Annotated in this window: 190 protein-coding genes, 4 tRNA genes, 4 pseudogenes and 1 riboswitch (2 of these 199 running past the window's edge); of the genes and pseudogenes, 103 read left to right on the plus strand and 95 right to left on the minus strand. The window is 33.6% G+C overall.

Annotation, left to right across the window (positions count from 1 at the left end):
- The 3 genes from BXU10_RS08565 to BXU10_RS08575 form a co-directional block, all read right to left on the minus strand.
- Positions 1–624, minus strand: the 5' portion of a protein-coding gene (locus BXU10_RS08565) for a tRNA1(Val) (adenine(37)-N6)-methyltransferase (protein WP_078226983.1). Its footprint begins 84 nt before the window's first position; the window shows 624 of its 708 coding nt (coding positions 1–624); the start codon lies at positions 622–624; the stop codon falls past the left edge of the window.
- A gap of 101 nt (positions 625–725) precedes the next feature.
- Positions 726–1,250: a ribosome maturation factor RimM gene (gene rimM / locus BXU10_RS08570; RefSeq protein ID WP_078226984.1), complete on the minus strand. Its 525-nt coding sequence runs from the start codon at positions 1,248–1,250 to the stop codon at positions 726–728.
- 15 nt (positions 1,251–1,265) lie between these two features.
- Positions 1,266–1,814 carry a 30S ribosomal protein S16 gene (locus tag BXU10_RS08575; RefSeq protein WP_078226985.1) on the minus strand — a complete coding sequence of 183 codons (549 nt, stop codon included), beginning with the start codon at positions 1,812–1,814 and terminating at the stop codon, positions 1,266–1,268.
- Between the two features lie 385 nt (positions 1,815–2,199).
- Here BXU10_RS08575 and BXU10_RS08580 point away from each other — a divergent pair, with 385 nt between their 5' ends.
- Entirely contained in the window at positions 2,200–2,559 is a 360-nt protein-coding gene (locus BXU10_RS08580; protein ID WP_031454128.1) for an RNA-binding protein, read from the plus strand.
- A 445-nt stretch (positions 2,560–3,004) separates the two neighbouring features.
- Here the strand turns inward: BXU10_RS08580 and leuB are convergent, their stop codons facing one another.
- The 6 genes and pseudogenes from leuB to BXU10_RS08620 all read right to left on the minus strand — a co-directional run.
- Entirely contained in the window at positions 3,005–4,060 is a 1,056-nt protein-coding gene (leuB, locus tag BXU10_RS08590) for a 3-isopropylmalate dehydrogenase (RefSeq protein WP_031454130.1), read from the minus strand.
- Positions 4,061–4,112: 52 nt separating this feature from the next.
- The gene (locus tag BXU10_RS08595) at positions 4,113–5,636 is read right to left on the minus strand and encodes an alpha-isopropylmalate synthase regulatory domain-containing protein (RefSeq protein ID WP_078226987.1); all 1,524 of its coding nucleotides are present in this window, start codon (positions 5,634–5,636) and stop codon (positions 4,113–4,115) included.
- Between the two features lie 128 nt (positions 5,637–5,764).
- A complete protein-coding gene (gene leuD, locus BXU10_RS08600) occupies positions 5,765–6,361 on the minus strand; it encodes a 3-isopropylmalate dehydratase small subunit (RefSeq protein ID WP_078226988.1) in 597 nt (198 codons plus the stop codon).
- Between the two features lie 168 nt (positions 6,362–6,529).
- Positions 6,530–7,924: a 3-isopropylmalate dehydratase large subunit gene (leuC, locus tag BXU10_RS08605; RefSeq protein ID WP_031454133.1), complete on the minus strand. Its 1,395-nt coding sequence runs from the start codon at positions 7,922–7,924 to the stop codon at positions 6,530–6,532.
- 543 nt (positions 7,925–8,467) lie between these two features.
- A complete protein-coding gene (locus BXU10_RS08615; protein ID WP_223255411.1) occupies positions 8,468–9,301 on the minus strand; it encodes an IS982 family transposase in 834 nt (277 codons plus the stop codon).
- Positions 9,302–9,382: 81 nt separating this feature from the next.
- A pseudogene (locus BXU10_RS08620) lies at positions 9,383–9,523 on the minus strand (helix-turn-helix domain-containing protein); the annotation flags it as partial.
- A gap of 302 nt (positions 9,524–9,825) precedes the next feature.
- Between BXU10_RS08620 and BXU10_RS24975 the strand changes: the two are divergent.
- The 5 genes from BXU10_RS24975 (at position 9,826) to BXU10_RS08645 (ending at position 29,481) form a co-directional block, all read left to right on the plus strand.
- Positions 9,826–10,902, plus strand: coding sequence for an AraC family transcriptional regulator (locus BXU10_RS24975; protein ID WP_189328072.1), 1,077 nt, complete (start codon positions 9,826–9,828; stop codon positions 10,900–10,902).
- Positions 10,903–11,214: 312 nt separating this feature from the next.
- Positions 11,215–22,386: an MBG domain-containing protein gene (locus tag BXU10_RS08630; protein WP_123921969.1), complete on the plus strand. Its 11,172-nt coding sequence runs from the start codon at positions 11,215–11,217 to the stop codon at positions 22,384–22,386.
- 69 nt (positions 22,387–22,455) lie between these two features.
- The gene (locus BXU10_RS08635) at positions 22,456–23,280 is read left to right on the plus strand and encodes a hypothetical protein (protein WP_123921970.1); all 825 of its coding nucleotides are present in this window, start codon (positions 22,456–22,458) and stop codon (positions 23,278–23,280) included.
- 518 nt (positions 23,281–23,798) lie between these two features.
- Positions 23,799–28,340, plus strand: coding sequence for a DNA polymerase III subunit alpha (gene dnaE, locus BXU10_RS08640; RefSeq protein ID WP_078226992.1), 4,542 nt, complete (start codon positions 23,799–23,801; stop codon positions 28,338–28,340).
- A 175-nt stretch (positions 28,341–28,515) separates the two neighbouring features.
- Positions 28,516–29,481 carry an outer membrane beta-barrel protein gene (locus tag BXU10_RS08645; protein ID WP_078226993.1) on the plus strand — a complete coding sequence of 322 codons (966 nt, stop codon included), beginning with the start codon at positions 28,516–28,518 and terminating at the stop codon, positions 29,479–29,481.
- A gap of 184 nt (positions 29,482–29,665) precedes the next feature.
- On the opposite strand, the gene BXU10_RS08650 is transcribed toward BXU10_RS08645, so the two are convergent.
- The 4 genes from BXU10_RS08650 to BXU10_RS08665 all read right to left on the minus strand — a co-directional run bounded on the left by BXU10_RS08650 (position 29,666) and on the right by BXU10_RS08665 (position 36,056).
- Positions 29,666–30,658 (minus strand): Gfo/Idh/MocA family protein, encoded by a 993-nt coding sequence (locus BXU10_RS08650; protein ID WP_078226994.1) that lies wholly within the window; start codon positions 30,656–30,658, stop codon positions 29,666–29,668.
- A gap of 366 nt (positions 30,659–31,024) precedes the next feature.
- Positions 31,025–33,133 carry a prolyl oligopeptidase family protein gene (locus tag BXU10_RS08655; protein ID WP_078227949.1) on the minus strand — a complete coding sequence of 703 codons (2,109 nt, stop codon included), beginning with the start codon at positions 33,131–33,133 and terminating at the stop codon, positions 31,025–31,027.
- Between the two features lie 211 nt (positions 33,134–33,344).
- The gene (locus BXU10_RS08660) at positions 33,345–35,552 is read right to left on the minus strand and encodes a TonB-dependent receptor (RefSeq protein WP_078226995.1); all 2,208 of its coding nucleotides are present in this window, start codon (positions 35,550–35,552) and stop codon (positions 33,345–33,347) included.
- 150 nt (positions 35,553–35,702) lie between these two features.
- On the minus strand, positions 35,703–36,056 hold the full coding sequence (locus BXU10_RS08665; RefSeq protein ID WP_078226996.1) for a hypothetical protein: 354 nt from the start codon (positions 36,054–36,056) through the stop codon (positions 35,703–35,705).
- A gap of 206 nt (positions 36,057–36,262) precedes the next feature.
- Here BXU10_RS08665 and BXU10_RS08670 point away from each other — a divergent pair, with 206 nt between their 5' ends.
- Positions 36,263–36,964: a porin family protein gene (locus BXU10_RS08670; RefSeq protein WP_078226997.1), complete on the plus strand. Its 702-nt coding sequence runs from the start codon at positions 36,263–36,265 to the stop codon at positions 36,962–36,964.
- Here the strand turns inward: BXU10_RS08670 and BXU10_RS08675 are convergent.
- On the minus strand, positions 36,959–37,564 hold the full coding sequence (locus tag BXU10_RS08675) for a hypothetical protein (protein ID WP_223255412.1): 606 nt from the start codon (positions 37,562–37,564) through the stop codon (positions 36,959–36,961). The two genes, BXU10_RS08670 and BXU10_RS08675, sit on opposite strands and share 6 nt — an antisense overlap.
- Positions 37,565–37,697: 133 nt before the next feature.
- Here BXU10_RS08675 and BXU10_RS08680 point away from each other — a divergent pair, with 133 nt between their 5' ends.
- The 4 genes from BXU10_RS08680 to BXU10_RS08695 all read left to right on the plus strand — a co-directional run bounded on the left by BXU10_RS08680 (position 37,698) and on the right by BXU10_RS08695 (position 42,287).
- Positions 37,698–40,166: a bifunctional UDP-N-acetylmuramoyl-tripeptide:D-alanyl-D-alanine ligase/alanine racemase gene (locus BXU10_RS08680; RefSeq protein WP_078226998.1), complete on the plus strand. Its 2,469-nt coding sequence runs from the start codon at positions 37,698–37,700 to the stop codon at positions 40,164–40,166.
- Between the two features lie 68 nt (positions 40,167–40,234).
- The gene (gene mscL / locus BXU10_RS08685; RefSeq protein ID WP_031454144.1) at positions 40,235–40,618 is read left to right on the plus strand and encodes a large conductance mechanosensitive channel protein MscL; all 384 of its coding nucleotides are present in this window, start codon (positions 40,235–40,237) and stop codon (positions 40,616–40,618) included.
- Between the two features lie 170 nt (positions 40,619–40,788).
- Positions 40,789–41,778 carry an aspartate-semialdehyde dehydrogenase gene (locus BXU10_RS08690; RefSeq protein WP_078226999.1) on the plus strand — a complete coding sequence of 330 codons (990 nt, stop codon included), beginning with the start codon at positions 40,789–40,791 and terminating at the stop codon, positions 41,776–41,778.
- 107 nt (positions 41,779–41,885) lie between these two features.
- Positions 41,886–42,287, plus strand: coding sequence for an SMI1/KNR4 family protein (locus BXU10_RS08695; RefSeq protein WP_078227000.1), 402 nt, complete (start codon positions 41,886–41,888; stop codon positions 42,285–42,287).
- A gap of 54 nt (positions 42,288–42,341) precedes the next feature.
- On the opposite strand, the gene BXU10_RS08700 is transcribed toward BXU10_RS08695, so the two are convergent.
- From BXU10_RS08700 to BXU10_RS08730, 7 genes are all read right to left on the minus strand, one after another.
- Positions 42,342–42,659 (minus strand): 2Fe-2S iron-sulfur cluster-binding protein, encoded by a 318-nt coding sequence (locus BXU10_RS08700; protein WP_007805184.1) that lies wholly within the window; start codon positions 42,657–42,659, stop codon positions 42,342–42,344.
- A 64-nt stretch (positions 42,660–42,723) separates the two neighbouring features.
- A complete protein-coding gene (locus tag BXU10_RS08705) occupies positions 42,724–43,206 on the minus strand; it encodes a hypothetical protein (protein ID WP_031454147.1) in 483 nt (160 codons plus the stop codon).
- Between the two features lie 215 nt (positions 43,207–43,421).
- On the minus strand, positions 43,422–43,661 hold the full coding sequence (locus BXU10_RS08710; RefSeq protein WP_017494691.1) for a NifU family protein: 240 nt from the start codon (positions 43,659–43,661) through the stop codon (positions 43,422–43,424).
- 144 nt (positions 43,662–43,805) lie between these two features.
- Positions 43,806–44,936, minus strand: a complete 1,131-nt coding sequence (locus tag BXU10_RS08715; RefSeq protein ID WP_078227001.1) for an Mrp/NBP35 family ATP-binding protein — start codon at positions 44,934–44,936, stop codon at positions 43,806–43,808.
- A gap of 202 nt (positions 44,937–45,138) precedes the next feature.
- Complete coding sequence (locus BXU10_RS08720) at positions 45,139–47,568, minus strand: ABC transporter permease (RefSeq protein WP_078227002.1); 2,430 nt, start codon at positions 47,566–47,568, stop codon at positions 45,139–45,141.
- Between the two features lie 127 nt (positions 47,569–47,695).
- Entirely contained in the window at positions 47,696–48,403 is a 708-nt protein-coding gene (locus BXU10_RS08725; RefSeq protein WP_078227003.1) for an ABC transporter ATP-binding protein, read from the minus strand.
- Between the two features lie 120 nt (positions 48,404–48,523).
- Positions 48,524–49,771, minus strand: a complete 1,248-nt coding sequence (locus BXU10_RS08730) for an efflux RND transporter periplasmic adaptor subunit (protein ID WP_078227004.1) — start codon at positions 49,769–49,771, stop codon at positions 48,524–48,526.
- Between the two features lie 156 nt (positions 49,772–49,927).
- Between BXU10_RS08730 and BXU10_RS08735 the strand changes: the two genes are divergently transcribed.
- The 3 genes from BXU10_RS08735 (at position 49,928) to BXU10_RS08745 (ending at position 54,115) form a co-directional block, all read left to right on the plus strand.
- Positions 49,928–51,271 (plus strand): sigma-54 dependent transcriptional regulator, encoded by a 1,344-nt coding sequence (locus tag BXU10_RS08735; protein ID WP_078227005.1) that lies wholly within the window; start codon positions 49,928–49,930, stop codon positions 51,269–51,271.
- Positions 51,268–52,593 (plus strand): PAS domain-containing sensor histidine kinase, encoded by a 1,326-nt coding sequence (locus BXU10_RS08740; protein WP_078227006.1) that lies wholly within the window; start codon positions 51,268–51,270, stop codon positions 52,591–52,593. The genes BXU10_RS08735 and BXU10_RS08740 overlap by 4 nt, the downstream gene beginning before the upstream one ends.
- Positions 52,594–52,834: 241 nt before the next feature.
- Positions 52,835–54,115 (plus strand): L,D-transpeptidase family protein, encoded by a 1,281-nt coding sequence (locus BXU10_RS08745; protein WP_078227007.1) that lies wholly within the window; start codon positions 52,835–52,837, stop codon positions 54,113–54,115.
- Positions 54,116–54,129: 14 nt separating this feature from the next.
- On the opposite strand, the gene BXU10_RS08750 is transcribed toward BXU10_RS08745, so the two are convergent.
- The 5 genes from BXU10_RS08750 to BXU10_RS08770 form a co-directional block, all read right to left on the minus strand.
- Entirely contained in the window at positions 54,130–54,456 is a 327-nt protein-coding gene (locus BXU10_RS08750) for an MGMT family protein (RefSeq protein ID WP_078227008.1), read from the minus strand.
- A 141-nt stretch (positions 54,457–54,597) separates the two neighbouring features.
- A complete protein-coding gene (locus tag BXU10_RS08755; RefSeq protein WP_078227009.1) occupies positions 54,598–55,233 on the minus strand; it encodes a LysE family transporter in 636 nt (211 codons plus the stop codon).
- Between the two features lie 39 nt (positions 55,234–55,272).
- On the minus strand, positions 55,273–55,950 hold the full coding sequence (gene trmB / locus BXU10_RS08760) for a tRNA (guanosine(46)-N7)-methyltransferase TrmB (RefSeq protein WP_078227010.1): 678 nt from the start codon (positions 55,948–55,950) through the stop codon (positions 55,273–55,275).
- Between the two features lie 122 nt (positions 55,951–56,072).
- Positions 56,073–57,452, minus strand: a complete 1,380-nt coding sequence (locus BXU10_RS08765; RefSeq protein WP_078227011.1) for an ammonium transporter — start codon at positions 57,450–57,452, stop codon at positions 56,073–56,075.
- Positions 57,453–57,714: 262 nt separating this feature from the next.
- Positions 57,715–58,206 carry a nuclear transport factor 2 family protein gene (locus tag BXU10_RS08770; RefSeq protein ID WP_078227012.1) on the minus strand — a complete coding sequence of 164 codons (492 nt, stop codon included), beginning with the start codon at positions 58,204–58,206 and terminating at the stop codon, positions 57,715–57,717.
- Positions 58,207–58,621: 415 nt separating this feature from the next.
- On the opposite strand from BXU10_RS08770, the gene BXU10_RS08775 reads away from it, so the two are divergent.
- Positions 58,622–59,305, plus strand: a complete 684-nt coding sequence (locus BXU10_RS08775; RefSeq protein WP_078227013.1) for a hypothetical protein — start codon at positions 58,622–58,624, stop codon at positions 59,303–59,305.
- A gap of 135 nt (positions 59,306–59,440) precedes the next feature.
- Here the strand turns inward: BXU10_RS08775 and BXU10_RS08780 are convergent, their stop codons facing one another.
- The 6 genes from BXU10_RS08780 to BXU10_RS08805 all read right to left on the minus strand — a co-directional run bounded on the left by BXU10_RS08780 (position 59,441) and on the right by BXU10_RS08805 (position 67,219).
- Positions 59,441–59,755: an HPF/RaiA family ribosome-associated protein gene (locus BXU10_RS08780; protein WP_031454156.1), complete on the minus strand. Its 315-nt coding sequence runs from the start codon at positions 59,753–59,755 to the stop codon at positions 59,441–59,443.
- 126 nt (positions 59,756–59,881) lie between these two features.
- Positions 59,882–61,597, minus strand: a complete 1,716-nt coding sequence (locus BXU10_RS08785; RefSeq protein WP_078227014.1) for a hypothetical protein — start codon at positions 61,595–61,597, stop codon at positions 59,882–59,884.
- Positions 61,598–63,115, minus strand: a complete 1,518-nt coding sequence (locus tag BXU10_RS08790; RefSeq protein ID WP_078227015.1) for an McrB family protein — start codon at positions 63,113–63,115, stop codon at positions 61,598–61,600.
- Positions 63,115–64,203, minus strand: coding sequence for a DNA cytosine methyltransferase (locus tag BXU10_RS08795; protein WP_078227016.1), 1,089 nt, complete (start codon positions 64,201–64,203; stop codon positions 63,115–63,117). The genes BXU10_RS08790 and BXU10_RS08795 overlap by 1 nt, the downstream gene beginning before the upstream one ends.
- Positions 64,203–64,532: a helix-turn-helix domain-containing protein gene (locus tag BXU10_RS08800; protein WP_223255413.1), complete on the minus strand. Its 330-nt coding sequence runs from the start codon at positions 64,530–64,532 to the stop codon at positions 64,203–64,205. The genes BXU10_RS08795 and BXU10_RS08800 overlap by 1 nt, the downstream gene beginning before the upstream one ends.
- 281 nt (positions 64,533–64,813) lie before the next feature.
- The gene (locus tag BXU10_RS08805) at positions 64,814–67,219 is read right to left on the minus strand and encodes an AsmA family protein (RefSeq protein ID WP_223255414.1); all 2,406 of its coding nucleotides are present in this window, start codon (positions 67,217–67,219) and stop codon (positions 64,814–64,816) included.
- 252 nt (positions 67,220–67,471) lie between these two features.
- Between BXU10_RS08805 and trxA the strand changes: the two genes are divergently transcribed.
- Complete coding sequence (gene trxA / locus BXU10_RS08810; RefSeq protein ID WP_367177907.1) at positions 67,472–67,795, plus strand: thioredoxin; 324 nt, start codon at positions 67,472–67,474, stop codon at positions 67,793–67,795.
- A 51-nt stretch (positions 67,796–67,846) separates the two neighbouring features.
- On the opposite strand, the gene BXU10_RS08815 is transcribed toward trxA, so the two are convergent.
- A complete protein-coding gene (locus tag BXU10_RS08815; RefSeq protein ID WP_078227017.1) occupies positions 67,847–69,928 on the minus strand; it encodes an ATP-binding protein in 2,082 nt (693 codons plus the stop codon).
- Positions 69,929–70,633, minus strand: a complete 705-nt coding sequence (locus BXU10_RS08820) for a LytTR family DNA-binding domain-containing protein (RefSeq protein ID WP_078227018.1) — start codon at positions 70,631–70,633, stop codon at positions 69,929–69,931.
- A 202-nt stretch (positions 70,634–70,835) separates the two neighbouring features.
- Between BXU10_RS08820 and BXU10_RS08825 the strand changes: the two genes are divergently transcribed.
- From BXU10_RS08825 to BXU10_RS08850, 6 genes are all read left to right on the plus strand, one after another.
- Positions 70,836–71,414 carry a DUF4082 domain-containing protein gene (locus BXU10_RS08825; RefSeq protein ID WP_078227952.1) on the plus strand — a complete coding sequence of 193 codons (579 nt, stop codon included), beginning with the start codon at positions 70,836–70,838 and terminating at the stop codon, positions 71,412–71,414.
- 168 nt (positions 71,415–71,582) lie between these two features.
- Entirely contained in the window at positions 71,583–74,156 is a 2,574-nt protein-coding gene (locus BXU10_RS08830) for a M1 family aminopeptidase (protein ID WP_078227019.1), read from the plus strand.
- A complete protein-coding gene (locus BXU10_RS08835) occupies positions 74,153–75,079 on the plus strand; it encodes a DUF58 domain-containing protein (RefSeq protein ID WP_078227020.1) in 927 nt (308 codons plus the stop codon). The genes BXU10_RS08830 and BXU10_RS08835 overlap by 4 nt, the downstream gene beginning before the upstream one ends.
- Before the next feature lie 86 nt (positions 75,080–75,165).
- Positions 75,166–75,239, plus strand: a tRNA-Asp gene (locus tag BXU10_RS08840).
- Positions 75,240–75,531: 292 nt separating this feature from the next.
- Positions 75,532–75,605: transfer RNA gene (locus BXU10_RS08845), tRNA-Asp, on the plus strand.
- A gap of 489 nt (positions 75,606–76,094) precedes the next feature.
- Positions 76,095–76,754, plus strand: coding sequence for an HAD family phosphatase (locus tag BXU10_RS08850; RefSeq protein WP_078227953.1), 660 nt, complete (start codon positions 76,095–76,097; stop codon positions 76,752–76,754).
- A 227-nt stretch (positions 76,755–76,981) separates the two neighbouring features.
- On the opposite strand, the gene BXU10_RS08855 is transcribed toward BXU10_RS08850, so the two are convergent.
- The gene (locus BXU10_RS08855; RefSeq protein WP_078227021.1) at positions 76,982–77,455 is read right to left on the minus strand and encodes a YcxB family protein; all 474 of its coding nucleotides are present in this window, start codon (positions 77,453–77,455) and stop codon (positions 76,982–76,984) included.
- Between the two features lie 518 nt (positions 77,456–77,973).
- On the opposite strand from BXU10_RS08855, the gene BXU10_RS08865 reads away from it, so the two are divergent.
- The 5 genes from BXU10_RS08865 to BXU10_RS08885 all read left to right on the plus strand — a co-directional run bounded on the left by BXU10_RS08865 (position 77,974) and on the right by BXU10_RS08885 (position 81,908).
- Positions 77,974–78,810, plus strand: coding sequence for an alpha/beta fold hydrolase (locus BXU10_RS08865; RefSeq protein WP_078227022.1), 837 nt, complete (start codon positions 77,974–77,976; stop codon positions 78,808–78,810).
- A gap of 1 nt (position 78,811) precedes the next feature.
- Positions 78,812–79,306, plus strand: a complete 495-nt coding sequence (locus BXU10_RS08870; protein WP_078227023.1) for an RNA polymerase sigma factor — start codon at positions 78,812–78,814, stop codon at positions 79,304–79,306.
- Positions 79,293–79,862, plus strand: a complete 570-nt coding sequence (locus BXU10_RS08875; RefSeq protein WP_078227024.1) for a hypothetical protein — start codon at positions 79,293–79,295, stop codon at positions 79,860–79,862. The genes BXU10_RS08870 and BXU10_RS08875 overlap by 14 nt, the downstream gene beginning before the upstream one ends.
- A 313-nt stretch (positions 79,863–80,175) precedes the next feature.
- A complete protein-coding gene (locus BXU10_RS08880) occupies positions 80,176–81,672 on the plus strand; it encodes an MFS transporter (protein ID WP_078227025.1) in 1,497 nt (498 codons plus the stop codon).
- Positions 81,673–81,683: 11 nt separating this feature from the next.
- Entirely contained in the window at positions 81,684–81,908 is a 225-nt protein-coding gene (locus tag BXU10_RS08885; RefSeq protein ID WP_031454172.1) for a DUF6814 family protein, read from the plus strand.
- Between the two features lie 75 nt (positions 81,909–81,983).
- Here the strand turns inward: BXU10_RS08885 and BXU10_RS08890 are convergent, their stop codons facing one another.
- From BXU10_RS08890 to BXU10_RS08905, 4 genes are all read right to left on the minus strand, one after another.
- Entirely contained in the window at positions 81,984–84,857 is a 2,874-nt protein-coding gene (locus tag BXU10_RS08890; RefSeq protein ID WP_078227026.1) for an alpha-amylase family glycosyl hydrolase, read from the minus strand.
- A gap of 79 nt (positions 84,858–84,936) precedes the next feature.
- Positions 84,937–85,746 carry a SusE domain-containing protein gene (locus BXU10_RS08895; RefSeq protein ID WP_078227027.1) on the minus strand — a complete coding sequence of 270 codons (810 nt, stop codon included), beginning with the start codon at positions 85,744–85,746 and terminating at the stop codon, positions 84,937–84,939.
- Between the two features lie 11 nt (positions 85,747–85,757).
- Complete coding sequence (locus tag BXU10_RS08900) at positions 85,758–87,326, minus strand: RagB/SusD family nutrient uptake outer membrane protein (protein ID WP_078227028.1); 1,569 nt, start codon at positions 87,324–87,326, stop codon at positions 85,758–85,760.
- 15 nt (positions 87,327–87,341) lie between these two features.
- A complete protein-coding gene (locus BXU10_RS08905; RefSeq protein ID WP_078227029.1) occupies positions 87,342–90,404 on the minus strand; it encodes a SusC/RagA family TonB-linked outer membrane protein in 3,063 nt (1,020 codons plus the stop codon).
- 237 nt (positions 90,405–90,641) lie between these two features.
- On the opposite strand from BXU10_RS08905, the gene BXU10_RS08910 reads away from it, so the two are divergent.
- The 11 genes from BXU10_RS08910 to BXU10_RS08960 all read left to right on the plus strand — a co-directional run bounded on the left by BXU10_RS08910 (position 90,642) and on the right by BXU10_RS08960 (position 104,797).
- Positions 90,642–91,670, plus strand: coding sequence for a LacI family DNA-binding transcriptional regulator (locus tag BXU10_RS08910; protein WP_078227030.1), 1,029 nt, complete (start codon positions 90,642–90,644; stop codon positions 91,668–91,670).
- Between the two features lie 278 nt (positions 91,671–91,948).
- Complete coding sequence (locus BXU10_RS08915; RefSeq protein ID WP_078227031.1) at positions 91,949–93,304, plus strand: MFS transporter; 1,356 nt, start codon at positions 91,949–91,951, stop codon at positions 93,302–93,304.
- Between the two features lie 18 nt (positions 93,305–93,322).
- Positions 93,323–93,988 (plus strand): beta-phosphoglucomutase, encoded by a 666-nt coding sequence (pgmB, locus tag BXU10_RS08920; RefSeq protein WP_078227032.1) that lies wholly within the window; start codon positions 93,323–93,325, stop codon positions 93,986–93,988.
- Between the two features lie 77 nt (positions 93,989–94,065).
- Positions 94,066–96,372, plus strand: a complete 2,307-nt coding sequence (locus tag BXU10_RS08925) for a glycoside hydrolase family 65 protein (RefSeq protein WP_078227033.1) — start codon at positions 94,066–94,068, stop codon at positions 96,370–96,372.
- Positions 96,373–96,487: 115 nt separating this feature from the next.
- A complete protein-coding gene (locus BXU10_RS08930) occupies positions 96,488–98,602 on the plus strand; it encodes a glycoside hydrolase family 97 protein (RefSeq protein ID WP_078227034.1) in 2,115 nt (704 codons plus the stop codon).
- Between the two features lie 74 nt (positions 98,603–98,676).
- The gene (locus BXU10_RS08935; protein ID WP_078227035.1) at positions 98,677–99,222 is read left to right on the plus strand and encodes a hypothetical protein; all 546 of its coding nucleotides are present in this window, start codon (positions 98,677–98,679) and stop codon (positions 99,220–99,222) included.
- A 28-nt stretch (positions 99,223–99,250) separates the two neighbouring features.
- Entirely contained in the window at positions 99,251–101,128 is a 1,878-nt protein-coding gene (locus BXU10_RS08940; protein ID WP_078227036.1) for a glycoside hydrolase family 13 protein, read from the plus strand.
- Between the two features lie 271 nt (positions 101,129–101,399).
- Positions 101,400–102,083, plus strand: a complete 684-nt coding sequence (locus BXU10_RS08945; protein WP_078227037.1) for a glycerophosphodiester phosphodiesterase family protein — start codon at positions 101,400–101,402, stop codon at positions 102,081–102,083.
- Positions 102,080–103,288: an NAD(P)/FAD-dependent oxidoreductase gene (locus BXU10_RS08950; protein WP_078227038.1), complete on the plus strand. Its 1,209-nt coding sequence runs from the start codon at positions 102,080–102,082 to the stop codon at positions 103,286–103,288. Before BXU10_RS08945 ends, BXU10_RS08950 begins: the two co-directional genes overlap by 4 nt.
- Positions 103,289–103,294: 6 nt before the next feature.
- Entirely contained in the window at positions 103,295–103,942 is a 648-nt protein-coding gene (locus BXU10_RS08955; protein ID WP_078227039.1) for an HAD family hydrolase, read from the plus strand.
- Positions 103,943–104,065: 123 nt separating this feature from the next.
- Positions 104,066–104,797 (plus strand): hypothetical protein, encoded by a 732-nt coding sequence (locus BXU10_RS08960; protein WP_078227040.1) that lies wholly within the window; start codon positions 104,066–104,068, stop codon positions 104,795–104,797.
- On the opposite strand, the gene BXU10_RS08965 is transcribed toward BXU10_RS08960, so the two are convergent.
- Together BXU10_RS08965 and BXU10_RS08970 are read right to left on the minus strand one after the other, a co-directional pair.
- Positions 104,781–105,779 carry a tetratricopeptide repeat protein gene (locus BXU10_RS08965; protein WP_078227041.1) on the minus strand — a complete coding sequence of 333 codons (999 nt, stop codon included), beginning with the start codon at positions 105,777–105,779 and terminating at the stop codon, positions 104,781–104,783. The genes BXU10_RS08960 and BXU10_RS08965 overlap by 17 nt on opposite strands.
- A 50-nt stretch (positions 105,780–105,829) precedes the next feature.
- Complete coding sequence (locus tag BXU10_RS08970) at positions 105,830–106,306, minus strand: TspO/MBR family protein (RefSeq protein WP_078227042.1); 477 nt, start codon at positions 106,304–106,306, stop codon at positions 105,830–105,832.
- A 143-nt stretch (positions 106,307–106,449) separates the two neighbouring features.
- On the opposite strand from BXU10_RS08970, the gene BXU10_RS08975 reads away from it, so the two are divergent.
- The 6 genes from BXU10_RS08975 to BXU10_RS09000 all read left to right on the plus strand — a co-directional run bounded on the left by BXU10_RS08975 (position 106,450) and on the right by BXU10_RS09000 (position 111,163).
- A complete protein-coding gene (locus BXU10_RS08975; protein ID WP_078227043.1) occupies positions 106,450–107,532 on the plus strand; it encodes a diphosphomevalonate/mevalonate 3,5-bisphosphate decarboxylase family protein in 1,083 nt (360 codons plus the stop codon).
- Between the two features lie 30 nt (positions 107,533–107,562).
- Positions 107,563–107,787 (plus strand): hypothetical protein, encoded by a 225-nt coding sequence (locus BXU10_RS08980; protein WP_078227044.1) that lies wholly within the window; start codon positions 107,563–107,565, stop codon positions 107,785–107,787.
- A complete protein-coding gene (locus tag BXU10_RS08985) occupies positions 107,784–108,074 on the plus strand; it encodes a type II toxin-antitoxin system RelE/ParE family toxin (protein ID WP_078227045.1) in 291 nt (96 codons plus the stop codon). Before BXU10_RS08980 ends, BXU10_RS08985 begins: the two co-directional genes overlap by 4 nt.
- Positions 108,075–108,091: 17 nt before the next feature.
- Entirely contained in the window at positions 108,092–109,030 is a 939-nt protein-coding gene (locus BXU10_RS08990; RefSeq protein ID WP_078227046.1) for a mevalonate kinase, read from the plus strand.
- Between the two features lie 32 nt (positions 109,031–109,062).
- Complete coding sequence (locus BXU10_RS08995) at positions 109,063–110,019, plus strand: geranylgeranylglycerol-phosphate geranylgeranyltransferase (RefSeq protein ID WP_078227047.1); 957 nt, start codon at positions 109,063–109,065, stop codon at positions 110,017–110,019.
- Between the two features lie 235 nt (positions 110,020–110,254).
- Complete coding sequence (locus BXU10_RS09000) at positions 110,255–111,163, plus strand: pseudouridine synthase (RefSeq protein ID WP_078227048.1); 909 nt, start codon at positions 110,255–110,257, stop codon at positions 111,161–111,163.
- A gap of 72 nt (positions 111,164–111,235) precedes the next feature.
- Here BXU10_RS09000 and BXU10_RS09005 read toward each other — a convergent pair whose 3' ends face one another.
- A complete protein-coding gene (locus tag BXU10_RS09005; RefSeq protein WP_078227049.1) occupies positions 111,236–112,336 on the minus strand; it encodes a DUF4407 domain-containing protein in 1,101 nt (366 codons plus the stop codon).
- Positions 112,337–112,727: 391 nt separating this feature from the next.
- On the opposite strand from BXU10_RS09005, the gene BXU10_RS09010 reads away from it, so the two are divergent.
- Positions 112,728–115,538 (plus strand): TonB-dependent receptor, encoded by a 2,811-nt coding sequence (locus tag BXU10_RS09010; protein WP_078227050.1) that lies wholly within the window; start codon positions 112,728–112,730, stop codon positions 115,536–115,538.
- Between the two features lie 73 nt (positions 115,539–115,611).
- On the plus strand, positions 115,612–116,670 hold the full coding sequence (locus BXU10_RS09015) for a phytase (protein ID WP_078227051.1): 1,059 nt from the start codon (positions 115,612–115,614) through the stop codon (positions 116,668–116,670).
- A 131-nt stretch (positions 116,671–116,801) separates the two neighbouring features.
- On the opposite strand, the gene pckA is transcribed toward BXU10_RS09015, so the two are convergent.
- Positions 116,802–118,406, minus strand: coding sequence for a phosphoenolpyruvate carboxykinase (ATP) (gene pckA, locus BXU10_RS09020; protein WP_078227052.1), 1,605 nt, complete (start codon positions 118,404–118,406; stop codon positions 116,802–116,804).
- A 186-nt stretch (positions 118,407–118,592) separates the two neighbouring features.
- Entirely contained in the window at positions 118,593–118,979 is a 387-nt protein-coding gene (locus BXU10_RS09025) for a DUF423 domain-containing protein (protein WP_078227053.1), read from the minus strand.
- Positions 118,980–119,309: 330 nt separating this feature from the next.
- Here BXU10_RS09025 and BXU10_RS09030 point away from each other — a divergent pair, with 330 nt between their 5' ends.
- Positions 119,310–120,674: a saccharopine dehydrogenase family protein gene (locus BXU10_RS09030; protein ID WP_078227054.1), complete on the plus strand. Its 1,365-nt coding sequence runs from the start codon at positions 119,310–119,312 to the stop codon at positions 120,672–120,674.
- Between the two features lie 64 nt (positions 120,675–120,738).
- Here BXU10_RS09030 and BXU10_RS09035 read toward each other — a convergent pair whose 3' ends face one another.
- From BXU10_RS09035 to BXU10_RS09055, 5 genes are all read right to left on the minus strand, one after another.
- Positions 120,739–121,473, minus strand: coding sequence for an energy transducer TonB (locus BXU10_RS09035; RefSeq protein WP_078227055.1), 735 nt, complete (start codon positions 121,471–121,473; stop codon positions 120,739–120,741).
- A gap of 72 nt (positions 121,474–121,545) precedes the next feature.
- Positions 121,546–122,769 (minus strand): energy transducer TonB, encoded by a 1,224-nt coding sequence (locus BXU10_RS09040; protein ID WP_078227056.1) that lies wholly within the window; start codon positions 122,767–122,769, stop codon positions 121,546–121,548.
- The gene (locus BXU10_RS09045) at positions 122,766–123,137 is read right to left on the minus strand and encodes a BlaI/MecI/CopY family transcriptional regulator (RefSeq protein ID WP_078227057.1); all 372 of its coding nucleotides are present in this window, start codon (positions 123,135–123,137) and stop codon (positions 122,766–122,768) included. Before BXU10_RS09045 ends, BXU10_RS09040 begins: the two co-directional genes overlap by 4 nt.
- A gap of 45 nt (positions 123,138–123,182) precedes the next feature.
- Positions 123,183–123,605 (minus strand): hypothetical protein, encoded by a 423-nt coding sequence (locus BXU10_RS09050; RefSeq protein ID WP_078227058.1) that lies wholly within the window; start codon positions 123,603–123,605, stop codon positions 123,183–123,185.
- A gap of 301 nt (positions 123,606–123,906) precedes the next feature.
- Positions 123,907–125,295 carry a dipeptidase gene (locus BXU10_RS09055; protein WP_078227059.1) on the minus strand — a complete coding sequence of 463 codons (1,389 nt, stop codon included), beginning with the start codon at positions 125,293–125,295 and terminating at the stop codon, positions 123,907–123,909.
- A 157-nt stretch (positions 125,296–125,452) separates the two neighbouring features.
- On the opposite strand from BXU10_RS09055, the gene BXU10_RS09060 reads away from it, so the two are divergent.
- The 3 genes from BXU10_RS09060 (at position 125,453) to BXU10_RS09070 (ending at position 126,974) form a co-directional block, all read left to right on the plus strand.
- Positions 125,453–125,534: transfer RNA gene (locus BXU10_RS09060), tRNA-Leu, on the plus strand.
- Positions 125,535–125,716: 182 nt separating this feature from the next.
- A complete protein-coding gene (locus BXU10_RS09065) occupies positions 125,717–126,619 on the plus strand; it encodes a sensor histidine kinase (protein WP_078227060.1) in 903 nt (300 codons plus the stop codon).
- An 85-nt stretch (positions 126,620–126,704) separates the two neighbouring features.
- Positions 126,705–126,974: an STAS-like domain-containing protein gene (locus BXU10_RS09070; protein WP_078227061.1), complete on the plus strand. Its 270-nt coding sequence runs from the start codon at positions 126,705–126,707 to the stop codon at positions 126,972–126,974.
- 128 nt (positions 126,975–127,102) lie between these two features.
- Here the strand turns inward: BXU10_RS09070 and BXU10_RS09075 are convergent, their stop codons facing one another.
- The gene (locus BXU10_RS09075) at positions 127,103–127,657 is read right to left on the minus strand and encodes a hypothetical protein (protein WP_078227062.1); all 555 of its coding nucleotides are present in this window, start codon (positions 127,655–127,657) and stop codon (positions 127,103–127,105) included.
- 79 nt (positions 127,658–127,736) lie between these two features.
- On the minus strand, positions 127,737–127,964 hold the full coding sequence (locus tag BXU10_RS09080; protein WP_369801770.1) for a hypothetical protein: 228 nt from the start codon (positions 127,962–127,964) through the stop codon (positions 127,737–127,739).
- 166 nt (positions 127,965–128,130) lie between these two features.
- Between BXU10_RS09080 and BXU10_RS09085 the strand changes: the two genes are divergently transcribed.
- Positions 128,131–128,886, plus strand: coding sequence for a hypothetical protein (locus BXU10_RS09085; RefSeq protein ID WP_078227064.1), 756 nt, complete (start codon positions 128,131–128,133; stop codon positions 128,884–128,886).
- Positions 128,887–128,961: 75 nt separating this feature from the next.
- Here the strand turns inward: BXU10_RS09085 and BXU10_RS09090 are convergent.
- A tRNA-Phe gene (locus BXU10_RS09090) sits at positions 128,962–129,034 on the minus strand.
- 144 nt (positions 129,035–129,178) lie between these two features.
- Between BXU10_RS09090 and BXU10_RS09095 the strand changes: the two genes are divergently transcribed.
- The 7 genes from BXU10_RS09095 (at position 129,179) to BXU10_RS09125 (ending at position 136,142) form a co-directional block, all read left to right on the plus strand.
- Positions 129,179–129,913, plus strand: coding sequence for a type III pantothenate kinase (locus BXU10_RS09095; RefSeq protein ID WP_078227065.1), 735 nt, complete (start codon positions 129,179–129,181; stop codon positions 129,911–129,913).
- Entirely contained in the window at positions 129,906–131,132 is a 1,227-nt protein-coding gene (locus tag BXU10_RS09100; RefSeq protein ID WP_031454216.1) for a membrane protein, read from the plus strand. The genes BXU10_RS09095 and BXU10_RS09100 overlap by 8 nt, the downstream gene beginning before the upstream one ends.
- Positions 131,133–131,183: 51 nt before the next feature.
- Entirely contained in the window at positions 131,184–131,741 is a 558-nt protein-coding gene (gene lptC, locus BXU10_RS09105) for an LPS export ABC transporter periplasmic protein LptC (RefSeq protein ID WP_078227066.1), read from the plus strand.
- A 10-nt stretch (positions 131,742–131,751) separates the two neighbouring features.
- Entirely contained in the window at positions 131,752–131,943 is a 192-nt protein-coding gene (locus tag BXU10_RS09110; RefSeq protein ID WP_078227067.1) for a hypothetical protein, read from the plus strand.
- Between the two features lie 6 nt (positions 131,944–131,949).
- Positions 131,950–133,209: a hemolysin family protein gene (locus tag BXU10_RS09115; protein WP_078227068.1), complete on the plus strand. Its 1,260-nt coding sequence runs from the start codon at positions 131,950–131,952 to the stop codon at positions 133,207–133,209.
- A gap of 108 nt (positions 133,210–133,317) precedes the next feature.
- Positions 133,318–135,417 (plus strand): peptidylprolyl isomerase, encoded by a 2,100-nt coding sequence (locus BXU10_RS09120; protein WP_031454220.1) that lies wholly within the window; start codon positions 133,318–133,320, stop codon positions 135,415–135,417.
- 320 nt (positions 135,418–135,737) lie between these two features.
- The gene (locus BXU10_RS09125; RefSeq protein ID WP_223255415.1) at positions 135,738–136,142 is read left to right on the plus strand and encodes a hypothetical protein; all 405 of its coding nucleotides are present in this window, start codon (positions 135,738–135,740) and stop codon (positions 136,140–136,142) included.
- 26 nt (positions 136,143–136,168) lie between these two features.
- On the opposite strand, the gene BXU10_RS09130 is transcribed toward BXU10_RS09125, so the two are convergent.
- Positions 136,169–137,089, minus strand: a complete 921-nt coding sequence (locus tag BXU10_RS09130) for a GYDIA family GHMP kinase (RefSeq protein ID WP_078227070.1) — start codon at positions 137,087–137,089, stop codon at positions 136,169–136,171.
- A gap of 129 nt (positions 137,090–137,218) precedes the next feature.
- Positions 137,219–138,517 carry a hydroxymethylglutaryl-CoA reductase, degradative gene (locus tag BXU10_RS09135; protein WP_078227071.1) on the minus strand — a complete coding sequence of 433 codons (1,299 nt, stop codon included), beginning with the start codon at positions 138,515–138,517 and terminating at the stop codon, positions 137,219–137,221.
- 181 nt (positions 138,518–138,698) lie between these two features.
- Here BXU10_RS09135 and BXU10_RS09140 point away from each other — a divergent pair, with 181 nt between their 5' ends.
- The 5 genes and pseudogenes from BXU10_RS09140 to BXU10_RS09160 all read left to right on the plus strand — a co-directional run bounded on the left by BXU10_RS09140 (position 138,699) and on the right by BXU10_RS09160 (position 144,317).
- The gene (locus tag BXU10_RS09140; protein WP_078227954.1) at positions 138,699–140,870 is read left to right on the plus strand and encodes a S9 family peptidase; all 2,172 of its coding nucleotides are present in this window, start codon (positions 138,699–138,701) and stop codon (positions 140,868–140,870) included.
- 49 nt (positions 140,871–140,919) lie between these two features.
- Positions 140,920–142,404 (plus strand): peptide MFS transporter, encoded by a 1,485-nt coding sequence (locus BXU10_RS09145; protein ID WP_078227072.1) that lies wholly within the window; start codon positions 140,920–140,922, stop codon positions 142,402–142,404.
- Between the two features lie 48 nt (positions 142,405–142,452).
- Positions 142,453–142,921 (plus strand): annotated as a pseudogene (locus BXU10_RS09150) (thioredoxin family protein).
- Positions 142,922–143,150: 229 nt separating this feature from the next.
- The gene (locus tag BXU10_RS09155) at positions 143,151–143,603 is read left to right on the plus strand and encodes a hypothetical protein (protein ID WP_078227073.1); all 453 of its coding nucleotides are present in this window, start codon (positions 143,151–143,153) and stop codon (positions 143,601–143,603) included.
- Between the two features lie 264 nt (positions 143,604–143,867).
- Positions 143,868–144,317 carry a hypothetical protein gene (locus tag BXU10_RS09160; RefSeq protein WP_078227074.1) on the plus strand — a complete coding sequence of 150 codons (450 nt, stop codon included), beginning with the start codon at positions 143,868–143,870 and terminating at the stop codon, positions 144,315–144,317.
- On the opposite strand, the gene BXU10_RS09165 is transcribed toward BXU10_RS09160, so the two are convergent.
- The 5 genes and pseudogenes from BXU10_RS09165 to surE all read right to left on the minus strand — a co-directional run bounded on the left by BXU10_RS09165 (position 144,318) and on the right by surE (position 149,133).
- Positions 144,318–146,357 carry a ComEC/Rec2 family competence protein gene (locus tag BXU10_RS09165; protein ID WP_078227075.1) on the minus strand — a complete coding sequence of 680 codons (2,040 nt, stop codon included), beginning with the start codon at positions 146,355–146,357 and terminating at the stop codon, positions 144,318–144,320.
- A 48-nt stretch (positions 146,358–146,405) separates the two neighbouring features.
- Positions 146,406–146,888 (minus strand): annotated as a pseudogene (locus BXU10_RS09170) (C40 family peptidase).
- A gap of 11 nt (positions 146,889–146,899) precedes the next feature.
- Complete coding sequence (gene lpxB, locus BXU10_RS09175; RefSeq protein ID WP_078227076.1) at positions 146,900–148,018, minus strand: lipid-A-disaccharide synthase; 1,119 nt, start codon at positions 148,016–148,018, stop codon at positions 146,900–146,902.
- Positions 148,019–148,088: 70 nt separating this feature from the next.
- Positions 148,089–148,361 carry a hypothetical protein gene (locus tag BXU10_RS09180; RefSeq protein ID WP_031454233.1) on the minus strand — a complete coding sequence of 91 codons (273 nt, stop codon included), beginning with the start codon at positions 148,359–148,361 and terminating at the stop codon, positions 148,089–148,091.
- Positions 148,354–149,133, minus strand: coding sequence for a 5'/3'-nucleotidase SurE (gene surE / locus BXU10_RS09185; protein WP_078227077.1), 780 nt, complete (start codon positions 149,131–149,133; stop codon positions 148,354–148,356). Before surE ends, BXU10_RS09180 begins: the two co-directional genes overlap by 8 nt.
- 201 nt (positions 149,134–149,334) lie before the next feature.
- Here surE and BXU10_RS09190 point away from each other — a divergent pair, with 201 nt between their 5' ends.
- Positions 149,335–151,521 carry a carboxy terminal-processing peptidase gene (locus tag BXU10_RS09190; protein WP_078227078.1) on the plus strand — a complete coding sequence of 729 codons (2,187 nt, stop codon included), beginning with the start codon at positions 149,335–149,337 and terminating at the stop codon, positions 151,519–151,521.
- Between the two features lie 86 nt (positions 151,522–151,607).
- Complete coding sequence (locus tag BXU10_RS09195) at positions 151,608–152,387, plus strand: DNA/RNA non-specific endonuclease (RefSeq protein WP_078227079.1); 780 nt, start codon at positions 151,608–151,610, stop codon at positions 152,385–152,387.
- On the opposite strand, the gene rpe is transcribed toward BXU10_RS09195, so the two are convergent.
- From rpe to BXU10_RS09210, 3 genes are all read right to left on the minus strand, one after another.
- On the minus strand, positions 152,364–153,026 hold the full coding sequence (gene rpe / locus BXU10_RS09200) for a ribulose-phosphate 3-epimerase (protein ID WP_078227080.1): 663 nt from the start codon (positions 153,024–153,026) through the stop codon (positions 152,364–152,366). The genes BXU10_RS09195 and rpe overlap by 24 nt on opposite strands.
- A gap of 193 nt (positions 153,027–153,219) precedes the next feature.
- Positions 153,220–154,083: an RNA polymerase sigma factor RpoD/SigA gene (locus BXU10_RS09205; RefSeq protein ID WP_007804760.1), complete on the minus strand. Its 864-nt coding sequence runs from the start codon at positions 154,081–154,083 to the stop codon at positions 153,220–153,222.
- An 85-nt stretch (positions 154,084–154,168) separates the two neighbouring features.
- Positions 154,169–155,131, minus strand: a complete 963-nt coding sequence (locus BXU10_RS09210) for a hypothetical protein (RefSeq protein WP_078227081.1) — start codon at positions 155,129–155,131, stop codon at positions 154,169–154,171.
- Between the two features lie 106 nt (positions 155,132–155,237).
- Between BXU10_RS09210 and BXU10_RS09215 the strand changes: the two genes are divergently transcribed.
- Positions 155,238–156,305, plus strand: coding sequence for a fatty acid desaturase (locus BXU10_RS09215; protein ID WP_078227082.1), 1,068 nt, complete (start codon positions 155,238–155,240; stop codon positions 156,303–156,305).
- Positions 156,306–156,389: 84 nt separating this feature from the next.
- On the opposite strand, the gene BXU10_RS09220 is transcribed toward BXU10_RS09215, so the two are convergent.
- The 5 genes from BXU10_RS09220 to BXU10_RS09240 all read right to left on the minus strand — a co-directional run bounded on the left by BXU10_RS09220 (position 156,390) and on the right by BXU10_RS09240 (position 161,293).
- The gene (locus tag BXU10_RS09220) at positions 156,390–158,525 is read right to left on the minus strand and encodes a polyribonucleotide nucleotidyltransferase (protein ID WP_078227083.1); all 2,136 of its coding nucleotides are present in this window, start codon (positions 158,523–158,525) and stop codon (positions 156,390–156,392) included.
- A gap of 177 nt (positions 158,526–158,702) precedes the next feature.
- Complete coding sequence (rpsO, locus tag BXU10_RS09225; RefSeq protein ID WP_007804772.1) at positions 158,703–158,969, minus strand: 30S ribosomal protein S15; 267 nt, start codon at positions 158,967–158,969, stop codon at positions 158,703–158,705.
- Between the two features lie 149 nt (positions 158,970–159,118).
- On the minus strand, positions 159,119–160,060 hold the full coding sequence (locus BXU10_RS09230; protein ID WP_078227084.1) for an energy transducer TonB: 942 nt from the start codon (positions 160,058–160,060) through the stop codon (positions 159,119–159,121).
- A 49-nt stretch (positions 160,061–160,109) separates the two neighbouring features.
- On the minus strand, positions 160,110–160,805 hold the full coding sequence (locus BXU10_RS09235; protein ID WP_078227085.1) for a hypothetical protein: 696 nt from the start codon (positions 160,803–160,805) through the stop codon (positions 160,110–160,112).
- Between the two features lie 32 nt (positions 160,806–160,837).
- On the minus strand, positions 160,838–161,293 hold the full coding sequence (locus BXU10_RS09240; protein ID WP_031454243.1) for a GAF domain-containing protein: 456 nt from the start codon (positions 161,291–161,293) through the stop codon (positions 160,838–160,840).
- Positions 161,294–161,363: 70 nt separating this feature from the next.
- Here BXU10_RS09240 and xrtF point away from each other — a divergent pair, with 70 nt between their 5' ends.
- From xrtF to BXU10_RS09270, 6 genes are all read left to right on the plus strand, one after another.
- Positions 161,364–161,900 carry an exosortase family protein XrtF gene (xrtF, locus tag BXU10_RS09245; RefSeq protein ID WP_078227086.1) on the plus strand — a complete coding sequence of 179 codons (537 nt, stop codon included), beginning with the start codon at positions 161,364–161,366 and terminating at the stop codon, positions 161,898–161,900.
- Positions 161,890–162,336: an exosortase F system-associated protein gene (locus tag BXU10_RS09250; protein WP_078227087.1), complete on the plus strand. Its 447-nt coding sequence runs from the start codon at positions 161,890–161,892 to the stop codon at positions 162,334–162,336. The genes xrtF and BXU10_RS09250 overlap by 11 nt, the downstream gene beginning before the upstream one ends.
- 45 nt (positions 162,337–162,381) lie before the next feature.
- On the plus strand, positions 162,382–162,774 hold the full coding sequence (locus BXU10_RS09255; RefSeq protein WP_031454246.1) for a hypothetical protein: 393 nt from the start codon (positions 162,382–162,384) through the stop codon (positions 162,772–162,774).
- Positions 162,775–162,890: 116 nt separating this feature from the next.
- Positions 162,891–164,897 (plus strand): TonB-dependent siderophore receptor, encoded by a 2,007-nt coding sequence (locus BXU10_RS09260; protein ID WP_078227955.1) that lies wholly within the window; start codon positions 162,891–162,893, stop codon positions 164,895–164,897.
- A 45-nt stretch (positions 164,898–164,942) separates the two neighbouring features.
- The gene (locus BXU10_RS09265) at positions 164,943–165,284 is read left to right on the plus strand and encodes a heavy-metal-associated domain-containing protein (RefSeq protein ID WP_031454248.1); all 342 of its coding nucleotides are present in this window, start codon (positions 164,943–164,945) and stop codon (positions 165,282–165,284) included.
- 137 nt (positions 165,285–165,421) lie between these two features.
- Positions 165,422–166,102, plus strand: a complete 681-nt coding sequence (locus BXU10_RS09270; protein ID WP_031454249.1) for a DedA family protein — start codon at positions 165,422–165,424, stop codon at positions 166,100–166,102.
- A gap of 15 nt (positions 166,103–166,117) precedes the next feature.
- On the opposite strand, the gene BXU10_RS09275 is transcribed toward BXU10_RS09270, so the two are convergent.
- Together BXU10_RS09275 and BXU10_RS09280 are read right to left on the minus strand one after the other, a co-directional pair.
- A complete protein-coding gene (locus tag BXU10_RS09275; protein ID WP_078227088.1) occupies positions 166,118–166,705 on the minus strand; it encodes a DUF937 domain-containing protein in 588 nt (195 codons plus the stop codon).
- A gap of 278 nt (positions 166,706–166,983) precedes the next feature.
- The gene (locus BXU10_RS09280; RefSeq protein ID WP_078227956.1) at positions 166,984–167,484 is read right to left on the minus strand and encodes a DUF456 domain-containing protein; all 501 of its coding nucleotides are present in this window, start codon (positions 167,482–167,484) and stop codon (positions 166,984–166,986) included.
- Positions 167,485–167,830: 346 nt separating this feature from the next.
- Between BXU10_RS09280 and BXU10_RS09285 the strand changes: the two genes are divergently transcribed.
- Positions 167,831–168,316, plus strand: coding sequence for a hypothetical protein (locus BXU10_RS09285; RefSeq protein WP_031454252.1), 486 nt, complete (start codon positions 167,831–167,833; stop codon positions 168,314–168,316).
- Positions 168,317–168,419: 103 nt separating this feature from the next.
- On the opposite strand, the gene BXU10_RS09290 is transcribed toward BXU10_RS09285, so the two are convergent.
- Together BXU10_RS09290 and BXU10_RS09295 are read right to left on the minus strand one after the other, a co-directional pair.
- Positions 168,420–169,523 carry a glycosyltransferase gene (locus tag BXU10_RS09290; protein ID WP_078227089.1) on the minus strand — a complete coding sequence of 368 codons (1,104 nt, stop codon included), beginning with the start codon at positions 169,521–169,523 and terminating at the stop codon, positions 168,420–168,422.
- Positions 169,520–170,464: a lysylphosphatidylglycerol synthase domain-containing protein gene (locus BXU10_RS09295; RefSeq protein WP_078227090.1), complete on the minus strand. Its 945-nt coding sequence runs from the start codon at positions 170,462–170,464 to the stop codon at positions 169,520–169,522. The genes BXU10_RS09290 and BXU10_RS09295 overlap by 4 nt, the downstream gene beginning before the upstream one ends.
- Positions 170,465–170,611: 147 nt before the next feature.
- Here BXU10_RS09295 and ruvC point away from each other — a divergent pair, with 147 nt between their 5' ends.
- From ruvC to BXU10_RS09335, 8 genes are all read left to right on the plus strand, one after another.
- Positions 170,612–171,166: a crossover junction endodeoxyribonuclease RuvC gene (gene ruvC / locus BXU10_RS09300; RefSeq protein ID WP_078227091.1), complete on the plus strand. Its 555-nt coding sequence runs from the start codon at positions 170,612–170,614 to the stop codon at positions 171,164–171,166.
- A gap of 26 nt (positions 171,167–171,192) precedes the next feature.
- A complete protein-coding gene (locus tag BXU10_RS09305) occupies positions 171,193–173,349 on the plus strand; it encodes a P-loop NTPase fold protein (protein WP_078227092.1) in 2,157 nt (718 codons plus the stop codon).
- Positions 173,350–174,486: a radical SAM family heme chaperone HemW gene (gene hemW, locus BXU10_RS09310; RefSeq protein WP_078227093.1), complete on the plus strand. Its 1,137-nt coding sequence runs from the start codon at positions 173,350–173,352 to the stop codon at positions 174,484–174,486.
- Between the two features lie 21 nt (positions 174,487–174,507).
- The gene (locus BXU10_RS09315) at positions 174,508–175,284 is read left to right on the plus strand and encodes a cyclase family protein (RefSeq protein WP_078227094.1); all 777 of its coding nucleotides are present in this window, start codon (positions 174,508–174,510) and stop codon (positions 175,282–175,284) included.
- 116 nt (positions 175,285–175,400) lie between these two features.
- Positions 175,401–175,805, plus strand: coding sequence for a GNAT family N-acetyltransferase (locus BXU10_RS09320; RefSeq protein WP_078227095.1), 405 nt, complete (start codon positions 175,401–175,403; stop codon positions 175,803–175,805).
- Entirely contained in the window at positions 175,805–176,155 is a 351-nt protein-coding gene (locus tag BXU10_RS09325; RefSeq protein WP_078227096.1) for a DUF4260 domain-containing protein, read from the plus strand. The genes BXU10_RS09320 and BXU10_RS09325 overlap by 1 nt, the downstream gene beginning before the upstream one ends.
- A 6-nt stretch (positions 176,156–176,161) precedes the next feature.
- Entirely contained in the window at positions 176,162–176,530 is a 369-nt protein-coding gene (locus BXU10_RS09330; RefSeq protein WP_078227097.1) for an MmcQ/YjbR family DNA-binding protein, read from the plus strand.
- Between the two features lie 105 nt (positions 176,531–176,635).
- Positions 176,636–177,349: a PH domain-containing protein gene (locus tag BXU10_RS09335; RefSeq protein WP_031454262.1), complete on the plus strand. Its 714-nt coding sequence runs from the start codon at positions 176,636–176,638 to the stop codon at positions 177,347–177,349.
- A gap of 46 nt (positions 177,350–177,395) precedes the next feature.
- Here the strand turns inward: BXU10_RS09335 and rodA are convergent, their stop codons facing one another.
- From rodA to purH, 6 genes are all read right to left on the minus strand, one after another.
- Entirely contained in the window at positions 177,396–178,631 is a 1,236-nt protein-coding gene (gene rodA / locus BXU10_RS09340) for a rod shape-determining protein RodA (RefSeq protein WP_031454263.1), read from the minus strand.
- Between the two features lie 18 nt (positions 178,632–178,649).
- Positions 178,650–180,626 carry a penicillin-binding protein 2 gene (mrdA, locus tag BXU10_RS09345; RefSeq protein ID WP_078227098.1) on the minus strand — a complete coding sequence of 659 codons (1,977 nt, stop codon included), beginning with the start codon at positions 180,624–180,626 and terminating at the stop codon, positions 178,650–178,652.
- Positions 180,623–181,129, minus strand: coding sequence for a rod shape-determining protein MreD (locus BXU10_RS25230; RefSeq protein ID WP_078227099.1), 507 nt, complete (start codon positions 181,127–181,129; stop codon positions 180,623–180,625). Before BXU10_RS25230 ends, mrdA begins: the two co-directional genes overlap by 4 nt.
- Complete coding sequence (gene mreC / locus BXU10_RS09355; RefSeq protein ID WP_078227100.1) at positions 181,122–181,952, minus strand: rod shape-determining protein MreC; 831 nt, start codon at positions 181,950–181,952, stop codon at positions 181,122–181,124. The genes BXU10_RS25230 and mreC overlap by 8 nt, the downstream gene beginning before the upstream one ends.
- Before the next feature lie 107 nt (positions 181,953–182,059).
- Positions 182,060–183,088, minus strand: coding sequence for a rod shape-determining protein (locus BXU10_RS09360; RefSeq protein WP_078227101.1), 1,029 nt, complete (start codon positions 183,086–183,088; stop codon positions 182,060–182,062).
- Between the two features lie 56 nt (positions 183,089–183,144).
- Positions 183,145–184,671: a bifunctional phosphoribosylaminoimidazolecarboxamide formyltransferase/IMP cyclohydrolase gene (gene purH, locus BXU10_RS09365; protein ID WP_078227102.1), complete on the minus strand. Its 1,527-nt coding sequence runs from the start codon at positions 184,669–184,671 to the stop codon at positions 183,145–183,147.
- A gap of 165 nt (positions 184,672–184,836) precedes the next feature.
- On the opposite strand from purH, the gene BXU10_RS09370 reads away from it, so the two are divergent.
- Positions 184,837–186,084 (plus strand): ABC transporter permease, encoded by a 1,248-nt coding sequence (locus tag BXU10_RS09370; protein WP_078227103.1) that lies wholly within the window; start codon positions 184,837–184,839, stop codon positions 186,082–186,084.
- Positions 186,085–186,273: 189 nt separating this feature from the next.
- Here BXU10_RS09370 and BXU10_RS09375 read toward each other — a convergent pair whose 3' ends face one another.
- Genes BXU10_RS09375 through BXU10_RS09385 form a run of 3 tightly spaced genes read right to left on the minus strand, consistent with a single transcriptional unit; the run spans position 186,274 to position 187,900 of the window.
- The gene (locus tag BXU10_RS09375) at positions 186,274–186,867 is read right to left on the minus strand and encodes a hypothetical protein (RefSeq protein ID WP_078227104.1); all 594 of its coding nucleotides are present in this window, start codon (positions 186,865–186,867) and stop codon (positions 186,274–186,276) included.
- A gap of 4 nt (positions 186,868–186,871) precedes the next feature.
- Complete coding sequence (locus tag BXU10_RS09380) at positions 186,872–187,648, minus strand: M23 family metallopeptidase (protein WP_078227105.1); 777 nt, start codon at positions 187,646–187,648, stop codon at positions 186,872–186,874.
- Between the two features lie 18 nt (positions 187,649–187,666).
- A complete protein-coding gene (locus BXU10_RS09385; protein WP_078227106.1) occupies positions 187,667–187,900 on the minus strand; it encodes a hypothetical protein in 234 nt (77 codons plus the stop codon).
- A gap of 523 nt (positions 187,901–188,423) precedes the next feature.
- Between BXU10_RS09385 and BXU10_RS09390 the strand changes: the two are divergent.
- Positions 188,424–188,843 (plus strand): annotated as a pseudogene (locus tag BXU10_RS09390) (ABC transporter permease); the annotation flags it as partial.
- 46 nt (positions 188,844–188,889) lie between these two features.
- Here BXU10_RS09390 and BXU10_RS09395 read toward each other — a convergent pair.
- The 4 genes from BXU10_RS09395 to BXU10_RS09410 all read right to left on the minus strand — a co-directional run bounded on the left by BXU10_RS09395 (position 188,890) and on the right by BXU10_RS09410 (position 194,205).
- On the minus strand, positions 188,890–189,501 hold the full coding sequence (locus tag BXU10_RS09395; protein WP_078227107.1) for a hypothetical protein: 612 nt from the start codon (positions 189,499–189,501) through the stop codon (positions 188,890–188,892).
- 85 nt (positions 189,502–189,586) lie between these two features.
- A complete protein-coding gene (gene accD / locus BXU10_RS09400; RefSeq protein ID WP_031454270.1) occupies positions 189,587–190,441 on the minus strand; it encodes an acetyl-CoA carboxylase, carboxyltransferase subunit beta in 855 nt (284 codons plus the stop codon).
- Between the two features lie 81 nt (positions 190,442–190,522).
- Positions 190,523–191,590, minus strand: a complete 1,068-nt coding sequence (gene fbaA, locus BXU10_RS09405) for a class II fructose-bisphosphate aldolase (RefSeq protein ID WP_078227108.1) — start codon at positions 191,588–191,590, stop codon at positions 190,523–190,525.
- Positions 191,591–191,649: 59 nt separating this feature from the next.
- The gene (locus BXU10_RS09410) at positions 191,650–194,205 is read right to left on the minus strand and encodes a BamA/TamA family outer membrane protein (protein WP_078227109.1); all 2,556 of its coding nucleotides are present in this window, start codon (positions 194,203–194,205) and stop codon (positions 191,650–191,652) included.
- Between the two features lie 37 nt (positions 194,206–194,242).
- On the opposite strand from BXU10_RS09410, the gene BXU10_RS09415 reads away from it, so the two are divergent.
- Complete coding sequence (locus BXU10_RS09415) at positions 194,243–194,971, plus strand: RNA methyltransferase (protein WP_078227110.1); 729 nt, start codon at positions 194,243–194,245, stop codon at positions 194,969–194,971.
- 9 nt (positions 194,972–194,980) lie between these two features.
- Here the strand turns inward: BXU10_RS09415 and BXU10_RS09420 are convergent, their stop codons facing one another.
- The 4 genes from BXU10_RS09420 to BXU10_RS09440 all read right to left on the minus strand — a co-directional run bounded on the left by BXU10_RS09420 (position 194,981) and on the right by BXU10_RS09440 (position 197,817).
- On the minus strand, positions 194,981–195,697 hold the full coding sequence (locus BXU10_RS09420; protein ID WP_078227111.1) for a porin family protein: 717 nt from the start codon (positions 195,695–195,697) through the stop codon (positions 194,981–194,983).
- Between the two features lies 1 nt (position 195,698).
- On the minus strand, positions 195,699–196,430 hold the full coding sequence (gene ubiE / locus BXU10_RS09425; RefSeq protein ID WP_078227112.1) for a bifunctional demethylmenaquinone methyltransferase/2-methoxy-6-polyprenyl-1,4-benzoquinol methylase UbiE: 732 nt from the start codon (positions 196,428–196,430) through the stop codon (positions 195,699–195,701).
- A gap of 547 nt (positions 196,431–196,977) precedes the next feature.
- On the minus strand, positions 196,978–197,460 hold the full coding sequence (locus BXU10_RS09435; RefSeq protein ID WP_078227113.1) for a dihydrofolate reductase: 483 nt from the start codon (positions 197,458–197,460) through the stop codon (positions 196,978–196,980).
- A gap of 12 nt (positions 197,461–197,472) precedes the next feature.
- On the minus strand, positions 197,473–197,817 hold the full coding sequence (locus BXU10_RS09440; protein WP_078227114.1) for a 2TM domain-containing protein: 345 nt from the start codon (positions 197,815–197,817) through the stop codon (positions 197,473–197,475).
- Between the two features lie 238 nt (positions 197,818–198,055).
- On the opposite strand from BXU10_RS09440, the gene BXU10_RS09445 reads away from it, so the two are divergent.
- Positions 198,056–198,352 carry an isoamylase early set domain-containing protein gene (locus tag BXU10_RS09445; protein ID WP_078227115.1) on the plus strand — a complete coding sequence of 99 codons (297 nt, stop codon included), beginning with the start codon at positions 198,056–198,058 and terminating at the stop codon, positions 198,350–198,352.
- A 38-nt stretch (positions 198,353–198,390) separates the two neighbouring features.
- Here BXU10_RS09445 and BXU10_RS09450 read toward each other — a convergent pair whose 3' ends face one another.
- The 4 genes from BXU10_RS09450 to BXU10_RS09465 all read right to left on the minus strand — a co-directional run bounded on the left by BXU10_RS09450 (position 198,391) and on the right by BXU10_RS09465 (position 202,012).
- The gene (locus tag BXU10_RS09450) at positions 198,391–199,242 is read right to left on the minus strand and encodes a thymidylate synthase (RefSeq protein WP_031454280.1); all 852 of its coding nucleotides are present in this window, start codon (positions 199,240–199,242) and stop codon (positions 198,391–198,393) included.
- Between the two features lie 118 nt (positions 199,243–199,360).
- Positions 199,361–199,984, minus strand: a complete 624-nt coding sequence (locus tag BXU10_RS09455; protein WP_031454281.1) for a bifunctional nuclease family protein — start codon at positions 199,982–199,984, stop codon at positions 199,361–199,363.
- A gap of 162 nt (positions 199,985–200,146) precedes the next feature.
- Positions 200,147–201,115 (minus strand): electron transfer flavoprotein subunit alpha/FixB family protein, encoded by a 969-nt coding sequence (locus BXU10_RS09460; RefSeq protein WP_078227957.1) that lies wholly within the window; start codon positions 201,113–201,115, stop codon positions 200,147–200,149.
- A 150-nt stretch (positions 201,116–201,265) separates the two neighbouring features.
- Complete coding sequence (locus tag BXU10_RS09465; protein WP_078227116.1) at positions 201,266–202,012, minus strand: electron transfer flavoprotein subunit beta/FixA family protein; 747 nt, start codon at positions 202,010–202,012, stop codon at positions 201,266–201,268.
- A gap of 536 nt (positions 202,013–202,548) precedes the next feature.
- On the opposite strand from BXU10_RS09465, the gene BXU10_RS09470 reads away from it, so the two are divergent.
- From BXU10_RS09470 to BXU10_RS09510, 10 genes are all read left to right on the plus strand, one after another.
- On the plus strand, positions 202,549–203,526 hold the full coding sequence (locus tag BXU10_RS09470; protein ID WP_031454284.1) for a pyruvate dehydrogenase complex E1 component subunit beta: 978 nt from the start codon (positions 202,549–202,551) through the stop codon (positions 203,524–203,526).
- Positions 203,527–203,595: 69 nt separating this feature from the next.
- On the plus strand, positions 203,596–206,097 hold the full coding sequence (locus BXU10_RS09475) for a DUF5686 family protein (protein ID WP_078227117.1): 2,502 nt from the start codon (positions 203,596–203,598) through the stop codon (positions 206,095–206,097).
- A 262-nt stretch (positions 206,098–206,359) separates the two neighbouring features.
- Entirely contained in the window at positions 206,360–206,959 is a 600-nt protein-coding gene (locus BXU10_RS09480; protein ID WP_078227118.1) for a DNA-3-methyladenine glycosylase, read from the plus strand.
- A 212-nt stretch (positions 206,960–207,171) separates the two neighbouring features.
- Complete coding sequence (locus BXU10_RS09485) at positions 207,172–207,702, plus strand: inorganic diphosphatase (protein ID WP_078227119.1); 531 nt, start codon at positions 207,172–207,174, stop codon at positions 207,700–207,702.
- A gap of 108 nt (positions 207,703–207,810) precedes the next feature.
- Complete coding sequence (locus BXU10_RS09490) at positions 207,811–210,384, plus strand: sodium-translocating pyrophosphatase (RefSeq protein WP_078227120.1); 2,574 nt, start codon at positions 207,811–207,813, stop codon at positions 210,382–210,384.
- A 252-nt stretch (positions 210,385–210,636) separates the two neighbouring features.
- The gene (locus BXU10_RS09495; protein ID WP_078227121.1) at positions 210,637–212,445 is read left to right on the plus strand and encodes a type VI secretion system Vgr family protein; all 1,809 of its coding nucleotides are present in this window, start codon (positions 210,637–210,639) and stop codon (positions 212,443–212,445) included.
- 18 nt (positions 212,446–212,463) lie between these two features.
- Positions 212,464–212,634 (plus strand): hypothetical protein, encoded by a 171-nt coding sequence (locus BXU10_RS24980; protein ID WP_189328073.1) that lies wholly within the window; start codon positions 212,464–212,466, stop codon positions 212,632–212,634.
- Positions 212,635–212,636: 2 nt separating this feature from the next.
- On the plus strand, positions 212,637–214,208 hold the full coding sequence (locus tag BXU10_RS09500; RefSeq protein ID WP_078227122.1) for a hypothetical protein: 1,572 nt from the start codon (positions 212,637–212,639) through the stop codon (positions 214,206–214,208).
- Positions 214,205–214,972: a hypothetical protein gene (locus BXU10_RS09505; protein WP_078227123.1), complete on the plus strand. Its 768-nt coding sequence runs from the start codon at positions 214,205–214,207 to the stop codon at positions 214,970–214,972. The genes BXU10_RS09500 and BXU10_RS09505 overlap by 4 nt, the downstream gene beginning before the upstream one ends.
- A gap of 160 nt (positions 214,973–215,132) precedes the next feature.
- Positions 215,133–215,615: a hypothetical protein gene (locus tag BXU10_RS09510; protein ID WP_078227124.1), complete on the plus strand. Its 483-nt coding sequence runs from the start codon at positions 215,133–215,135 to the stop codon at positions 215,613–215,615.
- A 61-nt stretch (positions 215,616–215,676) separates the two neighbouring features.
- Here BXU10_RS09510 and BXU10_RS09515 read toward each other — a convergent pair whose 3' ends face one another.
- Positions 215,677–216,291 (minus strand): deoxynucleoside kinase, encoded by a 615-nt coding sequence (locus BXU10_RS09515; RefSeq protein ID WP_031454292.1) that lies wholly within the window; start codon positions 216,289–216,291, stop codon positions 215,677–215,679.
- Positions 216,291–217,106 (minus strand): hypothetical protein, encoded by an 816-nt coding sequence (locus tag BXU10_RS09520; RefSeq protein WP_078227958.1) that lies wholly within the window; start codon positions 217,104–217,106, stop codon positions 216,291–216,293. Before BXU10_RS09520 ends, BXU10_RS09515 begins: the two co-directional genes overlap by 1 nt.
- A 233-nt stretch (positions 217,107–217,339) precedes the next feature.
- Here BXU10_RS09520 and BXU10_RS09525 point away from each other — a divergent pair, with 233 nt between their 5' ends.
- From BXU10_RS09525 to BXU10_RS09535, 3 genes are all read left to right on the plus strand, one after another.
- The gene (locus BXU10_RS09525) at positions 217,340–218,236 is read left to right on the plus strand and encodes a GLPGLI family protein (protein ID WP_078227125.1); all 897 of its coding nucleotides are present in this window, start codon (positions 217,340–217,342) and stop codon (positions 218,234–218,236) included.
- 43 nt (positions 218,237–218,279) lie between these two features.
- On the plus strand, positions 218,280–220,967 hold the full coding sequence (locus BXU10_RS09530; RefSeq protein WP_078227126.1) for a carboxypeptidase-like regulatory domain-containing protein: 2,688 nt from the start codon (positions 218,280–218,282) through the stop codon (positions 220,965–220,967).
- Positions 220,968–221,202: 235 nt separating this feature from the next.
- Positions 221,203–222,675, plus strand: coding sequence for a M28 family metallopeptidase (locus tag BXU10_RS09535; RefSeq protein WP_078227127.1), 1,473 nt, complete (start codon positions 221,203–221,205; stop codon positions 222,673–222,675).
- A 119-nt stretch (positions 222,676–222,794) separates the two neighbouring features.
- Here BXU10_RS09535 and metK read toward each other — a convergent pair whose 3' ends face one another.
- Positions 222,795–224,045: a methionine adenosyltransferase gene (gene metK / locus BXU10_RS09540; RefSeq protein WP_031454297.1), complete on the minus strand. Its 1,251-nt coding sequence runs from the start codon at positions 224,043–224,045 to the stop codon at positions 222,795–222,797.
- Positions 224,046–224,777: 732 nt separating this feature from the next.
- Between metK and BXU10_RS24985 the strand changes: the two genes are divergently transcribed.
- From BXU10_RS24985 to thrA, 5 genes are all read left to right on the plus strand, one after another.
- Positions 224,778–224,942: a hypothetical protein gene (locus BXU10_RS24985; protein WP_165834885.1), complete on the plus strand. Its 165-nt coding sequence runs from the start codon at positions 224,778–224,780 to the stop codon at positions 224,940–224,942.
- Between the two features lie 44 nt (positions 224,943–224,986).
- On the plus strand, positions 224,987–226,294 hold the full coding sequence (locus BXU10_RS09545) for an O-acetylhomoserine aminocarboxypropyltransferase/cysteine synthase family protein (protein WP_078227128.1): 1,308 nt from the start codon (positions 224,987–224,989) through the stop codon (positions 226,292–226,294).
- A gap of 688 nt (positions 226,295–226,982) precedes the next feature.
- Positions 226,983–227,183: a hypothetical protein gene (locus tag BXU10_RS09550; RefSeq protein WP_078227129.1), complete on the plus strand. Its 201-nt coding sequence runs from the start codon at positions 226,983–226,985 to the stop codon at positions 227,181–227,183.
- Positions 227,184–227,370: 187 nt separating this feature from the next.
- Positions 227,371–227,478, plus strand: a riboswitch (SAM riboswitch).
- Between the two features lie 79 nt (positions 227,479–227,557).
- Positions 227,558–228,520 carry an alpha/beta fold hydrolase gene (locus BXU10_RS09555; protein ID WP_369801773.1) on the plus strand — a complete coding sequence of 321 codons (963 nt, stop codon included), beginning with the start codon at positions 227,558–227,560 and terminating at the stop codon, positions 228,518–228,520.
- Between the two features lie 21 nt (positions 228,521–228,541).
- Positions 228,542–230,686, plus strand: the 5' portion of a protein-coding gene (gene thrA / locus BXU10_RS09560; protein WP_078227130.1) for a bifunctional aspartate kinase/homoserine dehydrogenase I. The gene runs 270 nt beyond the window's last position; only the first 2,145 of its 2,415 coding nucleotides appear in the window; the start codon lies at positions 228,542–228,544; the stop codon falls past the right edge of the window.

A 230,686-nucleotide genomic window follows, 5' to 3' on the forward strand; every position in this document is an offset into this window, starting at 1 on the left:
GATTTCAATATGTGGAGATTCATTTCGGCTGAAAGCCAATAAACTGCGTTTAATTTCTGAAGTTGGGGTGCCTTTAACGCGTGTAATTTTGGTTGGATATAATTCAGCTTCTTTTGCTAAAGCTATAAATTTTTCTTCTTCTTTGAATGGGAGAATCAGCGCAAATATTCCGTTCTCTGAAAGTAATAAATCGGTAGCTTCAATTAATTCTTCAAAAGGCATTGCATCCTGAAAACGGGCTAAGTCGCGTTGCTCGTTTTCTGTTTTATAATCTTCGGAATAAAAAGGCGGATTTGAAACGATCAAATCGTATTCATCTTCCGGTTCTTCAATAAATTCGTCTAAACCGGCATGAAAACAAAAAAGACGATCTCCCCATGGTGAGTTTTCGAAATTTTCTACCGCTTGTTCGTACGCCTCTTCGTCAATTTCCAGCGCATCAATTTGTTCCGCATTCGTTCTTTGAGCAAGCATCAATGCGATAATTCCGGTTCCTGCACCTATATCTAAAACACTAAATGGATTATGATTTATTGGAGCCCATGCGCCAAGTAAAACGCCATCGGTACCTACTTTCATGGCAGTTTTGTCTTGCTGAACAGAGAATTGCTTGAATTGGAACATGATAATTTAAGGATGATGGTTAACAATTATTGATTTTTGATTTTCCTTTCAGAAATGAATAATCTAAAAATCCAACAATCTAAGAAGTCTAAAAATCTAAATTAAAGATACATCTCTACTAATCCTTCAGGCAGATCCATGATAACTTTTTTATTGTCACGATCAATTTTTACAAGGAAATGGTCAATCATCGGAACTAGTATTTCAACTTCACCATTCAGAACTTCAAAAAGTGGCTGGGCAGAAGAATCATTAATAGAAGTTATTTTTCCGAAAACACCTAAACGCTGGTCTTCGATTTCAAAACCAATAACTTCGTGGAAGTAAAACTTGTTGCCTGAAAGTTTTGGCAGCATAGTTAAAGGAAGATAGACAGCATTTCCAACTAAGGCATCTGCATCTTCTTCGGTATTTACATCTTCAAAACGAACCCTTAGAAAATCGTTTTTGTGTAAAGAACTTGTTTCAATAAAAAAAGGAACCAAGTGTTTGTTGTGCTCAACAAACACTGATTCCAGATTTTCGTATAACTCAGGTTCGTCTGTGTCTAAATAGATCAGAACCTCACCTTTGAAACTAAATTTTTTAGCGATTTTACCTAAATAAAAACATTCTTCTTTACGCATTATCGCCAGATAAAATTATGCTTCAGTTGTTTCGTTATTCTCTTCAGCAGCTTCTACTTCAGCAGCTTCTTCTGTCGCTTCAGCAGCAGATGCAGCAGCGATAGCATCAGCTTCAGCCTGAGCTGCAGCAGCTAAACGTTTAGCATTTACTTCTTGTTCTGCTTTTAAAGCTTTAGCTTTAACATCAGCTTGTGCTTTTGTTAAACCGTCTTTTTTAGCATCAACTTTTCCAGCTTTAGCTTCTAACCAGGCAGCTAATTTTGTGTCAGCTTGTTCCTGAGTTAAAGCTCCTTTACGAATACCTCCATCAAGGTGGTGTTTCAATAAAGCTCCTTTGTAAGAAAGGATAGCTCTTGCAGTATCAGTTGGTTGTGCACCATTGTGTAACCATTTTACAGCGCTATCCAGGTTTAAATCGATAGTTGCAGGGTTAGTGTTTGGATTGTAAGTACCAATTTTCTCTAAGTATTTACCATCTCTTTTTGAGCGTGCATCTGCAGCTACAACCCAGTAAAAAGGTTTTCCTTTTTTACCGTGTCTTTGTAATCTAATTTTTACTGACATAATCGTATGATTAAATTTTGAGGTACTCGACCTCTGTTAATTAAGGGCGCAAAGATATAATTTTTTTCTGAATTGTAGGTTCAAAAAGACATTAAATATAAGAAGAGTAGAATTTTCAGATTTTCGAATATTTAGAATTCAAATTTATATTCTAATATAGTGCCTTTTGGTTTAAATTATTTTAATGAAGTATGTCATAATTTATATAAAAAACTATGGAATTGGTTTCTATATGGATTTTAATAAAATTTCGGTTTCTCATTAATTGATTATTTTTATAGCAATATATTGTGATAAAATCAAAATAAAAACATAAATAAGCTAATATATAGTAGATTACAAAAAAATAAGATTACATTTGTTTTATTATTATAAATAAGTACATATGAACATTTTTGTTGGAAGCCTTCCATTCAGTATTGAGGAAGCAGATTTAAGAGAGTCTTTCGAGGCTTACGGAGCAGTAGATTCAGTTAAGATCATTACTGATAAATTTACTGGAAGAAGCAAAGGATTTGGTTTTGTTGAGATGCCAAACGACAGCGAAGCTCAAAAAGCAATTGATGAATTGAACGGTGCAACTGTTCAGGGACGTGCAATTGTTGTTAATAAATCTGAGCCAAAACCTGAAGGTGAAAGAAGAAGCTTCAATAATAACAGCCGTGGTGGAGATTCACGCGGAGGTTATGGTGGAGGAAACAGCCGTGGTGGAAATGACCGTGGTGGTAACAGAGGAGGATATTAATATTTTTTTCTAAATATATAAAAGGCGTCAATGAAAATTGACGCCTTTTTTGTTCATAAACTATTTTTGTGAAGCTTTTTTAGAATAGATATTATTTCCAAAAATAAATGCGGAGAAGACAAAAGGCATTATTGGTGAAATTTGATAAAAAAGATTTACACCCGATTTAAAACCATCTGTTAAAATGTTATTTATGCCTAAACCAATAAAAAATAGGCATATAACAAAAAGTAGAAACTGGATTTTTAAATTTATTTTTATCATAATTGATTTTTAGTATAAATATTGGATAATGAATCTAGTATCTATAATCTCATTATCATTTATTCTTATAAAAGTAATCATAATTTGTAATTTAAAATAAAAATTAATCTCAGCTATAAATAAAAAAGGCGTCAATGAAAATTGACGCCTTTCTATATCTTAATATCTTTATTGTAAAGTATTAGATGTTGGCAGCTAACCAGTCACCTACTTCTTTGGTACCGTATGCTTTTCCTCCATCAGCTAAATCTTCTGTAACTATTCCAGCTTCTAAAGCTTTGTTTACAGCATCTCTCATCGCTTTCCCTTCCTCCATTAATCCGAAGTTTTCGAACATCATAGCAGCAGATAAAACAGTAGCCATTGGGTTAGCAATGTTTAATCCTGTGGCTTGTGGATAAGAACCGTGAATAGGTTCAAATAAAGATACTTCGGCTCCCATAGAGGCAGAAGGCATTAATCCCATTGAGCCAGAAATTACAGAAGCTTCATCTGTTAAAATATCTCCGAATAGGTTTTCAGTAATCAATACATCATAAGAGTTTGGCCATTGTACCAAACGCATCGCAACTGCATCAACAAATTCGTAGCTTACTTCAACTTCCGGATAGTCTTTTTCCATTGCCTGAACTGTTTCTCTCCATAGACGTGAAGTTTCTAAAACGTTAGCTTTGTCAACACAACACAATTTTTTAGAACGAGTCATTGCCAATTCGAAACCTTTTTTAGCTAAACGCTGTACTTCAGCTCTTGTGTAAACGCAGTTATCAAAAGCAGTATCACCGTTGTCTCTTCTTCCTTTTTCACCAAAGTAAATCCCACCTGTTAATTCTCTTAAGAAAACCAAGTCAGTTCCTTCGATTCTTTCTCTTTTTAATGGAGATTTATCCAATAAAGAAGGGAATGTAAAAGTTGGTCTTACGTTGGCAAACAAACCTAATGCTTTACGCATTTTTAACAAACCTTGCTCCGGTCTTACAGGTGCAGAAGGATCATTGTCGTATTTAGGATGGCCAATTGCTCCAAAAAGAACTGCGTCAGCATTTTTACAAACTTCGTGTGTAGAATCCGGATAAGGTTCACCTACTGCATCAATTGCAGCAGCACCGGTTAAAGCTGGTTTCCATGTAATTTCATGTCCAAATTTTTGTGCAACAGCATCTGATACTTTTACTGCCTGATCAATTACTTCTGGTCCGATTCCGTCTCCGGCTAAAAGGGCTATGTTAAATTTCATTTTATTGATTTATGGGTTTATTTACTATTTCAATTATTTATTTTATTTCAGTTTACTGCGTAATAACATTCAGCATTTTTTGAGTTGCAATAATGGCAGCAACTGTCTGATCCGAATCTAATCCGCGGGTTTTGAATTCTTTTCCGTTATTTACCCAGGTAATAATAGTTTCGCATAAAGCGTCAGAACTACTTCCGGGTGGGATTCTCACAGCATAATCAATCAATTTTGGGAGTGTCAATTTTTTGCTTTTGTAAATTTTGGTTAATGCATTCATGAAGGCATCAAACTGACCATCGCCCTGAGCATTTTCTTCAATTATTTCTCCATTAAGATTTAAGGATAGCGTAGTTGATGGTCGCATTCCTTTAGAATGAACCAGCATATAAGATTCGATTTTGATTTTTTCTTCGTAAGTGTGGCTGTCCAAAACATCAGAAATAATGTATGGAAGATCTTCTTTTGTTACAGTTTCTTTTTTGTCGCCCAATTCTATAATTCTCTGGGTAACCAATTTCAAATCTTCCTGATTTAATTGTAGACCCAGTTCCTGAAGATTTTTTTCGATATTGGCTTTTCCTGAAGTTTTTCCAAGAGCGTATTTTCTTTTTCTTCCAAAACGCTCAGGAAGAAGATCATTAAAGTACAGATTATTTTTGTTATCTCCGTCAGCGTGAATTCCTGCAGTTTGCGTAAAAACATTATCCCCTACAATTGGTTTGTTGGCAGGGATTCTGTATCCGGTAAACGTTTCGACCAATTTGCTTACAGAGTATAAAGAAGTTTCTTTGATATTGATGCTAACTTCTGGTAGATAATCATTGATTACGGCTACAGTACTTTCAAGCGGAGCATTTCCTGCACGTTCTCCCATTCCGTTTACTGTAACGTGTAGTCCGTGAATTCCGGCTTTTATAGCTTCCATTACATTGGCGACACTTAAATCGTAATCGTTATGTGCGTGAAAATCAAAATGTATTTGTGGATATTTTGCTGTTATTTGTGAAATGAATTCGAAAGTTTGAGTAGGAATCAATACACCCAAAGTATCAGGAAGTAAAATTCTTTTTACAGGCTGTTGTACTAAAAAATCTAAATATTGAAAAACATATTCAGGTGAATTTCGCATTCCGTTACTCCAGTCTTCCAGATAAACATTGGTTGAAATTCCGTTTTCATTTGCTAAAGCAATAGACTGTGCGATTTCGGCAAAATGCTGTTCAGGTGTTTTTTTTAATTGATGTGTCAGATGATTTAAAGAGCCTTTAGTCAAAAGATTTTGCACTTTGGCACCTGCTTTTTTCATCCATTCAATTGAAACTCCTCCATCAACAAAAGCTAATACTTCGATACGATTGGCATAGCCTTTTTCTTCAGCCCATGACATAATGCCTTTTACACCTTGAAATTCGCCCTCACTTACACGAGCCGAGGCAATTTCGATTCTATCAATATTTAATTCTTCCAACAATAATTGTGCAATGGTCAGTTTTTCTGCGGCAGAAAAAGATACTCCAGAGGTTTGTTCACCATCACGGAGTGTTGTATCCATTATTTCAATTTTTCTTTTTTCCATTCTAAATATGATATGACTTTTGTACGATTTGATAATTATCGAATCGAATTTTGTAAAATTGTAAAAAGCAGTTACGAAGCCCAACTTTAGAATTGAAACTTACGTAACTGCATTTGAGTTGGTTGTGTTTAGTAAGGAAGCTTGTCAGCGAAAGCTTTAATATCTTCCTTAATGTTTTGTAAATAATCAATATCATCAAAGCCATTGATCATATTGTTCTTTTTGTATCCGTTGATTGCAAATGATTCCTGCTCACCTGTTGACAATAAAGTAATAGTCTGAGCCGGAAGATTGATTTCCAATTCTGTTTTTGGATCAGCTTCGATGGCGCTGAAAATATTTTCAAGAAACTCAGGACTGATTTGTACCGGTAAAACCCCAATATTCAAACAGTTTCCTTTGAAGATATCGGCAAAGAATGAAGAAACTACAGCACGGAATCCGTAATCGTAAACCGCCCATGCAGCATGCTCTCTTGAAGATCCTGAACCGAAGTTTTTTCCTCCAACAAGAATTTTTCCGCTGTAAGTTGAATCGTTTAAAACGAAATCTGCTTTTGGAGTATCGTCTCCGTTATATCTCCAGTCTCTGAAAAGGTTGTCTCCAAAACCTTCACGTTTTGTAGCTTTTAAGAAACGAGCCGGGATAATCTGATCTGTATCTACGTTCTCAATTGGCAGCGGCACTGCACTGCTTGTAAGTATATTAAATTTATCGTATGCCATTGTGATTTTTGATTTTTGATTAACGATTTCTGATTTTAGATTTATTCGAATGTAAAATAGTAGGCGTTAATTTTTTTTTTATAAAATGTAAATTGAATTTTAAAAGATTTTTTAATTGTATTAACGAAATCTGAAATCAAAAATCGTTAATCTTCATTTATAAATCTTTTAAAAAAGCTCTCTTGGATCTGTTAGTTTCCCTGTAACAGCAGCCGCAGCAGCCATAATTGGACTTGCCAATAAAGTTCTTGAACCAGGACCCTGACGACCTTCAAAGTTTCTGTTTGAAGTACTTACTGCATATTTTCCAGCCGGAACTTTATCGTCGTTCATTGCTAAACAAGCAGAACATCCAGGCTGACGTAATACGAAACCAGCTTCTGTCAAAATATCTAAAATTCCTTCTTCTTTAATTTGTGCTTCAACAACGTGAGATCCGGGAACTAACCAGGCTGTAACATTATCTGCTTTTTTTCTTCCTTTTACAATTTCAGCGAAAGCTCTAAAATCTTCAATACGTCCGTTTGTACAGCTTCCTAAGAAAACGTAATCGATTTGTTTTCCGATCATTACATCATCTTCATTGAAGCCCATATAAGCTAAAGATTTTTTGTAAGTTTCCTCACCACCTTCAACTTCTTTTGCATTTGGGATATGTTTTGTGATACCAATTCCCATTCCTGGGTTAGTACCATAAGTAATCATTGGTTCAATATCTTCCGCTTTGATGTTTAATTCAGCATCAAACACAGCATCAGCATCCGTTTTTAAAGTTTTCCAGTATTCAACTGCTTTAGTCCAGGCTTCACCTTTTGGGGCGTATAATCTTCCTTCAAGGAAATCAAAAGTAGTTTGATCAGGAGCAATCATACCTCCACGAGCACCCATTTCGATAGAAAGGTTACACACAGTCATACGGCCTTCCATAGACATTTCTTCAAAAACATTTCCAGCGTATTCAGCAAAGTATCCTGTTCCTCCAGAAGTAGTCAATTTAGCAATAATATAAAGCGCAACGTCTTTTGGACCAACACCTTTGCTTAATTTACCATTTACGTTGATACGCATTTTCTTTGGTTTTGGCTGCATGATACATTGCGTAGAAAGTACCATCTCAACCTCAGATGTTCCGATACCAAAAGCGATAGCTCCGAAGGCTCCGTGAGTAGACGTATGCGAATCCCCGCATACAATAGTAGCACCTGGCAAAGTAATTCCGTTTTCAGGACCTACTACGTGTACAATTCCATTTTTTTGGTGACCTAATCCCCAGTGTGAAATTCCGTATTCGTTCGCATTGTCTTCAAGGGCTTTCAGCTGGTTAGCTGATAAAGCATCCGCTACCGGTAGATGTTGGTTTATAGTTGGTGTATTGTGGTCTGCAGTTGCAAAAGTACGTTCCGGGTATAAAACGTTAACGCCTCTTGATTTTAATCCTAAAAAAGCAACAGGACTCGTAACTTCATGAATGAAATGACGGTCAATAAAAAACACATCTGGTCCATCTTCAATTTTACGCACAACGTGTGAATCCCATACTTTGTCAAATAATGTCTTACTCATTTTTTATTTTTTTTTAATTGTAATTTCTATAAGCACAGCTATCCTGTTCATTATATTAGCAAAACAAAAGTAAAAAAAGATACAAAGGCGTCAATTTCAATATTTCATTATATACGATACCCAAACTGAAATACAAATTGCAAATTGGCTTTTGCAAGTTCAATGTTTGCAGAAAAATGAAATAAAGTCTGCTTTTGTTTTTCTTTTTCAGCTCCAATTTTGCCTGATTGTTTTTTGTTTTAACAATTTGCAAATTTATCTTAAAACCAGTATAAAATATAAATATTTATTTAAAAATATGTAACAAATAGTATGAAAATAGTAATAATTGTTGGTTTTTTATTTTTTTTGAAACATATCTTTTTGTCGATTTTTGATACTTTCAAGTAGTTTTTTTAGCCACTATTTAGACTCAATAAAAGGTCTAAATACTACGACATCCAAGAGATATATTTTTATGAAAATTTAAGGTTTTAAGATTAAAATACGTTTGCTTGTAAGGATTTCTATGAGGTAATTTTGGAAACTAATTAATTCAAGTTGCTAGTTAATTGATTTGTTTAATTGTAGTGCGAATACAAAGAGTGTAAGCTTTATAATAAACCCATCGAGTGTCACAGCGTGTATTGTTCTTGGGAAAAGTTTTTTGATATCGCTAATTGTTGTTTCTACCCTTTTTCTCATTTTTAATTTTTCCTTTTTTTGTTCCAAAGTATCTATTCTTTTAGAATTCGACTTTCTTTGAATTTTTAATAAAATTGCTTTTCGTTCCAAAGCTTTATCTTCTAAACTATAATCTAAATAAGCACTATCGCCATATATTGAAGCTTCGGCAGGTAATTTGTCAATCATTCTTCCTAATGATTTTACATCAGCTGTTTTTCCTGGTGTAAAATGAAATGCTATTGGAATACCTGATTTTGTTGTTACTAATTGTACTTTGACACCGTAAAAATAATTGCGCATACTTGCTGTGTAACCTCTCCACTTTTTATCCTTAAGAATTTTGCAATTTGAAATTCTCATATTATGGCATACCGCTACTGGAAAAGAATCAATTATATAATGCATTTCGCAACAAAAGTCTTTAAAATAAGAACTTATAATTTCAAATAATTCATAAAGAAGCTTACCTATTTTATGAAGCCGCCTATTGAATCTGCTTTTCTCAAGCATATCAGGGATATAACCGTATTGCTTCATAAATTGAATTGCAGAAGAATGATTGCCATAGAAACTTGTCGAGGAAACTATGGCTGTTATTATTATTTCACTGTCACTTACTTGTCTTCTAACATCTTCTTTGTGCTCAATTCCTTGTAAAATATCATCGATTAAACAAAAAATTGAAATAATTTTGTCTTTTGTAAGCATCATATCTGTGAGTCTTTAGTTGTCGTAAACCAAATTTCTCACTTTTGATGCTTACTTTTTATATTTTATAACTAGCAACTTGAATTAATTAAATGAATTTTTAAATTGCAATGATGTCAGGTTTGTTTTCTTTTTGAAGGGTTTACTGAAAGACTGGGGATATTCAAAACCCAATTGATAAGCTATTTCTATTACCGAAAGGTTGGTGGTAATCAGGAAGTCTTTTTATTTTTTAATTAGTTTGGCGTAATGAGGATTCAAAATGAATAACTGAATTTGTAAGGGCAAAATGAAATTTAATTTCTCGCTTATACAAGGATTCTATCTCTACTGAGAATTCTTTTTTATTGAAAAGGACCTATCTGGTGTCATACTTTTGAAAAACAGTTTTACAGCTTAATTTTTTTAGTTAATTTGCAACGAATTTATTCCTGTTTATTGTGGTTGATATTGTCTCTCTAAGAGGCAATTAGTTAAGGGTGCCTGTAATGGGAGGCTTAGTTACACAGGATTTATAAATTAAAAAGATGAATTTATCAAAATGGTACCAATTTATTAAGCCTAACTTTAAGTATTACCAAGACGGTTTTTTTGAGTTTCCCTATTTAGCGAATACACCTGAATTGTTTATTGAGAGTACTATAAAGTCTCCAGGAAGCAAGCATCATGTTCAAGAACAAGTTGTTTATCGAAATAATCCTTTTATCAAAGGAGATATGCATTATCGAAAAATTGATGAGGGTTTGTGGCTTACTATAACGAACATACAATTTAAACATGATAGTGTAATTAAATCGGCTTATGCCAAAGATATTCCAAGCGAACATTATTCGATCACATTTACCGTTTATGAGAGCGATGTAAAGATTCAAAATGTTTTTATTGATAAAATGCCTTTTCATAATAAATTTTGGGGGTTCAAAAAACCAGGTACTGATGTAGGTGCTTGTTTTTACAAAGGTTCAAAGTGTCAATTTTATATTTATTATATCAGCCCGGATTGGATAAAAAAGAATGTTCCTTTTGAAAGACTGGATGATGCTGTTCCTTTTAAAAAGTTTTTGAATTCGGACAAGGGTTTTATCTCTTATCAGGATATAGTGCCAGATGGTGAGCGATTATCTCATGAAATTTTGCATACAGTTAAAACATTTAACGATGATATTTTTAATGAAACACTTTTAAAAGCGCAAACTTTTAGTTTAATATCGGGTTTTTTTAAAAATGCACTTATCGATTCACGTAAAGAAGAGTATCTAAATAAAGGCGCTATAGATTATAAAAAAATATCAAGATGTGAGCGTTTAGTCTCTATAAATTTATCCAAACCCTTCATTGGCATAGAGGTACTTTCTCAAAATTTAAGCATGTCTCCATCAAAATTAAAAATGGATTTCAAATCGGTCTACGGAACGTCCATTCTTCAATACAATATTGAGAAAAAAATGGAACTGGCATTGCAATTACTTCTTAACACGAACATGCAAATTAAATACATTGCTCAGGAAGTAGGTTATGAAAGTCACAGCAAGTTTAGTGCTGCTTTCAAAAAAAAATACGGAAAACTTCCTTCGGAATTGCATCCCGATACTGAAGTGAATTAAACTACTACTTAAGTTTTAAGAACTATTTGGTGTTCGAATTAAAGAAATTCATCTGACTTTTAAAAAATTTGGTGTGTGAAGTTTTTATTTTTTTAAAACTGCATCATCTTGATGTATATACTTACAAACAGAGATTTTGCTTCTAAAAAACGACTTAAAATGTCCGATTGGGCTATTGATTTGTCCGAATGGGCTACTCCAAATTAGTTGCGGGACATTAGTTTTGTCGCCTTAAATAAAGATTCCAAAAACAATCTAGAATAGCGTTTCATTTTTTTGAACGTTGCCTAAACAAATCTAAATACCATGCTTATGAGAAAAATTACTTTAACAATTACCTTATTTTTTCTGTTTTTTGCGCAAGCTGTTCTATCGCAAACAATAAAATATGTAACGGTAAATGGTGCCGGAACTAAAGATGGAAGTTCATGGAGCAACGCTTCTGACAACTTACAGAAAACGATTAGTTTATCTAGTGGGAATACCCAAGTGTGGATTGCTAAAGGTACATATACTCCTAAAGTTGCTCCAGCGCCTAACGACAATCCGAAGGATAGGAACAATACTTTTGGTTTAAAAAAAGATGTAAAATTATATGGAGGCTTTATTGGTAGCGAAACAAGCATTAGCGAAAGGAACATTACAACAAATGAAACTATTCTTAGTGGAAATTTAGGTGGCGGTAATTATGCACACCATGTTGTGTTTATCCATGCTCTTGAAGAGAATGAGAATTACTACGTAAACGGAGTAACCATTAGTGATGGAAAGTGTGATGTACTTGGATATTATAATGTATCTAAAGAAGTTGGTGGTAATTCTTTTAACGACAATCTTAAAGCTAAATATCCAGATTGGTTTGTGGCAATGGACGAAAGCCCTTACTACCAACTTGCTTCAATTGGTTTGCAACTAGCAGGTTTTGGCTCTTTACCTGGTGTCCCTTCAGTCCCAGGAGGTGATATTAAAAGAGTGCAAATATCTAATACATCTTACCCACAAAGTAATGGAGGTGGTATATACAATGTAGGAGGGATTTTAACATTAGAAAATGTAACGTTTAAAAATAATACTGGTATTTTTGGTGCAGCTGTAAGTTTACAAGAGGGCGCTCGTACTACTATTAAAAACTCTACTTTCACTAATAATACAGCAACTAATAATGGAGGTGCAGTTGTCTCCAATGATAGCTATTTAACGATTACAGGAGGAAGTTTTAACAATAACAGCTCGCTTTTAGGGGGCGCTGTTGTTGAGATAGGCGGAAGATCTTTAAATATAAGTGGAGCTTCATTTACTAACAATAAAGCCAATAATAATCAAACTGATATTGGATTCGGAGGAGCTATTTTCATAGAAAAAGTGAGCAATGCAGATTCGGCAACAAGAATCATTGATAATTGTACTTTTAATAGCAACAGTGCAGCAATTGCAGGAGCTATTTATGCAGGTGAAAACATTAGTAATCTTAAAATTACAAATTCTACATTTACTAGTAATAATGCTTTGCTGATAGCAAATAATACACTCGCTGATGGTGGAGGTGCTATTAAGCTTCAAAATGTTATAAATGCCGAAGTAACATCAAATAAGTTTATTAATAATTCTGCTTCAAAGGGTATGGGAGGAGCATGTGTATTATATGACACAAATGGCGTTACATTTTCGGGAAACACATTTTCAGGAAACACATCTTTGTTAGGAGGTGCTTTGTGTTTACTTAAAAACAGGAATAGCACAACCATAAGTGGAAATACATTTAATGGAAATAGTGTTACAGATACAAGTGTTTTTTCTGCTTCTGGATATGGTGGCGCTTTAGTATCTAGCAGTGATAATAATGTTAAAATTTCAGAAAATACATTTACACACAATACAGCTACTAAACAAGGAGGAGGAATTTATTTCGAAACGAGTACTGTTAATTCTATTATTAACAAGAATAATTTCAACACCAATAGTTCTCAGAAATTTGGAGGAGCAATATTTGCTAGTACGCCTGGCGCAGCTATTGCGGGTCAGTTAAGTCTAAACGAAAACACATTCGATAACAACAGTTCTGTTGAAAGAGGAGGGGGCATTTTTTTAATTAACGCACTTACAGCGAATGTAAATAATAATACATTTACAGGAAATAAGGCTTATATAGGTGCTGTTGTAGATATTGAAAGTTCTGCAAAAACCAATTTTTTTAATAATACGATTAGGGCTAATGTTGGGACTACAAATAGTTCAGGACAATCGAGTGGAATAGTTGCCACATTGGGAGGAGTTAGTAAAATATGTAATAATACTTTTACAGGAAACGAAGGCTTTACGGCTTTGTTTTATGATAATGCAACTGTCGATTTTGTAAATAACACTGTTTGGAATGAAAAATCAAGTTTTGGTATTTATATGTTTAGTAAAAACATTAAACTTTACAATAATATTTTAGAAGATGTTGGTGGGCCAAGTACTTCGGCCGATGTTCAAAACAATTCTTTTAGATATACTAATAATTATGTTGGTAGTAAGAGCAATGTTCTTGAAACGAACTTGTATTTTGCGGATGAAGCAAATAATAATTTTAATCTCACAGGCTGCAGCCCCATATTAAATAAAGGAAATAGTTCATTGTATTTGAGTGAATATTCGAGCAAGGATATTGCGGGAAGTGCGAGAAAAGTTGATGCTATTGATATTGGTGCTTATGAAAACGTATTAGGCGTTTCTGGTAAATCAAAACCAACGGTTGTTTCACCACAAGCTTTTTGTAATCAAGCCATTCTAAATAATTTACAAGCAACAGGTTCAACTATTAAATGGTACAGTCAAGCTTTAGGAGGAAGTCCATTAGCTAGTAATACAACTTTAATTTCTGGAACGACTTATTATGCTAGTCAAACCGTTAATGGTTGTGAGAGCGAGCGAGCAAGTGTTGCTGTATCTATAAGTTCCACCGAGGCACCAACTGCACAATCGCCTCAAAATTTTATTATTGGTCAACAAGGCGTTAAGATTGTGGTAAATGGTAGTAATTTAAAATGGTATTCACAAGAAGTAGGAGGTACAGCATCAACAGTATTTCCTTCTTTAAATATGTCGTCCGAAAATTCTGCCACCTATTGGGTTAGCCAAACCAATGCTAATAATTGTGAAAGTACCAGGACTAAAATAGTTGTTAATGTAACAAAAATACCCCTTACAGTTAAAGCTATTGATAAAACAAAGTTATTTGATGGTAGTGTTTATGGAAATAGTAATTATACCGTAACTTATTCTGGTTTTGAGTCTGGTGATAGTGTAGCAAATAGTATCTCTGGTACTCTTGCATTTTCAGGTAATGCTACAACTGCAACTGAACCAGGTGTATATAAAATTACACCGCAAGGTATTTCGTCTAGCAAATACACGGTTTTGTTTGAAGAAGGAACTATAGAAATAAAATCGAATTTAAATTTAACAGATAACATTTTATATGTAAAACAAGGTGTAAATGGCGATGGTTCTTCGTGGAGTAGTCCTTTAAGTAATTTAGAGGTTGCTTTAACAAGAGCTGCTAATATTAACACTGTTCATACAAATGACACTGACCCTAAAAAAGTTAAAAAAATATACGTAGCTAAAGGAACCTATCAGTTAGCTTCAGGGAAATCGTATATAATGCCTAAAAATATAGAAATATATGGAGGATTCGACCCTGATAATGCTGTTACAAACTTAACACATCAACGTATTACAGGTAATTTAAATGATGGAAGTATTTTAAAAGGTAATAATAATGCCTCGGTTATTAGAAATGATGACAACGGCTTAACTGGTGCTGCTGTTTTAAATGGTTTTACAATTACAAGCGGTAATGCAAGTAACGGAGGTGGTATATATAACAAAAAAGTATCTCCAAAATTTGAAAACTGTATCATAAAATCAAATATTGCTACTGCAAATGGAGGGGCTATATATAATGAAAGCGCCAATACAACATGGGTCAACTGTTTAATTATTAGTAATACAGCACCTAAAGGAGCGTCTATTTACAACGATGCATCCTTACCTACCCTATTGAATAACACTATAGCTGATAACACAGGCACACAAGGAGCAACTTTGTATAATGCAAATGCTTCTACTCCAAGAATTGTAAATACAATTAGTGTAAAAAATAGTTCAAATATTTTTAATGATGCAAGTAGTAGTATTAATAATGAAAATAGTTTAATACAAGGTGTAGGCGGTATAACTCAAACCACTAGTGTTTTTGATACGAATTATGAGTTATTAACTACTAGTCTTGCCCTAAATACTGGTAACAATATCCCACTTAATATTTTTTTCCCAACCAAAGATTTAAAAGGGAAATCTCGTATTATTGATGCTACTGTTGATATGGGAGTTTTTGAGAGAAATAAAACTCAGACCATCGCAGCTAATAATATTACAAAAGCTTACGGAGATGAACCATTTATACCTGATTTTAAAGCATCAAGCGAATTACCACTGGAATATATTTCTTCTAGTAATACTGCTATTGCTAAAATAGAGGATGGTAAAATTAAAGTAGTAGGTGTTGGTACAGCTACTATAACAGTAAAACAATCAGGAAATGATGAATACGACGCTGTAAGTTCAACTTTCATTTTAACGGCAGGAAAAAGAACTTTAACAGTAACTGCAGATAATAAAGTTAAACTTTACGATGGCGTGGTATTTAACGGATACACTGTGTCTTATTCTGGGTTTGTTTTTGATGACACATTTGATAATAGTTTAGGTGGCAACCTTGCGTATGGTGGTACTGCTTTAACTGCTACTGCTATAGGTGATACTTATATAATAATCCCATCAGGATACACTTCTTCTAAATATGAAATTAGCTACAGTAACGGTAAGTTAACCATTGTACCTGATGTTACTTTAACAAATGGTACGCTATACGTCAAAAAAGGTGCTACAGGTAATGGAAGTTCTTGGACTAATGCCTTAGGAGAAGTTAGGGATGCGCTAGAAATAGCAAGAATAATTAATTTAACTGGAACTAAAGCAACAAAAATATTTGTATCTATTGGGCAGTATAACTCTAATAGTGGGCAAAGTTTCAAAATGCTTAAGGGGGTTAGTATGTATGGTGGTTTTGACCCTGACAATGGCATTACAGCACTTACTCACAAAAGAAAATTTACCCAGAGTATTCTTTCTCAAGGAGCTAGGGAAAATAGGGTAATAACAAATGACAATAATGGATTAACTAATACTGATATTATTGATGGATTTACAATTGGAGGCTCTGGTGTTAATCAATCAAGTCAAGGCGGAGGAATTTATAATAAAAATAGCTCTCCTACTATTGTAAACTGTATAATTAAGGATAATTCATTGTTTCCTTTCCCCTCTTATATATTCACCACATATGGTGGCGGTATATATAACGATAACAGTAGCCCTGTACTTATAAACTGTATTATTAAAAATAATAAAGTAGGTGTTGATGGAAGCGAATCTTTAAACTCCGGATACTATGGATATGGCTCGGCAATGTGGAACGCTAATAATAGTAGTCCAAAATTATATAACTGTACAATTACAGAAAATAAATCCATATCTGGAAATAATGGAGATGCTCCCGCTATTGTTAATGACGCAAGTTCTACAACCTCATTGTACAACTCTATATATATGAATAATAACAAGGGTGTTTCTAGCAGAATAACATCATACAATAGTATTGTCCAAAAAGATGATAATATAACGGAAGGTCTTTATAATAATTCTACAACTGTCACTTTGGATGCCATTTTTAAAACAAATAGTATAGCGCTAAAAGAAGATAGTTTTGCAAAAGATAAAGGGAATAATAGCTATTATTCTTTTAATAGCCTTTCAACGTATGATATTAATGGGTATACTCGTTTGACTGCAACTATTGATGTTGGAGCAGAAGAATTGCGTACACCTCAAACTATCACAGCTACAGACTTAACTAAAACCTATGGAGAAGTAGATTTTATCCATCCATCGGCAGCAGTAGCTAGTAGTTTACCATTAACGTACACCAAAAGTAGTAACGTTACTATTGCTACTATTAAAGACGGTAAGATTCACATACTAAATCCAGGCACAACTACCATTACGATTACTCAAGTTGGTAATGAAGTTTATGCTCCAACCGAAAAAACTTTTGTTTTAACGGTAGCAAAAGCAACGTTAACGGTAAAAGCAAACGACAAGTCTAAATCTTTCAATAATTTAGCATTACCAAATGGAGATTATAGTGTAAGCTACACTGGTTTTGTTAATGGTGAAGATAGTTCTAAGCTTACAGGAACACTACAATATTCAGGTAATGCCGTAGGTAAAACGGATATAGGTGTTTATACAGATGGTATAACACCAAGTGGTTTGTCTTCCAATTATTATGATTTTGTCTATAAAACTGGAACTTTAACAATAAAACCGAATACTGTTTTAACAAATAATACTTTATATGTAAAACAAGGCTCTGTGGGTGGCAATGGGTCCTCATGGGAATTAGCATTAAACGATTTGTCATTAGCTTTACGATATGCCACCATTCTTAATAAAGAAACACCCAATACTGTAAATAAAATTTATGTAGCTAAAGGTACTTATACACCAAAATACAGTTTCAGAGACAATTCCAACTTTATTGATGAAGGCAGAGATAATAGCTTTTTAGTATTAGATGGCGTAAAACTATATGGAGGTTTTGATGGAAATATTGCAGGAGAGAGTATAGCAGACCGAAACATTCAAAATAATAAAACGATTTTAGATGGCTCAAACGTCATTAATCATATCATTACAGTTTCTAATGCAATGGGAGATAACGAAGTAAACGGTTTCACTATTTTGAAAGGTGCGGCGTCGGATTTAGATACTAACGGTGCAGGAAGTGTAACGGTAAATGGAAAGTCCATTAATAGAACTTATGGTGGTGGTATACGTGTACACAGTTCAAACGTTTCTATAAAAAACTGTGTTATTTCAGAAAACTCTTCAGGTCTTTTAGCTGGTGGTATTTATATTTCAGATCAATCTACTGCTTCAATTTACAATACGCTTTTTTACGGTAATTTTGCTAAGCACTATGCGGCAAATGCTTCTTCAATTTTAATTGATAATGCGAATGTGAAAATCGTTAATGCTACTTTTGGAGATACCAATTCTGGAGACGGTATAGTTTATAGATCTCATATTTCTACTACTGGACTTTCTACTTTAGAAGTGTTTAACTCTATATTTAAAGACAACCTATTTAACAAAGATATAAATAGAACATCAGGGACAGTTACAATTAAAAACTCATTGCTATCTAAAGCTCAAACAGATTCTCAATACAGCTCCATGACATTAGCTAATAATAGCTATGCAAAACCTGCGGATTTTATTGATATAAGTACAAATAACTTTGCTTTAAAAGCAACATCTGCAGCGATCGATAAAGGAGATAACACGCTTTATAACTTAGTTATTGCAGGTAATAAAGATATTGCAAATAGCAGTCGTTTTCTCAACACTACAATAGATATGGGTTGTTATGAGTCAAAACTAGTACAAACGATTAATGCTAGTGATATAACTAAAAAATATACAGATGCTGACTTTGTAATAGGAACCGCATCAAGTGGTCTAATGCCGCTTACCTATACTAGTGATAATAATACGGTAGCTTACATAACAAAAGATAATAAAATTGATATCGTAGGAGTTGGGCAAGCTACAATAACCGTTACTCAAAATGGAGACGAAATCTATGCTTCTACATCTAAAAGCTTTATACTTACAGTTGAAAAAGGAGATATTTCTACCAGTTTAAACCCAGAAACATATACTTACGATGGTTCTAAAAAATACCTGAATATTAATGATTTACCAACAGGAGCTAGTGTGTCTTATGAAGGTAATGGACAAATAAATGCAGGAGAATACGTTGTTAAAGCAATCATTAGCGGAGGTCAATATTATAATGATTTGACATTATCTAATACACTTAAAATTAATAAAACAGTCCTTTCAGGCATTACATTCACTCCAAATACGTTTACTTATGATGGGTTTGATAAGCACCCGGAAGTATCTGGAAGTTTACCTGATGGAGTAAATGTAGTTTACTCAAACACTCAAAAGAACGCTGGTGCTTATAACGATGTAAAAGCGACCCTTTCGGGTTCTAATTACAACATGCTTGTATTAACTACTTCTATGACTATTAATAAAGGGGATCTTTCTAATGCCATATTTTTATTAGAAAAAGAAGAAGTGTATGATGGTACTCCTAAAAAATTATCGCTTGATGGAATACTTCCTGATGGAGTTACACCAACTTATACAAATAATGATAATGTCAATGTTGGCTCGTATGATGTTACAGTTAATATCAATGGAGGTGTAAATTATAATAACAAACAGCTTATTGCCAAACTAATAATTTTAAAAGGAAATTTAGCTGCCGATGTAGTTTTAACACCCAACACCTACATTTATGATGGAACCGGAAAATCATTAACTATTGATGGTGTTCTTCCTGATCAGGTAACTGTAAGCTATACTAACAACAATAAAATAGACGTGGGTAGTTATAAAGTGTATGCTACTTTAAGCAAACCAAATTATAACGATCAAATAGTAGAAGCCGATTTAATTATAGAACCAAAGCCTTTAAATGTTATAGTACAAGGCGAAATATCAAAAGTTTATAATGCGAATACTATTGTAGCATTAAATACTAGTAATTTTGCTCTAGAAGGGGTTGTCGATGGCGATAATGTAATCTTAAATAATCCTGTCGCTGGTGAGTTAAATAATAAAAATGCAGGAGAAAATAAAGCAGTTACCATTAATGCTTTAAGATTATCTGGAGCAGATGCTAAAAACTACATATTAAGCGCTGCCTCTTTAATAGCTAATATAGCTAAAGTTGAACCTAAAGAATTAGATGTTTCATTAAAAGGAAGCGTAACCAAAATTTTTGATGCAACAACTAAAGCAGTCTTATCAGATGAAAATTATGATCTTAATGGAATTTTAGAAAATGATATAGTAACTTTAAACAACCCATCATTAGGAGAATATGACACGAAAGACGTCGGAACAAATAAAACTATAACGGTTAGCAACTTGGCAGTTAGTGGAGATGATGCATTAAATTATGTATTAAATTCTCAAACAACATCGGGTGAAATAGGTGAAATTACGACTAAAGCAATTACTGTAACCGCTGATGCAAAAACAAAAGTGTATGGCGCAGCAGATCCTGTCTTGACGTATTCGGTTTCACCAAGTTTACAAACTGGAGATACTTTTACAGGTTCTTTGTCCAGAGCAACTGGAAACAGCGTTGGAACGTATGCTATTGCAAGCAGTTTGAATAATACCAACTACGCTATAACGTATACGCCAGCAGAATTAACAATTACAGCTAAAGCAATCACAGTAACGGCTGATGCTAAAACAAAAGTGTATGGAGCAGTAGAGCCTATCTTGACGTATTCGGTTGTGCCAAGTTTAGAAACGGGAGATGCTTTTACAGGTTCTTTGTCCAGAGCAATTGGAAACAACGTTGGAACGTATGCAATTGCAAGCACTTTGGATAATAGCAACTATGCTATAACGTATGCGCCAGCAGATTTAACAATTACGACTAAAGCAATTACTGTAACCGCTGATGCAAAAGCAAAAATCTATGGAGCAGCAGATCCTGTCTTGACGTATTCGGTTTCACCAAGTTTAGTAGGAACTGATACTTTTACAGGTTCTTTGTCCAGAGCAACTGGAAACAACGTTGGAACGTATGCTATTGCAAGCAGTTTGAATAATACCAACTACGGTATAACGTATGCGCCAGCAGATTTAACAATTACGACTAAAGCAATCACAGTAACCGCAGATGCTAAAACAAAAGTGTATGGAGCAGTAGATCCTGTCTTGACGTATTCGGTTGTACCAAGTTTAGAAACTGGAGATACTTTTACAGGTTCTTTGTCCAGAGCAACTGGAAACAACGTTGGAACGTATGCTATTGCAAGCAGTTTGAATAATACCAACTACGCTATAACGTATGCGCCAGCAGAATTAACAATTACAGCTAAAGCAATCACAGTAACGGCAGATGCAAAAACAAAAGTGTATGGCGCAGCAGATCCTGTCTTGACGTATTCGGTTGTACCAGGTTTAGAAACTGGAGATACTTTTACAGGTTCTTTGTCCAGAGCAACTGGAAACAGTGTTGGAACGTATGCTATTGCAAGCAGTTTGAATAATACCAACTACGGTATAACGTATGCGCCAGCAGATTTAACAATTACGAGTAAAGCAATTACTGTAACCGCTGATGCAAAAACAAAAGTGTATGGCGCAGCAGATCCTGTCTTGACGTATTCGGTTGTACCAAGTTTAGAAACTGGAGATACTTTTACAGGTTCTTTGTCCAGAGCAAAAGGAAATAGTGTTGGAACGTATGCTATTGCAAGCAGTTTGAATAATACCAACTACGCTATAACGTATGCGCCAGCAGATTTAACAATTACGACTAAAGCAATCACAGTAACCGCAGATGCTAAAACAAAAGTGTATGGAGCAGTAGATCCTGTCTTGACGTATTCGGTTGTACCAAGTTTAGAAACTGGAGATACTTTTACAGGCTCTTTGTCCAGAGCAACTGGAAACAACGTTGGGACGTATGCTATTGCAAGCAGTTTGAATAATACCAACTACGCTATAATGTATGCGCCAGCAGATTTTACAATTACAAAAGCAGATCAGCAAATAACTTGGAATCAAACTTTGGGATCTGGTTGTGATGGAGAAACTACAACTGTATTAACAGCTACTTCAAGCAGTGGTTTGGCTGTGAGTTATACTTCTTCTAATGGTAATATTGTAACGATTTCAAATGGTTCATTAGTGTTTGAAAATTATGGATCTGCAAATATTACTGCTGCTCAAGCTGGGAACAATAATTATAATGCTGCTCAGGTAGTGGTATTACCTATAGTAAACAGTCAGCCAAATTTAATTAGAAAGCAGTTTGAAAGTGTTATATTTTTTGATAATAGTTCTAATGATTTTAAATCTTATAGCTGGTATAAAAATGGAGTTTTAGTTTCAGGTCAAACTAATCAGTATTTCAAAGAAAATGGTGCTTTAAACGGGACGTATTATGCTATGGCGACAAAACATGATGAAACTGTAATTACTACATGTCCATTAACTTTGACGTCTACAGTAGCAGTTGAGGCCGTTAAAATTGTCCCTAACCCTGTCAAGAGTAATACTAGTTTTGATTTGGTCACAACGCTGGAGGACTCTAAAATGCAAAATGCTAAGATTAACATTTTTGCTATAAATGGTGCGTTGTTACAGAGTATCACTACGAATGAAAGTACTACAACGTTACAAGCGCCAACTGTGGAAGGAATTTATATTATAACGCTAACATTGTCAAACGGCAGTTATTTCACGAAAAATCTTCTGGTAAAAAACTAAATAAAGTAAATGCATTTCCTCTTCATTTTTAAAAATGAGGAGGGTCATGCGAATGAAAAAAATATAAGTATGAAATTTAATAGTAAGTGTATACTAATTATAGCGATTCTTTTTTCTCAGGTAATTACAGCTCAATTTTATATAGGCGTTCAATCAGGATTGAGTGAGATTCAAAGTGATGTAGACGGAATTGTCGCAGATAAAAAAATGGGAGGAGCAGTAAAAGCAGGATATATTTATTCGGTAACAAAAAATATCGGAATTGGAGCTGGTTTAGAGTTTTCGCAATATAAACAGGAGATATCTTCATCTTTATCTTCTCTGACAAATTACGAAGTTGATGCTTCTACTTCAGCTTTTGTTTATACGGTTACAGCAAATAACTATAACGAAAAACAAACCTTACAGGCCATTCAAATTCCGCTTTTTGTAGAATTTAAATCAAGCATGAGTAAAGGAGTTGATTTTGGTTTTCGGATTGGAGGAAAGTATTTTTTGCCTCTTAGTTATAAAATCAGTGCTACTGCAGATTACGTTAGTGGAACTGCTTATTACCCGGGTGTCAATTTAACTATTACTGATTTACCAGAATATGGTTTTGGAACACAAAGTAGTTATTCAGCAACTGGAGAATACCCAACCAAAGGGATTTTTATGTCTTCATTTGAGGTCGGATTTACGTTTGATATCGGAAAGAAAAATTCATTATATACAGCATTATTTCTTGAAAAAGGATTCGGAACAATACTTGATCAGGATAGCAAAGAGTCATTTATAGGATATAAACCGACATCTATTGAAGCCAGAAAATTGAATGGATTATATAGCACAGATAAAAATGCGGATGTTACACCTGTAGCATGGGGATTGACTTTAGGATGGAATTTTAACTAAATTTAAATTAAATAAAAGGTCTTGAGAAATCAAGGCCTTTTCGTTTTATAACGCGGTGTTTTGGAGAATTTATTCTTTCTTCAATATAGTGTTAATATGCTGAAATAGTCCAAAAAACTTCTACATCATTATGGACTTAATTTTTTATGCAATACCCACAATCATTGGGTGTAAAATCCTTGCAATAGTGATTTTACTTTTAAAAATTTCTGAAATATTTGGTATATTTGAAAGTAATTAATTAAAAAATAATAGTTTTAATTGTTGGGAAGGTTCGCTGTAATGGCGAACCTTTTTTGATTGGTCTCAGATCGGGGTTTAAAACCCTGCAATTTATTGCAGTACTTTAGTAATGCGAAAAAATATAATATTTGACTTTTTAGTGTTGATAAAAAGTTTTCAAAATTGAGAGACTGAAAGGTGTTAACAAGTTAAGCTGGAATACCCCAAAAAAATCCCTAAATTTGAAGTTCAATTTTTTGTAAATTTATAAAATTGCAATCCCTTCAATAACAGCTATGTACTTAATATTCGATACCGAAACTACTGGATTACCCAAAAACTGGAATGCTCCAATTACCGATTCTGATAACTGGCCTCGCTGTATACAGATCGCATGGCAGCTTCATGACGAAATGGGACAGCTTATCGAGCATCAGGATTATTTGGTAAAACCGGAAGGATTTAATATTCCATACGATGCTGAACGTATTCACGGAATTTCTACTGAATTGGCGCAAGCCGATGGAATTACGCTGGCTGAAGTTTTAGAGAAATTCAATATCGCTTTAAGTAAAACGAAATTCATCGTAGGTCAGAATTTAGGTTTCGACGTTAATATCATGGGAGCCGAATTTCATAGAATGGGAGTAGAATCTCAAATGAGTTCAATGCCTGTTTTAGATACCTGTACTGAAGTGACGGCTTCTTTATTAAAGCTTCCCGGAGGTCGTGGAGGAAAATTCAAACTTCCGACCCTAACCGAATTACACGAATATCTTTTTAATAAACCTTTCGCAGAAGCGCACAATGCAACTGCCGACGTTGAGGCAACTACGCGTTGTTTTCTCGAACTGGTTAGAAGAGAGATTTTTACCAAAGAAGAACTTGATGTTTCAAAGGATTATTTCAAAGAGTTTCAGGAAAGAAACCCACAAGAGTTTCCTTTAATTGGTTTAAAACATATCAATCTAAAAGCAGCTTCTGATAAAATCCGTGAGCAAATCAAGGCTTTACAAGTTGATGATACGCCAACAATAGTTTCAGATTCTGCAAAAGCTGATTTCAAAGCGGCAAAATTTGCGCATTTACACAATCATACACAGTTTTCGGTTCTTCAATCGACTATTGGAATTGGGAATATTGTATCGGCTACAGCCAAAAACGGAATGCCGGCCGTTGCTATGACCGATACCGGAAACATGATGGGAGCATTCCATTTTGTGAGTGCTGTTATGAATCATAATAAAGCTGCTTCAGGCAAAAACAAAGCTTTGGTTGAAGCAGGAGAGGAGCCAACAGAAACCGAAATCAAGCCGATTGTGGGCTGTGAATTCAATGTTTGCGATAATCACTTAGATAAGAGTAAAAAAGACAACGGAAATCAGATTGTATTATTAGCCAAAAACAAAAATGGTTACCACAATCTGGCTAAAATGTCTTCGATTGCTTTTACTGACGGATTTTATTATGTTCCAAGAGTTGACCGAAAAATTATCGAACAATATAAGGAAGATATCATGGTTTTGTCCGGGAATTTATACGGGGAAATCCAGAGTAAAATTCTAAATATTGGTGAAGTCCAGGCAGAAGAAGCCTTGATTTGGTGGAAGGAACAATTTGGAGAAGATTTCTATCTGGAAGTTATGCGCCACAATCAGGAAGATGAAAATCGTGTCAACAAAACCCTGATTGAGTTTTCTCAAAAGCATAATGTCAAATTAATTGCAACTAATAATACCTATTATTTAAATAAAGAAGATGCCAATGCACACGATATTTTATTGTGTGTAAAAGACGGTGAAAAACAGGCAACGCCAATTGGTCGTGGTCGTGGTTACCGTTACGGACTTCCAAATCAGGAATACTATTATAAGTCGGAAGAAGAGATGAAAAAACTCTTTGCCGATTTACCGGAAGCGATTATCAATATTCAGGAAATTGTTGATAAAGTAGAAATTTATTCGCTTTACCGAGATGTATTGCTTCCGAAGTTTGATATTCCGGAAGAATTTGTAGTTGCTGAAGATGAAGCTGATGGAGGAGTTAGAGGGGAAAATAAATACCTGCGACATCTTACAATGGAAGGTGCTAAAAGAAGATATGGTGAAATTACTGAATCGATTCAGGAACGTTTAGATTTCGAATTATTAACGATTTCGAATTCAGGATATCCGGGTTACTTTTTGATTGTTCAGGATTTCATCGCTGAAGCCAGAAAAATGGATGTTTCGGTAGGTCCTGGTCGTGGATCTGCAGCGGGTTCTGCCGTTGCATATTGCCTTGGTATTACCAATATTGATCCGATTAAATACGATTTACTTTTTGAGCGTTTCTTAAATCCTGACCGTGTATCGATGCCCGATATTGATATCGACTTTGATGACGAGGGTCGTGGACGTGTAATGGATTATGTAATCAACAAATACGGACAGAAACAGGTGGCTCAGATTATCACTTATGGTAAAATGGCAACCAAATCAGCGATTCGTGATACGGCGCGTGTGTTGGATCTGCCGTTGTTTGAAGCTGATAGAATAGCTAAGTTGATTCCCGCAATGATGCCGGGTAAATGGAATCTGGCTCGTTTCCTTTCAGAATCAGAAGATGAGGTTAAAAAAGCATTAAAAGGTGCTGATGAATTTGAACTTGTAAAAGAATTAATCGCCATTGCCAACGAAGGTGATTTGGCTGGAGAAACCATTCAGCAGGCAAAAATTCTTGAAGGATCGATGCGTAACACAGGAATACACGCCTGTGGGGTAATTATTACACCGTCAGATATTACGAATTATGTTCCTGTTACGACTGCAAAAGATTCGGATTTATATGTAACGCAGTTCGATAACTCAGTTGCAGAAAGTGCCGGATTGTTAAAAATGGACTTCCTGGGTCTGAAGACCCTTACACTTATAAAAGATACCGTAAAACTGGTAAAATACAGAACAAATATCGATCTGGATCCGGATACTTTTCCGATTGATGATCCTGAAACGTATGCGCTTTTCCAAAGAGGTGAAACCGTTGGAATCTTCCAGTACGAGTCGCCCGGAATGCAGAAATACATGAAGGATCTGAAACCAACTGTTTTTGGGGATTTAATTGCGATGAATGCCTTGTACCGTCCGGGACCATTGGAATATATCCCTTCTTTCGTTCGAAGAAAAAACGGTGACGAGGAAATTAAATACGATTTAGATGCCTGTGCCGAATATCTGTCTGAAACCTATGGAATTACCGTTTACCAGGAGCAGGTAATGCTTTTGTCTCAGTCTTTGGCAGGATTTACAAAGGGTGAAGCCGACGTTTTGCGTAAAGCGATGGGGAAGAAACAAAAAGACGTACTGGATAAAATGAAGCCGAAGTTCGTTGAACAGGCTTCAGCAAAAGGTCATGATGCTAAAATTCTCGAAAAAATCTGGAAAGACTGGGAGGCTTTTGCGAGTTATGCCTTCAACAAATCGCACTCGACTTGTTATGCGTGGATTGCGTACCAAACGGCGTATCTAAAAGCACACTATCCGGCAGAATATATGGCAGCGGTGCTTTCGAATAACATGAACGATATCAAGCAGGTTTCGTTCTTTATGGAAGAATGTAAACGAATGGGCTTGCAGGTTTTAGGGCCTTGCGTTAATGAATCGTACTATAAATTTACCGTAAACGATGATTATGCGGTACGTTTCGGAATGGGAGCGATTAAAGGTGTAGGTTCCGGAGCTGTAGCCACAATCGTTGAAAGCAGAAAAGACGGAAGATATAAGTCCATTTTTGATCTGGCAAAACGAATTGATTTGCGTGCTGCCAATAAAAAAGCAATTGAAAATCTTGCTTTGGCTGGAGGATTTGATTCGTTTGAAGGAACAACCAGAGCACAGTATTTTCATGATGATGGCGACGGAATTACATTCTACGAAAAAGCGATGCGTTACGGATCAAAGTTTCAGGAAAACGAAAACTCGTCGCAGGTAAGTTTGTTTGGAGAAACCAGCGAAGTTCAAATTGCGGAACCTGTTGTACCGCCATGTGAAGACTGGAGCACGATGGAAAAACTGGCTAAAGAAAAAGAAGTTGTCGGAATTTATATTTCAGGACATCCATTGGATGATTTTAGGTTCGAAATGAAATACTTCTGCAATGCACGATTGGAAGCACTGAAAAGTATGAATGAATACGTAGGCAAAAATCTAACATTTGCCGGAATCATTAATAACGTACAGCATCGTGTGGCTAAGAACGGAAAAGGCTGGGCGGCTTTTAATTTAGAAGGCTATGATGAAAGTTATGAGTTTAAGATTTTTAATGAAGAATATCTTAAATTCCGTCATTTCCTGATTCAGAATAATTTTGCTCATATAAAGGTATTAATTAAAGATGGCTGGGTGAATCACGATACAGGTAAAAAATCGGAGCCGAGACTTCAGTTTGTTGAGGTAAGACAGTTGCAGGATGTTTTGGAAGCATTTGCTAAAAAACTCATTCTTTTATTAAATATTAAAGATTTGCAGACCGATTTTATTCATAGATTAAGCCAGTTGTTCAATGCGTACAAAGGGGATAATTCAGTGACTTTTGAAATTATGGAATTAGAAAAGGTAAAACGTCTCGTTGAGGTTGAAACAGCAAATGGGTTTGAAGAGACAGACGACGCAGTTTTTACAGATGAAAATGATGATGGAGATGTCGCTCTTGAAGATACCAAAATAAAAGAAGTAACAGAAGTAGAAGAAATAAAGGTAGTGACTAAATTATCGATGCCAAGCCGTAGATTAAAAGTTAGAATATCTAATGAGTTATTAGAGGAATTAGAAAAAATGCAGATTAATTTCAAACTCAATTAAAATTTAACAGTTAAAATTTAATTGATAATGTATTTTTTAGGTTAAAATTATGCGCGCATAGTAATTTATTTTTGGATTGTTATTCAAATTAATAATTATTTTTAATAGAGTGGGAATGCTGTAAAGAAAGAAATTTTAATTGTTATAATTTTGTAATAATTTAATAAAGAAAACTATGAAAAAGCATTTATTTTTAATCGGATTTATGATTTGCTCTATGGCCACAATAGCGCAAACTGAAGGTGCCGATAAACCGGAAAGCTGGTATTTTAAATTAGGAGGTTCCTATTTCATTCAAACTGCCGCTACTGATTTTCCAATTATTTCAGGAACATTACCTAATAATGATGTCTACGCAGCAGATGGTACAACTCTGGTTTCAAGAGAAGCTAATCATGGATCTTTTGGACAAGGTTTCCGTTCAACTTTGGCAGCAGGATACAGATTCAATACACGTTTAGGTGTTGAAATGGGTATAAACTATTATGTTGGGAATAATGAAAAAATGGCTGAAACTACTCACAGATTAGTAGCTGCCGGGCCAACTTTTGTTTCTGGTAAGGCTGAAGGCCGAATCAGAGCATTTGATTTATCTCCGGCTTTAGTTTTGTTTTTAGGAGAGCACAAAGGTTTTGAGCCTTATACTAAAGTAGGGGTTATTGTTCCTGTTCATGGGGATTTAACTATCGAAACTAACCGTACGTATACAAATGCTTCTGGAACACCAATATTAAAGACATTTTCTAAAGATGTTGTAAAGCCAAAACCGACTGTAGGTTTTATGGCAGCTATTGGTACGTCATATAAGTTAGGAAAAAATATTTCGGTATTTGCTGAAGTGGAGTACCGTAACTTTACTGTACATGGGGACACTAAAGAAACTGAAGTTTATACTGAAAATGGAGTTGATAAATTATATACTTCAACTACTTTTAGACCAGATGCTTCTTATTCAGCAAGTCATGTTAAATATGTTGATAAATTGACAACGAATTCAAATCACTATTTATTTAATCCTAATACAGCAACAACAAATATAGAAAAGGATACAACCAGACCTGATGATGCAATGAACGATATTAGTTCTTATGTTGGAATTTCTGGTTTAGGTTTGACTGTTGGTCTTAAATACAGTTTATAATTTACAGAACTTTTATATTACAAAAAAAGAGAATATTCATTTGAATATTCTCTTTTTTTGTGCTTTTTTGTCATTTCGACGAAAGGAGAAATCACACTCGTAACTCGACAAAGATTGGCGAATTTCTATAAGGAATCTCTAGTGTGATTCCTCCTCCGAAACGACAAATAATATCGAATTATTGTTACTTCAATCCCCTAAACTCTTTTAAAACTTCGTCAATAACCCATGTGGTTCTTGCACCTGAAACTCCTTTCGATGGAGAAGCTCCTTCGTTGCCCAAAAGTTCTTCGATAACGGTTTCAATAAAAGGCTGTTGAATATGAAGCGGGTTTTCAATGGTAATGGTTTCTTTGTCACCATTTGCATATTCAATTTTAATAGGATCCTCGCCAAAAGTTGAAAAGGCTATTTTTCCTTTATCACCTACAATTTCAGTAACATCGTAACGTTCAAAACTGGCGAAATTCCATAATCCCGTACCGTGCACTCCGTTTTCGAATAGAAAGGACATCGAAACTGAATCTTCGGCAGGATACGCTTTTAGCTGAGAAGTGGCATGTCCGCGTACGGATTTTATCGGGCCTAAAACAAAATCTAAAAAATCTAAAGTATGGCAGGCCAGATCGACAAAGATTCCACCGCCTGAAAGATGTGGCAAAACCGTCCACGGAAGATTGATTTCGTCGTCATAACGTTCTTCAAATGGATGGTACAAAACGCAATTTACGTGACGTATGTTTCCTAATTTCCCTTCGTCTATTATTTCTTTGATTTTTAAAAAGCGGGGAAGGCTTCTTCTGTAATAAGCTACAAATAACGGAACATTGTGTTCTTTGCAGGCACTGATCATTTCGTTACATTCTTCAAAGGTCAAAGCCATTGGTTTTTCAACATAAACCGGTTTTCCGGCTTTGGCACACAAAATCGTATATTCTTTATGTGAAGACGGAGGCGTGGCGATATAAACGGCATCAACTTCCGGATCGTTGATTAAATCGACAGCGTTGGAGTACCATTTTGGTACATTATGGCGTTTGGCATAATCTTCGGCAAGGGCTGCATCTCTTCGCATAACGGCTACCAAAGCTGAGTTTGGCGCTTTCTGAAATGCCGGACCGCTTTTAACTTCGGTTACGTTTCCGCAACCTATGATTCCCCATTTTATGATTTTCATTTGTTGTTTTTTTAAGTTATTTCAAATTTAAGGCTATTTGAAAAAGTTAGCCACGAATTCACGAATTTATTTTAATCTATTGTCTAAAAATGCTGTGCTGAATTCCCTGAATTACGAATTATTTTTCACGCAGATTTTAAAAGATTTAAGCAGATGCACACAGATTTTATTTTTAATCTGCTTGATCTGCGGGAGTAAAAATTAGTACGATAAAAAGTCATCAATTATTCTTTCTCGCAGATTTTGCAGATTGCACAGATTTTTTTAAACAGAATCTGCAAAATCTGCGGGAACAATAAAAACAAAGCCACGAATTCACAAAAATAATTCGTGAATTCGTGGCTAAAAGAATCTTAGATTAAAAATTTACTTTTTAGGTAAAGTTTTAAAACCCATATTGTAAAGCGTGAACGCCTGGATATCTACATTTTCCTGAATCGTAGCCGCAACAGATTTTCCTGCACCGTGACCTGCTTTAACGTCAATACGAATCAAAACCGGATTGTCTCCCGTTTGTTTATCTTGTAATTCAGAAGCAAATTTAAAACTGTGTGCCGGAACTACACGATCGTCATGATCTCCTGTCGTTACCATTGTAGCTGGGTAATGCGTTCCTTTTTTAACGTTGTGAACCGGAGAATATCCTTTTAAATATTCGAACATTTCTTTGTTGTCCTGAGCAGTTCCGTAATCAAAAGCCCATCCTGCACCTGCTGTAAAGGCATTGTAGCGAAGCATATCCATAACACCAACTGCCGGTAAAGCTACTTTCATTAAATCAGGACGCTGAGTCATTGTTGCGCCAACTAATAAACCTCCGTTAGATCCTCCACGGATTGCCAGGTAATCAGATGAGGTATATTTTTGAGCAATTAGATATTCTGCAGCAGCGATAAAATCATTAAAAACATTTTGTTTTTGGAGCTTTGTTCCTGCATCATGCCATTTTTTTCCGTATTCACCACCACCTCTTAAATTGGCAACGGCGTAAACACCTCCATTTTCCAGCCAGACTGCATTGGCAATACTGAAACTTGGTGTTAAACTAATATTGAATCCGCCGTAACCGTAAAGGATTGTCGGGTTTTTACCGTCTAGTTTTGTCCCTTTTTTATAGGTAATAATCATTGGGATTTTGGTTCCGTCTTTTGAAGTATAGAATACTTGTTTTGACTCGTAATCATCACTTTTGAAATCTACTTTTGGTTTTTGATAAATTTCCGATTTGCCTGATTTTGGCTCAAACGAAAAGATGGTTCCCGGGGTAGTGTAATTAGTAAAACTGTAATACAATATTTTTTCATTCTTTTTTCCTCCAAATCCGCCTGCTGTTCCAACTGCAGGAAGTTTGATTTCACGGACTAATTTTCCGCTGTAATCGTATTGCTGTACAAAAGAAACTGCGTCTTTGGTGTAATTAGCAAAAAAGTACCCGCCACCTGTAGACGGAGACAGAATGTTTTGGGTTTCAGCAATAAAATCTTTCCAGTTTTCAGGCTTCGGATTGCTTACATCTACAGTTACTACACGCTTGTTTGGAGCGTTAAAATCGGTATCAATAAACAATTTGCCTCCCTCGTTTTCTATGATATTATTATCGCTGTTAAAATTGTCTACAATAGTAACTATGGGACTGTCAGGTTTTGTTAAGTCTTTAATGTATAACTCATTTCCATAGGTAGAATTGGCAGCTGTAATCACCAGGTAATGATCGTCCTCGGTAACAGATCCTCCAACATATCTTCTTTTTTGGTCGGCACCAAAAATAACTTTATCGTCTTTTTGAGAAGTACCTAACTTATGAAAATACAATTTGTGCTGATCTGTTTTGGCCGATAATTCACTTCCTTTTGGCTTTTCATAACTGGAGTAATAAAAACCTTCATTTTTATACCATGAAACACCGCTGAATTTTACATCAACTAATGTGTCTTCCAGAACTTTTTTAGAAAGAGCATCAATGATAATGACTTTTCTCCAGTCGCTTCCGCCTTCAGAAATAGCGTAGGCAGCTTTGGAGCCATCTTTAGAAAAATCCAGTCCGCCAAGCGAAGTGGTTCCGTCTTTAGAAAATGTATTTGGATCTAAGAAAACTTCTTCTTTGCCTTTTTCGTCTTTTCTGTAAACAACCGACTGATTTTGAAGTCCGTTATTTTTGGAATAATACGTAAATTTTCCTTCTGTAAAAGGAGCACCTATTTTTTCATAATTCCATAGTTTTTCCATTCGTGCTTTTAATGCATCTCTAAATGGAATTTGATTTAAATAACCGTATGTAACTTCGTTTTGAGCCTTTACCCAGGCACCGGTTTCATTAGATTTATCATCCTCCAGCCAACGGTAAGGATCGCTAACTTTGGTATCAAAATAGACATCAACAGTTTCACCTTTTTTAGTTTCGGGATACTGAATTTTATTTTGTGCCAAAGAAATTCCTGCAGTAGTTATTGCCATTATAAGAAATGTTTTTTTCATAGTTGATTTTTGTGTTTGTAACAAAAATAGCAAATTTTGTTGTGAAAAATAATTTAAACCATATGAGTCATATAAGTTCATTTTAGTTTAGGGATAATCAAAATTATTGTCATCCTGAGCGAAGCCGAAGTGGCTCAGCCTGACACCAATCTTTAGAAGAATAAATTGATTCTCCAAAAATTATTTATAAGACTCATATGGTTTAAAAATGTTACAGATTAAAATTAACTCCCAAAACAATATTTCGTCCAATGTTTGGGATTCCGTCTGTTTTTAATCTTGAAAGGTGTGCAATATATTTTTTATCGAACAAATTATTTCCGTTCAGATTTACGTCAAAAGCAGTTTTTCCCAGTTTTACGGTTCCTCCAAAACCTAAGTTGACCAAAGTATAGCCTTTTGATGCTGTTTCAAAACCACTCACATTATCCTGATCAAAAGTCGAAGAAACATTTAAAGAGGCGTAACCTTCTTTGAACCAGTTTTTGATATTAAATTCGGTCCTAAGGGTATTATTCCAGTTATTGGCCGGAATTAAAGGCAAATAATCATCGTTGTCTTTTTTACCGGTTACGGTTTCAAAACTGGTTTCAAAATGCAGCCAGTCTAAAGGATGCGGATGAAAATGAAGTCCAATTTCTCCTCCAAATAATTTTGCATTATCCTGAATGTAGGCAAAAACATTATTGTTATCTCTGATTTCTCCGGTTGGTGAAGTATAAATGTAATTGTTTATGTGGTTATAAAATCCGTTTACAAAGAATTCAAAATGCGAATTTTTGTATTCTAAATTCAAATCGGTCTGAACGTTTTGTTCGGTTTTCAAATCGCTGTTTCCTATTTCATAACGATTGGTTCCTTCGTGAACACCGTTTGAAGTCAGCTCGGCTAAGTTTGGAGCTCTAAATCCGGTAGCTACATTTAATCGAAGTGTTAACGGTTCTGCTAATTTTGTTTTGTATCCCAAAGAAGCATTAAAACTGTCAAAAGATCGGTCTAAAGCTTCAAAAGAGCCTTCTTCTCCCACAATTCCGTGTGCTTCTGAAGTAACATTTCGGTTATCAAAACGTAAACCGGCTTGCAAAACGCTATTATTCCATTCGTAATTAGCAGTTCCAAAAACACCAAAATCATTGGTTGTTGCATTCGGAATCAAATATTCTTCTCCGGAATTTGTATTGGTCTGATGCATTCCCTGAACACCTAAAATGGTTTCAATTTTACCGAATTTCGGAAAATGATATTTTGCATTATAATTAAAAGTGTTTAGTTTCATTCGAAGTGCAGCGTCGTTGCTATCTTCAAATTCGCTTCTGTCATTTGAGATGTAACCTAAATCAACGTCAAGTTTTGAGTTTTCAAAAAAGATTACATTGTTTAAACTAAACAAATGATTGAAAATTCCCTGTTTTGGAAACTGAGTGTCTTTGCTCGAAGATTGTTCTGCAATTCCATCTTCCGGAATCCCGATGTCCAGTTTGTTGTAGTTGTATCTTAAAACACTTGAAAATGTGGAGTTGCTGTAACCAATTCCAGTTTTAAAATCAGTTTCATTATAACGCGAATTCGTTACACGGTCGCCATCGGCAATTTTATAGTCAGAATGTGTGTTGAAACTTCCACGGGCGAGAAATTTCCAATTGTCTGTAGACGTTTTTAATCCGATAGAAGAGTTGCTTCCCTGTGTATTCGTAAAATATTTTTGACTGAAATTAGCTTTGAATGTACCCGCATCAGCAAATTTTTCAGGATTGAAATACAAAACGCCTCCCAATGCATCAGAACCATACAATAAAGAAGCTGGGCCTTTGATTACCTCGACACTTTCGATTCCGGCATCGTTTAAACCTAAACCGTGTTCATCTCCAAACTGTTGGTTTTCGACACGAACGCCCTGAGAATATACCAAAACACGATTTCCGCTCAGTCCGCGAATTACAGGTTTTCCAATAGAAGTCCCTGTAGAAATCTGAGAAACTCCCGGAATTGTTGCCAGGCCTTCAATCAATGTAGAAGTTCCTTTTTGTTGTAATGTCTTGATGCTTTCATGATCAATTTTCATTACGTTTTGCGACTGAAGTTTGTTAAAAGGAGTAGAAACCACGACTTCGTCCATTTCCAGAATTGATTCTAAAAGCGTCACATCGAGCGTGTTTTCCTTTGTCAATTTTGCAATGGTTTTATTTTGATTTGAATATCCCACATAAGAAAAGGCAATACGCAAACTTCCGTTTGGAAGATTCTTTAATTCGTATTTCCCGTTTTCGTCAGTCGTAGTTCCTTTGTGTAATTCGGGAGCGTAAACAGAAACACCCGGTAATGGCTGATTTTGATTATCGGTAACAGTTCCTGAAACCGAATTCTGGGCAGAAAGTATACCCGAAAACCCAAAAATTAGGGCTATTATTATTTTTTTCATTTGAAAATGATTGCTATAGTTAATGGATTTTTCTTTTAAAGAGAAGCAAAAGAAACGTGAAGTTTACTGAATTTACATAGAAATGAAAATCAGGAAACCTAACTGAACTTTGAATTCAATTAAAAGGGTTTTGTTTCTTGGGGCGAAACTTTATGAAACTATAGCTGAAGGAGGACCCCGCAGTGTGTAAAGACTTCCTGAAAAGGAAATAATACTTTCTGAAAATCCAAAGAAATAAGGGATTTCCTGATGATTACTAAAAAACTGAAACGTGAAATTTTCAGGAGTAATGTAACTTCCAAAAGAAAAATGACAAACAAAACAAGAGTCATCGTCATGATGCTGATGCGTAATTTCACCATTTACATCATTGTAATTATGATGACATTTTTTTTCTGAAAGCTGTTTTGAAATGTGCTCATAACTATGGATGGACTGAAACAGTATTGATAGCAATACCATCAGACCCAAAGTAAAACCGGTTATGAGCTGTCTTTTTTTCATTACGGTACAAAGGTATAAAAGGCAAATATAAAAATGTTTGATTTTAACGCTTTTTATTGAAAATAGTGCAACAGAATATTTTTATGAAGAGTGAAAACAGAATAATTAGCATTGTAACCAAATCATAAACAATCATTATATTTGTGTGTCAAATAAATATTTCTAAAAAACGTTTATTTAAAATCCTCATAAAACTCAAACAAACTATGCGATTATTTTTTAGTTGTTTATTTCTGATATCGTTTTTCAATGTTTTTTCGCAGGAAGAAAAACCTCAAGAAAAGCCGGTAATTAAAATTGATTCATTGTACAGGGAAGATCAGTTTTATTTTACGGTGGGCTATAATCTGTTGACTCAGAATCCGGAAGGGCTTAAACAGGATAAATTTTCTGCCGAGATTTCTGCCGGTTTTTTAAGAGATATGCCAATCAACAAAAAAAGAACTGTTGCCATTGCAGCAGGTTTAGGTTTAACGTATCAGAATTATTTTCAAAACCTGACTATTTCTGAAAGCCAGGACGGAACACTAATTTATGGAGTAAATGATTATAATGAGTTTGTTTCAAATAAATACAGGCAATATTTGGTAGATCTTCCCATTGAGTTTAGATGGAGAAATTCTACTTATGAAAGTCATAAGTTTTGGAGGGTTTATGCCGGATTAAAATTAAGCTATGTTTTAGCCAGCAAATCTGTTGTAGATGATGGCGAAAACACTTATATAGTTCGAAATAATTCCGATATCAACAGGTTTCAGTATGGCGCAACTATTTCTGCGGGTTACAACACCTGGAATGCTTATTTGTATTATGGACTGAATCCTTTGTTTAAAGACGTTAAAACTGTTTCAGGAGAAAGCGTAAAAATGAAAACCATGAGTGTGGGGCTTATTTTTTATATTTTATAACCACAAATACAGAAATAAAACCTGCGGAATTATTCCGATTAAAAATCCTATTAACAATTCCTTGTACGTATGGGCATTCATTTCAAGGCGAGATGAAGCTGCGATTCCGGTCAGTAAAATTAAAAGTGCCGGCCAGTACGGATTATGTAATTGCAAATGCATATTAAGTCCAATTACAAAAACGGCACAACCACTAATTGCCATCATATGCAGGCTGGCTTTTATCTTAAAAAGAGAATAAATCAGAGCCATAATAGTACTGAATAATCCGCCCAGAAAAAAGAAATGCAGTTCAGGGTAGCGAGTAATAACAATGCTTCTTTTTACCAGTAATATAAATAAAAAACACTGTAAAATTAAGGGTATTATTCGTTGCGAGGTTTCATGTATCATGACCGATTTTACATTACCGGTGGAGCGAAGCAATAGAAAAAATAATAAAGGGACAATAACGGTAATAATGAGTATTTGAAATAAAACAAAATATTTTTCCTGGATAGTAAAGGCATCATCCTTATAAAAAAGATAAAATAAGGTCGCATACATCGATATAAAAATTGGATGTAATATATAGGAGAATATCGGAAGTATTTTTTTCAAAATGCAGTAATTTGAGGTGTCTAACAAATATAATTGAAATATAAATAGCTTTTTGTAAACCCTTTATTTTTTAAGAAAATCACAACTCTTTTCAGTCTTTAATGTTTAATTTTGAAAAAAAAGAAACTTCTAAATGAGCGTAAACTTAAAAAGCCTTGTTTCGGTTCTTAATGCCGAATGGATTGGCTCAGATCTAACTGTTTTTATTGAACAGATTTCGATTGACAGCCGTTCACTGCAAAACGGTTCTCAAACTTTATTTTTTGCATTGTCCGGAGTAAATAATGATGCGCATTCGTATGTTTCTGAACTTATAGATAAAGGAGTTCAGAATTTTGTAGTTGAATATATTCCTGAAAATTGTGTCGGAAAAGCCAATTTTTTAGTCGTAAAATCTACTTTAGATGCCCTTCAGAAGTTTGCCGCTCATCACCGGCATCTTTTTGACTTTCCTGTTATCGGATTAACGGGAAGTAATGGAAAAACGATCGTAAAAGAATGGCTTAATTTTTTATTAAGCCCTGATTATAATATTATACGAAGTCCTAAAAGTTATAATTCACAGGTTGGAGTGCCACTTTCGGTGATTGCGATTAATGAGAAACATAATTTAGGCATTTTTGAAGCCGGAATTTCGACGGTGAATGAAATGGAAAAATTAGAGCAAATCATAAAACCCACAATAGGACTACTTACCAATATTGGAACTGCACACGACGAAGGATTTTTAAATCTAGTACAAAAGATTGATGAAAAACTGCTTTTGTTTAAAGACTGTCCGGTTATTATATATCAGAAAAATGAAATTGTAGATTCCTGTTTATCTCAATTTTCGGCCGAATATATGCTGCATCCCCGAAAACTTTTTTCATGGAGCTATATCGATAATACAGCCGATGTTTTTGTTTCGAAAAGAGAAAATAAAAATGAAACGACGCATATTCAGTATCATTACAAAGGGAGAAGTCATGACTTAAAAATCCCTTTCAGTGATTCCGCTTCACTGGAAAATGCAATTTCCTGCTTATTGGTATTGCTTAATTTTGAATATGATGCTGAGACGGTTCAAAATCGGATGTACGGATTGTATCCGGTTGAAATGCGTCTGGAAGTCAAAAATGGAATTCATAATTGCAGTATTATTGACGATAGTTATAGTTCTGATTTTCAATCGATTAAAATAGCACTGGATTTTTTAGAAAGCCAAAAAAAGAATGCATCCAAAACAGTTATTTTATCTGATATTTTTCAAAGCGGATTTTCAAACGAAGAATTATATTCTAAAGTTTCCCAACTAATTGCAGATAATAAAGTCAATCGTATAATTGGAATCGGCACAACCATTTCGTTATTTAAAAACAAATTTTCGAATTGTATCACATATCAAAACACTGCTGAATTTATCAATGATTTTGAAAATCTGAATTTTAATAACGAAACCATTTTAATAAAAGGAGCAAGGTCGTTTCAGTTTGAAGAAATTGTAACTTTACTGGAAGAGAAAACGCATGAAACGATTCTTGAAATCAATCTGAATTCCATTAGCCATAATTTAAATTTCTTTAAATCTAAATTAGCAAGTGATGTTAAAATTATGGTTATGGTAAAAGCATTTGGCTATGGAAACGGAGGATTGGAAATAGCAAAATTGCTGGAACATCATAAAGTTGATTATTTAGGAGTGGCTTTTGCCGATGAAGGAATTTCACTTAAAAATGGCGGAATCAAATTACCAATCATGGTCTTAAATCCTGAATCGACGAGTTTTGCATCGATTATTCAATATCAGTTAGAGCCTGAAATTTATAGTTTGAAAGGATTAAATGCTTTTTTGAAGATTGCCCGTGAAAAGAATCTAAAAGATTTTCCGATCCACATCAAACTCGATACCGGAATGCATCGTCTGGGTTTTGAAGAAAATACAATAGACGAATTGATTGCTGCTTTAAAAGGAAATTCAACAGTACGCATCCAGAGTATTTTATCGCATATGGCGACTAGCGATGATATAAAGCATTATGAATTTGCAATGTCGCAAATTCGATTGTTCGAAAAACTCTCTTCAAAATTAATGAATGAATTAGGAGTAAACCCAATCCGTCATATTCTGAATACTTCCGGAATCAGTAATTTTCCGGATGCGCAATACAACATGGTACGTTTGGGAATTGGACTTTATGGTGTTTCAAACGATCCCTCAGAACAAAAATACCTGGAAAATGTAGGGACTTTAAAATCGATTATTTCGCAGGTTCGTACTATTCCTGCAGGCGACAGTGTCGGCTATGGAAGAAGATTCATGGCAGAAAAAGAAACCAAAATAGCAACAATTCCGATTGGTTATGCTGATGGGATTTCAAGATTATGGGGCAATCAGATAGGTTATATTACGATTAAAAATCAAAAGGCGTCTATTGTAGGAAGTGTCTGTATGGATATGCTGATGGTAGATGTTAGCGAAATTGATTGTAAAGAAGGTGATTCGGTTACCATTTTTGGAGAATCTCCAACAGTAATAGAAATAGCAGAAGCTTTAAAAACAATTCCTTATGAAATTCTGACCAGTATTTCACAAAGAGTAAAAAGGGTATTTTTCAGATAGTTTTTAAAGAAACTTTCAATAAAATTACGTATTTTCGATACCTATTAATTACATAAAAATAAAGAATTATGGGATTTGTTTCAGAATTTAAGGAATTTGCAACGAAAGGCAACGTAATTGATTTGGCTGTCGGTGTAATTATTGGTGCTGCTTTCAATAAAATTGTAAGCTCATTAATTGATGATGTTATAACACCATTGATATTAAAACCTGCTTTAGAAGCTGCTCATTTATCAAGTATTGAACAATTAACGGCTTTTGGAGGCATAAAATACGGAATGTTTCTTTCGGCAGTAATTAACTTTATAATTGTTGCTTTTGTTTTGTTTCTAATTATTAAAGGAATAAACAATCTGAAAAAGAAAGAAGCACCTGCTCCTGCACCGCCTGCCGGACCAACGCAGGAAGAATTGCTTACACAAATTAGGGATCTTTTGAAAAATAAACAATAATATAGATACCGCTACACTAAAGTCTAACTTAACCGTTCCATAATTGGGACGGTTTTTTCTTTTTGTTTAATTTGTAACAATTTGTTATTTTTTGTGAATCGAATTGTAATCGTTTTTATTATCCTTACTTTTACATTCTAAATTAGAACATTCATATAAAAAAATATAAAATGAGAATAGCGGTTGTAGGCGCCACCGGTATGGTTGGCGAAATAATGTTGAAAGTTTTAGCAGAAAGAAATTTTCCTGTTACAGAATTAATTCCAGTTGCTTCAGAGAAATCTGTGGGTAAAGAAATCGAATATAAAGGTCAGAAATATAAAGTTGTTGGTTTGCAGACTGCGGTTGATTTAAAAGCTGATATTGCTGTTTTCTCTGCCGGAGGTGATACTTCATTAGAGTGGGCTCCAAAATTTGCTGCTGCCGGAACAACGGTAATTGACAATTCATCTGCGTGGAGAATGGATCCGACAAAAAAACTGATCGTTCCTGAAATCAATGCCGAGTCTTTGACGAAAGAAGATAAAATTATTGCAAACCCAAACTGCTCTACGATTCAAATGGTATTGACATTGGCTCCTTTGCACAGAAAATACAATATCAAAAGAATTATCGTTTCGACTTACCAATCGATTACCGGTACCGGTGTAAAAGCGGTGAGACAATTAGAAAATGAATACGCAGGAGTTGAAGGTGATATGGCTTACAAATATCCAATTCACAGAAATGCAATTCCACAATGCGATAGTTTTGAAGCTAATGGATACACTAAAGAAGAAATGAAATTAGTTCGTGAAACTCAAAAAATACTTGCAGATAATACCATCAGAGTTACGGCTACTGCAGTTCGTGTTCCTGTTGTTGGAGGTCACAGTGAGGCTGTAAACGTTGAGTTTACAAATGATTTTGATGTAAAAGAAGTTCGCGAAATTTTACAAAATACTGATGGAGTAGTGGTTCAGGATGACCTGGATGCGTTTTCTTATCCAATGCCTTTATTTGCAGAAGGTAAAAATGAAGTTTTTGTTGGAAGAATTCGTCGTGACGAAAGCCAGCCAAATACATTAAACATGTGGATCGTTGCTGATAACTTAAGAAAAGGAGCAGCTACAAACACAATCCAGATTGCAGAATATTTAATTCAGGCAGGTTTGGTATAAATCAGAGGTTACAAAAATTGTTATAAAAAAACCGTAATTCCTAAAAGTGATTACGGTTTTTTGTTTTATAATTTATCATAACTTGCAGTTTAAATTTATGACAATATATGGCATTTCCAATAGATCTAAAATACATAATTGAGGCAGAAAGGGAGTTAGAGGTTGAATTTCCATATGAATTCAAACAAAAAATGATCAACCTCAATGGAGGTGAATTAATAACAGAAGATGATCACTGGCAACTATATCCCTTTTTTGATAAATCTGATAAAAAAAGAATAAGCAGAACTTGTAATCACATTGTTTTAGAAACAAAACAAGCTAAAAAATGGAGTGGTTTTCCTCTAAACGCAATTGCCATTGCAACAAATGGCTGTGGGGATAAATTGATTCTTTTTCCATTAAATGGTAATGAAAAAAAGTTAGGTGAAAATATATTTTTATGGTTTCACGCAACTGGAAAAACGCAAGAAGTAGCAGAAACTATAAGCGAACTTATAGAAGAGTAATTTTTTGATAATACAAAAAAAGCGAGAACTATACATTCTCGCTTTTTTATATTTTTAATATTCCGGAGCCAGTTCAAGTTCCAGTCCTTCTAATTCTGTAGTAATTGGAATCTGACAACCTAAGCGGCTGTTAGATTTAACATAAAATGCTTCAGAAAGCATGGCTTCTTCATCATCTCCCATCTCCGGTAATGCAACATCATTTAGAACATAACACTGGCAGGAAGCGCACATAGCCATTCCGCCACAGGTTCCTTCAACAGGAAGTTCGTATGCTTTGCATAACTCCATTATATTCATTGCCATATCAGTTGGAGCCTGTAATTCGTGTATAACTCCTTCTCGATCTTTAATCTTTATTAATACATCCATTTTAAAATATTGGAATTTTACTTACTTAGAATTTGATAACGTGAACAAACTCTAAAATTATTTACTAACTATTTGGTTTTAAGCTAAATGCAAATTCTTTTCTGCTGCTTTCTTTCAGGTGCATTTTAGCCCCTAATATATTTCCGCCTTTTTCTAATAATGTAACAATGGCAATTACTGAATAATAATCTTTATCCAATTGAAAAATCAAAGTACCTTCATAAGTATTATTTACTACTCCTTGTTTATCTGTTGAAGATGATATTTTTCTTGGATGTGAAAATTCTGCTGAATTGTAAGCCGCCTTATTTGAAAATTTTGGCTTCCCTTCGCAAAAATCATATAAAAAATCATAATTACCTAATCTAAGGCTGCCTTCTTCATTGTTGTTGATAGAAAATACAATCTTTCCAGAATAGGTATAATCGGACCATTCTTCTGAATCATTAAGCCATGCTTTGTCTACAATTAATGTCTCTGAACTTTGTTGTGCGTAATTTATGCTAATAGAAAAAAATAATATAAATAGAATGTAATATTTTTTCATGATTTAAGATTTTAAGGGGTTATGTTGCAAATTTAAGTTAAAAATGCAACAATTTCTCAATAGAATACCTTAAATCTTTATATTGTTTTTTATCAAAATCATAAAAAAACATGTGTTTTAACAGCTTTGTATAAAAAAATATTACAAAAGAGGTTAAATGGCTATTATTCTTATTGATTATTTCAAATTTAAAAAAAGAATAAGTTACCCGTTTATTACATTATATTGACTACTGTTTCTATTTGTGGAGCATATTTTTTTATAGTTGTTTCTACACCCGCTTTTAAAGTCATCTGATTTACACTGCAACTTATGCATGCGCCTTCAAGACGAACTTTTACATGTTTATCGTCTTCAATTGAAATCAGTGTAATGTCACCACCATCAGAATTCAAAAAAGGTCTGATTTCATCAAGAGCTAATAATACGTTGCTTGTTAATTCTTCTGTTGTCATAATATTAATGTATCAATTAGAGAATGTTGCTAATTAGAGAATGTGTCAATTAGAGAATGTGTCAATTAGGTAATTCTTAAAACGATCCCAATTATTTCATTATCTTATTTTCAAATTATCTAATTAACTCATTGTCTCAATTATCTAATTTTTTTTAACTGCTGAACATCCTGCCATTGTTGTAATTTTTATGGCTTCTGTTGCAGGCAGGCTTTCGTTTCTGTTTACTGTTTCCTGAACTACATTTCTGGTAATTTCTTCAAATACAGTTTCAATTACTGAAGCAGTTTGCAAAGCTGCTGGGCGGCCATAATCTCCTGCTTCACGAATAGACTGAACAATTGGTACTTCTCCTAAAAACGGAACATTCAAATCTTCTGCAAGATTTTTTGCTCCTTCCTGTCCAAAGATATAATATTTATTGTCAGGTAATTCTTCTGGTGTAAAGTACGCCATATTTTCAATAATTCCCAAAACCGGAACATTAATATTATCCTGCATAAACATAGAAACACCTTTTTTTGCATCTGCAAGTGCCACTGCCTGAGGTGTACTTACTACAACTGCTCCGGTGATTGGCAATGACTGCATAATTGAAAGGTGAATATCTCCCGTTCCAGGAGGCAGGTCAATAAGCATAAAGTCTAATTCGCCCCAATCAGCGTCAAAAATCATTTGATTCAGGGCTTTTGCCGCCATTGGCCCTCTCCATATTACAGCCTGACTAGGTGCTGTAAAAAATCCTATAGAAAGTATTTTGATTTCATAACTTTCAACGGGCTTCATTTTAGATTTTCCGTCAACAGTAATCGAAATTGGTTTTTCATTTTCAACATCAAACATAATTGGCATTGATGGTCCATAAATATCGGCATCAAGAACACCAACTGCAAATCCCATCTTTGCCAGTGTTACAGCTAAATTTGCTGTCACTGTAGATTTTCCAACACCACCTTTTCCTGAAGCAACGGCAATAATATTTTTGATTCCCGGAATAGCACGACCTTTAATTTCGTTTTTCTCAGGAGTTTCTACTTTAATGTTTACTTTAATTTTTGCTTCCGGCGATACCAACTCATGAATTGTTTTTTTGATATCATCTTCAGCTCTTTTTTTGATATGCATAGCTGGCGTGTGAAGCACCAGGTCAACTACCACTTCATCACCAAAGGTAATTACATTGGCAACAGCGCCGCTTTCGACCATATTTTTTCCTTCTCCGGCTATAGTTATCGTTTCTAAAGCTTTAAGAATTTCTTTTCTATCTAATTTCATTTTGATATTGTATTTTTCTAATGATTGAAATCAATTTAAAAGTGATATTTATTTAAACCAATTTCAGATTGCAAAGATAACAGATTATGTTCGGATTTTTTAATGTTTTGAATTGTATTTGTTGATAGCCAGATTGAGGAAATGAATCAAAAAAGAAACCCGGCAAAATAATTCTGCCGGGTTTCAAAAGTGATTGACTGCTTTATTCGTATTTCAAATATTTTAATATATCGATTTTAGTAACCTGATAAGCTTTTGTTAAAACAATTATTAAAGTCAAAAGCAATAAGGAAACCAGAGAAATACCAAACGGAATAATTGAAACATCAATTCTGAAAGCAAAATTTTCAAGCCATTTTTGCAATAAAATATAAGCAGGAACAATTCCGATTAAGAATCCCAGTAAACAAAAAATGATATATTGTTTTGATAATTCCTTAAGCAAAATATCGGTTTCTGCACCCAATGTTTTTCTGATAGCGATTTCTTTTAATCTTCTTTCCATCGAGAACGAAGCCAAGGCAAATAATCCGAAGATGGCAATAACAATAACTACTAGATTTAAAATGAAAAATAAATTTTTTTGTTTTACTTGTTCCTCATATGTTTTTGCAAAGCCTTTGTTTACAAATTCATAATCAAAAGGATAGTCAGGATTTACGTTTTTCTCCCAATAGCTTTTTAATTGAGCCAGTGTTTCACTTAGATTATTTGGAGAAACTTTTACATAAAGATTATCAAAGTTATTCCATTTTAAAGTTTTAAGATTGATAAAAACCATAGGCGGTACTTTGCTTTGAAATCCCGTAATGTGAAAATCCTTTACAACTCCAACAACCTTAAATTTTAAATTTCCTTTTTCATTTCCCCAACCAGAACTTATTATAGTATTAATAGGATTTTTTAAGTTTAATGTTTTAGCCAGAGTTTCGTTAATCAGCCAGTTGTCAATCGTGTCTGAAGCGAATTTTGGTGACAAATTTCGGCCTTCGACAATCTTAATTTTCATCATTTCTAAAAAGCCAAAATCCATTTCAACATTTCGCGGCTGTACAAAAACGCCATTATGCGTAAAACCAGAGCTGGAATTGGTGCCGTTTCCAAAAGTACCTGCAAAAGTGGATGCCTCCTGAACTCCTGATATCTTAAGGATTTCTTGTTTTGTAGTTTGGTATTTTTGCGCTTTTGTTTTGTAATCCGGATAATTTAAAGGAATTTTGAGAACCTGATCGCCACTAAAACCAAGGTCCTTATCCATCATATAATCAACCTGAGAATTGACAATCAAAGCCCCAATAATGAAGAAGGCCGCAATTCCGAATTGAAAGATAAGCATCGAATTCCGAATCCAAATTCCGCTTTTACTTCTTGAAAAATTCCCTTTCAATACTTTTAAAGTTTCAAAATTTGAGATATAAATGGCAGGGAATATACCCGCAAGAATGATTACTAATCCAAATATTAAAATGAGCTGCAGGTAAAATTCACTGCCATTCATAGTCAAAGATTTCTTTAAAAATTCATTGTAATACGGCAATGAAAGTTCTACAATGGCTAAGGCGAACAAAATTGCAAGAACTACAACGATAGCCGTTTCAAAAATAAACTGACTGATAATCTGGTTTTTTGAAGCACCTACAATTTTACGAACCCCTACTTCTTTGGCACGTTTTATTGCTGAGGCAGTTGCGAGATTGATGTAATTTGCTAAAGACAAAGTAAGAATCAAAATAGACAAACCTACCATGATATAAAGCAATTGTAAGTTACCTTTTCCTTCAGGGAAATTAGGGCCATTAGGAGATTTTGTACCATGTAAACGTGCTGTAGCCAATTGGTCAATAATAACTATAATGTTGCCATTTTCTTTGATAAATTGTTCTGGTGTTACTCCTTCTTTTTTAGCTTCTTTTACAATTCTATTGACAAAATTTACGTGTTGCATCTTTTTTAAAACCGTTTCCTTATTAACCCCTTTTTTGGTTTTAATCATTAAGGTGTAACTGAAGTTGCCCCAATTATTAATGTCGTCCTTGGTTACCAAACCTGCAAAAACATAATCAGGTTCTACAGACGAAGGCCTTATGATTTTATAAACCGTTTTTACAACATAAGGTTTATTGTCCTTTGTAATGATTTTACCAATAGGATCTTCGTCTTTAAAAATTAATTCTGCGGTTTCATCAGAAATAGCAACACTGTTTTTTTCTTTTAAGATGTCTTTTTTGGCTCCTTTTAGAATTGGGAATGGAAAACAATTAAAGAAGTCATAATCCGCAACTATAATTTTTTTGCCTATCCATTTCTGATTTTTATGTTTTATGACATCTTCACTATACCATCCTGTGTAAAATGAAATAGATTCAATTTCAGGAATTGTTGCTTTGCAGGTTAAACCAAAAGGCACAGGACTTGAGTTCCATATATCGGCATTTGCGCCAAATTTATTTAGAACTTCATATACATTTTCTTTCTCAGGATTCCATTGGTCATAAGAATTTTCGTTATTCCAATATAAAATCGCAAAAATTATACCTGCAATTCCGATGCTTAATCCCAAAACATTTAAAAACGAAAACAATTTGTTTTGTTTCAAATGATAAATAAATATTTTAAACCAGTTAAAAATCATGGTGTATGTGTTTATGGTTATTCAGTTTTTTTTTAAACCGATTAGTTTTTAAATAATTGCGAATATTTGGCAAACAAACTCTATCAGAATTACGATTGCTGTTACAATAATTTTTATCATCTTGAAATTATTTAGCGTCCATAAAAACATCCACATTTCTCTGATTCAATTTTTCAGAGAATATTACACCATCTTTCATATGAATCGTTTTTTGCGAAAACGAAGCATCATAATCAGAGTGGGTTACCATCAAAATTGTTGCGCCTTTAGCGTGTAAGTCCGTCAAAAGCTCCATTACTTCATTACCATTTTTACTATCCAGGTTTCCGGTTGGCTCATCGGCTAAAATAATTTTTGGATCATTTACCAAAGCTCTGGCAACAGCAACTCTTTGTTGCTGACCGCCTGAAAGCTGCTGTGGAAAATGTTTCAATCTGTGTGAGATATTTAACTTCTCAGCAATAGCTTCAATTTTTTGTTTTCTGTCAGATGCTTTTACATTGTTATAAAGCAAAGGCAACTCGATATTGTCGTAAACAGAAAGTTCGTCGATCAAATTGAAATTCTGGAAAATGAATCCGATGTTTTCTTTACGAACTGCAGCTCTTCCTTTTTCTTTTAAGCCAATCATTTCCTGATCTAATAATTTATAACTTCCATTGGTAGCGCTGTCCAAAAGCCCAATGATATTTAGTAAAGTCGATTTTCCACAACCTGAAGGTCCCATGATAGTTAAAAAATCACCTTTTTTAATTTCTAGAGAAATACCGCTTAATGCTGATGTTTCTACTTCTTCAGTTCTAAAAACTTTGGTTAAATTTTGAATTGTTATCATAATTTTTTAGGTGTTAAATTTGTTAATGATGATTTTTGATTGATGATTGAAACTCTTTTTAATTGTGAATTGTGAATTGGTTTGAAAACTGAAACTTGAAACTTGAAACTTGAAACTTTTTTATTGCGTATTGCTTATCGATAATTCCTCTACATCTTTATAATCTGTATAAGAGGAAGTAATCACAGATTCGCCTTCTTTTAATCCCTCCAGAATTTCGTAACAGGATGGATTCTCTCTGCCTAACTTGATGTTTCTTCTTTCGGCTTTATTTCCTTTAACTACAAAAATCCATTTTCCGGCCGTTTCCTGATTGAAGCTTCCTTTGGGAACTACTAATGTTTTATTTTTCTCTGATAGAATCAGTTTTACGCCAAAACTTAATCCGTCTTGTAAAACGATTTCTTCTTTAGAAGTGAAAGCCAATTCTACGGTAAAATGCCCGCTTTTTACTTCCTGAATTACTTTTGTTACCAGAACTTCTAGTGTTTTTCCTTTATATTCTACCTGACCTTTTAAGCCTTCGCGAACTTTTTCCAAATAAAATTCATCAACATCGGCAGCAAGTTTGTACCCTTTTTTTGAATCGATTTTTCCGATGCTTTCTCCTGCCTGGAATGTTTTTCCCAAAACAGGTTCAAAGGATGTCAATCTTCCGGTTTCCGGAGCAGTAATCAAAAAGTTCTTTTTGTTGTTTCTCAAAATATCCAAACTTTTTTCCATCGTTTGAATCGAGCGGTTGATTTGCGAAATCTGGACCTGATTGGTTTGTTTTTCTTTCTGAATACTTTGCTGAATAGTTCTTTTTCGCTCTTCCTGAAAACGTAAACTTTCCTTAAAAGTATTCCAGTCATTTTTTGAAATCACATCTTTTTCGAACAATTTAGAATTCATATCGTATAATCTTTTGGCATCGTTATAATCGTGTTCGATTAAAACTAAATCTTTATTTAAGTTCAATTCCTGATTTCTAATATTCAGTTTCCCGGTATTCAAATTGTTGATCTGCTCAATAATTGCCGTTTCCTGAGTTAGATAATTCAACTCTGTATTTGGGTTGTATAAACGAGCCAGTGATTGTCCTTTGGTTACCATGGCGCCATTTTCAACAAAAATCTCTTTTACAGAACCTCCTTCTGTAACATTGACAAGCATCACATTCAAAGGTTCAACTTTGGCCTGAAAAACTACAAAATCTTCAAAAAAAGCTTTTTCAATTTTTTGAACCGATAGTTCATCGGCTTTTACATTTAAACTTCTTTTGGTGTTAAACGAAAAAAAGAGGATAACAGCCAAAACTAAAAAAACTCCAATTGCTATTGTGAGATATCTAAATTTTCTATTTTTACGAGGAATTACCTTGTCCATTTTTTAAATAATTTGCTGATAATCAATAGGTAAATACTGTGCCACTAAATTTATAATTTGTAAAGTATTGATTTTAAAAGAACTTTAAAAACCATTCAAAAAAGGAGTGTTCGATAATGAACAGTTGACCGTTCAAAATCGGACAAAAAAAGACAGATGCGAAAAAAACTAGCTCAAATATTAATCGTCGATGACCAGGAAGAAATTCTTTTTTCGGCAAAAATGATTCTCAAAAAACATTTTGAAACCATTTTTACGACAAATAATCCAAAAAAAATCATTTCTCTTTTAAGCGAAAATGAAATAAATGTGGTTTTATTAGACATGAATTACCGAATTGGTTTTGAAGACGGACGCGAAGGAATTCATTGGCTGAAAGAAATTAAAGCACTTTCGCCTAAAACAATTGTGATTTTAATGACAGCGTTTGGTAAAATTGAAACCGCTGTTGAAGGAATAAAAATTGGTGCTTTTGATTATGTTTTAAAGCCGTGGCACAATGAAAAATTACTTGAAACAATTGATAAGGCTGTCGCCGAAAGCAGAAAAAACACCAAAAAGCCTGTCATAGAAAAAACTGAAAAAAAATACTTTGTTGGAACTTCCCAAAAAATAAAACAAGCCTATTCTATTGCTGAAAGAGTAGCCAGAACCGATGCGAATGTTTTGATTCTAGGAGAAAACGGAACGGGGAAATATGTTTTTGCAGCGTTTATCCATCAGCATTCGGAAAGAAAAAATCAGCCATTTGTTCATATTGATTTAGGCTCTTTAAGTGATAACTTATTTGAGAGCGAACTTTTTGGATACGCAAAAGGCGCTTTTACCGATGCTAAAATTGATACTCCGGGAAGATTCGAAATGGCTTCTGGTGGTACTATTTTTTTGGATGAAATTGGTAATATTCCGTTGCATCTGCAAGCTAAATTATTGCATGTTTTGCAAACTAAAACCGTTACACGTTTGGGCGAAAGCAAACCAAGACCTTTAGATGTCCGAATTATTTCTGCAACGAACAGTGATATTAAAGCTGAAGTAAAAAATAAAACCTTCCGTGAAGATCTGTTGTATCGCATCAATACAATGGAAATTCATCTGCCATCCTTACGAGAACGAAAAGATGATATTGTTCCGATGGCTAATTTTATTCTCGATCAGATTGCCGAAAAATACAATCAGGAAAATTGGTCTTTTGAAGAAAATGCTGGCCCGTATTTAGAAAAATATCCATGGAAAGGAAATGTCCGTGAAATGGAAAATAAAATTGAACGTGCTTTGATTTTATCAGATAATAATACCATTTCTGTCCATGACTTAGATATTTTAGATTTTGAAGATTTTTTCCAAAATGATGAAAATCCGTTATCTGAAATGGAGAAATCCCCAATCGAGAAAGCGTTGTTCAAACACCATGGAAACATCAGCAAAACAGCTGAAGAATTAGGTTTGTCAAGAGCTGCGTTATACAGAAGAATTGAAAAATACGATTTGAAATCATGAAGAACTGGAAGTTTTATAACGCCTTATTTGTGAGAGCCTTGTTTGTCATGATTCTCTTTTTCTTTTGCATTTTTTTGATTTATAAGGTGTTTTATTACAATGCTATTTTAGTTGGGCTTTTTGCTGTTGTAATGTTGTTCGAAATGTACTTTTATGTCAAGAATCAATTGATGTTTTACGACAGAACTTTGCTTTCAATGCTTCAAAAGGACTTTTCAACGAATTTTCCGGAAGAGAATAAAAAAGACAATTTTAAAAGTTTATACCTTTTATATGATGCTTTAAAAATCGAACAGCAGGAACAGACCTCAAAAGAATTAGTGTATCAATCGATTGTGAATAGTATCGATACAGGAACTTTAATTTTAGAAAAAGACAATGACGAGTGGAATATTTTCCTGATGAACAATTGTTTTTCGAATTTGTTTAAAGTGCCAAAAGTAAGTCAATGGAAATACCTTAAAAATTATTTGCCGTCGCTTTGTGATGAAATTGAAAAAACAGAATTTGCCGAATTAAAATCGGCTATTTCGATTAAAATTGAAGAACAGGATTTGCAGACTTTTGTGCTCCAGACTTCGCTTACCAAAACCTATAATAAAGAGTATTTTATTATTCTGTTAGATAGCATTCAGCGTGTTATTGAGAAAAAAGAAAAAGAAGCGTGGATTAATCTGATGAAAATCATTTCGCATGAATTAATGAATTCCTTAACGCCAATACGTGCGCTTTCGCAGAATTTACTTCAGATTGTCGATCAGGAAAAACTCGAAGAAGATGATTTTGATGATATCAAAAGTAGTATTTCGACAATCATAAACAGGAGTGATCATTTACAGGTTTTTGTGGAAAATTATAGAAAGCTGGCGATGCTTCCAACCCCAACAAAAGTGATGACACCAATAAATGCGCTTTTTAATGATTGTCTCCGAATTATGAACCCAATTTTAAAAGCGGAGAATATTGAACTGATTAATGAAATAAATAGCTCACGTTCGATTTTGATTGATAAAAATCAGATGGAGCAGGTAATTATCAATTTGATTACAAACAGTATTCATGCTTTAAAAGACCGCGAAGAGAAAAAAATGTTTTTGTCAAGTTATACTGAAAATAATCGTTTTTTTATCATTATTTCAGATAACGGAAAAGGAATCGACAGAGAGATTCAGGACAAAGTATTTTTACCTTTTTTCACTACCCGAAAAGATGGTGCCGGAATTGGATTAACACTATCCAAAAATATTATCGAAGCTCATGGCGGTTATTTAAGTTATCAAACAGATGAAGACAAAACCAGTTTTGTTATCTGTTTGATTTGATAATTAATAGTTTAAAATTTTTCCTACTATACTTGATTATCAGCATGGTGTGAATTTTAATACATGTATAGGATATTCTATAAAATGATTTGTTTTCATGTAACGTAACTTTGAAGTACCCTAAATTTTTGATTTCCAATATTTTAAAAAATATAGTGAAAACTCATTTTGAAGGCTTCTAATATGTTTTCGCTGTTTTTTTTAAATAAAATTTAGTTATAAAATATTTAAAAATTACACCATGCGACATTTTAATATCACACTACTAATTATAGCAATTGGCTTTTTATTCTCTTCATTTTGTTTTGAGAATAAAGGAAGAAAATCAATAGTTGGCAATTTGTATTCGAAAGAAAATACTAATCCTGAAAATTTTATTGATAGCACATCTTCAGCAACCTTTTCAAAATCTTCTTTAAAAACAGTTCAGAATAGTAATCCTGATTCAATTAAAAACGAGACTAAGCCATTAAAAAAAGAAGCTTACCTTTTATCAAGACAGTATGATAAACTTCAACTGGCTTTAGAAAAATACGAAAAAATAGAAAGAAAAAAACTTTGGAAAAAAATTGATATTGACAGTGCAACTTTTAAAGATTTAAAACCTTTTGATAGCGGCGTTGCAGTAAAGCAAATTCGTGAGCGTTTATTTATAGATGGTGATTTAAAAAAAGATTCGAAAAGCACTATTTATAATGAAGAACTTATGGCCGGGGTTTTAAATTATAAAAAAAGATATGGTCTTGCTCTAAATTATAAATTGACGCTGGATCATATCAAACAAATGAACGAGCCAATATCAGAAAGAATCAAAACGATACAGCTAAACATGGAACGTTGTCGTTTAATTCCCGAAAATCTGATAAATGCAAGTGATTATATTATGGTAAACATTCCATCTTACCGATTGCTTTATGTTAAAAACGGACATAGTGAATTTACATCTGATGTTTTTGTTGGGACTAAATGGTCTGAAACGGAAATTTTCAGCAGTACAATGGACAAAGTGGTATTTAGCCCATATTGGAATGTTCCGCAGAGTATAATTGATAACGAATTAAAGCTTAACATGGCTTCGAATAAAAATTATCTGGAAGAGCATAATATGGAGTGGAATGGAGGGAAGGTAAGACAAAAACCGGGTCCTAAAAATTCTTTGGGACTGGTGAAATTTTTGTTTCCAAATCCATTTGATATTTACATGCACGATACTCCGGCCAAAAGTTTATTTCAGTTCGAACAGCGTACTTTTAGTCATGGATGTATCAATATTAAAGAAGCTAAGAAATTGGCGCATGTAATTTTAAAAGACGATGCCGACTGGCCATCAGAAAAAATAGATCTTGCGATGAATGGTGAAATTGAAACAACCTGTATATTGAAAAATAAAATTCCGATTTATATAGGTTATTTTACTGCATGGGTAAGTGAGGATACAGGTGAAGTCAATTTTTTTTCGGATGTGTATGAAAAAGACAAAGAAAAAGAAGTTGATGGATCCAAAAATGTGGTGATGGAGTAAGTGTCTGGAATTGGTTATAACGTCATTTCGGGCTGCCAAAAATGTTTTTCAAAATTTATAATTTGATTATTGACTACTTCAATGCCTTCGCTCTCTAGAAGCTGCTGCATTAAGTTGGTTCCGTCAAAATGATGTTTTCCTGTTAAGAGTCCTTTTCTGTTAACAACGCGATGTGCGGGAATATCTTCCATGTTATGGCAAGCATTCATTGCCCAGCCAACCATTCGGGCTGATCGTGCAGTTCCTAATGCTTTTGCAATAGCACCATAGGAAGTTACTTTTCCGTACGGAATCTGTCGCGCGATTGTGTAGACTTTTTCAAAAAAATTATCTTCAGCCATAGAGTTTGAATTTTGCCACAGATTAGAAGATCAAAGAGATTAATTAATAATTCTCTGTTACTATGCGGAAACTGTGCAAATCACTTTTTTTGCCCCATTTCTCAAAATCAGTTTAATCTTCTAATCTGAGGTTTATAATTTTTAACTAAAGTAATAGTTCAAAATATTAAAAAGTGTCACAAGAGCAATTAAACCGGTGATGCTTCCAATAATCGTATTCATATTGCGCATCATATAATCTGTCTTCTTTTCTATTCTTCCAAAGAAAGCGATATAACTGTATAAAACGGCAAAAGAGCCTAAAACAGAACCTAATACAAAAGTAAAAATAATGTTGTTTTCGAACACAAAAAGATGGTAAGAAGCTAAAGTAACACTTACCAGTACATAATACGGAATTGGGAAAAAATTCAATCCGGAAAGGAGCATTCCTAAAAAGAAGCGGCTTTCTTTACTCTTCTTTTTGATTTTTGATTTTTTGGTTTTGGGTCCTTTTGCTATAAATAAAAAATAAATGGTTAAAACTGAAAAGATACCAAAACCAACCTCTCTCAGTAATGCCACGACATCCGGTCTGCTATTAATAACCTGAGCAAATAAAACCGCTACGGAAACCTGAAAAAAAATGACTAAAACGGCACCAATAACAAACCATAAGGCATTTTTTTTTCCTTCTTTCAAATTTATTTTAGCTGCAGTCATGTTGATTAGTCCCGGAGGAATAATCCCAATAAATGCGGCAATAAAACCTGAAATTAATGGAGTGAGTAATGCCATTCAGTTATTTAATGGTTGAAAAATGATTTTAAAATTAAATTAGTCTTTAATTTTAAAACGAATATACGTAATTGCCTTATTAATTTCTAAATATTGTTTTTCGTAAAAGGTCTGAATTGAAGTTACAACTTCAGGACTTCCTTCATTTTTATATACGTTATGATTGGCGTATAAAACTTCGTGTCCTTCTCCATGCAATAATCCTAAAGTATAACCATGCATGAATTCGCTGTCGGTTTTCAGGTTTACAACACCGTCTTTTTTAAGGATTTTTTTATACAATTTCAAAAACTCAGAATTGGTCATTCTGTGTTTGGTTCTTTTGTATTTGATCTGCGGATCCGGAAAAGTAATCCAGATTTCGTCTACTTCATTTTCAGCAAAAATATGGTTGATTAACTCGATCTGAGTTCGTACAAACGCCACATTATGAAGACCGTCGTCAACAGCAGTTTTGGCGCCTCTCCAGAAACGGGCACCTTTGATGTCAATTCCGATAAAATTTTTGTCCGGGTATTTTTCTGCCAGTCCAACAGAATATTCGCCTTTTCCACATCCTAATTCTAAAACTAATGGATTGTCATTTTTAAAGAAATCGGTATTCCATTTTCCTCTTAACGGAAATGAATCGCTTACAACTTCTTCTCTGGTTGGCTGGAAAACGTTTTCAAATGTTTCGTTTTCCCTGAATCTTTTTAGTTTATTTTTACTTCCCACTTTTACAAAAATTTTCCGCAAAATTAAGGAATATAAACGAATGGACGAGGTGTAATTGAAGTTTAAATTTTAGCCGCAGTATTTTCAGGTTTTAATCTGAGAAAGCTGCGGCTTATTTTTGGTTAGTAATGTGGTTCGGTTATATGTGATGATTTTGGATCCAGTGTTTCATCATGTTGAGACAAATCCAGACCAATGTGTTCTGACTCTTCTGAAACTCTTAACGGAATAATGAAATTTGTTACTTTGAATAAGAAATAAGCTCCGAAAAAAGTAAATATTGAAACCAATACTAACGCCATCATGTGATGTCCAAAAACGCTCCATCCACCGTGAAGCAAACTTGCATCTTCGCCATGAGCGAATATGGCAGTAAGGATCATTCCCATAATTCCGCCAACACCATGACAGGCAAAAACGTCCAAAGTATCGTCGAATCTTTTCGAAAAACTGCAGTTTACAGCTGTGTTTGAAACCAAGGCTGTAATGAATCCGAAAAACATACTTTCGGGAACCGAGACAAAACCTGCGGCAGGAGTAATGGCAACTAAGCCAACAACAGCTCCAATACAGGCACCGAGAGCAGAAACTTTTCTTCCGTTCATTCGGTCAAAGAAAATCCACGTTAACATGGCTGCAGCCGATGAGGTTGTGGTAGTAGCAAAAGCCATGGCAGCAGTTCCATTTGCTGCAAGTGCAGAACCTGCATTGAATCCGAACCATCCAAACCATAACATTCCGGTTCCTAATAATACAAACGGAATATTGGTTGGAATATGCTGACTGTTTTTTCTTTTTCCTAAAACGATAACCCCGGCCAAAGCGGCAAATCCGGAACTCATGTGTACTACGGTTCCTCCGGCGAAATCTTTTACACCAAAATAGCTTCCTAAAACACCGGTTGGGTACCAAACGGCATGACATAAAGGAGCGTATATAAAAATGGTAAATAAGCTGATGAAAATTAAATAGGAGATAAAACGAACACGTTCTGCAAATGATCCTGTAATAATCGCAGGGCAGATAATTGCAAATTTCATCTGAAACAAAGCAAAAAGCATAAACGGAATCGTATTAGCCAATTGTTTGTGAGGCAAAACGCCCACATAATCCATAAAGGCAAAAGTAGTTGGATTTCCGAAAAAACTGTAAAAATGATCACCTGAACCAAAACCAACAGGCTCTCCAAACGCAAGGCTAAAAGCGACTACAGCCCATAAAAGCGTAACAACTCCTAAGCAAATAAAACTTTGTAACATCGTTGAAATCACGTTTTTCTTGCCCACCATTCCGCCGTAAAAGAAAGATAATCCCGGAGTCATGATTAAAACCAGACAAGAGGATGTGAGCATCCAGGCAACATCTGCCGGAACAATATGTTCAGTAGTACCAAACTCAGACAATACATAATCATTTTCTGTAACCGTTGGCCAAAATGCCCCCGTGATACAAACAATACTTATCATAATAAAGGAGATGATCCAGCGTTTTTCTATTTTCATTTTTCAAATACTTTATTTAACCCTATTTTTTTTGGGGGCAAAGTTAAAAAAAAATAAATATTTTAAATTTAAGGTCTGACAAAATAGAGGCTTGGTTTTTATTTTAGTAAATTTTATAAAATTCAGCTTCTTTTTTTGAGAGTATCTTATTTTGTGCTTCTAAATTTACGCTATTATTGTCAAATATATTATAATAGAATTGACATCCTGAGTTCTAAAGTGCCCGAAAGCTGATGATTGCAAACAGAATGACAGATATTGCTTATTTTTTTTGAAGTTTGGCAATCAAAATATCTTCGATGGGCCCTTTTATTTTTACTACTGAATCCACTTCATCATTCGGAATCGTCATGGATAAAACGTAATGTTGAATCTTCCATTCTTTTCCTACTTTGACCAAAACTCCTGAACCACGGCAAATTTTCATTTGTGTATTTAACAGCTCATCAAACCAGGCTATTTTTCCGCTTTTGTCAAAAAAGATATGACGTTCCAAAGCCGTAAAATTCCAGGTTGTTCCTTTATCGAAATACGGTTTCGCCCAGGCTTTAAAATCAGGTTTAATCCAGTTTTCGGTAGCGTCTGTTCCAATGTAAATCGCGTCTTCGGTCATGGCATTAAAATAAGCGTCGAATTTTACATCGGCCGCTGCTTTGTGCCAGGCGTCAAGTGTTTGATTAATTTTGTCTTTTTCGGCATTTTGGGCATTTGCAAAAACAGTAATAAATAAAAGTAATAGGATGGTCTTTTTCATGTATAAAGTATTTAAGTTTAAAGGTATTATTTTTTACCATATAAGTAATATAAGTTCATTTTAGTATTGTGTCTAGTATTGTGAAATTTAAATTTTACTGCTTGTTATTGAGTTCATAAAAGTTTATTCTAACACATAGAAAAACATAGTTTTATGTAGTAAAAAGAGTTGAATAAAGAAATACATTTCTTTACACATAGCTATGTGTTTTCAAATTAGTGAAACGCCTTTTTTCAGCGCTCCGAGACTATGTTTCTATGTGTTAAATAATTACAAAGCGATGAGATTTGTTCATTTTGATTTTCTTATATGTCTTTCAAAGGCTATTAACAAAGTAACTCAAAACTTAAATTATCTTATATCACTTATATGGTGGAAAAAATTTATATTTGAGTGCTCTTAAAATACCTCAATCATGAATTCAAAAATCTACATAAGTTCGATCATTATTGCCTCTTTAGCTTTTATTTCCTGCAAAAAAGAATTAGAAGTTCAGGAAAACACTTCAACATCTGAACTGATCCGATTAGGACTTGCAAAAGACACTTCTAAAACAGCTGCTCCGGTGGCACAGGCTCCGGCTACAAACCCGAATACGGTTTTAGGAGAAACAAAAGGATTAAATCCGGCACACGGACAGCCGGGACATCGTTGTGATATTGCCGTTGGAGCGCCATTGAATTCGGCACCAACGCAACAAGGACAAACTGTAACTACACAATCTGCACAAACGGTTCAGGTAAATCCGGGTCAGCCAAAAGTGGTAACTACGACAGCCGTTGCACAGCCTGTAAAAGTAGCCAAAGGAATGAATCCGTCACATGGACAGCCGGGACACCGATGTGATATTCCGGTAGGAGCACCTTTAAATTCGCCAGTTACAAAACCCGCTACTACAACCACTACCGCTGCTGCTCCACAAAGCGGAACAGTCGAAAAATCTTTTACGGTAACACCACCAGCAAACAATGCCGTTCCTGCTTTGTTAAGTACCGAAACTGCAAAACCCGTAGCGACAAAAGAAGGAACAAACCCGGTACACGGACAGCCGGGACACCGATGCGATATTGCCGTGGGAGCGCCATTGCCGAAATCTTAAATTAGTCGAAAGTCGAAAGTCGAAGGTCAAAAGTAAAAAACCAAATAAGTGATGTAAGTTCAGATAAGCATTAAGGGCTTAAATTAAAATGAACTTATATCACTTATATGGTTTAAAAAAGTGGAATTCTATATTTTAATGTGCTTTCATTTTTTCGAAAGTAGTAGTCAGTGATTTTTTGGCTTTTGCCAAAGCACCGCTAAACGCTTTTTCAAGTGTATCAGCGTGTTCTGTAACAGTAAGCGGCTGTAAATTGGCGATACGGACTTCAAGAACACATTTTTTATCGTTCAAGCCGAACTTCTCTCCATTTTCATCTCCAAAATGTACTTCTATGCGGGTAATTTTATCTTCAAAACGTGCTAAGCCTTTTTCTAATTCTTCAGAAAAATAGTTTTCTAATCTTGCGTGTCCTTCAATGTTTTTGTCGGTATTGATTTGAATTTTCATAACGGTTTGTATTTAATGATTGTTTCTCAAAGCTATTTTTTTTTAGATGAAATGGCAAGTGAGTTAAGGAAAGATTATGAAAAATTTTGAAGGTTCTTTAGAATATTTGAAGCCAGTAATTTCAAATCATTTTAGTTTTTTGTCAGTGAATAATTCTCTTTTAATTAATTCCACAAGCCTATCATTACCAGAATCTCCCTCAAATTTTTTATTTTCTTCATGTTTTGCAATTAAAAATTTTTGATCAGTAGTGTAAAAACACTTCCCATTGAGTAATCTGAAATTATTTGTCATAATTTTTTCAGCATCTTCTTTGCTCATTTCTTTTTCATAAATTTTAAATCCAGATTTAGAACAGTCATCAAAAAAAGAAATAAACTGATTTCTGAATTCAGCCTTTGTCCTTATTCTAAATTCTTTGATTTTATTTTCACCAAAGTTAGAATATGATTTTAGAACATATAAAAAATTGACTTTGTATTGATGTACGAACAAAGTATCTCTATCGAATAACCGATTTTCAAAATGAAATGATTTTACGGGAATTTCTGTTTTATATTCTAAATTATGTTCATCAAAATTTCGAATATCTTCAATGTACCCATAAATAAAGAAATTTGGAGTAAGATTATAGCCCTCCGTTATCTCATCTCTGTACCGAATGTTTTCTTTATAAACATCATTATTATTTAGTAAATCAATGTTAAATTGAATTACATTTTTAGCATATGTAAACTGTTTATATTTAGATAGTTTATCAGCTTCATTTCCAGATTTATAGTATTTAGAGTCTCCAATATAGAAAATATCAGAAGTGTCTATTAACGAGTCATAATTAAAAATATGGTCTATTACTTTACCATCATTATTGTATTTTAAATCGTCTAATGAAATGTTGTCAACTTCTTTATTTTCATCTAATTTGTCAGAAAATAGCTTATCAATCATATCTTCAAAAACGATGTTATAATTTTTTACTGATATAAATTCTTCTTTTTTCTTTTTACTACTACTTGTGTCTGTTTTGGAAAAATAAAGTTCACACAAAATATACATTCTCTTTAATGTGTCTGAGAAATAACGATATTTTATTCTTCTTAGTTTTGATAATCCATTCCTTTGCAATTTTTCAAATTTTTCTCCTTTGATGAGAGTAAAGTTTAGGTCAATTTTAAGATGTAGAAGGTGTTCTTTATTAAAATGATTTAGAATTGAGAAGAAATAAGTTAGAAGTTCTTCTTCAGTATTTATAGTTTTCTTTTTGTTTTTTATTTCAAAATAAATTGGAATATTTTTCGAGGAAAGTAGAGGTAAGGATTTTCTAATTGTTTTATCCCATTTAGGCTTTTTTACTTGATTAGATTTATATTCAATATACTTATATAGAATTGCATTTTTGTTTTTTTTAAAAAAATTCGCAAAGCTTAAAAGTAAATCCAAATAAGAATACTCTAAATCACCTAAATTAGTGTTTAGTTCAAAAGCCAATGAGGATTCAATAATTGAAGTGTCTTTAATTCGCCTTTTATATTCAGTAAGGCTATTATAAAAATAAACTAATAATTGTCGAATCCATCTGTAATCTTCATTATGTTTAAATGATTCGAAATTCTCAAAATTGAACAAATCATCTTTAGAAATACCAAATACCGTTTGTTGATTATCTTTCATAAAGACTTTAGGCAACATATAAACCAGTTCTTTTTTTTCAAAAGAATGATAATATCCTACAGAAATTATTTGTCCAACATTTTTGCCATTCTGATTATAAAATTTTGGATCATCAAAAACAGAAGTTAATTTCTCTGTAGGGTAATATTCGCCTTCAATTAGAATTTTCATTTATACAATTGTTGGTTCAATGTTTATTCTTTTTAAAATTTTTAGTATTTGATCTTTTGCATTAGTATTTAACGGAAAGAAATCTTCGTAACAAGTTCCTTTTTCAAATATCGACTCAGAACTGTCTTCATCTTTAAAAACATCATTCCATAAATAGAAAATAACTTTATTTACAAACTCATTTAAAGTTATGGTTTTAGTTTCTGATTTGATAAAATAGTTTCCAATGCATTTATCCATTCCAAGATTTGGGTTGTTTTTTATAAAACGATTTACATTTTTAATAAAATCAATCCATTCAAAATAAGTGATTTCGTCAATGTTAACAATGTATTTGAAAGACTCGTTTTCTGGAATATCATCGTAGCAAATAGGTATATATTCCCAAGACCATCTTCGTTTAAAGGCACTATCCATAGGAAAAAGAGATTGGTCAGAAGTATTCATTGAAGCTAAAACATGTAAGTTAGCTGGAAGTTTCATTTTTCCATTTTCAATTCCTTGTTTTTCTTCAGGATCGGTTAATTTGTTTTCAAGATGATCTTTTAGTTCTTTGGAAGGAGAAATTGAATAATTACTATTTCGGTCAAGTAATTGAAATAAATCGCCAAATATTTCCGCACAATTTCCTCTGTTGATTTCTTCAATTACTAAGAAATAATCTTTATTAGGGTTTTTCCACGCATCAATGTAAATTTTTGTAAAAACCTGAGGTACAAACTCATATTTAATATCTCCAGTTGTTCCATCAGCATTTTTATCAGACGAAGGTTTGTAGCCGCCAACAAAGCATGAATAATCATATTCAGGGTGAAATGTTATTCTTTCCTTTTGATCTTCAGGAATATCTTCGAGAATAGTTTCTATTTTATGAGATTTTCCGGTTCCTGGTGCACCATAAAAGATTTTTTGCAAAATTTTCACTGGTTTTTTCTCATTTTCCGATATATCTAATGAATTTATTTTATTTTGATTAAATTCCCATAGAATAGAAATTTCATCATTCCATTCAAAAATATAACCAAAAAATTGAGTTTCGGAAAACAATATCTTCCAAATAAATTCTTTACCACTATCCCAATGTGCTATATTAATATTCTTATTTTTTGCGTTTCCTAATTTAGCAGATATAGAAAAATGAGAATTACTATTTTGATTTTCGGGTAAGAGATTTTTAAATTCTTCAAAAGTTATTTCGGGTTCTCTACCTAATTGTTTTTTCTTCTTTTCAATTTCCTGATAGCTATTAAGGATGTTTGAGTAGCTAAAGTAATTTTTTACAGATACTTTGTCTACCTCTTCAGTTGTTGTGTTTTTATCCAGAAAAACGCTGAGATCATTGAGCTTTTCAAATTTTTTTATTATTTCAGAATCCCCTCCAGAAACGTAGAAATTGTTCTTTGGATTCCCTATGCGATTTTTCCTTGTGTCAAGTAAATATTCATCTTTAATGTATTGTAAATTAAATAGAAGATAAGATTCAAAAACTTTTCCTAAAACTTGAATATATTTTTTCATTACAGATTATTCAAAAAATTAAATATTGATTTTGCTATTGCTTTACCCAATCCAACAGGAACGCTATTACCAACTTGTCTGGATTGCTCCGATTTACTTCCCAGAAAAATATAATTATCAGGATAGCCTTGTAATCTTGCCATTTCTCGAATAGTGATTCGTCTATTTTCAGTTGGATGGTAGTAATGATCACAATTGTTGTGTACAATTGTATAACTTTCTTTTTTCGAATCTAATCTTCTCATCGCTCTATTTAAATCGCTATTGTTTTGAAGCTCTGCAGGGCAATGTTTCATAGAGCCTCCTTCAGGAATGTACATAACTCTTTTAAGATTTAGTTCAGTTAATTTACCAACTGTATGATTAGGGCAATTTTTTGGGATTGTATTTTTTAGCAAGGTATCACCAACAGTTTTATAATTTTCTTCATTATGTGTTGGTTTTGGAAATTCAAATTTAAATTCCAAATCATTTCTGACCCCAATAATTATCATTCTTCTTCTACTTTGAGGAACGCCGTAATCTCTTGAATTAAGTAGTTTATAACTTAATTTATAGCCACAATTTGTTAATTCTTTTCGTATAAGTTCAAAAACTTTTCCTTTTTGCATTGTAACCATTCCAGAAACATTTTCCATTAAGAAAAGTTTAGGCTGTACTTGTTTTATAATTCTCGCATATTCTTTAAAAAGTTGATTTCTTGGATCGTCAAAAGAACGAGCTGGATTGGCAGTTGAAAATCCTTGACATGGTGGACCACCAATTATAACATCTGCTTGTGGTAAATTTTTAATATTTGCAATATCATCACAAAGGATATGATTGCCGATATTATGAGTGTAAGTTTGACAGGCTTGATAATTAAAATCATTAGCAAAAACTATTTCAAATTTACCTGTTTCTAAAAAACCCAAATCTAATCCGCCACTTCCAGAAAACAGAGAAATAACGTTGATTTTATCATTGATTTCTTTTTCTTTATTATTTGTCCAATTATTTCTTGTTTCAAATTCTAAAACCTGAGGTTCATTTAAAACGTTTAAGTTTTCTGATTGGGTTTTATATTTTTTTAATTTAGTTTCTATCATTATTTAAATGCCTTATCGTTAAAAAAAGTCCCAAAATCTGTATTGAGAGCAATAATTATTTTTTCCAATATTTTAACCGTTACATTTTTTTTTCCAGTTTCAACTTTTGTTACATAAGTCCTATCTACTTCGGCAAGATTTGCTAAAGCTTCTTGAGAAAGACCTTTCACTTTCCTTAGCTCACGGATTCGGTCGCCAATTTTGATATTTATACTCATTGATTTTGTGATATTGAAGTAAACAAAACTATTCAAATGTTGCTTTTGGTACAACGGCATAAGAGGCACGTTTTGACTTTTATGAATAACAATAATTTGAATTTTAGCCATAAAAAACGCCAATCATTTCTGACTGGCGTTTAATATATTTTCAAAAATTTCTAATGAAATCAAGACCCCTAGCCCTGATCGAAGCGGCATCCTTTTGTGCCGGGGTTCGGCATAAAAGATAGAGTGGAGAGCAGGAATAGCTTCTAAAATTTAAATTCCAAATTCCAATCTTTGTCGAGTTTCTTATGAAGATTCCTCGTACCTCGGAATGACAAAATGCGTTTTATTTATTTACTATTTATCCTTCTTCCCCCATTTAATTTTCATTTTCCCTGCATCGTCTACGGCGAGTAGGTGCAGGACGATTCCGCGTTGACGGACAGCATCACGCTCGGCTTTGGTGGCGAGTTTGGCATCGTCTTTTGAGTTTCGGAGGGGACGGTGAGAGCTAAATTGGTGCCTCGCCCAAAGGAATAAACGCCTTGGGCATCGAAGTTGAGAACGCTGGAACTAATGGTGAGTTTATTGACATCGACCTGCTCGCCACGAAGTTTGAAATTGCCGGATAAATCGCTGAACGTGATGTTCTCGACATCGCGAAACGGAAACGCAAATTTCCCGATTTTCATAATAGGCTCAAAGTTTCGTAAAGCGCCCTGACTGACCTTGAAAACCAGATTTCCGTGTGCCGAATTTGGGATCAATTCGCCGTTGCTGTTGATTAAACCGGTTACATTGGTGTTGCTGGTGAGTTTTCCGCGGATGTTGTTTGGCGTAAAAGACTTGATTCCGAAGTTGCTGAAAGATTTTAAAAAGCTCGTAATATCAACCTGATTGACCTGTGCGTTTGAAGAGAAATTGTAGTTTTTGCCATTTGGAGAAACGGTGGAGCTAAAATTGATGCTTCCGCCACAAGTCTGGAGCGAACCATTTTTGATGACAAGCCGCGAATCGATCATCTGGATTCGGGCTTTGGTGTTGGTTGCGGTCAGTTTGTTATAGGTGATTTTGTCGGCTTTGATGCTGATGTCTACAATGCATTTTTCGATCGCAGTCCGTAACTGATTTGACATGGAACGTTTTTTGGCAGTGACTTTCTTTTTTTGGGAAGAGGCCAAAACGCCCAGAAATTGTCTGATGTCGATACTTGGACAATAAATGTTCCAGTTTACGACCATTTTTTCGGGAGCGTCATAATATAAATTCAGGAAATTATCGATTCTTCCGTCGATAAAAATCGTGTTTTTTTGGTGTTTGTAGGCGATTTTTTTAATGAGCAGTGCTTCTTGTGTAAGTTCGAGCTGTACGTTGATTTTTTCGGCATGAACGTTTTTTGGAATAAAATGAAAAGAGGCATTCTGGACGTTTACATTTCCAATAAAACGAGGTTTGGTGATGTACAGATCGATAATATCAAACTGAAATCTTAGGTTGGCGGAGGCGTGACCATCGGTAAAATTAATCCATTTTTCGGTGTTTTCTTCGTTGAGGTTTTCGATGTCAAAATCAGATTTTACGATTCCGGTTGCGAGTGGTTTTTCGAGATTGTTGATCGATAATTGCGGAATTGTGAGCGGAACGTTTTTGTATTTTCCTGAAAAGCGCGTTAAAATGATGGCCGAATTGGCATCGCTAAAACCTGCTTTTGGCTTAAAATTATTGGTAAAAATACCTTTGAAACCGCAATCGGTAATTAGTCCGTCGGGAATGCTGAGTTCGTTGTTTTTAACTTCGGCCTGAACGACAATTTTCGGATCGCCTTCGGCATTAAAATCGCCTTTGATGTCGCAATTCACATCGATTTCCTTTTTTAAATTAAATCGATTAAGCTTAGAACTGATGTTTGCGGAAAGTACATTGGAAGCATTTCTCCATAAAATACTAGTGTTGATATTGATTCCGAAAAGCGCATTGCCTTTGGCTAAATTGAAAAAAGCAACAATGTCAAAAGCATCTTTTCCGATTTTGAGATTCTCGGTTTTCACATCTATTTTTTCTTTTTCGCCAGAATAGGCAACGGCGAATGTGCCTTCGAGTAATTTTTGTTTGGCGAAACTTCCGTGAACGGTATTAAAAGCCAGACTTTTGATATTGGTTTTCAGGAGAACATCGGTTTGCCAGTTTTCGTCATCGTATTTTACTTTCGATTTTAAACTGGCGATATCGAAATCAAATAATTTATGTCCGATGCGATTGTCCAATATAAAATGAACGTCGTTGAGGTCGACCTGATCGATAGTGGTTCCGGTTTCTGATGTCGCTTCGGGTGTTTTTTTCTTTTTGGGTTTAAAAATATTGGCGTTCGAATAGCCGTTTTCGGCTTTATAGACATAAATCTGTGCGTCGTTGATCAGGATTTTATGAATGTTGATTTCTTTCTGAAGCAAACTCCAAACGTTCAAACGGACTTCGATTTCGTTGGCTTTTAGTAACGTATGTTTATGGGTATTCCATTGATTGTCTTTTAATTCGACATCTTTTAGGGCGAGGGTGAAATTCGGGAAACCGGTCAGAAATTTATACTGAAAATCGCCAATATGAAATTTTCCGTTGATGTTCTCATTGATTTTAGTGTTGATTTTGGCTATGATTTCAGCTTTATTCCGATTGAAATAAAAGGATAATGCTCCGGATGCAATTACAACAAGCGCAATACATCCTAAAATAAAGAAGCCAAAACGTTTGGCGTACTTTTTAAAACGGACCGACTGCAAAAAGGTTTTTATTTGATGTAACGTTTTTTTCATCAGAAACGGTTTTGGAATATTAAAGATACGTTAAATAAAAGAGGTTATTTACAATTAAATTTGATGTTTTCTAGAAAATACTATGCTTTAAATAAGAGGTTTACTGTTAATATAAATATTGACAATACATTTATAATCAAAACTAATTTGCGAATGACGTTGGAATGATATAAAATTTCTAAATTTGTAGTAAGTTTTAAACCCATTAAAAATTGTTACCTTTAATATAGTTGAAGAAGTAACTTAAATAAAATTATTATGGCATTAGCAATAACAGATGCTACTTTTGACGAAGTAGTTTTGAAATCAGATAAACCTGTAATGGTAGATTTTTGGGCAGCATGGTGTGGTCCTTGTAGAATGGTTGGTCCAATCATTGATGAATTAAGCAACGAATACGCAGGTAAAGTTGTTGTTGGAAAAGTTGATGTTGATGCAAACCAGGAATTCGCTGCAAAATATGGGGTGCGTAACATTCCAACCGTTTTGGTTTTTCACAACGGTGAAGTAGTAGGAAAACAAGTAGGAGTTGCTCCGAAACAAACCTACGCAGATAGTTTAGATGCTTTGTTGTAATCGTAAGATTATGATTTATATAAAGAAGGTCTGACGAAAGTCGGGCCTTTTTTATTGGAATAAAATCGTAAAAGTAGTTCCGAATCCCGGTTTAGAGCTGACTTCGATTTTACAGTTAATAGCTGTTCCCAGATCTCTGATTAAATGTAATCCCAGACCAGACTTGATTCCGATGACTTCTGAATCATCATAAAGAGCTTTGAATTTTTCCAGATTTTCTCCCGGGCCGTTATCTGTTATTGAAAAATACGTTTGATTGTTTTCCTGCCAGGCTTTCCAGATTATTTTTCCGTTTTTGTTTTTATCCAGTGCTTTTACAGCATTTCCGGTGAGATTTCGGATAATGGCTTTCAGATAATTTTCATCGGTATTTAAAATAATGTTTTCGGAATTTTCAAATGAAATTTCGATATTTTCTATGGCTGAAAAATGCTTCTTTGTATCTTCGAATATAACTTCGACTGGAATATTTTTAAAATGCGGTTTAAAATTTTCCATCTGGCCTTTGCTCCAAAGCAAAATATCTTCCATGGAGGATAGTAAATTTTCGGCTCCGGAAATTATTTTCGCCTGCATTCTCAAAGCAGTTTCTTCGTCAATGAGTTCCGGATTTTCTTTTTGAAGATGTAAAAAGTGAATCAGATTTGAAATCGGGCTTCGTAAATCATGGTTTAGAATTCCGAAGAATCTCGCTTTGATTTTATTGGCTTCATCGAGTTCCTGATTCAGGAGCTGTAATTTTTGATTTGTTTTTTTACGGTTTTGATTTTGTCTGAACAACAATAATCCGATTATAAAAACCAATACAAGTCCCGAAATCAAATAGAAACGCTGTTTTCTGGCATCGTTAATCTGAATGTTTTTGATGGTATTCTGAGCCGAAAGGTTTTTTATTTCCTGCCCCTTAGTTTTATTCTGATATCGTGCTTCGGCATTGGCAATATTTTGTTTAGCCGACTCTCGCATCATCTCGTCATTGTATTTGGAGTAGATTTCTTTATAATAAAAAGCCTCTTTCCAAAGTCCGAGAGCTGCATAGCTTTGAGACAGTTTCTGATTGATGATAACAAAGAATTCCTTGTCGTAGTTTAATGCATCCTTTGATGCTTCCTGAAGTGTTTTAATAGCATTTTTATAATCTCCCTTTTCATATAAAACCCTGCCCATTATGGTGTTTGCCTCCATAAGAATTTCTTCGTCTGTTGACTTTTGTCCAAATAAAACAGCTTTTTTGGCATAATAATGAGCTTTGTAAATCTGTCCTTCATCTGCGTAATATTTAGACATGCTTTGGTTGGCAAAACTTAAGTTAAGAAACAGGGAATCTTTTGCTGAGGGGTAGGTGTAAATTAATTTATAATATTTTTTAATGCTGTCCGGCTGTTTTTTGGAAGCGTAACACTGTAATAAATAATTGCACGAAAAAGCACTTACGTAGGGAGATGTTTTAATGTAAGGTTTTGATTCGTTTAAATACTCAATGGCTTTATCAAATTGTTTCATTTTAACATAAGCACTCGCAATTTGGCAATAGGAGACACCTATGTTTTCTGTATTTGGGATGTTTTTATCCAGCCGTTTTTTATAGTTTATGGCTTTTAGTTGATAGCCTATGAAATTTTCATATTCAGAAGTATTCAAATAGTATTCGCCCAGACTTCCGTAAAGAACCGCGCGTACATAATTACTTTTCGTGGTGTCAAGTACTTTTTTAATGGTTTCAATTAATGCTTTGCCTTTTCTGTTTTCGTTTAAAGAGTAATAGATATAATTAAGCCGCATTAAAGAAGAAGTCTGATTTTCGATATGACGGACTTTTTGGGCATATTTCAGAGCATTTTCATAATTGACCAACGCTTTTTTATATTGGTTGTTACTGAATTCATAAGCAATTCCCTGATGCAGATAAAATGTGCTTAAATACTTGTGATAATTTTTTGAAAGTGCAATACCTTTTTGTGAAGCGATGATAAGTTTGGAATATTCTTCTTTGTCTAAAAGAGCCTGAGAATATTTAAGCCAGGCTTTTAGTTTCTGTTCCGTAGTTTTATATTTTGCTAAATTTGGTTCCTGCTGTGCAAAAACAGAAACAATTATAAAAAAAGACAAAATCAAAAAACCGGCTTTCTTCATCTAAATCAGGTTTAAGTTGTCTTTGTAGCTTCTGCCAACCGGAATGGAGATGTTATTGTTTAAAATAATTTCGGTCGAATTCATTTTCTGAATAAATTGTTTTTGCACAGCAAAACTTCTGTGAATACGAATAAAGGACTGAAAATGACTTTCTTTTAAAAGATTTCCAATACTCGATAAAACACAATGCCTTTTTCGTTCTGTAACAACTAAGGTATAATCTTTTAAAGCTTCGAGATAGAGAATTTCATGCAGTTTTACTTTGGTCTGCTCGTGACCTTCTTTGATATAAATAGTATCTCCGCCGATGCTGGCCTCAAAAAGAGAAGCTTTGAGTTTGATTTCCATAAATTCCTCAATGCGCTTCATCGTTTGCGTAAAACGATCGAGTTTTAATGGCTTTACTATAAAATCTAAGGTTTCGATCTGAAAACTTTCTACAGCATGTTCCGGATGTGCGGTTATAAAAATGCAAACGGGAATTTCGAGGGCATCTTTTCTGAATTCGATTCCGTTTAAACCCGGCATATCAATGTCCAGAAATAAGATATCTACTTTTTGTTTTTGTATAAACGGAAGTGCTTCTTCAGCAGATTCGAAAACACCTAGAATATCCAAAACCGGAAATTTTTTGGCAAAAGATAGTACCGTAAGTCTGTCAATTTCATCATCATCAACGATAATACAAGAGTATTTCTTCATCATTACAGCCTGTTTGGTGTTGTCTGTCTATTTAAAACGTTGTTTGTCTATTGGGTGTTTTTAACGAGATTTTATTGATTCAAATTTGTCCCGTAATTCAGTTGAAAGCAAAAATAAATCATTTTTTCCGACTTTGAACTTTACAAAAATAAATGTTATTGAATTAAAAAAGAACCATTTGAACCATTTTAAAATTAAAATTATTATGAAAACGCTTAAAACTATTTTTGCCATTTTATCAATTGCAGTATTTACTGTTTCATGCAGTAATGATGATGATAATTCACCAAAATTTCAGACAGAAAATCCGTTAGCCGCTTATTATACGCAAACCGGTTTTACAACTTCAACCAATTTTATCAATTCGGGGGATTACGAATTCGGATTGGTATTTACACCAACAGTTAAAGGAAAAATAAAAGCGATTACGTTAAAACTTCCGGCTACAAATCCTTCTTTGCGTGTTACCATTTGGGATTATACAACAAAAACAGTATTGCGTTCCGAAACTTTAAATGTTGCGACTGCGGATGTTGAGGTTAAAAAAGTAATCAGTGAACTTGACTTGGAGAAAGACAAAAAATACCTGATCTCTATGAATTCTAATGACTGGTATAAAAAGAATAAAGCCGATAATTCTGCTGCTACATATCCTATTGTCGCCGGAAATATCACTTTTAATGAGTACAGATGGCTTTCGGGCACAGCGCAGACTTTTCCAACGACCATTGCCACTACGTATAATGCCGGAGATTTAAGTTTTGATTTTCAGCAGACAGAATAATTTTGGATAGTTTGAATTAGTATGTTTAAAAGGCCTGGCGAAAGTTGGGCCTTTTTTATGTTTTTTGCCACGAATTCACGCATTGTTTAATAAGTAAAAATAGCAAAGCAAAAATTCGTGAATTTGTCGAGGAATTTTTATTTTTACTAATCTTATATTCCTCCAAAAATGAAAATTTTCTACAGCTTTCTCTGCCTTTTTACAATTCTTACATCCGGTTTTTGCCAATCAAAACAAAAAGAAAGTGTTTTTTTAGAAAATGGCGTTTCTGAGCAGCTGGCTATTTTTCGAAAACAGAAGATTTCAAATGTTTCTTACGGTTTGTCTTTTGAAATTCCGCATCAGAAAAGTGAAAATATCAATTCTGAATTGAGTTTAAATTTGAATTTGGCAGATTTAAGTCAGCCTTTGTATTTAGATTTTAAGGAGAAAACCCAAAACATAAAATCAGTTGCTGCAAACGGAAAAAATATAGCGATTGTTCATGAAAAAGGGCATATTGTAATTCCGGTTGAAAGTTTGACTTTAGGAAAAAATACAATTAATGTTTCATTCACCGCCGGAAATCTATCTTTAAACCGAAACGATGATTTTCTGTACACTTTGTTAGTTCCAGATCGGGCGAGTACATTGTTTCCGTGTTTTGATCAGCCGGACATCAAAGCAACTTATAAATTGAGTCTTTCGGTTCCAAAAGACTGGAAGGTTTTGGCTGGAGCCGATGTAAAAGAGACTGTTGAAAAAGGCGATTTTACTTTGTACACTTTTGGTGAATCAGACAAAATGAGTACGTATTTGTTTTCGTTTGTAGCTGGAAAATTCAATACCGTGACGCAGAAACCTGGTCTGGAAATGACTTTTTTATTCCGTGAAAATGACCGAGGTAAACTGGAAAGCAGTACCGATACGATTTTTAATCTGCATCAGCAGTCTTTGGATTTTTTAGAAAAGTATACTAATTATAAATTTCCGTTTCAGAAACTGGATTTTGCTGCTATTCCGGTTTTTCAATATGGCGGAATGGAACACGTTGGTGCAATTCAATACAGAGAATCGACTTTGTTTCTGGATAACAGCGCAACTGACAGCGAAAAATTAAACCGTGCAAAATTGATCGCACACGAAACCTCGCACATGTGGTTTGGCGATTTGGTAACAATGAAATGGTTTGATGATGTCTGGATGAAAGAGGTTTTTGCCAACTTTATGGCAGACAAAATTATGAATCCGATTTTTCCGAAAGTCAATCATAATCTGCAGTTTTTGACGGCGCATTATGGAAGCGCTTACGCAGAAGACCGATCGTTGGGAACGCATCCGATAAAGCAGCATCTGGAGAATTTAAAAAATGCAGGATCTCTTTATGGTGCCATAATTTACAACAAAGCGCCAATTATGATGCGTCAGTTAGAGGCCTCAATGGGGGCAGCCGCTTTTCAGAAAGGAATCCAAAAATACATTCAGAAATACGCCAACGACAATGCCGACTGGAATAATCTCGTAGCAATCCTTGATGACGAATCACCACTGGATATGAAGAAATGGAGCGAAGTCTGGGTTAACAAATCCGGAAGAGCCATTTTTACAGATAAAATAGAATACGACGATCAAAACCGAATCAGGAAGTTTGAAATTATACAGCAAGCAGAAGATAAATCCAGCAGTATCTGGCCACAGGTTTTTCAGATTGGTTTCGTTTATTCGAATGATGTAAAAGTGGTAACCGCAAATATTACAGCTAAAAGTCTGATCGTAAAAGAAGCTGCCGGACTTGAAAAACCGCTTGCCATTATTTACAATTATAATGGTTTTGGATACGGCGTTTTTCCGCTTGACGGGACTCATTTAAATTATATTTCGACATTGAAAGATGAGGTTGCAAGAGCTTCAGCGTACAGCAATCTTTATGAAAATACTTTGGTGGGGAACATTTCTCCAGACAGAGCTTTTGATTGTTTTGTAAAAGGAATTCAGTCCGAAGAAAATGAATTGGTGTTGCGAATTGCATCAGGGAATTTAAACACGATTTACTGGAGGTTTTTTACCGGAGAACAGCAAAAGAAAGTTCAGAATCAGCTTGTGGGTATTTTAGATGAACGTTTACAGGCTAATTTATCTTCGAACATTAAAAAAACGCTGTTCGGATTATTTAGTTCGATTGCTTATTCAGATTCGGCGAAAGCCAGATTATATAAGATTTGGAATAAAGAAGTTGTAATTTCGGGATTGAAATTAAACGAAGATGATTATAGCAATATGGCAATGAATCTGGCAATTTTTAAGCATAAAAAAGCGGATGAAATTTTGGAGAAAACGAGAACTTCAATCACAAATCCGGATAAAAAGAAACGCTTTGAATTTCTGCTTCCGTCCTTGTCAAAAGACGAATCGGTTCGAAATGCTTTTATGGAATCGTTAAAAGACGATGCAAATCGCGAGAAAGAATCCTGGGTTTCTGTTGGTTTGGCAAACATAAATCATCCACTTCGTCAGGAAAGTGCTCGAAAATACATCAGATTTTCATTAGATTTGACAGAAGAAATCCAGCGCACGGGAGATATTTTCTTTCCGAAAGACTGGCTGGACAATACCGTTGGAAGATATTCATCGAAATATGCTTTTGATGAAATACAGCGATTCTTAAAAGAAAACCCTAATTTTAGTCCGATTCTGAAACGTAAATTGTTTATGGCGACAGATTTGCTTTATAAAGCACAAAATATTAAAAAAGAAACCGAATGAAAATTGAATCGGAAATAGAGAAAGTCTCCAGTTTTCAGCACCTTGAAATGCTGGCAAATCAGGTTGTGGAAGGTTTTATATCCGGAATGCACAAGAGTCCGTTTCATGGATTTTCGGCTGAATTCGCCGAGCATAAAGTGTATAATGCAGGCGAAAGCACCAAGCACATCGACTGGAAATTATTTGCCAAAACAGATCGTTTATATACGAAGCGTTTTGAAGAAGAAACCAATTTGCGCTGTCATATTATTGTCGATAATTCGTCTTCGATGCATTATCCTGAACTGAAATCGAATCAGTCTTTTTACGAAAAAAAGATTGGTTTTGCGGTTTTGGCTTCAGCAGTTTTGATGAATATTTTAAAGAAACAGCGTGATGCCGTTGGTTTAAGCGTTTTCTCCAATAGTTACGAATATTACGCCCCTGAAAAAGGAAGCGATCGTCACCACAGAATGTTATTAAACAAACTGGAACAATTATTAGAACAGCCAAAAGTAAAAAAAAGCACAGATACGATTACGTATCTGCATCAAATCGCAGAGAAAATGCATCGTCGTTCGATGATTATTCTTTTTACGGATATGTTTCAGTCTGAAGATGATGAAAAACTCTTTAATGCCTTACAGCACTTAAAACACAACAAACATAAAGTCGTTTTGTTTCACGTTGTCGATCACGAAACCGAGCTGAAATTTGACTTCGATAACACGCCAAGAAAGTTTATCGACTTAGAATCAGGCGAAGAAGTTTCGATTTTTGCCGATAATGTAAAGCTGGAATATGAAAACAGGGCAGCAGCTTACTTTAAAAAACTGGCGTTAACCTGTGCCAAGAACCAAATTAAGTATGTTCCGGTCAATGTAGGCGATAATTTCGAAAAAATTATGACGACATATTTGGTTGAAAAACAAAACTTTGGATGATATTTTTAAATTAAATTCAAATTTTTTTATCAAAACGCTTGCAGAAACGAAATTCTGTACTATCTTTGCAACCGCAATAACGCAGAGGTTTGGTAGTTCAGTTGGTTAGAATACATGCCTGTCACGCATGGGGTCGCGGGTTCGAGTCCCGTCCAGACCGCAATATTGGGAGAAGCCTTTCTTAACGGAAAGGCTTTTTTGCCCAAATACGGTATCTAAGATTAGTTGTGTTGTTTTGCTGAGAATTTGTAACTCTCAGCTCGGTTTAGTAGTTAGACCAATGAAAAGCTTTCCACTTTGTGGATGGCTTTTTTGATTTAAGGCATTTTGAAGTTTCTATTTTCATAGAAATCAGGGCGTTAAAAAATTAACGTTTTTATTTGTTTAAAAAACGCAAAAAACCTTGCAGAATCAAAGTTCTATTGTATTTTTGCAGTCACAATAAAGCAGTGGGTTTGGTAGTTCAGTTGGTTAGAATACATGCCTGTCACGCATGGGGTCGCGGGTTCGAGTCCCGTCCAGACCGCTTTTAAAAAGAAGCCTTTCTTAACGGAAAGGCTTTTTTGTTTTTAGTGTATTCCGGGATGTCGCTAAATCCAAATTAGCCTCTCAAAATTTAATCTCGCAAAGTCAATTTAAAAACATTTTCGCGCAGATTCTGCAGATTTTAGCAGATTTACTTTTTAAAATTTTAGAAATAAATAATCTGCTTAAATCTTTTTTAAATCTGCGAGAAAAAAAACTTTGCGTCTCAGCGCCTTTGCGAGATTTAAAAAGCTTTTTCTAAATCCTGTAAGTAGATAAAAATATTTTCACGCAGATTCTTCAGATTTTATTTTTAAGATTTTAGAAATAAGTAATCTCTTTGATCTGCTTAAATCTTTTTAAATCTGCGAGAAAAAACTTTGCAACTCTGCATGATTCAAAAAAACTTTGTGAATCTCTGCGAAAAACCTCCGTGAATCTCCGTGGAAAAACCGCTATCTTGCAACCGTTAAAAAAATATAATAAATATATGAGCCAGCAATGTGTAATTTTTGATATGGACGGCGTAATTTGTCACACCAATCCACATCATGTCGTCGCTTTTGAAACCTTTTTTGATAAATATAAAATTCCGTATACCAATGAAGAATTTGAAGAACATATGTACGGAAAACATAACGGATATATCATGACACATTTCTTCAAACGTCCAATTACGGGAGAAGAATTGGCCAAACTGGAATATGAAAAAGAAGCGATGTTTCGTGAGATTTATAAAGACAAAGTAGAAACGATTCCGCATTATTTAGAATTTTTAAGCGAACTAAAATCCTGCGGATTTAAAACAGCTGTTGCAACATCTGCGCCTCGGGCCAATTTAGATTTGATTGCCAATTTCCTGGGCCTTGATAAAAAAATGGATTCGATGATGTCAAGCGAAGACGTTATGTTTCATAAACCAAATCCCGAAGTCTATCTGAAATCAGCAGAGCGTGTAGGGGTTTCTCCGTCTGACTGTGTGGTTTTCGAAGATTCTTTTTCGGGCGTTACAGCAGGATTAAATGCCGGAATGAAAGTGGTTGGTGTTTTGAGTACACATACAAAAGAAGAACTTCCGCCATGCCATTTTTATATTAATGATTATAGTGAAGTGAATGTGGATAAGATTTTAGAATTGTTGGAGAAATAAATTCTAATTTTTTAAAGTACCAAATTCCAAACGATATGAGAGACCTTTATCAAAGTTTAAAACTTTGCCAAAGGTTTTTTCCGCAATTCTTTAACCACAAACTTGTCATTTCTCGTTCTTCGAAATGAACAAACTAGATGAATTTCTTCATTTTAAAGAATAATATAACCCAATCAATAGCTGGAGATTTTTTTTATGTTTGGAAGAAAAAGACTTCTACCAAAATTTTATCTGTTTTTGATCTTCAAAAACACCTCATTTCTAAACCAATTTTCATCTTCTGGAGTTTCGAAAATTCGTTTTGGAAAAAATAATGTCTGACCTTTTGATAGATATAAAAGATAAAGATCTTTTAATTCAAAAACTTTTATAAAGTTGTTTATATCAATTGTACTCTCAGATATTTCTCCCATATGAGAAACAATTTTATCAGGAAAGATTTTATGTTGTCTTTCGTTAAAAATAATCTTGTTTTCCTTTGAATTTGCAAATCTCCAAAATTGAAATAATGTAATTAGCGGATAGGCAAAACCAAATACGATTATGAAATTATCTGATGTGTCTTTATTATCCCTAAAAAGAAGTGCAACAGCAAGAAATAATATAAAAGCATATAGCCACCATCGTCTTTTTAATACAAGTTTGATAAGAAATAAAAAGTATTCGTTTTTTGTGAGTTGATATTTTTTGGTTTTAATCATTTGTAGCTTTTGGATTTGCTATAAAATTAAAAAAATAATTAGGCTTGACCGCAATAGGATTTCAAATTAAATAAAGTTCTGATGATTTTTACAATATTTAAATTCTAAAATTATGAGTATAAATAATCTTTCAGAAGAAACAGAAATCAGACTAATCGATTTTTTCAAAAATAACATTAATCCCGGAGACATGGCTAAGGTAATACGGCAAGTTAAGTGTATTGAGAGAATTCGAAACCTTGCAAGCTGAAATTAACAATCTTCAAAACAGTTTTTATTGCATGAATAAATTAGCCGAAGCTTTAGATCCCTATTTGGATTTAAAATTAGAGAAGCCAATTATAAGTCGTAAAATTTGTTAAGAAATGAGGCAAAAATTATAATCTGAATAAATTTTTATTATTCGTATAGCCACTAAAATCAGGTATTGAAAGTTTTTTTTTAAAAAAGTAGATTTTTTGATGTAACAAATAATATAGTGCTGCATCAAAAGGTAAATTTTTTTAAAAACAAACATCATGAAAACAAAATCAATCTTAATTATCGTATTTATGCTTATCGTTTCAAGACCTGTTTTTTCTCAAACTGCCTTTAAGTTAGAGGTGAAAGGAAAAGGTAATCCTGTTTTATTATTCCCTGGCTTTGGCTGTACAGGAGAAGTATGGAATGAAGTGGTAGCCGAATTGTCTAAAAACTACGAATGCCACGTTTTTACTTTTGCAGGATTTGGGAATGTTCCTCCGATTGAAGGCCCTTGGTTGTCTACTATAAAGGATCAGGTTATTGCTTATGTAAAAACTAAAAAATTAAAGAAAGCCATATTAATTGGTCATAGTTTGGGAGGAACTTTGAGTTTGTGGTTAGCGTCTCAGGAAACAAATCTGTTCAAAAAAGCAATTATTGTTGATGCATTACCTGCAAATGCAGCTTTAATGATTCCTAATTACAAAGGAGATATTATTCCTTATGACAATCCGCAGAGCAAGATGATGCTTGCTATGGATACAAATGCGTTCAATGCTATGAATACCCAGTCGGTTTCTTACATGTGCTTTAATAAAGAAAAGCAAAAAACAATTGCAGAATGGATGAAAACTGCGGATAGAAAAACCTATGTTTATGGTTATATTGACATGCTTAATTTAGATTTACGAAAAGAAATTGCTAAAATTAAAATTCCGGTAGTGATTCTCGCAGCGACAAATCCAGATATTAATACCGTACAAAATACATATAACAGTCAATACGAAAATTTACCGTCTGCTAAAATTTATTACGCAGAAAAATCGGCTCATTTTGTAATGTATGATCAGCCGGAGTGGTTTATGGAAAAAGTAAAATCAGAAATAAAATAAGGTGAGTATCAAAGAACAATTTAACAACATATACAACAGCCATTATCCTAAGGTGTTTCGTTTATGTAAAGGTTATTTTTGTGGAGATGTAGCATTGGCTTCGGATGCGACTCAGGAAATCTTCATTAAGATATGGGAGAAATTAGACACTTTCCGTAATGAATCAAGTGTTAGTACATGGATTTACAGAATCACTGTAAATACCTGTCTCCTTTACTTGCGAAAATCATCTTCTAAAAAAGAAATAAGGACTCACATTCAGCCTCAGGTTGTTTCAGAATCGTATTCGGATGAAAAAGAAGAACAACTTCAACAAATGTATCAGTGCATACAAAAACTTGAAGAAATAAATAAAATGATAATTCTAATGACTTTAGATAGCGTAGAATATTCTGAAATAGCAGAAGTAATTGGTATAACCGAGGAAGCTCTTCGCGTTAGAATTCATCGAATTAAAAAAAGTTTAACTCAATGCGTACAAAATGAAAACATTTGAAGACTTACAAACTATTTGGAACCAGCAAATCGATCCAGATTCAAAACCAGTGGTCGCTGATATTGTTAAAAAAGCAGAGGAATATACCAAAAAAATTAAACGCAATCATTTTTGGACCAGAGTAATTTTAAGCGTAACCGCTGTGATATTAATCTTTTATTATGTTTGGGCAGGTGCTTATAAACAAACGTTATTTAGTTTAGGATTAAGCATTATGATTACGATGCTTATATTTCGTATTGTTTTAGAGTGGGTTAGTATGGAAAAATTAAAGAACCTGAAATCAGATGTTTCTTTGATTGAATACAGTAAGCTGGCACAACATTTTTATCAATGGAGAAAAAAAATTCATTACGTTTTTACACCGGTAGTTTATCTGATATATATTGCAGGTTTTACGCTCCTCTTACCTGTTTTTAAAGAAAGTTTTTCAAATGGGTTTTATCTTTACATACTAGTGAGTGGGTTTGGTTTTTTGCTGCTTTTCGGATTGCTTTTGATTAAAATGATTAAAAAAGAGATAGGGCTTTTAAGTTTTTTAAAAAATATCTCCTAAAATAAGGTAATTAAACATACAGAGTAAGAAAAAATTCCATGTTTCTTGCCCTCTGATTAATTCTAAAACCGCACAGCGCATTAAAGGTTTATAATGCTTATTACAACTTTTGTGAACCTTTAATGTTCTTTGCGTCATTTGCTGTCAACATTTTCTTTTCATTTACCACAGCTTTCTCATTGCTTAAAAATGTAAAATACACAATTAATCTGCTTTTGTTAAAAAAGTATCAGTCAAATAAATAAATATCTTTTATATTCGTAAAAAAATATTTTAATTAATTATTTATTATCAATTACATTATTTGCATTTTATGAGTAATACATCTACAAAGGGCATTTGGAAAGTGATTTCAGCTTCTTCAATGGGAACCATGATTGAATGGTATGATTTCTATATTTTTGGAAGTTTAGCCGTTGTAATTTCAACAAAGTTTTTTCCCAGCGACAACCCTACAGCAGCATTTTTATCGACATTGGCGACTTTTGCCGCAGGATTTGTAGTTCGTCCTTTTGGCGCTTTATTTTTTGGAAGACTGGGAGATATTATTGGTCGTAAATATACTTTTATGGCTACCTTGTTATTAATGGGTGGTTCTACTTTTTTGATAGGCTGTATTCCGAGTTATGAAACTATTGGATTTTTTGCACCCTTATTAGTTCTGATTTTACGTTTATTGCAAGGACTTGCATTAGGCGGAGAATATGGTGGAGCAGCCACATACGTTGCCGAACATGCCCCGGTTGGACAACGCGGCTATTGGACTTCGTGGATTCAAACTACCGCAACAGTTGGTTTGTTTATTTCACTGATGGTAATCCTGGCAACAAAAACGGTTCTTTCTGCTGAGGATTTTGACACTTGGGGATGGCGTGTTCCGTTTTGGGTTTCGATCGTTATGGTTGGAGTTTCTTACCTCATCCGAAAAAATATGGATGAGTCTCCTGAATTCGCAAAAGCAAAAAAAGAAGGAACTACAAGTGCCAGTCCGTTAAAGGAAAGTTTTGGAAACCGTTACAATTTAAAATTTGTATTGCTGGCTTTATTTGGAGCTACAATGGGGCAGGGAGTTGTTTGGTATACCGGACAATTTTACGCTATGAGTTTTATGAAAACTGTAATGAACATAGATTCTTCACAGGTTGATACTTTATTAGGAATTGCACTTTTATTAGGTACTCCGTTTTTTATTGTATTTGGATGGCTGAGTGATAAATTAGGCCGTAAATATATTATGATGGGGGGAATGCTGCTGGCCATTTTGCTGTACAGACCAATTTATAAGGCAATGTACACCACAACAGATACTACGCTTAAAACAGAAATTACAGAAAAAACAAAAACTACCGTTGAACTAACTCCTGCTAAAGATTCCGTTTACACGACTCATAAAGAATTTACTGACGGAACCGTTTCTATTGAAAAAAAGACGCATTTTGCTGCTAAAAAAGACGCTCAGGTTACTACCTCTGTTACTATTAATTCGAGTGACGAATGGAGTCTGATTTTCTTAGTATTTATTCAGGTATTATTTGTAACGATGGTGTATGGGCCAATCGCGGCCTTTTTGGTTGAAATGTTTCCGGTTAAAATTCGATATACATCCATGTCGCTGCCTTACCATGTTGGAAACGGAATTTTCGGTGGTTTGCTTCCTGCGATTTCGACTTATTTTGTGACTCATTCAAAAGCAGCAGGAAAACAGGACTTTTATCTGGATGGACTCTGGTATCCTATTGTAATTGCCTCTGTTTGTTTTGTAATTGGAATGATTTATATCGATAATAAAAATAAAAACTCTCACCTTTAATCTGCTGAAAAATGAATTTTATAAAAAGAGCCTTGGGAATTCTGTGGATCGTATTAGCAATTGCTGCTGCCTATTTTTGTGTTTTTGAATTTGGTCTGCCAAAATTTTTATCTGACCAGCAAGAGGATTTAGTATTTGGGATTATCATCCTGTTTATTCTGACTCCCTTAATTGTTTTGGGACTTGGAGTTTTTGGTTACTTTTCTTTAACAGGAGAATATGATAAAGAAAACTAACCTCTAAGAGTAATAAAAAACAAAAGGCTGTCCATACGCGGACAGCCTTTTTGCATTACTAAACTAACCAAAAGTTTATTTTTTAATAAACTTCATTACTTGTACTTCATTATTTTCATTAAGTGCTTTTACAATATATAAGCCCGGTTTTAAATCGCTTACGCCAAATTGAAAATCAGGATTTCCATTGGTTACAAAACTTTTTACCAATTGACCGGTGACTGCATAAATTTCAACTTTTACAGCAGTAGAATTCAATGTAAAATAATTTGAAACCGGATTTGGATACAAACTCACTGAATTTCTTTTTTCAAAATCTTCAATAGCCAGACTGGCTTGTTTATTTCCGTAAATTCTGAATTCACCTGCCGGAATACTTATTACAGCATTCACATCGGCAACACTTATTGTGCTATTGTCCATTAAATTATACCAGGTTCCAGAATACGAAAAACCAGTGGCAACGTTTTGTGTTGTTACATTAAAATTGGCTATAATCAATACATCTTTAAGCTGAGTAGAATTTAAAGCTGCATTGGTAATTTTAATGTTTGGATACAAAGAACTTGTATTTGCCATTGTAGCTGTTCCTGAAAATACCGGTTCTTTGGTTTTGAGCGTAATCATTTTGGCCCAGTCGTTGTAAATTTTATTTCGGGCAGTATTTCCGAGCCAGTTTCCTGTCCATTGTGGTTGAGGTTTGGTATCTAATTTACAGTCTCCTGAAATCGTCGCCGAAGCATCGTTTACGGTTCCGTTATTACAAGTGAAGATTGAAGAATCCCAGCCTAATTCGCCAAAGTGCCAGATCATTTTTGGTCCCGGAACCAGTAATGAAACTGCTCCAATAGCTGACATTCTTGACAAAGCCGTGCTTAATGATTTTACATTGTGTGCTGAATTTGTTGAATTCCCGTATTGAATGTTTTTATACATCAGACGCTCTTCATCATGGCTTTCGGTATAACCTATTAAACGATTTGAAGTAAAACCTCGGCTTGAACTTGTCATTCTGGAAATATTACCTGTGTATCCCATAGATAATTCATTATAAGCACCATTCAGATTACCCCACATCATGATTCCTTTGCTTGGCGATTCTGCAATTTTATAATTTGCCCATTGCTGTTCTTCCAAATCAGTTCCTAAATGCTCGAAAATAGTATAATGTGTAGGATTCAGACTCCATGAATAATCTGCGTATGATTTTAGAACATCAACTCTGTCCTGCTGATAAGCATTTGTACAAGTTTCATCTGAAGCCGTACAATTTTGCGTAAACCCTTTGGTTAAGTCCCAACGTAAACCGTCAATTTTATATTCTTCAACCCATTGTTTGATAACACGTTTTACATAATTCTGAGTTCTGATGGACTGGTGGTTAAAATCTTCTCCAACACTGTAACTGTGTTTGGCAGCAGTATTAAAATAAGGGTTTTCTGCGGTTGGTGATCCGAAACCGTCTCCGTCAGGATCATTCATCCACATTCTGACCATCGGATTTCTTCCGAAAGCGTGATTTAAAGCCACATCCAGAATAACTGCAATTCCGTTTTGATGGAATAGATCGATTAATTCTTTTAATTTATCCGAAGTTCCGTAGAATTTATCTAAAGCCATGTGGAAAGAAGTATTATAACCCCAGCTTTCGTTGCCCTCAAATTCCATTACCGGCATTAATTCGATAGCGTTTATTTTCAGGTTTTTAAAATAATCTATACGGTCAATGAGGCTTTGATAATTTCTGTTGGCATCAAAATCACGAACCAAAACTTCATACACTACCAGTTTATCTTTTTCAGGTTTTGTAAAATTGGTCACCTGCCAGTTGTATGGTGTTTGTCCGGTTTTTAAAACGGTTACTTCAAATTGCTGTCCTGATGGGTAAGCAGGCATATTTGGATAATTGGCGGCAGGAATGGAAGCATCATCATAAGGAGACAGAACCAAAGTAGAATACGGATCTGCCACTTTAACTAATGAAGGAGAATTGGCCAATGGTGTAGCATCTCCTACCCAATATTGAAACGTATTATTCGCTCCCGAAACCAGCCCTGATAATTCAAGCCAAAATTTCCCTGAAGTCGGGTCTTTTTTCATGGCATACATCGATGAAGGCTGCCAGTTATTAAAACTTCCGGCCACGTAAACAAAATCTTTTAAGGGCGCATCCAGAACTAAAGTTGCTTTTGTAGCATCGGCTGTGTTGTAATTGATTCCATCAGCCAAACCGGTAGGCATAGCTTCTGAAACCGTATTAGGATTTACAATAACCGAAAACTTTTTTGAAATGGTTATTTCGCCCTGCGTTACCAATAATTCATAACTCTGATTCGCTGTAATGTTAGTGTGGCTAAAGGAATAACTCGCCGTACTTGCATTTGTATTAATAGTGTTTCCGTTTGATTTTAATACATAGCTCGCAAAACCATTGGTATTTGTCGCAGCAATGTTAAAATTAGCCCCTGATACTAAAATAGCTGAGCTGTTTTCTGCAGGAGAAGTAAGTGTAACCTGAAAAGTACCTACTTCGACTAAAATATCCTGTGATTTTTTATCTCCGGTTCCGTCTTTGGCTTTGACCAAAAAACCGATTCTGCCAATTCCGGTTGCATTGTAATAGTTAACAAGAGTAATAGTTTTGGTGTAAGTGTCTGTTCCTGCATTATACGTAAACATACTCGCTGCGCTTGAAGCGGTCCATGAGCCGTTATTTGGTGTTCCTTTTGTAGTGGTGTCATTAATATCGAAACCCCATGCCCATAAATACAATTCGTGAGTTGCGGCAATGCCCCAGGTCGTTTCATTGATACTGCTTCCGTTTATGGTTATGGTAATCGTATTTGTTTCTTCAAAAGTAGTAGGGCTTACAGTATAGGTCACATTTTGCTGTTGAGCAAAGACACTTATTGTTAGTAAAAGAACTAATGTGAGTATAATTTTTTTCATAATAAGAGTGACTGGTTTAGTTAGTATTATAAAAAAAGGCTACCATTATAGATAGCCTTTTCAATATTGAGACTAAAAATTAGTCCAATGTTATTGTTTTTGCAGCGTTGTCAATTGTTAAAACCCTGGATCCGGTTGGTCCGGTATATTTAAAATTGGCATCTCCATCACCTGCATTTACTAATTCTGAATCAATAGTAAAGCCTAATCCGCTGTAGTAAGTGTAGTTATGGCTAGAATCCCAGTTGCCGTCATTTGTAAAGTTATTTCCTAAAAATTCTCTAAAAGCTTCTCCGCTTTTAAGAACAACGGTAACCTTGTAAATATTGGTTTTTCCAATAACTAATGGAAATTCAGTTTCGGCATCACCTTCCCATGACCAGCCGCCGGGAGTAGCCGCACCAACCAGCCAGTGAGACGAAGCCAAAGGCACGCGATATGGAGTGGCTTTAAATATGTTAACATTAGAGTATTGAGGGATTCCTGATATTCCCAGAACAGATTTTATACGAATTTCTACATCATTTACCTGTTTTTCAATAAAACCTCCATTCACAAGAGCCTGATTTAATTCAGATACTTTTAAACTTTTAGAAAGTTCTGTTGTACTTGCTGCAGAAATTGGGTTGGCAAAATTAGTTCCTGCTTTTGCAATTTCAATCGTATAGTTTATTACAGTTTGAGAACCGGTGTATTTTGCAGCGTCCCACTTTACTACTGTCGCAACATTATTCTCAGTTTCTTTTGACAAAATAATGCTAAAACCTGTTGCGGGTGTCACTAATTTTGGTGCCTCAGAAGCAGTTGCAACTATATAATCATCCGGATTACAAGACAGTATTGTGGTAAACAACACCAGAAATATGCTTTGTTTTAATATATTTTTCATGTTTCTGTAAATTAAGATTGAGGATACCCCGGATTCTGGGTTAAATTTGAATTTGACTGTAAAGCGCTTGTTGGAATCGGATACAGATTGTAATTATCCGGAATAGAAGTTCCGTCTTTTACACCGCCTTTCCACGGCCATAAATAGGATCCTCCGGTAAATTTTCCAAAACGAATTAAGTCTTGTCTTCTGTGTCCTTCAAGGTTCAATTCTCTTGCCCTTTCTTTTAAAAGGAAATCTAAATTTAGTTCTCCGGTCGAAATCGCTCCGGCGTTTGATCGGTTTCTTACGGCATTAACATAATCCAATGCTGTTTGGGCAGATCCGCCGGCAGCTCCTCTTACAACGCACTCAGCATACATTAAGTAAGCGTCTGCGAGTCTGAATAATGGAAAATCTGTATTGGAGAAACTGGTCGCATTGGAAGGTCCTGAAAAGTTGGAATTTCTAAATTTCACACTTGGATAACCGTCTGTCCATGTTTTATAGTTGTTCATTTCGTAGGAATGTCCCGTTGTCCAGAACAATTTTGCCCTGTCATCTGTTGAGCCTGCTAAATCACCGTTATTAAACAATCCGTACCAGGCTTTGGTAGCTCTGTGGCCTCCCCAGTTATCAGTTGCTCCAAAATCATTTGGATTCATTGTTTCGGTACTTAAATTTCCATTTACAATGTAAGTTGTATTACCATAACCCTGACTCACAACAGCATCGGCAATTAATGTGTAAATAATTTCAGGTGACGTATTATTGTCTCCGGAAAAGATACTTACGAATTTTGGCGCAATTGTGTAACCTCCTTCGTCAATGACTTTTTTCGTATATAACAATGCATCATCATATCTTTGAGTGCCTGTATATACTTCAGCATTTAAATATAATTTGGCCAATAACATTCTTACTACGTTTTTATCGGCTTTGCCATACGATTTTGTCGCTGTGATGGTTCCTTCGATATCTTTCAGTTCCGATTCAACAAATTCAAAAAGTTCTTTTCTTGTTGATTCTTTTTTAGGTGTCGAGGTGTTAATGTCATCTTCGGTAGTGATAACTCCTTTACCAAAACAGTCAATCACATAATAGTAAGCTAACGCTCTTAAAAAACGAAGTTCTGCTATATGGTTTTCTTTTTCAGGAATTGCAACAGAAGTTGTTTTTAAAATCTTAATCAGATTACTGGCCTGAGGAATTGTATAATAAGCTCTGTCATACAAATACCTGAAAAACTTATTATTTGGATTCCATCCGGTTGTGGTGGTTAGCTGGTCTAAACCATCATCACCCCAACGATTTTTCATGCCATCTGCAGAGAATTCCTGCAGGTTGATGATACTTCTTAAAAAAGCCGCTTCACCCGCATCTTTTGTAACAACATCCGTAGATGCCGGTCCGTCTGGTCCGGAAAGTGCAAAGGTTCCGTAAATTTTAGATACCAAACCGTCTACCGCTTTTGGATCCTGCTGTAAAAGCTTATCTAAAGTCAATTCTACTTTTGGTTCTGTATTCAGATCATCCACACAGGAAGTGAATAAGAAAAGAACAAAAGCTGCTCCTATTATTTTAAATTTAAATTGATTCATTTGTACATTTTTTTATTAGAAGTCTAAATTCAGACCCAAACTGAAAGTTCTGGATCTTGGATAGAAATTATTATCAATTCCGTTGAAGTTTTCCGGATCTACACCAGTATAATCTGTCACAATAAATAAGTTATTTGCAGCAGCATATAATCTTAAAACCGCACCTTTTAATACATTGTCAAAATTATACCCAAGCGTAATATTCTGGCAGCGCAGGAAGCTCGCATCTTCTAAATAATAATTAGAAAAAGGAATGTTTCCGTTTACATTCTGAAAGACATAATCAGTATCTAAAACGTTAGTTAAATTGGTAGAGTTAAGCGGAATAGCCTTGTCTAAATATCCTGATTGCAGTTTTCTTGCATTGTATACTTTTCCGCCAATCTGACCGTTGAAGGTTGTGGTTAAGTCGAATTTTTTATAATTAGCTGTTAAACCAAAACCGTAGGTCCAGTTAGGTCTTAGTGCTACATAAATTCGGTCATTATCATCAATAGTTCCGTCTCCGTTTTTATCAACAAAAGCATTTTCAACTGGTCTTCTGTCTGAATCATAAATTTGTTCAAAAACCCATGCAGAATACGGCTGTTCACCCACAGTATTATACGCAATTTTCTGACCTGTTCCATTTGGAATCGTTGAAGTGTTGTCTACATTCGTAAGTCTGTTATTCAGATCGGTAATTTTGCCAATGTTGTACGCAATGTTACCATTTACAGATAAATTGAAATCAGTACTGCTTACCACTTTCACATTCACGTTTCCTTCGATACCTTTATTTTCCATTTCCCCAACATTCGAAATAAATTCGTTTGTTAATGCCTGTCCCGGAGGAGCCGAAACGACAGAAAGTAAATCTTTCGTGTATTTTTGATATGCGTCAATACTACCGGTAACGATACTGTTCTCAAATAATTCAAAATCAACCCCTACGTTGTAAGTTGTTGTTTTTTCCCAGGTCAAATCTTCGTTGTAAGGCTTTGCAAAGTATCCGTTTACACCCGGAATATAAGTACTTGAAGCACTGGTTGAACCAAACAAAGCACTATATGGATAAGAACCTGCAGCACTTGTAATATCCTGCTGACCTGTTATACCATAGCCTAATCTTAATTTTAATTCTTTAAAAGTCCCTGAATCCTTTAAGAACGTTTCATCCTTAATTCTCCACGCAAAACCTGCTGCCGGGAAATACCCCCATCTGCTGTCTTCTTTAAATAAAGAGGAACCGTCTGCTCTTAAAGTCAATGTAAACAAATATTTATTTACCAGATCAAAATTTGTTCTTCCAAAAAACGATTGCAGATTTCGTTCGTTGTAATATCGGTTGTTTGGGTTTGCCAGATTTGGAGTTAACTCTCTTAATCCGTTAACGGTGCTATATCTGTAAATTTCTTTGTTACCGTCTGTTACAAAGTTTTGATACGAATATCCTGCCTGAGCATCTATTCTTGATACAAATCCGTTTAAATTTTTAGTATAAGCCAGATAGGTATCTAATGTTTTGTTGGTTACTGTTTGATTTTCTGCATAATGTAACCCCGGATTAAACACATACGTTGGAGGTGTAGTTGCAGCAGAATTATCTAATTGATAGGTCTGAATAGAATTATCCGTGTAAACTTCTTCAATTTTGGTTTTAGAAGCTTCGATACCTCCATTTGCAACAGCTCTCAGTTCTTTTAGAAAAGGCATTTTATAATCTAATTCAATGTTTCCTAATAATTTCTGAACCTCTTCCGGACGTGATCTCTGATTTAAAACCGCCAAAGGATTCAACTGTCCGCTTAGGGAGTTATTTGTGTTGAGCAACTGGTAATATCCGCCAAATCTGTTGCTTGCACTATTGTCATAAGCCGGCTTAGTTGGATCCATTCCTAAGGCATTTCCAATTACGGCATCAACATCTATTGCGTTCTTTTTTACAGAAAGACCTTTGGCATTAAAATCAATTTTTAAATTGTTGTCCAGCAGAACTGGTGAAAGTTTAATAGAAGCAGAATATCTGTCTAAATCATTTGTTCTTACTACACCTTCATTTTTGGCATATCCGACAGAAGCTCTAAATGGAATCTTACCAAACAAGTTAGCCCTTGCGCTAAAGTTGTTATCTGTAGAAACAGATTCTCTGTAAATTAAGTCCTGCCAGTTCGTATTAGCTACAATTCTTCCTTCTATTTGAGGAGTTCCTGGAATATCAGTTGCGCCTGTTCCGTCTGGAATACCAAGTAAATTGGTATATGTTGGATGGTATTTTTGCATGAAAGAAGTAAATTCAGTTCCGCTTAGCATATCAACAGGATTGTTAACTTTTCCAATTGTTACATTAGATGAAAAGTTGAATTTAGGAGTTCCGGAGACCCCTTTTTTAGTAGTAATGATAATCACCCCGTTTGATGCTCTGGAACCATAAATTGCGGTTGCAGATGCATCTTTCAAAATGGCAAATGTATCTACGTCATTAGGATTTATTAAGGTTAGCGGATTAGAGATTCCTGCAGGATTGGTGTTGTCAATTGGCACGCCATCAATAATTATAAGAGGACTGTTGTTTCCTGATAAAGAACTTCCTCCTCTAATTCTGATGTTTGGATTAGAATCGGGTGCACCGCCATCAGAAGTGATTCTGACACCTGCTGCTCTACCAACCAAAAGCTGATCTGCAGATCCAACCGGCCCTTTGTTAAGCTGTGCAGCAGATAATACCGTTACGGCACCTGTTGCATCTTTTTTCTTAACGGTTCCGTAACCTACCTGTACTACAACCTCCTTAAGTTGATTGGTATCTTCTTCTAATAGGATATTTACTGTTTTTTGTCCGGTATAATCAACAATAACCGTTTTGTATCCAATAAATGAAACTACGATTTTATTGCCGCTTTTTGCATTCGATAACTGAAAATTACCGTCAAAACCAGTCGATGTTCCTCCCGGAGCACCTTGTACACTTACATTTACTCCTGGGATTGGCTGTCCCGTCGCTTTATCGGCAACTGAACCGTTTATAGTGCTCTGAGCAAGCATCAAAAACGGAAACAGCAGGAATAAAAATAACAACTTTTGAGAAATTGTTTTCATACTTTTTGTTTAATTTAGTTTGAGTTTTAGATTGTTAGTTAAGCTTTTAATTTTACTTCGAATTTCAAAATTAGGAATTAATTAACATGCTCAACACCAAGTCATTTTTATAGGCCTACGCAAACGTGGTAGTGTTGAAAACTTTATATATTACGTCGTTTTTTTAAGAGTAAAATTATGATTTATGAAAATTAAACATACCTTTATTATCAATAACATTTTTTTTAAATTAGCATCATGAAACGAAAAGTGACCCTAAAACAGATTGCTAAAGAGCTCGATGTATCTATTTCAACGGTCTCAAAATCATTGCGAAACAGCTCTGAAATTGGTGAAGAAACACGATTAAAAGTGCAGGCTTTTGCAAAGTTTTACAACTATAAACCCAACAACATTGCCCTTAGTTTAAAAAACCGAAAAACCAAAAGTATTGGTATTATCATTCCTGAAATTGTACATTATTTTTTCTCTACCGTAATCAACGGAATTGAACAGGTTGCTAATGAAAATGGATATAGTGTAGTAATCTGTTTATCGGATGATTCTTTTGATAAAGAAGTATTAAATATGGAAATGCTGGCCAACGGAAGCATCGACGGTTTTATCATGTCGCTTTCAAAAGAAACACAATTCAAAGGGGATTTTCATCATATTACAGAAGTAATCAATCAGGGAATGCCTGTAGTAATGTTTGATCGCGTTACCAATGATATCTTATGTGATAAGGTAATTATTGACGACAAATCTGCTGCATACGAAGCGGTTCAGAGTCTTATTGATAGCGGAAGAAAAAAAATAGCCCTTGTCACGACTGTTGATTATGTAAGTGTTGGAAAACTCAGAACTGATGGTTACGAAAAAGCACTTTTAGACAACGGATTACCATTCAATGAAGATTTAATTATAAAAATTGAAGATGTAGATACCTGCGAAATTACAATCAGCCAGCTTTTACATGACAGGGCTTTTGATGCCGTTTTTGCCGTAAATGAGCTTTTTGCCGTAACCATTATAAAAACAGCAAGCAAAATGGGACTTAAAGTTCCTGATGACCTGGCTGTAATTGCTTTTACCGACGGAATTATTTCAAAATACTCTACGCCAAGTATAACAACAGTAAGCCAGAGCGGAGAAAAAATGGGCAACAAAGCGGCTAAAATGCTTATTGAAAGACTGGAAGCCGAACATGACGATGAAGAAGAAAATGAAAATTATACTACCGAAGTGATTGAAACGCATCTTATAAAAAGAGAGTCTACAGATTAATTCTTAAAGCATTAAAATAGAAAGAGATATAAGCTGTCTAAACCTGAATTTTGTTTTATCGTTTATCACTTTTCATTTTAGTAGTACTTTTTTTTTATTTAATTCATTCTACAACCTTGTAGTAAAAAATGTTCGTTCTTATTTGCCATTATAAAACAAAAAACGTAAATATATTTATATATTTACAGCCCAGTTCAAAGCTTTTACTTTTACTTCGAAATAAATAGTAAGTTTTGATAAGCAAAGCGCTTATCGTATAATTTTTACAAATTGCGATAATGGAAAAGCGTAAATTAAGTTTCTGGGAAATTTGGAACATGAGTTTCGGATTCCTGGGAATACAAATGGGGTTTGCACTTCAGAATGCAAATGCCAGCAGAATTCTACAAATTTTTGGTGCAGACGTACACGAACTTTCATGGTTCTGGATTATTGCTCCCCTGATGGGATTAATAGTACAGCCAATTATCGGTCATTACAGTGACAGAACCTGGGGAAGATTTGGCAGACGAAAACCTTTCTTTTTAGTTGGGGCAATTCTAGCTTCGGTTGGATTAATTTTAATGCCACAAGCTAATATTTTTACTGCAGTACTCCCGGCTTTATGGGTAGGAGCAGGAATGCTGATGATTATGGATGCTTCTTTCAACATTGCCATGGAGCCTTTCCGTGCTCTTGTTGGGGATAATTTAAGAACAGATCAGCGTACAGCTGGTTTTAGTATTCAGACATCCCTAATTGGTTTTGGAGCGGTTATTGGTTCAGCATTGCCCTATGTTTTAACGAAATGGTTTCACGTTTCAAACAATACTGTTGCAGGAAATGTACCTCTGAATCTTACATTGTCTTTTATTATCGGAGCAGCAATATTAATTGGATCTATATTGGTTACGCTGTTTACCACAAAAGAATATTCACCGGAAGAGTTGGCAAATTTTGAAGAACCGCAAAATGACGTGATTTCTGATACAGAGGAGAAATCAAAAATCACCGATATTTTCACAGATTTTGCAAAAATGCCTGTAACAATGCGTCAGCTCAGCTGGGTGCAGTTTTTCTCCTGGTTTGGATTATTCGGTATGTGGGTTTTTACAACTCCTGCTATTGCCCACCACATTTACAAATTACCGCTTAGCGACACTTCTAGCCAGGAATATCAGAACGCAGGTGACTGGGTCGGAATTTTGTTTGGTGTTTACAACTTTGTTTCTGCCATTGTAGCTTTGTTTTTCCTGCCGTATATCGCAAAAAAAATCGGACGAAAAGCAACACATTCATTTTCTTTAATTATAGGAGGAATCGGTTTAATCTCCATTTATTTCATGCCTGATGAAAACTGGGTAGTTTTACCTATGGTTTTAATTGGAATCGGCTGGGCAAGTATTCTGGCTATGCCTTATGCCATTCTTGCCGGTTCGATTACACCTAAAAAAATGGGTGTTTACATGGGAATCTTTAATTTCTTTATTGTTATTCCGCAAATTGTAAATGCATTGATCGGAGGGCCTATAGTAAAATATCTTTATCATGGTGATGCTATTTACGCCTTGATTACCAGTGGAGTAAGTTTCTTAATCGCGGCTGCATTAGTCTGCAAGGTAAAAGATGCAGATGACACTATCCTAAAATCATAAAGAAGATCCCTTTTTACAATGAGCAAAAAAGCATTCATTTTCGACCTTGACGGAGTCATTGTCGATACCGCCAAATATCACTTTTTGGCATGGCAAAAAATCGCGCAGGCATTACATATAAATTTTACCCATGAGCACAACGAACTTTTAAAAGGGGTAAGCCGCGTTCGTTCGTTAGATATCATTCTTGAATTAGGGAATGTTGAAGCTTCTCAGGAAGACAAAGACAAATGGCTGATTCAAAAAAATGAGGAATATTTATCGTATTTGGTTGATATGAATGAAAGCGAAATTCTTCCGGGAGTTTTAAATATTCTAAAACTATTAAAAGATAAAAATCAGGGAATTGCACTGGGATCTGCCAGCAAAAATGCAAGACCTATTCTGGAAAAAACAGGAATTCTGTTTTACTTCGATGCTATTGTTGACGGAAATGATGTTACAAATGCAAAACCAGACCCCGAAGTTTTCCTGAAAGCGGCTCAATTACTAAATATTGATCCAAAAAATGCAATCGTGTTTGAAGATTCTGTTGCAGGAATTCAGGCAGCAAATATCGCAGAAATGGCAAGTGTAGGAATTGGTGAGGAAACAATACTGCATGAAGCTGATTATATTTTTAAGGATTTTACCCAAATCTCCACAACCTTTATAGAAACTTTAATTGAAGAATTAAAAGATTGAAAGATTTAAAAATTAAGATTTTGAACTATTCGAAAATCTTTAAATTTTTAAATTTTTAAATCATTAAATTGAAAAAAATGAACCAAGATTATATAAAACCAGACAACTGGTCCATCATAGAAGAAGGATTTGACGCAGAAAGTGTCAAATCTTCTGAAAGTCTTTTCAGCCTTGGTAACGGGGCTATGGGACAGCGGGCCAATTTTGAAGAAACGTACTCTGGCGAGACTTTTCAGGGAAGCTACATTGCAGGAATTTATTACCCTGACAAAACCAAAGTAGGCTGGTGGAAAAACGGTTACCCGAAATATTTTGCCAAAGTATTAAACGCGCCTAACTGGATTGGAATTAACATTGAAATCAATGAAGAAAACCTGGATTTAAACACATGTGATGAGGTTCGGAATTTCCGCAGGGAACTGAATATGAAAGAAGGATGGTACAATCGTTCTTTTGAAGCGGTTTTAAAAAACGGAACCGAAATCTCCGTTAATGTCCGTCGTTTTCTTTCTTTGGGTTTAGATGAAGCAGGAATCATCAAATACGATATTACCCCTTTAAACAAAGACGCTAAAATTGTATACAAACCGTATATTGATGCAGGTGTAACAAATGAAGATGCCAATTGGGATGAAAAATTCTGGAAGCCATTAGAGGTAAAAAAATCGAATAGTGAAGCTTTTGTAACAGCAAAAACGTTTAAAACGCATTTTAAAGTAACTACTTTTATGCACAATACGATTTTGGCCAATGGTGAAAACGTTTATATTTCGCCTTCTGCAATTGATTCTACTATCGATAAAGTGCAATATACGTATGGAACCATCATTGCAAAAGGGCAAACCTCATCGATTCAGAAAATTGGCGGTTATACCGTTTCCTTAAATCATGAAAACACTTTGGCTGCAGCCGAAAAATGTATCAAAACTGCAGTTTCTTTAGGATATGATACTTTGCTTCAAAACCAAATTGATGCCTGGGCAAAAATCTGGGAAATGTCAGATATTACAATTGAAGGCGATGTAAAAGCACAACAGGGAATTCGTTTCAATATTTTTCAGTTGAACCAAACCTATTCCGGAAAGGACAGCCGATTAAACATTGGACCAAAAGGATTTACCGGAGAAAAATACGGCGGATCAACGTATTGGGATACTGAAGCCTATTGTATTCCGTTTTATATGGCTACAAAAGATCAGGAAGTTGCCCGAAATTTATTGACCTATCGTTACAACCAACTGGATAAAGCGATTGAGAATGCAAAAGATAATTTAGGTTTCAAAAACGGTGCAGCTTTGTACCCAATGGTGACCATGAATGGCGAAGAATGCCATAACGAATGGGAAATCACCCACGAAGAAATCCACAGAAACGGAGCGATTGCTTTTGCGATTTACAACTACTACCGTTACACCGGAGATTACTCCTATATTCCTGAAAAAGGTTTGGAAGTTTTAATCGGAATTGCACGTTTCTGGCACCAGAGAGCTTCTTTTTCTAATGACAAAAATCAATATGTTATTTTGGGAGTTACAGGCCCAAACGAATACGAAAACAACATCAACAATAACTTCTATACCAATTATATTGCAAAATGGTGTATTGATTTTGCTTCGGAACAAATTGAAAAAGTAGCTTCAGAATATCCGGAAGATCATAAAAGGATATTTGAAAAAGTAAAACTGTCTGCCGAAGAAATTCAGGAATGGAAAAAAGTAGCTGATAACATTTATTTCCCGAAATCGGAGGAATTAGGGATTTATTTGCAGCAGGACGGTTTTCTGGACAAAGAATTAGTTCCGGTAAAAGAGTTAGATCGTTCACAGCGTCCAATTAATCAAAAATGGTCCTGGGATCGAGTGTTACGTTCACCATACATCAAACAGGCTGACATTTTACAATGCTTCTATTTCTTCGAAGATCATTTTTCGAGAGAAGAATTAAAACGCAATTTCGAATTTTATGAGTCGTTTACAGTGCATGAAAGTTCGCTTTCACCTTGTGTACACTCAATTCAGGCTGCAGCATTAGATAAAATGGATATGGCATACACATTTTATTTGCGGACATCCCGTCTGGATTTGGACGATTATAATAAAGAAGTTAAAGAAGGCTGTCATATCACGTCAATGGCGGGAACATGGATGAGCATCGTAGAAGGTTTTGGCGGAATGCGTGTTAAAAATGATCAGCTTCATTTTTCTCCAAAAATTCCAAAAGAATGGAAAGGATATTCTTTTAAAATTAATTTCAGGCATCAAATTTTAAAAGTTACAGTAAATCATACTGAAACAACTTTTATGGTAGATGGTGATCAGGATTTAACTATTATCGTAAATGGAAAACCTGTAATCGCAAGCAAGCAACTCGCTAAAATTCATTAAATTACAATACTTTAAAACTAGAAATATGAAATGAGCATGACCGGAAATTGGTCGAATATACCAATTAGGATATGCGAATTACATATGACCTTTAAAAATCAATAAATATCATCATATGAAAAACTTATTTTTCGCAAGTTTAATCTTGTTTGCATTCAGCTCAATTGCAAATGCACAGCAATTAAAATCACCGGAAGGGAAGTTCGTAATGGAATTTTCTCTTCAAAATGACGGAACTCCAGCTTACAATTTGAAATACAAAAACAAGGAGGTAGTAAAAACCAGTAAATTAGGGCTTGAACTTAAAAACGATACCAAATCGTTACTGAATGATTTTACGGTTGTGGATACTAAAACCAGCACTTTTGATGAAACCTGGAAACCGGTTTGGGGAGAAGTTGACAACATCAGAAATCATTATAACGAACTGGCGGTAACTTTAAATCAAAAAAGTACTGACAGACAAATCATAATCCGTTTCCGTTTGTTTAATGACGGACTTGGATTTAGATATGAATTCCCAGCTCAAAAAAACCTGACTTATTTTATTATTAAGGAAGAAAGAACTCAGTTTTCAATGGCGGGAGACCACACGGCTTTCTGGATTCCGGGAGATTATGATACTCAGGAATACGATTATACCAAATCAAAATTATCAGAGATCAGAGGTTTGTCCGAAAAAGCCTATACGGCAAACGTTTCGCAGAAAAACTTTTCACCAACAGGAGTTCAGACTTCTTTGATGTTAAAAACAAATGACGGGATTTATATCAATCTGCACGAAGCAGCTTTGATCAACTATTCTTGTATGCACCTGAATTTAGACGATAAAAACATGATTTTTGAATCATGGTTAACACCGGATGCAAAAGGTGATAAAGGGTATTTGCAGGCACCAAGCCACTCACCTTGGAGAACGATTATGGTAAGCGATGACGCGAGAGAAATCTTAGCTTCAAAAATGACTTTAAACTTAAACGATCCATCAAAAATTGATGATACTTCATGGATTAAACCTGTAAAATATGTGGGTGTCTGGTGGGAAATGATTACAGGAAAAAGCTCATGGTCCTACACAAACGATTTTCCAACGGTTCAATTAGGCGTTTCTGATTTCTCAAAAGCTAAACCAAACGGAACACACGGAGCAAATAATGCTAACGTAAAAAAATACATTGACTTTGCGGCACAGCAAGGCTTTGACGCTGTTTTAGTCGAAGGCTGGAACGAAGGCTGGGAAGACTGGTTCGGACATTCTAAAGATTATGTTTTTGATTTCCTGACGCCTTACCCTGATTTTGATGTGAAAGGTCTGCATGAATATGCCAAATCTAAAGGCGTAAAAATCATTATGCACCACGAAACTTCAGGTTCTGTTCGTAACTACGAACGCCACATGGACGCAGCTTACAAATTCATGAACGATAACGGATACAATGCTGTAAAAAGCGGTTACGTAGGTGATATTTTGCCTCGCGGTGAAAACCACTACAGCCAATGGATTGTAAATCACTACCAATATGCAGTCGAAAAAGCGGCTGAGTATAAAATTATGGTCAACGCTCACGAAGCAATCCGTCCAACAGGAATCTGCAGAACATATCCAAACTTAATTGGAAACGAAGCGGCAAGAGGAACAGAATATCAGGCTTTTGGAGGTTCAAAACCAAATCATGTAACGGTTTTACCATTTACAAGATTAATCGGAGGACCAATGGATTATACGCCTGGAATCTTCGAAATGGATATCAGTAAAATGAATCCCGGAAATACCTCTCACGTAAACAGCACATTGGCAAACCAATTGGCTTTATACGTTACGATGTACAGTCCGTTGCAAATGGCGGCTGATACTCCGGAGAATTACAACCGTTTTCCGGATGCTTTTCAATTCATAAAAGATGTAGCGGTAGACTGGTCAGAAAGCAAATATATCGAGGCTGAGCCGGGCGATTTTGTTACTGTTGCCCGTAAAGCCAAAGGAACAAACAACTGGTTCGTTGGAAACGTAAACGGAGAAACGCCGCGTACTTCAAACATCGATTTCAGTTTCCTTGAAAAAGGTAAAAAATACACCGCAACCATTTATGCTGATGCAAAAGAGGCGCATTACAAAACAAATCCGCAGGCTTATACCATCAAGAAAATTGCTGTAACCAGTAAATCAAAATTATCGCAGTTATCTGCTCCGGGTGGAGGTTATGCGATCAGTATTATTGAAGCTAAATAATTCTTTCAAAGGCAAGTAATTTCCCCCAGAATTGCTTGTCTTTTTTTTATAATTTCATTTAAAAATTCTATGCTATGAAATATCCGTCAATAATCATTTTCACAAGCTTATTACTTTTAGGTTGCAACAAAAAAGAAAAAGCATTTGATTCATTAGAATATTCTTATGCAGATACATTTAGTGAACTCTTTTCTCTTAGATTCACAGATAGTGATACTGTTTATGTATATCAAGAATGGATTGGACGAAACATTGACGATAGCACTTCTGTTATAAAAGAAAAAACTCAATATTATGGAATTTTAAATCCGCATGAAAAATCAGACTTATTCAATTACATTGAGAAAATTAATTTATTTAAATACAAATCAGAATATCATGAAAGCTATTTAGATGGAGATGCTTACGCCATAGCAATCAAAAAGGATAAAAATAGCAAAATGATAGTTGTTCATAGCTATAATGTACCGAAAGAAATCGATTCTATTTCGAGATGGATTTATAAGATAAAAAAACAGCTTATTTTAAAAGAAATCAATAAACAGGTGAATTATAAAACTTCAGACTCCATTTTCCCTCCGCCTCCTCCGCCACCTCCAATAGAAAATACCAATAATTAATTACGTTCATTAATTTAAAATTCAAATTATGAATATCCAAAAAACATATTTTAATACAAATCATATATTCTACAAATTAATCCTATTGATCCTGCTGTTTCCCGCTTCCGCGAAAGCGCAAATACAAAAAACAGAACCGCCTTTCTGGTACGCCGGAATGAAAAATCCGGAACTGCAGATTATGTTCTACGGAAAAAACATTTCGCAGTATGAAACTTCGGTATCAAATAATGTTGCGATTAAAAATGTTGAACAAACTGAAAACCCAAATTATCTTTTTGTAACCATAGATACAAAAGATGTAAAAGCTTCAGAATTAATTTTTTCCTTTAAATTGAAAAACAAAGTAGCTTTTACCCAAAAATATTCCCTTAAAGAAAGAAGAGCCAATTCAGCAGACCGAAAAAGTTATGACTCGTCAGACCTGATTTACCTGATTATGCCGGATCGTTTTGCTAACGGAAATCCAAAAAACGACAGCAATGCTTCTTTAGCAGAAAAAGGAAATCGTGCTTTGCCGGGCGGACGTCACGGTGGAGATATCGAAGGAATCATCAAGAATCTGGATTATATTTCTTCTCTTGGCGCAACGACTATTTGGAGCACGCCTTTATGCGAAGATAACGACAAGGAATATTCATACCATACTTACGCACAGTCTGATGTTTACAAAATAGATCCGCGTTACGGAACAAATGACGATTACGCTCGTTTGTCTGCAGAAATGCATAAAAGAGACATGAAATTAGTTATGGATTATGTAACCAATCACTGGGGAATAACCCATTGGATGATCAAAGATTTACCAACAAAATCATGGATAAACCAATTTGAAAATTACACACAAACCAATCACAGACGAGAAGTAATTCCGGATACGCATGCTTCAAAAATCGATCAGGAAATTTGTATTGATGGCTGGTTTGTACCTTCAATGCCGGATTTGAATCTTAGAAACCCTTTAGTAGCAAAATACCTGACTCAAAACGCAATATGGTGGATTGAATTTGCTGATCTTGACGGATTCAGAGTAGATACTTATAATTATTCTGACCCGGCGGCAATGGCAAACTGGGCAAAATCGGTTACGAATGAATATCCAAATTTTAATATTGTGGGTGAAATCTGGATGCACAATCAGGCGAGTCTGGCGTATTGGCAGAAAGACAGCAAAATTGGAGCGATAAAGAACTACAACTCGAATTTGCCAAGTGTAATGGACTTTACGCTTCAAAGTCAGATTGGTTCTGTTTTCAATGACGACACGCCTACCTGGGACGGAGGCCTGATTAAATTCTACAATAATTTTGCGATGGATTATTTATATCCAAACACAAACAATCTGCTAGTTTTTGCCGAAAATCATGACACAGATCGTATGAATCACACTTTTAAGTATGATTTAGCGAAATACAAACTCGCCATGACTTTAGTGGCTACTGTTCGCGGGATTCCACAGATTTATTACGGTTCCGAAATTGGAATGGGCGGTGATAAAGCTAAAGGTGGGGATGCCGATATTCGTCAGGATTTCCCGGGTGGCTGGGCTGGTGACAAAAACAACGCTTTTACGGCAGCAGGAAGAACGGCTGAACAGGCTGCTTATTTTGATTTCAGTTCGAAATTATTTAACTGGAGAAAAACAAATGAAGCGGTTCATTCCGGAAAAATGACACATTATATTCCGGAAAACAATACGTATGTTTATTTCAGATATACCGATGCTAAAACGGTAATGGTGGTTTTCAATAATAATGTAAAAGAACAGGTTGTAAAAACCAATCGTTTTAAAGAAAACATTAAAAACTATACATCAGGAAAAGATGTTCTTACCGGCAAAACATTTGATTTAGTTTCTGAAATTATGCTGGAACCAAAATCAGCCGTAGTTTTAGAATTGGAATAAAAAATTATTTTAAACACATAGAAACATAGTTTTCTAATTCAATAAAGGCGTTTCACTTGTTTTAAAAAACATAGTTTTAGTGCTTAAAACTATGTGTAAATGATGAATCATTTATTTGGATCTTTTTAGACAAAAAAATCTATGATTCTATGTGTTTAAAAATTATATAGCCATGGACTCACAAATTTATTATGTCAAAAATAATTCGTGAATTCGTGGCTATTATTTTTCCTCTGCAACTTTGTACCTTTGCAACTCTGAACCTATAAAAATGAATATTCTAAAAATAGCTCACAGAGGTGCCAAAGCATACGAACCCGAAAATACGCTTCAGGCTTTTCAAAAAGCTTTAGACTTACATTCAGACGGAATTGAACTAGACGTTCACCTCAGCGCTGACGGACATATCATCGTCATGCACGATGAAACCATCGATAAAATGACCAACGGAAAAGGTGATATTAATACATACACTTTAGCCGAGTTAAAGTCATTTTTGGTTGTCGAAAAGCATGAAATCCCAACTTTAGAGGAAGTTTTTGATTTAGTTGACAAAAAATGTTTCATCAATGTCGAGTTAAAAAATGCTGATACTTCAAAACAAGTTGTTTCTTTAATTGAAGAATACATCAATGAAAAAGGCTGGAACTACGAACATTTTATCATTTCAAGTTTTGACTGGAATGCTTTAAAAGAAGTTCAGAACCTAAATCCAAATATTCCGATTGGTGTTTTAACAGAGGAAGATCTTGATATAGCTTTGGCTTTCGCCGAAACCATAAAAGCAAAAGCCATTCATCCTGATTTTCAGTTACTCAATAAAGAAAAAGTCCTGCAAATTCAGGAAAAAGGATTTCTGGTTTTCCCCTGGACAGTAAACTCCGAAGAAGATATTCAAAAAGTAAAAAGCTATCACGTAAACGGAATAATCTCTGATTTTCCAGATAAAATATGATCAAAAATTTCGACATCATCATCGTTGGCGGAGGCGCTGCAGGATTTTTTACCGCAATAAATATTGCTGAGAAAAACCCAAAACTTAAAATCGCCATTTTAGAAAGAGGAAAAGAAGTGCTTTCCAAAGTTCGTGTTTCCGGTGGTGGAAGGTGCAACGTAACACATGCTTGTTTTGAACCGAATGAACTGGTCAAATTTTATCCAAGAGGCGAAAAAGAACTTCGCGGCCCGTTTCATCAATTCTGTTCAGGAGATACAATCGAATGGTTCGAAAAACACGGTGTTGAATTAAAAATCGAAGAAGACGGAAGAATGTTTCCGGTTTCTAATTCCTCGCAAACGATAATTGATTGTTTTCTAAAAGCAACTGAAAAATTAGGTATAAAAGTGTTGACAGGGCAAAGCGTTCAGTCGATTTTCAAAAAAGAAAATCATTGGAAAATCGATACACAATCTGATAATTTTGCAACAGAAAAATTAGTAATGGCAACCGGGAGCAATCCAAAAATATGGGAAATGCTTCAGGGACACGGGCATGCTGTTGTAAGTCCGGTTCCTTCGTTGTTTACTTTCAATATCAAAGATTCCCGAATTAAAGAATTGCCTGGTGTCGCGGCTCAGGTTACCGTAAATGTAAAAGATACCAAACTCGAATCGACAGGACCGTTATTAATTACACATTGGGGAATGAGCGGTCCTGCGATCCTGAAACTTTCTGCCTGGGGGGCGCGTACTTTATTTGATAAAAATTACCAATTCACAATTTTTGTCAATTGGTTAAACGATGTTGAATACGGAGATGCCGAAAAAATCCTGAAAGATTTAAAGCAGGAACACGCAAAAAAAGCAGTTTCTAAAAAATCCCCATTTGACTTTCCAAACCGTTTATGGGAGAGTTTAGTTTTGGCATCAGGAATTGAAACCGAAACGAAATGGGCAGATTTATCTAAAAACCAATTACAAAACCTAACATTACAATTAACCCAATGCGAATTTAAAGTCAACGGAAAAAGCACTTTTAAGGAGGAATTTGTAACGGCTGGCGGAATCGATTTAAAAGAAATCAATTTCAAAACAATGCAAAGCAAGATTCACGAAAACCTTTATTTTGCTGGTGAAATTGTAAACATTGATGCCATAACCGGAGGATTTAATTTTCAGAATGCCTGGACGAGCGGGTTTATTCTGGCACAAAATATTTAATGCAACATGAAATTTAAAGGAATTATTTTTGATTTAGACGGCACATTAGTCAATTCATTAGAAGACATTTCAGATGCGATGAATTCAGTACTTACGAGTCTGAATTATCCAACACATACTTACGATACGTATCAATATTTTATCGGCAGCGGTTTACGAAATTTAGTCAGCAAAGCATTGCCTGCATCAAACAATTCAGACGATCAGATCGAAATTTGTTTTGCAAGTATGGTTAACGAATATCGTGAAATTTGTACGTTGAAAACAAAACCATATGAAGGTATTGTCGAATTACTGAATAATTTGGCTTTGCAAAATATTAAAATGGCGGTTTTCTCCAACAAAGCCGATGAATTGACCAAGAAAATAGCTTCTGAAATATTCCCAAATCACTTTGATGCTGCAGTTGGTTTAAGTACAGAAGCGCTTAAAAAACCAAATCCGTTTGAAGCGGTCGAAATCAGCAAAAAATGGAACTTAAAACCCGAAGAAATCCTTTTTGTAGGCGATTCCGATATCGATATGCAGACAGCAGTAAACGCAAATATGTTTCCTGTTGGCGTTACCTGGGGTTACAGAACTCAGGAAGAATTGAAAAACAGCGGTGCAAAATTGGTTATAAATTCGGCTTCAGAATTGATTGATATTTTATAAAACATTTGATTTAATATTCACTCCATTTCGATATCCTAATGTAATTATTAACAAGAATTTACACAATTCATAAGTTTTTATTAAGACGATTCTAATAATTTTACTCTCAGCTAATTAATCTGTATGAGAGTAAAATTACTTACCACAATTTCTTTTTTTACCTATCAGTTATCTGTTTCACAAACTGAAAAATTGCTTCATGGTAAAGTAGTTGCTCAGGATCTTCCGCTTAAAAATATAGAAGTAATCAACAAAACTGCTAAAATCAGCACCAGAACAAATGAATCGGGCGAATTTTCAATTGCTGTAAAGATAAAAGACAGTCTGCTTTTCTTCTCAAAAGATTTTTTATTTACAAGATTAAAAGTCTCAGCAGAAAACATTCAGTCCAATGATTTTACAGTCAATATGATTGCCAAACCGGAAGAGCTGAAAGAAGTTGTCGTTTTGAATAAGGAATCAAAAACAGTCTGGCTGACTAAAGAAGAAATAGAACAGATTAAGCTAAACTCTCACAAATCAAAAGAAGGATTAAAAATTGCTGGTTATAAAGAAGCAGTTATGCCCCTCGGAACAGATTTTATTTACCTTGGAAAACAAATTCGGAATTTATTCAAAAAAGAAGAAACTCCTAAAAAGGAAAGCCCAAAAATTGGTTTAAACCAGCTTGTAAAAAGCACATTGCCTCTTGATTTTTTGACAAAAGAGCTGAAATTAAAGCCCGAAGAAACAGCGCTTTTTATTGAATTCTGCGATGCCGATCCAAAATCTAAAACCCTATTAGAAAATCCGAATATTTTGGCTACAATGGATTTTTTGTATACTAAAAACGAAGAGTTTAAGAAGTTGAGGTAGATTTTTTAAGTTTTTTCCATTTTAAGAAAAATACACCCAGACAAACCATTAATAGAATAGAAAAAATAATGACACAGATTAAGGCTAAAGTTAAGTTCTCATTCTTTTTCGATAATCGCCAATTTAAAATATTGTTCTTACGTGTTAGTTCAACTACAACCTCATCGATTTGCTTTCCCTGTTGAGAACAATAGTTAGAGATCTGTTTTAAACACAAAATAAGTCTTTTGTTAACTAATTCATTTTCAAATCCATATTGTTTTGAAAGCAAATATATTTCGGAAGCGTCTTTATAATTATACTCGCTCATTACATTTGTAATATTTCCCAATTCAAACAATAAAACTGAAATAATTTGATCTTTCGGTTTTATAAATGAAACCCTTTCGTTTAACTGAAAGTACAAAGCATGTTTCAATTTATCCAATTCTTCGTAGGAAAGCTTGGTTTTTGGAGCAACTTCCGAATCAAAACTTGTATTGATAAAAAATTGTCCTGACGGATTTTGCAGTTTTTGAATCTTGGCTTCTAAAATTTTAAGGTGAAGCCATTCAGATCTTTCGTGAGATTCCGGATTTAATTGAATTGATTTTTTAATCCACTCATAAGCCTTTTGATTTTCTCCCATTAACTCATAAAGAGTTCCAAGATTAGAAGCTGTTGAATATCTGTTTGGTTTTATTTTTTCAATTTCTAAATATAATTTTAAGGCTTCCTGATATTTCCCCTGAATAATTAAAACATAGCCCTTATCAGACAAATAATCTATGTCTTTTGTTTTTTCATATCCTTTTTCAAGATCCCAAATTAAAGCCGGAAAATCTTTAATTTTAAATTGATGACCATAAGGGATATATTGATACGTACGGTCACGGTAAATTTCAACTTTATTCTTTAATATTTTTAGTTCCCAATTTAAACATGCAAACGTTTTGAATGAAACTAAAACCAAAACAATCAGAAAAACTTTCAATCTATTCATAAAAGTGAGATTAACCTGAAACAAAATAAACATGAAACCTGAAACAAAAGTTACTTATTCAACCACCAAATGCTCGCATTCAAAATCGCTGCAAAGCCAACCCAGGCCAAATACGGGATTAATAAATACCCAGCCGTTTTATTGATTTTAGTAAATTTTAAATACGTTTCATAAATCATCAGCCATAAAAGAACGATTTCTATTAAAGCCAGCATCGGATTTTTTAATCCGAAGAATAAGTAGGACCAGACAGCATTAAGCGTTAACTGGATAATGAAAAACCCTAAAGCTTTTTTTACTTCTTCATTTTGCTCTTTTATTTTATCCCAGACCAATCCTGCGGCAATGGCCATAAAAACATAAAGTAAGGTCCAGACCGGCATGAAAATCCAGTTGGGCGGATTAAAAATTGGTTTTTCAATTGTAGGATACCACCCTACTACACTCGGTCTTGTTACCAGACTTGCAGAATATCCTACTGCTAAACAAACTACTAACGCTATTGCTATTTTTACGAACTTATTCATTGTATCAATTTTGAATCAAAAATAGTCAAAAAGAAAAATTTCAAACCATATAAGTTATATAAGTTCATTTTAGTAAAAGCTGCTTATATTTCTTATATAACTTATATGGTGAAAAAGTTATCTTTGTCAAAATTTTATAATTCATGTTTACACCAGCTGATTTTATTCCTAAAACATATTCTTCAACAATTGAAAACGGAAACTTTCAATGGAGCGCTCCAAGCAATATTGCATTGGTGAAATACTGGGGAAAAAAAGACAACCAGATTCCGGCGAATCCATCGGTAAGTTTTACATTGAATAATTGCAAAACGATTACGAAACTTGCTTTTGAAAAGAAAGAGAGTCAGGATGCTTTTTCATTTGATTTATTATTTGAAGGAAAAGCAAAAGAAGATTTTAATCCAAAAATCAGAAAGTTTTTAGAGCGAATTGAACTATATCTGCCTTTTTTGAAAGAGTATCATTTTACGATTGATACACATAATACCTTTCCGCACAGCTCGGGAATTGCTTCTTCTGCATCCGGAATGGCGGCTTTGGCAATGAATTTTATGAGTTTAGAAAAAAAGCTCAACCCGGAAATGACAGACGATTATTTTTATCAGAAAGCATCATTTTTAGCCCGTTTAGGTTCAGGAAGTGCATGCCGAAGCGTGAAAGGAAACGTTGTCGTTTGGGGCGAACAGGCAAATATAGAAGGAAGCTCTGATTTATTCGGAGTTGAATTTCCGCATGTAATTCACGAAAATTTCCATAATTATCAGGATACCATTTTATTGGTTGATAAAGGAGAAAAACAGGTTTCGAGCACGGTTGGACATGATTTAATGCACAATCATCCGTATGCCTACAGCCGTTTTGCGCAGGCACACGAGAATCTTGATAAATTAATCGCTATTTTCGAAAGTGGAAATGTAGAAGATTTTATCAAAGTTATAGAAAGTGAAGCTCTGACTTTACACGCCATGATGATGACTTCGATGCCTTATTTTATCCTCATGAAGCCAAACACATTACAAATTATTAACGCCATCTGGAAATTCAGAGCCGAAACAAAAACTCCGGTTTGTTTTACCCTTGATGCCGGTGCAAACGTGCATGTGCTTTATCCTGAAAATGTAAAAGAAAAAGTATTACAATTTATTAAGAACGAATTAGTTGGCTTTTGTCAAAATGGTCAGTACATTTGCGACGAAATTGGTGATGGCGCAATTGCATTATAATTTTGCGTATCTTTAGTTAAATTTTTGATTATGGACATTCAATTAGAAAAACTTGAACTGATAAAGTTGTTAGTAGATACAGAAGATCCGACTATATTAAAATCTATTCGAAAAATTTTCAAAAAAGAACAGAAAGATTGGTGGGATGACTTGACTGATGAGCAAAAAGAGGATCTTGAACTAAGCATGCAGGAATTTGAAAGAGGAGAAGTTGTGGGTTATGAATCAATTTTAAAAAGACACGGTTTAGGTTGAGAAATATCGAATTTGCTCTAAGAGCCGAAAGATCTTTCGAAAAAATTTTGAGCTACATCGAAACAAAATGGTCAACAAAAAGAAAAATTGATTTTCTGAAAAAATTTGATAAATCAATTTCAGCAATTCTTTTACATCCGGAAAGTTTTCCTTACAGTGAAAAAAACAAAATGATTAGAAAATGTGTTCTAACAAGACAGACTACTTTTTATTATGTTTTTAGTTCAAAACAAATAACTATTATCAACTTTTTCGACACCAGACAAGACCCAAATCAAATAAAGTAAAGACATAAAATAAACATATGAAAGGACCATTATTTTACTCAAAAATATTACTCTTTGGAGAATACGGAATCATTCGCGACTCTAAAGGACTTTCTATTCCTTATAATTTTTACAATGGAGCACTAAAGAAAGATGAAAACCCTTCTGCAGAAGCCATTGCCTCAAATGCAAGTTTAAAACGCTATACCATTTATCTGGAAAACTTACAAACAGAACAGCCTGATTTGGTTGCTTTTGATTTGACCGCTTTAAAAAGCGATGTTGAAACCGGAATGTATTTTGATTCCAGTATTCCGCAAGGATATGGAGTGGGCAGCAGCGGTGCTTTGGTTGCAGCTATTTATGATAAATATGCTACACATAAAATTACGGTTCTTGAGAATCTGACCCGTGAAAAATTATTGCAGTTAAAAAATATATTTGCTCAAATGGAGAGTTTTTTCCACGGAAAAAGTTCCGGACTGGATCCGTTAAACAGTTATTTGAGCATTCCGATTTTAATTAATTCTAAAGATAATATCGAAGCAACCGGTATTCCGACGCAGAGTTTTGACGGAAAAGGAGCAGTGTTTTTATTAGATTCAGGAATTGTGGGGGAAACGGCTCCAATGGTCAATATCTTCATGGAAAACCTGAAAGACAAAGGTTTCCGTGCGATGTTAAAAAACCAATTCGTAAAATATACTGATGCCTGTGTAGAAAACTTTTTGCACGGGGATATGAAATCGTTGTTTACCAATACTAAAAAGCTCTCTAAAGTCGTTTTAAACAATTTTAAGCCTATGATTCCGGAGCAATTTCACGGAATCTGGCAACACGGGATTGATACCAATGATTATTATTTAAAACTTTGCGGTTCTGGCGGTGGCGGTTACATTTTAGGTTTTACCGAAGATTTAGAGCGTGCTAAAGTTTCATTAAAAGAGTATAAGTTAGAAGTTGTTTATCAATTTTAAATTTATACTTTTCCAAACTTTAATTCCGTATGATGTTAAGCAGACAGCACAAACTTTTAGTAATGAAAATTGTCAGTCTGTTCTCTGTAGTAAGAGGTTACAATATTCCTATTATCATTTTAGCACAATATTTATCAGCTATTTTTATACTCGCACCTGAAAAAAGAGCACTTGATATTTTATTGGATTCTTATTTGTTTCTCATTGTATTTGCTTCGGCAGTTACAATTGCTTCGGGGTATATTATCAATAATTTTTACGACAGTCAGAAAGACTTAATCAACAGACCCAACAAATCCATGCTGGATCGTCTGGTAAGTCAAAAAACAAAACTTTCGGTTTATTTCTCTCTGAATTTTATGGCTGTTTTGATGGCTTTTATTGTTTCATGGCGTGCTTCTTTATTTTTTTCGTGCTATATTTTCCTCATTTGGTTTTACTCTCATAAAATAAAAAAATATGCTATTATCGGAAACCTAACAGCTGCCTTTCTGGCTGTTTTGCCTTTTTTTGCCATTTTGTTATATTTTTATAACCAAATTTCATTTGAAGAAATAGAAAACCACAGGAGCCATTTTACCATTATTTCATCTCACGCCATATTTCTTTTTTTATTATTACTGATTAGGGAAATGATAAAAGATCTTGAAAATTTAAAAGGTGATCTGGCCAATAATTACCAAACTATTCCAATACTTTATAATGAAGCTATTTCGAAAAAAGTTATTACGGTTTTAACCTTTCTAACGATACTTCCGGTTTACGTATTAATCAATGTTTATGACGTAGGCTACATGGATATTTATTTCTATGTATGTTTTATAACATTACTTTTTTTTCTGCTTTATTTATGGAAATCAAATTCCAAAGAGCAATACTTATTACTTCATAATGTGCTTAAGTTTTTGATTGTTTCGGGCGTTTTTTGCATTGTTTTGATTAACCCGAGTGTGTTGTGGCACGGAAAGCAGCTGATTTCGAATTTTTAGGGTTTATTTCGCAGAGATTCACATAGAATTCCGCAGACACACAGAGATTTATTAAAGAAACTTTGCGAAACTTGATCTTAACCTTTGTTAATCTCTGTGAGACATCCTTTATAATGATTAAAAATGCCAATTGTGAGCTCCTGACTCATCAAAACTGTATTGCTATCAATCTAACAACATTGAACTTAAGATTTATTAGCAGGAAAAAACTATCTTTGCACAAATTACAGAATTTATGAACAACAAGGAAGGGAATAATAAAAGAGGCGGATCGAGACCAAACAGCTCAAAATCAAACTCCGGCAAGCCAAAACCTCCTATGGCAAAGCGTGCTCAAGGGCCGAAGAAAGTGAACCCTGCTGTTAAGGCAGCCGAAGAAGAGAAAGCACAAAAAATTAAAAAACAAAATCAGGCTCCAAAAAGACAAAAAGCTTCTGACGAAATACGTTTGAATAAATATATTTCGAATTCAGGTGTTTGTTCGCGTCGTGATGCAGATATATACATTCAGTCAGGAAACGTTAAAGTAAATGGCGTTCCGGTTACTGAAATGGGTTATTTAGTAAAATTAAATGATGTGGTAAACTTTGACGGAGTGGTTTTAACTCCTGAAAAGAAAGAATATATCTTGTTGAACAAACCTAAAAACTTTACGACTGCTCTTGACGAAGGTCAGGAATATCGTAACGTTCTTGAATTAGTTCGTGGTTCTACAACGGCAAAAATTGCTGCGATTGGCAGAATGGACAAAAATACTACGGGATTGTTATTGTTTACGAATGATACAGACATGATTCGTAAGTTTACCTTACCGAGTCAGAAATCGTCTAAAATTTATCAGGTTTCATTAGATAAAAACCTGAAATTTGAGGATTTAGAGAAAATAAGCAAAGGTTTGGTTCTTGATGGACACCGGGTATTTGTTGAAGAAATCAGTTATATTGATAACGAACCAAAAAGTGAAGTTGGTCTTAAACTGCGTTCATCGAATGTAAAAGTGGTACGTGCTATTTTTGAAAACTTTGATTATGATGTCTTGCGTATTGATCGTGTGTCTTTTGCAGGTTTGACTAAAAAGAATCTGCCAAGAGGAAACTGGCGTTTTTTGACAGATCAGGAAATCATCAATTTGAAAAATGTTTAAGAAAAACGATTCAATATTATTTAAAAAACCTATTTTGCTTCAGTAAAATAGGTTTTTTATTTTCTTGTGTGTCTATAAAGTTGCCTTTTGTTTTTCTACAAAATTATGCGATTGCAGCTCTAACAATTCGGTTGCATTTTTTCGCTGTAGATTGTACAGGTTCCTATCTTCGGCAATATCAGCATATACTTTGTTGTGCATTTCCGCACTTGTTTTAATCAGTAACTCACGCTGGTATTTATTTTGTTCCAAAGTGGCTTTCATGGCAGTTTCAGCTTCTTCCTGTTTAATATCGAATTCGCCTTTTGGAGCCAGCAATTTGGCAATTATAGGAGAAGTTTCGATTGCTAAAAATAATAGCATAATAAAAAATGACGGTAGCCACGGTAATTTGTTCAATGCATTGATTCTCGCCATTAATCCATCAAAACCTTCAATGATTGGCTGTGTCTGTGAAACTTTTTTGTCTAAATCGGCCTGAAGCTGTTTGCCTGTTTTTTCTTTTTCGGCAATTTTGGCTTCGTTAGTGGCTTTTAAAGTTTCGAATTCCTTTAAAGCAGCATCGTGTTTTTCTCTCTTTTCTTTATAAACCGGGCCTTTTCCTAATCTTTTAGTTCCTGTAGTCCCTTCGGCTTCTGTAATGTAAGTTGAGTATAAAGCATTTACTTCTTTCTCTTTTTGCAGAATATCATCTTTTAGAGCAGCAATTTCAGCCTTATTTTTATCCAAATCCGATTGAAAATAAGTTCCTATTTGCTTTTTATTCGCAAGTTCCATTTCGTTTTTTTCCTTTAATAAAACGGTATTGATTTCTTTTTCGAAAATTTTGATTTCGAGTGGTTTCGAAATTACAATAGCAATAATAATTGCCAGTATAATTCTGGGAGTCGCCTGTAGAAATTCATCCATTAGACGATCTCTTTTTTTAATAGTAGAAACGATAAAACGATCCAGGTTGAAAATAAGTAAACTCCATACAAACCCAAAAATCAGAGCCGGATAAATAGAGTCAAAAACGGTAAAAAGTGCATAAGCACTGGCCAGAAAAGCCATTACTGCAGTAAAAAAAACGGTGGCGCCAATACCAACATATTTGGTTTGTTCGCCTTCTGAACAGCTTTCGAGAAGCTTTCTGTCGGCTCCTGAACACAGGATAAAAAATTGTTTTAACATGATTGATGATTTTTGATTGATAAGGCAAATTTAACGCCAAAAATTCAATTGCAACGAAAATCGTTGATTTGTTTTTACTTGTAAATCAATTATTTGGTGTTTTATAATTGTTTTAAGTCCATAGTAATTAGTTTTTTGTTTATCGAATAAGAAATAAAATTCATTTAGCTATCTAAATTTCGGTCTTTATAAAAACTACAATGTTATTCGTGAATAACTCACACATTAAACTAATCACTAATTACTCAATGGATATGCTATTTCAATGTTACATAAACATTACTATTTTTTGTTTTGAAACACTCAATCATAACATTATATTAATTTTTTTTAACAGCTTTAATAACATTCAGGTTTTAGTTTCGCAACCGAAAATTAAACCAAACACACAATGAAAAATTTTTATGTGGCAGCAATGCTGTTTTTATTAACGCTGACGAGTTATGCTCAAAAAGCAATAATATCAGGAAAGGTATTAGATGCTGATGACAAACTTCCTTTACCGGGAGCGATGATTCAGATTGTTGGGGAGAACAAATACACTGTCTCTGACTACAATGGCCGTTTTGAATTGCTTAATATTAATATTGGAACGTATCAGGTAACTGTAAAATATATTGGATATACTGCCATTACTCAGGAAATCACAGTAGAACAGGGTAAAAACAACGTGATCGATTTTGCGCTTAAAACTACAGGAACAGAATTGAATGAGGTTGTAGTGGGAGATATTTTAAAAGGTCAGGCAAAAGCCCTGAACCAGCAAAAAAATAACAAGAATATCGGAAACGTAATTTCATCAGATCAGGTAGGCCGTTTCCCGGATGCCAATGTGGGTGATGCTTTAAAACGTGTTCCGGGTATCACGATGCAAAATGATCAGGGTGAAGCACGTAACATTATTATTAGAGGTTTAGCTCCGTCTTTGAACTCTGTAACGTTAAATGGTGACCGAATCCCATCTGCAGAAGGGGACAACAGAAACGTTCAGATGGATTTGATTCCTTCTGATATGATTTCGACTATCGAAGTAAATAAAACACTTACATCAGACATGGATGCTGATGCTATTGGAGGTTCTGTAAATTTAGTTACCAGAGCAACTCCAAATGGTGAGAGAATTTCTGCAACACTTGCCGGAGGTTATCTTCCAATTCGTGAAAATGCTTCTTATACAGCAGGATTAGTGTATGGTAACAGATTTGCCAACAATAAATTAGGAGTAGTTGTTAGTGGCTCGTACAATAATGTTGATTACGGTTCTGATAACATCGAAAACGAATGGGTAAAAGACGATTTCGGAAACCAGTATTTGCAGGCTTCAGAAATTAGAAAATATGACGTACAGCGTATCCGTAGAAGTGGGTCGATTGCTTTAGACTATAAATTTGATGAGAACAACTCTATTTTCGCCAATGCAATTTACAATTGGAGAGACGACAGGGAAAACCGTTTCAGAACTACTTATGATGATATTGAGCCGCTTTATAATGGCGAAGAAATTATTGGTTTTGAAGGTCGTGTAAAACGCCAGACAAAAGGTGGAGCAGATAATAATCGCAACAAAAACAGAAGATTAGAAGATCAGCGAGTTCAGAATTATTCGATTCGTGGAGAGCATTTAATCAGTTCAAAATTAGATTTAGACTGGTCGGCCAACTATGCAAAAGCAAGAGAGTATCGTCCTGAAGAGCGTTACATCGAATACCGTCAGAAAGGTTTAGAGATGTTCCAGGATTTATCTGATCCGAGATTTCCTTTACTGACATCTGTTGGTGAATCTACAGATGAATTTAAATTTAATTCAGTTTCAGAAAACACAGATGAGACAAGCGAAAGCGAATTTGGTGCAAAAGTGAATATCCGTTTTCCATTTTCTGTGATTGCGGGCGAAAAAGGAAGACTAAGAACAGGGCTTAGATTACGTTTAAAAGAAAAAGAAAGAAATAATAATTTCTACGCTTACGAGCCAATCAATGACGGAATGGAATTATTATCTGAAGTTCCAACCAGCTATTTTGATGGAAAAAACTTTAATCCGGGAAGTAAATATGTACCGGGAACTTTTGCTTCGGCTAATTTCTTAGGAAGTTTAGACCTTAACAACGCCAGTTTATTTGATAAAGAAGCAGATGCGGCTGAGTATTTGGCTGTAAACTATAACGCTAAAGAAAGAATTACTGCTGCTTATGTAAGATGGGATCAGGATTTTAATGATAAACTTTCAATGGTTTTAGGTTTCCGTGTTGAAAACACACACATCGATTATACAGGAAACCGCGTTTTAGATGAAGAAGAATTAGAAAGTCAAATCAATACGACAAACTCTTATACTAATTTATTGCCAAGTCTTTCATTTCAATACAATGCTACAAAAGATTTAGTTTTAAGAGCTGCTGCAACTACGGCATTAGCAAGACCAAACTATTATGCATTGGCGCCTTATGTAAACAATATTGCGGCAGATAAAGAAATTACGGCTGGTAATCCGGATCTTGATGTAACGTATTCATACAATTATGATTTCATGGTTGAGAATTATTTCAAATCGGTTGGATTAATTTCAGGAGGTGTTTTCTACAAAAAATTAAATGATTTCATTTACAATTACAGCGATAATCAATATACAGATGCAAAATTTGCTGCAGATTTCCCTACTCAGGTAAATCCAATTCCTGCGGGTGAAAACTGGTCATTTTTACAATCCAGAAACGGAGATCAGGTTGATGTGTATGGTTTTGAAGTAGCGCTTCAGCGTCAGTTAGATTTCCTGCCTGGTAAATTCTTAAAAGGTTTTGGTATTTATTTAAACTATACATACACTAAATCCAAAGCAAAAGGAATTGCTGACGAAGACGGAAATGAAAGAAACAACATCAGTCTTCCTGGAACTGCTCCGCACATGTTTAACGGATCATTATCATGGGAAAACAAACGTTTCTCTGCAAGAATTTCTACTAACTTCACATCCGATTATTTAGATGAATTAGGTTCAGAAGCATACAACGACAGTTTCTATGACAAACAATTTTTCTTAGATGCGAATGCTTCTTATAAAATTACACCTAAACTTCGCTTTTTTGCAGAAGCCAACAACTTAACAAATCAGCCGTTGCGGTACTATCAGGGAATTGAATCGAATACAAAACAAGCTGAATACTATCAGGCCCGTTACAATTTCGGATTGAAATTAGACTTGTAAAACCTGTTTTTTAAAATTCTTAAATTAGACAGAGTTTAACGGCTCTGTCTAATTGCATAAAATACATTATAAAATGAAGAATAAATCTATAATTGCCCTTTTACTTTTAGCACTTTCATTCACAGCGTGTAAAGATGATAAACTGGCTCCTGTTGCACCAAATGCGGTAAAACCAACAGCTGTTACCGAAGCTTTGCCTCATGACACTGACGATCCTTCAATATGGATTCACCCAACTGATGCTACAAAAAGTATTATTGTGGGAACAGATAAAGATACAGACGGTGGTTTGTATGCTTTTGATCTGAATGGAAAAATTCTTAAAAAATCAATTCCTTTAAAACGCCCGAACAATGTTGATATCGCTTACGGATTGATTATTGACGGAAAAAAAGTTGATATCGCTGTTACAACTGAGCGTGAAAGCAACAAAATCAGAGTTTTCAGCCTGCCGAATTTAGACCCAATTGACAACGGAGGAATTTCGGTTTTTGAAGGGGAAGAGTTGCGTGACCCAATGGGAGTTTCTTTATACACAAGACCAACTGACGGTAAAATATTTGCTATTGTGGGAAGAAAATCTGGTCCTTCAGGAAGTTATTTATGGCAGTATGAACTTTCGGGTTCCGGTAAAAACGCTGTTGGAAAAGTAGTTCGCAAATTTGGAGCTTACAGCGGAAAGAAAGAAATTGAAGCCATTGCTGTTGATAATGAATTAGGCGCAATTTACTATTGCGATGAACAAGTTGGAATCAGAAAATACAAAGCAGATCCGGCTTTAAACGACAATAAAGAATTGGCTTTCTTCGGTCAGAAAGATTTCAAAGCAGATCATGAAGGAATTGCGATTTACAAAAAAACAGCTACTACGGGATATATTTTAGTATCAAACCAACAAGCAAACACGTTTATGGTGTATCCGAGAGAAGGCGTTAACGGAAATCCAGACAGCTATAAATTACTGGCAGAAGTTCCAACGTCAACAATTGAATGCGATGGTGCCGATGTAACCAGCGTTAATTTAGGCGGAAAATACAAAAACGGTCTTTTTGTAGCTATGAGTAACGGAATGACATTTCATTATTACGCATGGGATTTGATCCAGAAGCGTATTGACGAAGTAAAAAAATAAATTTTCAGTGTTGTTTTCAGTCGCAGTACAGTGTTTAGTGTTTATTTTTATTTTTTAGCTGCGATTGGAAACTAAACAAAAAAGCTGTTCATGACGAACAGCTTTTTTTAGTTTGAATTAAATAATCTTCCTTATTCTGTTTTTGGTGCGCCTGCTAAAATTTCAGCATTCGCAAACTCTTCAAATTTGGCAAAATTAGCTTTGAATTTCTGAGCCAGTTCGATTGCCTTTTTATCATATAACGCAGGATCTTCCCAAGTATTTCTCGGATTCAATATTTCGCTTGGAACATTTGGGCAGGATTGCGGTTTTGCAATTCCAAATACCTTGTGGTCTACGTACTCCACATTATCCAATTCTCCGTTTAGAGCTGCCGTAATCATCGCACGGGTGTATTTTAATTTCATACGGCTTCCGGTTCCGTAAGCTCCGCCAGTCCATCCAGTATTGATTAACCATACTTTTACATCAGCGTCTTTCATTTTTTTGCTTAGCATTTCAGCATATTTTGTTGGATGCAAAGGCATAAATGGTGCTCCAAAACAAGCAGAAAAATTAGGTTGAGGTTCAGTTACACCTGCTTCAGTTCCGGCTACTTTTGCTGTATAGCCCGAAATAAAATGATAAGCGGCCTGACCCGGAGTCAGTTTTGAGATAGGAGGCAAAATTCCGAAAGAATCTGCCGTTAAGAAAAATATATTTTTAGGATTATGGCCAATAGAACCCGGTTGAATATTATCGATATGTGTTATTGGATAGCTCACGCGTGTGTTTTGCGTAATCGAAACATTATCATAATCAACTTCGTTAGTTCCTGCTTTGAAAACCACATTTTCTAAAAGCGCTCCTTTTTTTATAGCTCTAAAAATATCCGGTTCATTTTCTTCAGATAAGTTGATTACTTTGGCGTAACAGCCGCCTTCAAAGTTAAAAACGGTATTTTCGCTTGTCCATCCGTGTTCATCGTCACCAATTAATTTACGTTCCGGATCTGCAGATAAGGTTGTTTTTCCTGTTCCGGATAAACCAAAGAAAATAGCAGTATCTCCGGCTTCACCCACATTGGCGCTGCAGTGCATTGGCAACGTATTTTCGAAAACCGGTAAAATGAAATTCAAGGCAGAGAAAATTCCTTTTTTCATTTCTCCTGTGTAACCTGTTCCGCCAATTAAGGCTACTTTTTTGGTAAAATCCAAAATAGCAAAATTAGACTGTCGTGTGCCGTCTACAGCAGGATCTGCCATAAAACCTGGCGCACAGATTACCGTCCAGTCAGGAGTAAAGTTAGCCAACTCGCTTTCTTCAGGTCTTAAAAACATATTGTAGCAAAACAAGTTCGACCAGGCTGTTTCTGTTACTACCCGAACATTTAGTCTGTAATTTGAATCGGAACAAACGTATGAATCGCGAACAAAAACTTCTTTGTCTGATAAAAACTGGGTTACTTTATCATATAGTTTTTCGAAAGCTTCTGGTGAAAACGGAATATTTACATTTCCCCACCATACTTTGTCTTCTGTAATACTGTCTTTCACAATAAAACGATCCTGTGGAGAACGTCCTGTAAATTCGCCTGTATTAATGGCCAAAGCACCTGTAGAAGCTTCAACACCCTGCCCTGATTGTAGCGTAATCGCATGCAGTTCATCTGCAGATAATTGATAGTGAACTTTAGCATTTGTAATTCCTAAATCCATGAGCGAAATCGATTGCGAGGAAAGTGTATTCGTTTCCATAAATTTTTGTTGTGTTATAATTTACTTTAAAATGTCAATTTTAAAAATCCAATTAACCAGGAATTTGTGTTACATTATTTATTTATACTAATGAATAAAATAAAAAACTCACAGTAATTAGGTTGCGTGTTATATATACAACAAAATTAGGTATTAAATTTTAGATAGAATTTTTTTAAACCAATTTTATGATTTTTTCTTAAAAAAAGTAGCTAAAAGTACAAACCAGGCGAAGATTAATAAGAAACCACCAATTGGAGTTACGAATCCTATAATTTTAAAGTCAACTGAAGTTACATTTTTTGTAGTCAGTAAATAGATCGAACCGGAAAATAATAAAACGCCTCCCAGCACTAAATTATAAATTACTTTTAATGTCTTCAAAGACAACTCTTTTCTGGAAGCGACAAAGAACAAAAAGAAAGCGTGATACATTTGATAACGAACTCCGGTTTCAAAACTTGTTAATTGTTCCGGAGACAATATCTCTTTTAAAGCGTGCGCACCAAAAGCACCAAAGATAATCGCTATCATTCCAAAAAGAGCTGCTGTAATAATTATTTTTCTTTCCATGTTTATGTATTTAATGACGTTGTTGAAATTTAATCAGGTATCAGGCTGGGTCCATTCGACTTCGCTCAGGATAAACTTAGTCGAAGCTCTTTCCGATTATTCTTTTGATCTGATTTATTGTATCAAAATTAAATTTCTAATCAATTTCACTCAACGAAGAGTGTTTTTATTATCACAAAAATACTCTTAATTCGACCAAACAAAAAACAATTCAAATACACTTTTCAAAAAAATCTGATTTACTTTGTTTCATTTATTTTAAAAAGTTTATCATTCTTCAATTGTTATTTTTGTAACAATTTACTATTTTTGTGTTATATATGTAAATTTATGAGAATTATTCTAATCATTGGAGCGGGAAGATCCGCATCTTCCCTGATACGATATTTGCTTTTAAAATCTGAAAGTGAAAATTTACATATTGTAGTTGCCGATTTATCTTTGGCTTTGGCCGAAAAGAAAATCAATAAACAGCCTAATGCTACTCCAATTGCCCTGAACATTTTTGATGTTGAAGAAAGAAAAGCTGCTATAGAAAAAGCTTCTATTGTAATTTCGATGCTTCCGGCTTATTTACATATTGAAATTGCAAAAGACTGCCTGCAATTCAAAAAACATCTCGTTACTGCTTCCTACATAAGCGATGCCATGATGGAACTTGACGAAGAAGCCCGAAAAAACAATTTAATTTTCATGAATGAAATTGGTCTCGATCCGGGAATAGACCACATGAGCGCCATGAAAGTTATTGACGAAATTAGATCGAAAGGCGGTAAAATGCTGCTTTTTGAATCTTTCTGCGGGGGATTGGTAGCTCCTGAGTCAGATAACAATTTGTGGAATTACAAATTTACCTGGGCACCCAGAAATGTAGTTTTAGCAGGGCAGGGTGGTGCAGCAAAATTTATTCAGGAAGGAACTTATAAATACATTCCCTATGGAAGTTTATTTCGCAGAACTGAATTTCTTGAAGTTGAAGGTTACGGAAAATTTGAGGCCTATTCTAACCGTGATTCACTTAAATACCGGTCAATATATGGTTTAGATGATATTTTGACTTTATACAGAGGAACAATTAGAAGAGTTGGTTTTTCAAAAGCATGGAACATGTTTGTGCAACTGGGCATGACAGACGACAGTTATATCATGGAAGATTCTGAAAACATGAGTTACCGTCAGTTTACCAATTCATTTTTGCCTTATCACCCAACAGATTCGGTCGAAATAAAAATGCGTTTGATTTTAAAAATCGATCAGGACGATATTATGTGGGATAAACTTTTAGAACTGGATTTATTTAACCCAAATAAAAAAGTAAATCTTCCCAATGCAACTCCGGCACAGATTCTGGAAAAAATACTGACTGACAGCTGGACGCTTGAACAGGATGATAAAGATATGATTGTGATGTACCATAAATTTGGTTACGAACTGAATGGAGAGAAGAAACAAATCGACTCAAAAATGGTTTGCATAGGTGATGATCAGACGTATACGGCAATGGCAAAAACCGTTGGATTACCTGTTGCCATAGCTACATTATTGATTTTGAATGGAAAAATTACAACTCCGGGCGTACAGCTTCCAATCAATAAAGAGGTGTATTTGCCTATTTTAGATGAACTGGAAAGTTACGGCGTTATTTTTAACGAGCAAAACATGCCATATTTTGGATATAATCCGGACTTATTTTAACGGATTTATTTTTAGTTTTTGAATTTTAAAATCCGCTTCTTGTATAAAGGAGCGGATTTTTTAACTAATTTTCTGATTGAATTGTAACAGGCAGACTGTAAGCAGTGCTAACGGCTGTTCCATCTTTGAGTTTGCCCGGAATCCATTTTTTATTCAATTTTAAGCATCGTATGGCTTCCTCTCCTGTACCATAACCAATATCTTTTAAAATTGTAGTTTGTCCAATTGAACCGTCTTTTTCAATTACAAAAGCTATAACAAGCTTTCCTTTTAATCCCACTTTTTCAGGAGTTTTAAACTGTTTTGAAAGATCTTTATAAAAATTTTGCAAACCTCCCGGGTAAGTTGGTTTTTCAAAGACTTCTGCTACTGAATATATCTTTTCTTCAATCTTTTCAGTTGCTTCAATATTAATAGGGAAAGAGTATAAAACCCGAACCGGTTCTCCTTTGTATTTTCCAGGAATCCACTTTGGACAATTTTGAAGCACACGGATGGCTTCTCTTCCTGTTCCATAACCAATATCTCTTAAAACTCTTATATCTACTAAAGAACCGTCTTTTTCAATGATAAATGTAACGTAGATTTTTCCTGCTAATCCCTGAATTTTTGGTGTTTGATAATTAGCTCCTATAAAGTCATAAAATTTCTGAATACCACCCGGAAAGACTGGAGTTTCATCTAACTCGGACATGTTTTTATAGTCATTAGTAGCTGAGTTAATTTCTTTCTGAGCTTTTATTTCAAAGGAAATAAGGGCAATAAGCAACGAAAGTACAGGTAAAAGTTTTTTTGGCATTCCCACAGTTTGGATGGTTTTTATTAGATTAAAACAACTGCAATTTTAATAAATAAAATAACACAAATGTTTTTATTTTTTTGCTGCCTGAATTTGGATTGGCAGACTATACAAAACCCGGACCGGTTTTCCTTTTACAGAACCCGAAGTCCATTGTGGAGAAAGTTTCAATACCCGAATCGCTTCTCTTCCCAGTCCATAGCCTAAATCTTTTAAAACTTTTATCTCAGACAAAGAGCCTTCTTTCTCAACTACAAATTGCAGGTAAAGTTTTCCTGAAACGTTGTTTTTAGCCGCTTTTGACGGCATTTTAAAATTTTCGCCTATAAACTTATAAAACGTTTCCATTCCGCCGGGAAATACAGGCTGTTTTTCAATTGAATTAACAGCCACTGCCTGATTATCATCTTTGAATGTTTCACTCTTTTCCTGAGCAACACTTTTATGACTAAATACAAATAATAGTAAACCTGAAAATGCAATTATAGTAAATACTTTTAGGGCCGATTTGATTTTGGATTGTTTTTTGGTCATCATAACAAAACGTTTTTTGGTTATTAAATAATTGATAGTACTCGCCAAATTAATACTGGTTTTATCTGAAGCTATTTCAAGTAATAAATTCTGATATTCTGAAATTGAATTGTATCGAATATTAACTGCTTCGTCTGCCAGAAATTCATGATTAAGTTTAATCGCTTTTTTGTACAAAATAAGGACTGGATTAAACCAAAACACAATTTGTAAAATTTCTATAAAAAGAATATCCAAAGTATGTTTTTGCTGCAAGTGCGCTTTTTCATGCGCTATTAATTCTACTGGGATTTTGTTGTTTTCGAATGCTGCTTTATTAATGAAAATTGTATTCCAAAACGAATGTGGCAGTGTACTTTCTTCGATTAGAATGATTTTTTCTTCGTTTATGAATTGTGTTTCATTTACTTTAATTTTTCTATAGAATGTATACAGATTCAATATGAAACGAATAATTAAAACCGAAACCACAAGAAAGTAGATTCCAAAAAGAACATTAGTCAGATTTAGATAATCAACTACTGTTTTTAAATTTTCATTGCTTTTCTGAACCACTAATTCATCTAAACTGAAAGACCCTATTTTATTGGAAGCAGCAGATTGAAATGAAATGATTTGTAATGGAATTAAAACACTAAAAATCAAACTCAAAAGCAGATAAGCCCGATTAAAACGAAACATTTTTTCGCTTGCCAGCCCTGCTTTATATCCTGTATAAAAAAGCAAAAACAGTAATCCTGATTTTAATAGATATTCAATCATTTTTTCTTCTTTTGAATTTCTGAATCGATTATTTTTTTAAGCTCTTCCAGTTCTGAAGCTGACAAATTGGTCTCAGTTGTAAAGAAAGAAGCAAATTGCGAAGCCGAATTATTAAAGAAATTACTAATCAGCCCTTTTACATGTTTAGAGAAATAATCTGTTTTTTTGACCAACGGATAATATTCCCTTGAATTTCCGAATTCGTTGTAAGCCACAAACTTTTTGTCAATCATACGTTTTAAAAGTGTTGCAACGGTGGTTGTGGCAGGTTTTGGTTCCGGATACGCTTCGAGCAGATCTTTCATGAAAGCTTTTTCAAGCTTCCAGAGATGCTCCATTAATTGTTCTTCTGAATTTGATAATTGCATATTTTTTTAGGTTCTAAGTTGCTAAGATTCTGAGTTTCTAAGTTTTTATTCTAAGTTTTGTTCTGAAACTAAATTCCCTTTATTGTATTTTCTGATATCGGTTAACTTTCCTTTATCCGAATAGTATTTCCATTTTCCAAAATAAAACCAGTGTGTTTCGACTGAATCAATTTCGACACTGGTTTTTCCTTTTGATTGCAGTTTTCCGTTTTGATGATAATATTTTACAGTACAGATTCCGTTTTTGTATTTTTCGGTTTTATAGATTTTCCCGTTGATGTAGGATTTCCACTTTTTTACGGGCTGGTCGTCTTTGTAATATTCGTACGATTTATAATGAGTACTGTCTTCAGAATATTCTTCAATCCATACTCCCTGCTTTTTCTTTTCAATCTTTTGATTAATTAAATGAGGCTTACAGCCAAGAAGAAATGCACCACACAAGAATATTACAAAAAGGTTCTTCATAGCTTTTGTTCTACATTTATAGATTTGTTTCTACAAATGTAGAATAAAATTTTAAATATGAAAGAAAAAAGTTTTAATATTTAAATAAAACTATAATTTTCAATGCTTTGGGATTGCGTTAGGGATAGCAGCGGTATCCTTTTTATTTTTCCTTTAAAAATAAAAAGATATAGTGGATAGCCCGGCCGTAGGTAACGCCCGAATCAATAGCAATAGCAAATTTCAATAGGAATATCAACTTGAAAACTCAAAAAAAAAATCCGCTCATTGCTGAACGGATTTTGAATTTTTATAAAAAGAATTATTTCGAAAGCTCTACAAAATATTTGTAAAACAACGGAATAGTCTCAATTCCTTTCAGGTAATTAAAGATTCCGAAATGTTCGTTTGGTGAGTGAATTGCATCACTGTCGAGACCGAAGCCCATTAGAATAGTTTTACTTTTTAGTTCTTTTTCGAACAATGACACAATTGGAATACTGCCACCGGAACGAACCGGAATCGCCGGAACTCCAAAAGTTTCCGTATACGCTTTGTTTGCTGCCTGATATCCAATACTGTCAATTGGCGTAACATAGCCCTGACCTCCGTGGTGCGGTGTAACTTTTACGGTAACTCCCGCCGGAGCAATATTGGTGAAATGTTTGGTAAACAGTTCTGTAATCTCATGCCAGTCCTGATTAGGAACCAAACGCATCGAGATTTTCGCATAGGCTTTGCTGGCAATAACCGTTTTGGCGCCTTCACCCTGATAACCGCCCCAGATTCCGTTTACGTCTAATGTTGGACGGATCGAGTTTCGTTCGTTGGTTACATATCCTTTTTCGCCATAAACATCAGCAATGTTCAAAGCATTTTTATATTTTTCTAAGCTGAAAGGCGCTTTTGCCATTTCGGCTCTTTCTTCAGCAGATAATTCCTGAACTTTATCGTAGAATCCCGGAATCGTAATATGATTGTCTTCGTCGTGAAGTGAAGCGATCATTTTTGCCAGAATATTAATGGGGTTCGCTACAGCCCCGCCGTATAAACCGGAGTGCAGGTCGCGATTTGGTCCTGTAACTTCAACTTCTACGTAGCTCAAACCTCGTAAGCCTGTCGTTATAGATGGCTGTTGGTTCGAAATCATTCCAGTGTCTGAAATTAAGATTACATCGTTTTTCAGTTTTTCCTGATTGCGTTCTACAAACCAGGCTAAACTTGCAGAGCCTACTTCTTCTTCGCCTTCGATCATGAATTTTACGTTACAAGGCAGTGTATTGCTTTGTACCATATATTCAAGTGCTTTTACGTGCATGTACATTTGGCCTTTGTCGTCGCAGGCACCACGGGCGAAAATAGCACCTTCGGGATGAATATCGGTGGTTTTGATAACGGGTTCAAAAGGGGGAGAAGTCCATAATTCCATTGGGTCCGGCGGCTGAACATCATAATGGCCGTATACTAAAACGGTAGGTAAATTAGGGTCGATTGTTTTCTCTCCATAAATAATTGGATAACCCGGAGTATCGCAAATTTCGACAAAATCGCAGCCTGCTTTTGATAAACTTACTTTTACAGCTTCGGCCGTGTCAATAACATCTTGAGAGTATGCGGTGTCGGCACTTACCGACGGAATTTTTAATAATTCGATCAATTCATTGATAAACCGATCTTTATGTTGTTGAACGTAGGACTTAATGTTTTCCATTTAAATTATTTTTATAGAAAACCAAATATACAAAAAAGAGAATTAATATTTTTTTTCAAATTTTTCTTTGAATATTCGAAAGTATGCTTATCTTTGCACCCACAAACACCAGTTCAATGAACACCTTATTAAAATAAGAGTTTAGTGAATTAATTGAGCGGATATGGTGAAATTGGTAGACATGCCAGACTTAGGATCTGGTGCCGCAAGGCGTGTAGGTTCGAGTCCTATTATCCGCACTTTTAAAATGCAATTATCTTACTTTTAGATACTTGCATTTTTTTTCTTTAAGTACTGCTCAGCCATTGCCCAACGATTTTAAGAAAGCTATGATAATTCCTATCATGGACTTAAAAAAACTCTACATCCCGTTAATTAAGTCACATTGATTTATTTATATTTGTTAAAATAAAATTAGCAAATGAGTTCGTATAAATTACAAATAAAAGACATTGCAAAATCCCATAATCAAACTATTGCAGTATGTGACGCATTAATAAAACAATATCAAAGCGAACCAGAAACCAAACTAATTATTGATTTTTCAGATTGTGATTTTATTTATCCCGATTATGCAATTCTCTTATTATGCACTATTAAGTACCTTGAGCACTTAGGACATAAAGTTAGTGGGACAATAAAACTAGGGGCTAATAAAGCAATAATAACTTATTTGGCAAAAATGAATTTTTTTGAAAACCTAAATGTTGAATTACCTATTTCAATTCCCAAGTTCAATCATTATAATGCCGTTCAAATACAAAAATACACTTCAGATAATCAGATTGAAGTTTTAAACAGCATTCTTAAAGTTTTAAGAGAAAAAAGCTCAATGTATGATAATGTGTATGCTAGTTTGGATTATTGTTTTAATGAAATTTTAGACAATGTATTAAATCATACTGATGAAAAAGTCGGCTGGGTAGTTGCGCAATATTTTGAAAATCTAAATTCGATTCGCTTAATTGTTTGCGATTTTGGAATGGGAATACATAAATCTTTAAATCAAAAACATGATTTTACAGAAGAAGAAGCCATAACAAAATGTATTGAAAGCGGAATAACAAACGGCAAAGGTCAAGGACATGGCTTATTTGCTACAGCATCTTTTATAAGACTTAATAAAGGATGGCTAAGTTTAATATCAGGAAAGAAAAAACTTAATGTAAGTGAAAAGAAAACCATTGTAAAAGACATTCCCAATTGGCAAGGTACTTGCGTTTATATTAGAATAAATACTAATGTAGATGTTGACTACAAAGAATTCACAAGTCAATTTTATGATTATAAAAAACAAGTTTTTGAAAATCTATTTGAAAATTAATTACTTTTGCAAAAAAAATAATAACAAAAAACAAACATAGTTATCAACAAAAAAGCCCTAACTTTACATAACAAATACTATCAAAATGACACATACAATCCTTTTTAAAGACATTAGTCCAAGTCTTGGGACAAGAGATTTAGGGGCAAAAATTCGTGTATCGATTATCGACAAAATAGAAACTAATGAAAAAGTTTATTTAGATTTTGAAGGAGTAGATGTAGTAACAAATTCTTTTGCAAACGAATGTTTTAGTAAATTAAAAGACAGTATTACGCTAGATGTTTTCAAATCTAAAATAGCCTTTTTAAATACAAATGATTTCGTGCAAAGAGTTATCATTTCAGCACTTTAAAAAATTATATAAAAATATTAAAAGCCACTTAAAAGTGGCTTTTTTTGTTTGCTGACACTATCCTTAAATCTGATTTTATTCAGATCCTGCGATTCTATTATTAAAAAACTTAGAATTATTTCTGAATATTATTCTACTCCTTTAATGTTGAATGAAGAATCAAATTTTATTACATCGGTTTGAATATCGAAACCTCCATAACTATTTTTCGCTCTATATTTGTGTTCTACATAGTAATAAGCAATATACTTATTCCCCAAGTCTTTTTCAGTTTTTTTGCGAATTAATTCCCATTCCTTTTTACTATCATTTTGTTTAATATTATCTGCTTCATAAACTCTGATAGTTTCTAGGCAATCTTCAATTTCAACTTCTTTATCTCCTTTTTCTTTAAATTCTTTTATTTTTTCCTTACGTAGAAGTATTACCGAATTATTTTTTTCAATTTCTTCATTTATTGATTTTAAGGCTATAGGGATTTCTTCTAATAATTTTGCACTCATATCACCAAGAGTTTCCGTTGATAAGATGGTTAAAGTTATTAGCTGATAACTAGAAGGATCTTTTAAATGTTCTTTATTGTATTTTAAAATTGATTTTTTCATATATAATTTAATATCTATATTTTTTTGTCCAAAAGCAAAAAAATTAAACAGTAAAAAAAATAACAGTAGTTTTTTCATTTTTTTTAATTTATTAGTGCAAATCTAATTTATAATAACTATTTCGCTTTATGGTTTTCCATACTTTAAAATACTTTCTTCACTCAACATCCAAATAAGGATCTAAAACTTCGGCTAATCTATTCATACAATAAAAATTATACTCAATATTGTTTTTTCCTGGCATTGTTTCGAAGTCTTTCATTACCTGCAAAGAAAGGATATAGTTTATTTGTCGTATTGTTTTTGCCATATCTTTAGGGTTAATGCTGTTTGTGAAAAAATCTATCAGTCTGGTTTCTGTTTCTTTTGAAAGGCTTTTTGTCATGATTTTGAAATTAGATAAATATCAGGACTACAATATTATTGGACTTATTTTTAAAATTGAACCCATATATGAGTCCAACTTTATTTTATTTTTTCGTAAAAATCCATGTAAATTAGCAGATGTAATCAAAACATTCTAGGGAATAAGAATAAAAGCCGAGACATATATGACAAAATATTTTTTAAGTTTTTTTGAAAATTGGTGGAAACCAATATTATTTTGGTTTTTGTCTATTTTGTTTTTAATAACTTCAGATGTTTTAGAGAGTTCTGTTTTGACCAGAATAGGTTTTGTTTGGGTAGTATTTGGGTTATTTGGCTTGCTAATTTCAGTAATATATCAATTAGTTAATAAAAGATGGTTTAAAGGTCTTATAACTCTCGTTCTGTTTGGTGGAACAATTGTGATGTTTATAGGTTATATGGTCGTGGCATTTTTTATAGAACAGGAAATACCAGATACATGGGCTAAAAACTTAACAATTCCGAAAAACATTCAAATTGATGATCCGGTTGATTTGGATCATTATGCAAAGTTTGAAGGACAGCGTTCTGACAGCATCAGTAACAGAATTGTAGAAAAAACCGATTTTCAACTTTATAATTCTTTTCAGCCTGGACTTTATGAATATGATTTTTGGATAGGAAAAATTGAAAGCGGTCGCATTTATTTAAAAGCATTTGAAATTACTCATAATGAAGCGCTCTCTACTGATGACTTGCCTAGAACCAGTTCAATTCAAATTTATAATCCAACCGATAGTATAAAGAAATTTAGCACTGGAGACGATTTTGCAATTTACGAAGGCGATTGGGGAGATCCGTATGCTGCAAGATTTGAGGTTTGGTTTAAACCTGATAATGGCAAAAATGAACGAAAACTATTTTCTAAAAATTATAAAATTGAAGGTTGGATGAGGTAGTTTATTTGGAATTAATCCGGAATCAATATAAAATTAATAAAAACAAAAAACCCGAATATTGCTATTCGGGTTTTGTGGTACCTCCAGGGATCGAACCAGGGACACATGGATTTTCAGTCCATTGCTCTACCATCTGAGCTAAGGTACCGTGCTTATTAATTCACTTTGTTTCAGTTTCCGTATGTTTCTGTGAACGTGTTTGCGGGTGCAAAGATAGAATCATTTTTCGTTTATCCAAAACATTTTTTTAAAAAAAATCAATTCGTACCTTCGCCGTGGTAAATAAATAAATATGGTTTTAACAGTTGATATTGGTAATACCCGAATTAAAGCTGCTGTCTTTGAGGGGAGTACTGTTTTGGAAAAATTTGTTTTTGAGAAAAATGAACTCGAAAAAAAAATTAAAAAAATTTTAAAAAAATTTCAAAACTGCTCTGATTTAGTCGTTGCATCAGTCGGAAATATCGAAAGACAATCTTTTTTGGCTTTAGAAAAAGAACTTAATATTCATTTTTTGACCCATGAGGATGTTTTTCCTTTTGTAAATAAATATGCAACCCCAAAAACGTTAGGAATAGACAGGATGGTTTTGGCTGCGGGAGCCACTTTACAATTCCCCAAACAAAACAGATTAGTTATTGATGCCGGAACATGTATTACCTACGATTTTATCGACGAATTTGATACTTATTTAGGCGGAGCAATTTCTCCGGGCCTGCGATTGCGTTACGAAACGTTACATAATTACACAGCTAAGCTGCCTTTGCTGAGTCTGGAAGCACCGGATTCCTATATAGGAAACAGTACTTTTCAGGCAATACATTCTGGGATTGTCAATGGTTTCGTCTATGAGATTGACGGTTTTATCGATGAATATCGCGCAAATTATTCAAATTTTATAATAATTTTAACGGGAGGTGATGCAGAATTTTTGGCTAAACGATTAAAAAATACCATATTTGCCAATTCAAATTTCTTACTTGAGAGTTTGAACCAAACATTTCAATATAAAATCAACAATGATTAAAAAAATTATACTAAGCGCTTGTTTGCTTATTTCGTTCGTTTCATTTGCTCAGCAAGGTACTGCTTCACCTTATTCATTCTACGGAATTGGGGACATCAAATTTAAAGGAACTTTAGAAAACAGGTCAATGGGAGGTGTTTCGGTTGAGCAGGATAGTATTCACTTAAATGTTGAGAATCCTGCAAGTTATGCCAGTCTTATGCAAACTACTTTTACGGTTGGCGGTACTTACGGAACTTCAAAAGTAAAGTCACAAACGGAGACAGCCAGTTCTACAAGGTCAACCTTTGATTATTTACTTTTAGGAATCCCAATGGGTAAATTTGGAGCAGGATTTGGATTGATTCCGGTTTCATCAGTTGGTTATAAAATTAGAAATGATAATTCAGGTACAGAGGGTCTTACAAGTTCTCAATATGAAGGAAAAGGAGGCTTGAATAAAGTCTTTTTGGCATTAGGCTACAAAATAAAACCAAATTGGAGTGTAGGTGCTGATATGCAATACAACTTTGGTAAAATTGAAACTACCAGTATAGAAGCCATTACAGGAGTTTCAAGCGCTACAAGAGAAATTAATACTTCAACCTTATCCGGGGTTAATTTTAATATTGGTACGATGTATCAAACTAAGATTTATAAAAAAACAGAATTATTTACCAGTTTGTCTTATACTTTTGGAAGCAATCTAAAATCAGACAGTGAAAGAACTATTGAGGTTGATGGTGATGCAACTTCAGTAGATGACCTGAATAGCTCTACTTTAAAATTACCAAACAAATTAACCATTGGTGCAGGTATTGGTGAGGCAAGAAAATGGTTAGTGGGTACTACTGTAGCTTTTCAGGGTAATGGTAAGTTTCAAAATTATTATAACACAAGTGACGATGTGCGTTATGAGAAATATGCAAAATATGCAATTGGGGGGTATTACCTTCCCAACTACGGTTCATTTACAAGTTATTTAAGCCGAGTTACCTATAGAGCAGGATTGAAATATGAAAAAATTGGTCTTATTGTAAATAATGAATCAATAAAAGATGTTGGTGTGACATTAGGAGCTGGTTTTCCTATTACGGGAACTTTTTCTAATGTAAATTTTGGAATTGAATATGGTAAAAAAGGAACGGTTTCTTCAAATTTGATTCAGGAAAATTACCTAAACTTTAGCTTAAGTTTCTCTTTTAATGACAAATGGTTCGTAAAAAGTAAATTCAACTAATGCTTAAATTTATGTTTTTATAAGCTCAATACAATTTACTACATTTGGCGAATGAATTTACCAAAAAGACATACTATTATAACCGTTGTCACAGTTCTTGCTGTGACACTGTTTTTTGGTTGCGAAAGTAATTTTAAAGAAGTTCAGAAAATTAACTTTTCAGAATTTTTTCCTGCAACAGATGCTGATACAATCAATATAAAATATACAGATTCTGGCCGTATAACCGGTGTTTTGAAAAGCCGTAAAATGTTGGATTATGCTAGTGTTGATTTTCCTTTTACAGAATTTCCTAAAGGAATTGATGTTACATTATATGATAAAAAACAAAAACGTACTTTTATAGTGGCAAATTATGCGGTTTCTTACAAGCAAACGGGCATAATTGATTTGCTGGGAAAAGTAAAGATTACGTCTGAGGCCGGGCAGGTGCTTGAGACAGAACAACTATACTTTGATCAGAAAAACGAATGGTTTTACACCGAAAGAAAATTTAAGCTTACGGATGCAAAAGGAGTTTCGCATGGTCAGGGAATAGATTTTAGCAAAGATTTTAAAGTGATAAATTCACAACGGGTAAGCGGAAAAATTGAAGCCGACGAAGAATAAAATATAAATTATGAATTACTTAAAATATACACAATACGTTTACTTATTAATTGCAGGTGCTTTTATTTATGATGGAATTACAAAGTTAAACGATGCTGATGGAACTCCCTGGCTTAGTTTTTTGATTGCAGGTGTAAGTGTTTTTATGTTTTTCTTCAGAAGAAAGTTTTCTAAGAAATTTGACGATCATTATAAAAAATAGTAAAAAATGGAAATTAGTATTATAATACTATGTTTAATACTATCAGCCTTTTTTTCAGGAATGGAAATAGCTTTTATTTCCTCTAATAAAATTTATCTTGAAATCGAAAAAAAACAAGATAATTTTGTTTCCGGAATATTAACAAAACTTACAGAAAAACCATCCAAATTTATTGCGGCAATGCTTATTGGTAACAATGTAGCGTTAGTTGTTTATGGTTTTTTTACCGCAGATTTGATTCTGAAATGCATTACAAATTTAGGGTATCAATTTTCTGATTATACGAATTTGTTTCTCCTCACTTTAATCTCCACTTTTATTATTTTAATAACGGCAGAGTTTTTTCCAAAAGTTTTTTTTCAGATTTATGCCAATTCTCTAATTCGGATTTTTGCCATTCCGGCTTATATTTTTTACCGGTTGTTCTATTATATTTCAACTTTCTTTATTTGGATTTCTGATTTTATTCTAAGAAAATTTTTTAAGACAAAAGGGGATCAGGTACAGTTGTTTTTTAGTAAAATTGAACTTGGGAATTATATTTCTGAGCAGCTGAACGCTGCTGAAGACAATGAAGAAGTCGATTCTGAAATTCAAATTTTTCAGAACGCATTAGAGTTTTCAGGCGTAAAGGCACGAGATATAATGACCCCCCGAACAGAAATTGTAGATATAGATTTATTTGACAGTGTTTCTGATCTTAAATCTTTATTTATAGAAACAGGCTATTCTAAAATTATTGTGAGTCAAAATTCTTTGGATGATATTGTAGGATATGTGCATTCTTTTGATTTGTTTAAAAAACCAAAAACAATAAAGTCAGTTTTGATGGCAGTTGAATTTGTGCCTGAAACAATTTTGATAAAAGATGCTTTGAACTTACTGATCAAAAAAAGGCGAAATGTAGCTGTTGTTCTGGATGAATATGGCGGGACTTCAGGAATTATTACGATAGAGGATATTGTAGAAGAACTTTTTGGTGAAATTGAAGATGAACATGATCTGGATGAAGAATTAATCGAACAGGAAATAAAGGAGGGAGTATATCTTTTTTCGGCAAGGTTAGAGGTTGAATATTTAAATGAAACCTATAAATTAGGAATCCCGGAAAGTGATTCTTATGGAACCTTAGGAGGATTTATTGTTGACTATACGAAAGATATTCCTTATAAAAGCGAAAAAATTAGTATTGGAAATTATCGTTTTGTGATAGAAGAATGTTCCAACAAGAAAATCGAATTAGTAAAAATGACTATAAAAGAATAATTTTTTTAATAATTTAAAAAAAAAGTCGAAAATAAAACTCTAGTTGTATTGTTATTAACCAGATAATTGTATTTTCGCAAACTGAATATAAAATTAACGATAATAAAAATGGCAGTTTTAGCAAAAATTAGACAGCGTTCCGCATTATTGATAGGAGTTATTGCACTTGCATTATTTGCATTTATAATACAAGATCTTTTCAATAGCGGTACTTTTGGTCAAAGTTCAAAAGATGTAGGAAGCATCGATGGAAAGGATATTTCATTTGAAGACTTTAGAGTTAAAGTTAGTAATGTTGAAAAAAGTGGGCAAGGAATTACTTCCACTGAAGCTGCAAACAGAGTATGGGATCAGGAAGTTTCAATCGCTTTATTATCAACCCAGTTTGATAAATTAGGATTGAGAGTTGGAGAAAAACACCTTTTGGAAGTTTTAAAAGCGGATCCTAATATTGGTAAAAATCCAATGTTCTTAAATGCTGCAGGTATGTTTGATATTACTAAATTCAAAGAATACTTTAAAGCAAATCCTGAAGCAGCTCAGTTTATTACTGAAAAAGAAAAAGATGCTACTTTAAATGCAAAATTCCAAATCTACAACACTCTTGTAAAATCAGGTCTTTATACTACTGCCAGCGAAGGAAAGCTGAAATATGAAATGGAAGCAAACAAAGTGAATTTTGCGTATGCTGCCGCTTTATACTCTTCTATTAAGGATAGTGAAGTAAAAATTTCTGATTCAGAGATTGTGGATTACATGAAGAAAAACGAGAAAAAATTCAAAGCTGATGCAACTCGTGAAATTCAATATGTATTAGTTGAAGACAAACCTTCAAAAGAAGATGAAGCTGAAATTAAAGCTAAAATTACTGCGCTTTTAAACGGAAGAGTAGAGTATAATGCTAAAACCGGTAAAAATGATACATTACCTGGATTTAGAAATGCTACAAACGTAGCTGAATTTGTAAACGCTAATTCAGATGTACCTTATGATTCAACCTATATTGCTAAAAATTCTTTACCTGCAGTAGATGCGGATAAATTATTTAGTTTAGCTCCGGGTCAAATTTATGGACCATATGTTTTTGGAAAATACTATGCTATTTCTAAATCTTTAGGATTTAAGCCGGGTGTTAATGCTAAAGCAAGTCACATTTTAATTGGTTATGAAGGATCTCAGACTCCAAACCAAAAAGAAAAAAGAACAAAAGAAGAGGCTAAAGCTAAAGCAGAAGATATTTTAAAACAAGTTCAGGCAAATCCTGATAGTTTCATGATGCTTGCTTTTACAAGTTCTGATGATTCATCTGCTCAGCAAGGCGGTGATTTAGGATATTTTGGTCCAAACCAAATGGTAAAACCTTTCAATGATTTTGTGTTCAGTAACGGAATTGGAAAAGTTGGTTTAGTTGAAACTCCATTCGGATTTCATATTATTAAAATTACTGATAAACAAGACGGAATTCGTTTAGCTACCATTGCTCAAAAAATTCAGCCTTCTGAAGCTACTTCTGATAAAATATTTACATTGGCAACAAAATTTGAAATGGATGCCGCTGATAAAGATTTTAATGCTACAGCTAAACAATTAGGGTTAAAAGTTGAAGCTCCTATATCAGCTAAAGCTATGGATGAGTCTTTTGGTCCATTAGGAAACCAACGTGCTATTGTAAGATGGGCATTTGATAAAGAAACAAAAGAAGGAGATGTAAAACGTTTTGAAATCGCAAATATTGGTCACGTAATTGCACAATACAAAAGCGAAAACAAATCAGGTTTAGTATCTGTTACATTAGCAAGACCTTATGTAGAGCCAATCTTAAAGAACAAGAAAAAAGCAGAAATATTAAAAGCGAAAATGACAGGTTCAAGTATCGAAGCTATCGCTAAAACTGCTGGGGTTAAAGTTCAACAAGCAACAAATGTTACTATGGAAAACCCTACTTTACCAGGTGGAGTTGGTCAGGAGCCTAAAGTTGTAGGTAATGCGTTTGCATTGTCAGCTAATAAAATTTCGGCTCCAATCGAGGGGAATACGGGAGTTTATGTTGTAAAAAATATCAGTACTATTAAAGCACCAGCTATTGCTAATCATGCTGAATATGTATCGAAAGTAAAAGCTCAAAGCGCATCTGATGCAAGCAGAATTTTGCCGGCTTTGAAGAACAATGCTAAAATAGAAGATAACAGATTACAGTTTAATTACTAATCTTAGTAAAATAAAGTAAGACACAAACCCGAAACGTTTTAAATGTTTCGGGTTTTTCTTTGCTCTAAAAAAATGTTTTGTAAGATATTTTTGTAATAAACTGAGTTTCATAGCCTTAATCATATAGGGATAATAGAAATATGATTTAAAAAATTTGGGATATTCAATTTATTACAGTTAATTTGTCAGAATTTTTGTTTTAACAAAATAAATTTAATTAGGAAATATTAAAAAAATTACGAAAAAGATGATAGGTAAATGCTTTAATAATCAGGTATTTAATTTGTTTTATGTTTAAGTTTTTTAGCAAAAAACCTAAGGTGTATTCCAAAATTGAGAATCATATTTTTGGAATAATAACTGAACTTTTAAAAGTTAGTAACACAGACATTAATGTCGATGAATTAGGCGGCAAGTACTATTTAAGTAATGAAGAACAGCATTTTAAAGTTACCATATTAAGTAACGATTATGTTATACGACTAACCAATACCCGCGATTCTGTCGCTGAAAAGTATGACAAGGTTTTTGTTGAAGATGTTTTAAGAGCTGTAAAAGAAGAAAAACATCGCAGAATGGAATTAGTTTATGATTCGATTACCAATAGTATAGAGAAAATGGCTGAGCGCCTGCATAATACTCTTATCGAATCTAATGAACTGGAAAATGAGAAAGTCAGACATTTGGAATCTGAGCCTATTAGTGATCAGAAAGTAAATTTTTAATTAGTATTTTTTTATTGACAAAACAATTACTCTCGTAAAATCATTTCATCATAAGTAAGTATTGTATCATATCCTTTTGATGCAAAATAATGTCTTGGGTTATCTTTAGAAATTACCATTACAAAATCACCACCCCACGCACCAAGACTTTTAACAACTCCGTTAAAATCAGGAAAAGCCTTTTCTTTAATAGTTTGCAGCTCGAGTATATCACTAATATGAATCTCGTGATTTTGTAAAGATTGAGCAAATTCTTTCAATGTTTTTGCTTTGATAACCGCATCAGTAATTTTATTATTGTCAAGTATGTTTTTGCTTAAATGATTGTTTTTGTTGTTATAGTAAGCACTAATGGCTTGTTTGCTGCTTTGCTTTTTATTGAGATATACAAAATAAATGTTTTGAGAAAAATCCGGATTAAAATTTATGGATTCTACAATAGGGGAACTGTTTTCTAAGCGATAAATAATCGGACTATCGTTTTGTGCACAGGCGATATCGTAGCCACTTCCTCCAAAACTGTTTTTGAGTAGCGTGAAAGCATCAATTTGTGTCCACTGTGCAATGTTGTTGAGTAAAGTTGAAGATGTTCCTAATCCCCAGTTTTTAGGAAACGTCAGTTGTGTTATTGCTTTATATCCGTTAGCATTATCAATGAAAACAGGATTTAAAAGATAGGCTTCATGTAATATAGTAATCAGCGTTGTTTTTACGGTTTCAATTTCTGCCTTTACATTATTAATTATTTCATTGAACGAAATAGTATCTTCGAACCAAATTTTTTCATCAATATTGTAGCTTTTCCATTGAATTTCCTGATTTGAACCGTTTTCAATAATTAGATTTTGGCCAAATTTTGTTGGTAATGCAAAAGCTTTTGCGCCGTCAAGGACTAAATATTCTCCTGTTATTAAGAGTTTTCCGTTGCTGTAAAAGGTTCTTTTCATTCGTTGTTTTTTAGCCCCGATGGTAACGATATCTTTTTGTGGCGGACCCGATAGCTATCGGGAGCCACAAAAGAATTAGTGGACAGCGGGAATAGCTTCATCCATAGATTATGCTTCTGGATGATAATATTATTTTCTTAGATTTTCAATAAATTCTACTACAGCGTTATGAGATATGGCCGTTTTTTTAAAATGAGTTTTAATTAAATGGCGCTCTTCTTCGTTGGCCTCAAATTGATTGATTATATTATTGAGGTGCATTTTCATGTGGCCTTCCTGAATACCAGTTGTAGTTAGAGAGCGCAAAGCGGCAAAATTTTGTGCTAAACCCGCTACGGCAACAATTTCCATTAATTCTTTGGCTGAAGGTTTTTGGAGAATTTCTAAACACAATTTTACCAGGGGATGTAATGAAGTTAATCCGCCAACTGTGCCTAAAGCCAGTGGGATTTCAAGCCAAAAAGTAAAAATTCCGTTTTCAATTTTAGCATGAGATAAACTCGCGTATTGTCCATTTTTTGATGCATAGGCGTGAACACCGGCTTCAACTGCCCTGAAGTCATTTCCTGTTGCCAGAACCACAGCATCAACACCATTCATGATCCCTTTGTTGTGTGTCACGGCTCTGAATGGTTCAACCTCGGCAATTTGAACAGCCTGCACAAATCGTTCGGCAAAATCCCTGGGATTTGGAATGTGTTTTTCGGTTAGATCTTCAATTGGACATGAAACTTCGGCTCTTACAATGCAATTTGGAACATAATTTGACAAAATGCTCATTATAACCTCAATTTCTAAGTTTGCATTTTGTGCTTCATCTTTTAAGGTTGTTGCAAATTGTTCCAGGCATGAATTAATAAAATTTGCTCCCATGCTGTCTTTCGTTTCAAATGTTGCATGTAACTGGAAGTAATTATCGAGCAGGTCTCTTTTGTCTTTTAAATAAATGTCCAGAATTCCACCACCACGTTGTTGCATGTTTTTAGTAATATTTTGCGTGTCAGAAAAGAATTTTGGCTTTATTTTATTGAAGAAAGCGTTTAATTTTTCAGCATCTCCATTAAAAGTAAAATGAACTTGTCCTATTTTTTCGGTATCTATTACGGTTGCTTTAAAACCTCCACGTGTTGCCCAGTATTTTGCAGATTTTGAGGCGGCTGCGACTACTGAACTTTCTTCAATTGCCATCGGAATGGTTTTGTACTTTCCGTTAATCATGAAATTTGGAGCAACACCAAGCGGAATATATAAATTGGTTATAGTGTTTTCAATAAATTCATCATGTAATTGCTGAAGCTTTTCGTCTGTATTCCAGTAATTTCTTATAATGTTTAAGGCTTCTTCGGGGGTTGAAAAGTATTCATTTGCAATCCAGTTTATTTTTTCTTTTTTGGATAATTTAGAAAATCCGGCAACGGCGTTGTTCATTCTCAGTCTATTAAGTAGTGTAGTGGTTGCAAAGATACCATTTTAAGCGTTTTATTTGAAATGTTTTTTTTATTCAAAAAGGATTTAAATTTTATTTTTTTAACATTTAACAGTTAAAATGTGTATTATGTTCGATTTTTTTACTAAAATTGGACTCTTTTTTATATTTAAAATAATCCTGATGAATTCAAGTAAAATTACTGTAATGCTTTTGTTTTTAGTTGCTACGGTTTTTGGGCAACAAAAAATAACAGTCGAAAATATTTATAGCGGAGCATTTCGTGCTAAAGGAATGGACGAACTGCAATCGTTAAAAAACACAGATCAATATACTGTTTTAAATGTTGATCAGGCCAGCAGAAGCATGCAGATTGATTTATATGATTTTGCAACCCTCAAAAAAGTATCAAATTTAATAGATACAAAAAATCATGCGGTACTTGCAGACGGTATAGACAGCTATACTTTTGATGCGTCAGAAAAAAAGATTTTAATTGCCTGTAACTCCAATCAGATATTTCGCCACTCGTTTACAGCAGATTATTTTTTATATGATATTACATCCAAATCACTAACAAAACTTTTTGATTTTCAGGTTCAGGAACCAACTTTTTCGCCGGATGGAACCAAAATTGCTTATGCCAAAGAAAATAATCTTTACGTATATGATGTTGCCTCAAAAAAATCTACAGCAGTCACCACTGATGGAAAGAAAAACGCAATTATAAATGGTATAACGGATTGGGTTTATGAAGAAGAATTTGCTTTTGTCCGGGCATTCGACTGGAGTAAAGACAGTAAAAAACTAGCTTATATCCGTTTTGATGAAAGTCAGGTTCCGGAATTTTCGATGTCTATGTTTCATAAAGATTTATATCCGTCGATTGAAACATTCAAATATCCTAAAGCAGGAGAAAAAAATTCAGAAGTTTCTTTGCATATTTTTGATGTAGCGGGAAATAGCACTAAAAAAGTTGATTTAGCAAATTATAATGACTTTTACATCGCAAGACTACAATGGACAAATGATAATAATACTTTATCAGCTCAGGTTTTAAATCGCCATCAGGATAATCTTGATTTGTTGTTTGTAGATGGGACTACGGGTTTAGCAAAAGTGGTTCTGAATGAAAAAGATAAGGCATATATTGATGTTACAGATAATTTGACATTCTTAAAAGATAACAGTTTTATCTGGACCAGCGAAAAAGATGGATTTAATCATATTTATTTATATGATAAAGCCGGAAAACTTAAAAATCAGGTTACAAAAGGAAACTGGGAAGTGACTTCATACTACGGTTTCGACGAAAAAACAAAAACTATTTTCTACCAGTCTACAGAAAATGGTTCTATCAACAGAGCAGTTTACCGTATTTCATTGGACGGAAAAAACAAAACAGCTTTAACTGCTAAAATTGGAACAAATTCAGCTACTTTCAGTCCAAATTTCCAATTCTTTATTAATACTTTCTCCAGTAATTTACAGCCTACAACTTATACTTTAAATGAAGCGAAAACCGGAAAAGAAATTCAGGTGATTGAAGATAATAAGGCACTTGCTACTAAATTAACAGCTTATAATTTACCTGCAAAAGAATTCTTTGTTTTAAAAACGGCTAAAGGAAATGAATTAAATGCCTGGATTTTAAAACCAAAAGATTTCGATCCTTCTAAAAAATATCCTGTTTTTATGTACCAATATTCAGGTCCGGGATCTCAACAGGTAAATAACGACTGGAACAACACTGATGATTATTGGTTTTTATCACTTACTCAGCAAGGTTGCATTGTAGCCTGTGTTGATGGAAGAGGTACAGGTTTTAAAGGTGCTGATTTCAAAAAAGTAACGCAAAAAGAATTAGGAAAATTTGAAGTAGAAGATCAAATCGATGCAGCAAAAGTAATAGGTGCTTATCCATATGTGGATGCTTCAAGAATTGGCATTTTCGGATGGAGTTATGGTGGTTTCATGGCTTCAAACTGTATTTTTCAGGGCGCAGATGTTTTCAAAATGGCAATTGCAGTTGCTCCGGTAACCAACTGGCGTTTTTATGATAGTGTTTACACAGAAAGATATATGCAGACTCCACAAGAAAATGCTAGCGGATACGATCAGAATTCTCCAATCAACCACGTTGATAAATTAAAAGGTAAATTTTTATTGATTCACGGTTCCGGTGATGATAACGTTCATGTTCAAAATTCGATGCAAATGATGGAGGCTTTAATTCAGGCTAACAAACAATTTGATTCTCAGGTATATCCGGATAAAAATCACGGTATTTATGGTGGGAAAACCAGAATTCAGCTCTACAATAAAATGACTAATTTTATTAAAGAAAATTTATAATAAACATACGGAATAGAGGTATTTAATACAATTCAACTTAAATAAATATATGGAACAAAATTTAACAATAGAACAAATTCAAGACTTTAAAGGGAAATATCCAAAACAATTGTGGTCTTTATTTATGGTTGAAATGTGGGAACGTTTTTGCTTTTATGGCATGCGTGGGGTTCTTACTTTTTTTATGGTGGATCAGCTGCTTTTAAAAGATGACGCAGCAAGTTTGCAATATGGTGCTATTCAGGCTTTTGTTTATGCATTTACATTTATTGGCGGTATCTTTGCAGATAAAGTTTTAGGCTTTAAAAAATCGTTGTTTTTTGGGGGTGTAGTGATGATCCTTGGGAATTTGCTTATTGCTTTTTCCCCTCAAACGATGTTTTATTATGGAATTGCTTTCTCGATTATTGGAACTGGTTTTTTTAAACCTAATATTTCTTCTATGGTGGGTGAACTTTACCATGAAAAAGATCCAAGAAGAGATGCCGGTTACGGAATGTTTTATGCAGGTATAAATATTGGAGGGCTTTTTGGAGGAGCTTTGTGTATTTATTTAGGGAAATATCACTCTTGGTCATTGTGTTTTCTGGCCGCAGCAATAGTAATGGTTTTAGGATTGATCACTTTTTTATATACTAAGAAAAATTTAGGTCCAATTGGAAATTCTCCATTATTAGAATTGCCGGCACAAAAAAGAAAAATTCGTGAGATTGCAGTTTATGTAGGTTCTATATTAAGTATTCCGTTGATTTTTATAATGGTAAAGAATACAAGTTATACAGATTATTTCATGTATACTATAGGCACTGTTGCAGTTGGATACTTTATTTTTGAATTGATAAAACTGGGAGAGATTAGTTTGCAAAAGAAGTTATTTGCAGCCTTTATATTTATTTTTTGTTATTTCTTATTCATGGCTATATTTGAGCAAAGTGGAGGTTCTCTGTCTCTTTTTGCAAAAGATAATTTAAAAAGTAGTTTGTTGTTTTTTCATATAGATCCTAATATTGTAAATAATAGTTCGAATACTTTTTTCGTAATTGTTTTTAGTCCGCTGGCAGGTCTGCTTTGGCTTTGGCTTGCTAATAAGAAAATTGAACCTAATACGATTATTAAATTTGGAATAGGATTTTTGTTTTTAGCCGCGTCTTTTTTCATTTTTTACTACACCAGGTTTTTTGCAGATGAAAATGGAATGACTTCATTAAACATATTTACTTTAGCTTATTTAGTTACTACTTTGGGAGAGCTTTGTTTGGGGCCAATTGGGATGTCTATTATTACCAAATTATCTCCAAAAAGATTATTTGGTATGATGATGGGTTTGTGGTTTCTTGCAAGTGCATTTGGACAGTTAGCGGCTGGAAAATTAGGTGCTGAAATGTCGAAATCTAATACAGGGTCTTCATTGTTGTCTAAATTACAATCATATACAGATGGTTATTATCAATTAGCTATCTATGCATTGATTGCAGGGGTGGGACTTATTGTTTTGTCTCCCTTTGTTAAAAAATTAATGCAAGAAGTAAAATAGGCATTTTTCAGTAGTATTTTTGTTTAAATTTGAAGAAAATAAATCGACATGAAAAAAATATTTATACTGGTATTTTTTATAATTGGTTCTTTTGCTGTAAAGGCTCAGGAGCTAAATTGGCATACTGACATAAAGGAAGCAATAACGGTAAGTAACAAGGAAAAAAAAACCATTACTCATGTTTTTTACTGGAAGTGATTGGTGTGGTTGGTGTATCCGTTTGCAAAATGAAGTCCTGAAAACACCAGAATTTCAAAAATGGGCGAAAGAAAATGTAATTCTGGTTGAATTGGACTATCCAAGAAGAACTGCTCAAACACCAGAGATTAAAACTCAAAATGCTGAATTGCAACAAGCTTTTGCTATCCAAGGATATCCAACAGTTCATTTTGCCAGTGCAGAAAGCAAGGATGGAAAAGTAAATTTTAAGGGGCTAGGACAGACGGGGTACGTTGCCGGAGGTCCAACGGCTTGGCTTGCTGTAGCTGATGGAATAATTAAATCTCAAAAGATGTAAAAAAACATTTTTAATAAATATTAAAAATCCTCTCACTTCAAAGTGAGAGGATTTTTTGTTTTAGTAAGAAAATGTGTTTTAATTTCTGTGTAGTAGTTTCGATAAATATTTTATATTGATAAAATATTATGGCTAAAAAAATGTATTGTATAATTTTAAGTGTAAAAAATCTTGTATAATTAAAATATAATGTTAATTTCGTTTTGCTAACCAACCAAATCTTTATATTATGAATAAAAAACTACTTCTATTAATTTTCTTTTTAGGGACAATAACTTTTCAAGCCCAAAATTTAGTTTGGAAGACCAGTATGGATACTGCTATCGCTGCAAGTAATGAAGAAAATAAGCCGATGTTGATTTTTTTTACTGCTTCGAGTGCTCCAAATAATCTACAAAATGAAGTTTTTAAAACACCTGATTTTGCAGTTTGGTCTAGAGATAATGTGATTTTAGTTAAATTAGATCTATCTGATGCTAATGCCTCAGATACGGATAAAGAGCAAAATGTCAAGCTTAAAAATGCGTTTGGCGTTGAAGATTTACCCGAAGTTTGCTTTGCAAGTGCATCCATCAGAAAAAATAAAACTACTTTTCAGGCTCTTGGTAAAATTGGATATAAGCCGGGAGGTGCTAAAGCATGGATTTCTGAGTCAGAAGCTATTTTGCATCCAAGTGAATAGTAGCTTAGGTAAGCTTCTTACTTTATTCGTACAACCCTTTCTTGGTAATTGCTGGAAAGGGTTTTTTATTTAAAAGAAATTAGGCAGTAGTTGAATAATTGAAATTTTAAAGTATTAAAAATTCAATTAAATTTAAAATTTTAATCATAAATTATTGATTTCATTTTAATGCTTTTTAGCAATAAATATTGTTTTCAAATGGATCTTTCGATGTTTATTTTATGTTAATTTAGTTTTATTAATATAATCGAAAACCAATTAAATATGACCCGAAAATTACTTATTCTTGCATTCTTTCTGATTAATATTTCAATGAAATCGCAGGTATTAGAGTGGAAAACTAACATTACAGATGCTATACTTCTAAGCAATGAAATAAGAAAACCAATGCTAATTTTATTTACAGCAGCAAATGCTCCTGAAAATTTGCAAAATGAAGTTTTTAACACGGAAGATTTTGAGAAATGGTCTCGAAAAAATGTTATTTTAGTAAAACTTGACTTATCTGATACTGAAATGTCAACCGAGGAAAGAGATCAGAATATTAAATTGAAAAATGCCTTTGGAGTCGCAAATCTGCCCGAAGTGTACTTAGCAAAAGCTTTTATAAGAAATGATGAAAGATCTTTTAGTGTATTGGGTAAGCTGCCGTACAATTTCACAGGAGTTGATGGTTGGATAAACGATTCTAATTTAATATTGAATGCACAATAATTAATTACTTAGTTTGTAAAATCCTTTTTCAGTAATAGAATGAAAAGGGATTTTTTGTTTCACGCAAGTCGTTTTCCAATATTTTTGAATCGAATATGAATTTGATGCATCTGCGATAACAATTTTAGGGTGAGTGCTTTTTAAAAGACGATTTAAATTTATTTTTGGAGATTGTATTAGCAGCAAAATATCTGGTTGCACATTCTCTAAATAAATACCTGAACTATCAATAATAAAAATCTTTTTATTATTAAAATACAAAGTGTTTCTAATTTTTGTTTCCTTTTTCAACAGGCTAAAATTGCCAATTAAATAAGAATTTAAAACGTTATTTTTTGATATTTTTTTTAACGGCTCATTGTTGTAAAAAAGAGTAACATTTTTTCCGTTTCTTTCAGATATACTTGTTTTTTTCTTTATGTTGTAAACAATGATTTCTTGTTGGCTCTGGACTTCTTTTTTTGTAAGCAAAAAAGAAAGCTGTAAAATAATTACAGAACTCAAAACTGCAGTCAGTTTTAAATAATTTGGTTTTTTTATCCAAACTATAGTTAATGTTATCCATAAGTAAAAAGCAAATAAATAATAAGTGTTAAAACTAATGTCTCTTATTACAAATGAATCAAATGAAGCTACAAAATGAATGACCTTATTTAGCAGATAAATACTTTTTTCTAAGATTTTGACCAGGAATTGTGGTGCTATATTAAAAATAGCCAAAATCATGACTATTATTCCGATAACCATGATGAAAGATAAAATTGGAATAATAATAATGTTAGTTACAAAAAACAGTCCGGGAAATTGATGGAAATAATATAAACACAGTGGCAGGGTTCCAATTTGTGCAGCAAATGATACAGTTAAGACATTCCAGATGTTTGCGGTAATTTTGTTTTTGGGATTCCATAAACTTTTTAATATTGGCTGTAGCCAGAGAATAAAAAATAGTGCCAAATAACTTAGTTGGAAACCAATGTCCAATAAAAAGTAAGGCTCAAAAAGTAATATTAAGAGTATTGAAACTAATAAAGTATGATAGGTATTGCCATTTCGGCGTAAATGATTGCCAATGGCCAAAAATGAAAACATCACCACAGATCGTAAGACACAGGGAGATAAACCTGAAATTATGGCAAATATAATTAGTGAAGTTAAAATCGCAATTAACTTTATAAAAGAACCTTTTGGGGTATTGCCAATTGGTTTTAGAATAAAAGCAATAAACAACATAATAAAACCTACATGCAGTCCTGATACCGAAAGGATGTGTGTAGCACCTGAAAATTGATAATCCTGAACAATATCAGGTGATATTTCTTGTCTCTGCCCTAAGATAAGGGCTAAGGCGACATTCATTTCATTCGGATTAAAATGGTTTTGGGTAAGATTGTTTACAATCCTTGTATGCAATTTTGCTGTGTAATACCAAATGTCTTTTCGTATTCTTTTATTAATGCTGATTTCTGATTTTGCAGCATAAACCTGTGCATAGATTTGTTTGTCATTTAAGTATTTACTGTAATCAAACTGATTCGGATTTTTGGGAGAAGAATTGTTTTGTAAGGTAGTTTTTAGCTGAATTATATTTCCAATTATAAGTGAATTGGGTAAACTGTCTTTTTGAATGTTTATAATGATGCGTCCTGAATAATGCTGATTATCAATTTTACTGATTAAAGCAATATATCTGTCATTATAATCATTCGCTTTTAATTTTTCACGCAGACAAAGGGTTATATTTTGTGGTTTTTCAAAAGCTTTTTTACAATTTGTATAATTTGTTTTTTGTAATGATTCGGTATGAAATAATAAAGTTACGCTGCCGATTAAAAATGATATCACATATGTATTTATAGTAAATAGATTAATGAATTGCTTTTTTTTCCTGGATAAAAAATAAGAGACAGTAAACGTAAGTAGTACAGTAGCTAAAGCAGAATTTATTGACAATAGAGGCGGTTGCCAAAAGTAGGCGGTCAAAATACCAATTATAAAACAAATTGTGATTTTTGTCAGAGGAAATTTTAATACTTTCATATCATAAAAGTATAAAAAAATGTAAGAAAAATACTTTTTTATTTGAGCTTATTCAACTATCCTGTTAATTTGAGCAAATGAATTTTTATAGTAAGTTTCTTTTGTTGAAGAAATAATTACTCCTTTTGACGTAGAGGAGTGTACAAATTTTATTTCTTCACGGTTGACTTCTGTTATGAGTCCAACATGATTAATTTGCTTGCTTTTATTGGTTTTAAAGAAAATTAAATCTCCTTTTTTGGCATCATCAAATTTGATTATTTTTCCAATCTTCGATTGTTCATAAGAGCTTCAGGGTAGTTTTATGTTTTCTTTTTCAAAAGTAGAATATACTAATCCCGAACAGTCAAAACCAGCTTTGGTAGTTCCGGCAGCTTTGTAACGAGTACCAATATTATCAGTAGCAGTTTCAATCAAATTATTTACAATGTATTTTGTTTCATGTTTAGATTCCTTACTAACATTAGTTGAACCTGTTTTGCATGATACTGACAAAATAGAAAATAGGATTAGAAATAGTGCCTTTTTCAAAACGATAAAATTTATTGTTTTTTTAAATCTTCAACTATAAGTTTAGCAGTTTTTTTACTGGCTCCAATTCCTCCAAGTTTTTGTTCTAAGATATCATATTTCTTTAAAAGATCCTGACGATAATCCGGTGTTAGTAATTTTTGTAATTCGTCTTTAATTCTTTTTGTATTGCATTCATTTTGAATTAATTCGGTTACTACTTCTTCGTCCATGATTAAATTGACCAGTGAAATATATTTTAAGGTTATAATGCGCTTTGCAATTTGATAGGATGCCCAGCTTCCTTTATAGCAAACAACTTCCGGAACTTTGAAAAGTGCAGTTTCTAAAGTTGCTGTCCCTGAGGTTACTAAAGCAGCTGTTGAAGATCGAAGTAAATCATATGTTTTATTCGAAATAAATTTGATGTTTTTATTCGAAATAAACTGTTGGTAAAAATCAAAATCCTGACTAGGCGCACCTGCAATTACAAATTGATACTCTTTAAAGTCATCAACAACGCTTAACATTACGCTTAACATTTTGGTAATTTCCTGTTTGCGGCTTCCGGGTAAAACTGCTACAATTGGTTTGTCACTCAATTGATTTTCTTTCCTAAAGATATTTTCGTCAAAAACAGGCTGGTTGTGAATCGCATCAATTAAAGGATGCCCAACAAATTCTACCGGAAATTCATGTTTATCTTCGTAAAAGCTTTTTTCGAAAGGCAAGATTACAAACATTTTATCTACATCATTTTTTATCGCAGTAATTCGGTTTTCTTTCCAGGCCCAAATTTGAGGAGAAATGTAATAATGAGTTTTATAATGTAATGCTTTTGCCCATTTTGCAATTCGCATATTGAATCCCGGATAATCAATAAAAATGATGACATCCGGTTTAAATTCTAAAATATCTTTTTTGCAGAATTTAATATTATTTAAAATGGTTTTTAAATTAAAAACCACTTCTATGAATCCCATGAAGGCCAATTCACGATAATGTTTTACTAAAGTCCCGCCTGTTTTTTGCATTAAATCTCCTCCCCAAAATCTAATTTCAGCTTTGGGGTCTTCTTCATATAAGGCTTTCATTAAATTAGAACCGTGTAAATCGCCAGAGGCTTCACCTGCAATAATGTAGTATTTCATGAGTAGATAGTGTTTCTTGAATAATCACCTGAATTTAATGAAGGTGAAAAATGTAATGCAAAGATATAACTTAAGTCAGTAAAGTTGAAATTGCCAAAACAATCACTGCTAAAATGACTCCGCCAGCCATAAACTCTTTGTCCTTTTTTAATAAAACCGCAAAAACGATAAGATCCAAAGTTGTGCCTAATGTGATGACTTTTCCTAAATATCCATTTTCTTTAATTGTTTGTATTCCAGTAGAAAGATCAAATTTTGTAAAAAAGGTAATGAACAAATAACTTCCAAATAAAGAAGTGAAAATCCCAATAATAAAGCCTGTAAATATGTCCTTTTTATTCATTTAGAGCCCATGTGTTTAGTTGTTGAATTGCATGATGTGCAGTTAAGTCAAATTGAACAGGAACAACAGAAATGTATCCATTTTCTAATGCCCATTCATCAGTGTCATCTCCTTTATCCTGATTTACGAATTCGCCTGAAAGCCAGTAGTAGTCCTTTCCAAAAGGCGTTTGTCGTTTGTCAAATTTTTCTACCCAGAGGGCCTTTGCCTGTCTGCAGATTTTAATGCCTTTGATTTCTTTTTCTTTTAACTTCGGGAAATTAACATTTAAAATAACACCATGAGGTAATTTTTTTTCAAGGGTTTCTAAGACTATTTTTTTCACAAATGTTTTGGCTGGCTCAAAATCAGCATTCCAATTATAATCTAGTAATGAAAATCCTATAGCCGGAATCCCTTCTATTCCTGCTTCAACAGCGGCACTCATAGTTCCTGAATAAATCACATTTATAGAAGAATTTGAGCCGTGATTTATTCCGGACACACATAAATCAGGTTTTCTCTTCAAAATTTCATTGACTGCCAGTTTTACACAATCTACAGGAGTTCCTGAGCAGCTATATTCTGTAATAGTGTCGTTTTCTTTTGATATTTTATCTAAATATAAAGTATTGTTGATAGTTATGGCATGTCCCATAGCACTTTGAGGCTTATCTGGTGCAACAACAATCACTTCACCAATAGTTGCCATAACATCAATTAAAGTTCTGATTCCGGGAGCTGAAATGCCATCATCGTTTGTTACTAATATTAAAGGCTTTTTGTTTTTCATGGTAAGAATTATTGTGAATATAAGATTTTGAAGACAAATGTAGGAACAGATTTTCTTAGAATAGTAACAAATGAACTAAAATTTGTCAACTAACTTATCTAAGCTTTTTGCGATTCAAAGATTTTCATATCTTTAACAAAAAATTATAGTAGACTTGGCTTTTTTGGCTTGGTTTTTACCATAACTTAGATTAAAAAATTGATGAATGCTATTATTAAATTTATGAAACGAAATTATAAAATCCTCATAGCCGTATTATGCTTGTCTGTAACTTTGTTTGCATTCAAAGTAAATGCAGATAAAACCATAGATCCGGATCCAAATAAAGACAAAATGCTTTTGGAGTTATTGGCCTTCGTTATAGAAAAGGGACATTATAATCCGCCACCTATAGATGATGAATTTTCAAAAGGAATTTTTAAAGATTATATTGAAGCGCTTGATCCTTCAAAACGTTTTTTCCTGCAATCTGATATTGATGAATTTAAGCAATATGAATTAATGCTGGATGATCAGTTTATTAATAAAGATTTGACGTTTTTTAATCTTACTTATACGAGATTAATGAAGCGTATGGAAGAAAGCAAAAAAAGGTATAAAGTTCTTTTGGCACAGCCATTCAATTATAATATAGATGAGACTTTTAATGCAGATTATGAGACGATTCCGTATGCAAAAAATACAGCTGAAATAAATGAAAGATGGAGAAAACAAATTAAACTCTCAACTCTTTCATCTTTAGTAACAAAACAAAAATTAGAGGAAGATAAAAAGAAAACGGATCCGGCTTATAAAATAAAATCGTTTGAAGCTTTGGAAAAAGAAACACGTGAAAGTTCTTTAAAATCTTTGGATGAGTCTTTTGGGAACATAAAAGATTTGGACAAAGGTGATTGGTTCTCGGTTTACATCAATTCAATTATGACTCGTTTTGATCCTCATACAAGTTACTTTGCACCAGAGGAAAAAGATCGTTTTGATGTAAATATTAGCGGAAAATTAGAAGGAATTGGTGCTCGTTTGACTAAGAAAAATGACTTTACTCAAATAGATGAACTAATTTCAGGAGGGCCTGCATGGAAAGGAAAACAGCTTGAAGCGGGTGATTTAATCATAAAAGTAGGGCAAGGTAATGAAGAGCCTGTAGATGTAGTAGGGATGCGTCTTGATGATGTAGTGAAAAAAATTAAAGGACGAAAAGGAACAGAAGTAAAGCTTACTGTAAAAAAAGTAGATGGAACAATCAAAGTTATTTCAATCATTAGAGATGTTGTAGAAATCGAAGAAACATATGCAAAATCAAGTATTGTTGAAAAAAATGGATTAAAATATGGTGTAATTTATTTACCTAAATTTTATATTGATTTTGAAAATAAAGATGGTAGAGATGCCGGTAAAGATATCGCAATAGAAGTTGAAAGACTTAAAAAAGAAAACATCAGCGGAATTGTACTTGATGTGCGTGATGATGGTGGAGGATCACTATCTACTGTAGTTGATATTGCTGGATTATTTATTGAAGAAGGCCCAATTGTTCAGGTAAAATCTGCGGGGAAAAAGAAAGAGGTTTTATATGACAAGGATAAAAAAATTGAATGGGATGGACCTTTGGTAATAATGGTAAATAGTTTCTCTGCTTCGGCATCTGAGATATTGGCAGCAGCAATACAGGATTACAAGCGAGGTGTTATCATTGGCAGTAAACAAACTTATGGTAAAGGTACAGTGCAAACAGTTATCGACTTAAATCAGTTTGTTCGTAATAGTGAGTTTGGAGATTTTGGAGCATTAAAAGCAACAGCCCAAAAATTCTACAGAATTAATGGTGGTTCAACCCAATTAGAAGGAGTAAAAAGTGATGTTGTTATGCCGGATCGTTATGCTTATTTAAAAATGGGTGAACGCGATATGGATAATGCAATGCCTTGGGATAAAATAGATCCTGCAAACTATACTATGTGGAATTCAAATGAAAATTTTAATCAGGCGATCCTTAATAGTAAAAACAGAATTGCTGAAAATCCTCAATTTAAATTAATTGAAGATAATGCAAAATGGATTGATGTTAAAAACAAAGAGAATACTTATAGTTTAAATATTAAAAGTTTTAAAGCAACACAAGAGCAAGTAGAAAGTGAGGGCAAGAAATATAAACCAATCGCTGATTATAAAAATAATTTAGTTTTTAAATCGTTGCCTTATGAAAATGCTGAAATTGCTAATGACGCTTCTTTAAAAGAAAAAAGAGAAGCCTGGCATCAGGCTTTGGCAAAAGATGTTTATGTTGAAGAGGCTCTGAACGTATTAGATGATTTACAGGCTAAAACCAATCTTAATAGACAAACTAATTCGTCTAAAATTAAAAAAGATAAACTGGTTAAATCATAATTTTTTGAAAATTAGTTGAATTTATAATCAAAGCTCCATATTTTTTAAAATTATGGAGCTTTTTTTCAAAAATATAATCATTGAACATGAAAAAGATACTCGTTTTATTTATAATCACACTATTTATTGTCTCTTGTAAAAAAGAGAAAAACGAAAAAGAAACACTGTTGGCACAAAATACTTTTGTTACTTCAATACAAGATGTTTCAAAAGCGGGTTATACAATCGCATATTTACCTACTTCTACAACAAAGCAAATTGTAAAACATGATTATTACACATTGTCATATAATGAAAAATTTGAGCAGGCAGAATGGGTAGCATACGAATTGAAAAAAGAGTACTTGAAAAATAATGATTTCAAAAGACCTTATTTTATTGAAGATCCGAAGGTAACAACTGGCTCGGCAGATTGGAGAAATTATAAAAAATCCGGATACGATAAAGGGCATCTTTGTCCTGCAGGAGACATGGAATTTGATAAAAAAGCATACGACGATACATTTTATACTTCGAATATTTCGCCTCAGAATCATGAATTTAATAGCGGTGTATGGAATCGCTTAGAAAACAAAGTTCGTTATTGGGCAGAAAAATATAATGATGTATACGTTGTGACGGGAGGAGTTTTGAAAGATTCTGATATAAAAATAGGAACAGAAGAGGTTTCTGTTCCTAAATATTTTTATAAAATTGTTGTGACTAAATCAGGAAAGGAACATAAGGCTATTGCTTTTTTAATTCCGAATGAAAAAAGTCAAAAAGGAATTTATGAATTTGTAGTCCCAGTTGAAACTTTAGAAAAAATGACCGGAATTGATTTCTTCCCTAATTTAAAAAACTTAAAAAGCAGTAAGGACTTTTAAATCGGCAATAGTTGATGTTGGGTTTTCTGCTTTAAAAACAAAGCTTCCTGCAACTAATACATCAGCTCCTGCTTCTGTTAATTGTTTTGCATTTTTATTGGTTACACCGCCGTCAATTTCTATTAGTGTTGGAGCGTTTTTACGGTTAATTAATGCTTTTAGTTTTCTTACTTTGTCATAAGTGTTTTCTATGAACGACTGGCCTCCAAAACCGGGATTTACACTCATAATGCAAACTAAATCAATATCATTGATTACATCTTCTAATAAATCTATATTTGTGTGAGGATTGATTGCGACTCCTGCTTTCATTCCTTCAGCTTTAATAGCTTGAAGAGTTCTGTGCAGATGAGTGCAGGCTTCATAATGTACACTTAGGATATTTGCTCCTAAATCTGCAAAAGTTTTAATATATCGATCCGGATCAATAATCATTAAATGAACATCGATGGTTTTTTTTGCATGTTTAGCAATAGCTTCTAAAACTGGCATTCCAAAAGAAATATTCGGAACAAAAACCCCATCCATAATATCAATATGAAACCAGTCAGCCTGACTGTTGTTGATCATTTCGATATCACGCTGTAAATTGGCAAAATCAGCTGCAAGAACAGAAGGAGCAATAAGTGTATTTTTCATTGTGTGGTTGTTGTGTTATTTTTTGCAAAGGTAATTATAAAAAATAAAAAACTCCGGTAATCAGCCGGAGTTTCAATCATCAATCAAAAAACGAACAGTCAATCAAACTGTTGTTTGCGTTACAAAGGTTTCATATTTCATATATCAAGTTACAAAAAATAACCTGAAACTTTAAACCTGAAACAAATATTGTTTAACCTAAATAGGTTTTAAGAATTTTACTTCTTGAGGTGTGTTTCAATCTACGGATTGCTTTTTCTTTAATCTGACGTACACGCTCACGGGTTAAGTCAAAAGTTTCTCCAATTTCTTCCAAAGTCATTGGATGTTGGTCGCCAAGACCAAAATACAAACGAACTACGTCTGCTTCTCTTGGAGTTAATGTTTCTAATGAACGCTCGATTTCAGTACGTAAAGATTCGTGAATTAATTCTCTGTCAGGGTTTGGAGATTCTCCCGAACGTAATACGTCATAAAGGTTAGAATCTTCACCTTCAACAAGAGGTGCATCCATAGATAAGTGACGACCCGAGTTTTTCATAGATTCTTTTACGTCATTTACAGTCATATCAAGTTCTTTTGCAATTTCTTCAGCAGAAGGCGGACGTTCATTAGATTGCTCTAATAGCGCATACATTTTGTTGATTTTATTGATAGAACCAATTTTGTTTAATGGTAAACGAACAATACGTGATTGTTCTGCCAAAGCCTGAAGAATCGATTGACGAATCCACCATACAGCGTAAGAAATGAATTTGAATCCACGGGTTTCATCAAAACGCTGAGCTGCTTTAATTAATCCTAAGTTTCCTTCATTAATTAAGTCAGGAAGAGTTAATCCTTGATTTTGATATTGTTTAGCCACAGATACTACGAAACGTAGGTTGGCTTTTGTTAATTTCTCTAATGCTCTTTGATCACCGGCCTTTATTCTTTGTGCTAATTCTACCTCTTCATCGGCGGTAATTAGGTCAACTTTTCCAATTTCTTGTAGATATTTGTCTAACGATGCAGTTTCACGATTGGTTACCTGCTTGGTAATTTTAAGTTGTCTCATGTTGTTGTCTCCCTATTTTTTTAAAGTGTACAAATGGTTATACGTAAGAAGATGCAAAAAAGTTACAGATGAAGAAAAAATATTTTTAAAATAATAAATCAACTTCAGAATTTATTCTTTCCTGGTAATGATCTATTTTTCGTATTGCTCTGTTAAAGAATAGATTCTGTTCTTTAATTCCGGATTGTCTCAAGGGTTTTGAATTGATAATTTGCTGTTTAAAAAACTGATGTACATTCTTGCAGCTTTCTTCATTATCAGTAATGAAATATCCTAGCAGGGTATATGGAACAAACATGGTAAGTTTTTCAGGAGTTTCTATCATCATGTTGTTATTTAATAATATGAGTTCATTATAATAGAGGGCAAAATTAGTATTAGAAGCATTGCATTTTTCCTGAATTAAATGTACAATCCTTTTTAAGTCTTTACATAATGCATTTGCACTTTTTAGATTCAGTAGCCCTGATTCATAAAAGTATAAAATTTGCTGTAAACTGCTGTTGATTGTAGTGTCATTCCAAACTTCATTTACGCTAGTATTTTCATATGTTTTTTTTAGTGTTTGCATGTATTCCGAAAAAGATTCATCGATTACGAAATTTTCAAAAGCAACTTTCTTCTGGTTTGTTTTTAAAAGATTTAACCATACAAAAGCCTTAAATTTTGATAAAATTGTACCGTCCATAAAATAAAATAGCGGAATATCTTTCGCGGAATAAAACAATGTTGTTTTTGGATTTTTGGTTAAAAATGCTATCTGTTCAGCAGATGATTTGAAATACTGCAGCATGTCCTTTAAGGTTTCAATCTCAATTGTTTTTTCGATAATAACCTTTTCTTTTTTCGAAAATAAATTGTCCAAAGAAATATTGTAATGGCTAGCTAGTTTAATGGTCTCGTCGATAGAGAATTTACTCTTTTGGGAGATTCTTCGGTGTGATGCATCGTAACTGATTTCCAGGATAGCGGCGATTTCATCTATTAACGATTCAGACTTAGAAACTTTACTTCTAATTGCTTTTAAAAAAGATTCCTGATGTTTCATAATTTGTGATAATCACAAATATAGAAAATACTTTTATTAGTTTTTGCAAATACAGATGTGATAATTGCAATAGTTTTGCTCTGTAATTTTAAAATAATCTATAATTATGAAAGCTAAATATTTCAATAAATCGGCAGATGAAAAGCTATTTTTTCTTGCTTTAAAAGAAAAAGTTAATGATAAACTCAAAGATAAAACCGTTTCGCATGGAGATGCAAGATTTTGGTTTAAAGGTTTATTTTGGACTCTAATTTGCTACTCGTCTTATTCGTTGTTATTCTTGAACAGTAATAAAACTATTTTTTGGTTTTTATATGTAGTTTTTCAATTGTCAGGATTATTGATCGGATTTAGTTTTGGACATGATGCGTCTCATGATACGGCATTCAGAAATAAAAAAGCAAATTCAGTTTTGCACTTTTTTAGTTTTCTGACAGTAGGAATTGATCCTTTACTTTGGGGATTAAGGCATATTCGGTCACATCATTTGTATGCAAATGTTGAAGGAAGTGATATTGATATAGATAAAAATCCATTTTTGAGGCTGAGCCCAACGCATCCATGGAAACCAAAGCATAAATATCAGGCATATTATGCGCCATTTGTTTATATGTTTACTTTACTGCATTCTGTTTTTATGAGCGATTGGGTGTATTTGTTTTCAGATGAATACGACTGGATGAAACGAGGAGTTTCAAAGGCTGAATTATACTTTAGATTTTTACTGTATAAAGTGTTTTATTTTTCTTTAGTGTTAGCGCTTCCGTTATTGTACGCTGACTTTTCCTGGACTTTTATTGTGTTGACTTTTCTAACCGCTAGTGCTTTTACATCGATGGTGTTTATTATCATGCTTGTGGGGACGCATTTTTTTGATGGAGCAGATTATCCACAGCCTGAGGGAGAATTTCTTGAGCATACCTGGGCGGTTCATCAATTATACACTAGTTGTGATTGGGATGCCAATAAAGGTTGGGCAAGGTTTTTAAGCGGTGGGTCAAATTGCCATGCGGCACATCATCTCTTTCCTAATATCTGTCATACTAATTATAGTGAAATAAATAAAATAATCGAAGATACGACAAAAGAATTCAAACAGCCTTATCATCATAAGACCTTATTTGAAATGATGTTTTCGCATTTTAAGCATTTACACAAAATGGGAAAAAATTAGTGTTAGGGATTAATGTAAAACCCCCAATACAAATTATGAATTGGGGGTTTTCTATGAATAAACCTTTAGTAAACTAAGATCTGATTACTCTTTTTTCTCCTCACGTGGAGGTCTTTGTAAAAGTGCTTTTCTTGACACTTTTTCTTTTTTAGTTTTAGGATCAACACCTAAGTATTTTACTTGAAATACGTCGCCCATGTTTACAACATCTGTAACGTTTTCAGTGCGCTCCCAAGCTAATTCAGAAACGTGTAATAAAACTTCATTTCCTGGTGCAGCAGTATATTCTACAACAGCTCCAAAATCTAACATTTTAATTACTTTTACTTCATAAGCTTCTCCCATTTGTGGTTTGAAAGTGATTGACTTAATTTTAGCCAATACAGCTTCAATTCCGGCAGGATCTGTACCTAAGATTTCGATAACACCTTGTTCGTCAACTTCGTTGATTACAATAGTTGTTCCTGTAGCTTTTTGTAATTCCTGAATTACTTTTCCTCCAGGACCAATTAATGCTCCAATAAAGTTTCCAGGGATAGTTCTGGTGATGATTTTTGGTGAATGTGCTTTTACATCAGCTCTTGGAGCAGCAATAGTTTCAGTTAATTTTCCTAAAATATGCAAACGTCCGTCGCGAGCCTGAGATAAAGCCTGCTCCATAATATCATAACGTAAACCATCAATTTTGATGTCCATTTGACAAGCAGTGATACCATCAGCAGTTCCGGTTACTTTAAAGTCCATGTCTCCTAAGTGATCTTCATCTCCTAAAATATCAGACAATACCGCAAATTTCTCTCCGTCAGTAATTAATCCCATAGCAATCCCTGAAACTGGTTTTACCATTTGAACTCCGGCATCCATAAGCGCCATTGTTCCGGCACAAACCGTTGCCATAGAAGAAGAACCGTTAGATTCTAAAACTTCAGAAACAATACGAATTGTGTAAGGACAATCTGCAGGTATCATATTTTTTAATGCTCTTTGAGCCAGATTACCGTGACCAACTTCTCTTCTTGAAGTTCCTCTTAATGGTTTTGCTTCACCAGTAGAGAAAGGAGGGAAGTTATAGTGTAAGTAGAATTTCTCTTCGCCTTGTTCAGATGGAGAATCAATTTGGTTTGCTTCTCTTGAAGTTCCTAAAGTTACAGTTGCCAAAGCCTGAGTTTCCCCACGAGTAAATAAAGCAGAACCGTGAACTCTTGGTAGATAATCAGTTTCACACCAAATTGGTCTGATATCTGTAGTTTTTCTACCATCTAAACGAATCCCTAATTCTAAAACTACATTACGAACAGCTTCTTTGTTTGTTTTGTAGAAATATTTACCAACTAAATCACCGTCAGCAGCTAATTCTTCTTCTGTAAATAAAGCTTTTACTTCTTCTTTTACTTCAGCAAAAGCAGCGCTTCTTTCGTGTTTTGCAGATCCGACTTTTGCAATAGCATAAATTTTATCGTATGCAGCTGCTTTTACTTTTTTGTAAATTTCTTCGTTCTCTTTCTCGCCTTCGTAAGTACGGATTTCTTTTTTACCAAAAGCTTCCTGTAAACGATATTGAGCCTGAATTTGAACTTTGATAGCTTCGTGAGCGAATTTAATAGCTTCGATCATTTCAGCTTCTGAAATTTCTTTCATCTCACCTTCAACCATGGCAACAGAATCCATAGAAGCTCCGATCATCATATCGATGTCAGACTTTTCTAATTCTTCTCTGCTTGGATTGATTACTAATTTTCCGTCGATACGTGCAACACGAACTTCAGAAATCAAGTTGTAAAATGGAATGTCTGAAACTGCTAATGCTGCAGATGCCGCTAACCCTGCCAATGCATCTGGCATAACTTCACCGTCGTGAGACATTAACTGAATCATAACTTGTGTTTCAGCATGGTAATCGTCTGGGAAAAGCGGACGCAATACACGGTCAACTAATCTCATTGTCAATACTTCGCTGTCGCTTGGGCGTGCTTCTCTTTTAAAGAAACCTCCAGGAAAACGACCTGCTGCTGCAAATTTTTCGCGATAATCTACCGTTAACGGTAAAAAATCAACGCCTGGGTTGCTGGTGCGAGCTGAAACTGCTGTTGCAAGAATCATCGTGTCGCCCATTCTTACTACTACAGAACCGTCAGCTTGTTTGGCTAAACGTCCTGTCTCGATTGTGATGCTTCTGCCATCACCTAAATCGATCTTTTCTACAAATAATTGTGGAATCATAAATTTTTTTCCTTATTGATTATACAATGGGTTTTAGTTGTGTTGTAGTGTTGTTGTGTGTAGTTGTTGTTATCTAAAACCCAATGAAAAACCAAACTTTTTTTCTTGTAACAGCCTGAAAGACTTGTATTTTGTAAAAACAAAAAGAGGCACTTTCGCACCTCTTTTCTATATTGATTATTTTCTGATATTCAATACTTTGATAATCTCACGATATCTGTTAATCTCTTTCTTTTTCAAGTAATCCAACAAAGCTCTTCTTTTACCTACTAATAGTACAAGAGAACGCTCAGTGTTGTAATCGTGACGATTTTTTTTCAAGTGTTCAGTTAAGTGAGAAATTCTGTAAGTGAACAATGCAATTTGACCTTCTGCGCTTCCAGTGTTTGTTGCACCACCGTGTTGTGCGAAAATCTCTTCTTTCTTTTCTTTGGTTAAATACATTCCAATATTATTTAATGATTTTTATGTATGTCAGACAACTTTTGTAAGACGGGTGCAAAATTAGATTAAAAAAACAAAAGAATCAAACAAAAATAAAAGAATCTAAAAAAGAATGTTGTTTTTTGAAGAATTTTAAATCTTTTTATTTGCTAATTTGAAACTGCTATAGGTATAGAGTATAGTACTCTGACAGGTACACCTCTCTGCTGTCCAGGAATCCAGTTTTCATAACTCGTAACTACTCTCATTGCTTCTTCATCAAGACCATATCCTAATGACTTTAGAATTTTTGGGTCAACAATTTTACCATCTCTTTCAATTACAAATTGAACAACTATTTTTCCAGATATTTTATTGATTACTGCTTCTTTTGTTTTTACAAAATTAGCTCCAATGAATTTATAAAAATCAGTAATTCCTTTTTGTGGTAATGGTTTTGATTCCAGAACGTTGTATTGTCTTTCTTTACCTTCCGAGTTTGTACTTTTTCCAGAAATAAACTTTCCTTCATTATAAATATCAGTGTATTGATAGTTAGTAGCTTCATTAATATCTTTCCATTCACCATCTTTAAATCCATTTTTTAAATTTCCCTTAGACGAAGATTTCTCTCCATTTTCTTCATAGATACCATTGCCATTTTTGACAGTATGTTCGTTTTTAGAATTCCAAAAATCATAAATTTTTAAATCTGAGCTAAATCCTTTTTCAGATTCAATATATTCACCTTTTAATTTAGGTTTTCCGTTTTCGTACCATTCTGAAAAACTTCCATTCAATCTTGATTTGAGATAATTTTCGGTTCTTTTTTTCTTACCATTTTCATAGTAATAAACATATTCGCCTTCTCTTGAATATCCATCTTTAGTTTTAGAGCTCCCCTCCATTTTTAATTCCCCAGATTTATAATAATCTTTAATCTGATACAGGTTTTTTTCGGTGTTGTAATCTTTTATAATTCTATAGGAGGTGTGGTTTTCTTTTGAAGCGTCTTTCCCAATTGAATCAAAATATATGATTTTATCTGAAGAATTTTGTGAAAAAAGCCATATTGGAAATAAGATAGTAAGAATGAAAAGTTTTTTTCTCATTGATTTTTTAAATAAATAGTGTTATGAAAATTAAGATTAGTTTTAGCTGCTATTTTAGTTTCTGATTTTTTTTGCCGATTTGTTTCTCATTTAAAGAAGTATACGAAAAGCTTACATTGTTTTCATCTATGCTTGTTCCTGAAATCAGAATTCCTTTGTCGTAATTATCGGTAAAAGAAATTTTGCTTAAGATATTGTTTCCTTGCCAAACACCTTGTTTTAGTCCGTCTTTAAGAGTTCCTTTTTGTGTTACAAATTTATCTGTTTCTTCATATTCACCATTTCCGTCAATTACGGTTTGGTTATTGTTTTCATCCCAATAATTAAGAATTAAGGTTTGTGATGTTTTCTTTTTAGGATCCCATAGGTTCCGTTTTTCAGACTTTTTGCTTTGATTTTCGTACCAGTTAATTTCTTTACCAGACTTATGATCTTCAGAATAATTTACAACCGATTCCTTTGCGCCGTTTTTGTAATAATAGATAAATTCCCCATCTTTTTTCAAAAAATCTCTTTCTAAGGTTGCGCCTGTCATTTTTTTTCTTCCGTTTTTATAAAAATCAGTAACAACGTATCGGACACTTTTTTGAGAATAATTGGTAATTACCCGAGTGTAACTATAGTTTTCTGGTTTTGCTTCACAATTTAACGTATCAAGAAAAATTTTTTTCGAGACCATGTTAATTTGTGCAAATAGATTTGCTGAAACTAAAAGAAGAAATACTATGAAGATGTTTTTTTGCATTCAGGTCTATTTTTTATATAAAAATAGGGCTTCTAGAATAATTTAGCAACTTCTTGATTTACGAATTCAAGGAACCTCTCGTCAGCTTCTGTAAAAGGATCAATCACGTGACTGTCAATGTCAATCTGACCGATATTTATGCTGTTTACAAATAATGGTACCACTATTTCAGATTTTACAGTAAAACTACAGGCAATATAATTATCCTGTGCTTTTACATCGGGCACTACAAAATTAGCGTTGCTTTCGGCAACTTGTCCGCAAATCCCTTTTCCAAAAGGAATTACGGTATGATCTGTTTCGGCACCAACGTAGGGTCCTAAATGCAAGGTTTTGTTTTCATGATTGGCAAAATAAAAGCCAACCCAGTTATAATATTCTATATTTGTGTTTAGTAATTGACAGATTGCTAATAATTTATCATCTCTGTCCTTATTTGAATCAGCTACAATAGCGCTTACTTTGGGTTGTAATTCCTGAAATGTCATAATTTAAATATTTATACAAAAGTATTTAAAGCTGAACTCAAAAAATATATAAATTTGAAAAAAAAATCTTTTGAAAAAATATTTAATACAATTTAAACCCTTCCTTCTTTTTATAGGTACTTTTTTTTTAGCTTATATTATACTCACTTTAGGGTACAAGCTTTATTTAAACAGTTTTGAAGCGAATGATGTGGATGGAGTTACAAATATTGTTGGCCGAAATGTTGAACAAATAATGAATTTGTTTAATTGTGATATCAAAATTCAAAAAAACCAATTATCTCCTTTTCTGGAAGTTTGGTATAATAAAAAACGTACAGTTCGAATTGTGGAAGGCTGTAATGCGGTAAGCGTGCTTATTCTGTTTGTCTCTTTTGTAGTTGCTTTTTCAGGAAAATTTAAAGCAACTATATTATTCATCTTGGCAGGAAGCCTTTGTATTTATATTTTGAATGTGATTCGAATCGCTATTTTAACCGTTTTGATATATCGTTTTCCGGAGAATGTGCATATTTTGCATGGAGTCCTTTTTCCTTTAATTATTTACGGGTTGGTTTTTTTATTATGGATATTTTGGATTAATAAATTTTCAAAGTATGCTAAATAAAATATATGAACATAAAGCTAAAATTCTAATAGCAACATTGATTGTATTGTGTTTTATAGGAATAAGGGCTTTTGAAAGTCAATTATTTTATGATCCTTTTTTGAATTATTTTGAATCCAATTTTAAAAATGCACCATTTCCTGAAGTAGATGTTTTTAAACTTTTTTATGGACTTTTCTTTCGTTATTTTTTTAATACTCTTTTATCATTAATGCTTATTTATGTTTTATTTAGGGATCTCGAGGGGTTAAAATTCAGCACTATTATGTATGGATTTTTTTTATTGGTATTGTTTGGGATGTTTTTTATAATTATAACTTATTTTCCAAAGGCAAATTGGTTACTTTTTTATGTGAGAAGGTTTATTATTCAACCCATATTTGTACTGCTATTCATTCCTGCTTTTTACTATCAGAAACAAAATATCAAAAAATAACATTTTATTAGATTGTTTTTAAAGGCTTTTAAATACTTTTGCAGTATGAATTTAAAGAAATGTACAGGACTATTTTTAGCTTTCCTATTGTTGGTTTCCAACATTGGATTTGCTCTTGATGTGCATTATTGCGGAGGAAAGATTGCTTCTGTCTCATTAAGTACTACAGTATCTCCTGTTAAAAAGTGCTGCGGAGATAAAGAGAAAAAGTCTTCTTGTTGTAAAGACAAAGTGGTTAAATTTGAAAAGAAATCAGATAATGCTACTGTTAAGGTGTTCTTTTATCAACTTGCTTTTTCAGCGTTAATTAAGGAATATAAACCAATTGCTTTTTTGTCTGTACCAAATTTCAAAAACAATCAGGTTATTTCGTATTATGCTGATGCAAATGCGCCCCCCTTATTCAAATTATACAATCAATACATTTTTTATTCCTGATTTTAATGTTTAGAATCAAGCCCTTTTATTGTGGCTTGTAATTGTCTTGTTTTAATATTTCTTTTTTGTTAAGAATCGTTAAATCAGAATTTCTAAATAACATTAAAATCTTTTTTATGCAAAAAAACATCATGCTTTTTATGATGATTTTGCTTTCTGTTTCTGTGTTTTCGCAAGAAGATTTAGAGGAAGTAAAAATAACTAAAAAGCAAAAAGGAATTAAGAAATCCTATACCCTTACTGCTAATACAACTGTTATTACAAGTAAGGAACTACTGAAAGCTGCTTGTTGTAATCTTGCAGAAAGTTTTGAAACCAATCCGTCAATCGATGTTAATTTTTCGGATGCTTTAACGGGAACAAAGCAAATAAAAATGCTGGGATTGACAAGCCCGTATTTGATGATTACCGAAGAAAATATTCCCTCTGTTCGCGGTGCTTCTCAAGCCTACGGATTGTCATTTACACCCGGAACCTGGATAGAAAGTGTTCAGATTACAAAAGGTGCAGGAAGTGTAATAAATGGATATGAAAGTATTTCGGGACAAATAAATACAGAGCTTTTAAAGCCTCTAAACGATATTCCCTTTTTTCTTAATGCTTACGGATCTACTGATGCCCGTTTTGAATTGAATACCCACTTCAATAAAAAATTATCAGATAAGTGGGCAACAAGTTTGTTTCTGCACGGAAATGCACGCGTGGCAAAAAATGATATGAACGATGACGGGTTTCTGGATAATCCGTTAGGAAAACAAATCAATATTTTAAACCGATATCAATATTATGATCCCGAAAGCGGTTTGGTAAGTTTTATCAATTTCAGATATATGAATGATAAAAAACAAACAGGGGAAGTGGATTTTGATAAAGACAGAGATCGTGGAACAACAAATCATTGGGGATCAGAAATCAATACAGAACGATTTGATGTTTCTACTAAAATTGGATACGTTTTTAAAGATATGCCATATCAAAGTATTGGTTTTCAAAATGCTTTTAATAGTCATAAACAAGATTCGTATTTCGGTTTAAATCAGTATGATATTAAGCAGAATAGTTTTTATTCGAATTTAATTTTCAATTCGATTATCAATAATACAATGCATAAATTTACAACGGGGTTGAATTTTACTTATGATCAATATCAGGAATTTGTTAACATAAACGATTATAGTAGAATTGATAATTCTGTTGGAGCATTTTTTGAATACACCTATGATAATGCGGATAATTTCAGTCTGATTTTGGGAGCAAGAGTAGATAATCATAACCGCTTGGGTTTTTTTGCTACACCTCGTCTTCATGTTCGCTACAATCCCTGGAAAGATGGGGTTCTTCGTCTTTCTGCTGGAAGAGGAAAACGTTCGGCAAATATTTTTGCTGAAAATCAACAGCTTTTTGCAAGCTCAAGAACTTTTTCAATTTTAGATAATAACGGAAAAGTTTATGGTTTGAATCCTGAAATTGCCTGGAACTATGGTTTGAGTTTTTCTCAGAAATTTAAACTTTTTAATAAAAATGCTGAGGCAGGTTTTGATATCTACAGAACTGATTTTCAAAATCAGGCCGTTGTCGATTTGATGCAAAGTCCGCAGGAAGTTTTGTTCTATAACTTAAAAGGAAATTCATTCGCAAATAGTTTGCAAGTAGAGTTTAACTATGAGTTGATTCATAATTTGAATCTAAGAACAGCATACAAATATTATGATATCCAAACAGATTATTTAAGAGGGACTTTTCAGAGACCACTTCAGGCAAAACATCGTTTTTTAGGAAACCTGGAATACGAAACTAATTTAAATGATGATAGACAATGGAAATTTGATTATACCTTTAATTGGTCCGGAAAACAACAATTGCCATATACTGCATCAAATCCTGTGTCCGATCAATTTTCAGATTTTTCACCTTCGTATGCTGTTATGAATGCACAGATAACCCGAGTTTTTTCATCAGTTTTTGAAGTCTATATTGGAGGGGAAAACATTGGAAATTACAAACAGAAAAAAGCAATTTTGGGTGCTGATGATCCTTTTGGCTCTAACTTTGATGCTTCTGTAGCATATGCTCCAATTTTTGGGCAGATGTATTATGCGGGATTGCGTTTTAAAATAAAATAATTACAATATCAATTTCAAAAATCAATAACATTAATATTTAATAAAATGAACAGAATAATTTTAATAGCATTAGTGACTTTTTTAGGATTTTCAGCTCAGGCTCAAACTAAAAAAAATAAAAACTTAAAATACACTACAGAGGTAAATGGTAATTGCGAACAATGTAAAAAACGAATTGAAAAAGCAGCATTTAGTGTGCCGGGGGTAAAAACTGCCAATTGGGATATCAGTTCACATCAACTGACGGTGATTTTAAATGAAGAGAAATCATCAACAGCAGATTTAAACAATGCAGTTGCAAAGGTAGGCCACGATACAAAAGAGGTAAAAGCAACTCAAAAAGATTATGACAATTTACACACTTGTTGTAAATACGAGAGAGAATAATTATTCACGGCCCGGGTTTAAAGCCTGGGCTTTTTAATAGTTAATTTATGTTTAAAATACCGTAATTTATTGTGGTTAAACTAAATTATTGTTAATTTCACAGCCTTATAATTTCAATAATAAACCCCCCATAGTATATGAATAATTTTGACTGGTCTCAATTAATAAATCCTGAGTTTTATATTAATTTAAGCATAGGCGGAATTCAAATAGGTTTGTATATTGTATTGTTTATTGTTTTTGCAGAAACAGGATTGTTTGCGGGTTTTTTTCTACCAGGAGACAGTTTGTTGTTTTTAGCAGGAATTTACAGTGGGGAACTGATTGAAAATATGATTTTTATTCCGAATGATTTCCTAAACGTCTTTTTACTATCGTTTTTGGTAGCAATCATGGGAGTTTTAGGAAATATGACCGGTTATTGGTTTGGTGCCAAAAGCGGTTATTATTTGTTTAAGAAAGAAGACAGTTTCTGGTTCAAAAAGAAATACCTCTTACAATCGAAAGATTTCTTCGAAAAGTATGGAGGTAAGGCTATAATTTATGCAAGGTTTTTACCAATTTTCAGAACATTTGCTCCAATTGTGGCAGGTATAGTTTCTATGGATAAGAAGAAATTTATGTTCTATAATATTTTGAGTTCCTTTTTATGGTCTTTTATATTGATATTCGCAGGCCATTACCTATATGGAGTGTTTTTAAAACAAGGAATTGACCTGAAACATCATATTGAATATATCATCATAATCATTGTAATTATTTCTACATTCCCCGTTTTATTGAAGCTTTTGAAGAAAAGACCAATTGAGAAAATTTAATTTTAGTTTATAAAATTAAATGTTTCCAAATAGATTAAAAATTGATCTTGCAAAACGCGAATTATTTTTTTCTTCTACAGTTTCATAACAAGAAAATCCTAAAATAATTTTTATTCCAGGAGGTATACTGTTCAGTATATCTCTTTTTTGTTCATCTAAAAGTAATTTTAAACTTGTGGTTACTTCCGCATTAAACTTCAAATAAGAAATAACGAGTAAAGTAGAAAAATTCAGCACTTCACGTGCTGTTTCACTTTTTATGCCAACTTCATTCGAAATCATTTCGGTAATTCTGGCTTTTTTACTGGTGAAAATCTGTTCTAAGAGTTGATTTCCTTCTAATTTGTAATTTTCGTCTACAGATAAAATTCGGGAAGAAGCAAAATCGACTTCTTTGTAAAATGCTGAGTCCTGAACAAGTTCAGTCATTTCTTCTAATGTTTTCTCATTAAAATTGTTGTAGCATCCCATTAACACAGTTCCTAACGAAACGTCGATAGCCTTAATTAATAAAGCATCATTTTCGAAGTAAAATTTGTTCAGTTTTGAGATAACATTGGACGAGATAAAGCGGCGTAGTTCAATTTGTAGATTTGGGGTCATAATTGTATACTGGATTAATTAATAAATGCTGTCAATAACCGATTAAATGTGGTATTTTGTCGTTTATAATGATAAAAATATAAAATAAATTAACATATCCAAAAAATAAGTTAAATATTTTGCTTTGCCTTTTTTGTAGTTTAATTAACAATTATTGATAATATCAATAAATATAAAGGCTACTTATTAAAATAAAGTAATAAATATTTAAAAATATTTTTATTTTTTAGATGTAAAGTTTTAAAATATAAGAAAAAACTTAAATTTAAATTATACGTTTAAAAAAGTAAACTTCTGTTCTGCCAGATTACATTAAGAAAAAGCCCCATATAAATTACACATAATAAAAAATTTATAAAACTGGATGCTAAAAACCCAATCAATGAACCTGTTGCGGCCTTAAATGCCCTTTTATGATTTTTCGAATCATACAGCATTTCTCCTATAAATGCACCTGCAAAAGGCCCTATAATTACTCCAAAAGGTATGGGTGCAAGAATGCCGACTATTAAGCCTATATTAGTTCCCCAAACACCGAAAGAACTGCCTCCAAAATGGTTTGTTCCTTTTGCAGGAATTATATAGTCCAAAATTGTGATGATAACCATGATTATAAAAGTGATTCCTAAAACCCAATAGTTGTTTTCGACTGCTTTTGTTAAATAGAGCAATAATAATCCAACCCAGCAACTCAGTAAGCCCGGTAATACAGGTAAAAAGCTACCCATAATTCCGATAAGCATACATATAAAACCAAGTAATACCAATAGTAAATCCATAATGTTTTTGTAATTAAATTTTTTTATTTTCAGATAATATTCCAATCTATTTATAAGGAGAAAGCAATCTTTAATTAATCCGCTAAAAGAAAAGTACACTATATAAATGTAATAAGAAAAAAGTTCAAAATTTTTTGATGAAGAATTTGATATGCTTTTATAATATTAATAAAAATAGAGTTTAAAATTATTTAACCTTATGTCTATTGTCTCGTGAACGAAAAGATAGTGGAATACAAATAAAGAATACGCATCATAAAAACTATGAAGAATATCTGGAATACGAAGGTTCTCAAAAAAAATAATTGTATTTTTATACCTTATAGTTCAATTCAACATCAAAATCTTGAAGCCGTATTTTCTTTTATTATTTTTTATATTTTTCAGTTCTTGTCAATATTTTGACAAGCAGGTTCCGTCTGAAAAAGAATTACTTCAAAAAGAATTAAAATCAATCAACTGGCAAGAAGTTGACGAATATCCATCAGTTGCAGATTGTGAGAAGATTAACGATAAAAAACAGCGTCAACAATGTTTTTTCGAAATCATGTCACAGCTTATTCAGGAAAAATTAGACATCGACACACTCTCAATTTTGTATCCCGAATTAGATACCATAGAAGTCAAAGTAACTGTTTTTCCTAATGCTACCCTGAAATTTGAACCGCAATTCCCTAAAGATTCAGCCACTTATGATACGATAAAAATAGACAGTATTCTTCGTGCCCGATTGATCGATTTTCCAAAAGTAAATCCTGCTATTAAACGCGGAATTCCGGTAAAATCACAATTTATTTTGCCTGTAATTCTCAAGGAAAAAGACAGTAAATAAATAAGAAGCTATTCCTGCTGTCTGCTATATCTTTTTGTTTTTAAAGAAAAAACAAAAAGGATGTCGCTTCCATCTGGGCTAGGGCATCGGGATTCTAATAAAATTATATTTTAAAACGGCGGTCTTTCCATTCATAAGAACCAAACAAACTGTACAAAGCTACTGTTGTACTAAAAAAAGGATAAAGTAAACTGCTCAAAAGCAAACTTTTTATTTTTCCTTTAGTCAAAAAAAGATTGGTAACATAAAGCAAGACAAAGTCTGTCACAAATTTTAAAAAAGCAAACAAAACAAAAACCGGATAGGGCCAAATCCCAAAACAAACAAAGAAAAATCCGAGTACAAAACTCAAATTACCAAGAAAGACAACCAGCCCCAATAACTTTCCAAAGAGGCTTTGATATGAGCTTGTTTTTGCCGCCCAGCGTACTCGTTGATAAAATAAGCTTTTCAAGGTTTCAGTTGGTTTAGTGAGAACAATAGCTTCTTTAGCTTTTAAATAATGAACTTCTTTTGGAAATCTCTCAATCGCTTTTTGCAATAAAAAAACATCATCTCCACTGGCAATTTTATCGTTTCCGTCAAACCCGTTTAGCTTTTCAAACAATGATTTCGTGTAAGCAAAATTGGCACCATTGCACATAAAAGCCCGGTTAAGTCCAAAGCTCCCAATTGTAGCTCCTTGCAGACTGGTTAAATCTAATTGTTGAAAATGATCTAAAAAAGAGTTTTTACATTCATACGTTATAGCTCCTGCAAGCATCGAGATTTCATTTTTCTGAATGTAGTTGTCGAATATCAGAAGCCAATTTTCAGAGGCAATACAATCGGCATCGGTAGTAATTACCCAATCGGTTTTTACATGCTGCATTGCGGTAGTGATGGCATCTTTTTTGGGTGAATTTGAAATACGAATGTTGTCTATTTGTGAAATGTGAAATGTAAAATGTGGAATGTGAAATTTTTCGTCAGAACCATCATCAACCAAAATCACTTTGAATAAATCCTTAGGATAATTAAGATTCGAAAAGCTCTCCAGAAGTATAGGCAAATTTTCTGCTTCATTGCGAAACGGGACTATAATCGTAAAACTTGTTTTGGGTTCTAAATTTGATTTTTGATATTTTTTGACTTTAAAAAAACCATAAATCAGCAAGCCGATTGTTATCACATAAATTTTTAATATGACGAACAATATCGGGATCATGCTGCTGTTTTGGTTTTAAAATTCAATACATAATAACTGCCTATAAGTACAGGTAAAACGACGTTTAAAAGCCACATGAGTGTACTAATGAAAACCACAATCCATTCGTTTACACCTAAAATTCCGAAGAAATAGATTGCAACGCTGCCTTTTACCGCAAAATCTAAAAACTGAAAAGTAGGTAATGAAGAGGCCAAAAAATAGACAGAAGTGATGGCCGCCAGTAAGGTCAAATAGGGTAAATAAACTTCAAAAGCGAGAAACAAAAAGTAATATTGGTGTGAGAAAACCAGATAACGGCAAATACCTAAAAAGATATTTTTCTGATGAATATGTTTTGGAATCTCATTGATCTTATGAATTAGTTTTTCAATTGAATATCCCTTTACTTTTATCTTTTTTATTGAAAACAATAGAATCAGGATCAGCAAAAATCCGCCAAATAAAATCAATACTGTTTTCGTGGTAATGACATTGTACAGCGCATTGAAATACAACAGACCAAAAATGCCAAAAATAATAGTGAGAATCATTTGTATTCCGTTGCATATTAAGTTCAGAAAAACCACTTTTTTAGCTTCAGATTTTGGGTAATACAACGCTTTTCCTGCATATTCGCCAACTCCGTTTGGGGTGAAAATTCCGGCGGTTAAAGCCGCAAGAACCTGTTTTGTGGCTTCTCCTAAAGATATTGGGTAAATAACGTTGACTAAATTCTGCCATTTTAAAATTTCAAAATAGCGGTTTAAAACACTTAAAAGCAAGATAAATCCAACTCCCAAAACCGACTGATTTTTTCGAAACAAAGTAATGAACTTCTGCCAGTCCAGTTTATCATTGTTCGCCAACTGATCGTAAATAAAATAAAATGCACCGCCAACAATCAAAAGTTTGGCCACAAGAACAAGGAATTGCTTAGCTTTGTGAGGAATTGAAATCATGCCGCAAAAGTAATACAAAGTATTGTAATAATGCTATCCCATAAAGATTCACAAAGCAATCACAAAGACACACAGAGAAAACTAAAAAAACTTTGTTAATCTCTGTGTTAACTTAGCAGAACTTTGTGCAACCCAAACAAAAAACACTTGACAAAAGAACGCATCATATTAGGTATTGATCCCGGAACCACGATTATGGGTTTTGGACTGATTAAAGTAACCAATAAAAAAATGGAATTTCTGCAGTTGAACGAATTGCAGCTTTCTAAATACGACAATCATTACCAAAAATTAAAAATCATCTTTGAAAGAACTATCGAATTAATTGAAACGCATCATCCCGATGAAATTGCGATAGAAGCGCCTTTCTTTGGAAAAAACGTTCAGTCTATGCTGAAATTAGGCCGTGCACAAGGTGTTGCAATGGCAGCTGGGCTTTCAAGAGATATTCCAATTACGGAATACGAACCTAAAAAAATAAAAATGGCCATTACCGGAAACGGAAATGCCAGTAAAGAGCAGGTTGCCAAAATGCTTCAGCAGCTTTTAGGCTTAAAAGAATTACCCAAAAATCTCGACTCAACTGATGGTTTGGCAGCTGCGGTTTGCCATTTCTTTAACTCAGGTAAAATTGTGGCAGGCAAAAGTTATTCGGGCTGGGACGCTTTTGTGAAACAGAATGAGGATCGGGTTAAAAAATAGTTTTCAATAATCAGTTTTAAAAAAATATGTCAAACAATATTCATTTTTTAGATGACAATGCAATAAATAAACCTGAACAAGATTTATTTAATTTTAAATTTTATGCAGAAAAAGTTCAAAAACTGATACAATTAAATTCTAGCAATCCTGATCCAATTACTATTGGAATTTATGGAAAATGGGGCGAGGGAAAAACTTCATTCTTAAATCTTATCGAAAATAAAATTGATCATTTTGAAAAAAAAGATGGAGACAAAGAATATTTGAAATTCCATTTTAATCCTTGGAGGTATTCAAATGAAGATGAAATGATGTTTGATTTTTTTGATGGCTTAGCAAAAAGATTTTATGTAAAAAAAGAAACTAACAGCCAAAAAATTGGCAAGCAACTTATTAAATACAGCAGATATCTTAAATCAATTAAAATATCATCTTCTTTCGGTATTCCAACTAAACTTGGTACAAAAATAACTTTTGATCCAAGTGTGATTCTTGAAACGTTAGGTGAAGATTTAAAGGGCGAAGAAATTACACTTGAAATTTTAAAAGATAAGGTTAATGAAGATTTAGAAAAAGTAAATTTTAAAGTTGTTGTATTTATTGATGATTTAGATCGATTAGATAAAGAAGAAATCTATACGATTTTAAAATTAATTAAACTAAATGCCAATTTTAAAAACTTCATTTTTATAGTAAATATTGATAGTGATCATGTTGCTAAAGCCATTAAAGATCGCTATGGAAATGATATTGAAGATGGCTATCAATTCTTAGATAAAATCATTAATATCCCTATTCATTTACCAAGAATTGAAAAAGAAGATTTACAATACTTTTTTGATGTTAAATTAAAATTGGTCATCGACAAACTACCTTTTCTACAAGACAAAAAAGAAGAAACATTTAATGATATTAGTCTTGCTTTTTCAGAAGCAAAATATGATTCTCCCAGAGAAATAATTAAAATTTTGAATAGCTTTTTTATAAGCGCTTTTACACTTGAAAGAGAGGCAAATACAATAGATATTTATTGGATAGAATGGCTAAAAATTAAAAATATTAAATTATATAACTGTATAAAAAATTATCAATTCGATAATGGTTTTATGCCTATTTTTTCTAATCAGTACCCTACAATTAATTTTAATGATGATATTTATGAAAAGAATTATCCGAATGGTACAAGAAAAAAATTAATTGAAGAGTTTAAAGATTATCAGTGGTTTTTAGATAGACTATTTCCATCAAATATTGCGACTGTACCAAATGACAATTTAATTCCTCATATAAACCTTCAAGATCATTTTGAAAAATATTTTTCATATCATACTATTAGAAAAATGTCAAATTTTAAAATAGAGCAAATTAAAGATTTATTAAAAGAGAATACTACAGAAGGCATTATCGATATAATCTCAGATTTTATAAACCATGGAATTGAAGAATACAAAATAATTTATAAAATGGAATCTTTAATTACTTCTGTAAAACATAAAGATGGAAGAAATACATTTTATCTTTTTTTATTTGATAAATATATTAACTCAAGTTTTTTTAAAAATGAAAATACTATTCGTTTAATTGAATCAATTGCAAATGTTTTAGATAAAGATAATGAGAATGATAACGATTTAATTTCTTTTGAATTAGCAAATAAACTTGATGTAAATCAATTATGTCATTTTACGAGAAAATTTGATAACACTAAAGCATTTAAAAAAGAGCTAGAAAAACTCATTGCAGAAAAAGCCCAAACAAGTTTTAATCTTGAAAATCTTATTTACAAAAATCCAACAAACGCCCCTAATAGAATGATTATGCATTATTGGAAATTAGCAGATGAAAATGCATATGAAGCCTATATAAAGTCTACAATTGTAAATGAAGTAAATATAAAACTTCTAATTAGAAATTTTTCTACTTTTTGGAACAACTCTTATTTTGGACCTCTAGAAAAAGATAATTACGACTATCTAAAAACACTAGTAAATGTTGAATTTATCTTTAGAAAGATAGCTGAATTTAACCCTACATTGGTCGATAAAATTAATCCTAACAATTATAAATTTTCAGAGATGGATGCTAATACAGAAGAACAAAATCTTGATCAATTCATTTATTGGTATAAAAAAGAGAACGATTCTGGAATAAAAATAGAAACTGTTAAAGAAGTTCAGATTTAAATGTCAGGAATCTACATTCATATACCATTTTGTAAACAAGCTTGCCACTATTGTGATTTTCATTTTTCAACTTCAATGAAAAAGAAGGACGATATGGTTTTAGCATTAGCTAAAGAAATTGCCATGCGTAAAAATGAGTTTGAAAATGAGATTGTAGAAACGATATATTTTGGAGGAGGAACACCATCTGTTTTAAGTAATGAAGAAATCAACTTTTTGATTTCAGAAGTTTACAGGAATTACAAAGTCACCAAAAAACCTGAAATTACACTTGAGGCAAATCCTGATGATTTGTCTTCAGAACGAATTTTAGAATTGTCTAAAAGTCCTGTAAATCGTCTCAGTATTGGAATTCAGTCTTTCTATGAAGACGATTTGAAGATGATGAATCGTGCTCATAATTCGGCGGAAGCCAAAAAATGTCTGGAAGAAGCAACAAAATACTTCGAGAACATTTCGCTCGATTTGATTTACGGAATCCCTGGAATGAGCGACGAAATGTGGAAACAGAATATTCAGACTGCTTTGGATTTTGGCATTTCGCATATTTCGAGTTACGCGCTGACAGTTGAACCGAAAACTGCCTTGAGGAAATTAATTCAAACCGGAAAAATTGCCGAACCGCAAGATGAAGCAGCTTCAAATCATTTTATGATTTTGGTTGAAATGCTTCAGAAAAACGGTTTCATCCATTACGAATTATCGAATTTTGGAAAAGAAAATTATTTCTCCAAAAACAATTCGGCTTACTGGTTAGGAAAAAAATACATAGGAATAGGCCCTTCGGCGCATAGCTATGATGGAGAAAAAAGAGGCTGGAATGTCGCCAATAATTCATTGTACTTAAAATCTATTCAGGAAAATGTTTTGCCTATAGAAACTGAAATTCTAACCGTTTCAGATCGTTATAATGAATATATTATGACAGGTTTACGAACTATTTGGGGTGTTTCATTAGATCGAATAGAGAATGAATTTGGCTTGGATTATTTGAATTATTTGCAAAAACAAAGCAAGAAATTTTTAAATGATGACTTGGTTTCGATTGAAAATAATATTTTGAAACCTACAGCTAAAGGAAAATTCTTAACCGATGGAATAGCAAGTGATCTCTTTTACTTAAATTTGGAAGAATAATAAACCTTGCGGTTAAACAATATGATAGCAAAAATCAGCAATTTTGAAATCGACTTATCAAAGCCTATTGATATTTCTATTCCGTTAACAAATACTGAGGAAAATCCAATTGCGTGGTACATCGAAAAACCAGCTATTGAACCAGTAGTTTTTGGTGACTGGATTGGGAAAGTTTCTGAAGGGAAATCATCTACCAACTTCAATAATATCTTTTTTAATCCGCATGGGCACGGTACACATACAGAATGTCTGGGACATATTACCAAAGATTTTTACAGTATAAATCAGTCTTTAAAAAAGTTTTTCTTTTTTGCGAGATTAATTACTGTTGAGCCTGAAAAAATGGGAGAAGATTTTGTGATTACGAAAGAGCAGATTTCAAAAGTTATGAATGTTTCGGGTTTTTCAAAAACAGAAGCGATTATCATCAGAACGCTTCCCAATCTAAAAGATAAAAAATCAAGAAAGTATTCAAATACAAATCCTCCCTATTTGTCTGAAGAAGCCGCGATTTTTATCCGCGAAAGCGAAATTCAGCATTTGTTAATTGACTTGCCAAGTGTTGATCGTGAGCATGATGAAGGGAAATTATTGGCACACAAAGCTTTTTGGAATGTTAAGAATACACATAATTTAAACAGCGATGCGCTTTTAGATGCGACAATTACAGAAATGATTTTTGTACCAAACGAAATTCAGGATGGGGATTATTTGCTCAATCTGCAAATTGCTTCTTTTGAAAATGATGCAAGTCCCAGCAAGCCTGTTTTGTATGCTATTTCAAACTTTCAACTGTAACTTTAGTAGTGCTCTTCGTTTTTTTTCAGCCAATTAAAAACGATAAAGAAATGAAAATGTAATGAATACGAAACAGCTTAAAAAAATTGTTTAAAAGAATAGAATGTTCCAAAATTATGAATCAGATTACCGTTTCTATAGACAAAAGCAAACTTGATATTTTATTCATTCAAAATTTTCTAAAAGATATTTACTGGGCTGCCGGAAGAACAATAGATGAAGTACAAACTACGATTGATGCTTCGGTTTGTTTTGGAATTTATTTGGATGACAAACAAATTGGTTTTGCAAGAGTAATTACAGATTATGTTGTTTTTGGATATGTAATGGATGTTTTTATTACAGAAGAGCATCGTGGAAAAGGATATTCGTCAATTTTAATTGAAAATATGATGAAGGAACCGTTACTGAAAGATATCAAAATCTGGCGTCTCGCAACAACAGATGCACACTTTTTATATGAAAAATTCGGATTTACAAAACTCAACCATCCTGAAAAAATGATGGAAAAAATATTATGATGAATATAATTATCAAGTTAGAGGAAACTGCTTTATTTATTCTCGGAATCTATTTGTTCAGTCTTTTAAGTTTTGAATGGTGGTGGTTTTTAGTTTTAATTTTAGGTCCTGATGTATCGATGCTGGGTTATATATTGGGAGACAAAAGCGGAGCATTTTTTTATAATGTATTTCATCATAAAGGAATTGCAGTTTTATTTTATATTTTAGGGTCGTATTTTAAAATTGAAGACTTGCAATTAGCCGGAATTATTTTACTTTCACATTCTGCAATGGATCGGATTTTTGGTTATGGTCTCAAATATGAAAAAGGTTTTAAATACACTCATTTAGGTGAAATTGGTAAATAAGCAATCATGAATTTAGAAACATATTACGAATATTGCCTTTCTAAAAAAGGCGTAACAGAACATTTTCCTTTTGATGAAGATACTCTGGTGTTTAAGGTTGGCGGAAAAATGTTTGCCTTATCTTCTTTATCCCAATGGGAAAAGAATGAAGCTTCAGCTAATTTGAAATGCGATCCGGAACGTGCGCAGGAACTCAGAGCAGAATATGACGAAATTAAACCGGGATTTCACATGAGCAAAGTGCATTGGAATACGATTGCATTAAACGGAAATTTACCGACATCTTTTGTTAAAGAACTTATTGATCATTCGTACGAATTGGTTTTCAAAAGTTTGACAAAGAAAATTCAGAATGAAATTATCGACCCGGGGTAAAATTTTACCGAACGGGCGGAGCAATTAGAAAATTAGGCATTACATTTGTAAGGAATGTCAAAAACATAACACTCAATTAATTTGCAACTTAGTAGTTTATAGAATATGAAAGAACAATTTAAAAAATTTCTGAACGAAGAACAAGATCCGAAAGCAATTGAAAAAATTACTTCAAAACTCAGTGATTTATTAATGAAGGGAGAAGAAGTAGGGTATATCGCGGTTCAAAAAAAACCAGCAATTACTGTTTTTCCTGACAGTATTGTATTAACGAATAAAAGAATTATTATTTGTGAGCCTAAAAATTTAGGGCTTTCGATGGATTTTACAGATTATACCTGGGACAATATAGCGGGTGCTTTTGTAAAAGAAAATATTCTGGGCTCAGAATTCTCATTTAACACAAATACTGATTTCTCGATTTCGATAGATTATATCCCAAAAATTCAGGCTAGAAAAATATATACTTACGCAAAAGAACAATTAGATTTGCTAAAAAATCCGGTAACTATTGAAGCGCCGGTTTTTGAAAATGCAAAGCCAGAAGTAGAAAGCGAAAGCATTGTTGAAGATGATATTGAAGAGGTTGAAACGGAAGAAGTGTCAAATTTTGCAGAAATTATTCCGGCAACAACTCCGTATGAAACTTTTGAGACAATCCAGCCAATTCCTGCTTCAACTGGGGAACGCAAACTAAGTGATTTGTCAAAAGAAGAACTTTTTGATAAATTACAGAATTATAAAAAGTTATTGGATAATGGCTTGATTCTGCAGGGAGAGTATGATGCTTATAAAAAAGAAATTTTAAGTTATATGTAATAAAAAAATCCGAAGCTTTATACTTCGGATTTTTTTATTTTTTTGGTTACCATTCATTGACTTTATTGGCATCCATTTTTAAGAATATAAAAAGCAAAATCGTAAATCCCCATAGTCCGGAGCCACCATAAGAAAAGAAAGGCAAAGGAACTCCAATTGTTGGAAAAATACCGACTACCATGGCAATGTTTACAAAAAAGTGAATGAATAAAATTCCTGCAACACAATATCCGTATACCCGGCTAAATTTTGTTTTTTGCCTTTCGGCTAAATAAATAATTCTTAAAAGTAATCCGGCAAATAAGGCAATAACAATAAAGGAGCCGGCAAAACCCCATTCTTCACCCACAGTTGTAAATATATAATCTGTGTGCTGTTCAGGGACAAAACCACCTTTTGTTTGGGTTCCTTCTAAAAACCCTTTTCCAAGCCACCCACCAGATCCAATAGCAATTTCAGATTGATTAGTATTGTATCCAATACCTTTCATATCAACCGTTTTTCCTAATAATATGTTGAAACGGTCTCTGTGATGTTGTTTAAACACATGTTCAAAAACATAATTTACAGAAAAAACAAAAGCCGAAATAATAGCCAGAAGTATGCTGCTTAATATAATGTTTCGATCAACTGTCCGTCCTTTAAAATATATAATAATAAGTACCGCCAATGCGAGTAAAATAACAACGTAAGGTTCTAAAATGAGTGTTAATACAAATAAAAGGATAGTGATAAAACCTGTCCAGACATACCAGGATGGAAGACCTTCCCGATATAAAACAATAATAAAAATACTATAAATTAAAGCGCTCCCGGGATCTGGTTGTGGTAAAATCAAAATTACAGGCAGAAATATTATGGCAAGTGCCTGAATTTGGCGATTAGTTTCTTTTAAATTAATCTGTGTGTCGCTTAGATATTTAGCCAATGCCAATGATGTAGCTGCTTTTGCAAATTCTGAAGGCTGAAGTGTAAAACTTCCTATGGCATACCAGCATCTTTGTCCGGCAATTGTTTTTCCAAAGAGAAATAATCCGGCCAATGATAGTAGTGAAACCCCAAAAATAATACTGGCATATTTTTCATAGAATTTTCCATCAACAAACAAAACAATGAAAATTAATGGTATCGTACAGGCGATAAATATTAACTGCTTTTCATAAGTTCCTTCTGTAGAAGAAAGGGAAGATGAATATATATTTAGCCAACCCAGAATAACCAGAACACTGTAGATAATAACACTTATCCAATCAATATTATTTTTTACGCTTTGATTTTTCATTTGAAATGGAAGTCCTTATTAATTTCGTTTGATAGAATCTACTTTAGTTTTTGAAATTATTTTTTTGCTTTTTGCGATAGAATCTTTTCTTTGTATATTTAGCTTAATGGCATTTGCAATAGAGTCCTTTGTTCTTAGATCTTTCTTAATAACTTCTGAAAGTCCGCCTAATTTTGCATATTCACTTTGTAAACTTTTGTTTAAAACCCTAACTTCTAAATCGGTTCTTGAAATTTTTCTTTTTAAATATTTTTCAATCATTAAACTCGCAATTGGACCTGCTACTGTTGCTCCAAATCCTCCATTTTCAATCATAATGGCAATGGCGATTTTCGGGTTATCTTTAGGTGCAAAAGCCACAAAAATAGAGTGATCTTTAAGTTTTTCTCTTTTACCGTTTATTTTGGCATAATTTTCAGCTGTTCCCGTTTTTCCACAAATATCAATTCCGGGCACATTTAAACCATGTGCAGTACCTAGATTATAAACATCGAATAGCCCACTAATAACAGGGGGAAAATATTTTTTATCGATGGTTGTTACGTGTTTAGTAGTAAACTTTGCATCAATCTTTTTGCCTTCTATTTTTTTGATAATATGAGGCGTATAATAATATCCCTGATTGGCAACGGTTGCCATCATATTTGCTAATTGAATTGGAGTCATCAAAACTTCCCCCTGACCAATTGCATTTGATACAATCGTAGTGCTTCGCCAGCCTCCATTAGGATATATTTTTTTATACGTTTTTGAAGTAGGAATATTCCCTCTTTTACCGGTTGGCAAATCATAGCCCATAAACTGACCAAGTCCAAAACTTTTAACGTGATCGCTCCAAACATCCACTGCCTTTGCCGGATTATTGTATTTGTTGATGGTAAGCATGTAAGATTGGGCAAAATAGGTATTACATGAATTATAGATACCATTATGTAATTGATGCGGTCCAAAACCATGGCATTTCATAAAACGTCCTCTTCCGTAGCTAAAACCGTGATGACACATAAAAGTAGTCTGCTCATTGATTACGCCTTCTTGTAATGCAACTAAACCGGTTAAGATTTTAAAAGGTGAGCCTGGCGGATACTCTGCTAACAGTCCTCTGTCATATAAAGGTTTTGCTATAGAGTCATGATATAACAGCGTATAGTTTTTAGAACGCTGCCTTCCAACTAAAATACCTGGATCATATGAAGGAGCGGTAACAAGTGCTAGAATTTCACCTGTTTTAGGTTCAAGAGCAACAATACCACCTCGTTTATTGATCATTAATTCTTCGCCGTATTTTTGAAGTTCAGCATCAATAGTTAAATTAATATCTTCTCCTTGCACCGCAATAGTATCGTACTTCCCATCCTTATAGGAACCAATTTCTCGATTATACTTGTCTTTTTGGATATATTTTACGCCTTTTATCCCTCTCAGTACTTCTTCGTAGCTTTCTTCAACGCCTTGTTTACCAATTAAATCACCACTGTTATAATAAGGGTTTTTTGCAATCTGGCTTTCGTTTACCTGAGTGACACCTCCAAAAACATTAGCGCCATAATCTACTTCGTAATCACGTAGGGATCGTTTTTGAAAATAGAAACCTTCATATTTTCTTATTTTCTCCTGAAAAGCGGCAAATTCTGTTTTGTTTAATTGGGGTAAAAATACAGAAGGTAATCTGGGACTATAAACCTTTGCTTTTGCTACTCTTTTTTCGTAGTCTTCTTTTGTAATGTGTAATAACTCACAGAATTCAGCAATATTAAGATCGTCTTTAATATCCCTCGGAATTACCATGATATCATAAGAAGATTGATTTGCAACAAGCAGTTTTCCGTATCTGTCGTAAATATAGCCACGTTCAGGGTAATCATATTTTATTTTAATAGCATTATTTTCTGATTTCAATTTGAAAGAATCATCAATAACCTGCAAATAAAATATCCTGATCACTAGCAAAGATGCTGCAATAATAATTAAAGTGGGCAGCAGGACTTTTCTCATCGTTTATTTGGCTTAATAAGATATATAATTATGATAGAAATGAGTATCGTGAAAACAGAACTGAATAGGGTCCTGAGTAAAATATCCAAGATGAATTTAAATTCAAAGGCCAGAAGAATAAATAATACTATATGGTGTAGTAAAACAGAAACCAAAATGAATGAAAATCGTTCAGGTGTTAATGACTCATTTAGTTTTATAGTTTGATATTCATAACTTAATCCGAAGGAAAACTTAAAAATATAAGGTCTGTAATACGATAAAATTACGCATGAAGCAGCGTGAATTCCACCTGAATTACAGAACATGTCCATAGTAAGGCCTAATAAAAAACTGGAAATTATTAAACCGGTTCTATTACTGTTTACTGGATATAAAATGATATATAGAATATACGGAAAAGGACTTATGTATCCTAGGAAATTCATATTATTAAAAATAACAATCTGAATTGCCAGTAACATAATAAATCGAAAAATATTGACTAACAATGTGCTATTCATCTTTTTCCTTGTTTTTGTTTTCTAAATTAATTAGTTCTTCCCTTCCCTTACTTTTAATGATATAAACATGTCCTAAATTAGTCATGTCGTTAAATAATTTGACATCAATGGTGTAGAATGTCGTTTTTGTGTTGGTATAATATTTATCAACTACACCAATATTAATGTTTTCAGGGAAAATTACAGATTGTCCACCTGTAACAATAGTATCTCCCTTTCTAACAGAAGCCAGTCTGGGAACATCGGTTAATTGTACAGTACCTGTGCTTTTTCCATCCCAGGTTAGAGAACCAAAATGATTTGATTTTTTTAGTTTTGCATTAATCTGCGATTTCATATTCAGAATGCTAATCACGGTTGAGTAATTTGGTGAAGTATTGTCTACAATACCAATAATGCCTAAACTATTTATTACCCCCATATCTTGTTTGACTCCTTCGTTTGATCCGGAATTCAAAGTAATATAGTTTTCATGTGTACTATATGAATTATGAATTACTTTCGAAACAATGATATCAGCTGGTTTGACACCTTTAATGCTATCAATCATTGGCGCTTTGGTGGTGTCTTCTTTATTAAATAAAAGACTTTTTAATCTTGCGTTTTCAAGTACCAGTTCGTCATTTTCAGTTCTCAAATTCAAATACTCATTTACATTGTTTATTTTTTCATAAACGCCGCCGCTAATAAAGTTAGCAGAACTGATCATTCTGCTTCTGTGAAAAGAGTGAGATTGGATTGTGAGTGCCAACGAAATACCTAAAAGCAGCAAAAACAGCAATCGATTACTGTTTCTTATAATGAAATTAAAAATTTGCTGCATTTCTTGTTCGGTTATTTTGTTTCAGGATATGCTTTGGGTTCAAATTTTATTAGAGTCAAATGATTCAATTTGACTCTAATAAAAATATATTGATTGTTATTTTTATCTTACTTGATTAAGATACTTTTAAATTTTGCAATGTTTTTAAGTGCCATTCCTGTTCCACGAACAACTGCTCTTAATGGATCTTCGGCAATGTAAACAGGTAAATCTGTTTTTTGTGAAATACGTTTGTCAAGACCTCTTAACATCGATCCTCCACCAGCTAAATAAATACCTGTATTGTAAATATCAGCAGCTAATTCAGGAGGAGTTTGAGACAGAGTTTCCATTACAGCATCTTCAATACGCTGAATGGATTTATCTAATGCTTTGGCAATTTCGCGGTAAGAAACATCAACTTGTTTTGGTTTACCGGTAAGTAAATCTCTACCCTGAACTGACATGTCTTCTGGAGGACTTTCTAAATCTTCGATAGCGGCTCCAATTTGAATTTTTATTTTCTCTGCGGTACTTTCTCCAACAAAAAGGTTGTGTTGTGTACGCATATAATAAACAATATCATTTGTGAAAACGTCACCCGCAATTTTCACAGATTTGTCACATACAATTCCACCTAAAGCGATAACGGCAATTTCAGTTGTACCGCCACCTATATCTACAATCATATTTCCTTTTGGTTGCATGATATCGATACCAATACCAATTGCTGCTGCCATTGGCTCGTGAATCAAATAAACTTCTTTTCCGTTTACTCTTTCACAAGATTCTTTTACAGCACGCATCTCAACTTCAGTAATACCAGAAGGAATACATACTACCATTCGTAAAGCTGGAGTAAACATTCTTTTCTTTAATGCAGGTATGCTTTTAATGAACATATTGATCATTTTTTCTGAAGCATCAAAATCGGCAATTACACCATCCTTCAAAGGCCTTATGGTCTTGATGTTTTCATGCGTTTTACCTTGCATCATGTTGGCTTCTTTTCCAACAGCAATGATTTTGCCAGAAACTCTATCGCGTGCAACGATAGATGGGCTATCAATAACAACTTTATCATTATGTATGATTAAAGTGTTTGCGGTACCAAGGTCTATCGCAATATCCTCGGTCATGAAATCAAAAAATCCCATAAGTTTGTTAGGGGTTTAAAATGTTATAATTAATTTATCGAACAAAGTTAAACAAATTAATGTTTAAAATGACGTGTTCCTGTAAATACCATTGCAAGATTATTTTCGTTGCAATAATTTATGCTTAATTCATCTTTTATTGAACCTCCTGGCTGTATTACTGCCGTTATTCCTGCTTTTTTGGCTAATTCTACACAATCCGGAAAAGGGAAAAATGCATCGCTCGCCATAGAAGCTCCAGTTAAATCAAATCCAAAAGCTTTTGCTTTATCAACTGCCTGGACCAAAGCATCAACTCTTGAAGTCTGACCTGTTCCTGAAGAAATTAATGTTCCGTTTTTTGCAAAAACAATCGTATTCGATTTTGTGTTTTTACAAATTTTTGAAGCAAATATTAAATCTTCTATTTCCTGAGCAGTAGGTTCTGTAATTGTAACGGTTTTTAAATGCTCTTTAGTATCTGTAATATTATTTCTGTCCTGAATTAACAAACCATTAAGACATGTTCTTACTTGTCTTGAAGGTAATGCAACTTCATTTTGAACTAATATGATTCTGTTTTTCTTTTCCTGTAAAACGGCAATTGCGTCATCATCATAACTTGGAGCAATAACGACTTCACAGAATAATTTGTTAATTTCCTGCGCTGTAGCTAAATCAATTTTACTGTTGGCAATCAAAACACCTCCAAAAGCAGATGTAGGATCACAAGCCAAGGCTGCTAAATAAGCTTCGCTAATTGTTTTTCTTGAAGCTAATCCACAAGCATTATTATGTTTTAAAATAGCAAATGTTGGTCCGTCAGTTTTAAATTCATTGATTAAATTTACTGCAGCATCAACATCTAATAAGTTGTTATATGACAATTCTTTTCCGTGAACTTTTTTGAACACAGCGTCAAAATCTCCAAAGAAAAATCCTTTTTGGTGTGGGTTTTCGCCATATCTTAAAACTTGTCCGTCAGCGATACTTTCTTTATAGATCGTTTCGTCTGTGTTGAAATAATTAAAAATTGCTCCATCATAGTGAGAAGAAACGTGAAAAGCTTTTGTTGCCAACAATCTTCTGTTTTCAAGAGTTGTTGCTCCATTTTGTTCTGTAATCAAATCTAAAAGCAGGCTGTATTCGTTAACCGAAGCAACAATTACAGTGTCTTTGAAATTTTTTGCACCCGCACGGATTAATGAAATTCCGCCAATATCAATTTTTTCAATAATATCTTGTTCGCTTGCACCTGAAGCAACCGTTTTTTCAAAAGGATATAAATCAACAATTACCAAATCAATCTGAGGAATATCAAATTCTTTCATTTGCTGAACATCACTTTCGTTATCCTGACGATTTAAAATTCCGCCAAAAATTTTCGGGTGTAATGTTTTTACTCTTCCGCCAAGAATTTCAGGGAATGAAGTGATATCTTCAACAGAAACTACCGGAATGCCAAGGTTTTTAATGAAATCTTCAGTTCCGCCAGTCGAGTAAAGAGTAACGTTTTGTTCGTGTAATTTTCTAACGATTGGTTCTAATCCATCTTTCGAAAAAACAGAAATTAATGCTGATTGTATTGTTTTAGTTGTACTCATTGTGTAGTTATAATTTTCAGACTGCAAAAGTAGTTTTTTTTGATAATATATTTAAAGGAATTCTTGTAACATTATATTAAAAAAAACTACTGATGAGTTAGTTACCTTTTGTTAGGTTTTTGATTTAAATTTATTGAATTTTACTTTATCGAAAAAAACAAAAATATGCTACTTTATCTTAGGTTATTAAAAGAAAGTCTGAGTTTTGCAATTAATGCTTTACGAAATAATAAGTTGCGAACTTTATTGTCACTATTGGGCGTGACAATTGGTATTTTTTCGATCATTGCTGTACTTGCTGCTGTGGATTCTTTAGACAGGAAAATTTCTAAAGATCTGAGCAGTTTAGATAAGAATACGATTTATTTAATGAAATATAACTTTGGTCCATCTGAAATTCCACAATGGAAGAGAGAACAGTTTCCGAATGTAAAATATGATGAATACATCGCTTTAAAAAATTCGCTAAATAATACAGATCAGGTAGGTTATCAGCTTTTTGTGAATCGTGAAAGTTTAAAATACGATTCAAAAACTGTTGCTGATGTAAATATGATTCCTTCTTCATTTGAAATGGTCGATATTGATGGATTAAGTTTCGAGAAAGGAAGATTTTATAACGAATCAGAATCAAATTCAGGAACTCCGGTAATTGTTTTAGGATATGATATCGCCAACGGACTTTTTGGAGAAAGTGATCCTATCGGAAAAAGTATTCGTTTGTACGGACAACGCTTCACGGTTATTGGCGTAATGACAAAACAAGGAGCAGGTTTTTTTGGTGATAGTAACGATACTTCAGTTTATTTTCCGGCTAATTTTTTACGCAGAATGTACGGGGATAGCGATGCAATGACACCCGTAATTGTTTTAAAACCTGTAAAAGGAATCGATATGGATGCTTACAAAGCCGAAGTTGCACAAAAACTAAGAGCAATTCGCGGGATGAAAGCAGGGGAGATGGATAATTTTTTCATCAATGTACTTTCCGGATTTACAGATTTTATTGATGGAATTTTAGGACAGATGAATGTTGTGGGATGGATTATCAGCGGATTTTCTCTTTTGGTTGGAGGTTTCGGAATCGCCAATATTATGTTCGTTTCCGTAAAAGAAAGAACCAATTTAATTGGAATTCAGAAATCTTTAGGAGCTAAAAACAGATTTATTTTATTTCAGTTTTTATTTGAAGCCATTATTCTTTCTGTAATTGGAGGAATTATTGGTCTGTTAATGGTTTGGGGAATTGCGCTTATCTTAACAAAAGTGCTTGATTTTGAATTTGTTTTAAGCTTTGGAAACATAATTCTCGGAACTACTCTGGCTGCCCTTATAGGATTGATTTCAGGAATTTTGCCTGCAATTTCGGCCGCAAACTTGGATCCGGTTGAAGCGATTAGGACCGGCATGTAAACTTTTATTATTTAAAATGTGAACAATGTTTTAAAAACAATACTCAAAGTAATGGTTTTGAATTAGTTCAGTAAAAATATTTGTTGTTTACATCATAACACAAAAAGATGGTATTAACTCAAAAAAGGCATGTTTTTTCGAGTTAACCCATCTTAATTTTTTTATCGGATAATTTTTTTGCAAAAAAAATTATATCTCTATTATGTCAATTGCTATCAGAGCATTGTTAATGTCAAAAAGAAGCTGTATGTACATATCAATACCTTTATTTTCTTTTTTTAAATAATTATTGGATATGGTTTTATAATTCATATTGTTAAATTTGCCAGTAGGATTAGATGATAAAGGGTAGTTGTAAAATGAGTAAGTTTTCTCTGTTGTCCATCTCTTGTCACTAGGTGGTCCTAATGGTATTTGTTTTGTAACTGTTTTTATTTTGTCTCCTATTTTAAAACTGTCACCATTTATCTTTCCAACTAAAATATTGGCACTTTCACGAATCTCAAATGACTGTAATCTTCCATTAGAAAAATAAAGTTTGTTTTTGCCGTAATTGTAAGTTTTTAAAGTTTCGTCGGTTGTTTCAGAATAGAAATCTGATATGCTATTAGGTTCTCCAAAAATCTGAATTGCTTTTTCTGTGCTTTCACCAAGAGCAAGACCTATAGTTTTATTTGTAGATTTCATTAAAGTTATTTCTGTAATGTCTTTCGACTCTTGTGAAAAAGCAATTGATGTTGTGATCAATTGAAGTACGAATATGATTAATGCTGTTTTTTTCATAATTTTAATTGCAAGGGCTAGTTCCTTCTCCTGTTTCTTTATTAAATTTAGTGCCTAAAAGTGGCTCTGGATCTATTTTGTTTCTATTTTCATCTTTTGCTTGTATATGTACGTGAGGAATTACTCCTGGACTAGCAGCATTACCTGTCGTGCCTGATTTTCCAATAGGTTTGCTTTGACTTACCATGCTTCCGACTGATAAACCTGAAGTAACTTGATTGAGATGATTAAATTTCAAATATATTATATTTCCATTTACTGTGCTACGTATTTCTACATAATTTCCATATGAATTTTTTCTATACTCATCAGCTGCAAAAGAATTTTGAATTGCAGTGATTTCTCCGTCATACATAGGAAATACATCTCTATTAGGGGCTGCAGTAATGTCAATACCGTCATGAAATTTTGGTTCTCCATCTGCAGTAATTCTTGTAAAACCAAATGTACCACCTTTATAGTTGCCTGGTCGGGAAGGTGCTAAAGTAGGGTTTTTCATTGGGTCTCCAGCGCAAGGTTTGTTTGCGGGAGTTTGAGGATTTATTATTATGACCCATCCTGCAGGAGGTGCTGTTGTTGCTGGGAACCCAAATGGCCACCAAGGATTTTGCTTTTGGGGGATAATTATTATTTCTTTGAGTTCTGTTGGAAGGGCTCCTGATGTATCGCATAGCCATGGATTTACTTTACACCATTCATCAATTTGGTTTTGCGAAAGGCATATATTTACCATCAATAAAAAAGAAATTAATAATGTATTTTGGATATAGTTTGATTTCATTAATTGGTTTTTATAAAATTATTGTTGAAGTCTGGTAGTTGGAATACCGTTTTCTCGTCTTTCGCCAAAAATAAGCTTATTAGTTTCATAAGAATAAACCAAAAAATATCCTGTAAAATCTTCATTCTTTATTAAAGTTCTGATGTCTTTTGTTGAATTTCCTGATTCAGCTTCTTTTTTTTCTATATAGTCTGAATCTGGATGAAGTTCAATTATATTCAAGATGTAATTGTTATTAGATTCTTTTCTCATAAGTAAATCTCTAAAACCATATGGTGACATTCTTTTAGTATACGAAATGTTGACTTGATAGTTGATTAAGGGTATACGAACGAATTCTTCAAATCCCTTGACTCCTATTTTATCTAAGTCCAATACTTGTTACCTTAGTCCAATCAGGTTCTCCTGGAAATGTACTGGTCGTATGTATTGACTTTTTTTTAGAGTCCTATTTTGATACCATTTTTTCGATTGTTCAATAAGCAACTTTTGTTCACTATTTAGATTTTCGACTGTCTGAATTCTGTCAATAGGAATGTCTGCCTCACTACAAGAAGTAAATTGACTACATAGTGTAATAAGTAATAATAGAACTAAAGTTTTTTTTTGATGTTTTTTTTCATTAATATTAAAATTTTTAAAAAATATAATAAAATCACTAATAATAAAATTTTATTAGTAAGAATATATGTATATATAATTAATGAAATTTGCGAAAAAATTATAATTGAAATTTTAATCTAAAAATTGTCTACTTTTTATCAATTGATTCTGGTTTTTACAGTTTATTGATGGAATTTTAGGACAGATGAATGTTGTGGGATGGATTATCAGCGGATTTTCTCTTTTGGTTGGAGGTTTCGGAATTGCGAATATTATGTTCGTTTCCGTAAAAGAGAGAACCAATTTAATTGGAATTCAGAAATCTTTAGGAGCTAAAAACAGATTTATTTTATTTCAGTTTTTATTTGAAGCAATCATTCTTTCTGTAATTGGAGGAATAATTGGATTGCTGATGGTTTGGGGAATTGCACTTATTTTAATAAAAGCACTGGATTTTGAATTTGTTCTAAGTTTTGGAAATATAATTTTAGGAACAGGTCTTGCGGCAATGATCGGTTTAATTTCAGGAATATTGCCTGCTATTTCTGCTGCAAATCTTGATCCGGTTGAAGCGATTAGAACGGGAATGTAGTTTTTTTAAGTGCTGAGATTCTGAGTTGCTAAGTCTTTATTTTTTTTTAATTCGAATAGGAGGCTTTATAAATTGAATCAGGAAATTTAATTCTTGTTTTGTCCCATTTAATATTTCTATAATTGTAGTAACCATTAACTTTCTTGTATTTTAAGACAGTATCTTCTTCTTGTGTTGTTCTTCGGATAACAACAAAATCACGATCTCTTTTGAAAAAATTTAGAGATCTATTTAAGTCGAAAAAAACTTTCGCCTTTAAGGTGTCAGATTGAGATGCAATAAAAGTTTGATTTCGAAAATCATCTTTGTAATTCAATTTAATAAAATCGTAAATGTTTTTATTCGAAATTTCAATTATATCCTCGGGCTGTAAGTTTGTGAAGTATGGGATTGTATCAGCTGTTGGTGTTCCACAGACTGCTCCTATTCCTTTGCGTTGAAAGTAATAGGCTGTGGAGTCAGAGTTAATTATAAATGTATTAGTTCCATATACAAGCCAACCTGGAGGAGGTAAAGGAGCTGGCATAGTGTCTTTGTCGTGAATTATCGCATGGTTTTCCTGAGAAATTATATAAGGAATGTTTTCTTGTTGATTTTCTTTCTTGTTACAATTTAAAAGAAGAAAACAAATCATAAAACCAATAAAAACTCTTTTCATATAAATAAGATTTAAAATAAAGATATAAAAAAATCTCACCTGCAAGTAAGCGGATGAGATTTTGATATTTTTAGAAGTTAAAAAACTATCTAATACTATTATTCTGAATTAAATCAATATACAAATTGATTTTGTCTTTCAAATCTTTTCTAGGCGTAATAAAGTCTAGGAAACCATGCTCTAAAAGAAACTCAGCAGTTTGAAAACCTTCCGGCAAATCTTTTCCGGTAGTATCACGAACCACACGCGGACCGGCAAAACCAATCAAAGCACCTGGTTCAGAGATGTTTATATCTCCTAACATGGCATAAGACGCAGTAGTTCCACCAGTAGTTGGGTCAGTACATAAAGAAATGTATGGTAAGCCGGCTTCGGCAAGTTGTGCTAATTTTACAGAAGTTTTTGCCAATTGCATTAAAGAATAAGCAGCTTCCATCATACGGGCACCACCTGACTTAGAAATCATTACAAAAGGTAATTTGTTTTTGATCGCATGATCAATACCTCTTGCGATTTTTTCACCTACAACTGCTCCCATAGATCCACCAATAAAAGCGAAATCCATACAGCAGATTACAAGTTCTTTTCCTTTCGATTTTCCTACTCCGGTACGTACAGCGTCTTTAAGATGTGTTTTTTCCATTACATCTTTCAATCGCTCAGCATATTTTTTTGTGTCCACAAAATGCAAAGGATCTTTTGATGTCATGTTTTTATCCAACTCAACAAATTCATTGTTGTCGAATAAAATTTCAAAATAGATTGCGCTTCCAATTCTAACGTGAAAATCATCTTCAGGACTTACGAATAAGTTTCTCGCTAATTCATCAGCGTCAATAATTTTTCCAGTAGGAGATTTGTACCACAATCCTTTCGGAACGTCCATCTTATCTTCTGTAGCAGTCGTAATCCCTTTTTCCTGTCTTTTAAACCAAGCCATATTGAATGTTTTTTTTGTTTGAGGTTTCAAGTTTCAAGTTGCGAAACCTGAAACTTGAAACCTGAAACTTTAAACTTTTTATTATAGTGTATTCACGTTGTTTAAGTCAGCAAAAGCTTGTTCAAGTCTTGCGTTGAATGTCACTTCGCTTTCACGAACCCATCTTCTTGGGTCATAATATTTTTTGTTTGGAACATCTGCACCTTCAGGGTTACCAATTTGAGATTTCAAATACTCAAGATTTTTAACCATATAATCACGGATTCCTTCAGTGTATGCAAATTGTAAATCTGTATCGATGTTCATTTTGATAACTCCGTAGCTAATTCCTTCTCTGATTTCTTCAAGTGTAGAACCTGAACCTCCGTGGAAAACGAAATCTACCGGGTTGTGTCCAGTGTTGAATTTGTTTTGAACGTAATCCTGAGAATTTTTTAAGATTTTTGGAGTTAATTTTACGTTTCCTGGTTTGTAAACACCGTGAACGTTTCCAAAAGCAGCGGCAATTGTAAATTTAGGACTTATTTTAGATAATTCTTCGTAAGCATAAGCAACTTCTTCTGGCTGCGTATATAATTTTGAGCTGTCTACATCAGAGTTGTCAACACCATCTTCTTCTCCACCTGTAATACCAAGCTCGATTTCTAATGTCATTCCCATTTTGCTCATTCTGGCCAAATATTCTTTACAGATTTCAATGTTTTCTTCGATTGGCTCCTCAGACAAATCGATCATGTGAGAACTGAATAATGGTTTCCCTGTTTCTGCAAAATGTTTTTCAGATGCATCTAACAAACCATCAATCCAAGGCAATAATTTTTTTGCGCAGTGGTCAGTATGTAAAATTACAGTTGCACCGTAGGCTTCTGCTAAAGTATGAATGTGTTTTGCTCCTGCGATTCCACCAGCTATTGCTGCTTTTTCACCTGCATTAGATAATCCTTTTCCAGCGTTAAATTGTGCTCCTCCGTTTGAAAACTGAATGATAACCGGTGCGTTAAGTTTTGCAGCAGTTTCAAGAACTCCGTTAATTGTACTTGAGCCTGTTACGTTTACTGCAGGAAGTGCAAATCCTTTTTCTTTTGCATAATTAAAGATTTCCTGTACTTGATCTCCTGTAGCCACTCCTGGTTTAATATTGTGTGCCATTGTAATTTTTTTTAGTTGTTTTTAGGTTTTTAGGTTGCAAAAATAAGAATTAATTAGCATTAGAATGGATAATTTATCCCAAAATTTAAAACCGAGTGCCCAAAATTGTATTCTTTAAACCATCTGTCTCCCTTGTCATGCGCCGGATTATAAGTCTTAAAGCCTAAATCTAAACGAATAACAAAAAAGCTTAAATCGTACCGTAAACCAAATCCGGATCCTAAAGCAATTTCATCGAAATCGTTTAAGCTGGAGAATTTTGCTTTTTCATCAGTTACATTATCGAGAACATTCCAGATATTTCCGGCATCTGCAAAAATTGCCCCCTTAACATCTCCGAAAATTTTGAACCTAAATTCGCCACTAAGAGCGATTTTCATATTGGCTTCATTAAAATCATTTACGGCATTTGTACTTCCGGGACCTAATGCATAAGGTTGCCATGCACGATTGTCATTTGAACCCCCGGAATAATAACTTCGCGAAAAAGGAATGTAATCTGAGTTTCCAAAAGGAATTGCTATTCCAAAAAAGCTTCTCACAGCCAATACTTTTTCTTTTCCAAAATCCCAGTGCTTGATGTAGTCAAATTCGGTTTTTAAGTATTCGGAATATGCCAGATTAAAGATCTCGTAATCGCCATTTGAATTTTTTGGTAAACTTGCCACATTTGAAATAGCCGATAACAAAGTACCTGCAGATTCTATTTTGGTTTTAAATTGATAAAAGGTATTATCTGCTAAATCCTTTTTAGTTGTTTTGGTAAACGTATAACTGGTGGCTAAAATAAAATCATTTTCAGTTAAACGTACTCTTCTTTCTTCTATGCTTTCAACATCTTTGTATTCCGGATCTGATGGTGTTAGTGCTGTTCTTTTATTTATAACATCATCTGTAAAACCTGTTGTTCCCTCATTTATTTTCAAATTTCCGTTATTATCAACATTAGATTCAGTAACATTATATACGTTTGCAATATTGTTTAATTCATCATAAGAAGAAGTATAAACCTTAAAATAATTAGCAGGGTTTAGGTTACGGACATATTGTGCATTTAGTAAATCTAATTTTGCAGAATTATATCTTTTTGGAGACCAAAGATAGGATAGACCCCCGGTGAAACTTTCTTTGTCCAGTCCGATGTTCCTTTGTTTAGAAAAACCAGCCGCTATTGATGTAGATGGAATCATGCTTTTTGGAATAATCTTTTCAGTGCCAAAAGGCATTAGAATTCTCGGGAAATTAAGTTTCATGTCAACTCCATATTCAGAAACATTAAAGAAATTATCATTAGGATTCGCCATGTCTTTTGATGAACCTATATTTGCACGGGCAGAAATTTCTAAGGTTTCAGCTCTGTTAAAGACATTTCGAATTGTTTCTGAAACACTGGCTCCAATTCCAAAATCCTGGATATTGGAATGGGTTAAATCTAAAGTAGCTCCAAAACTGTATTTTTTTCTTGGCGTTAAATAAACTTTTGCAATTAAGGATTGTGATGTAGAATCCCGTTTGTCAACTTCGTATTGTATCGATGGATAATTGAAAATTTTCAGATTGTTTAAATAACGTGTTGAAAGAATAGTTCTAAAATCAGCATAAGTTCCGCCCTTGGTAATAAAAATCGCATCTGTAATAGCGCGGGGTTTGTATTTTAATTTTTCATAACTATACAAATTAAAGTTGTTGTAGGTAGTACTGTCCTTAATTTGGCTTTTTGCACGTGCGGGAGAATAATCAGTATAAATATTAACGTCACTTATTTTATACAATTTAAAAGGTTCTGTTCTGCTGGAATCCTTTTCTTGTATGCTGTTGTTTTTAATAATTAGATTTATATCTGCTTTGTTTTTTTTACCAATAGTGTCAACGTCGAAAGTAACATAAGTTGGTTGAAAAAAGTAGGCACCGTGATTTCTAAAATAGGTAGTAATACGATTTTTTTCTTCTTCAAAATCACTTGTTTTAAATTGATTTCCTGATTTTAAAACAGAAGGCTCAGGATTTTTTGTATATAATGAATCTAAAGCCGGAGTGCTAATACTGGTTCTAATAGAATCTAAAGTGTAAACAGGTCCGGTTGTAATATTGTAATTAATTTTTGCCTTTTTATAACCTACGCTGTCTATGTTGTAATTCGTTGCTACATTAAAATATCCGTTGTTAAAATAATAAGATTTTAAGCGAAGTAAAGTTTTTTTAGTTTTTGAGGTATCAATAATTACAGGAGCTTCACCGGTTTTCTTTAAGAACTCATGAATTCCTTTGTACAAAAAAGATTGCCCAAGACGATCAACTTGCTTAGCAGATAATATTTTCGACTGACGTTCGTATTTGCCCGGGTTGTTTTTAAATTTTGCCTGATAGGAAGAATCGGGATTTAATTTCGCCAGATTATATAGATTTAATCGTAGCTTGTATCCTAATAAATTACTATTAGGTTTTTGATACATTTGATTTGAAGCGGTTTCATCATTTGTAGATTTGCCATTTACAATAATGTCATTTTTTGTAAGTAAGCTTTTTCCGTTTGGGACTCTTTTCACAGCATTACAAGCGCAAATAAATATTGCTATTAGAATAAATGCTGTTATTTTTGTAAAAATCTTTTTCAAGTGTTTTTAAATATTTAATTCAAAAGTACATTATTTTATGATTAGTAAAAACCAAATAAAACTTATATCAGGTTTACATCAAAAAAAGCAACGTTTTGCTAATCAATTATTTTTTGCTGAAGGAATAAAAGTAATTCAGGAATTGTTGCAATCCAATTTTGAATTAGAGCATTTATTTACCACACAAAATGATTTTGAAACAGTTGCGTTTTCAAAACGTGTTTCTATTACTGAACAAGAACTTAAAAAAATAAGCGCTTTGTCAACTCCAAATACATGTTTGGCTGTATTCAAAATTCCTGCCGAAAATCCTATAATCGACTCAGGCTTAATTGTAGCTTTAGACGATATACGTGATCCGGGAAATTTAGGAACCATTTTAAGGCTTTGCGACTGGTTTGGAATTCAACAAATTATTTGCTCAAAAGAGACAGTTGATATTTACAATCCTAAAGTAGTTCAGGCCACAATGGGGTCTATTACAAGAGTAAATGTTAATTATGTTGATTTGAAATCTTTTATAACAAACGCAAAATTGCCTGTTTTTGGAACTTTTATGAATGGTGAAAATATTTATCAATCTGTATTGCCTCAAAACGGAATCATTATTATGGGTAATGAAGCCAATGGTATTTCAGCAGAGATTGAAAAAATGGTAACAAGCCGACTCACAATTCCCAGATTTGGGACACTACAAAAAACTGAAAGTTTAAATGTAGCCACCGCCACCGCTATTGTTCTTAGTGAGTTTAAACGAAATTGTTAAGCTTTTGTTTTAATGAAAAGTAAAATTTATTAAAATTGCTCTCGATTTCATAGAATCTATGTTGTCTGTCCAGGGACTATTTGGATTTTCAGGTGTTTTATTGTCCCTGATTAATTCATCCGTTATGCCAAACATACCCCTGATAGATGGCGAAAAAATAAAATACTCTGAGAAGATATCTATACCGAAACCAATTTCATAAGCAGAACTCCAGGTTTTTGCTCTAAATGTACCTTCGAAATTATCATCTCTGGATTTTGAATTACTGGATAAATTTAAAGTTGTAGAAAGTCCTCCTGTTAAAAACGGGCGTATATTTCCGGTGCGTAAAGCTGAAAATTTCAATAACAAAGGAAAATGAATGTAAGTACTGTTAACTTCTCTTAAATAATCATTTTCTGAAGTGAAATTAGCAAAATGTAAATCTCGTTTTGTATAGTACAAACCTGGTTCAAAACGTAAATTGATGTATTCCTGCAATCTTAAATCTGCGACAACCCCAACATTAAACCCTGTTGTTTTTTTTACCTGGATATCCTGTACGACTTCTTTGTAATCGAATTTGAAATCAAAGCTGTTAAAACCTAAATAATACCCAAAGTATAGGCGTTGTTTTTGCCAGTTTTCCAGGTTAATAATAGGGTCTTTGCTAAACATACTTTTAGCAAATTGAGAATATCCCTGTGTCGATAATACTAATAAAATTAAGATTACTGTTTTTTTCATACTATTTTTTAGAAGCAGAATATAGGGTTGCTACACCAAAAGTTTGCGGCATTGCCACAACATCTATAAACCCAATTTTTCTCAAAATATTGTTCAAAGCTTCTCCATAAGGAAAAGCAGCTGCGGATTCTGATAAATATCCATAAGCTGAATTATCTTTGGAGAATAATTTTCCGATAATTGGAAGTATATTTTTGGTGTAAAAACGATATCCTTGTTTATAAGGTGTTTTAACAGGAACTGAAGTTTCTAAAATTACAAATACACCATTTGGTTTTAAAACTCTTAAAATTTCGGCAAAGCCTTTTTCTAAATTCTCAAAATTTCTAACACCAAAACTAACAGTTATGGCATCAAAGTAATTATCCTCAAAAGGCATATTTTCAGAATCAGCTAAGACTAATTCAATTCTGTTTGAAAGTTTTTTTTCTTCTACTTTTTTTCTGCCAACTTCAAGCATTCCGGCTGAAATATCTAGGCCAATAATTTTTTCGGCATTACTTTGTGCCATCAAAATGGCAAGATCTCCGGTTCCGGTAGCAATGTCAAGTATAATTTTTGGTTTTGAATCAGAAACTATTTTCAAAACTTTTTTACGCCATTTTACATCTATTCCAAACGAAATTACACGATTTAAATTATCGTAGTTTCCTGATATAGTGTCAAACATTTGTGCAACTTGTTCTTTTTTGCCTAATGTTGAGTTTTTGTACGGAGTTATTTTTTCAGACATTTTTTTTATTTACGCAAATATAACATAAAGTATTTAACTGCAATTGTGTTTCTCAATTACGATAGAAAATGTTTTTTCAGACTTGGTTATAAAATCACTAAAAGTGGGTATTGTAGGTAAAGTATTTATTGGTCAATTTAGCATCTGTAAAAATGTTAATATTTTTTCAATGATAAATAGAGATACAATGACCCAAATCAAATGGGTGCTCCTTGCGCTTAGCATCTCATTTGTTCTTGTAAGCTGTTTTGAAAGTACTGTTTTTGAGAGCAGTATTATATTTAAAGTGCAAAATACGTTCTTAGGATTAAATTTGTTTTTGGAAATTTTAATTTTCTTTGCCTTTAGTACCTTCGTGGTATTTGGTATTAAGGGTTTTTTTGAGATGTACTCTCAAAAAATATCAAATGTTATCATATTCCTTTCCGGAGTATTTTTAATATTTGTAATTTTTATTTTATGTTATCAAATATTGTTTCAGGAGTAGGTCATTGCTCTAATCATTGGATTTAAATAAAAACATCCTCAAGAAATTGAGGATGTTTTTTTATTTTTTGATATACGTTTCATACGTATAGTCATAAAGATGGGTGTCATCTTTGAAGTTTTCTTCGGATTCTACCAATTGCCATTCCCTTTCATTAAATTTAGGGAAAAAGGCATCAGCGTCAAAAGTATGATGTACGCGTGTTATTTCTATTATATCAGCATACTGTAATCCTAAAGTATAAATTTCTCCTCCTCCTATAATATATGAGTCTTCGTTTTCTGGGCATAGTGCAATTGCTTTTTCAATACTGTCAACCACAATACAACCTCCTGGGTTGTAATTTTCCTGACGGGATATTACAATATGCGTCCTGTTTGGTAACGGTTTCGGGAAACTTTCAAAAGTTTTTCTCCCCATTATAATATGGTGATTGGTCGTAAGAGATTTGAATCTTTTAAAATCATTTGGGAGATGCCAGACTAATTTGTTTTTTTTTCCCAAGGCATTGTTTTCGGCAACGGCCGCTATCATTATAAGCATAGTATATTAAAACTAAATATTATTTTCAAGAGTTTCACTTATGGAAGATTCTAATTGATTGATTCTCTTTTGCTGAAGTGAAACTAAGCGTTCGATCTGCTCTCTTTCCCATTTTTTATTCATAAATCTATCGGTTATGTAAATTTTTATGAAGTGCAAAATAAAAATAAAAAACCATAATGTAATGATCCAAATACACCAATTTTTTTCTTCACCAATACGTAATCCAAAAAAAACATCAGCAACAAATAAGAATAAACTTCCTAACAGAAAAAGTACAAAATGAAAATATAATACTTTTTTTTGTCTAATTCTTTTACGGGCATATTCGTATTGTTCGTGCACTTCTTTTTCCATAAATTATTAAAAATTAGAATATAAAGTTATAATTTATTTTGAGAACTCACTATTTTCAATAAATAATATTTGCTTCAAAATTGGCGATAAATCCGAATTCAAAAATTTTAAGGCTTTAAAATAGGGATATTGTAAAAAAAATGTTTCTAATTGCCAGAATGATAAATCATATCGATAGGCATTGTTTACTGAACTGAATTCGCGAACTTTGAGGTATAAACCTAAAAATGAAACTGTTATGTCTTTAAAAAAGCAATTTGTAAAAACTAAACCAGTTGTGAAAGTTACATTTTCAATTGATGCCAAAGATGCTGATTCTGTAGCTGTGGTAGGAGATTTTAATAACTGGAACATAGAGGAAGGAACTTTGAGTAAACTAAAAAACGGAACTTTTAAAGCTACTTATGACTTGGTAAAAGATGCTATTTATGAGTTTAAGTATGTAATTGATGGATTGTATGTGAATGATCCTGAAGCAGATTCATACAGATGGAATGATTTTGCAGGAAGTGAAAATAGTGTTTTAGTTTTATAAAAAAATCCGCTTAAATTTAAGCGGATTTTTTTATAAAACTATACAGCAACACTTCCTTTTATTCCCGCGTGTGGTTCGTAATCTAAAAGTGTAAAATCATTATAATCAAAATCAAAGATGTTTTTAATCTCAGGATTTAAAATCATTTTTGGTAATGGTTTTGGTTCACGTGTTAATTGCAATTCCAGTTGTTCGAAATGATTGTTGTAAATGTGGGCGTCACCAAAAGTATGAATAAATTCACCATATTCTAAATCGCAAACCTGGGCAATCATCATGGTCAATAAAGCATAAGAAGCAATATTAAAAGGAACGCCTAAAAAGATATCAGCACTTCGTTGGTACAATTGACAGGATAATTTTCCTTTTGTTTCACCTTTTTCGAGATCCGGACTGCTTACATAAAACTGAAAAAAGGCATGGCAGGGAGGTAAGGCAGCTTTATTGTTTGCTACATTTTCCTCAAATGATTTTTTAGTATCCGGAAGAACTGATGGATTCCATGCCGAAACTAACATTCTTCGGCTGTTTGGATTTGTTTTTAACTCGGTAATTAACTCAGAAATCTGATCGATTTCCTCGCTGTTCCAATTGCGCCATTGATGCCCGTAAACCGGTCCTAAATCACCATTTGAGTCTGCCCAGGCATCCCATATTTTTACTCCGTTTTCCTGGAGGTATTTGATATTAGTATCTCCTTTTAAAAACCAAAGCAATTCATAAATAATTGACTTTAAGTGTAATTTTTTGGTTGTGACCATTGGAAAGCCTTCGCTTAAATCAAAACGCATCTGGTAGCCAAAGACGCTTTTAGTTCCGGTTCCGGTTCGGTCACCTTTTTGATTGCCGTTTTCTAAAACGTGTTTTACCAGGTCTAAGTATTGTTTCATGATTGCTTTAAGCTTTAAGCCGTAAGCTTTAGGCTTTTTCCTAATTGCTTTTAGCTTGTTTTTTTATGTTTTGTGCTTTAAGCTTATTGCCTAAAGCTTATGGCTTATAGCCTTAAAATTATCTTCTTGAAATTTCGTCTCTGATTTTTGCTGCTTTTTCATAATCTTCCTGAGAAACGGCCTGATCTAAAAGTTCGTTTAGCTCTTGTAAACTGTGTTTAGCATAAACATCTCCGGATTGATTGGTTTCTTCTTCATGCCCAAAAGTTTCGGGATTAGAAAGTACATCATCAAGTTCCTGAGAACCCTGATCAGCGTCAGCAGTATTCGATTTCAAATAAATTCCTGCTTTATCTAAAATATTTTTATAAGTAAAAATTGGAGCGCTAAACCTCAATGCTAAAGCAATTGCATCAGATGTTCTTGCATCAATAATTTCTTCGATTTTATCTCTTTCGCAAATTAAACTTGAATAAAAGACACCGTCAACTAATTTGTGAATAATGACTTGCTTTACAACGATATCAAATCTTTCAGCGAAATTTTTGAATAAATCATGTGTTAATGGGCGAGGAGGTTTAATTTCTTTTTCTAATGCAATAGCGATTGACTGGGCTTCAAAAGCACCAATAACAATTGGTAATTTTCTTTCGCCATCGACTTCGTTCAAAATTAAGGCATAAGCGCCATTTTGAGTTTGACTGTATGAAATTCCTTTTATTGATAGTTTTACTAGACTCATATATGTTTGTAAAAAAGGCACTTAGTACCTCATTTTAATACTTTTTTTGATTCGAAATAAAGGTGCAATTTTAATCAAAAAATATGGAACAAAAAAGCCACCTAAAGCAAAGATACAATTATCTTGTTTTTAGGTGGCTATATTTTTATAGAGATTTTTAAATTATGAATGCTGTGCTTTAAAAGCTTTTAATTTCTCAATTAAATTTGGCACGATTTCAAATGCGTCTCCAACTATACCATAATCTGCTACTTTAAAGAAAGGAGCTTCGGGATCACTATTTATAACCACTTTTACTTTTGATGAGTTGATACCTGCGATATGCTGGATAGCTCCTGAAATTCCAACGGCAATATATAAATTTGTGGCAACTGGCTTGCCTGTTTGTCCAACGTGTTCACTATGAGGTCTCCATCCTAAATCAGAAACTGGTTTAGAGCATGCTGTTGCAGCTCCCAATACAGCAGCTAAATCTTCGATTAATCCCCAGTTTTCAGGACCTTTTAATCCGCGTCCACCAGAAACTACAATGTCAGCATCAGCGATAGATACTTTACCGCTTACTTTTTCGACAGATTCTACTTTTACACCAAAATCATTATCTCCGATTGTAGGATTAAAATCTTCTTCTGTTGCAGATTCTGTACTTTCAAAAATTCCGTAAGAGTTTTTAGCAAGTCCAAGAACCTTAATATCTGTGCTAATTTCTGTGATGTTGAAAGCTTTGTTTGAAAAAGCATTTCTTTTTACCTGAAAAGGAGATGTACTAACTGGTAATCCAACCACATTTGAAGCAAAACCGGCCTCTAAAGAAACGGCTACCAATGATGAAAGATAAATACTGTCTGTTGTTGAAGAAAGCAAAACTAATTTAGTGGCTTCTTTTTGAGCTGCCTGTTTAATTACATCAGCGTAAGCTTTCGCTGTAAAGCCAGCTAATTTCTCATTGTTTACTTTTAAAACTTTATCAACCCCATATTTAGCTAATTCGCTAACATCACTGATGTTTACAGTCAAAGCCGTAACAGTAGTGCCTAATGACTCAGCTACTTTTTTAGCATAAGAAGCTAATTCAAAAGCTACTTTTTTAAATTTTCCTTCTGCAGATTCTGCATATATTAGTATTGACATAATAATTTTAGATTTTAGATTTGTGATTAACGATTTTAGATTTGTGATTAACGATTTTAGATTTGTGATTAACGATTTTAGAGTAACTAAATTTTTGATTTTAAATCTGAAATCAAAAATTGTTAATCTTAATTCATTCAATAAAATATCTTAAATCACCTTTGCTTCGTTGTGTAATAAATTGATTAGCTCATCTAAGTTATCTGCAGCAACTAATTTCACTGCTGACTTAGGAGCTGGTTTTTCAAATTTCACTGCCTTAGTGTTTATCGGCGCATCAACAGGCTCAAGAATCGTAAGGGCTTTTGTTCTTGCTGTCATAATTCCTCTCATGTTAGGAATACGAAGATCTTTTTCTTCAACAAGGCCTTTTTGTCCTCCAATGATTAATGGAAGAGTAGTGCTTACAGTTTCTTTTCCACCGTCGATTTCACGAACTGCTTTTACGTTATTACCATCAACAGTCAAACTTGTGCAGGAATTTAAGAAGTTTGAACCTAAAATTCCGGCAATCATTCCGGGAACCATTCCACCATTATAATCTAAAGATTCTTTACCTGCAATTACTAAGTCGTATCCGCCATTTTTGATTACTTCGGCCAATTGTTTTGCAACAAAAAATCCGTCAGTAGGGTTTGCATTTATACGAATCGCTTCGTTTGCACCTATTGCCAAAGCTTTGCGTAAAGTTGGTTCAGTATCAGGACCTCCTACATTTACAACGGTTACGTTAGCTCCTTGTTGTTCCTGAAACCAAATTGCACGTGTTAAACCAAACTCGTCATTAGGATTAATTACATATTGTACACCATTGGTATCAAATTCTGAGTCACCATTGGAGAAGTTGATTTTTGAAGTAGTATCAGGCACATGGCTGATGCAAACTAGTATTTTCATAAGTATATATTTTGAATTTATAATATGCTTTTACAAATTTAGAATTTAATTTGGAATAATTATACTATGCATGCATAATATTTTTAAAAACTATTACGATTTCGCTTAAGACCGGAAAATATAAAGAGTGTTAGATTAAAAACATTATTTTAGAATGAATCAAAAGTGCCGTTTAGAAAGATTTTTATTGCAAACATTAAATTTTCAAATAGTTGTGATTTTTAAAAAGTAATTTCCGTTTTTTAAAACTTTGTATAATTATAGCCTGCTTCTTTTGATTGCACTACTTAAAAGAAACTTTTAGCATTGAAGAATCCAACAAATTATAATAAGTTTGTCTGAAAAAAATAATTATTTGAATAATCTTTATAAAGAAATCGATTTCGTAATTAAGGAAAAGGTACTTTTTAGGTTGAAAACAGCAGTAAACTATAATTAATGCAGAATCTTCCTTTTTTTTAGACTTAATTTATGCTTTTAAGTTATTTAAAATATTTATTTTTGCTCATCAGAAAAAAAGAACATAATATACAACTATGAGAACAATACAATTTAGAGAGGCCATTTGCGAAGCGATGAGCGAAGAAATGCGTCACGATGAATCCATATATTTAATGGGCGAAGAAGTTGCAGAATATAACGGAGCATACAAAGCTTCAAAAGGGATGCTTGCTGAATTTGGCGAAAAAAGAGTAATTGATACTCCAATTGCTGAACTTGGTTTTACAGGAATTGCAGTAGGTTCTGCAATGAATGGTAACCGACCAATTGTAGAATATATGACTTTCAACTTCTGTTTAGTTGGTATTGATCAAATTATAAATAACGCTGCTAAAATGCGTCAAATGACAGGTGGACAATTTAATGTGCCTATCGTTTTTCGTGGACCAACTGCTTCTGCAGGTCAATTAGGAGCAACTCACTCTCAGGCTTTAGAAAACTGGTTTGCTAACACTCCGGGACTTAAAGTTGTAGTTCCTTCGACACCTTACGATGCTAAAGGACTTTTGAAATCAGCTATCCGTGATAATGATCCAGTAATCTTCATGGAATCTGAGCAAATGTATGGTGATAAAGGAGAAGTGCCGGACGGAGAATATACAATTCCGTTAGGAGTTGCCGATGTTAAACGTGAAGGAAAAGATGTTACGATTGTTTCTTTTGGAAAAATTATCAAAGAAGCTTTTATTGCTGCTGATGAATTAGCCAAAGAAGGAATCTCTTGTGAGATCATCGATTTAAGAACCGTTCGTCCAATGGATAATGAAGCGATCTTAAAATCAGTTAAAAAAACAAATCGTTTGGTTATCTTAGAAGAAGCCTGGCCATTTGCCAGCATTTCATCTGAAATCACCTATATTGTACAAGAGCAGGCTTTTGACTTTCTTGATGCGCCAATTCAGCGTATTACAACAGCTGATACACCAGCACCTTACTCTCCTGTTTTACTAAAAGACTGGCTGCCAAATGCAGCTGATGTAGTAAAAGCAGTGAAAAAAGTAATGTACAAATAATAATACATACAAAATTCATAAAAACTTCATCAGTCATAGTTCATTGATGAAGTTTTTTTTTGCCGTAATATGAAAAGAATAATTTTCCTTAGTCTGTTTTTTGTATTTGCTTTTGCAAATAATGCTTTAGCGCAAACTAAAGTGAGTGGAATTGTTATGGACAAATCCAATCAGCCTATTCCGTTTGCAAATGTTGTTTTCAAGGGTTCAAATACGGGTATCGTTTCAAATGAAGATGGTCGTTTTTATTTAGAATCGCCAAATACTTATACTGCTTTACTGGTTACTTCGGCAGGATTTTCAGATAAAGAAATTCCTTTAGAAAAAGCTGTAAACTATGATTTTAAGATTGTTTTAAACGAGCCCGAGGCACTTAGTGAAGTTGTCATTTTTACAGGGAAAACATCAAAAAAGAATAATCCGGCATTGGATATTTTGAGAAAAATATGGGAAAGAAAACGTAAAAACGGTCTCTACCAATTCAATCAATATCAAATGCAGAAGTACGAAAAAGTCGAATTTGACATGAACACTATTGATAGTGCTTTTATGAAAAATAAACTTTTTAAAGGAATGGAGTTTGTTTTCAAGCATGTGGATACTTCTGATGTTACCGGAAAAACCTATTTACCAATTTTTATCAACGAATCTGTTTATGACGTTTACGGGGATAATAAATTAAAAAAAGTAAAGGAAAACATTACAGGAAACAAAATGTCCGGATTCAATGGGAATCAGCAGATTTTGTCTTTTGTAAAAGATCTTTATTCGGACTATAATATTTACGATAATCACCTTAAATTTTTTGATAAGAGTTTTACAAGCCCACTTTCGAAAACAGGAATAGATGTTTATAATTACGTACTGAAAGACAGTGCTTTTATAGACAAAAAATGGTGTTATAATATTGTTTTTTATCCAAGACGTAAAAACGAATTAACTTTTAAGGGAGATTTCTGGGTAAACGACACAACTTTTGCCATTAAGAAAATTAATATGGGCGTTACTAAAAGTGCTAATATTAACTGGGTAAAAGATATTTATATCGAACAGGAATTTGAAGTTGAAAACGACTCGGTTTTTCTTTTGACACGTGACTATATGATGTCTGATTTTGCTTTAAACAAAAAGGAAAAATCAAAAGGAGTTTATGGAAAACGAACGACTTTGTATCGCAATCATAAATTCAACATTCAAAAACCGGAAAAATTTTATAAAGAAGAAGTCAATTTTATAGACAACGCTGTTTATCAACGACCGGATGAATTTTGGGAAGAAAATCGTTTTGAAAAGCTAAACAAAGATGAGCAGGGTATTTATAAAATGCTCGATACTTTACAGACAGTCAAGAAATTTAAACAGCTTTATAGTTTAGTTTCCATTTTAGGAAGTGGTTATGTCGAATTTAAAAACTTTGATTACGGACCTATCTTTTCAACCTTTGGTTATAATGAAGTCGAAGGTTTACGATTAAGAGTTGGAGGAAGAACATATTTTGGCCCAAATGATCCTTGGCGTATACAAGCCTACACTGCCTATGGCTTTGATGATAATAAGTTCAAATACGGTGTTTCGGGAAAATGGATGGTTGATAAGAAAAACCGAGTAATTATTTCCGGAGGAAACAGGCGTGACATCGAACAAATAGGCGCGAGTTTAACCACTACAAATGATGTTTTAGGAAGAAGTTTTGCTTCTTCGGCTTTGTTTACAACTGGAAGCAACGGAAAACTAACCAATATTAATTTGAGTAACGTTTCTATTGAAATGGAGGCTAAGAAAAACTTTATTGTTTCAGCAGGTTTTTCGTACCGAACGTTAGAATCGGCATCTCAGACATTTAGTTTGGACTACTACAAAGTTCTGCCGTCTGCTTCGGATCCTTCTGGTGTGGTTGAAAATAAAGTGACACAAACTGAGGCCAATATCCAGTTCGAGTTTATGCCAAATCGTAAAACCATTGGTTATGGGGTAGAGCGGGATCTTGTTGATAGTCCTTTCAGTCATTTCTTTGTGAATTTCAGTTATGGACTTAAAGGAGTTATGAATAGTGATTTTGCTTATGAAAAAGTACAATTATTTTATAGGCAGCCCATTATTATAGGACCATTAGGAAGAACAAATATTACCCTTGAAACGGGAAAGACTTTTGGTGCCATTCCGTTAGGATTAATGAGTGTAATTCCGGGGAACCAAACGTATTTTACAATCGAAAATACATTTAGCAACCTGAATTTCTATGAATTTGTAACGGATCAGTATACAACATTGCAATGGAATCATGATTTTGGAGGAAGATTGTTTGCCCGTATTCCATTTATGAGAAAACTGAACTGGAGAGAGTTTGTAGGTATCAGAGCCGTTCATGGAACAATTTCTGATGAAAATCGCGCTTTAAATGCGTCAGGATTACCTTATAATGCCCCGGAAAAAGTATATTGGGAATATAATGCCGGAATTGGAAATATCTTTAAAGTTTTCAGAATTGATTTTTCATGGAGAGGTAATTATTTGAATATGCCGGATGCTGCTAAATTTGCAGTAAAAGGATCTTTCGGATTCTATTTCTAATAAATAAGAAACATAATATTTGTCAATTTCGACGAAGGAGAAATCACACATTAACTCATTATTTGAGCTTGTGTGATTTCTCTTTTTATTTTAAATTAAGTTTGATTTTAAATATTTATTAATTTAGAAGCTATTCCCGCTATTCGTTGCAATCTTTTGTGCCGAACCCCGGCACAAAAGGATTTTCACTACAAACGAAGTTCACTGAACTCCGATTAAAATGAAAGTTAAGTGAAGTAATCGGGGCTAAAAAAATAACGTTATGCAAGAAGCCATCGATTATTTATTAACCAAGAATTCAATATTTCAGGATATTATCGAGAAATATGGATTGCCAACAATTCCCAAAAGGCCTCAGGGTTTTGAAACTTTGGTTTTATTAATTCTCGAACAACAGGTTTCTATAGATTCGGCGAAAGCTACATTCTTAAAAATTAAAGCATATACGGCTTGTAATCCGCAGACTATGTTGGTTTTATCTGATGAAGAATTTAGAAATCTTGGTGTGAGCCGTCAGAAAACAAAATACATTAAAATTTTAGCCGAAGCAGTTTTAGATAAAGAATTAGATATCGAAAGCCTGGCGTCAAAATCGGCAAAAGAAGTTCGGGAAGAACTCATTAGATTAAAAGGCATAGGAAACTGGACCATCGATATTTATCTGATGTTTTGTCTTCAGGAACCGGATTTAATTCCGCTTGGAGATATTGCAGTCATAAATACGATCAAAGAATTATTGAATATTCATGACAAAGAGCAAATGGAAATCCATACGAAACAATGGAGCCCGTATCGGTCTTATGCGACCTATTTGCTTTGGCATTATTACTTAAATAAGCGAAATCGTAAGATTACATATTAACTATCTGTTATATAAAAGGAAAGTATGTTAATTAATGAATAAAGTATAGAGATTAATGTATTTTTTTCATTGTAAAAAAGGATTCTTTAGGTTACTTTTGCAACCGAAACCCACAAAAATAAAAAAATATTCCGATGAAATAAAAGTGGGTTCCTGACAACCAAAATTTAAATATCATCGGGAAGAAATTATAGATATAATAAAAAAAGAAAATGACCGCAGACAAACTAACAACTTTCGATGTATTGATCGAAATACCAAGAGGAAGCAGAAATAAATATGAGTACGATTTTGAAATCAAAAGAATGCGTTTCGACAGAATGTTATTCTCTTCGATGATGTACCCGGCAGATTACGGATTTATCCCTGAAACTTTAGCTCTTGACGGTGACCCTCTTGATGTATTGGTTTTGATCAACGAACCAACTTTCCCGGGATGTGTGATAGAAGTTAAGCCAATTGGAGTTTTCCACATGGCAGATGACAAAGGACCGGATGAAAAAATTATCTGTGTGCCGGTTTCTGATCCAATCTGGAATTCATTAAACGACCTTTCTGACATTAACGGACACTTATTAAAAGAAATCGAGCATTTCTTCCAGGTTTACAAAGACCTTGAAAACAAAAAAGTAGATGTAGAAGGATGGGGAGACGTAAACGAAGCATTCGCTATTATTAAAGAATGTACAGATCGTTTTAATCAAATTGAAAACAAACCAGAAGGATTATTTAGTATTAAATAATTTCAGGCATCATATTTTGTAAAAAAAGCAATACTCCGTTAAGAGTATTGCTTTTTTGTTTAAATTCGTTTTGTTAGTTTGTTGACTATTAACCAAAACCAATAAAATATGAATGCATTTATGATTTACCTGCCTATAGTAATGGCAGTTTTAGGATTACTTTTCATGGGAATAAAAAGGAGTTGGGTTTTAAAACAAGATGCCGGCGATGGCAAGATGAAAGAGATTTCAGATTACATTTACGAAGGAGCCTTAGCCTTCTTAAAAGCCGAATATAAGCTATTGACCATCTTCGTAATTATTGCAAGCTTAGCTTTGGCAGGAATTACTTTTATTCCAGGTGTAAAAACACATTTATTAATCGTAGTTGCATTTATTTTTGGCGCATTATTTTCAGCTTATGCAGGTAACATAGGGATGAAAATCGCAACCAAAACAAACGTTAGAACCACTCAGGCAGCCAGAACAAGTTTACCACAGGCCTTGAAAGTTTCTTTTGGAGGCGGAACCGTAATGGGACTTGGAGTTGCAGGTTTGGCGGTTTTAGGCTTAACCACCTTTTTCATCATATTCTTTAATTTGTTTTCTGGCGGAGTCTGGAAAGACACAGAAACAATGACCGTAGTTCTTGAAACCTTAGCAGGATTTTCACTTGGTGCAGAATCAATTGCATTATTTGCCAGAGTTGGAGGCGGAATCTACACAAAAGCAGCTGATGTTGGGGCTGATTTAGTTGGTAAAGTTGAAGCAGGAATTCCGGAAGATGATCCTCGTAATCCGGCCACAATTGCAGATAACGTGGGAGATAATGTAGGAGACGTGGCGGGTATGGGAGCTGATTTGTTTGGATCTTACGTGGCGACAGTTTTGGCAGCAATGGTTTTGGGGAATTATGTGATAAAAGATATGGGCGGAAGTATCAATGATGCTTTTGGTGGAATTGGGCCAATTTTACTTCCGATGGCAATTGCCGGTTTCGGAATCTTATTCTCCATTATTGGAACTACAGTCGTAAAAATATCAGATGACAATGCAAAAGAAGCACAAGTACAGAAAGCATTAAATATAGGAAACTGGATTTCAATTGTTTTAACCGCGATCGCCTGCTACTTTTTAGTACAATACATGTTGCCCGAAACAATGCAAATGAGTTTTTTTGGAGAAGGTTCTAAAGACATTTCATCAATGCGTGTTTTTTACGCAACATTGGTCGGATTAGTGGTTGGTGGAGCCATTTCATCCGTAACAGAATATTATACAGGATTAGGGACAAAACCAGTATTAGCGATTGTTCAGAAATCATCTACCGGAGCCGGAACTAATGTAATTGCTGGTTTAGCAACGGGAATGATTTCTACTTTTCCAACCGTAATTTTGTTTGCTGCAGCAATCTGGATTTCGTATGCTTTGGCTGGATTTTATGGAGTTGCTTTAGCCGCATCTGCAATGATGGCAACAACGGCTATGCAATTGGCAATAGATGCGTTCGGACCAATTTCAGATAATGCGGGAGGAATCGCAGAGATGAGTGAACTGCCAAAAGAAGTTCGTACCAGAACAGATATTTTAGATTCTGTAGGAAACACAACTGCTGCAACAGGAAAAGGATTTGCAATTGCTTCCGCAGCTTTGACTTCATTGGCCTTATTTGCAGCTTATGTAACGTTTACAGGAATTGACGGAATCAACATCTTCAAAGCGCCAGTTTTAGCCATGTTGTTTGTCGGTGGAATGATTCCGGTTGTTTTCTCCGCTTTAGCGATGAATTCTGTTGGAAAAGCAGCGATGGATATGGTTTACGAAGTGCGTCGCCAGTTTAAGGAAATTCCGGGAATTATGGAAGGAACCGGAAAACCGGAATACGGAAAATGTGTTGAAATTTCTACAAAAGCCGCTTTACGCGAAATGATGCTTCCTGGAGTTTTAACAATTGGTTTCCCAATTGCCATTGTACTTTTAGGAAAATTGGTTTATATAGACAATAATCAGTTAATTGCAGAAATGTTGGGAGGATATATGGCTGGAGTTACCGTTTCAGGAGTGCTTTGGGCTGTTTTTCAGAACAACGCAGGAGGTGCTTGGGATAATGCGAAAAAATCTTTTGAAGCAGGAGTAATGATCAACGGCGAAATGACTTATAAAGGTTCTGATGCTCATAAAGCAGCAGTAACCGGAGATACTGTTGGTGATCCGTTTAAAGATACTTCAGGGCCTTCAATGAATATCCTGATCAAATTAACTTGTTTGATTGGTTTGGTGGTTGCGCCTATCTTGGGTGATGGTCATTCTTCTCAAACAAATATTCCGCATTGTGGATTGCCTCCTAAAGAAATGAAGTGTTGCATGAAGACTGAAATGCATGCAGGTGGAGTTTCTAAATGTGGAGATCTGTCTGGCATGACCAAAGAAGAATGTATTAAAATGTGTAAAGAAAAAGGCTGCTCTGAAGAAGAAACTGCAAAATGCCTGGCTCATTTTGATGCAAACGGAAAATACGTTCATCAAAAAACAGATTGTTTTGATACCAGTAAATATGATAAAAAACGTGTTGAAGTTAATTTGGCTACCGTAAACGGAGTTACTACAGGAACTTTAACAAAAACAGAAAATGGCAAAACAACTACTGAAGTTTTTGAAGGAAGTGAAGCGGAGGTAAAAGCAAAAATTGAAGCTGCCAAATAATTTTTTTTTGAAATATAAATGATTATAGAAAATTATTGAGCATACTAAATATAAAGTTTGAATTCATAGAACTGTCAACGCTGTAAGATTTTTGTTTTACAGCGTTTTTTTTGCAGTATAAATTAGGTTTGATAGCTGTAGTTTTAATATGTAAAAAAAACCGTATAAATTATTAGGAAATATATTTGGATAATTAACTTTAAGGGTTATTTTTGGAAACAAATTCTTACTTAATATATCACCAAATAACTTATGGGACATTTTTCAGAACAGGTACATATCAGCATAGGGAGTTTTACCCAAAACGTCGTTTATCATAATTTAGAACTGTCACAAAAGATGGCAGATCACCATCATTTTTCTTTTGTGTGGCAATATACAGGCAAGGCGATCATAAATCCGGCAGATCAGGCCAAGGCTTTACGAACGTATCTTGGAGATGAAGTTATCTTTACCTTTAAAAGCCTCACCGGAATCCGGTTGATGAGCAAAGGAATCATAACAGAACTCTCCTCTGTAGATCTTCACGGAAGCGCCGAAGGTTTACATGTAAAAGGTATTAGCCATACTATCGTTCTGGACGACATGAAAAAATCAAGAACCTACCAGCAAAGAGGGATGGATAATATCGTATTGGATATTTTAGCAGAAGGTCCTGGAGAGTTTTACGAAAGAGATGCTATAAAATCCACCTATCTTCAGGAGTTCAAATACATGGCTCAATACAATGAAACCAATTTTGATTTCTTAAAACGATTGGCCAGACGTTACGGCCAATGGTTTTATTTTGACGGAATGCGAATGCAATTTGGACAAACCAAAACCAGTAAAATAAAACTCATCAACGGATCTTCGCTGCATGGTTTTAAAATCCAGACCAATATGGCTTCCCATAAAATTTCTTTGGGAGGGTATGATTACAATGGTGCAGCCAATATTCGTAATTCGGCAGCAAGAACATCCTCAGGAAGCAAAGACAGTTTCTCTGCCGTTGTGGGACACAATCAGGGAACTGTTACCCAAAACGACCTTAATAATGGAGCTTACACGACCAATGCCCAAAGCAGTGAGGAAATCGAAGAAATGGTCAAACTGCAAACAGCAGGCAGCGACGCCAATAGTGTCTACTACAGCGGAACCTCTTATTTTCCGTTAGGACTTGGACAGGTTTTCAGCATCATAAACCAAACTGTAGAGCACGAACTTATTGTGACAGAAGTAACACATATTTCACAGGTCCATGGAAACTATGCCTGTAATTTCAAAGCTATTCCGGCAGATGTTGCAGCACCACATTTTACAGACGTACATGTATTTGCGAAAGCAGAAACACAGCCCGCGAAGGTAAAAGACAACAACGATCCGGAAGGATTAGGGCGTGTAAAAGTACAATTCAACTGGGCAGGCGGAAACAATTCAAGCGAGTGGCTTCGAATGATACAGCCACACTCAGGCTCAGGAAAAGGATTTTACTTTATTCCCGAAATCGGTGAAGAGGTTTTAGTAGGCTTTGAAGGAAGCAATGCACAGAATCCGTATGTTTTAGGAACGCAGTATAATGGAAGTGCTACCAGCGGTTATGCAGACGGTCAGAATAATGTAAAGGCGATTCACACGCGTTCAGGAATCAAATTTATTTTGAACGACGGTGAAGGAAGTATTTTGATTGAAGATCCGAGTGGCAATACCTGGAAAATGGATGGTCAGGGAAATATTGATGTGAATGCGCCAAAGAATTTTACAGTTAATGCCGGAGATAATTTTACTGTTACTGCGGGTAAGAATATATCGTTAAGTGCAGGAGAAAATATTGATAATTCTGCAAATAAAGATATTTCTCAAACAGCGGGTCACGATATTTCTCAAACAGCTGCTGGAGATTTTACTGAAAGTGCTAATAATAAAACGGAGATTATTGAACAAAAACATATTCGAAGTTCATTAGAATCTACTCAACATGGAGAGAAAGTAAGTGTCTTTAGTACTAAAGAAAATATGCTTTTGGAAAGTAGTCAAAAAACTGTTGAAGTAAACAGTGCAGAAAAATCAAATATGTTTTAATCTTTAAAAAATCATTTTATGGCAATAAATAAAACCGCAAAGAATTTATATGTTAGGATTAAAGGGAACTACATTAGTGAAAGTAAAATCTTTCTGGAAACAGCCGAAAAGATTGAAATAGTAGCTACAGAAGAAAATTTGAATTTGACTTCAAATAAAAAAGTCCAAATCAAAGGCAATAAAAAATAGATATGGCAAATGTAGAATTTAATAGCCCAAGGTTTGTAGTCCCACCCGCAGGCGTAATTGATGCGCAAGCAACAGTGATGTTTAGACCTACCCCAGCCTGGAAAGGTGAATTTATGTTTGATTGGATGAGAACAGGTAGCGGAACCAATCTTGGACAAACCAGCCTTGCTGGCGATGTAGATTACCAAACTATTTTAGGAACGTACAACAACAATACAGTTGCCAGCCCATTTGTGGGAGATACAAGAGATACGAACCGCAATGGTGTTAAAGATTTGTATGAAAAACTAATAAGCGAATATCGAAAGTTTACCTCATTGAATAGGTTAGATGCCTCAGGTGCAAGTATTGATTATTTAGAACCTAAACTATCGATTTATAAAAATGAAAATGAAAATGTAGATGCTGTTGCAATTTTGCAATTGCAAATTGAAGTTATAGTTGCCCCAGAGGAGTTGATACTTGAATTTGAAAATGAATTTTTTGATATTACAGTATTCACAGGCACAGCACCTGTTGTGCCATCACTTCTTGCGACACCAGCAACCAATGTACCAGCAACCAATGTACCAGCAACCAATGCACCTGCGCGACCAGAAGACCGAATGAAACAGTTGCAAATAACCAAAACAGTAACGGGTGCAAGTACTTTTAACACGATGGACATACAAATAAAATGCAAAAAAACTTTTGCAACGGCTTACAAAGAAATTAAAGCCTACACCATCATGGCGCACCCTGACCCTGCAAATACCAGCAAAGTTAGAAAACTGGCAGGAGTACTCAAAGTTTTGCCCAACGATGCCAGTAAACGAAAAATAAAAAAAATAGTACTTGTTAATGTAATAACCGATATTGATTCTACTCCAACAACAAAAGAAGAAGGTTTTTTAGTACCAGGCGTAACAGAAGCTGGGCAAAAAACCATCATTAGAAAATATTTGCGTCAATCGCTCATTGATCCCGTTTTTAGTTTGGAGACTTTAGATTTGAGTGATATAGCAGGTATAAATACAATTATTCGTGATGATTTTAATAGTAAATTTGTAGTTGGCGGAAGATTAAAATGCTACCATTTGCACGGTGCTACTGTGCCCAGAGGCTGGAAAGATTTAGATGACTATTTATACACCAAACTAAAGGCAAAAGCAGGAGTTGGAAACAAATATGACAATTACATGAGAATTTTTTACTTGCCACAAGGTGGTTTTTATATTGACGCGAACAATACTCAAGGACCTCCAGCAGGATTTTCTCTTGGCGGTTTTACCAGCGGAAGTGAACCAAAAAATATTGTGATGCTAAATGGTGCAGACCTTACCGCTTCTGCCCATGAAGTATACCATTCTCTAAAATTACCACATACCTGGGAAAGTAAAAATCACATCAATCCAATATATAACAGCGAAACAAATCCACAAAGAAACGGCAAGCATTCTTTTAAAGAAAAAACGACCCGTAATTTGATGGATTATGGACCGTGGAGTGCACAATACTTTTTGTACCATTGGCAATGTGTAGTTGCAAACAGCAAAGCCACTGCAGAACCGCCACATTATATACCCACACCATGAGAACAACAACTTTACTAATGGCTCTTGTGCTATTTGCCAGTTGCAAAGCGCAAGTAGAAAACAAAACTGCTACAAAAACACTAAATAACAATACTATGGAACGACCAAGCATCACTCCAGAATTTGAAAAACTAAATCTAGAAGATTATAAAGAGGGCTTAATTAAAAAGAAAGAAATTGATGATAAAAAAAATGTGATTGAATTTGATTTTTATGATTATAGGAAAGACGGAATTGAAGGTGTGACTTTTTTAACAGGTTCAACAGCATTAAGAGGTTTCGGCTTTTCATTTACAGCTAAAGGTTCATATTATATAATTGGTAAAAGCTATTATACAAACAAGTTCATTGAAAGAAAATGTATTATGTCTTCATTCAATACAAGGATATTAATTGGTAAAGAATACTTTTTTGACAAAGAGGGAAAACTTGAAAAAACAGTAGACCACAATCAAGGCTGGGATTTTAGTTATGAAAAAGTAATTGCCTATATTCTTGAGCGAAAATCACCTTTAGTAAGAGAAGATATATATTATGGCGCGGAAATAGCACAAGAAGGAAAAGAAAAAAAATATTGGCAATTAATTTTAGATACTCAAAAAACTACTAATAAATCAACTTGGGAAATCATCAAATTAGATGCTATGACGGGTGAGATACTGTATCAAATAGAATTTGAAGGCGATAGGATATGGCATGCAGATACATACAATCACAACCCCATAGAAAGAATTATAGTAGCAGACAAAACGCTAAAAAACTAAAAGAATAGTTTTCAATGCGTGGTTGCGAACAGCAAAGCAATGCAGAAACCTGTACATTATATACCTGTACTATGAAAACAATAACATTACTAATGGCTCTTTTGTTATTTGCCAATTGCAAAGCGCAAGTAGAATAACTTGATATTCAAAAGATGAATCTTTGGTTTCCAGCAATTCTGATAAAACTAGTTTTGCGACATTAGAATGGAAGAAAACATTTGATGCTCGTAATAATAGTAAAAAATATAAAAATAAATTTCCAGTTCATATATTCGTTCAAAGAAGTACAAAGGATAATAAACAACGGTTTGAAGCAGACATAGTTTTACCTAATAATTCTGAAGAACTTTTTAATAAACCATATATAAATCCTAAAACAAGGAGTGTGGAACATTACAATCGTATTGTTATTGGATTAGAAAAAGAAGAGAAAGATTTGCCTTATTTATTTGGTCACATTTGGATTTCCGGGCTAAATAAACAAGAAGAAATTATGCGTTTTCGTGCTGCGAAATTTGATACGATTAGCAGAAAATTTTTAGTTTCAAAATATTCTCTTCCCAAAGGCTTTATATTTCCTAAATGGGAGAAAGGCAAAGAGCTATTAAATACACCGGATGTTGATTATTGGCAAGAGCAATAAAATGAATATAAAAATGCCTCTGAAATTTCAGAGGCATTTTATGTTTTTAAAGAATATATTCCTAAAACAATCCATTCAATTCAGCATCAATTCGGTTAATGATGTTTCCTAAATCTTCAGGATTGTCAACAAAATTAATATTGTCAACATCAATAATCAATAGTTTCCCTTTTGTGTACGTCTGAACCCAGGCTTCGTATCTTTCGTTTAGTCGGCTTAAGTAATCAATTGAAATAGAGTTTTCGTAATCGCGTCCGCGTTTGTGAATCTGTCCCACCAAATTTGGTATAGAACTTCTTAAATAAATCAATAAATCAGGAGCTTTAACCAATGATTCCATTAATTCAAATAAGGATGTATAATTTTCAAAATCACGGCTTGTCATTAATCCCATAGAATACAAGTTGGGAGCAAAAATATAAGCATCTTCGTAAATCGTTCTGTCCTGAATGATTTTTTTTCCGCTTTCACGAATTTGCTGCACCTGACGGAATCTGCTGTTTAAGAAATAAATCTGCAAATTAAATGACCAGCGTTCCATCTGATGGTAAAAATCATCCAGATACGGGTTATCAACAACATCTTCATAATGGGGTTCCCATTTAAAATGCTTGGCCAGTAATTTAGTTAAAGTTGTTTTTCCTGCGCCTATATTTCCTGCTATTGCTATGTGCATTACGGTATTACGATTTTATAATTGGTAATTTCTTTGGCTGTAAAAATAGATAAAATTTGGTCTTTGTAATAGAATTTGTTTAATGATTTTTCAGGAATTCCAATTTCAGAAACGGTTTCAGATCCATCCTTATGAATGTCTTTAAAATACAATAAACCAGCTTTGGTGAAAATATATTGGTTAGGGCTTAAAATCAGTATTTTATCAAAGTCAGAAACTTTTCCTAAAGAGGTTGTTTTGCCAAATATATCACAGGAGAACCAATTGTTTTTTTCATCAATCCAATAAAAAGTATTAAAATCGGTTTGGTAAAATTGGATATTTTCCGTTAAAGGAGTGGAAACTGTTTTGTATTCGTTTTTTAAATAATCAAAAAGACCAATTTGTTGATTCAGCGAATTAAAAATCCATAATTGATTTTGGGTTGACATGCCAATTGCCGTAACCACGATAGGAATATTATTTTGAGAAAAATTGATTTCTGTAATTTTATTCAACTGATTATCCAGCAAAACGACACTGTTAAAATCCTCGTAATACAAAACTATTTTAAGCGGATTCACAATATCTGCTCTGGTGATTTTTCCCAACGAAACATTTTTGTACTCAAAGAATTCCTCTCCTTTTATTTTGCTGAAAACATTGTCTTTGATCTGATACGAAAATCCAAAAGAATCATAGCCTAAAAAAACGTCAGCATCAATAGTAAAATGTGAATCCGGTGTTGAAGCTATCTTCTGATTTTGAGCTAAGACAAAAGAGAAATTACAGGCAATAAAAAGTATACATAAAATTTTGCGTGCAGTTTTTCTCATTTCAATTGGTTTTCTGAAAGCCAAATTACAAAAAACTACAGTATTAGGAGGTTTAAAATTGATTTTTAGGCAATATTTGATTTTAAACGTTTCCTGAATCTAATAGTCTAATTAATAGGCAATTTTGTCTATACCTTATCAGTATTGATATATTTAATTTTCCGCATTTTAAAAATAGTAATACATTTGAATGTAAGTTTTATCGGATTTACCCAATTTTAAAAAAAAGAACAATGAAAAAATTATCATATTATTTGCTTTTAGTACTTGCTTTTAGTCAGGTACAGGCTCAGAAAGATTTTCAGGGAATGGCCGTTTACGAGTCAAAAACCCAGGCACCAAAATTTGAAGGAATGCGCGGCAATCGTGACATTACCCCCGAAATGCAAAAAAACATGGAAGAAAGGATGAAAAAAATGCTGGAAAAGACATTTATTTTAAACTTCAATAAAGCGGCGTCTATTTACAAAGAAGAAGAAAAATTAGAGGCTCCGGGACAACAAGGCAGTGGAATGAGAATGATGATAAGCTCAATGATGGGCGGTGGAGGTACTTTTTATAAAGATGTAAAAAATAAAACCTATACGGTTGATAAAGAGTTTATGGGAAAAGAATTTTTGGTCAAAGATTCGCTGCCAAAATTAAACTGGAAATTAGAATCTGAAACCAAACAAATTGGTGGTTATAATTGTTATAAAGCAACTGCAGTAAAAGAAGCCAGTAAAACCGATTTTAGAAATTTGAAACCTAAAAAGGAAGACGATAAAGAGGTGAATGATAAGAATGATAAAAAAGAATCTACAGATAAGAAAACCAACTTCGAAGACAATTTTGAAATTCCAAATGAAATAGTTGTAACAGCCTGGTATTCGCCAGAAATTCCAATTAATCAGGGGCCTGAAAATTATTGGGGACTACCTGGTCTGATTTTAGAGGTTAATGATGGAACGACAACCATTTTATGTTCAAAAATTGTTTTGAATGCCAAAGAAAAGGCTGACATAAAAGAACCGACAAAAGGAAAAGAAATTTCTCAGAAAGAATATGATGAAACAGTAGTAAAAAAAATGAAAGAGTTTAGAGAAATGAATCGTGGACGTGCCGGAGGACCACCGCCAATGGGAAGATAAAACTTCTAAATCTTAAAATTTATTTATCCTAATCATTTTTTTAATGTATAAAATTCTCTGTTTTTTCGTTTTTTTATTTACTTCTATCTGCTTTTCCCAAAGTGTTCGTTTTGATGGTTTTATTCAGGATGGACAAAAAAATCCTTTGGAAATGGCCAATATTATGGCGGTTAATTCGGCCACAAAAGCAATGGATTCTTATGGAATCACGAACGATAAAGGAAAGTTTCAATTGACTTTGAAACCCAATACCGCATATCTCGTAAAGATTAGTTACCTCGGAATGAAATCGAAAGAAATTCAAATCACAACTAAAACCGAAAATATAGCTCAGAATATAGTAATGGATGATGTAGGGATCGAGCTTGAAGGAGTTGAGATTGTCCGTGAAATGCCGGTTTCTATAAAGGGTGATACCATTGTATATAATGCAGATTCTTTTAAATCCGGAACAGAAAGAAAACTGGAAGATGTGCTGAAAAAATTGCCGGGAGTTGAGGTAAATGCCGATGGCGAGATTGAAGTAGAAGGAAAAAAGGTCAGTAAATTAATGGTAGAAGGTAAAGACTTTTTTGACGGGGATACCAAATTAGGTGTTAAAAATATTCCTGCCGATGCAATAGATAAAATTCAGGTTTTAAGAAATTATAACGAGGTCAGCGCTTTAAAAGGTCTTGAAAATGATCAGGATAATGTGGCGATGAACATTAAGCTGAAAGAAGGAAAAAAGAACTTCTGGTTTGGTGATGTCACTGCAGGGATTGGTGTTGCAGAGCTTGACAGCCGTTACGTTATCAATCCGAAATTATTTTATTACAGTCCAAAATACAGTATTAATCTAATTACAAATTTTAATAACATTGGAGAATTGCCAATGACAGCCCAGGATTATTTTAAATTCACAGGCGGATTTAAAAATATGATGAAAAAGGGCGGAAGCAATTTTAATATTTCTTCGAATGACGTAGGAATATCACTTTTAAGGAATAACAGGGCAAAGGAAATTGAAACGAAATTTGGAGCTACCAATTTTGCTTATTCGGTTAATAAAGCATGGAATATAAGCGGTTTCGGAATTCTTTCAACTTCAAAAACCGATTTAGAAACCAAATCCCAAACTACCTATTTAGGTTCTGGAGATCAGCAGAAAAGGGATGAAGAGACTCATCAAAAAAATAATCTGGGGCTTTTTAAATTAAGCTCGACTTATAAACCCAATGATAAATTTCAATTCGATTATGATATTTTAACTAAGCTGACAAAACAGAATGAAGATACAGATTTGCTGCGTGAACAGGTAGTTAATAATATTGCAGGTTCAGAAACTATTTTTACGGCTAAAAAACAAAATCCTACTTCTATAAATCAAAATATGAGTTTGTATTATACGCAAAGCGACAAAAATATTTTTGCTTTTGAAATGCAGCATTTATATCAGGATGAAAATCCTTTTTATAATGCTAATCTACGTACACAGCCTTTTAATTTGTTAGGTTACACTCCAGGTCAGCAAAGAAATGATCTAAATCAGGATCGTTTTGTAAAAACTAATAAAGTAGATGCCAAACTGGATTACTATTACATGGTAACACCCAAAAGCAACATCAATATAACATTAGGAAATACATATTCGTACCAGAATTTCAACTCCCATATTTTTCAGATTTTGGATAACGGAGATAAAAATGACCTGAATGATTCATCAAATAATAATGATGTAAACTATAATTTTAACGATACTTTTTTAGGATTCCATTATAAGATTCTGGCTGGTAAATTTACCTTGACACCCGGTGTCAGCCTGCATTCGTATACAATGACAAACACACAATCAGGTACAGATTATTCGCAGAATTTCACAAAAGTATTGCCGGATTTCTTTGCTCTGTATCAAATCAAAAAATCAGAAACCCTGACCTATAATTTTTCCCTGACGAATGATTTTACAGATATCAATCAATTGGCTGAAGGTTATGTTTTGTCAGATTACAGCAGTTTGTTCCGCGGAGATCGCTCATTAGAAAATGCTACTTCACAGGTGCATTCACTTCGTTATTTTAAATATAATATGTTCAATTTTGAGAACATTTTTGCAAATGCAACCTATACCAGAAAAGTAGATGCTATTAAAACCGAAGCAAAATTTATCGGAATCAATCAGGAGTCAAACCCTTATAATTCTAATTTGGCAGATGAAACTTTTTCAGGATTGGGAAGTTATGGCCGTTCATTTTTAAAGAATTACAAAGCTTCGGCAAGTGCAAACCTTAATTGGTCAAAATTCAATAATAGACAAAATGGAGAACCGGCAACAACAGAGAGTTTTACGCAAAGTTATACCGTAAAAGCTTCGACAAATTATAAAAATATGCCCAATATTGAGTTTGGTTATAATATGCTGATCAACAAATACAGCGGTTCGACTTTTTATACCGATAAACCGTTTGCAAAATTAGATTATTATTTCTTAGACAGCTTTTCATTCGTTTCAGAATACGAATTCTATCATTATTACAACGGAAACAAGTCTGTTGATAACGAATATGATTTTTTAAGTGCCAGTTTAATTTATCAAAAAAAGAACAGTCAATGGGAGTATAAAATAGCGGCCACCAATTTGCTAAATACCAGAAATCTTAACGATGACAACTTCTCGCAGTTTTCTACACGAGTTTCTCAATATACGGTTCAGCCACGATATATTATTTTTTCGATGAAGTATAATTTGTAGAAACTGAAATAGGTGTCACAGCTTAGTGCTGTCACAGCTCTTTTCTAATAAAAGCCTTTGAAAATTATTTCAAAGGCTTTTTCATGTCTTATTTTTTATTTTTATCATCACCTTAATCTCATAAAATAAAAAATGTTGTTCTTAGTTTAATTGTTACATTTTTAGCAATATTTTGACCATAAATCGTTTTTTTATCTTTATAAATTACTAAGTTTGGGATATTAAATTAAAGAATATGAAAAACAAATTAATCTTCCTTTTAATTGCTTCAGGCAGTGTGATGTTTTCACAGGCAATTAAAAAGCCATTAGTTTCTGCAATTACAGATAAAGATCTCAGAACTGATATGTACCAAATGGCCGGCGATCATTTTAATGGTCGTGAAGCAGGAACTTTAGATGAACTTAAAGTATCGATGTGGCTGGCCAACAAAGCAAAAGAAGCCGGAATGGCTCCCGCAGGTGATGACGGAACGTATTTTCAGTTTTTTGATTTGTACAGACATCAGGTTACAGCAAATACAAAGTTTAAAATTGGTCAGAAATCCTATAAATTATGGAGTGAGGTTTTAGTAGCTGAAACAACCAATAGTAAGGTTGAGGCTCCATTGCTTTATTTAGGAGCAGCCACTAATGCTGAAATACAAAAAGCTGATATTAAAGGAAAAGCTGTTGTTATCTTAGCTTCTAAAGAAGGTATTTCAGATGAAATTTCTCTTTTTGACAGACGTTACCCAGGTTTGGTGAAGCAAAAATATTACGATTTATTACTTTCAAAGGGGGCTGCAGCACTTATACTTGTAGCTGATGATTTAGGAGAACAGAGCTGGTCACAAGTTGAACCGCAGATGACAAGAGGGGTTTACGGGATTGAAGGTTTCAGGGATAAAATACCGGTGCCTCCAAGAATGCCTGCATTTTGGCTGCATAAGGATCAGTTAGAATATTTAAAAACCACTAAAGATTTATTATCTACAGAAGTGGTTTCTGAAACGTATAAATATCCATCTGTAAATGTGGTTGGAAAAATTGAAGGAACAGATGCGAAGCTTAAAAATGAGTATGTGCTTTTTAGCGGTCATCAGGATCATGACGGTGTAAGGCAAAAATACGGACAGGACTCGATTTACAATGGAGCCGATGATAATGCAAGTACTTGTGTGGCGATGCTGGCAATTGCAAGAGCGTATAAAAAACAACCGGGAAAAAGAACAGCTTTGTTCGTGTTTCATGGTTCTGAAGAGAGAGGTTTATTAGGTTCGAGCTGGTATGCATCGCATCCAACTGTTTCTGAAAAAGATATTATCGCTGTTTTAAATGGTGATATGATTGGAAGAAACAATGTAAATCAGGCAGCATTATTAGGGTCAAGTTCACCTCATGAAAATTCATCCGATCTGGTAGCAATTGCAAAAAAAGCGAATGATGAAGGGCCAAAATTTGATTTGGATAAACTTTGGGACCGACCGGAACATCCGGAGTATTTTTACTTTCGTTCAGATCATTTGCCTTATGCCCGCAAAGGGATTCCGGCTGTGTTCTTTACAAGTGTTTTACATAGCGAATATCATACTCCAATGGACGAATCTGAAAATATTGATTACGTAAAACTGCGTAAAATGACAGAGTGGATGTACAGAACAGGATGGATTTTATCAAACGATGCCAATCGTCCTAAAACATTGCCAAATGTAAAATTGGAAAGATAAAAGTCTATTTGATAAAAAATAAAAAACCCGATTTCAAATCAAGAAATCGGGTTTTTGTATGTTTAAGAATAAAGTAGTTGTCAAAAATCTAACAATCTTAGTTAGTCTAATATTCTCAATTAAAGTCCAAATGCAGCTTTTACCTGATCAACAAAATCAAGTTTTTCCCATGTAAACAATTCTACGGTAACTGTTTTTTCGTTTCCGCCCGGAGCAGAGAAAGTTTTAGTTACAGTTTCCGGTTTACGTCCCATGTGTCCGTAAGCGGCAGTTTCGCTGTAGATAGGGTTTCTTAATTTCAAACGTTGCTCAATAAAGTAAGGACGCATATCAAAAATAGCTTCTACTTTTTTAGCGATTTCACCATTCGTTAAATTTACTTTTGAAGTTCCGTAAGTTTCAATGAAAATACCCATTGGCTGAGCAACTCCAATTGCATAAGAAACCTGAACTAAGATTTCGTCGGCCACACCTGCAGCAACTAAGTTTTTAGCGATATGACGTGTAGCATAAGCAGCACTTCTGTCAACTTTACTTGGGTCTTTTCCGGAGAATGCACCACCACCGTGAGCACCTTTTCCACCATAAGTATCAACGATAATTTTTCTTCCCGTTAAACCAGTATCTCCATGAGGCCCTCCAATAACGAATTTTCCTGTTGGGTTAATATGGTAGTTGATTTTATCGTTGAATAAATGTGCGTGCGTTGGGTTTTTAGCAATAATTCTTGGAATCAAAATTTCGATAATATCTTTTTTGATTTTCGCTAACATCGTAGCTTCTTCATCAAAATCATCATGTTGAGTTGAGATAACAATCGCATCAATACGAGTTGGTTTGTTATCATCACTGTATTCTAAAGTAACCTGAGATTTTGCATCCGGACGTAAATACGTGATTTCGTTGTTTTCACGTCTTAAAATCGCTAACTCCTGCAATAATTTATGAGATAAATCAAGAGCCAATGGCATGTAGTTTTCAGTTTCGTTTGTAGCGTAACCAAACATCATTCCCTGATCTCCTGCTCCTTGCTCTTCTGGCTTAGCTCTGTCTACTCCCTGATTAATATCAGCAGATTGTTCGTGAATAGCTGATAAAATTCCACAAGAGTTTGCTTCAAACATATATTCACTTTTAGTATATCCGATTTTACGGATTACCTCACGTGCAATTTGTTGTACATCAAGATAAGTATTCGATTTTACTTCACCTGCTAAAATCACCTGACCAGTTGTAACCAATGTTTCACAAGCTACTTTTGAGTCAGCGTCAAATGCCAGAAAATTATCAATTAATGCATCCGAAATTTGATCTGCAACTTTGTCTGGATGCCCTTCACTAACAGATTCTGACGTAAATAAATAAGCCATAATAATGTATTAAATTAAAATTAAGCGAGGAAAATAATTGCTGAAAAATGCTAAAGAAGAGTTTCTGCTTTAGCATTTTTTACTACTGAAATCAATCTTTCAGTATTCATAACGAACCATTTCATTATGAAGAGGTTGCAATCAGTTCAAATTTTTCCTCTGTTTTCGCGTGCAAAGGTATGAAACCATTTTGATTTGCAAATTAAAGTTCAACTTTTTTTATTTTTTTAAAGAGAAAATTAACATTAGTGTATTAAATTGATAGGGTAATAGAAATTAATTTGTTTTTTATTTGGTGAATTGAAAAAAAGTTCTCAAATTTGCGAAACAAAAGAGAAACAAAATGAATTTAATCGCCAAAAATATGTGCTGTATGATGTCGGAAACTTCCGCTGAGTTCGCTATTGTTTGGTATTAAATCTAAAAATAACAATAAGACCTCTGCATTGCGGAGGTTTTTTTTTGAATACAATTAAAGTATTTAAAATTGTAAAGGTGAAAGTTGCCGGCTATTTTTACAGGAACCGGAATTACTTAAATAGGGTTAAAAAAATCAAAAATGAATAATACAGTAAGAAATAAAATGATGATGTGTTGTAAGATGCCGATGTGTATCCCTACTTATTGTTGCCGAAAGTAAAAGATAAAATCTTTGTTATAGTTTCTGACTATAGCCCTTTTGGCAGCCAACCGAAAGGGCTTTTTTTATTTCATTAATTAAAATTAAAAATCATGAAAATCATCTATAGAATCTTAAAGTCAATTAACCCGAAAAATGTTTTCGGAGTAAATCAAAAATCAGATTTAAGTTTACAAAAAGGTAAATTATATGCTGATGAAACAAATTCATTGCTCGCAGACATGTATGCTGCCGAAAACGAAAATCTTTTCATTTAATAATAAAAAAATAAAAATAGTAATCATCTAAAAACTAAGAAATTATGAGTACACAAAAATTTGCAACAAACGCCTTACACGCAGGACACGACGTAACTAAAAATGGAGGTACGAGAGCCGTACCAATTTATCAGACATCATCCTATGTTTTTAATAATTCAGATCATGCGGCCAATTTATTTAGTCTGGCTGAGTCAGGATTTATTTATACACGATTAAACAATCCTACGAATGACATTCTGGAACAGCGACTTGCGTCACTGGAAGGCGGTATAGCTGCAGTTGTTACGGCATCAGGGGCTTCGGCAATTTCGACAACATTACTGACTTTACTCAAAGCCGGTGACCATATTGTGGCTTCAAACAGTTTGTATGGGGGAACTTATAATCTTTTAAAAGTGACTCTGCCAAGATTAGGAATAACGACCACTTTTGTAGATCCGTCAAAAGCAGAAAACTTTACAAAAGTGGCAAAAGAAAATACAAGGGCTGTTTTTGTGGAATCACTCGGTAATCCAAAATTAGATGTATTGGATTTAAAAGCAATTGCAGCAGAAGCCAAAGCATTACAAGTACCTTTTATAGTAGATAATACAGTGGCAACGCCGTATTTGCTCAAACCAATTGAATTTGGAGCTAATATTGTAATTCATTCCTTGACTAAGTATATTTCAGGAAACGGAACTTCATTGGGTGGTGTTATTATCGATGCCGGTACTTTTGACTGGGCCAACGGAAAATTCCCTGAATTTACAGAACCTTCTGCAGGCTATCACGGTTTGGTTTACCATGAGGCTTTAGGGAATGCAGCTTTTATTGCAAAAGCAAGAATTGAAGGATTACGTGATTTTGGAGCAGCTTTGAGTCCGTTTAATGCGTTTCAAATCATTCAGGGATTGGAAACGTTACCGATCCGAATTAAAAAACACAGTGAAAATGCTCTGGCTTTAGCCCAATGGCTTGAGAAACAAGACCAGGTAGTCTGGGTAAATTATCCGGGATTAAAATCGAATAAATATTATGATTTAGCCCAGCAATATTTACCAGAAGGTCAAAGCGGGATTATTACTTTTGGATTACAGGGAGGTTACGAAGCAGCGAAACAAGTTGTTGATGAAACCAGGCTGTTTTCACTTTTGGCAAATATCGGAGATACAAAATCACTAATTATCCATCCTGCCAGTACAACACATCAGCAACTTACAGATCAGGAGCAGCTGGAAACAGGAGTTTCTAAAGATCTGATTCGTCTTTCGGTTGGAATTGAACATATCGAAGATTTAATTGATGATTTGAAAACAGTTTTTGCAACGGTTGCCAAATCGCACAGCGAAGTCTTTAATAAAAATTAAAGTTTTTTTGTTTTTTGTTTGAAAAAATTGCCTCTGGTCATTGGATTGCAGGAGGTGATTTTTTTTTTTGAATCAAATTTTTGGTCAAAAAAATCAAAATGAATTCATTAAGATTTGTTCTTTGAAAGACTGATTATGGAGAGCTAACAAAAATCATCAAATAAAGTAAGTTTAATCTGTATTTCAAACGATGTAATTTTTGTAAGATATTTTTAAAATTAAAATATTGTTTTTTTATTGATTTTGTGCGTTTATATTTGGTAAATAAAAAAAACTTTCGCATATTTGTTAAACCCAAAAACTACTGAAGATATGTTTAATTCCTATAAAATGTTTTGCGCCATTTCGAAAGAAACCGTTGGGGTGTCTATTGCTTAAAAATTGTAAGAACAATATCAATATAGCAAAGCCTCCCAAAATATTTTGAGAGGCTTTTTTAATTTATACGACAAATGATAGAATTTTTTAAAATAACAAATAAATTACAGATGAACAAGTCCCTACAGATGAACAAGATGTTCAATGTCGCATCTATTCACGTATGCGTCTGTTGATTCCAAAAGTATAGTAAGTTAAAACAACTTAAACCCTTTTGGCATCTGAAACCAAAAGGGTTTTTTGTTTTAAAGAACTTAACAAAAAAGAAAGAAATAATTACATATAAATAAACAAACTAAACACTAATATCATGAGCACTTTGAACTACTTAACAAAAACATTTTCTATATTAAAAAATATCAGGGCTAAAAGAAATAATCCGCCGCCAAAAAATGAATTGATACATCCAAGATTCGGAATTAATGAAACGGATAATAAAAGAGAAAAGAAAAATCCTGACTCTTTATTGTTTTTAATGTATTCTAAAGAAAATGAAACGCTTTTTATCTAAATTAAAAAGTTTTTCAAATAGGTAAGTACCTGCTTAAATTTACTGGGCAATTTCGTTCGGTAATTTTTTGCGTATAATAGTTTTTGTTTGTGATATAGTTAATAAACAAAAGAATCTCTTCAGATAAATTTGTTTGTTTAAGAAAATAGTAGTTAATTTGCACCGTTAAGTTCAGAAACGTATTGAAATGTTATAAAGAAAGGACGAGGGATTAGACCCGATGAATCCTTAGCAACCCTTCGGTAAAGCGAAGAAGGTGCTGCATTCTACCACGCTCAACGTGGAAAGATAACAAAAAGAGTTTTTCTAGTTTCGTTCTAGACTTTCTTTCTAATATTTCCATATACAAATCAAAAAAAATAAAAGATTTGAAATTGGAAAGTATACCAAACCCTATCATATTACAAAATTTCACTACCGAAAGTGGTGCCTTATATAATTCATTACCCTTAAGTTTCGCACTTTTTGGTTTGCCATTACACAGTGCCCCAATTGTTTTGGTCAATCATGCTTTAACAGGAAATGCACAGGTTACAGGTGAAAATGGCTGGTGGAATGATTTAATTGGTGAAGGAAAAACAATTGACACTACTAAATATTCCGTTTTAGCATTTAATGTTCCGGGTAACGGAAGCGATTCTTTTAGTGTCGAAAATTATCCGGATTTCATGGCAAGAGATGTTGCCCGGATTTTTTTGAAGGGAATCGAAACTTTGCAAATTGAGGAGTTGTATGCGATTATAGGAGGTTCAGTAGGCGGAGGAATTGCCTGGGAAATGCTGGCATTAGCACCAAACATCACAAAACATTTAATTCCGATTGCAACCGACTGGAAATCCACAGACTGGATGATCGCCAATTGTTTTTTGCAGGAACAAATCCTGAACAATTCATCAAAACCAATTGAAGATGCCAGGATTCACGCCATGTTATGCTATCGTTCTCCGGAATCATTCAAAGAAAAATTTCAGCGCACGATTAATCAGGATCTTTTGATTTTTAATATAGAAAGCTGGCTGGCGCATCATGGCGAGAAGTTGCAAAAACGTTATCAGCTGTCATCCTATAAATTGATGAACCAATTGCTAAAAACCATAGATATTACAAGAAGTAGTGAAGATTTTGAAACGTTGCTTTCTAAAACAAGAGCAGCGATTCACATTATTGCAATCGATTCGGATTTGTTTTTTACACCAAAAGAAAATCTGGAAACCTATAATGAATTAAAAAAGTTCAAAGACAATGTTTTTTACAGCGAAATAAATTCGGTACACGGACATGACGCTTTTTTAATCGAGTACAAACAATTAGATAATTTACTTGCTGCTATTTTTTAGCAGAAATAATAAAAAGATACAATGAAAATATTAAAATTTGGTGGTAAATCATTATCAAACGGAGAAGGACTTAACAAGGTAGTCTCTATTATTGCTGAGAAAGTTAATGAGGGCGAAAAAATTGCTGTAGTAGTTTCTGCAAGAGGAAATGCTACAGATGAATTAGAATATATTTTAAAAATTGCTGCTAAAAACGGCGATTACAAACGATTATTAGAGAATTTCAAAACCTATCAGGTTTCAGATTATCCTCAGGTTGATTTGTCTGAAGAGTTTACTATTCTGGATAAACTTTATGAAGGAGTAAGCCTGATTGGTGATTACAGCAATAAAATTAAAGACCAGATTTTGTCTAAAGGTGAATTGCTTTCGGCGAAATTATTAACGGCTATTTTGATTGAAAAAGGAATTCCTGCCAATTTTACAGATTCAAGAGAATTGCTGAAAACGGATTCTAAATTTGGCGATGCACAGCCTTTGGAGCAGCTTTCTAAGAAAAATGTTGTCAATTATTTTAAAGAACACAATGGTTCAACGGTTAATGTTATAACTGGTTTTATTGGTTCAAATAACAATAACGACACCACAACTTTAGGAAGAAACGGCAGTAATTATACCGCTTCGTTAATTGCCAATTATCTAAATGCAGAAGAATTACAAAATTTTACCCACGTAGACGGAATTTACACCGCAAATCCTGATTTAGTGGAAGATGCCAAAAAAATCGAATTCTTATCATTTAATGAAGCCAATGAATTAGCTAATTTCGGAGCTACAATTCTACATGCCAAAACAATTATTCCTCTGTTGGAAAAAAACATTCCGCTTCGAATTTTAAATACTTTCAATCATGAAAATCGAGGTACTTTAATCACTTCTGATTCCGCTAAGGAAGGAATCAAAACGCTTTCGGTTCTTGAAAATGTTTCTCTTTTGAATCTTGAAGGACGTGGATTACTAGGAAAAGCCGGAGTTGATGCCCGAATTTTTAAAGTAATGGGAGATCACAATATCAGTGTAAGTATTATTTCGCAGGGTTCTTCAGAAAGAGGAATTGGACTTGTGGTTGCTACAGATAAAGCAACTACGGCAATGGTTGAACTGGAGAAAGAATTCGAAAACGACTTTTATTCTAAAGACGTAAACCAAATTACAGTAACAGATAATGTTTCAGTAATTTCGATTATTGGTCAGGATTTGAGTACTTTCCATAAACCATACACAGCACTAATCAAAAATAAAATTGTTCCGATATTATTTAACAACACCGTTACGGGTAAAAACGTGAGTTTGGTAGTTAAAAAATCCGAACTCAATAAAGCCTTAAACGTAATTCACGGAGAGATTTTTGGGGTTTCCAAGAAAATCAATATTGCGATTTTTGGACATGGATTGGTTGGCGGAACACTGATTAACCAAATTTTAGAATCAGCAGATGCTATCGAAAAACGTAAAGATATCAAGTTGAATGTTTTCGCAATTGCGAATTCTAAAAAATTGATTTTAAACAAAAACGGTGTCACATCTGATTGGAAAAATGAAATTCAAAACAGAGGACTTGATTATACGATTCAGGATATTATTGACTATGCAGACAAATACCATCTAGAGAACTTAATTGCAATTGATAACACGGCAAGTGCTGCTTTTGTTGAAAACTATATTAAACTCGCTGAAAGCAGTTTCGATTTGATTTCTTCAAATAAAGTTGCTAATACACTGAGCTATGGTTTTTATAAAGAACTAAGAAAAGTTCTGGCAGAAAATCAAAAGAATTATTTGTACGAAACCAATGTTGGTGCAGGTTTACCATTAATTGATACCATAAAATTATTACACCTTTCAGGCGAAAATATCACTAAAATAAAAGGCGTTTTCTCTGGCACCCTGAGTTATTTGTTCAATAATTTCTCTGCTAAAGATGTTCCGTTTAGTGAAATTTTACAAGAGGCAATTGATAATGGTTATACTGAACCAGACCCGCGTGAGGATTTATGCGGAAATGATGTAGGAAGAAAATTATTGATTTTGGCAAGAGAATTAGATTTACAGAATGAATTTGAAGAAATTTCCATTCAGAACTTAATTCCGGAGCATTTACGCGAAGGAAATGTTTCGGATTTCTTAACCAATCTAAAAGAATTCGACCCGATTTACGATAAAATT

This window comes from Flavobacterium sp. LM4, from assembly GCF_002017935.1.
In the GTDB taxonomy this organism is placed as follows: domain Bacteria; phylum Bacteroidota; class Bacteroidia; order Flavobacteriales; family Flavobacteriaceae; genus Flavobacterium; species Flavobacterium chungangense.

Bases quoted from the DNA above. Each gene is read 5' to 3' on its own strand.
- rimM (WP_078226984.1), bottom strand. From the start codon at position 1,250: ATGCGTAAAGAAGAATGTTTTTATTTAGGTAAAATCGCTAAAAAATTT.
- BXU10_RS08575 (WP_078226985.1), bottom strand. From the start codon at position 1,814: ATGTCAGTAAAAATTAGATTACAAAGACACGGTAAAAAAGGAAAACCT.
- BXU10_RS08580 (WP_031454128.1), top strand. From the start codon at position 2,200: ATGAACATTTTTGTTGGAAGCCTTCCATTCAGTATTGAGGAAGCAGAT.
- leuB (WP_031454130.1), bottom strand. From the start codon at position 4,060: ATGAAATTTAACATAGCCCTTTTAGCCGGAGACGGAATCGGACCAGAA.
- BXU10_RS08595 (WP_078226987.1), bottom strand. From the start codon at position 5,636: ATGGAAAAAAGAAAAATTGAAATAATGGATACAACACTCCGTGATGGT.
- leuD (WP_078226988.1), bottom strand. From the start codon at position 6,361: ATGGCATACGATAAATTTAATATACTTACAAGCAGTGCAGTGCCGCTG.
- leuC (WP_031454133.1), bottom strand. From the start codon at position 7,924: ATGAGTAAGACATTATTTGACAAAGTATGGGATTCACACGTTGTGCGT.
- BXU10_RS08615 (WP_223255411.1), bottom strand. From the start codon at position 9,301: ATGATGCTTACAAAAGACAAAATTATTTCAATTTTTTGTTTAATCGAT.
- BXU10_RS24975 (WP_189328072.1), top strand. From the start codon at position 9,826: ATGAATTTATCAAAATGGTACCAATTTATTAAGCCTAACTTTAAGTAT.
- BXU10_RS08630 (WP_123921969.1), top strand. From the start codon at position 11,215: ATGAGAAAAATTACTTTAACAATTACCTTATTTTTTCTGTTTTTTGCG.
- BXU10_RS08635 (WP_123921970.1), top strand. From the start codon at position 22,456: ATGAAATTTAATAGTAAGTGTATACTAATTATAGCGATTCTTTTTTCT.
- dnaE (WP_078226992.1), top strand. From the start codon at position 23,799: ATGTACTTAATATTCGATACCGAAACTACTGGATTACCCAAAAACTGG.
- BXU10_RS08645 (WP_078226993.1), top strand. From the start codon at position 28,516: ATGAAAAAGCATTTATTTTTAATCGGATTTATGATTTGCTCTATGGCC.
- BXU10_RS08650 (WP_078226994.1), bottom strand. From the start codon at position 30,658: ATGAAAATCATAAAATGGGGAATCATAGGTTGCGGAAACGTAACCGAA.
- BXU10_RS08655 (WP_078227949.1), bottom strand. From the start codon at position 33,133: ATGAAAAAAACATTTCTTATAATGGCAATAACTACTGCAGGAATTTCT.
- BXU10_RS08660 (WP_078226995.1), bottom strand. From the start codon at position 35,552: ATGAAAAAAATAATAATAGCCCTAATTTTTGGGTTTTCGGGTATACTT.
- BXU10_RS08665 (WP_078226996.1), bottom strand. From the start codon at position 36,056: ATGAAAAAAAGACAGCTCATAACCGGTTTTACTTTGGGTCTGATGGTA.
- BXU10_RS08670 (WP_078226997.1), top strand. From the start codon at position 36,263: ATGCGATTATTTTTTAGTTGTTTATTTCTGATATCGTTTTTCAATGTT.
- BXU10_RS08680 (WP_078226998.1), top strand. From the start codon at position 37,698: ATGAGCGTAAACTTAAAAAGCCTTGTTTCGGTTCTTAATGCCGAATGG.
- mscL (WP_031454144.1), top strand. From the start codon at position 40,235: ATGGGATTTGTTTCAGAATTTAAGGAATTTGCAACGAAAGGCAACGTA.
- BXU10_RS08690 (WP_078226999.1), top strand. From the start codon at position 40,789: ATGAGAATAGCGGTTGTAGGCGCCACCGGTATGGTTGGCGAAATAATG.
- BXU10_RS08695 (WP_078227000.1), top strand. From the start codon at position 41,886: ATGGCATTTCCAATAGATCTAAAATACATAATTGAGGCAGAAAGGGAG.
- BXU10_RS08700 (WP_007805184.1), bottom strand. From the start codon at position 42,659: ATGGATGTATTAATAAAGATTAAAGATCGAGAAGGAGTTATACACGAA.
- BXU10_RS08705 (WP_031454147.1), bottom strand. From the start codon at position 43,206: ATGAAAAAATATTACATTCTATTTATATTATTTTTTTCTATTAGCATA.
- BXU10_RS08710 (WP_017494691.1), bottom strand. From the start codon at position 43,661: ATGACAACAGAAGAATTAACAAGCAACGTATTATTAGCTCTTGATGAA.
- BXU10_RS08715 (WP_078227001.1), bottom strand. From the start codon at position 44,936: ATGAAATTAGATAGAAAAGAAATTCTTAAAGCTTTAGAAACGATAACT.
- BXU10_RS08720 (WP_078227002.1), bottom strand. From the start codon at position 47,568: ATGATTTTTAACTGGTTTAAAATATTTATTTATCATTTGAAACAAAAC.
- BXU10_RS08725 (WP_078227003.1), bottom strand. From the start codon at position 48,403: ATGATAACAATTCAAAATTTAACCAAAGTTTTTAGAACTGAAGAAGTA.
- BXU10_RS08730 (WP_078227004.1), bottom strand. From the start codon at position 49,771: ATGGACAAGGTAATTCCTCGTAAAAATAGAAAATTTAGATATCTCACA.
- BXU10_RS08735 (WP_078227005.1), top strand. From the start codon at position 49,928: ATGCGAAAAAAACTAGCTCAAATATTAATCGTCGATGACCAGGAAGAA.
- BXU10_RS08740 (WP_078227006.1), top strand. From the start codon at position 51,268: ATGAAGAACTGGAAGTTTTATAACGCCTTATTTGTGAGAGCCTTGTTT.
- BXU10_RS08745 (WP_078227007.1), top strand. From the start codon at position 52,835: ATGCGACATTTTAATATCACACTACTAATTATAGCAATTGGCTTTTTA.
- BXU10_RS08750 (WP_078227008.1), bottom strand. From the start codon at position 54,456: ATGGCTGAAGATAATTTTTTTGAAAAAGTCTACACAATCGCGCGACAG.
- BXU10_RS08755 (WP_078227009.1), bottom strand. From the start codon at position 55,233: ATGGCATTACTCACTCCATTAATTTCAGGTTTTATTGCCGCATTTATT.
- BXU10_RS08765 (WP_078227011.1), bottom strand. From the start codon at position 57,452: ATGAAAATAGAAAAACGCTGGATCATCTCCTTTATTATGATAAGTATT.
- BXU10_RS08770 (WP_078227012.1), bottom strand. From the start codon at position 58,206: ATGAAAAAGACCATCCTATTACTTTTATTTATTACTGTTTTTGCAAAT.
- BXU10_RS08775 (WP_078227013.1), top strand. From the start codon at position 58,622: ATGAATTCAAAAATCTACATAAGTTCGATCATTATTGCCTCTTTAGCT.
- BXU10_RS08780 (WP_031454156.1), bottom strand. From the start codon at position 59,755: ATGAAAATTCAAATCAATACCGACAAAAACATTGAAGGACACGCAAGA.
- BXU10_RS08785 (WP_078227014.1), bottom strand. From the start codon at position 61,597: ATGAAAATTCTAATTGAAGGCGAATATTACCCTACAGAGAAATTAACT.
- BXU10_RS08790 (WP_078227015.1), bottom strand. From the start codon at position 63,115: ATGAAAAAATATATTCAAGTTTTAGGAAAAGTTTTTGAATCTTATCTT.
- BXU10_RS08795 (WP_078227016.1), bottom strand. From the start codon at position 64,203: ATGATAGAAACTAAATTAAAAAAATATAAAACCCAATCAGAAAACTTA.
- BXU10_RS08800 (WP_223255413.1), bottom strand. From the start codon at position 64,532: ATGGCTAAAATTCAAATTATTGTTATTCATAAAAGTCAAAACGTGCCT.
- BXU10_RS08805 (WP_223255414.1), bottom strand. From the start codon at position 67,219: ATGAAAAAAACGTTACATCAAATAAAAACCTTTTTGCAGTCGGTCCGT.
- BXU10_RS08815 (WP_078227017.1), bottom strand. From the start codon at position 69,928: ATGAAGAAAGCCGGTTTTTTGATTTTGTCTTTTTTTATAATTGTTTCT.
- BXU10_RS08820 (WP_078227018.1), bottom strand. From the start codon at position 70,633: ATGATGAAGAAATACTCTTGTATTATCGTTGATGATGATGAAATTGAC.
- BXU10_RS08825 (WP_078227952.1), top strand. From the start codon at position 70,836: ATGAAAACGCTTAAAACTATTTTTGCCATTTTATCAATTGCAGTATTT.
- BXU10_RS08830 (WP_078227019.1), top strand. From the start codon at position 71,583: ATGAAAATTTTCTACAGCTTTCTCTGCCTTTTTACAATTCTTACATCC.
- BXU10_RS08835 (WP_078227020.1), top strand. From the start codon at position 74,153: ATGAAAATTGAATCGGAAATAGAGAAAGTCTCCAGTTTTCAGCACCTT.
- BXU10_RS08850 (WP_078227953.1), top strand. From the start codon at position 76,095: ATGAGCCAGCAATGTGTAATTTTTGATATGGACGGCGTAATTTGTCAC.
- BXU10_RS08855 (WP_078227021.1), bottom strand. From the start codon at position 77,455: ATGATTAAAACCAAAAAATATCAACTCACAAAAAACGAATACTTTTTA.
- BXU10_RS08865 (WP_078227022.1), top strand. From the start codon at position 77,974: ATGAAAACAAAATCAATCTTAATTATCGTATTTATGCTTATCGTTTCA.
- BXU10_RS08875 (WP_078227024.1), top strand. From the start codon at position 79,293: ATGAAAACATTTGAAGACTTACAAACTATTTGGAACCAGCAAATCGAT.
- BXU10_RS08880 (WP_078227025.1), top strand. From the start codon at position 80,176: ATGAGTAATACATCTACAAAGGGCATTTGGAAAGTGATTTCAGCTTCT.
- BXU10_RS08885 (WP_031454172.1), top strand. From the start codon at position 81,684: ATGAATTTTATAAAAAGAGCCTTGGGAATTCTGTGGATCGTATTAGCA.
- BXU10_RS08890 (WP_078227026.1), bottom strand. From the start codon at position 84,857: ATGAAAAAAATTATACTCACATTAGTTCTTTTACTAACAATAAGTGTC.
- BXU10_RS08895 (WP_078227027.1), bottom strand. From the start codon at position 85,746: ATGAAAAATATATTAAAACAAAGCATATTTCTGGTGTTGTTTACCACA.
- BXU10_RS08900 (WP_078227028.1), bottom strand. From the start codon at position 87,326: ATGAATCAATTTAAATTTAAAATAATAGGAGCAGCTTTTGTTCTTTTC.
- BXU10_RS08905 (WP_078227029.1), bottom strand. From the start codon at position 90,404: ATGAAAACAATTTCTCAAAAGTTGTTATTTTTATTCCTGCTGTTTCCG.
- BXU10_RS08910 (WP_078227030.1), top strand. From the start codon at position 90,642: ATGAAACGAAAAGTGACCCTAAAACAGATTGCTAAAGAGCTCGATGTA.
- BXU10_RS08915 (WP_078227031.1), top strand. From the start codon at position 91,949: ATGGAAAAGCGTAAATTAAGTTTCTGGGAAATTTGGAACATGAGTTTC.
- pgmB (WP_078227032.1), top strand. From the start codon at position 93,323: ATGAGCAAAAAAGCATTCATTTTCGACCTTGACGGAGTCATTGTCGAT.
- BXU10_RS08925 (WP_078227033.1), top strand. From the start codon at position 94,066: ATGAACCAAGATTATATAAAACCAGACAACTGGTCCATCATAGAAGAA.
- BXU10_RS08930 (WP_078227034.1), top strand. From the start codon at position 96,488: ATGAAAAACTTATTTTTCGCAAGTTTAATCTTGTTTGCATTCAGCTCA.
- BXU10_RS08935 (WP_078227035.1), top strand. From the start codon at position 98,677: ATGAAATATCCGTCAATAATCATTTTCACAAGCTTATTACTTTTAGGT.
- BXU10_RS08940 (WP_078227036.1), top strand. From the start codon at position 99,251: ATGAATATCCAAAAAACATATTTTAATACAAATCATATATTCTACAAA.
- BXU10_RS08945 (WP_078227037.1), top strand. From the start codon at position 101,400: ATGAATATTCTAAAAATAGCTCACAGAGGTGCCAAAGCATACGAACCC.
- BXU10_RS08950 (WP_078227038.1), top strand. From the start codon at position 102,080: ATGATCAAAAATTTCGACATCATCATCGTTGGCGGAGGCGCTGCAGGA.
- BXU10_RS08955 (WP_078227039.1), top strand. From the start codon at position 103,295: ATGAAATTTAAAGGAATTATTTTTGATTTAGACGGCACATTAGTCAAT.
- BXU10_RS08960 (WP_078227040.1), top strand. From the start codon at position 104,066: ATGAGAGTAAAATTACTTACCACAATTTCTTTTTTTACCTATCAGTTA.
- BXU10_RS08965 (WP_078227041.1), bottom strand. From the start codon at position 105,779: ATGAATAGATTGAAAGTTTTTCTGATTGTTTTGGTTTTAGTTTCATTC.
- BXU10_RS08970 (WP_078227042.1), bottom strand. From the start codon at position 106,306: ATGAATAAGTTCGTAAAAATAGCAATAGCGTTAGTAGTTTGTTTAGCA.
- BXU10_RS08975 (WP_078227043.1), top strand. From the start codon at position 106,450: ATGTTTACACCAGCTGATTTTATTCCTAAAACATATTCTTCAACAATT.
- BXU10_RS08980 (WP_078227044.1), top strand. From the start codon at position 107,563: ATGGACATTCAATTAGAAAAACTTGAACTGATAAAGTTGTTAGTAGAT.
- BXU10_RS08990 (WP_078227046.1), top strand. From the start codon at position 108,092: ATGAAAGGACCATTATTTTACTCAAAAATATTACTCTTTGGAGAATAC.
- BXU10_RS08995 (WP_078227047.1), top strand. From the start codon at position 109,063: ATGTTAAGCAGACAGCACAAACTTTTAGTAATGAAAATTGTCAGTCTG.
- BXU10_RS09000 (WP_078227048.1), top strand. From the start codon at position 110,255: ATGAACAACAAGGAAGGGAATAATAAAAGAGGCGGATCGAGACCAAAC.
- BXU10_RS09005 (WP_078227049.1), bottom strand. From the start codon at position 112,336: ATGTTAAAACAATTTTTTATCCTGTGTTCAGGAGCCGACAGAAAGCTT.
- BXU10_RS09010 (WP_078227050.1), top strand. From the start codon at position 112,728: ATGAAAAATTTTTATGTGGCAGCAATGCTGTTTTTATTAACGCTGACG.
- BXU10_RS09015 (WP_078227051.1), top strand. From the start codon at position 115,612: ATGAAGAATAAATCTATAATTGCCCTTTTACTTTTAGCACTTTCATTC.
- pckA (WP_078227052.1), bottom strand. From the start codon at position 118,406: ATGGAAACGAATACACTTTCCTCGCAATCGATTTCGCTCATGGATTTA.
- BXU10_RS09025 (WP_078227053.1), bottom strand. From the start codon at position 118,979: ATGGAAAGAAAAATAATTATTACAGCAGCTCTTTTTGGAATGATAGCG.
- BXU10_RS09030 (WP_078227054.1), top strand. From the start codon at position 119,310: ATGAGAATTATTCTAATCATTGGAGCGGGAAGATCCGCATCTTCCCTG.
- BXU10_RS09035 (WP_078227055.1), bottom strand. From the start codon at position 121,473: ATGCCAAAAAAACTTTTACCTGTACTTTCGTTGCTTATTGCCCTTATT.
- BXU10_RS09040 (WP_078227056.1), bottom strand. From the start codon at position 122,769: ATGATTGAATATCTATTAAAATCAGGATTACTGTTTTTGCTTTTTTAT.
- BXU10_RS09045 (WP_078227057.1), bottom strand. From the start codon at position 123,137: ATGCAATTATCAAATTCAGAAGAACAATTAATGGAGCATCTCTGGAAG.
- BXU10_RS09050 (WP_078227058.1), bottom strand. From the start codon at position 123,605: ATGAAGAACCTTTTTGTAATATTCTTGTGTGGTGCATTTCTTCTTGGC.
- BXU10_RS09055 (WP_078227059.1), bottom strand. From the start codon at position 125,295: ATGGAAAACATTAAGTCCTACGTTCAACAACATAAAGATCGGTTTATC.
- BXU10_RS09065 (WP_078227060.1), top strand. From the start codon at position 125,717: ATGAGTTCGTATAAATTACAAATAAAAGACATTGCAAAATCCCATAAT.
- BXU10_RS09070 (WP_078227061.1), top strand. From the start codon at position 126,705: ATGACACATACAATCCTTTTTAAAGACATTAGTCCAAGTCTTGGGACA.
- BXU10_RS09075 (WP_078227062.1), bottom strand. From the start codon at position 127,657: ATGAAAAAACTACTGTTATTTTTTTTACTGTTTAATTTTTTTGCTTTT.
- BXU10_RS09080 (WP_369801770.1), bottom strand. From the start codon at position 127,964: ATGACAAAAAGCCTTTCAAAAGAAACAGAAACCAGACTGATAGATTTT.
- BXU10_RS09085 (WP_078227064.1), top strand. From the start codon at position 128,131: ATGACAAAATATTTTTTAAGTTTTTTTGAAAATTGGTGGAAACCAATA.
- BXU10_RS09095 (WP_078227065.1), top strand. From the start codon at position 129,179: ATGGTTTTAACAGTTGATATTGGTAATACCCGAATTAAAGCTGCTGTC.
- BXU10_RS09100 (WP_031454216.1), top strand. From the start codon at position 129,906: ATGATTAAAAAAATTATACTAAGCGCTTGTTTGCTTATTTCGTTCGTT.
- lptC (WP_078227066.1), top strand. From the start codon at position 131,184: ATGAATTTACCAAAAAGACATACTATTATAACCGTTGTCACAGTTCTT.
- BXU10_RS09110 (WP_078227067.1), top strand. From the start codon at position 131,752: ATGAATTACTTAAAATATACACAATACGTTTACTTATTAATTGCAGGT.
- BXU10_RS09115 (WP_078227068.1), top strand. From the start codon at position 131,950: ATGGAAATTAGTATTATAATACTATGTTTAATACTATCAGCCTTTTTT.
- BXU10_RS09120 (WP_031454220.1), top strand. From the start codon at position 133,318: ATGGCAGTTTTAGCAAAAATTAGACAGCGTTCCGCATTATTGATAGGA.
- BXU10_RS09130 (WP_078227070.1), bottom strand. From the start codon at position 137,089: ATGAAAAGAACCTTTTACAGCAACGGAAAACTCTTAATAACAGGAGAA.
- BXU10_RS09135 (WP_078227071.1), bottom strand. From the start codon at position 138,517: ATGAACAACGCCGTTGCCGGATTTTCTAAATTATCCAAAAAAGAAAAA.
- BXU10_RS09140 (WP_078227954.1), top strand. From the start codon at position 138,699: ATGAATTCAAGTAAAATTACTGTAATGCTTTTGTTTTTAGTTGCTACG.
- BXU10_RS09145 (WP_078227072.1), top strand. From the start codon at position 140,920: ATGGAACAAAATTTAACAATAGAACAAATTCAAGACTTTAAAGGGAAA.
- BXU10_RS09155 (WP_078227073.1), top strand. From the start codon at position 143,151: ATGAATAAAAAACTACTTCTATTAATTTTCTTTTTAGGGACAATAACT.
- BXU10_RS09160 (WP_078227074.1), top strand. From the start codon at position 143,868: ATGACCCGAAAATTACTTATTCTTGCATTCTTTCTGATTAATATTTCA.
- BXU10_RS09165 (WP_078227075.1), bottom strand. From the start codon at position 146,357: ATGAAAGTATTAAAATTTCCTCTGACAAAAATCACAATTTGTTTTATA.
- lpxB (WP_078227076.1), bottom strand. From the start codon at position 148,018: ATGAAATACTACATTATTGCAGGTGAAGCCTCTGGCGATTTACACGGT.
- BXU10_RS09180 (WP_031454233.1), bottom strand. From the start codon at position 148,361: ATGAATAAAAAGGACATATTTACAGGCTTTATTATTGGGATTTTCACT.
- surE (WP_078227077.1), bottom strand. From the start codon at position 149,133: ATGAAAAACAAAAAGCCTTTAATATTAGTAACAAACGATGATGGCATT.
- BXU10_RS09190 (WP_078227078.1), top strand. From the start codon at position 149,335: ATGAATGCTATTATTAAATTTATGAAACGAAATTATAAAATCCTCATA.
- BXU10_RS09195 (WP_078227079.1), top strand. From the start codon at position 151,608: ATGAAAAAGATACTCGTTTTATTTATAATCACACTATTTATTGTCTCT.
- rpe (WP_078227080.1), bottom strand. From the start codon at position 153,026: ATGAAAAATACACTTATTGCTCCTTCTGTTCTTGCAGCTGATTTTGCC.
- BXU10_RS09205 (WP_007804760.1), bottom strand. From the start codon at position 154,083: ATGAGACAACTTAAAATTACCAAGCAGGTAACCAATCGTGAAACTGCA.
- BXU10_RS09210 (WP_078227081.1), bottom strand. From the start codon at position 155,131: ATGAAACATCAGGAATCTTTTTTAAAAGCAATTAGAAGTAAAGTTTCT.
- BXU10_RS09215 (WP_078227082.1), top strand. From the start codon at position 155,238: ATGAAAGCTAAATATTTCAATAAATCGGCAGATGAAAAGCTATTTTTT.
- BXU10_RS09220 (WP_078227083.1), bottom strand. From the start codon at position 158,525: ATGATTCCACAATTATTTGTAGAAAAGATCGATTTAGGTGATGGCAGA.
- rpsO (WP_007804772.1), bottom strand. From the start codon at position 158,969: ATGTATTTAACCAAAGAAAAGAAAGAAGAGATTTTCGCACAACACGGT.
- BXU10_RS09230 (WP_078227084.1), bottom strand. From the start codon at position 160,060: ATGAGAAAAAAACTTTTCATTCTTACTATCTTATTTCCAATATGGCTT.
- BXU10_RS09235 (WP_078227085.1), bottom strand. From the start codon at position 160,805: ATGCAAAAAAACATCTTCATAGTATTTCTTCTTTTAGTTTCAGCAAAT.
- BXU10_RS09240 (WP_031454243.1), bottom strand. From the start codon at position 161,293: ATGACATTTCAGGAATTACAACCCAAAGTAAGCGCTATTGTAGCTGAT.
- BXU10_RS09250 (WP_078227087.1), top strand. From the start codon at position 161,890: ATGCTAAATAAAATATATGAACATAAAGCTAAAATTCTAATAGCAACA.
- BXU10_RS09255 (WP_031454246.1), top strand. From the start codon at position 162,382: ATGAATTTAAAGAAATGTACAGGACTATTTTTAGCTTTCCTATTGTTG.
- BXU10_RS09260 (WP_078227955.1), top strand. From the start codon at position 162,891: ATGCAAAAAAACATCATGCTTTTTATGATGATTTTGCTTTCTGTTTCT.
- BXU10_RS09265 (WP_031454248.1), top strand. From the start codon at position 164,943: ATGAACAGAATAATTTTAATAGCATTAGTGACTTTTTTAGGATTTTCA.
- BXU10_RS09270 (WP_031454249.1), top strand. From the start codon at position 165,422: ATGAATAATTTTGACTGGTCTCAATTAATAAATCCTGAGTTTTATATT.
- BXU10_RS09275 (WP_078227088.1), bottom strand. From the start codon at position 166,705: ATGACCCCAAATCTACAAATTGAACTACGCCGCTTTATCTCGTCCAAT.
- BXU10_RS09280 (WP_078227956.1), bottom strand. From the start codon at position 167,484: ATGGATTTACTATTGGTATTACTTGGTTTTATATGTATGCTTATCGGA.
- BXU10_RS09290 (WP_078227089.1), bottom strand. From the start codon at position 169,523: ATGATCCCGATATTGTTCGTCATATTAAAAATTTATGTGATAACAATC.
- BXU10_RS09295 (WP_078227090.1), bottom strand. From the start codon at position 170,464: ATGATTTCAATTCCTCACAAAGCTAAGCAATTCCTTGTTCTTGTGGCC.
- BXU10_RS09305 (WP_078227092.1), top strand. From the start codon at position 171,193: ATGTCAAACAATATTCATTTTTTAGATGACAATGCAATAAATAAACCT.
- hemW (WP_078227093.1), top strand. From the start codon at position 173,350: ATGTCAGGAATCTACATTCATATACCATTTTGTAAACAAGCTTGCCAC.
- BXU10_RS09315 (WP_078227094.1), top strand. From the start codon at position 174,508: ATGATAGCAAAAATCAGCAATTTTGAAATCGACTTATCAAAGCCTATT.
- BXU10_RS09320 (WP_078227095.1), top strand. From the start codon at position 175,401: ATGAATCAGATTACCGTTTCTATAGACAAAAGCAAACTTGATATTTTA.
- BXU10_RS09325 (WP_078227096.1), top strand. From the start codon at position 175,805: ATGAATATAATTATCAAGTTAGAGGAAACTGCTTTATTTATTCTCGGA.
- BXU10_RS09330 (WP_078227097.1), top strand. From the start codon at position 176,162: ATGAATTTAGAAACATATTACGAATATTGCCTTTCTAAAAAAGGCGTA.
- BXU10_RS09335 (WP_031454262.1), top strand. From the start codon at position 176,636: ATGAAAGAACAATTTAAAAAATTTCTGAACGAAGAACAAGATCCGAAA.
- rodA (WP_031454263.1), bottom strand. From the start codon at position 178,631: ATGAAAAATCAAAGCGTAAAAAATAATATTGATTGGATAAGTGTTATT.
- mrdA (WP_078227098.1), bottom strand. From the start codon at position 180,626: ATGAGAAAAGTCCTGCTGCCCACTTTAATTATTATTGCAGCATCTTTG.
- BXU10_RS25230 (WP_078227099.1), bottom strand. From the start codon at position 181,129: ATGAATAGCACATTGTTAGTCAATATTTTTCGATTTATTATGTTACTG.
- mreC (WP_078227100.1), bottom strand. From the start codon at position 181,952: ATGCAGCAAATTTTTAATTTCATTATAAGAAACAGTAATCGATTGCTG.
- BXU10_RS09360 (WP_078227101.1), bottom strand. From the start codon at position 183,088: ATGGGATTTTTTGATTTCATGACCGAGGATATTGCGATAGACCTTGGT.
- purH (WP_078227102.1), bottom strand. From the start codon at position 184,671: ATGAGTACAACTAAAACAATACAATCAGCATTAATTTCTGTTTTTTCG.
- BXU10_RS09370 (WP_078227103.1), top strand. From the start codon at position 184,837: ATGCTACTTTATCTTAGGTTATTAAAAGAAAGTCTGAGTTTTGCAATT.
- BXU10_RS09375 (WP_078227104.1), bottom strand. From the start codon at position 186,867: ATGAAAAAAACAGCATTAATCATATTCGTACTTCAATTGATCACAACA.
- BXU10_RS09380 (WP_078227105.1), bottom strand. From the start codon at position 187,648: ATGAAATCAAACTATATCCAAAATACATTATTAATTTCTTTTTTATTG.
- BXU10_RS09385 (WP_078227106.1), bottom strand. From the start codon at position 187,900: ATGAGAAAAGAATCTAATAACAATTACATCTTGAATATAATTGAACTT.
- BXU10_RS09395 (WP_078227107.1), bottom strand. From the start codon at position 189,501: ATGAAAAGAGTTTTTATTGGTTTTATGATTTGTTTTCTTCTTTTAAAT.
- accD (WP_031454270.1), bottom strand. From the start codon at position 190,441: ATGGCTTGGTTTAAAAGACAGGAAAAAGGGATTACGACTGCTACAGAA.
- fbaA (WP_078227108.1), bottom strand. From the start codon at position 191,590: ATGGCACACAATATTAAACCAGGAGTGGCTACAGGAGATCAAGTACAG.
- BXU10_RS09415 (WP_078227110.1), top strand. From the start codon at position 194,243: ATGATTAGTAAAAACCAAATAAAACTTATATCAGGTTTACATCAAAAA.
- BXU10_RS09420 (WP_078227111.1), bottom strand. From the start codon at position 195,697: ATGAAAAAAACAGTAATCTTAATTTTATTAGTATTATCGACACAGGGA.
- ubiE (WP_078227112.1), bottom strand. From the start codon at position 196,430: ATGTCTGAAAAAATAACTCCGTACAAAAACTCAACATTAGGCAAAAAA.
- BXU10_RS09435 (WP_078227113.1), bottom strand. From the start codon at position 197,460: ATGCTTATAATGATAGCGGCCGTTGCCGAAAACAATGCCTTGGGAAAA.
- BXU10_RS09440 (WP_078227114.1), bottom strand. From the start codon at position 197,817: ATGGAAAAAGAAGTGCACGAACAATACGAATATGCCCGTAAAAGAATT.
- BXU10_RS09445 (WP_078227115.1), top strand. From the start codon at position 198,056: ATGTCTTTAAAAAAGCAATTTGTAAAAACTAAACCAGTTGTGAAAGTT.
- BXU10_RS09450 (WP_031454280.1), bottom strand. From the start codon at position 199,242: ATGAAACAATACTTAGACCTGGTAAAACACGTTTTAGAAAACGGCAAT.
- BXU10_RS09455 (WP_031454281.1), bottom strand. From the start codon at position 199,984: ATGAGTCTAGTAAAACTATCAATAAAAGGAATTTCATACAGTCAAACT.
- BXU10_RS09460 (WP_078227957.1), bottom strand. From the start codon at position 201,115: ATGTCAATACTAATATATGCAGAATCTGCAGAAGGAAAATTTAAAAAA.
- BXU10_RS09465 (WP_078227116.1), bottom strand. From the start codon at position 202,012: ATGAAAATACTAGTTTGCATCAGCCATGTGCCTGATACTACTTCAAAA.
- BXU10_RS09470 (WP_031454284.1), top strand. From the start codon at position 202,549: ATGAGAACAATACAATTTAGAGAGGCCATTTGCGAAGCGATGAGCGAA.
- BXU10_RS09475 (WP_078227117.1), top strand. From the start codon at position 203,596: ATGAAAAGAATAATTTTCCTTAGTCTGTTTTTTGTATTTGCTTTTGCA.
- BXU10_RS09480 (WP_078227118.1), top strand. From the start codon at position 206,360: ATGCAAGAAGCCATCGATTATTTATTAACCAAGAATTCAATATTTCAG.
- BXU10_RS09485 (WP_078227119.1), top strand. From the start codon at position 207,172: ATGACCGCAGACAAACTAACAACTTTCGATGTATTGATCGAAATACCA.
- BXU10_RS09490 (WP_078227120.1), top strand. From the start codon at position 207,811: ATGAATGCATTTATGATTTACCTGCCTATAGTAATGGCAGTTTTAGGA.
- BXU10_RS09495 (WP_078227121.1), top strand. From the start codon at position 210,637: ATGGGACATTTTTCAGAACAGGTACATATCAGCATAGGGAGTTTTACC.
- BXU10_RS24980 (WP_189328073.1), top strand. From the start codon at position 212,464: ATGGCAATAAATAAAACCGCAAAGAATTTATATGTTAGGATTAAAGGG.
- BXU10_RS09500 (WP_078227122.1), top strand. From the start codon at position 212,637: ATGGCAAATGTAGAATTTAATAGCCCAAGGTTTGTAGTCCCACCCGCA.
- BXU10_RS09505 (WP_078227123.1), top strand. From the start codon at position 214,205: ATGAGAACAACAACTTTACTAATGGCTCTTGTGCTATTTGCCAGTTGC.
- BXU10_RS09515 (WP_031454292.1), bottom strand. From the start codon at position 216,291: ATGCACATAGCAATAGCAGGAAATATAGGCGCAGGAAAAACAACTTTA.
- BXU10_RS09520 (WP_078227958.1), bottom strand. From the start codon at position 217,106: ATGAGAAAAACTGCACGCAAAATTTTATGTATACTTTTTATTGCCTGT.
- BXU10_RS09525 (WP_078227125.1), top strand. From the start codon at position 217,340: ATGAAAAAATTATCATATTATTTGCTTTTAGTACTTGCTTTTAGTCAG.
- BXU10_RS09530 (WP_078227126.1), top strand. From the start codon at position 218,280: ATGTATAAAATTCTCTGTTTTTTCGTTTTTTTATTTACTTCTATCTGC.
- BXU10_RS09535 (WP_078227127.1), top strand. From the start codon at position 221,203: ATGAAAAACAAATTAATCTTCCTTTTAATTGCTTCAGGCAGTGTGATG.
- metK (WP_031454297.1), bottom strand. From the start codon at position 224,045: ATGGCTTATTTATTTACGTCAGAATCTGTTAGTGAAGGGCATCCAGAC.
- BXU10_RS24985 (WP_165834885.1), top strand. From the start codon at position 224,778: ATGAAAATCATCTATAGAATCTTAAAGTCAATTAACCCGAAAAATGTT.
- BXU10_RS09545 (WP_078227128.1), top strand. From the start codon at position 224,987: ATGAGTACACAAAAATTTGCAACAAACGCCTTACACGCAGGACACGAC.
- BXU10_RS09550 (WP_078227129.1), top strand. From the start codon at position 226,983: ATGAGCACTTTGAACTACTTAACAAAAACATTTTCTATATTAAAAAAT.